Below are 230686 nucleotides of genomic sequence, written 5' to 3'. Positions count from 1 at the left end.
AAGCCTGGACATCCGCAAAGGCAACCGTGACGCGCACCTCGGCTATATCGAAGACACCGGCGTCGTCGTCATGGCGGGGCCGTTTCTTGACGACAACGGCGACATGAACGGCTCACTCGTCATCCTGTCCGTCACATCGCGCGAGGCGGCACTCGACTGGGCCAAGGGTGACCCATATGCCAAGGCCGACCTGTTCTCAGACGTGCGGATAGAGGAATGGAAAAAGGTGGTCGGCTGATGCGTTACTGGCTGTTCAAATCCGAACCGAACGCTTGGGGATGGGACGATCAGGTCGCCAAAGGCGAGGCGGGCGAGGAGTGGGACGGCGTCCGCAACTATCAGGCCCGCAACAACATGCGCGAAATGAAGCTGGGCGACCTTGGCTTCTTCTACCATTCCGTCGACGAAAAACGCGTGGTCGGGATCGTCGAGGTCTGCAAAGAGATCCATCCCGACAGCACGACCGACGATCCCCGCTGGGAATGCGTGGACATCAAGGCGGTTCGCCCGGTGAAAAACCCCGTGACGCTGGATATGTGCAAGAACGACCCGCGCCTTGCGGACATGGTTCTGGTCAACAACACCCGCCTGTCGGTTCAGCCCGTGACCGAAGACGAATGGAACATCGTTCTCGAACTGGCGGGCGAATAACGCTAGGGAAACGGGTGGACCCACGGCAATAATCCTCTCACAGAACAAAATTGTCAGTGAGGGACACTCATGGAAATCATCAACGTACTCGTCGCCGCGGCTGCGGCGTGGGTGTTCGGCGCCGTGTGGTACATGGTCCTGTCGAAACCCTGGATCAAAGTCTCTGGCGTCAAGATCGACGAAAAGACCGGTCGGCCGATGGGTGGCGCGATGCCGTTCATCCTGTCGTTCATCGCCATGATAATCGTCGCCGGATTCATGCGGCACATCTTCGCGATGACCGCCATCGACACGATCGGCAAAGGGCTTGTCGCCGGGCTTGGTGTGGGGCTTTTCTTCATCACGCCGTGGACGATGATCAACAACGCCTATCCGGGGCGGCCGTTCATGCTGACCGTGATCGACGGAGGCTACGCCGTCGGCGGCTGCGCGATCATCGGCGCAATCCTGATGGCGTTCTGAAAAACGCAGCCCGAAAAAAACTGGAGGGTCCGGCCCCGCGCCGAACCCTCCATCCACCCCACGTGCTCCCTCAGCACCGCACGTGTCTCTGAATTTAGGGTCCGACCGTCCTGGCCTTCGAGAAGAGAGATAGGGCATCTCATCGAGTCGCTCAATCTCCAAGTCTCTGGGATTTTAGCCAAATTCGACGCGACGGGCAGAACGACAAAGGGCGACCAGCGGCCGCCCTCGAAGCATGACAACGAATGGATTGCGGTCAGGCGTAGACCGACTCTTTGCCGAAATGCTTGACCAGCATGTAATAGACCACGGCCCGGTACTTGTTGCGCTCGGACTTGCCGTAGGTCTCGATCACCGCGTTGATCGCGTCCATCAGTTGCGGGCCATCGGTCAGGCCAAGTTTCTTGATGAGGAAATTGTTCTTGACGGTCTCAAGCTCGTGCGCCTGGCTTCCGGCCACCGTTTCGGCGTCGGGGTTGTAGATCGCCGGACCGCAGCCGATCGTCACCTTGGTCAGCAGGTCCATGTCCGGGGTCATCCCGCACTTGTTCTTCAGATCGTCCGCGTAGGTGGCGATCTTGTCGTCACGTTTTCCCATGAAAAGACTCCCAGTTCTGTCCCGAGGGCGTCCGTCCCTCGCCGGGGAGCCTAGGCGCAAACGTGCCAAATCGAAAGAAAATTATCCCCCGATCATTCCCTCTACCCATCACGGCCCGGATGGCGCAACATGGGGGCGCATTTTATCAATCGGAGGGTACGATGGGACTCTGGAGTTTTGTGAAAGGGGCGGGAAAGTCGCTTTTCGGCGGCGAAGACGCCAAGAACGAGGACGCGCTCAAGAAAGAGGTCGAGGAGCTCGGCGTTTCGACCGAGGGGCTCGAGATCAAGGTCGAGGGTGACAAGGTCAAGGTGACCGGCGGCTCGATGACGACCGAAGAAAAGGAAAAGGTCATCCTTGCCGTCGGCAACGTCGAAGGCATTTCCGAGGTCGAAGCCGATGTCGAGACCGAGACGCTGTTCCATACCGTCGAAAAGGGCGACACGCTTTGGGCGGTCAGCCAGAAAACCCTGGGCGATGGTTCGCGCTACAACGAGATTTTCGAGGCGAACAAACCGATGCTGAAGCACCCGGACAAAATCTACCCGGGTCAGGTGCTGCGCATTCCGACCTGATCGGCACAGCGTTCTTCAAGCGGAAGGCCCGGCTGAGTGCCGGGCCTTTCTTATTTGGGGCAGCCGAGGAAACCCGCAATCGCCTCGGTCGTTTCCGCCGCGTCGAGAATGCCGAGGTGACCGAGACCGGGAAGGATCTCGTAGCGCCCGTTGGTCGAGGCGCCGGACATCACCGGCTCATACTCCATGGGCCGGAAGGCCGCGTCATCCGACCCGGCCAGCAGGAGGTAGGGCGGAAGCGCGGCAATATCGGCGAGGTAGTCGGAACGGGGTGCATATCCGGTGTTCAGCCTGTGGCTATAGGACGCTGTGGCCCATTGCCCCTGTTCGGTGGCTCGCACGGTTTCGGGCAAGTTGAACTCGATCACGGTCAGGCCGTTCAGTGCGCGGATGCCCACCGCGTTCAGCATCGACAGACCGATGATCCGGCGCGTCAACGGGCGCGCCCAGACGGACCCTTCGGTGGCGGTCGGCGCGTTGTATTTCAGGAAGGGCGCGATCAGAACCGCACGGTCCATGCGTGCCCCATGGGCACCGCCCGCAAAACGGATGACCAGACCGCCACCCGATGAATGTCCCGCGAACACGGCGCGGTCCAACCCCAGATGATCCAGCAGATCGGCAAGGTCGTCTTCCAGTTGTCCGACATAGGCGATATCGCCGCGCGGATCGGCCAGCGGCCCGTGTCCGCGCAGGTCGGGGACGATCACGCGGTAGCCGCACCGCTGCGAGATCGCTTGGGCAAGCGGCTCATAGGCCGCGCCGTGCCACCCTGACCCGTGGACCAGTATCATGTCGCCCGAACCCGTTCCCGCAATGTCGCGATAGCCAAGCGTCGCTCCATCACGCGCGGTGAAGGTCAGGAGGTCCGACACCGACGCGCCGGGATCGCCCTCGGGAAAGTCGAGCGTTTCGGCCGAGACGAAACCCTTGGGTGGCTGGGACAGGATCAGAACAAATGCGATGGCAAAGAAGATGCCGACCGAAATCGCCGGGATGAGAATGAATTTCACGGGTGCAATGCCTTTAAGACGTTCGAATTTCTGCTTCGATCTCATCCATTGTCACGCTGCCGGGCGCAACCCCGTCGCGCGCCATGCGGGCCGCGATCCGGGTGAGGGCCGCGTTCACCGGCACCGGCACCCCGTGCATTCGCCCAAGCCAGACGATCTCGCCGTTCAGCCAATCCGTTTCGACGCGCTTGGTCTTTCGCAGAAAGCTCTGGGTCGTCGAGGTTCCGGCGTTCTCGACACCGGGCACCTTGGTGAACGTCATGTGGGCTTTTCGGTCCGGGTGATCCATTCCCACGTCCTCCCAATCGATGCCCGCGGCGGCCAGAACCGCTTCCGCCTCGGTGCGCATCGTCTCGCGCAGGCCGGGGGCGGGGGCGCCATGGCCCAGTGCGGCGCCGACGATGTTCGACAGGTTCATGAGAAGCTTCCCGTATTTCGTGGCCATCACGTTGTCTTTCGGGAAAGCGGCGATGCCAGCGACGGTCAGTACCGCGCACAGGTGTCGATCGGCGTCGTCCATGCCGCCCGGATACCGACCGATGTAGAATAGCCCGGTCTTGGGTGCCGATTGCACGACGACCTCGCCGGGCACGGTAAACAGCGCGGGCATCATCACCGTCACGCCGTGCACGTTCGGAAAGAGCCGCAACGCCTTTGACTCGTTCGCGACCCCGTTCTGAAGGCAGAAGATCGGCTGATCGGTCACACCCGCCGCACGCAGGTCTTCAAGCGCCTCTCCGGTATCCTGACCCTTCATGGCAAGCAGGATCATATCGTCGGGACCGAATTCGATGTCGTTGGCCGCGCCGACGGCGTGAAGCTTGACGACCTCGTCCATCAAAGGTGTCCTGAGCCGCAATCCCTTGGACCGGATCGCGTCAAACTGCGCCCCGCGCGAGATCGCGATGACATCCTTTTGCGCCAAATGAAGGGCCGCCGCGACCGCCCCTCCGATGGCACCCGTACCGAAAACAACGAACCGCATCACGTCCTCCTGGAAACTCGATGCGATCCTGCCGGTATACGGCGCACATGCAAGGGCGCGCCCTAAGACGCGCCCTCAACAACACTCAGGGATCTCGGATTACTGGGCGGTCGTTTCCGTCTCAGTTTCCTCTTCGGTCGCGGCCATATCGTCTTCGGTCGCTTCCTCATCCGTCGCGTCGGTGTCGGCCGCCATGTCTTCCTCGGCGGCACCTTCGGTCGTCGCCTCGGTATCGGTGGCGACATCTTCTTCCACCGCGCCGTCTTCCGCAGCAGGTTCTTCCGCGGCCATGTCTTCGGTCGCGTCTTCACCTTCCATCGCGTCATCCGCGCTGGCCGATGCGTCCGATCCGGTCGCGTCGTCAGCCGCCGGCGCTTCTTCCTCAGCCGGGAGAAGGTCGGCAACCGGCGTTTCGTCCGGCAGGCCTTCGACGTCCGATTCATCGAACTCCGGCTGTTCCTTCAGCGTTTCCTTGTCGGTCGAGAGGACGAAGGACATGCCGTCTTCTCGCAGCTCGAAGTCTTCCAGCGGCAGGGCGACAGTGTATTCACCGAGGCCCAGGAAGCCGCCAATACCGATCACGGCATCCGCACCGTCACCATTGGCGACGACATAGTCGATTTCGCCGATCCGGTTGTCTTCCGGGTCATAGGCGACAAAGCCGACGACGTCGCCGACGGTCATCTCGTCGAGCGAGGCGAAGGTCGGGGCCGCAGCCACGTCACCTTCCATGTCCGTCGTGCCGGTCATGTCGGTGCCCATTTCGGTTTCGGCCGCCATCGGCTCTTCTGCCGCCATGGGTTCGTCGGTGTCTTGCGCGTAAGCACCACCTGCCACGAGAGCGGCCAGGCTGGCACCCATCATAAGGGTCTTGAGTTTCATAACGATCCTCCTTTTCGGTCGCTGTATTGCCGATCAAACCGGGCCGGAGGTGAGTCGGTTCCCACTAAGGGATCGCGTCTGGCGGCGGTTGGCGAAGGTTGGCCGATGACCTCCCGCAGGTCGGGCCGCATTCCGCCCAACCAAGGCCGGGCGGGAACCTGCCTATGTGGCGATCAACTATCTGAAAATAATTAATAAAATTGAGGTCTGATTTTATCTCCGGATCACCCCGAAGCTGCGATCGTGCACGCTTCCGCTAGTCCGAAAAACAGTTCGGCCAGGTTCCGCGCCCCGGGCACCGCCGGGCGTTGTCCAGCCCTTTCGTGGTCAGCGTGGGCGGCATTCTAAGCTCGTTGCCGGACGCATCGCGCCCGGACCATTCGCCTTCGGACGTCACCGTGATCGACCAACCGCTCTGGTCCACGGCGCCACCGAACCGACTTTGGGCCGCGCCGGTTTCCGTTTCCGGTGGCGTGGTTCCATCCATTCGGTCGCTCTCCTCGCGGGCAGCCAATCCCAATTCGTAGTTCGTGAACTGGGAAAACTTGGCGAATACCATCTCGTAGCACATCACGATGGCTGGCGGATCACGCCGATAAAAGGCGTTCACGGTGCCACAGGGCGCAGTGGCGATCTGGAGATCGCGGGGCAGGTCGAAATTCCCGGCGATCAAAGCTTCGACTTTCTCGAGGAACTTCATCTCCATCAGCATCTGGCCCAGCAGGTATGTCATGCCCGGCTCTGGCTGCGCATAAGTCAACGCAAACTCGCCACCCGTTCTCGGAGCGTCACGGGCCAGAAGATGCGGCTTCAGCACGGTGCGCCAACCATCCAAAGCCCGCTCGGAGATATGGACGCACTTTTCCCGACGGTCGTCGGGCATCTGCATGATGTCGGCGATCGGGCCGTAGCGGTCCCGGTCCCGTCCCACGAGCACGCAAGTCGCATGATAGGCCCGCTGAAGGTTAAAGCTGTGCTCGTCGTAGAAATGGGCATCGGTCAGGGTCGCCGGATCACCCCTGTTGATCGCCCAATCCTGAATGGCCGCGTAGAGGGTTTCATAATTCTCGTCGGTTTCGTTCCCGACCAGCATGGCCACGGCGAGCGTATCCGCCGCGTCCTCTTCCCACCCGAGCACGGGCAACTGGTACTCGTGGATCAGCATATGCGCGATTTCGTGGTACATGATGAACTGGATGCTGGCCCAGGTCTTGCGCAACGCACGTCCGACCACGTCGAGCGTGAGATCGGGGTATTCCTCGACGATGACCTCGGCGACAGCGCGCGCGATCTCGTCGTCTGTGGCCGCTTCGGAGGTGGTGCCCGGCCCGGAAACGAACAAGGCCGTCACGGCGGCAAGTAGGAGTCGGCGCATGTCTGGTCTCCTCTCGAAGACCAGTATCCGGCCAGACCGGGCGATTCGGTCAATGCGCGGGGACCGGAAAAGCGCCGGAAATGAAAACGCCGCCTCCAAGCAGGAAGCGGCGTCTCGATTTCCTCGGTAAACGAGTGGCTCAGTACCGGTAGTGCTCCGGCTTGAACGGCCCTTCGACCGTCACACCGATATAGCTTGCCTGGTCCGGCTTCAGCTCGGTCAGCTTCACGCCGATCCGGTCGAGGTGCAGACGGGCCACTTTTTCGTCGAGGTGCTTGGGCAGGATGTAGACCTCGTTCTTGTAGTTCTCGCCACGGGTCCAAAGTTCGATCTGGGCGAGCACCTGGTTGGTGAACGATGCCGACATGACGAACGACGGGTGGCCGGTGGCGTTGCCGAGGTTCAGGAGGCGACCTTCGGACAGCAGGATGATGCGGGCGCCCGAGGGCATCTCGATCATGTCCACCTGATCCTTGATGTTCGTCCACTTGTGGTTCTTCAGGCTCGCCACCTGAATTTCGTTGTCGAAGTGGCCGATGTTGCCGACGATGGCCATGTCCTTCATCTCGCGCATATGCTCGATGCGGATGACGTCCTTGTTGCCGGTGGTGGTCACGAAGATGTCGGCGGTCGACACGACATCCTCGAGCGTGACGACCTCGAACCCGTCCATCGCGGCCTGAAGCGCACAGATCGGGTCGATCTCGGTCACTTTCACGCGGGCACCCGCGCCACGCAGCGAGGCGGCGGAGCCTTTGCCCACGTCGCCATAGCCACAGACCACGGCGACCTTCCCGGCCATCATGGTGTCGGTGGCGCGGCGGATACCGTCGACCAGCGATTCCTTACAGCCGTATTTGTTGTCGAACTTCGACTTGGTGACGCTGTCGTTCACGTTGATCGCCGGGAAGGGCAGCAGATCTTTCTTCATCAGCTCGTAAAGGCGGTGAACGCCGGTCGTCGTCTCTTCCGAAACGCCCTTAATCATGTCGCGCTGCTTGGTGAACCAGCCGGGGCTTGCGGCGAGGCGCTTTTTGATCTGCTTGAAAAGGTATTCCTCCTCTTCCGAGGTCGGCGTTTCGATCAGGTCGGTTTCGCCCGCTTCGACACGCGCACCCATCAGGATGTACATGGTCGCGTCGCCGCCATCGTCGAGGATCATGTTGCAGCCGCCCTCTTCGAACATGAAGATGCGGTCGGCATAGTCCCAGTATTCTTCCAGCGTCTCGCCCTTCACGGCGAAAACCGGGGTGCCGCCAGCCGCGATGGCGGCGGCCGCGTGATCCTGCGTCGAGAAGATGTTGCACGACGCCCAGCGCACGTCCGCGCCCAGCGCGACGAGCGTTTCGATCAGCACGGCCGTCTGGATCGTCATGTGCAGCGACCCCGCGATCCGGGCGCCCTTCAGCGGTTGGGTCGCACCGTATTCTTCCCGAAGAGCCATCAGCCCGGGCATTTCGGTTTCGGCGATGTCCAATTCCTTGCGCCCGAAGTCGGCAAGCGAAATGTCCTTAACGATATAATCCTGAGTCACAGGTATCTCTCCGTAGGTCAGCGTTTGCAGGTTGCTAGCACCACCTCACCCAAGGTGCAACGAAGCCTGCGTTGACTTTGCGCGGTCCTTGGGAACACTTCGCGTAAAAGGCAGGCGAATGTTTTACACGATGAACGAACGACAAGGCGGTCACTGTGGCGTGCCCGAAGGGCCGGATCATGCGACGTCCGCGCAGGCTCACCCCGATGCGCTTGAAGGGAGGCGATGGTGATGGCCCGTGCGTGGCAACGAATGCTGTCCGGTCGGAGGCTCGACTTGCTCGACCCGACCCCGGTGGACATCGAGATCGAAGACATCGCGCACGGCCTTGCCTTCGTCGCGCGCTGGAACGGGCAGACCCGTGGCGATTTTCCCTATTCGGTGGCCGAACACTCCATTCTGGTGGAAGAGCTGTTCTCACGCATGAACCCCAAAGCCCCGGCGAAATGGCAACTCGCCGCTTTGCTGCACGATGCGCCGGAATACGTCATCGGCGACATGATCTCGCCGGTGAAGGCCGCCGTGGGGCCGGGCTATGGGGAGCTCGACGATCGGCTCATGGCGGCGATCCACCTGCGCTTCGGCTTGCCGCACAAGGTGCCCGCCAACATCAAGAAGGCGATCAAGAAGGCCGACAGGGTGTCGGCTTGGCTGGAAGCGACCCAGATCGCCGGGTTTTCGATGGCGGAAGCGGACAAGTTCTTCGGCCACCCGGACGAGGGGCTTATCGAGGGCCTGACCATCGCGCCGCGTCCGCCCGTCGATGTGCGGCATGATTTCGTCGCCCGCCACAACGCGCTTCTTGCGCTGGTTTAGAGCCTGTTTCGGCTAGAGCGTCGATCCGGCCTTCAGCGTCATGTCGTAATGGTCCGCAACCGCGCCCTTGACGCCGAGTGCACCATAGAGTGACACGACATGCCCGATGACGATAAGCGCGGGGCCGGGTAGATCGGCCTCGACCACGCGGGCCTCGATATCGGCGAGCGTGCCTGTGATTACGCGCTGGTCCAGTCGGGTGCCATTGTCGATGACGGCCACCGGCATTTCTGGATCGACACCTTGGGCAAGGGCCGCATCCATCACCGTCTTGATCGCATTGAGACCCATGTAGACGACGACCGTCTGCCCCTTGCGGGCGTATCGCGTCCAGTCGTGTCCGATCACGCCACCCGCACCATGGGCCGTGATGAAGACGCAGCTTTGCGCGTGATCGCGATGGGTCAGCGGAATACCCGCCGCCGCGCCGCAGCCCGCCGCCGCCGTGATCCCCGGCACGACCTCGACCGGGATACCCTCGGCGGCGACATCCTCCAACTCCTCGCCGCCACGCCCGAATATGAACGGATCGCCGCCCTTGAGGCGCAGAACACGCTCGCCCCGCTTGGCGCGTTCGATCATCTGATCGGTGATTTCACGCTGGGTTAGAGTATGTTCGTTGGGTTTCTTACCCACGTAGATCCGTTCGGCATCACGGCGGAGCAGGTCGACGATCCCGTCCCCCACCAGACGGTCGTAGAACACCACATCGGCGTGCTGCATCATGCGCAACGCCTTGAAGGTCAGTAGATCGGGATCGCCCGGACCCGCGCCCACCAGCCAGACCTCGCCGCGTTTCAGATCGACGTCGGCGCCGCGCTGCAACTCGGCCTCCAGCCGTTCCTGCGCCAGACCTTCCTCGCCCGCGAGAAAGGCGTCGCCCACCGGCCCTTCGATCAGGTTCTCCCAGAACCGGCGACGATTGCGCCCGTTCGGCACGGCTTCGTAGATGCGCCCCCGGAAATCGGCGAGGAACTTGGCGAGGCGGCCATAAGCGGCCGGCAGCATCGCCTCCATCCGCGCCCGCAGGATACGCGCGATCACGGGGGCCGCGCCGCCTGTCGAGATGGCGATGGTGATCGGGTCGCGCTCGACAACCGAGGGGGTGATGAAATCGCAGTATTGCTTTTCATCCGCCACGTTCACCAGCGCCCCGGCGGCCTTGGCGGCGCGGTGAAGCAACGCATCCCGATCATGCTCCTCCGACGCGCCATAGGCGACGAGGCATCCCTGAAAATCGGCCTCGTCCGGTACGCGCGCGTGATGTGTCAGCCGTTCGTGGCCAAGGAACGCGCGAACCTCGTCCCCCGGATCGGGATCGAACACCTCGACCAGCGCGCCCGCGTTCAGCGCCCGTTCCACCCGTCGTGCGGCGACCGTCGTGCCGCCATCCACGATCACGCGCTTGCCCGCGACTTCGAGAAAGATGGGAAGGTAATCCATGTCCGCGTCCCCTTGGCTCTTTCGTCCATGTCCCGCTTTCCGGGCTGCGTGTCAAATGCGCGAATCCGCATGTTTCAAAGGGCCTACACGCCCGCCGCAACGCAGCGTATGATGCTGACATGAACATCCAACGCCCCTTCACCGCCGACAACCCGCACCCGTTCGCGCCCTATGTCGCGATCCTCGCGCGCGGCAAGACCAAGCAGCGACCCTTCACCTATGAGGAAGCGCGCGATTCGATGGCGATGATCCTGCGGGGCGAGGCGCTGCCGGAGCAGATCGGGGCCTATCTCATGCTCCTCAGGCTCAAGGAAGAGACGCCGGAGGAGATCGCGGGGTTCGTTGCCGGAACGCGGGCGACATTCGAGCGTCCCCAAGAACTTCCGCAGGTCGACCTGGACTGGTCCTGCTACGCGGGCAAACGGGTTCAGTTGCCGTGGTTCATCCTGTCGCTCATCGCGCTGGTCCAGTCCGGCACGCGCGTGGTGCTCCATGGGGCCGAAGGGCATACGCCCGGCCGCGTCTATACGCGTGACGTCTTTGCGCGTTTCGGCCTGCCGATCGCTTGCGACTTCGCCGATGCCGCCGGTCAGATCGAGGCGCAGGGAATGACCTATATGCCGCTCGAGACGCTCTCGCCGGTGCTGCGCGACCTGATCGAGTTGAAGCCCGTGCTCGGCCTGCGCTCGCCGGTCAACAGCTTCACCCGGCTTCTGAACCCTTTCGACGCGCCGACCGTGATGCAGGGGATCTTTCATCGCGGCTTCCTCGACATCCATTCCGGTGCCGCGCGAATCCTCGAAATTCCCAAAATGGCGGTGTTTCGCGGCGATGGGGGCGAGATCGAGATGCGCCCGAACAAGCCCTGCCCGGTCTGGACGACGCATGGCACCACCGACCCTGTGGTCGAGACGTGGCCCGCGACCCTCGACGACGGCCATGCGCCGGCTGACGAAACGATGGATGTCGCCCGGCTTGAACAGGTCTGGGCCGGTCGGGACGCCGATCCCTATGCGCTCGCCGCCGTGCTTTCGACGCTCGCGGTTACGCTCAAGACCATGGACCGCGCCGCGACTCAGGCCGAAGCGAACGAGCAGGCCAAAGCGATCTGGGACGCCCGCGACCCTTCGCGTTTCGCGCCGAAATGAGACCGGCCTGCGCGTTTCATAGGCGCGCAGGGGCCGTTTCAGGCTTTGACCGCCCGGTAAAAAGCTGAAATCCGCCGAACAAGGAAATCCTGTCTTTGGCCTGTCACGAACCGCGCATAGCGTTTTCGGCAGGACAGTTGGAGGACACGCATGTCACAGGATTTCACCCTTTCCCGCCGCGCATTCATGTCGGGCACCGCTGGTGCCGCGCTGATCGCGCTGCACCCGTTCTCGGCCCGCGCCCAAGGCGCACAGGCGCACTTGCGGATCATGGAGACGACGGACCTTCACGTTCATGTCTATCCCTACGACTACTACTCGGACCGCCCCATCGACACCGTGGGCTTGTCGCGCACCGCGTCAATCATCGAGGAAATCCGCGCCGAAGCGACGAACTCTATGCTCGTCGACAACGGCGACTTCCTGCAAGGCAACCCGATGGGCGACTACATCGCCTATGAGCGGGGGATGAAGGAAGGCGACATGCACCCGGTCATTCAGGCGATGAACACGGTGGGCTTCGACGCCTCGACGCTGGGCAACCATGAATTCAACTATGGGCTGGAGTTCCTGACCAAGTCTCTTGCCGGGGCCGACTTCCCGGTCGTCTCGGCCAACGTGGTCAGCGAACGGGCCGAAAACCCGCGGGGCGACAAAACGCTGGTGCAACCTTACGTGATACTTGACCGCGAGGTGACGCTGGGCGACGGGACGACCGCGCCGATCAAGGTGGGACTGATCGGTTTCGTGCCGCCGCAGATCATGACGTGGGACCGCCGCCACCTTGAAGGTAACGTCACGACCCGCGACATCGTCGAAGCCGCGCAGGCCTGGGTGCCGCAGATGAAGGAAGAGGGCGCCGATATCATCATCGCGCTCAGCCATTCAGGCATCGGGTCGGCCCAGCACGAAGAGGGGATGGAGAACGCATCGGTCCCGCTCGCCGAAGTCGAGGGGATCGACGCGCTGATGACGGGTCACAGCCACCTCGTCTTCCCGTCGCCTGATTACGCCGATTACGCGGGTCTCGACGCCGAGGCCGGAACGATCCACGGCAAGCCCGCCGTCATGGGCGGGTTCTGGGGGTCGCACCTTGGCGTCATCGACCTGATGCTGGAGCGCGATGGCAACGCTTGGCGGGTCGTCATGGCCGAGACCGAGGCGCGCCCGATTTCGAAACGCAACGAAGACCGCAGCGTGACCGCGCTGGTCGAAGACGTGCCCGCCGTTCTGGCCAGCGTCGAACAGGCGCACAACGAAACGCTCGAATACGTGCGCCGCGCGGTTGGCGAAACCTCGGCCCCGCTTCACAGCTACTTCGCGCTGGTGGCCGACGATCCCAGCGTCCAGATCGTGTCGAACGCGCAGCTTTGGTACATCGAACAGATGATGCGCGGAACGGAGTACGAGGGGCTTCCGATCCTGTCCGCGGCAGCCCCGTTCAAGGCCGGGGGACGTGGCGGACCGGAATACTACACCGACGTGCCCAAGGGGCCGGTGGCGATCAAGAACGTGGCCGACCTGTATCTGTACCCCAACACGGTGCGCGCGGTGAAGATCGACGGAGCGCAGCTCAGGGGATGGCTCGAACGGTCGGCGGGCATGTTCAACCAGATCACGCCGGGTGAGGCGGATCAGGTCCTTCTGAACCCCGATTTCCCGTCCTACAACTTCGACGTGATCGACGGCGTGACCTACCAGATCGACCTGAGCCAGCCGTCGCGGTTCGACCGGATCGGAAACCAGATCAATTCGGATGCGAACCGGATCGTGAACCTGATGTTCGACGGCGCCCCGGTGACCGACGATATGGAGTTCGTGGTCGCGACCAACAACTATCGCGCGGGCGGTGGCGGCGATTTCCCGGGGGCCAAAGGCGATACGATCATCTTCGAGGGGCCGGACACCAACCGCGACGTGATCGTGCGCTACATCGTCGAACAAGGCACCATCAACCCCAGCGCCGACGCCAACTGGACCTTCGCGCCGATGGATGGAACGACGGTTCTGTTCGACACCGGGCCGAAAGCGGCCGACTACGCGGCATCGGTCGAAGGGGTCGAGATCGAGCCGGCGGGCGATGGTCCGGACGGTTTCGCCCGCTTCCGCATCACGCTCTGAGGGCAGTCGGTTGAGGAACGGGCGTGCCGGTCGGCGCGCCCGTTTTCCGTTCAGGCGAAGAAGTCGCGGATGATCCGGCCATAGATCGACTTGAGCTGCCCGATCTGCGCAATCTCCACCCGTTCGTCGACCTGATGCATGGTCTTGCCGACCAGACCGAACTCCACCACCGGGCAGTGATCCTTGACGAACCGCGCGTCCGACGTGCCGCCCGATGTGGACATGACCGGGCGCAGCCCCGTCTCGGCCTCGACCGCCGCAGCGACGGTGTCGGACAGCGGGCCGGGGGGTGTGACGAAACTCTCCCCCGACACTTTGACGACCATGCCGATCTCGATCCCCGTCTCGCCGGCGACCCGGTCCATCTGCGCCTGAAGCCAGTCGGTCAGGCCCGCCGAAGTATGTGCATCGTTGAACCGGATGTTCACCGTGGCTTTCGCCTCGGCCGGGATCACGTTCGTCGCCGGGTTGCCGACGTCGAAGGTCGTGACCGCTAGCGTCGAGGCGTCGAAATGGGCGGTGCCTTCGTCCAGAACATGCGCATCGAGGTCCGACACCAACCGCGCCAGCGCAGGCACGGGGTTCTTCGCGCGGTGCGGATAGGCCGCGTGCCCCTGCACGCCGCGCGCCGTGAAAAAGGCGGTCATCGACCCGCGGCGCCCGATCTTCATCATCTCGCCCATCGTGTCGGGGCAGGTCGGCTCGCCGACGACGCAGGCATCCATCGCCTCGCCGTTCTGGTCCATCCAGTCGAGCAGCGCCTTGGTTCCGTCGGTCGCGTCGCCTTCTTCGTCACCCGTAATGGCAAGGATCAGCGCGCAATCGTCCGGCAAGTCCCGCGTTGCATCCATCGCGGCGGCGACCCACGCGGCGACGCCCGATTTCATGTCCGTCGCGCCGCGCCCCCAAAGGTGACCGTCCCGCTCTTCCGCGCCAAAGGGCTGCACCGTCCAAGCGCCGGTATCGCCGACCGGGACCACGTCGGTGTGACCGTTGAAACCAAGTGTCAGCCGCGCCCCCTTGGGCCCGAAGCGCGCGAACAGGTTCGCGATCCCGCCACGATCCACGCGCGTGCATACGAACCCGGCGCCCTCGAGCAGATCGGCCAGATAGACCAGCGCCCCGCCCTCTTCCGGCGTGACCGAAGGGCACTCGATCAAGCGCCGCGTGATTTCGACAGGATTGGTTTCGGACATGGCAGCCTCACATTGACCGCCCGGTGATACACGCCGCCCCGCTGCCTCGCAATGTTGCGTCCGGGTGACAGGGGGTTGAACACAAACGCGGATTTTTGAACCACACGGTTAACAAATTGGAATTTTTGGTTCATAGATGGCGCAATAACAACGAGGCAGTTGTAGCGGTCCACCCAAAAGCGCGCAAAGCGCAGGACCTGCGAGCGGATTTCAGGACCAAGGCATTTCGCCCCCTGTGTCGTCGGCTGCCGCGTGGGCAGAGGGCAGTATTTCATGGCAACGGCGAGGGATTTGCCGAATCGAACACATGCGTCCGCGCTTGCGATGGCGACCGCCATCTTCGGCGAAGGCGCGGGGGTCATCCCATGAGTTGGATCGGCCTCACAGACCTGACCAAGGGTCTTTTCAATCCGGCGGGACTGGGTGCGAAACCGCAGCACACGAATGTGCAGGTCGCCGCACCGAACGAGATTCTTCCGACCGGAACACTGGTCGTCGAAACCCTGTTCCGCCCCGAGACGGACGGATCGCAGGCCGTCCTCCACTATGAACGCAGCAAGGATTGGCACCGGCACCTATCGGTCGAGCTCAGGAAATCGGGCGAGATGCAGGTGCGCATGGTTCAGGGACAAAGCCGTTTCATCGCGCGACTGAAATTCCCGGTGCCCGAGCATGATGCGGCGATCAGACTCTATTTCAGCTGGAATGCACCGGAACGCTGGGGTCGGCTGGCGGTGAAGCTTGTCGACACGGGCGAGTTCTTCGTCATCATGGTGGGAAATCCGCTGCCCATGCCGATCCTCGACGCGCTGACGATCATGCGAAACGGCCATTCCACGCGGATCAGCGCCGAGGCGGCGTTCGTCGCGGTGTCGGACAAAGTCGAGCCGGTGGGGCTTTCCGCCGGTATCTGCAAAGGGTCGCGCATCGAAACGCCGTCTGGTTCCGTGCGGGTCGAAAACCTCAGGCTGGGCGACCGCGTTATGACCGCGACCTCCGGTATCCAGCCGGTGCGCTGGATCACCCGGCGTACGGTGCCCGCGCTGGGCCGCTTTCGTCCGATCCGCATCCGTGCCCCGTTCTTCGGCCTGTCCGAAGACATGCTGGTCGCACCGGATCACCGCATCCTCGTCGAAGGGTCCGAGACTGAATATCTTCTGGGCGAACAAGACGCGCTTCTTCCGGCCCAGCGGTTGATGGGTAGCCGCGCGGCAGTGTCGGAAGCCCGGCTCAAGACTGTGACCTATTTTCACGTCCTGCTCGATCGGCACGATTGCCTGCTGCACGACTCGCTCTGGTCCGAAAGCCTGTATGTCGGCCAGATTGCCACCGACCCAGTCAGGTTGGATGCCACGGCGCTTGCCGAGATGCCGCGCTCGGCCATTCCGACGCATCGGAGTTTCGCGCGTCACCGCCTGTCGGATCACGAAGCCCGGTCGCTTGCGTCCGTCCTCCACCGCTGACGGTGGACAGGCCATCATGCCGCTGACAGAGTAGCCAAAGGATATTTCAGGGAGTTCGCTATGCGCCATTTCGTCAAGGGACTCGCTTTCGCGGCGATCCTGCCCCTCGCCGCCTGTTTCGACGCCGACATCCGGGCCGACTTCACCAACACGGATGAGGTCAAACTGGATGCGGTCATGACCATGGGCGCCGAAATCAACCAGATGGCGTCGAGCATGGGCGAAGATCCCTGTGAAGAGGGGATCGGAACCGAGAACGCCGATGGCACCTACACCTGTTCGATGCTCGAACGCCGGTCGCTCGAAGACCTGCTCATGGCGATGGACGACCCGGACAACGACATCGGAATCGGCGACGGGGTGACGATCGAAGAACTCGACAACGGCAACATCTCGATCTCGTTCGACCTGTCCGAGATGACGTCGGACCTTCCGCCCCCGGAAGAGCGGGAGCAGATGGCGGCCATGTTCGGCGACTCGCTTGAAGGGCACGCCATGTCGCTGACCGTGATCGGCAAGGAAATCGTGTCGACCAACGGCACGATCATCCGCGACGGCACCGCGGCCGAACTCGTGATCCCGCTGACCATCATGTTCATGCCGGAGCCCGAAAGCCTTCCATCCAGCTTCGACGTGGAACTCGTTCCCGGCTCCTAGGGCCTTTCGAACACGCGGGCCACATTCTCCGGCAAGTCGGTGAGGTGCTCGCAAACCAGATCGGCCTGCCGGTGTTCCTCCGGCGTGCCGTATCCCCAAGTCACCGCGATGGAACGCATGCCGACGGCTCTTGCCGCGTCGATGTCGTGGTGCCGGTCGCCAATCATCACGGCATTCCCTGCACGTTCCCCGAGCTGGTCCAGCGCATAGGCCAGCAAGTCGCCCTTGTCGTTGCGCGTCCCGTCCAGCTCCGGACCGAACTGGGCCGACAAGTGTCTATCCATGCCGAAATGCGCCGTGATCCGTTTCGCATAGACCAGCGGTTTCGCGGTCGCGAGGCACAGTCGATGCTGTGCGGCGAGGTGCGCCAACACGCCTTCCACACCCGAATAGGGCACATTCTCGAATAGCCCGACCTCGGAAAACCGTTCGCGGTACAAGGCAAGCGCCCTGACAGGGTCCGGCGCGCCCAGCTGGGCGAAACTCTCGATCAAGGGCGGCCCGATTACCCAGGTCAGCGTGTCGGGCGCAGGCGCGTCGAGCCCCACGTGTTCAAGCGCATAAATCACCGACGTGACGATCCCCTCCGCCGGGTCCGTCAGCGTTCCGTCGAGGTCGAGGAATACGGTGGTCATCCGCCGAACAAGAGCCACCCGTGTTCTGCCGCATAGACCGCAAGCGCAAGCAAAGCCACGACCGCGGCGGCGATGGCGAGCGAGGTTCTGATCGAGGTCTGGTGTTCCTCGGTCTCGAAGTCGCGGGGGCGGATCCCCTTGACCCGGAACACCACAAGCGCGGCGAGGTTGATCGCCGCGATGTTGATGACGACGGTGGCAAGCGCCCGGACCGCAGGCACATACGACCCGTTGCCCAGCAACAGACCGAAGGCGGCGAGCGGTGGCAACAGCGCCGCCGCCACCATCACCCCGACAAGGCCCGAGGTCTGGCCACCCGCGACCATCAGCGCCGCCGCCGCGCCCGAGGCGAGCGGCAGCGCGACGGTCATGAGGGTCAGCGAACCGTCATAGGCCATCAGCGAAGACTCACCGTTGAACGGCACGATGAATCCCAAGATGACCCCGGCGACGACCCCGACACCCAGCCCGGCCCCAAGGGCGCGCAGCGCGATCCACATCAGCGGCACGGTACCCAGCGTCGTCGCGAAGGCGAATGCGAGGATGGGCCCCAGCAGCGGGGCGATCACCATCGCACCGATCACGACGGCGACCTGATCCTGCAACAGCCCGATGGCCGCGACGACCGTCGCCAGACCCGTCATCACGAGGTAATCGACGGTCAGCGCGGTGCCTTGGCGAATGTCGGAATAGATCTCTTCCCGCGCATTGGCGTTCTCGGCCTGTGCGACCCGTTCCTCTTCCTCCTCGTCCTCGGCCTTGGGTAGACGCGCCTCGGTCGGCAACGTGTGAAGGGTCCAGCCCTCCCGCCCGTCCATCGCTTCGGAAATGGCGTCGAGCACGTCCTGCATGTCGTCATGATCCAGCGACGCGATGATGACCTGCCGATCATCCTCGCCCGACGGGAAACAGTACCAATGCTCTTCGGGAAGGTCTTTCAGGCAGCCCGTGATCGTCTCGACATGCTCTTTCGCCGTGACGATCTGGATCAGCCGGTCGCTCATGCCTCGCCGTCCTCGAAAAACGGCGTCATCTGCGCGACGACCACCGAATTCTCGGAAAGCGCACGATCCATCAGCGCCCGTTCTTCGTCCGGGATGTCATGGCCTTCGGACAGCCGCTCTTCCAGCGTGCCATAGCCCGTGATGTCAAGCGGGGCGAGGTCGGCTTGCTTCAGGATCGCGACCGTTTCGCGCACCGCCTCGGCCTCGTCCACGCCGGAGGCATAGCAGACGAGCGCGGCGCCGGTTGACCCGTCGGGCAACCCGTCGCCGTCTTTGCGCCCGACATCGACCAGCAGGGTATAGACCTTCTGACGTTTCGGTTTCTTCGGTTTGTCGGTCATGTCCGCCCCCGCATTCTTGCGGCAGAGGTGCGCCGGGGGCCTTGCAAAGTCAAGCACGGGCAAAGACCTCCACCCCGACGGCAAGCGCGTAGACGGCGATCATCAGCGCGCTTTCGATGCCGATCCGCGCCGGCCCCTCGCGCTGCCTCAGGATCAGGCCCGCCAGCAGCACCGCCGTCATGATAAGACCCGTTGCGAACCAGTAGAGATCGTTCATCCCGACCGCGTGGAAAATCGACCCCTCACGATAGGCCACGTCGGAGAAGACGAGGAACAGGGTGTCGAAGGTGTTGCCGCCGATGATGCCGCCGACCGCCAGTTGAAGGGCGCCCCGGCGCACCGCGACAAGCGTCGTCACCAGCTCCGGCAGCGATGTGACCACGGCGGTGACGAGCGAACCGACCAGAGACGAACTCAGCCCGAAACGGGAAATGAACTGCCCCCCGACCTGGCTGATGACCCAGCCGCAACCCGCCATGACGACGACCAGCGCGGCGAAGATGATGGCGGGCTTGCGGGCGGACTTGGCCGCGTCGGCTTCGTCCTCGGGTTCGTCGAAGCGCGTTTCGCCGGTTTCGACGGGCTCCCACATCGGTCGGTTGCGGACGGAGGTCGCAAGCCTGACGCCCCAGAGATATCCGGCGAACAGTATGATCGACACGGGGTGTATCGCGAAGAACGAAAAGTCCGGCCCTGCCATGGCGGCGATGGGCAGGGACAGAAGGATCAACAGCAGGACGGCCTGAAACATATTCGCAGGTTCGGCCGCCGCATGTTCTAGATTGGCGCGCCGATAGATCAGGTCGGCAATGGCAAGGAACAGGGTCTGTGCCGCGATCCCGCCCACGGCATTCGAGATGGCGAAACTCGCGTCGCCCGAGGACGCTGCCGTCACCGACACCACGACGCCCGACAGCGAGGTCGCGCCGCCAAGAACCAGCCCGCCGACCATCGCTTCGCCCATGCCTGTTCGGTCGGCGATGGTATCGGCCAACCCGGTCGCCTTGATCGACGCACCGACGACGAGGGCGCCCGCAATGCCGAACACGAGGAACAATACGACAGTCGAGAAATCGTCGAACAAACCGGGCCTTTCATGCGGGATTCGTGCCGGGGACCTAATCCCAACCCACGTGACCGCAGAGGGTTCCTTTGGCCTGCGGGAAGGAAACTCCGCCGCTTGCAGGCATATAACGATGGCGCATGGAAATGGGTCGACCGCGACATCGGTATTGGTGCCGGTGGTCGTTTCGGTCGATGATGCCGGACCGCGCGCCTCCACGCATTCCGCAGCAAGCCAAACGATCTTGATGGCTCACGGCCGCCAATCTAGGCTCCCTTGAGCGTAGCAGGAGGCCATGATGCTGGACGAGTTCGCCGATGGAATCTGGCTCGCCAATGGCCCCGAGGTCGTTGCCGCCATGGGGTTTCACTACCCCACGCGCATGGTGGTCGTGCGCCTGACCGATGGGGCGCTGTGGCTGTGGTCCCCCGTGGCGCTTTCACAGGATATCCGTGCGGCGGTCGATGCGATCGGACCTGTCGGATACCTCGTCGCACCGAACCACCTGCACCACGTCTTTCTAGCCGACTGGGCCGAAGCCTATCCGCGGGCGGAAATCTGGGCGGCGCCGGGGCTTGCCGAAAAACGGGGCGATCTGGCCTTCGCGGGCACCTTGGGGAACGATCCAGCGCCGCCTTGGTCCGATGTGATCGAACAGGTCGTTATCCCCGGCAACCGGATCACGACCGAGGTCGTGTTCTACCACATACCGTCGCGCACGGTCCTGTTCTGCGACCTGCTTCAGCAACTCCCGGTCGGCTGGTTCAAAGGCTGGCGGGCCATCGTGGCCCGACTCGACGGCATGATCGGTCTGGAACCGAGCGTGCCGAAGAAATTCCGCGTGGCGTTCAGCGACAAGGACGCCGCCCGCGCCGCCGTTCGCCGCATTCTGGGGTGGTCTCCCAAGGCGGTCGTCGTGGCGCACGGGGCGCCGGTCACGACCGATGGGACAGCCGTTCTCGAACGCGCTTTCGCGTGGCTCAGACCCCGGAAATGAGCACGCCGAGATACAGGACGTAGGAGGCGACGAACATCGCGCCTTCGCGACGTGACAGGCGCCAGCCGGTTATCGCGAACAGCACCATGGCGAGCGTTGCGGCCAGCATGACCCAGATGTCGAGCCGCAGGATTTCCGGCGGAATGGCCAAGGGCCGCAGCATCGCGGTCACGCCGAGAATGCCCAAGATGTTGAAGATGTTCGACCCCAGCACGTTGCCAAAGGCAACGTCGCCCTGACCCTTTCGCACCGCGATGATGGCGGTGACGAGTTCCGGCATCGACGTGCCGATGGCCACGATCGTCAGGCCAATCACGGTTTCCGACATGCCCGCCAGTTCAGCCAGACCGACGGCCCCGAACACCAGCGCCCGCGCGGCGAAGATGGTCAGCACGAGACCGCCGACCGCGATGCCCAGTGCGGCACCCAGCGACAGGGAGGCCTGCGGAATGGCCTCGGCCTCGGCGGCATAGACCGCGCCGGTGGCGGTGTTGCGCCGCCGCTCGATGACCAGCGTCGCGATGAGGTAGACCAGCAGCAGGCCGAACAGCAGCACGCCGGCCCCCCGCCCAAGCGCGCCGGTCAGGGCGACCGCTACAAGGAGCACGCTTGCCGCGATCACCACGCCACCATCGCGCATCAGGGCGTTCCGGTCGATCAGCACGGGCCGTATCAGGGCGGTGAGACCGAGGATCAGCAGGATGTTCCCGGTGTTCGATCCGACGACGTTGCCGATGGCGATTCCGGGCGATCCCGCAAAGGCGGCCTGGATCGATGTGACCAGCTCCGGCGCCGAGGTGCCGAAGCCCACAAGCGTAAGGCCGATCACCATGGGCGACAGGCCTGCCCGTTCGGCGACGGACACGGCCCCCCGGACCAGAAACTCGCCGCCGATGACCAGCCCGACAAGGCCGCCGAGCAGAAACAGAACATCGATCATGGGAAAGAGCACTCCGAGAACGCAAAGACTGCGCTCGACTCAGATGGTCCCGCGCCGAGCCATTTCAATCCACCGCCGCAAAAAACCCGCGGCCTGATCGCGCCTCTGCGAACCCTGCGACACGCGAAGGCCGCGCATCCATCGATGCGCGGCCCATTACGCCTCCGGTCTCGTCGACCTCCGGCTCAAGTCCCGCGACGAAACGCCCGTGCGATGAAGATCAGCAGGCAGGCACCGATGAAGCCGACGACGAGTTGACCCAGCCAGCCGCCCAGCGTGCTCCCCACCACGAACATCAGAATGGCGTTCAGCACCAGCGCACCGACGATCCCGAGAATGATGTTCATCAGAAGCCCCATGTTGGACTTCATGACTTGTTCCGCCAGCCACCCGGCCACGGCGCCGATGATGATAGCTGCAAACCAACCGACTCCGGTCATGTCAAATCTCCTGTTGTCTGTACCGGGCAGGCCGGTGTTCCCCGAACAAACACGAAAAAGGGCCGGGGTGTTCCCCGGCCCTGATCCAAAACCCAGCGATGAGTGGGTATCAGTCGCGCAGCAGCTCGTTGATCCCGGTCTTGGAGCGCGTCTTTTCATCCACGCGCTTCACGATCACGGCGCAGTACAGGTTCACGCCGCCGGTCGAGGGCATGGAGCCGGAGACGACGACCGAATAGGGCGGCACTTCGCCGTACATGACTTCGCCGGTCTCACGGTCCACGATCTTGGTCGACTGGCCGATGTAGACACCCATGCCGAGAACCGAACCTTCGCGCACGATAACGCCCTCGACCACTTCGGAACGGGCACCGATGAAGCAGTTGTCTTCGATGATCGTCGGACCGGCCTGCATCGGCTCCAGCACGCCGCCGATACCCACGCCGCCCGACAGGTGCACGCCCTTGCCGATCTGGGCGCACGACCCGACCGTGGCCCATGTGTCGACCATCGTACCCTCGTCGACGTAGGCGCCGAGGTTCACGAAGGACGGCATCAGCACGACGCCCGGCGCGATGTAGGCCGATTTGCGAACGACGCAGTTCGGCACGGCGCGAAAGCCTGCGGCCTTCCACTGGTTGTCGCCCCAGCCCTTGAACTTGGAGTCGACCTTGTCCCACCAGCCGCCGCCTTGCGGGCCGCCCGGCTGGATCTCCATGTCCTTGATGCGAAAGCCCAGAAGAACGGCCTTCTTGGCCCACTGGTTCACATGCCAGTCGCCGTTGTCCCGGCGCTCGGCCACGCGCAGCTCGCCCGAGTCGAGCGCGTTCAGCGTATCCTCGATGGCTTCGCGGGTTTCGCCCCCGGTCGTCGGCGTGATCGTATCGCGCGCCTCCCAGGCGGCTTCGATGGCGGTCTCCAGTGCGGCGTTGGACATGGTGTCTCCCCGAAATCCCGTGTTACGTCTTGTGTCGCGACGGCTATAAAGGCGGACGCAGCCCCGCGCAACGCGGCAAGAGAGGACGAGCATGACAGAACAAAGCCGCGCCCACCCGTTCCGGGACAGCTCCGAAGACCGGCGGGCGAGCCACGACATCCCGGACACGCCGCAGACGCGCAGCCCCACCTATGCGCTGGCCTTCGACGATCCCGAATTTCTGGCACGCGAGGAATTGCGCCCGGTGCGGTTGCAACTGGAGCTTCTGAAGCCCGAATTGGTGATGAACGAGGCGGGGATCAAATCGACGGTCGTGATGTTCGGCGGCGCACGGATTCCGGCCCCTGCAAACAAGGATAAGGCCCGCACTGACACCCTGCGCGATCTGTCGAAGTACTACGATCAGGCGCGTGAATTCGCGCGGCTCCTCACCATTGAGGGGCTGAAGACGCCCGAGCTGGAAAAGGTCGTCGTCACGGGCGGCGGTCCCGGTGTGATGGAGGCCGGCAGCCGGGGCGCGGCGGACGCGGGCGGCGTGTCCATCGGCCTGAACATCGTCCTGCCGCACGAGCAGGCGCCGAACGAATACGTGACGCCCGAGCTGTGCTTCAACTTCCACTACTTCGCCATCCGCAAGATGCATTTCCTGATGCGGGCCGAGGCGATTGCCGTTTTCCCCGGCGGCTTCGGCACGCTGGACGAGTTGTTCGAGAGCCTGACCCTGATCCAGACCGGACGGATGAAACAGATCCCAATCCTGCTCTTCGGGCGCGAATTCTGGGAACGGATCATCGATTGGAAGGCTTTGGAAGATGCGGGCACGATTTCGCCCGACGATCTCAAGCTGTTCAGGTTCGTGGACACCGCAGAGGAGGCGATCGAGGCGATGGAGAACTGGGACGAAAAGGGCCAGAAGCGCCGTGTCATTCCCGGACGCTGACCTCATCTATTTCTGGGAACAGCAGGGGGCGGTCGAACCGCTCGTCCGCTGGAAGCCCCTGACGGGCGGCAACACCAACGCGCTCTGGCAAGTGGGCGACCGGGTGGTGAAGCTTTATCGGCCCGAGGCCGACACGCCGCTGTTCACCAACGACCCCAATGCGGAACGGCAGGTTCTGAAGGCGCTGAAAGGCACGAACCTCGCCCCCGAACTGATCGCGGCCGAGGGCGACAGCCTTGTCTATCGCCTCGCCCCCGGTCGGGGCTGGCAGCCGGAAGATGGCGTGGCCTGCGTGGCCGAACGGCTGTCCCGCCTTCACGCGATCGCGGCGCCCGAGGGTCTGCCTCACAAGCCGATGGGCAAGGATGCCCTGGTTCAGCAGACCATGGCGCTGGGCGAAAACGTCCCGGTCGTGCCGGACGATCTGCCGAAAGCGCGCGAGGCGTTCATTCACGGCGATGCGACGGCGGCGAACGCGTTGGTGTCGGAAGGCCGGGTGACCTTCATCGACTGGCAATGCCCCGGCGTGGGGGATGCCTGCGACGACATCGCGGTGTTTTTGTCACCTGCCATGCAGGTCATCTCCGGCAATCGTCCGTTGACCGATGACGAGATGGAAGGATTTCTGGCGGCCTATGGCGAGGGCGACGTGACCGAACGCTACCGCGCGCTTGCGCCGCTCTATCAGGCCCGGATGCGCGGCTACTGCCGCTGGCGGGCCGCGCGCGGTGACGACGGATACGGCAAGGCGTCGCTGCTTGAAAGATGAGTGCGCTTGCGCGCACGCTTTATGAGCCTGTCCCTGCCTCTGGCAGGCACAGGCGGGGCGAGAGGGCCAGCCCTCTCGCGCTCTCCCGAGGTTTCCGGAAACAGAGAAGGGGCGAGGCGGTCAGAGAAGCGCTTCGATCAGGACGGCGGCAAGCGTAATGGCCGCGCCCAATGCGACATACCCCATGGCGCGCAGCGGACGGGCTCGGTCGACCTCTTTCTGCGGTTTCGCCTGATTGATGAGCGCGGCTTCCGCGAGTTCCGGCAGGCGCGGGCCGAAACGGGACAGGACTTTCACCGTCTTGATAAGGTCGTTGATGACGGCCTTGGGCCCGATGGCGCGGGCGATGTAATCTTCGACGATAGGACGCGCGATTTCCCAGATGTTGATATGGGGGTTCAGCGAACGCGACACGCCTTCGACGATCACCATCGTGCGTTGCAGATGGATAAGTTCCGTGCGCGTCTGCATCCCGAATTTCTCAGTCACTTCGAAGAGGTAGGCGAGAAGCCGGCCCATCGAAATGTGGCTCGCATCCATGCCGAAGATCGGTTCGCCGACGGCGCGCAGGGCCCGTGCGAATTCCTCGACATCCTTGTCGGCGGGCACATATCCGGCCTCGAAATGCACCTCGGCCACGCGTTTGTAGTCGCGCTGAATGAAGCCATAGAGAATCTCGGCATAGACCCGGCGGGTGTATTCGTCGATGCGCCCCATGATGCCGAAGTCGATGGCGATGAGGTCGCCGTTCGCGGCGATCTTGAGGTTGCCCTGATGCATGTCGCCGTGAAACAGCCCGTCGCGCAGGGCATGGGCGAGGAACAGGTGCAAGACGCGGTTCCCGATCGCTTCGAGGTCGAGGTTCGATCTGCGGAGTTTTTCCAGATCGTTGGCCGGGATGCCCTCGGCCCAGTCCATCGTCATCACGCGGCGGGAACTGAGGCCCCAGTTGATACGTGGGACGACGAAGCCCGCGTCTTTTTCGGTGTTCTCTGCGAATTCGGACGCCGAAGAGGCCTCCTGCCGCAGATCTAGCTCACCCAGCACCACGTTTTCGAAATGGTTGACCACGTCCTGCGGGCGCAGGCGGCGGGTCTGAGGCAGGAGCACCTCGATCACGCGCGCGGCGAAATGGAAGGCGTCGAGGTCGTTGCGGAAGGCCCGTTCGATGCGGGGGCGAAGCACCTTGACCGCGACCTGTTCGCCGGTCGCGCGGATACGTGCCTTGTGCACCTGCGCGATCGAGGCCGCCGCGACCGGATCGGAGAAGTCCGAAAAGACATCGTCGACTTTGATCTCGAGCTCGCTTTCGATCATCCGGCGCGCGACGTCGGTGGGGAAGGGGTCGAGCTTGTCTTGCAGGTATTGCAGTTGCTCGGCCAGTTCCTCGCCCACGACATCGGGGCGGGTCGAGAGGATCTGCCCGAACTTGATGTAGGCCGGGCCCATCGCCGTCACGGCGCGGGTCACCGGGGGGAGCGACTTGTCGCCGCGTTTTCCGACCCATGCGAAGGTCCAGCTGACCGCGCGGGTCGTGACCCTGACCAGTGGCGGGGCGTTCATCGCGTGCAGCACCTCGCCCAAGGCGCCGGTGCGTGCGAACGTCGCGCCGATACGGATCAGGCGCCAGATGTTGATCGGACCTTTCATCAGATCTTCCAGCCGGAATGCAGTGCCGCGATCCCCATCGTCAGGTTGCGGTATTTCACCTGCTCGAACCCGGCGGTGCGGATCATGCCTGCGAAGGTTTCCTGATCCGGGAAACGGCGGATCGATTCGACGAGGTATTGGTAACTGTCGCGGTCGTTCGCGATCACCTGCCCCATACGGGGGATGATGTTGAACGAGTAGAGGTCATAGACCTTCTGCATCATGTCGTTGGGAATCTGGCTGAATTCCAGCACCATGATCCGCCCGCCGGGTTTCAGCACGCGATAGGCTTCGGCCAGCGCGTCGGCGATGCGTGTCACGTTCCGGATGCCGAAGCTGATGGTGTAGACATCGAAGCTGTTGTCGTCGAACGGGAGCGCCATGGCGTCGCCCACGACCCATTCGAGGCTTGCGGCCATCTGTTCGGCTTCGGCCCGTTTGCGGCCTTCGATCAGCATTCCCTCGGTCATGTCGCAGACCGTGGCATGGGCCCCCGGTGCGCGGTTCACGAACCGGAACGCCACGTCGCCGGTGCCGCCCGCCACATCCAGCAGCTTCTGACCGGGGCGCGGGGCGAGCCAGTCCATCATCGCGTCTTTCCAGACGCGGTGGATGCCCATGCTCATCACGTCGTTCATGACGTCGTATTTCGAGGCGACATTGGTGAAGACGCCGTGCACCATCCCGGCCTTCTGATCCTCGTCGACGGTCTGGTAGCCGAAGTGGGTGGTCTTTTTGTCGTCGGTCATGCGTCTTGCCTCGATCAGGTCAGAGTGCAGATAACCTCCCTGAAGGCAAACGACAAACCCGAACTGGCGGGCAGACTGTCGCGCCGGGCGGCGATGCCCTATATACGCACGGCTTACCGAGAGGGATGAGATGCCGGAACTGCCAGAGGTCGAAACGGTTCGTCGGGGGTTGGAGCCCGTGATGACGGGTCACAGGATCGCGCGGGCCGAGGTTCGGCGCGAAGGTCTGCGCTGGCCGTTTCCCGAACGGATGGCGGAACGGCTGACGGGTGCAACCGTGCTGGGCCTGCGGCGGCGGTCGAAATACATCCTCGCCGATCTCGATACGAATGAGACCTGCCTGATCCATTTGGGCATGTCGGGGCGCATCCTGATTTCCGGCACGACGCTGGGCAAGTTCCACCACGAGCACCCCGCGCCGGAAAAACACGATCACGTCGTGCTCGACATGGACGGCGGCGCGCGGATCACGCTGAACGATGCGCGGCGGTTCGGAGCGATGGACCTGTTCACGACCGGCACGGGCGATCTTCATCCGCTCATCGCCGCTTTGGGTCCGGAGCCATTGGGGAACGAATTCAACGAAGGCTACCTGATCGCGAAACTCGCCGGGAAGAATACGCCGATCAAGTCGGCGCTGCTGGATCAGCGGATCGTGGCGGGGCTGGGAAATATCTATGTGTGCGAGGCGCTTTATCGTGCGGGCATCCACCCGGCCCGCAAGGCGGGGCGCATTTCGGCCTCCCGTATCGCGTCGCTGGTTCCCATCATTCGCGACGTGTTGGCCGAGGCGATTGCGGCAGGCGGAAGTTCGTTGCGCGATTACCGGCAAGCCAATGGCGAGTTGGGGTATTTTCAACACACTTTCCGGGTCTACGACCAAGAGGGCCAGCCCTGCAAAACACCGGAATGTCAGGCGAAAATCGCGCGGATCGTGCAATCCGGCCGCTCGTCCTTCTACTGCCCCACCTGTCAAAGGTGACTTGAAGCCCCGCCTGAGACTCGCTTAGGCATGGGCGGACTGCATGGGAAGGGGCATCATAACAGATGGCTTACGACAACATCATCGTGGACGTGGAAGATCACGTTTGCACAATCAAACTCAACCGGCCGGATGCGCTGAACGCGCTGAACCTCGAATTGCTCAAGGAACTGGGCGACGCGCTGGCGGACGGGCAGAAGAACGACAAGGTTCGCTGCTTCATCATCACAGGCTCGGAAAAGGCTTTCGCGGCGGGCGCGGACATCAAGATGATGTCGAGCAAGAGCTTTGCCGACGTGTTTCTGGGTGATCTCTTCACGCCGGAAGAAGAGGCGGTCATGCGTATCCGCAAGCCGATCATCGCGGCGGTGTCGGGCTACGCGCTGGGCGGCGGTTGCGAGCTGGCCATGATGTGCGATTTCATCATCGCGGCGGACAGCGCCAAATTCGGGCAGCCCGAGGTGAACCTGGGCGTGATGGCCGGCATGGGCGGCACGCAACGCCTGACACGTCTGGTGGGCCGGGCCAAGTCGATGGACATGAACCTGACGGGTCGGTTCATGGACGCGGAAGAAGCCGAGCGTTCGGGGCTGGTCAGCCGCGTGGTTCCCGCGAAGAAGCTGCTGGACGAGGCGACGGCGGCCGCCCGCAAGATTACCGAGAAGGGCATGATCAGCGTCATGGCGATCAAGGAAGCGGTGCACCGCGCCGACCAGATGCCGCTGACCGAGGCGATCCTGTTCGAACGCCGCGTGTTCCATTCGCTCTTCGCGTCCGAGGACCAGAAAGAGGGCATGGCCGCCTTCATCGAAAAGCGCGAGCCGCAGTTCCGCGACAAGTGATCCTGTCCCGGCTGGTTCACGCCAGCCGGGCGTCACATTGCGTCAGGGCTTGCGACGGGGCGTGGCGTTCGCACCGCGCGGTTGCTTGCCCTTTACCGCGCTCGCACGCGGTTTCCTGAAGGACTTCGACGTATCGCCTGCACCGGGCTTGCCCGCGGGTTTCGGCTTGGCAGCCCCGGCGGGTTTGCCCTTGGGTGCCGGCCGGTCGCCCGAAGGTTTCGCGCCTTTCGGCTTGTAGGGTTTCTTGCCGTCGCCCTTGGGCTTGAACTCGCCTTTCGGTTTGAATTCGCCCTTGGGTTTGAACTCGCCCTTGGGTTTGCCGCGCGGCTTGTCGTCATCCTTGCGGTCCGATGTCTTGCGCGGCTTGTAGGCGGTCGTCGCGCCATCCTCGGCCTGCGCGCGCCGTTTGCCGTCGAATTTGCGCTTCGCGGCGCCATGTTCACGCGGCTTGTCGTCCGACCGCTCTTTCCGCTCGCTGCGGTCACGCGGGCCTTTGTTGAAGGGCGGCTTGCCGTCCCGGCGTTCGGGCTTGGAACGCGGACCAAGCTCGGGCGCGGCGTCCAGCGCGCGGGCCTTGATGCCCTCGTCCAACTCGCCGTCCGCCCCGAGCGACGACAGGAACCCTTCGGCACTCTTCTCGGTCAGTTCGAGATAGGTCTCGGCCCCCTGAACACGGATCGCGCCGATGTCGGCCTTCTCCACTCCGCTCGCGCGCATGATGAGCGGGAGGAGCCAGCGCGCCTCGGCCTTCTCGGCCTGTCCCACCGACAGGGCGAACCACTTGCTCGGTCCGAACGGCTTGCGCTCCTTGCGCTCCGGCTTGGTGTCGGGCGGCAGCAGATCCTCCGGCGCACCCTGACGCGATTGGAACAACCGCAGATAGGCAGCCGCCACTGCCTCGGCCCCGTATTGGGCGAGCACCTTCTCGGCAAATGCGGCCTGCGCTTCGGTTACGGGTTCGGTCCAGACCGGATCGGCCAGCAGGCGCTCCTCGTCTTTCGCGTGAATGTCGTCAGCCGACGGCGCGGTGGTCCATTCCGCAGTGGTCTTGGCCCAGCCAAGCAGGCGCTCGGTCTTTTTCACGTCGCGCGGCGGCACGATCAGGGCCGAAATGCCTTTGCGCCCGGCGCGGCCCGTGCGGCCCGAACGGTGCGTCAGGCTTTCGGTGTTCTTCGGCAGATCGGCGTGAATCACCAGATCGAGGTTCGGCAGGTCGATCCCCCGCGCGGCAACGTCGGTCGCCACGCAGACCTGCGCCCGCCCGTCGCGCATGGCTTGCAGCGCATGGGTGCGTTCGTTCTGGCTGAGCTCACCCGACAGGCTCACCACGTTCAGGCCACGGTTCGACAACCGCGCGGTCAGGTGCGCGACCTGCGCGCGGGTGTTGGCGAACACGATGGCGTTTTCCGAATCGTGGTAGCGCAGCAGGTTGAAGATCGCGTTCTCGGCATCGGTCTGGGCCACGCGGATCGCCTGATACGCGATGTCGGCGTGCTGGGTCGCGCCCGTGATCGTGTTCACGCGGGCGGCGTCGTTCTGATACTGCTCGGCAAGCTTCGCGATGGTCGGCGGCACGGTGGCCGAGAACAGCAGGATGCGCCGCTCTTCCGGCGCTTCTTCCAGCATGAATTCAAGGTCTTCGCGGAAACCAAGGTCGAGCATCTCATCCGCTTCGTCCAGCACGATGGCGCGAAGTTCGCTCATATCCAGCGACCCGCGCTGAATGTGGTCGCGCAGGCGGCCCGGCGTGCCGACGACGATATGCGCGCCGCGCTCCAGCGCCCGGCGTTCGTCCCGCATGTCCATCCCGCCCACGCAGGAGGCGAGGCGCGCGCCGGTCTTGCCGTAAAGCCAGATCAGTTCGCGCTTTACCTGCATCGCAAGTTCGCGCGTCGGTGCGACGACGAGCGCCAGCGGCAGTCCGGCAGGCCCGAACTCTTCGTCCTCACCCAGAAGCGTGGGCGCGATGGCCAGGCCGAAGCCCACCGTTTTCCCCGACCCGGTCTGGGCCGAAACCAGCAGGTCGCGACCGGCGAGATCGGGATCGCTCACCGCCTCCTGCACCGGGGTAAGAGTGTCGTAACCGCGCTCGGCGAGCGCTTCGTTAATCAGGCGGGTCATGTTCCGGTGGTCCGTAGTCGTCGGTGCATTGGCACGCATGGGCGCGATCTGGCCGCGCAAGATCAGCGTCCTTACAGCGCGGCGCAGGGTTTGTATATGAAAATAACGGGGATCATTGAAGGATTCGCTCACAAGGGACTTCACAAGCCGTGCGAAACCCCATATACGCCGCCGCTACATGCGCGTGAGACCCGCTCAGGTCGGAATCAGCCGGTAGGAAACCCGGTCGGGACGTCGTCTCATGCTGCCGATATTTGAAACGAACCCGACGAAGGGAAGATCACCATGGCGAATACGCCCCAGTCCAAGAAACGCGCCCGTCAGAACGAGCGTCGTTTTGCCGTCAACAAAGCCCGCCGTTCGCGCATCCGCACCTACCTCCGCAAAGTCGAGGAAGCCATCGCTTCGGGCGACAAGGAAGCTGCGACCGCCGCCCTCAAAGCCGCCCAGCCGGAGCTGATGCGTGGCGTGACCAAAGGCGTCTACCACAAGAACACCGCAGCGCGGAAAATGTCCCGCCTGTCTTCGCGCGTGAAGGCGCTTGCCTGATCCGTCATCTGACGTGACGACGCGACATCAAGGCGCGGCCCCAAGCGGGCCGCGTTTTTTCGTTCGGGCGTGCAGATGATGCCGAACGGACACGCCATGTATGCTTTCGGACAATTCGATCCAAAGCCACGATTCGGTTCAAACCGACAGTTTCCCAAGTGAAACATTGCAATTGTGAAAGCGGCTCTGGATTCGTTTGACCCCAGTCAGAGTCAAGCGCGAAGATCAGTTGCGACTCTCCCGACCCCCCACCTATCTTGAGCAGGCGATTCACATCGCTGACTTGGGACAGAACGGAAAACGGGGGTGGGGATCCTCGTTCAGCCGTACCGAAGGGATCTGAGGGGGTACCTTCGGCTGCAAACCGGACGCAATCCGGCACCTACGGAGTATTCCGTCGGGCGCTTGTTGCGTTTGGTGGCGCGTGACCTTTGCGGGTCATGGGCCGTCAGTCTTGTCAGAGATGATCGCTGAACCGGCATGTGCCTTGCCGGGGGAACGGGCCGCGCGACACGCGGACTAAACGAAGCAGGTCAGAGACGAGATGGCGGATAATATGTGGGGACAAGTACGCGAGCGGCTGGAACGCTCGGTCGGGCAGAATAACTATCGGAACTGGATCGAACCCCTCGAGTTCAACGATCTGGACGGGGGCGTCGCGACGTTCCTCGTGCCGACGAACTTCATGGGTAACTGGGTTCAGCGCAATTTCGGCGAGCAGATTCTTCAGCATATGGTGAATGCCGGTGCGCGGGTCTCGCGGCTCGAATTCGTCGTGCCCCGCGTCGGTGAGACGAACCGCGCCACCGCCGCGGACGAGGCCCCGGCACCCGCGAACGGAAACGCTCGGCCTGCCGCCGCCAAGTCCGGGGCGGGTGACGACCTTCCGGGGGCGCCGCTCGACAAACGCTTCACCTTCGACAGCTTCGTCGTCGGAAAGCCGAACGAGCTTGCCCATGCCGCCGCACGCCGCGTGGCCGAGGGTGGCCCCGTCACCTTCAACCCGCTGTTCCTTTATGGTGGCGTCGGTCTCGGCAAGACGCACCTGATGCATGCCATCGCGCATGAAATGACCGAGCGGCAGCCGCAATTGCGCGTGCTCTACCTGTCCGCGGAACAGTTCATGTATCGCTTCGTGCAGGCGCTGCGCGACAAGCAGATGATGGACTTCAAACACATGTTCCGCTCGGTCGATGTCCTGATGGTCGATGACGTGCAGTTCATCGCGGGCAAGGATTCGACGCAGGAAGAGTTCTTCCACACGTTCAATGCGCTGATCGACCAGAACAAGCAGATCATCATTTCCGCCGACCGTGCGCCGGGCGAGATCAAGGATCTGGAAGAGCGGATCAAGTCGCGCCTCCAGTGCGGCCTTGTCGTCGATCTGCACCCGACCGATTACGAACTGCGCCTCGGCGTGCTTCAATCCAAGGTCGCGGCCTACCGCGAAACCTACCCTGACCTGTCCATCGCAGACGGCGTGCTGGAATTCCTCGCCCACCGGATCACCACGAATGTCCGCGTGCTCGAAGGGGCCCTGATGCGGCTCTTCGCCTTCGCCTCGCTCGTCGGCGGCGAGATCACGTTGGATCGTGCGCAGGAATGTCTGACCGATGTGCTGCGCGCCTCGGACCGCAAGGTCACGGTCGAAGAAATCCAGCGCAAGGTGGCCGAGCATTACGGCATCCGCCTGTCCGACCTCATCGGCCCCAAACGCCTGCGCTCGATCGCGCGTCCGCGTCAGGTGGCGATGAAGCTGTCCAAGGATCTGACCACCCGGTCCTATCCCGACATCGGGCGCCGCTTCGGTGGCCGTGACCATTCGACGGTCATGCATGCGGTCAAGCGGGTCGAGGAACTGGTCTCGACGGACCACCAGATCGCCGAAGACGTCGACCTTTTGCGCAAGGCGCTGGAGCACTAGGCCCAGCGCGATGGACGCACGTCGATGCCGGGGCGGGGCCTTGACCCTGCCTTGAAACACTCAGACAGTGCGAAAAACCTTGAGACGGGCGGGGAACCGGGTAATGTCGCCGTCCCGGGGCCAGTGCGCCCTGACGATATCGGGAGTGGGACATGAAGATTTCCGTCGAACGCGCCGTGCTGTTGAAAGCGGTCGGTCAGGCGCAGTCGGTCGTTGAACGCCGCAACACCATTCCGATCCTCGCCAACGTGCTGATCGAGGCCGAGGGGAGCACGGTCAGCTTCCGCGCCACCGATCTCGACATCGAAGTGGTCGACAAGGCCCCCGCGATGGTCGAACGCGCGGGTGCCACGACGGTCAGCGCGGTCACGCTGCACGAGATCGTGCGCAAGCTGCCTGACGGCGCGATGGTCCAGCTCACCGACGATGGTGCCGCGGGCCGTCTGACGGTCGAAGCCGGACGGTCAAACTTCTCGCTCGCCACGTTGCCGAAAGAAGATTTCCCGGTGATGGCTTCGTCGGAATACAGCGCTAATTTCTCGGCCCCCGCGCCGGTGCTGCGCCGCCTGTTCGACAAGTCCAAATTCGCGATCTCGACCGAGGAAACGCGCTATTACCTGAACGGCGTCTACATGCACGTGTCCGATGCCGAGGGCGGCAAAGTGCTGCGCTGCGTGGCGACCGACGGTCACCGTCTGGCCCGCATCGACGCAGATCTGCCCAAAGGGGCCGAGGATATGCCCGGCGTGATCGTCCCGCGCAAGACTGTGGGCGAACTTCGCAAGCTTCTGGACGATGACGACATGCAGATCGCCGTGTCGGTGTCGGAGACCAAGGTGCGTTACGCGACCCCCGACATCACGCTGACCTCCAAGGTCATCGACGGCACCTTCCCGGACTACACCCGCGTGATCCCGATGGGGAACACGAAGAAGATGGAAGTGGACGCCGCCGAGTTCGCCAAGGCGGTCGACCGTGTGGCGACCGTGTCGTCGGAACGGTCCCGCGCCGTGAAGCTCGCGCTGGCCGAAGACAAGCTGACGCTGTCCGTGAACGCGCCTGATGCCGGCGCCGCCGAGGAAGAGCTGATCGTGGCTTACGGCGACGAGGGTATGGAGATCGGGTTCAACGCGAAATACCTGCTGGAAATCGCCAGTCAGGTGGATCGCGAAAACGCGGTGTTCATGTTCGACAACGCAGGCCAGCCGGTGCTCATGCGCGAAGGCAACGACACCAGCGCGGTCTACGTCGTCATGCCGATGCGCGTGTGACGGGTCTTTATCTTAGAGAACTGACCCTTTCCCATTTCCGCTCCCACAGGCGGGCCGTTCTGTCGCTGGACGCGCGTCCGATCGCCATTTTCGGGCGCAACGGGGCGGGCAAGACCAACATCCTCGAAGCCGTCAGCCTCATGTCCCCCGGACGGGGTCTGCGGGGCGCTTCCGCCGAAGATATGGCGCGGCGACCCGAAAGCGTCGGGTGGAAGCTGACAGGCGTGCTTCAATCGCTCCATCAGGTCCACGAGGTCGAGACATGGGCCGAACCCGGCGGCTCGCGCAACGTCACCATCGACGGCAAGACCGCGGCACAGGTCGCGCTGGGCCGCATCTCGCGCGTCACGTGGCTTGTGCCGGTGATGGATCGGCTCTGGATGGAGGGCGCGGACGGACGGCGCAAATTCCTAGACCGGATGGCGATGAGTTTCGAGCCGGGGCATGGCGAGGCGGTGCTGACCTATGAAAAGGCGATGCGCGACCGGAACAGGCTGCTGAAAGACGGGCATCGCGACGCGCATTGGTATGGCGCGCTCGAGGCGCAGATGGCCAAGGCGGGCGCCGCGATACAGGAAAATCGTCGGCGCACGGTCGCGCTGATCGTCGGCGCCCAGATGTCGGCGCAGACCGCGTTTCCGGCGGCTGAACTGCAACTCCTCCACGCCGACGGGGCGGAAACGGGCCCGGAGGGCGCGGCGGAGCTGGCCGGGGCCTATGCCGAAAGTCGCCCGCGCGACTTGATGGCCGGGCGCACGCTGGTCGGCCCGCACCGTGCCGATCTGGCGGCCACCTATGCCGAAAAGGCGATGCCCGCGCGGGAATGTTCGACGGGCGAGCAGAAGGCGCTGCTCGTCTCGCTTATCCTTGCCCACGGTCGCGCGCTGGCGCAGGACTTCGGCGCGCCGCCGATGCTGCTTCTGGACGAAGTGTCCGCGCATCTCGACGCCGACCGCCGCGCCGCATTGTATGACGAGATCGTCGCGCTGGGCGCGCAAGCGTTCCTGACCGGAACGGGGCCGGAACTCTTTACAGAGCTCGGCGCGCGGGCCATGCATATCGAAGTCCGTGATGAGGCGGGCCAGTCCCTGATTCAGGAGGTCGCCCCATGAAGGCCAATCGCGTGACGCTCATCACACTAGGTGTGTCCGATCCCAAACGAAGCCGCGCCTATTACGAGGCGCTCGGGTGGGTGATCGAAGAGGATCTGGGTCAGACCCTGTTCTTCGACATGAACGGTATGAAATTCGGCTGTTTCCACCTCGAAGGGCTGGCCAAGGAAACCGGGCGCACCGTCGAAGACCTGAAGACCGGGGCGATGACGCTGGCGCAGAACTTCAACTCCGACGACGAAGTGGATGCGATGTTCGCGCGCGCCGTCGCGGCAGGCGCGTCGCCGGTGACGCAGCCGTTCAAGACGGACTGGGGCGGGTATTCGTCCTATGTGGCGGACCCGGACGGCCACCTTTGGGAATTCGCCCATAATCCGTTCTGGGCGTTGGATGACGAGGGCCGCATCGCTTGACCCTCACACTCGCTGACGCGGGGCTTTATGCCTTTGCGCTTCTCGTCCTGTTCCTGACACCGGGGCCGGTCTGGATGGCCCTCTTGGCCCGTGCCATGTCGGGCGGCTTCCACGCCGCATGGCCGCTCGCGCTGGGCGTGACCATTGGCGATGCGCTCTGGCCGCTTCTCGCCATTCTGGGGATGAGCTGGGTCGCGACCGAGTTCGAAGGTCTGACCGTCGTGCTCAAATTCGTGGCGAGCGCGTTCTTCCTCTGGCTCGGCTGGACCATTATCCGGAACGCCGACAAGCAGATCGCGGCGGACAGCCGCCTGACCCGGCCCGGCATGTGGGCGGGCTTCGTCGCAGGGGTGATCGTGATCCTAGCCAACCCCAAGGCGATCCTGTTTTACATGGGGATGCTGCCGGGGTTCTTCGACCTGACCGCGCTCACATGGCCGGACATCGCCCTGATCGTCGCCCTGTCGATGGCGGTGCCGCTTTTCGGGAACGTCCTGATGGCGGCGTTCATCGGTAAGCTTCGCACCCTCCTGACCTCGCCCAAGGCGCTCAGACGGCTCAACATTTCCGCAGGGGCCTTGCTGATCGTGGTGGCCGCGATCATCCCGTTCACCTGAACGGTTCGGCCCGCTCGTCCGACACGGGGAACATGATCCGGTCCAGCATGAGCAGCACCGGGGCCATGATGACGGTGGCGATGATCGCCATGTAGGGATGGGTCAATAAACCGACGCCGATACCGATACCGAAGGACAACAGGATGGGGCGCAGATACCGCATTGCGAACACCTCGTTGTAGCGGGCGCCGAACCGTCTCAAAGGATATGGGCCAGCCTGTGTCGGGGCTGTGAAAAATCTCGGGCATCCTTCCCGCGCGAACCACCAAATATGGTGTCATTCGCGTGACAATCCCGGCCAGAAACGCTAGAAACAGGCAACAAAAAAACAGGAAGGCTCGCATGGCCGACGACGCGCAGAACAATTCCGAATACGGTGCAGATTCCATCAAGGTTCTCAAGGGCTTGGAGGCTGTTCGTAAACGCCCAGGCATGTATATCGGGGACACCGACGATGGCTCGGGCCTGCACCATATGGTCTACGAGGTCGTGGACAACGGGATCGACGAGGCGCTGGCGGGTCACGCGGACTATGTGACGGTCACGGTTCACGCGGATTCCAGCGTATCGGTCTATGACAACGGGCGCGGTATCCCGGTCGGAATGCATGCCGAAGAGGGCGTGTCGGCGGCCGAAGTCATCATGACCCAGCTTCACGCGGGCGGGAAGTTCGACTCGAACTCCTACAAGGTGTCGGGCGGTCTGCACGGGGTGGGCGTATCGGTCGTGAACGCCCTGTCGGATTGGCTGGAGCTGCGCATCTGGCGCGACGGGAAAGAGCATATCGCGCGGTTCGAACGTGGCGATACCGCCAAGCACCTCGAAGTCGTCGGGGATGCGAACGGCAAGACCGGGACCGAAGTGCGCTTTCTCGCCTCGACCGACACGTTCTCGAACCTCGAATACAGCTTCAAGACGCTTGAGACTCGCCTGCGCGAGCTTGCGTTCCTGAACTCCGGCGTGCGCATCATCCTGAAGGACGAACGCCCCGCCGAGCCGCTGGAAACCGAGCTGCATTACGAAGGCGGCGTGAAGGAATTCGTCAAATACCTCGACCGCCACAAGCAGCCGATGATCGAAGAGCCGATCTTTATCACGGGCGAACGTGACGGGATCGGGATCGAAGTCGCGATGTGGTGGAACGACAGCTACAACGAGATGGTGCTGCCCTTCACCAACAACATTCCGCAGCGTGACGGCGGCACCCATATGGCGGGCTTTAGGGGTGCGCTGACACGGACCATGAACCTTTACGCCAACTCCTCGGGTCTGGCGAAAAAGGAAAAGGTCGCCTTCACCGGCGACGACGCGCGCGAGGGTCTGACTTGCGTGCTGTCGGTCAAGGTGCCGGACCCCAAGTTCTCGTCCCAGACAAAGGACAAGCTGGTGTCGTCCGAAGTGCGCCCGGCGGTCGAAAGCCTGATGAACGAACGCTTGTCGGACTGGTTCGAAGAGCACCCGAACGAGGCCAAGATGATCGTCGGCAAGATCATCGAAGCCGCGTTGGCGCGTGAAGCCGCCCGCAAGGCGCGCGAACTCACCCGCAAAAAGGCGACGCATGACGTGGCGAGCCTGCCGGGCAAGCTGGCCGACTGTCAGGAAAAAGACCCCGCCAAACGCGAGTTGTTCATCGTCGAGGGTGACTCGGCTGGTGGTTCGGCCAAGCAGGGCCGGTCGCGCCACAATCAGGCGGTGCTGCCTCTGCGCGGTAAGATCCTGAACGTGGAACGCGCGCGGTTCGACCGGATGCTCGGCTCGGAAACGGTCGGCACGCTCATCACCGCGCTCGGCACCGGCATCGGGCGCGACGAATTCGACATCGAAAAGCTGCGCTACCACAAGATCGTCATCATGACCGACGCCGACGTTGACGGCGCGCACATCCGCACGCTTCTGCTGACCTTCTTCTACCGCCAGATGCCGGAAATCATCGACGGCGGATATCTCTACATCGCCCAGCCGCCGCTTTACAAAGTGTCGCGGGGCCGGTCCGAGGTGTACATCAAGGACGTTCCTGCGCTGGAAGACTATCTGATCCAGCAGGGGATCGAGGGCGCCGTCCTGCGCCTCAAGACCGGTGAGGAAATCGCCGGTCCCGATCTGGCACGCATCATCGAAGGCGCGCGGTCGTTCAAACGCATCCTTGATGCCTTCCCGACGCATTACCCCCGCAACATCCTCGAACAGGCGGCCCTTGCCGGGGCTTTCGATCCGGGTGCAGCGGACAGCGACCTTCAGGCGGTCGCCGACCGGGTGGCGGAGCGGCTCGATCAGGTCGCGGTGGAATACGAAAAGGGCTGGAATGGCCGGATCACGCAAGATCACGGCATCCGTCTGAGCCGTATCCTACGCGGTGTCGAAGAAATCCGCACGCTCGACGGAGCGGTCCTCAGATCGGGCGAGGCGCGCCGCCTCAGCCAGGTCAGCGAAGAGACGCGGGGCTATTATCAAGACCCCTCGTCGCTCGCCCGCAAGGACCGCGATCAAGAGATCTACGGTCCCACCGATCTGTTGCAGGCCATCCTCGCCGAGGGCGAAAAAGGCCTGACGCTGCAACGCTACAAGGGTCTGGGCGAAATGAACCCGGATCAGCTTTGGGAAACCACGCTCGACCCCGAAGCGCGCACGCTGCTTCAGGTCAAAGTCGATGATCTGGCGGATGCCGACGATCTGTTCACCAAGCTGATGGGCGACGTGGTCGAACCCCGGCGTGAGTTCATTCAGCAGAACGCGCTTTCGGTGGAAAACCTCGACATCTGACGGTCTGTCGGCCGAACGCCGCGACCCCAAACTTGGAATGGCGCGGTCCATCGGTAACCTGTCCGATGGTGCCGCTTCAGGTGTTGAACGGGGGTCGCCCGACTCCGGGGCGGCGTATCAAGTGTGCGCGAAGGCGTCGGAATTTTGTGAAATCGCAAAGTTCCGCGCCGTGGTCCGGGTATCGTTTCATCGCGACAACTCGATTTCGGCCCAAGGCCCAAATCACCTGAAACGAAAGGGCACCAATATGCTGAACAACATCGGCCTCCCCGGTCTCGCCATCATCGCCATGGTCGTCATCGTTCTCTTCGGACGCGGCAAGCTATCGTCGATCATGGGCGAAGTGGGTCAGGGGATCACATCATTCCGCAAGGGCGTCGAAGCCAAGGATGAGGATGAAACCGCCTCGGTCTGACCCCCTCACCATCCACCGCCAGACAAAGCGCCGCCGCACCCACGGCGGCGTTTTTCGTTGGTGGGCCGCCAAACCGCGCCGGTGTTTGCGAAATCACAAACTTGCCTTTGCCCGCAGCCTTTACCCCGAAACCAGAACAACCATCGGGGTCCATCCATGCGCGTCATCCTTCGTGCTCTCGCGACTATCGCGCTTGTCCTGACAGGGGGCGTTGCGGCGGCCGATCCGCTGATCGGGGCGTTTTTGTCCGAGGTGACCCCCGGTGACATCGTGCCGGGCGCGGATGCGTTCGGCGCAGTCGGGGAGGACGGGCTGGTGCCCGCGCTCAAGGGCGAAGAGCCTGTCGGTTGGGCCTACCTCACCTCTGATTTCGTGCCGACGACCGGGTATTCCGGCAAACCGATCCACGTCGTCGCCGGTATCTCGCCCGAGGCCATGCTGACCGGCGCGAAGCTGGTCAAACACTCGGAACCCATCGTTTTGGTCGGCATTCCCGAAAGCGAGATCACCGCCGTCATCGACCACTACACGGGGTTCGATCTGCATCAGGTGGCCGAACGGGCGCCAGAAGATCTCGAGATCGTGTCGGGCGCGACGGTGACGATCATGGTGATCGACGATTCCATCCTGCGCTCCGGTATCAAGGCGGCGCAGGCGCTTGGCCTCGAAGGGTTCGAGGTCGCTCAGACCACCGGGCCGACACGCGAAGTGGACCGGGACGCCGGCGAGGTCACCGATTGGGAAACGCTGGCCGGAAACGGCGCGCTGCGGCGCATGACCATCGACGTGGGCACGATCAACGCCGATTTCGCGGCATTCAATGACCCGCGCACCGAAAAGGAAACCGAGGACGGCCCCGATGATGCGGCCTATGTCGACATCTGGGCCGCGCTCGTCAGTCAGCCCGCCATCGGGCGCAGCCTGCTGGGCGACGGGGCCTATGACAACCTCGTGGCCCGGATGGAACCGGGGGACGAGGCGATTGCGGTGTTCGGCGGCGGGCGCTGGTCGTTCAAGGGGTCGGGCTACGTGCGCGGCGGCATCTTCGACCGCTTCCAGCTGATCCAAGGCGAAATCTCGCACCGGTTCTTCGACCGCGAACATGCCCGGATCGTGAATATCGCCGCCGCCGGCGCGCCGGATTTCACCGAGATGGACCTGTTCATCGTGCCTGCCGCGGCGGGCTTCGACCCGGCCGCGCCGTTCCGGCTTCAGTTTCTTGTCAGCCGCGCGGTGGGGCCCATCGAAAAGGTCTTCCTGACCCGCGAACTGGCCTACGACCTGCCCGATCTCTATACCCGCACCGTCGAGCCGCTCGCCGCACCCGTGGCGCAGACCGACGCGAACCCGCGCAATGCGCTGTGGCAACGGATATGGGAGACGAAGCGCCTTCAGGTGATCGTCCTCTCTGCCGCGCTCGCGCTGCTCTCGGGCATCTTCTTCTTCCAGACTTTCGCCACGCGAAACGCCCGGACCTTCGCCATCCTGCGCAACGCCTACCTCGTCTTCACGCTGGTTTTCGTCGGCTGGATCGCGAATGCGCAGCTTTCGGTCGTCAACATTCTGGCCGTCACCAACGCCTTCTTCAGCGACTTCAACTGGGACACGTTCCTGATGGACCCGCTGATCTTCATCCTGTGGTTCGCGGTGGCGGCGGCGCTTTTGTTCTGGGCGCGTGGGGCCTATTGCGGCTGGCTCTGCCCCTTCGGCGCGATGCAGGAGTTGTCGAACAGGGTCGCGCGCAAGCTGGGCGTGCCGCAGGTGACGCTGCCGTGGGGGCTGCACGAACGGCTCTGGGCGGTGAAATACATCCTGTTCCTCGGGCTGTTCGGACTGTCGCTCTACTCGCTCGAACTGGCCGAAAGGTTCGCCGAGGTCGAGCCGTTCAAGACCGCGATCATCCTGAAATTCGCCCGCCCCCTGCCGTTCGTCCTGATCGCCGTCGCGGCGCTTCTGCCGGGCCTGTTCATCGAGCGTTTCTATTGCCGATATGTCTGCCCGCTGGGCGGCGGCCTCGCGATCCCGGCGCGGCTTCACATGTTCCGCTGGCTCAACCGCTACAAGGAATGCGGCAACCCCTGCCAGCTCTGCGCGGCCGATTGCCCGGTGAAGGCGATCCACCCGACGGGCGAGATCAACCCGAACGAATGCATCTCATGCCTGAATTGTCAGGTGCTTTACCAGGATCACGCGCGCTGTCCGGTCGTCATCAAGACCGACAAGCGCCGCGCCCGTGATGCGGCCGCTGCGGCATCGCTCGCGGCCCATGACGACCGGCCGAACCTCGGCCACCCGAACCAGATCTCGAAAACCAACTGAAGGAGACCTCCGATGAGTGAAGAGAAAAAGGGCCTGACACGACGCGGGCTGTTCAAAGGAAGCGCCGGCATCGCCGCGCTCGCGGCGACGGGGGGCACCGGAACGCTGGGAATGCTCGCCACCACCCGCGCCGCCGCAGCAGCCGGTGCCGAAATCGCGCCGGGTGAGCTGGACAGCTATTATGGATTCTGGTCCTCGGGCCAGTCGGGCGAGGTGCGCATCATGGGCGTGCCGTCGATGCGTGAGCTCATGCGTATCCCGGTGTTCAACCGCTGCTCGGCAACGGGCTGGGGTTCGACCAACGAAAGCCTCAAGGTGATGACCGAGGGTCTGCTGCCCGAAACAAAAGAGTTCCTCGCGAAGCGTGGCCGCCAGACCTATGAGAACGGCGACCTGCACCACCCGCATATGTCCTTCACCGAAGGCACCTATGACGGTCGTTACCTGTTCGCCAACGACAAAGCCAACACCCGTGTCGCGCGTATCCGCTGCGACATCATGAAGACCGACAAGATCATCGAGATTCCGAACACGTCGGACATCCACGGTCTGCGCCCCCAGAAATACCCGCGCACCGGCTATGTCTTCGCCAACGGCGAGCACCGCATCCCGCTGCCCAACGACGGGATCATTCTGGACGAGCCGGACAAGTACGTCTCGATCTTCACCGCCATCGACGGCGACACGATGGATATCGCGTGGCAGGTCATCGTGAACGGCAACCTCGACAACTGCGACGCGGACTACGAAGGCAAGTTCGCCTTCTCGACCTGCTACAACTCGGAAAACGGCGTGACGCTGGCCGAGATGACCGAGAACGAGCAGGACTGGGTCGTGATCTTCGACATCGCCGCCATCGAAGCTGGCGTCGCGGCGGGCGATTACACCGAATACAACGGGGTCAAGGTTCTGGATGGCCGCAAGGCCGGGAAATACACCCAGTATATCCCCGTCTCGAACTCGCCCCACGGCTGCAACATGGCACCCGACAAGGTGCACCTGTGCATCAACGGCAAGCTGTCGCCCACCGTGACCGTGGTAGACGTGACCAAGCTGCCCGACGTCTTCGCGGGCGCCGATCCGCGCAGCGCCGTGGTAGCCGAGCCGCAGCTGGGCCTCGGCCCGCTTCACACCGCCTATGACGGCAAGGGCAACGCCTTCACGACGCTGTTCCTGGATAGCCAGATGGTGAAGTGGAACATCGAAGACGCCATCCGCGCCTTCAACGGCGAGGACGTGGACCCGATCATCGAGAAGGTCGACGTGATGTATCAGCCCGGCCACAACCACACGACCATGGGCGAGACGCTGGAAGCGGACGGGGAATACCTGATCTCGCTCAACAAGTTCTCGAAAGACCGGTTCCTGAACGTCGGGCCGCTCAAACCCGAGAACGATCAGCTCATCTCGATCTCCGGCGACAAGATGGAAGTGGTGCACGACGGCCCGACCTTCGCCGAGCCGCACGACTGTATCCTCGTGCGCGCCGACAAGGTGAACCCGGTGTCGGTCTATGATCGCGGCGACGTGCTCTGGGAAGACGCGCGCAAGCAGGCCGAGGCGGACGGTGTGGACCTCGATTGGGGTGCCGACGTGATCCGTGACGGCAACAAGGTGCGGGTCTACATGCACTCGGTCGCGCCCGCCTTCAGCCTCGACAGCTTCGAGGTCAATCAGGGCGACGAGGTGACGGTCTATGTCACGAACATGGACGAGGTCGACGACCTGACCCACGGCTTCACGCTGGGCAACCACGGTGTCGCGATGGAGGTCGGGCCGCAGGCCACGGCGTCCGTCACCTTCACCGCGGATCGTCCGGGCGTGCACTGGTATTACTGCCAGTGGTTCTGCCACGCGCTCCACATGGAGATGCGCGGCCGGATGCTCGTGAAACCCAAGGCCGCTTAAGGGGTCGTGGCGATGCGTATCCTGACCCTCATCCTGCTGTCGTTCGCGCTGGCCACTCCCCTTGCGGCGGAGCGGATCGAGGTCGGGCGGGGTCCGGATGCGCTCGCCATTGCCTTGGCCACGGCCCGGCCCGGCGACGAACTGGTGCTGCCCCCCGGCACCTACGCCGGGCCGGTCCATATCGACCGGCCCCTGACCCTGACCGGGCCGGGTGCCACGATCGAAGGGCCGGGTCACGGCTCGGTCGTGACGATCACCGCCCCCGACGTGACGCTCACAGGGCTGTCCGTGTCCGGTGCGGGCGCGAGCCTTGCCGATCTCGACAGCGGCATCCGGTTGCTCAAGGGCGCCGACCGCGCGCGGGTCGAGGGCGTGACCCTCACCGGCAACCTCATCGGGATCGACGTGCACGGCGCGCGCGACGTGATCCTGCGCGGGAACACCATCCAAGGGCGCAACGACCTGCGCGTGGCCGAACGCGGCCCCGGCATCTACGTTTGGAATTCGCCCGGCCTGCTGGTCGAGGACAATATGATCGCACGCGGGCGCGACGGCGTGTTCATCACCACCTCGGACAGGGCCATCTACCGGCGCAACACTTTCACCGAACTGCGCTTCGCCTTTCACTCGATGTATGCGAACCGGATCGAGGTCACCGACAACGTCAGCCGCGACAACGACATGGGCTTCGCCTTCATGTATTCCACGCATCTCACGGTGCGCGGCAATCTTTCGACCGGCGACACGAACCACGGCTTCTTCATGAACTTCGCCAACCGCGCGGACCTGTCGGGGAACGAGGTGCGCGACGGCGGCGAGAAATGCCTGTTCATCTACAACTCGAACAACAACAGCTTCACCGCCAACCGGTTTCAGGGCTGCGGCATCGGCGTGCATTTCACCGCCGGCAGTCAGGGCAACGCGATGTCCGGCAATGCGTTCGTCGGCAACCGGACGCAGGTGAAATACGTGGGCACCCGTTGGCTCGAATGGTCCGACGCCGGGCGTGGCAACTACTGGTCCGACCATGTCGCCTTCGACGTGAACGGCGACGGCATGGCCGACAGCCCCTACCGCCCGAACGACGCGGTGGATCAGCTTGTCTGGTCGCAGCCTGCCGCCAAGCTCCTGATGGGCGCGCCCGCGCTGCAACTTCTGCGCTGGTCGCAATCGCGGTTTCCGGGGCTCTTGCCCGGCGGCGTGATCGACAGCCACCCGCTCATCTCACCCGACCTATTGCAACCCGAGGCGTCCCGATGACCGATCCCGTGCTCTCCCTGTCCTCCGTTTCGCTCGCCTATGGCCGCACCCGCGCAGTCGAGGCCGCGTCGTTCGATGTGGCCCCCGGCGAACGGCTCGCCCTGCTGGGTCACAACGGCGCGGGCAAATCGACGCTGTTCAAGGCGATCCTCGGCTTCATGCCGCTCGCCGGTGGGGCCATCCGCGTTTCGGGCCACGCGCCCGGAACCGATGCCGCGCGGCGGGCGATCAACTATCTGCCCGAGGTCGTGACCTTCCCCCGTAGCCTGACGGGGCGCGAAGTGCTGCGCTATTTCACCGGCCTCAGGGGCGAGCCGCGCCGCCAGATCGCGGACCTTCTGGACCGGGTCGGCCTGTCGGATGCGGCGGACCGGACGGTGGGCACCTATTCCAAGGGGATGCGCCAGCGGCTTGGCCTTGCCCAAGCCCTGATCGGCGCGCCGCGCCTTCTGCTGCTCGACGAACCGACAAGCGGGCTCGACCCCGTGTCGCGGCACGATTTCTACGGCGTGATTGCCGAAGCGGCGGGGCGCGGATCGGCGGTGCTTCTGTCGTCGCACGGGCTGGACGAGATCGAGCACAGGACGGACCGGGTCGCGATCCTGTCTCAGGGCCGGATGCGCGCCATTGGAACGCTCGACGCGCTGGCCCGCGAAGCGAACCTTCCGACCCGCCTGCGCGTCACCGCCCGCGAAGGGGCGGCGGACGGGCTTCAGGCGGAATACGGCGGGCGCCGGTTCAACGGCTGCCGGCTCGACATCGACTGCACCGCCGACGCCAAGCTGGGCCTCGTCGCCCGGCTTGGGGCCGAAGCGGGGCGGGTCACCGATCTTCAGATGTCGCCGCCCACGCTGGGCGACGTGTATCTGCATTTCTCGAACCTCGACGCGGAGGCGCTGCAATGACCCACCGGATCGCCACAATCTTTGCACAGGAATTCCGGCTGGCCCGCCGCAATCACTGGGTTCTGCTGGCCACCCTGATCCTGACCCTCTTCGCCCTCGCGCTCGGGTTCTTCGGCGCGGGGCAGGGCGCGGGGCTCAAGGCCGACGTGCTGACGCTGACCTCGGCCAGCCTTGCCACCCTGTCGGTCTACCTGATCCCGCTGATCGCGCTTCTGATGTCCTACGACGCCTTCGCGGGCGAGATCGAGCGCGGTGCGCTGGGCCTGACCTTCGCCACCCCCGTCCGGCGGTGGGAGGTGTTCGCCGGAAAGCTCCTCGCCCAAATGGTCGCGGTCGCCGTGGCCGTGACCCTGTCGTTCATGCTGGCAGGCGCCGCACTCGCCAGCGCCTTCGGCACCTCGCCCGAAGGTCTGGCGGCCTGGGCGCGCCTCGTCGTCTCGGCGGTGGGGCTCGGAGCAGTCTTCGTCGCGGTGGGCCTGATGCTGTCGGCCTTCGCGGCCCGCACGGCGCGCGCCGCCGCCGCCGCGATCGGCACATGGCTGATCCTCGTCGTGCTCTACGATCTCGCGCTTCTGGGCGGGATCATGGCGTCGGGCGATGGGGCGTTCGCGACGCGGGTCTTTCCGTGGCTTGTCGTGGCCAACCCCGCCGATGCCTTCCGGCTTTACAACCTCGCAGCCCTCGACGCGGCCCCGGTCGCCGGGATCGACGGGCTGGCCCGCACACTTCCCTTCCCGCCCGAAACGGGCCTCGCCGCAATCGCCCTCTGGCTGGTGGCGGCACTGGCCCTCGGCATCTATCGCACGAAAAGGATCGTCCCATGAAACGCGCACTTATTCTGCTGACCGTCGTCGCATCGCTCACCGCATGTAAAGACGACATCGCCAAAGCGCCCGAGCCGGTCGAAATGACCGACGAAGCCCTTGGTCATTATTGCCAGATGTTCGTTGCCGACCACGCGGGCCCCAAGGCGCAGATCCACCTCAAGGGATACGCGGCGCCTTTGTGGTTCAGTCAGGTCTCGGACGCCGTCGCCTATGTCCATGATCCCGAGCGTGACGCCGAGATCACCGCCATTTTCGTGTCCGACATGGAGCGCGCGGAAAGCTGGGCCATTCCGGGGACGGAGAACTGGATCACCGTGCAGGACGCGATGTTCGTGATCGAAAGCGACCGGCCGGGGGGCATGGGCGTGCCGGAGGTCATTCCGTTCGGCTCGCGCGGCGGGGCCGAGGCGTTCCAACGCGAAAACGGCGGGCAGATCGTCATCTTTGAAGCCGTGCCCGTTGATTATGTTCACCCCGATCTGCCCGTGATGGAAGCGGGCGACATGGGCGGTCACGACATGCACGGGGGCGTGAACTGATGCGCGCCGTGCTTTCCCGGCGACGGTTCCTCGCGATCACCGGGGCGGCCGTGGTCGCGGGCCGGGTTTCCGACGCCGCGCCCGTCGCCCGCTGGCAGGGTCCGGCTCTGGGCACGCTGGCCGAGGTGCGACTGGTCGGGATCGAGACACCGGGGCCGATCTTCGCGGCCATCGAAGCAGAGCTTGGTCGGATCGACCGCTTATTCTCGCTGTATCGGGCCGACAGCGCCCTGGTGCGGCTCAATCGCGACGGCGTGCTGGCGCGGCCGGACCCGGCGTTTCTGGAGCTTCTGACCATCGCGCGCTCGGTACACCACGCGACCGAAGGCGCATTCGATCCGACGGTGCAGCCGCTGTTCGCGCTCCACGCCAAGGCCGCCGCCGAAGGGCGTGCGGCGCAGGCGGGCGACCTTGAGACCGTGCAACGTGCGGTCGGGTTCGAGCGTGTGACGTTCAACCCGCAAGCGGTGCGGTTCCTGCGCCCCGGTATGGCGATGACCCTGAACGGGATCGCGCAGGGCTATGCCTCGGACAGGATCGCGGCGCTGCTGCGCGCACAGGGTCAGCGGGACGTGATGGTCAACGCGGGCGAAGTGATGGCGATGGGGCAGGGGCCAACTGGCCCCGGCTGGGCGGTGCGCTTGCCGGGGACCGAGGTCCGCCTGCGCGACCAAGCGGTCGCCACGTCGCACAGGATGGGCACCCAGATCGACGCCAAGCGCGGTATCGGCCATATCTTCGACCCCAGCTTGCGCAACCGGGGGCGCGATTCCTTTGTCTCGGTCGTTCACGACAGCGCCGCCATCGCGGACGCGATTTCGACGGCTTCGATAGTAATGGAAAACAAACTACTGAAATCATTCGATAGTTTCGGGGCGAAAATTCTGCTCGCCGATGCGAAAACGCTCTGAACTTTGCGCTTGATCAATATTCGACTTCGGCCGGTCGCTACAAAGGTCTCAACAGCAGCACTTACACCAAAGGAGTTAAAAGATGCTGACTCGTAGAGCCGCCCTGTTCGGAGCCGCCGGTATTGCCGCCGCGCCCCTGATCGCCACTGCCGCCAAAGCGGAAGAAGCCATGACCCCGGTTGCGGCTCCTGTCGATCTGTCGAAGCTGAAGCGCATCAAGCGCGAACTGGTCGCGCCGCCGTTCGTTCACGAACACGAACAAGTCGCCCCCGGTGAACCGCGCATCGTCGAATTCGAGATGCCGATCATCGAAAAGGAAATTCAGGTCGCCGATGACGCATGGCTTCAGGGCATGACCTTCAACGGGTCGATCCCCGGTCCGCTCATGGTCGTGCACCAGGACGACTATGTCGAACTGACGCTCATCAACCCGGCCGAGAACATGATGCAGCACAACATCGACTTCCACGCCGCGACCGGCGCGCTGGGCGGTGGTGCTCTCACGCTGGTGAGCCCCGGTGAACGCACGGTGCTTCGGTTCAAGGCGACCCGTCCGGGGACCTTCGTCTACCACTGCGCCCCCGGCGGCCCCATGATCCCGTGGCACGTCGTGTCCGGCATGGTCGGTGCCATCATGATCCTGCCGCGCGAAGGCCTGTCCGATCACAAGGGCAATCCCGTTACCTACGACAAGGTTTTCTATGTCGGTGAGAACGATTTCTACATCCCGAAGGATGAGAACGGGAACTACAAGCGGTTCGAGGATGTCGCGGAAAGCTATCCCGAGACCGAAGAGCTGATGAACGGCCTGATCCCGAGCCACGTGGTGTTCAACGGGGCCGTGGGCGCGCTGACCGGCGAGAATGCGATGACGGCCAAAGTGGGCGACCGCGTGTTGATCGTGCACAGTCAGGGCAACCGCGACACGCGCCCGCACCTGATCGGTGGACACGGCGACCTCGTGTGGGAAGCGGGCAAGTTCAACAACGTGCCCGACCGCGATCTCGAGACCTGGTTCATCCGGGGTGGGTCTGCCGGTGCTGCGCTCTACGAGTTCCTGCAACCGGGCATCTACGCCTACGTGAACCACAACCTGATCGAGGCGGTGAACCTTGGCGCAACGGCTCACTTCAAGGTCGAAGGTGATTGGAACAACGACCTGATGGAACAGGTCGTCGCCCCGACCGAAATCGTGGGCTGACCCGTTCACCACTCACGAAACACGGGGGGCGGCCGCAGACGTGGCCGCCCCTTTGCGATGGGAGAGAGCTGATGACACCTTTCATGACCATGCCCGCGCTGCTTCTGGCCGGACTTTTCGGCCTCTTCGGGGACGACACGCCCAAGATGGACAGCCCGGAAACGGTGACCGTTCCGTCGGGCGAGGTTGCGTTTCGGCCCTTCGGCAGCTTCAGCCATCAGGGTAAGACCCATACGCCCGCCCCGGTGCCGACGCAGGTGCGCGGCTTCGAGATCATGAAGTATCAGGTCACGCGCAGCGACTTTGCGGCCTGTGTCGCGGACGGGGTCTGCGCGGCCGAGGTCGTCACCGAAAGCAACCAGCCGCAGACCCATGTGAACTTCCACGACGCCGAGGTTTATGCGGCATGGCTGTCCGAACGAACCGGCGTGACGTGGCGACTGCCGACCGAGCCGGAGTGGCAGCGTGCCGCTGCTGAACGCTATGGCGATGCGACCCCGGAAGATGAGGACTACCTCGATCCCGGCCAACGGATGCTGGCGCAATACGAACGCGGCATCCTGCTGCGGGGGTCCGCGAGTTCGGCGTTGCGCCCCGCTGGCGGGTTCGGGGAAAACTCGATGGGCGTGGCCGATCTGTCGGGCAACGTCTGGGAATGGACGTCCGGCTGCATGGAAAACGGAACCTTGGACGCCGAGGGGCAGGTTGTCGCGAGCGAGCCCTATTGCACCGTCCGGGTCGCCGGGGGTCGTCACCGCGCGGCGATCATCGACTTCGTGCGCGATCCGCAGGTCGGCGGCTGCGCGGTCGGCTTGCCGCCGGACTACCTTGGGTTCCGGCTGGTGAAGGACGGTTGAGGGTTACGGCAGGGGCGAGACACCGATCACCGCGGTATGGCTCAGCAGCAAGGCAAACCACAGGATGATCCCGATGGCGGTGCGCTTCATAAAGCGCCCGCCATTTCTTTTGCGCCAAGAACAGTTGGCGAGGGGTGCGAGTGAGAACAGGCCTGTCGCCCGGAAAAAGGCGGGCGCGGTGTCCGGCCCAAGTTGCGCCTGTGCGCGGGCGTCGAAAATCGGGATCGCGGCCAGCGCGAGTGCGGCGAAAAGACCGAACAGGATGACGTGGGCGAGGTCGCCGTTGGGGACCAGATGCGCAAGCGACCAGAGCGCGAGCGCCAGAAACAGCGGATGACGCGAGATCGCGGCGAAACCGGGGTCCGCAGGGTCGAAGACCGCCTGCCGTTTGCCGCCCAGCGTGAAGGGCTGCGCGATCCCGATGCCGTTCACGATCAACACCGCTGCAAGCGGCATCAGAAGGTTGGGCGCCCAGCGTTTCCACGGCGCCTGCGGCCAGACCTCCACGAACGGGGCGCGCCCGGCCGCCACGATGACCCAGACCAGAAGGGCGAGGGACAACAGCCCATAGCCCGAAAAATACGCCCGGCGCCCGAATAGCCCGATCAACCGGCCGCGCAGGTCACCGATGCGCGGGACGAAATGGCTCGCGGTAAAGGCCACAAGGGCGAGGGTGTATTCGGTCCAGCCGGTCATCTCTCCGCCTGATCTATCAGGCGTTCGATGTGGCGTGCAAATGCGCGCGCAGCCGGCAGACCCAGCACCGCGCCGCCGAGCACCGACCAGTATGGGCTCAAGACGGGCAGTCCGACCCAGCTTCCCAAAAGAGACAGGAAAAACAGGTTCACCGCCGCTGCGCCCGCCGCGAAGGGATAGATCGCAGCGACCAGACGGGGCGAGGGGCGTTTCATCGGCGGCTCACCAACATCTGAACCGCGACGAGCGCGGCGATCAGCGCGACCGAGGCCACGAGGAACCAGAACTCGGCCACATCCGTCTGGGCTTGCGGAACCGGGCGCTCGAAGCTGGCGGCAAGCAGGGGGGCGGGAAGCAGCGCGGCGGCGGCGAAAAGGATGCGTTTCATGTCAGGTCTCCATCGTGAGCGTTTGGTAAATGTCGGGAAGCGCACGCGGCAGGCGGTCGGCGTGCGGCAGAAGCGTGAAACCGGAACGGCCGAAGATCCGCGCGAACCAGTCCTGCCCATCGGCATCTATGATGACGCCATGCACCGCCTGCCCCGATGCGCGCGCTTCGCGCACCGCCATGCGGCTGTCTTCGATCCCGTGCTGACCTTCGTAGTGGTCGAGATCGTTGGGTTTGCCATCGGTGAGGACAAGCAGCAGTCGCCGCGCGGCCCCTTCTTCGGCCAGTTGCGCCGAGGCGTGGCGGATCGCGGCCCCAAGCCGGGTATAGTGACCCGGGCGGAACCCGCCGATGCGGGCGGTCACCTCGCCGCTCATGTCTTCGTCGAAATCCTTGGCCCGGTGCAGGAACACGCGGTCGCGGCGCAGGGACGAAAAGCCCCAGATCGCAAGCCGATCCCCTGCCGTGTCGATGCCCGCAGCCAGCGCCGCAAGCGCCTCGCGCCCGACGTCGATCACCGAACGGTCGCCGATGTGCGCCTCGGTCGAGCGCGAGCAATCCATCAGGATCGCGACCGACAGATCACGGGCCATCGGGCGGGCGGACTGCCAGATGCGGTCGCTGCCCTCATGCCCCGCGACGATGTCGGCACGGCTCGACACCACCGCGTCGAGGTCGAGGTCATCGCCGTCCAACTGGCGCGGCAGGATCACCCGGCGCGGGTTGAGCGGGGCGAACTGCCGTTTGACCCGCGCGACGAGGCGTGGATCGGGCACGTAGCCGGTCGCAGGTTCGCCGGGCGCGTCCAGAACGCGGGTGTGGTCGGCCATGTAATCGCCGGTGCGGCGGTTCCATTCGGGATAGGTGAACGTGCCGGCGAGCCGTTCGTGGTCGGCATCCTGCGGCGACAGGTCGAGCGAGAGGCGCAGACGGGTCGCCGCGCGTTTCGAATTCTGCGACAGTGTGATCTGGTCCTGATCGTCCGCCGCCTTCTGCGCGTTCTCGTCGTCGTCATCCTCGACCATCCGGTTAAGGTTCAGGCTCTCGGCCCAGGACAAGATCGCCTCGAAACGGTGAACGATGAAGCTGTCGCGGCGGTCGGCCTGATCGCGGTCCTCGCGCTGGGCGGCCTTGCGCCCCTTCATCTCGGGCGCAGGCGTGGCGGGGGCGGGTTCGTCCCCGGCGGCACCCTTGCCCGGCGCGCGGTGCGTCAGGCGCAGCCAGATCGGGACCGGAGCATAAGGGCGATACCCACGGGGGGCAGCGCAGAAAAGGCACTCATCGCTGTCGTGCCCGCCTGCGAGTTGTCCGGTGATAATGGCCTCGACGCCCGCTTCGCAGGACGGCAGAGCGCTTCTGTTGCGCGTCACCCGGATATGCGTGCACATCTCGGCATAGGCGTTTCGCAGCCCCGGACAGGCGGCATAGGCGCGGTCAGCGGCCAGCGCATTTGCGGCGATCTCGGCCCGGTCGCGTGCGAGCGGGTCGTCATGGGGGCGCGGCAGGGCGACAAAGGCGGCGACGGCGGCGAGCCAGAGGTAGGCCGCGCGATTGAGCCGCGTTTCGGGAAAGACGTCCATCACGGGCGGCAGGGCAAGCCGGTCGCCGTCGAAACCCGCAACGTGTTCGCGGGGGCGCGTGCCGCCCAGCCTGCGCGCCCCGGCGATCCGGTGGGCCGAAGGCGTGGCGGCAACCGGGCCGATCTCGACCCCCGCGCCGCCGCCCAAGGCGCGATAAAGCGTGGCGATGCTGGCCTGCATCGTGTCCAGCGTCACCGCGGCCCCGGCATGGGTCGCGCCAGCCGCGGGCCGCGTGACCATGCCGTGCCACAGCGTGCCAACGGCTTCTTCCGGTTCAAGGAAGTCGCGCATTTTCATGGCGTCACCCGTATACGCTGGCTGTGAGGTCGCGCAGTGCCTGCTGCACGTCCGGTTCGTCCGACAGGGGTTCGACGATGGCCGCCTCGATGGCGTCGTCGCTGCGCATACCGCCCGCGATCAGCGTCCCGGCATAGATCAGAAGCCGGGTGGAAACGCCTTCCTCCAGATCCATGCCCGACAGCTTGCGGATATGCCCGGCCAGCCGGACCAGAGCACCCGCCCGGTCCGTGTCCAGCCCGGCTTCGCGGGCGACCACGCCGGTTTCCAGATCAGGCTCGGGGAAATCGAAGCCGATCGACAGGAACCGTTGCCGGGTCGAAGGCTTCAGCTTCTTCAGCACGTTCTGGTAGCCGGGGTTGTAACTCGCCACCAGCATGAAGGACGCGGGCGCGACCAGTTCCTCGCCCGTCCGGTCGATGACCAGCCGCCGCCGGTCGTCGGTCAGCGGGTGAAGCACCACGGTCACGTCCTTGCGCGCCTCGACCACCTCGTCGAGATAGCAGATCCCGCCCTCGCGCACCGCGCGGGTCAGCGGCCCGTCGACCCAGACGGTTTCGCCGCCTTTGATAAGGTAACGCCCGATCAGGTCGGCCGCCGACAGGTCGTCGTGACAGGCGACGGTGTGGAGCGGCAGGCCCAGACGCACCGCCATATGCTCGACGAAGCGTGTCTTGCCGCAGCCGGTCGGCCCCTTCAGAAGAAGGGGCAAACCGTTTTCATGGGCCGTCTCGAACAACTCGCACTCGCTTGCGTGCGGGCTGTAGAACGGCAGGTCGGGGGTCATGTCCAGGGTCATGGTCATTCCCCCGCCTGCGCCACGATCGGGCCGGGCTGGATCAGCTCACGCCGCACCATGACCAGCGAGTGGATGAACAGGATCGCACCCAGCACCACCGCCACACCCGAGCCGAAGCGCATGATGTAGAACAGGTCGAGCTGATCCTGCACGTCCATGTAATACTCGCCGAGGATCCGCTGCATATGCGTCTGGATCGTGCCCGCGAAGGTCAGCGTGAAGGTCATGAACGCCATGCCGCCGGTCATCAGCCAGAAGGACGCCATGTTGAGCACCTGATTATAGGGCGCACGCTTGCGAAGCTGCGGCATCGCATAGGTGAACATCGCGAGGTTCAGGGCCACATAGGCGCCATAGAACGCGAGGTGCCCGTGCGCCGCCGTGATCTGCGTGCCGTGGGTGTAGTAGTTCACCCCGTGCAGCGTGTGCAGGAACCCCCAGACGCCCGCGCCGAAAAAGGCGACCGTGGACGAGCCCAGCGACCACAGAAGCGCGGCCTTGTTCGGGTGGTTGCGGCGGCCCTTCCAGACCATGACGAAGGCGAAGGTCATCATGGCGAAGAACGGGATCACCTCGAGCGTCGAGAAGATCGAGCCGACCCACTGCCAGTACCCCGGCGTGCCGATCCAGTAGAAGTGGTGGCCGGTGCCGAGGATGCCCGAGAACAGCGCCAGCGCCACGATGACGTAGAGCCATTTCTCGATCACCTCGCGGTCCACGCCCGTGAGTTTCAGCATCAGGAAGCCGAGGATCGCCGCCATGACCAGTTCCCAGGTCGCTTCGACCCAGAGGTGCACGACCATCCACCAGTACATCTTGTCGAGCGACAGGTTGTCCGGGTTGATGAACGCGAAGACCCACAACAGGCACAGAAGCCACAGCCCCATGAGCAGGATATTGGTGATCGCGGTCTTGCGGCCCGCCAGTGCGGTCAGCGAGATATTCACAAGGAAGATCACCGCCGCGACGAGGATGCCGAACTTGACCCAGAGCGGTTGTTCAAGGAACTCGCGCCCGCCGTGGATGCCGACGAGATAGCTTCCCACCGCGCCCAGCGTGCCCACCAGCAGGATGATGAGCTGGATATAGGCGAGCTTGGTCGAGAACAGCTCGCGCTCGGCCTCCTCGGGGACGAGGTAGTAGGCCGCGCCGAAGAAGCCCAGCAACAGCCAGACGATCAGGGCGTTGGTGTGGATCATCCGCACGATGTTGAACGGCAGAAGTTCGGACAAGGTGTTGGGCGAGACATAGATCCAGCCCGCGAGAAGCCCGCCCAGCACCTGAATGGCGAACAAGGCGAGAGCGGCGAAGAAGTAGTATTTCGCCACGGATTGAGATTGGTATTTCATGTGCTTTCTCCGATTGCGCGCGTCGCGCTTGGCTTAGCCCGCGTCGTTCGGCGGCCAGTTCTGGGTGTTGGTCTGATCGGCCCACCGCAGGAATTCCGCGAGGCCGCGCATCTCTTCGTCGGTGATTTCGAAGTGTGGCATCTGGCGGCGGCCCTCGATCCCAGACGGCTGCGCCTCCATCCATCCCTTCAGAATGTCGAACGCGCCCTCGGGGTCGTCCGCGACGCCCCAGCGGGTCATCACGTTGCCGACCTCCGGCGCGAAATAGGCGCCTTCGCCGTGCAATGTGTGGCAGTTGATGCAGGAGTTGCGCTCCCACACTTCCTTGCCCAGCCGCACCTCTTCGGTGATCGGTGCGCCTGCGGTCGAGGTCTTGACGATAAAGCGATGGCTTTGCGCCGTGAGGGCCACGAACACGACGACGAAGAAGATACTCCCCCCGTAGAAGACGTTCCTGGCCCGTGATTTCGTGAGTATGTCTGACATGTCACGGTCCCGTTTGTTGGTGTCGATGCACCTGACCTAACGGGCGCGACCGTGCCGCTTGTTGTGGAAACGCAAAGTTACGCGCGATTGGATCGGGCAGGGTGCCGGGAAAGGAGCCCGACATGCCCAGACGCCCCCGTTTCGACGACCCGGACCTGCCCCTGTCCACCCTGTTCGGTGAATGGCCGGATATGGTGGAGGTGTTTCTGGCCAAGCAGATGCTCTGCCCCGGCTGCCCGGTGGCCCCGTTCCACGCGATCACCGATGCCTGTGAGGAATACGAACTGGATGAAGAGGCGTTTCGCGCCGAGTTGCGGCGGGCGGCCCGGTTGCCCTAGTTCGGCCTAGCCCTGCGCGCCGGACAGCAGCACCAGCTCATGCGGGTTCGTCACGATGATATGCTTGCGCCGTGACGCGACCACCCCGTCCTTTTCCCATGCCGACAGAAGCCGGCTGACGGTGTGCAGCGTCGTCCCGGTCATGTCCGAGATATTCTGCCGGGTGATCGGAAACCCGATCTCGATCCCGTCATCGGTGCGCCGCCCGCTTTGGTTCATCATACGAAGCACGGCGCAGGCCACCCGTTTCTCGACCGCCTTAGTCGCCATTTCGGTCAGCGTGGTCTGGATTTCCCCAAGCCTGCGGCCAAGCGTCTTGTAGCTTTCGGTCGCGAAGCCATCGTAGGTCTTCGTGAACTCGTCCCACAGGGTCATCGGCCATGACAGGGCGATCGATTCCGCGGCGGCGATGGCCGTCGCCGGATAGGTGTCGCGCTGAAGCGCCCGCGCGATGCCGAAGAGCTGACCGGGCGCGATGTGCAGGACGATGATCTCTTCCCCGCCCTCGGTCGACCGGATCACGCGCAGGTAGCCATCGAGCAGAAGATAGAACCGCTCTGCATCGTGCCCCTCGCTGAAGATCGCCATGCCCTCGTCATACCGGCGCGACGAGGCCTGACTCAGGATGTCGCGGATCTGCCCCCGCTCCAGACGACTGAAGGGCGGAAGATCGGCAAGAAGGCTTTCATCGAGCTTGGCCAAAATAGCTCCGGAAGTTTGTCGAAGTGCAATGTTCGATCTCTGGAAGTAACGGAAAAGGCCGTCAGACGAAATAGGAATACACCGAAAGGAAAGACCGATGAAACGCCTCCTGATCTCTGCCGCGCTCGCCCTTCTGGCCGGGGCCGCCTCTGCCGAAACCATCGAAATTCAGATGCTGAACAAGGGTGACGACGGCGCGATGGTGTTCCAGCCCGCATTCGTGCAGGCCCAGCCCGGCGACGTGATCCACTTTGTCGCGACCGACAAGGGGCACAATGTCGAAAGCATCGAAGGGATGCTTCCCGAGGGCGTCGAAGCCTTCAAGACCAAGTTCAACGAGGATTTCGAGATGACCGTCGATGCCGAAGGCGTCTACGGCGTGAAATGCACGCCGCACTACGGCATGGGCATGGTCGCCCTGATTCAGGTGGGCGAAGCCGTCAATCTCGATGACGCCGCCGACGTGCAGCAGAAAGGCAAATCCAAGGGCCGCATGGCCGACCTGATCGCACAGGTTCAGTGACGTCCAGTCCCTTCGTCACTGTCACTGAAAGGGCGGCGCCATGCGTCGCCCTTTCGACCTCGAGGAGCATCCCATGGCAAACGGCAAAACATATACCGGCCCCGCGATCCTGTCCGCCGGGTTCCGCCCCTTTTTCCTGCTCGCGTCAGGTTTCGCCGCATTGGCGGTGGCGGTCTGGCTTGCGATCTGGACGGGCCTCATCACGCTCTCGTCGGTCTTTTCGCCCGTCGACTGGCACGTCCATGAGATGATCTTCGGCTACGGCGCGGCGGTGGTGGCCGGGTTTCTGTTCACCGCCGTTCCGAATTGGACCGGACGCCTGCCGACACGCGGAATGCCACTGGCGGGGCTGGCGCTGGTCTGGCTTGCCGGACGGCTCGCCTCGTCCGGCCTGCTGCCGCTCGGTCCCGTTGGCTTACTCGGCGTCGATCAAGCCTTTTTGCTGCTCGTCGGGGCGATGATCGCGCGTGAAATCGTGGCTGGGCGCAACTGGCGCAACCTGAAGGTGCTGGTGCCGGTCACCCTGTTCTGGGCCGCGAACATCGCCTACCACGTCGAAGCGATGACCACGGGCACGGCATCCTCCGGGCACCGCATCGGCATCGCGATCCTGATCTTTCTCATCATGCTGATCGGGGGCCGGATCATTCCCAGCTTCACGCGAAACTGGCTCGTGAAACAGGGCGGCACGCGGCTTCCCGTTCCGTTCGACCGCTTCGACGGGTTCGCCATTCTGACCGCCGTGATCGCGCTTGCCTTCTGGGTCCTTCAGATCGAGGGACCGATCGCAACGATCCTCCTTGGTTTCGCGGGGTTCGTGCAACTGGCCCGCCTGTCGCGCTGGCGGGGTGAGCGGACGTTGCGCTCACCCCTCCTTTTCATGCTTCACGTCGCATACGGTTTCATCCCCGTGGGCTTCCTGTCCGCCGCCCTGTCCTCAGCGGGAGTCGTCAGCGCGGCGGCAACGCTTCACCTGTTCGGGGCGGGTGCCGTGGGTGCCATGACCGTCGCCGTCATGATCCGGGCGACGCTGGGCCACACCGGCCGCGATCTTGTCGCCGGGCCGGTCGCGACCGGGGCATTCGTCGCCCTGACGCTCGCGACCCTGTTGCGCGTCATCGCCGAAGTCGATGGCGTGAACCGTGCCGTGTTCGTCGAAAGCGCAGGCATCCTCTGGGTATGCGCCTTCGCCTTTGTGGCGGGGAAAATCTGCCTTGCGGTAACCTCCGACAAGCCCCGGCGCAAACGCCCGTCCTCGGCGGCCGGTCACGGTGACCAAGGACGATGACGGTGCGGCGTGCGGGACGACGGGCCAGGCCTTGTCCGCACGCCGTAGACAGTCAAAGCCCCTGCGACTGCGCCGCCCAGACGAGCGAGAACAGAAGCAGGGCCGCCGACAGCCCGCACGCGACGGTGCGGACGGTGTTCCAGAAGGTCCAGCGGGGCAGATAGGTCCGGGTCCAATAATCCACCGTCGTCTTTTCCGAGGCGTCCATACCCGCCAGAGCTTCGTTCATCGGCACGTTGAAGGCGACCGTCACGCCGAAGCATCCGACGAAATAGATCAGACCGGCGAGCACCATAACGGTTCCCGGCCCGTGACCGACGCCGATCGCGCCATAGGCCGCGAGCAGCAGGGATACGGGGGCCAGACCGAGGAAAAGCACCATAAAGGCCCAGTGAAAGACTTCCCGATTGATGGCCTGCATCGTGTCGACGCCATCCGTCTGGGCAAGGGACCGCATGATGAAATCCGAGAAGGCAAGGAAGACGCCACCGACCAGCGCATATGCGAGGACGGCGAGGTGGGCGAGATAGAGAGTAAGGGGTGACATCGGAATTTGCTCCTGTGTTTGGGGCGGCGGCGGGGCGGTAAGCGCCACGCCACCGCATCAAGATCAGTTCGGGGTTCGTGCCGGGGTGCGGCGTTGGGCGGCAGACCGAAGGCGCTGTCGGAACGCCGCAAGACAAAGCGCGGCGATAAGCAGTTCGAAGACGAGCGCGCCGACAAGGCCGCCGGAGGGCATCCCGTCCATCGCGAGCCCGACCAGCCGCCCGACCGGGAAGGCGATGAAGACGGTCAGCGCCGACACGATGGCGGGCAAGAGCATCGGCTGCCGCCAGATGCCCAGCAGCATCACAAGGCCGAACCCGGCAAGCCCGGCGCCGGGCGCGCGCAGTTCGCTCAACAGACTGGCATCGTCGCCAAGGGCGATGCCGTAACTGGCGTAAAAGGAATGGGGCGCGAACAGGATGAAAGCGCCGATGGTCAGGGCGGCAAGGCCCGAGAGGCCGAGCGCCGCTTTTTCGATCAGGGTGGTCGTCATGTCATAGTCCTTTCGTGCGATGGTCTCAGGCCGCGTTCGTCCACGCGCCCGTTCGGGCAGCCGCGCGGGCGAAATCGGCGAAGTCGCGGGGGGACCGGCCCAATGCCCGCATCACGCCGTCGGTGGTGCGGGCGTTGCACCCGTCCAGCGTCTCGCGTGCGATGGCGGTGAAGACGTCGGCGACGAAAGTCCCCCCGGCTTCCGCAATGGTCTCGTGGAAGGCGTCGAAACTGATCGGGATATGGCGGATGCTTCGCCCGGTCGCGCGCGAAAGCTCGCCCGCCATGTCCGCGAAAGACATCGGACGCGGCCCCGTCACTTCGTAGAGTTCGCCCCGGTGCCCGTCTTCGGTCAGCGCCGCAACCGCGACGTCTGCGATGTCGTCGATGTCGATGATCGGCTCGACCACCTCGCCGCCGGGCATGGGCAGGACGCCTGCAAGGACCGGATCGCGCAGATACCCTTCCGAGAAGTTCTGGGCGAACCACGCGGCCCGGACGATGGTGAAATCGACGCCGGACCCCCGCACCACGTCTTCGCCCAGCCGCGCGTGATGTTCGCCGCGACCGGAAAGCAGCACGAGATGTTCGACCTCGACGTCACGCGCCGTTTCGCACAGGGACTCCAGCTTCTCGACCGCACCGGGGAAGGCGAGATCGGGGAAATAGGTGACATAGGCGGCACGCGCGCCGCGCAGGGCCGGAGCCCATGTCTCGGGCGCGTCCCAGTCGAAGGGCGTGACGGAATTGCGCGCGCCGCGCCGCACTGCAACGCCGCGCGCTTCGAGGCGGCTGGCGACACGACGGCCGGTCTTGCCGGTCGCGCCGATCACGAGGATGGGTTTGTCTTGCAACGGATATCTCCTTGGCTTGGGTTTCGGTAGCCAAGGGATAAGCGCGTGGATGCAGCGGGGTATTGACCGGCAAGGCCACGTTATTGACCCGCGCCGCCATCGCCGCCGTTCAGCGGAGCGACAGATCCTTGCGATAACTCGCGGGCGTCGTGCCGACCCAGCGTTTGAACGCGCGGGTAAAGGCGCTTTGTTCTGAGAACCCGGTCAGAAACGCGATTTCGGCCAGCGTATGACTTTCATCCCGCAAAAGCCCTTCGGCAAGATCGCGGCGCGTCTCTTCGGTGAGGCCCTGAAAATTCATCCCATGCTCGGACAGGCGCCGATGAAAGGACCGCGCACTCAGCCCAAGGCCGCGCGCGATCTCGGCCATCTTCGGCGCGCCTTCGCTCAGGGCCTGCGCGATGGCCGCCTTGGCCTGCGTCACGACTTCCGGTTCGCGGGTGATCTGCGAAAGCTCCGCGTCGAGATGCGTGGTGAGATACTGTGAAATCCCTTCGTCACCCAGAATGTTGGGCCGTGAAAGCGTCTCGTCCGCGTAAAGGATCGCGTCGAGGTCGGCCCCGAAACGCACCGGGCAACCGAACCACTCCTCATGCGCGGCGACACGCTGCGGGGCGGGATGGCAGACCAGCACTTCCATCGGGGCGAGCGGCACGGGGCAGACCTGCCGCGCGATGGACACCGCGCTCGCAAGCGTCGCTTCGTTCGACAGCCGCATCCCAAGACGTCGTTCGCCGTCGCGATGCAGGATGAAAAGCGTGCCGCCGACCGCTGGCCGTAGTTCATATTCGACGACGCTGGTCCAAAGCCGCGCATAGCGTTCCACCCGCGCATAGGACGCGCCAAGGGTCGTGGCGGCCTTGAACGCCAGACCCAGCGCGCCGTATTCGTCGAGCCGCATGGAAGCACCCACGCGCACCGGAAGGTCGGTGACGTCGATCCGGTCGGCGATCCTTTCGAGCATGTCATAATAAAGCTCGGCGGGAACCATCTGCCCGGCGTCCGGTGCGCTATCGGGAGTGATCCCGACATGGGCCAGCATTTCCGCGGCGTCGACAGCATCGCCGGCCGCAGCGACCACCTTGCGTGCGAAAAGCGACGTCACATACCCCATGCCCGCTATCCTACGGCGCGTATGGGATACCGCCAAGCTTACCGGGTCCGCACGGAAAGGCGCTCGGCACCCCCCGGTTTCCGGGCCTTCGCTTGCGTGGCCGGGTGCGAGCTTTTACACTGGCCCACAGGCTTCGCCGTTCCCGTTCTTCGCCTCGAAAGGCCCGCATGTCATTCGCCAAGGTCATCGTCCTGACGCTCATCCTTGCGTTCGCCGGCGCGTCGGGCGTGACGATGAACATGGGTGAGATGCACGATCCTGCGGCAACCTCCGCAAAGGCGCATTGCGACGCCTGCCCCGAGACGGCAGAGATCGGCATGGCGAAGGCGCATGTCGGAGCCTGTGCGAACGGGGCGAGCTGCATGTTGAATGCAGTGGAAGCGGTGCAGCTGCCCGTCGTGCTCATCCGCGTCGCGCGGGATTGGAGAAGCCTTCCACCCGATACCGCCTTCGTCTCGACCACCCCACAACTCGATCTGCCGCCTCCGCGCGCCTGAGGCTGTTCCCTTTGTCATCCATCGGGGCCACCCGATGATCCCGACCCGTGCAATTGCGCGCGAACAGTTCGATCGAGAGTCACATGAACAAACCCCTGCTACTGGCCGTTCTGGCCGCCGCCGTCCTTGGCGGTATCTACGTCGTCACCCGTCCGGGCACATCTGCCCAGGACACCACCACCAGTGCGGTCGCCGAACCTGCCGAGGGCGATCCCCTCGTCACCGTCACCCTTCCGCAAACGCTTTCCGACCAAGCCCAGATGGGCGAGCGCGGTTTCAACGCGGTCTGCGCCGATTGTCACGGCGAAAACGCGCAGGGCAAAATGGGGTTCGGTCCGCCGCTGGTGCACAAGATCTATGAGCCGTCCCATCATGCCGATATGGCGTTCCAACTGGCGGTCCAGAACGGCGTCACGGCGCACCACTGGAAGTTCGGCAACATGCCTCCGCAAGAGGGGCTGACAGGTGCAGATGTGCAGGCGATCACGGCCTACGTGCGTGAACTGCAACGAGCGAATGGGATCGAGTGATGGGGCGCCTCAATCTCACCCGCCGCGGTTTCTGTGCCGGGGGCGTGGCGGCGTTCAGCGTCCGCCCGACATGGGCCGCCACGCCCGATGACCTGACCGCGCGCAAAGCCCGCGTCCAGCTTGCCCCGGACGGCTACCCGATGACCGAGGTGTGGTCGTATGACGGCACGCTGCCGGGCAGAACGATCCGCGTCGGACAGGGCGAACGGGTCACCCGCCGTCTGGTCAACGACCTCGACGTGCCGACCTCGATCCACTGGCACGGCATCCGCATCGACAACGCGATGGATGGCGTGGCTGGCCTGACGCAGGACGCGGTGCCGCCCGGCCACACCTTCGACTATGACTTCGTGGCGCCGGATGCCGGGACCTACTGGTATCACGCCCACACCAATTCGATGGAGCAGGTGGCGCGTGGCCTGTCCGGGCCGCTGATCGTGGAAGAAGCCGACGCGCCCGAGGTGGACGCGGACGAGGTTCTGATGCTCGACGACTGGCTGATCGACCCGGACAGCGGCCAGTTCTTCGATGACTTCGATCAGCCCATGGCCCTGTCCCATGCCGGGCGCATGGGCAACCTGATCGGGACCAACGGGCAGTATCAACTGGAGATGCCCGCACAGTCCGGTGCGCGGCTTCGTCTGCGCCTCATCAACGCGGCCAACGCGCGGATCTTCGTGCTGCGGCTTCAGGGGCTTTCGGGCTGGTCCGTCGCGCTCGACGGGATGCCGCTTGCCGCCCCGGAACCCGTGATGGACGAGATCATCCTCGCCCCGGCGCAGCGGATCGACCTGATCGTCGACGTGACCGCGCCGGAGGGCGAAACCGCCGCGCTGCTTCGTCTCGACGATGACGACCAGTGGCGCGGTCAGGTCGCCTTCCCGGTGCAGGGAGCGCGGTCCGGCCCCCGTCGCGACCGCCCGGCGGCATTGCCCCCCAATCCGAATACGGCGCTGCCCGACCTGACGGCTGCGCGGTCGCTCGACATGGTCATGGAGGGCGGTGCGATGGGGCGGCTCGCGACGGCCCGTTATAAGGGCCGCGACATGGGGTTTCGCGATCTCGTGGGGCAGGGCCAGTTCTGGTCGCTCGCCGGACAGGTCGGGATGAGCGACGAACCCTTCGCCGAACTCGAACGCGGCGAGGTCGTCCGGCTGCGGATCGAAAACCGGACCGTGTTCGCCCATGCCATGCACCTGCACGGGATGCACTTTCGCAAGGTCGCGGCGGATGGCGCCCTCGGCCCCTTGCGCGACACCATCCTGAGTATCCCCGAGGAACCGCTCGAAATCGCCGTCTCGGCCGACAATCCGGGCAAATGGTTGTTCCACTGCCACATGCTCGGACACGCCAGGAGTGGTATGACCACTTGGATCGACGTGACCTGAACCCAACGAAAGAGGAGGACCAATGAAACTCGTCAAACCTGTCATCTCAGCTGCACTCACCGCTCTCGCCACCACGGCGCTTGCCCATACCGGGGTGAAGGACCCGGACGTCAAGGCGCGCATGGACGGCATGAGCGCGATTGCGGATGCCGTCAAAACCATCGGTCTGATGGCGAAGGGCGAAACGGACTTCGACTCGGCGGCGATCGACGCGGCTCTGGCCGAGATCGAAACGCGCGCGGCGCGCATCCCCGAACGCTTCGAAACCGAAGTCATCACGCCCAAGTCCGAAGCCCGCCCGGCGATCTGGGACGAGATGGAGGCGTTCAGCGAAAAGGCACTCGCCCTCGAAACGCTCGCGGCCACCCGTCAGGGGACCGTGGCCTCTCCCGATGATCTCGGCGCGCTGATGGGCGACATCGGGACATCGTGCAAATCCTGCCATTCGGAATATCGGGAATGAAGCCGATCCTCATCGCTTGCGTGGCGTCAGTCACCCCGTTCGCCGCGCTGGCCGACCACGTCCTTGGCGGCGCGGACATCGCGAACGGCGAAGCGGTCTATGCCGAAACCTGCGCCTCCTGCCACGGCGCACGGCTCGAGGGGCAACCGGACTGGCAATCGCCCGGACCGGACGGCGTGATGCCAGCGCCACCCCACGACGAAACCGGACACACATGGCATCACGACAGTCAGCTTCTGTTCGACTACACCAAGTTCGGTGGGCAGGCGGCGCTGGAGGCGCGTGGGGTCAAAGGGTTCACAAGCGGTATGCCCGCCTTCGAGGAGGCCCTGAGCGACGCCGAAATCCGCGATGTCCTCGGCTTCATCCGCTCGACATGGCCTGACCGTGTGCAGGAGGTGCAGGATATGCGTAGCCACCAATCCGGGGGCTGAGAGGCGGGGGGGCCGGATTTGCCCGGTCTTTACCGCTCGCGCCGAGCGTTGGGGCGAAGCGAAAGCGAAGCCCTGTCAGACCCACTCCCCTGCCGATGTGTTGGGCAACGCTTTCACTGCGCACCGAAAAGCGCCCTATCTCAGCCCGAACAACTGCTCCCGGACCGACGTCAGGTGGTCCCGCATCGCGTTCTCGGCGCTTTCGGGGTCGCCGCTTTGGATCGCGGCAACGATGGCCTCATGCTGGCGGTTGGTGGCGGAGGGCGCGGTCTCTTGACCGAATACGGCGTTCAGCCGCGTGTCGAGCCCGCTGCGACCCTGACCGCGCAGCGTATCGTGCAGCAAAAGCAACAGCGGATTGCGGGTCGCCGTCGCGATCAGGCGGTGAAGGCGTTCGTCCAGCCGTTTCCATTGCGCGTATGACGCCGCCGTTTCCATCTCGGTCAGGCATTTCTCCATCGCCGACAGGTCTGCGGGCCGGGCGTTGATCGCGGCCTGACCGGCGAGCATCGGTTCCAGCAGGCGCCGGGCATCCATGATGTCGCCAAGGCTGACGTCGGCCGCCCATTCAGGCGCGGTCGGGTCGACTTCGCGCTCGCCGATAAAGGTGCCCTTGCCGACGTGACGCCAGATCAGGCCCTCGTCCTCCACGCGCTTCAGAAGCGTGCGCAGACGCCCCCGCGACACGTCGAGCGCCTCGGCCAGCTTCGGTTCGGGCGGAAGCTGGGTGTTACCGCGTTCGGCCTCGCCTTCGATGAAGGCGCGCAGCCGGGAAAGATCGTCGATGCCGTCCAAGGGGCCTCCAGTGATTGCCCGTTTTTAACGGGTGCCGCCGCTTCGCTCAATCAATATCAATCAATCAATTGACACGCATCAATAATGTATTTACCACGCTTCGACATGGAAATGAGGGTGGTATGAGCGGAGCAAGCGCAGAATTGACCTTGGGCACGCGGTTCGTCGGCGGCGACGCTGTCGAGCGGGCGTTCGATTGGGGGCAGGCCATCGACGCCTTGCGCACGGCCTATGCGGGCGACGTGACCGAGGCGATGTTTCCCGACCGGACCATGGCGCGGGGCGACGGGCTTTGGCTGCGCACGCTTTCCGGCATCGCCCCGGACGGCGGGCTGATGGGGGCCAAGATGATCGCGGCCAATATCCGCGCGCGGCGGGCGAGCTATTTCATCCCGCTTTTCGACCAGGAGACGGTTGAGCTTCGTGCGCTGCTGGATGGGAACGCGATCACCGGGTTTCGCACGGCGGCGACCACTGCGCTTGCTCTCGACGCCCTCGGCCGTCCGGGCGCGGTCCGGGTCGGGCTGCTCGGCACCGGGTTCGAGGCGCAGAACCATCTGCGCGCGCTTGCAACGATCCGCCAGATCGACCGGGTCGAGGTGTTCAGCCCGTCGCCCGACAGCCGGGCGCGGTTCGTCGCGGCGGTGGCCGATCTGGGGCTGAGCGTGGTGGGATGCGACAGCGCGGAAGCGGTCGTCGACGCTGCCCCCGACATGCTGATCTGCGCCGCGCGGGCGCGGGACGAACAGCCCCTCTTTGACGGTGCGCGGCTTGCACCCGGTATGACGGTCGCCTCAATCGGATCGACCCTGCCTGAGCAGCGGGAGGTCGACGTGACGACCCTTCGCCGTGCCGCGCGGATCGTGGCGGACATGCCGAACGAGGTGGCGCATGACACGGGCGATCTGATCGCGGCAAAGGCCGACGGTGCTGACCTGACAGACCGGATCGTCCCACTGGCCGATGTGATCGGCGGGCGCGTCGCGGGGCGGGAAAGCGCGGATGAGATCGTGCTCTACAAGTCGGTCGGCGGGGCCATTCAGGATCTGGCGGTCGCGGCGATGTGCTTTCACCGGGCCGAAGCGATGGGTCTGGGCGTGATGCTGCCGGACACCATCCGGCCGGTTCTGAAGTGAGGGCGGGGCGAATGACGGGCAGAGATATCCTCTCCGATGCCGGGCTATGGCGCGATGCGGCCTATGTGAACGGCGCGTGGGTGTCGGACGGCAAGGCAGGGACCATTGACCTGTGCAATCCGGCGACCGGGGCCACGCTCGCCACGTTGCCGCAGCTCGACGCCGGGCAGGTGCGGGATGCTGTCGATGCGGCGGAGGCCGCGTTCGGGCCGTGGCGGCTGCGCCCCGCCAAGGACCGCGCGAAACTCCTGCGCCGCTGGTTCGATCTGATGACCGCGCACGCCGACGATCTGGCGCGGCTCATTGTGCTGGAAGAGGGCAAGCCCTTTGCCGAGGCCAAGGGCGAGGTCGCCTATGCCGCGTCCTTCGTCGAATGGTTCGCGGAAGAGGCCAAGCGCATCCGGGGCGACGTGATGGCCGCGCCCGAGGCCGGGCGGCGGATCGTCGTCTTGAAGGAACCCGTGGGCGTCTGCGCTGCGATCACGCCGTGGAACTTTCCGGCGGCGATGATAACGCGCAAGGCCGCGCCGGCGCTGGCAGCGGGCTGCACGATGGTGGTGAAGCCAGCCGGGCAGACCCCGCTGACCGCGCTGGCACTTGCCGAACTCGCCCACCGTGCGGGCATCCCGGCGGGCGTCTTCAACGTGGTGCTGGGGCGGGCGAGCGTTGTGGGCGGCGAACTGACGGCCAACCCAAAAGTGCGCAAGATCACCTTCACCGGGTCGACCGAAGTGGGGCGGCTGCTGCTTGAGCAATCCGCCGCGACGATCAAGAAAGCGTCGATGGAACTGGGCGGCAACGCGCCGCTTCTGGTGTTCGATGACGCCGATCTGGAAACCGCCGTCGACGGGTTCATCGCCACGAAATACCGCAACACCGGGCAGGCCTGCATCAGCGCCAACCGCGCCTATGTGCAGGCCGGTATCCACGACGCTTTCGTCGCACGCCTCGCGGAAAAGGTCGGCGCGCTCAAGGTGGGCGAGGGGTTCGAAGATGGCGTCCAGCAAGGCCCGCTGATCGACGCGGCGGCGGTCGAGAAGGTCAAGGATCACATCGCGGACGCCGTGGCCCATGGGGCGCAGGTCGTCTGCGGCGGGGCCACGCACAATCGCGGGCCTCTGTTCTTCCAGCCGACCGTGCTGTCCGGCGTCACGCAGGCGATGAAGATCACGTGGGAAGAGACGTTTGGCCCTATCGCGCCGGTCGTGAAATTCGAGACTGAGGCCGAGGCCGTCGCCATGGCCAACGACACCGAATTCGGGCTGGCCGCCTATCTGTTCGCCCGCGATGGCGCGCGGCTCTGGCGTGTGTCGGCGGCGCTTGAGGCCGGGATGATCGGGGTCAACACGGGCCTCATCTCAAACGAGGTCGCGCCGTTCGGCGGGATCAAACAGTCGGGGATCGGCCGCGAAGGTTCGGTCTACGGCATCGACGAATTCATGGAACAGAAATACCTGGCCTGGGCCGGGGCAGGAGAGGCGGAGCTGGGCTGATGGCACGATATATGAAGGATGAGGCGCGCAAATGGGTGCGCGAGACGCTGGTGGGCGCGGTCAACTGCACGATCCCGTCGTTCTCGAATGACCTGACCCGGATCAACGAAGCCGCGATCCGGCATGATACCCGGCGGGCAATCGAGCACGGCTTCGTCGGCTCGCTCGCCGTGTCCGAAGTGTCGATCACGCTGCCGGAATACATCGATTTCATGCGGATCATGAAGGCCGAGGCAGGCGACGATCTGGTCATCGTGCATCACGCAAGCTGGAACACGCTGGAGCAGAACATCGAGGCCGTGCAGTTGGCCGAGGAGGCCGGGGCGGAGTTCGTGCTCCTGTCCTATCCGCCCGCGTTCTATCCCGAGAGCGAGGATGACATTTACGACTACACGCGCGCGATCTGCGATGCGACGACCCTCGCCGTGATGCTGTTTCCGATGTTCCTGTGGGGCTTCAACACGCGGGTGCATCCTTCGGACATTCCGACCAGCGTGATGCGGCGGCTGATCGACGATTGCCCCAACGTGGCGGCGATCAAGGCCGAGGGGGGCTTTCCGTCGATCCAGAGCGTGATCGAATGTCACCGCCTGTTCGGGGACGAGGTCGTCATCTCGATGCCGATCGAGGGCGAGTTGATCCCGCTGTCGCAGGTGATGCCGCTGCAACTGTCGGCCACGTCGGATCACGAATACTGGGGGCCGCTCATCCCGCAGGTGATGCAGCATCTGCGGAGCGGCGAATACGACGCGGCGACCGAGGTTTACTGGCGGATGCATCCGGCGCGAAAGGCCAAGGGGATGGTCGCGCAGCAGATGCACGGCGGGTTCTTCATCAACCGCTACGTCTGGAAATTCCAAGGTTGGCTTCAGGGCTACAACGGCGGTCCGCTTCGGATGCCGACCCAGCGCATCCACGATCCGCAGATGAACGCGCTGCGCAAGGGGCTGATCGACGCCGGGCTGTCCCCGTCGATGGAGCCGTTCCGCGACTTTTTCATCGGACGCCATCCGATGTGACCGCGCCCGACACGGCGCATTTTCAGGGAGAGAGAGATGAAACGACTGATTGCAACGCTGGCCGTGGCCGCGGGTCTTGCCGCCCCCGCGCTGGCCGAGGACGTGGTGAAGTTCGGCAGCCTCAGGGTGCCGGTGCAGGTCTATGCCGGGATGGGAAAAGGCTTCTTCGAGGCCGAGGGGATCACGGTGGAACCGACGTTCTTCAAGTCAGGGTCCGAGATCGCGCCTGCGGTCGCCACGGGTCAGGTCGATGCGGCCATCACCACCTCGGGCGCGGCGCTGTTCAACGCGCTGGCGCGGGGGGCGGAGTTCACGATTGTCGCCGAGGCGCTGAACATCGAACCGGGCGCGCCGGGTGGCGATCCGACCGCAATCATGGTGCGCAGCGACTCCGGGATCGAAAGCGGCGCGGACCTTGCAGGCAAGAAGATCGCCGTGACCGCGCCGGGGCAGATCCTCGACATGATCGTGAACGAATATATCGTGCAGTCGGGCGTGAACCCGGAGGACGTGACCAAGGTGGGCATGGCCCCGCCCGACATGGTACCCGCGCTGACCAACGGATCGGTGGACGCCGCGATCATGATCGACCCGTTCCAGTCCATCGCGCTGGGCGGCGGCACCGTCACGCGGCTTGTGCGCGCGTCCGAGGTGATGCCGGGCACCTCGCAGGCCTTCATGGTCTACTCGAACGGGATGATGGCGCGCGAAGACGTCGCCGTGCGGTTCCTGCGCGCCTACAAGGCCACGAACGACTGGATCCGCGAGGCGCTTGCCACACCCGAGGGGCGCACCGAACTGGCTGGATACTATCAGCAATACGTGCCCGCGAAGGACGCGAGCGTCTATGAGAAGATCGCGATGGGCACGGCGTCCGAAAGCCTCGCCGTGAACGTGGACGGCGACTATGGCCTGCGCTGGCAGATGCAGACGCTGATCGACGCCGGGCTCGTCCCGCAGGCGCCCGATCTGGACGCGCATCTGAACACGGCCCTGCTCGATCAGGCGTCGAACTAGGTCCGGGCGCGATGACAGGCAAAGCAGGCAAGATCGAGGTGGACGGGGTCGCCAAGGTGTTCGGCGACCCCCAGCGGGGCTTCCGGGCCATCGACAAGGTGGACCTGACGATTGCGGATGGCGAATTCGTCTGCATCGTCGGCCCGTCGGGCTGCGGTAAATCGACCCTCATCCGCATGTTCGCCGGGCTGGAGCACCCCTCGGAGGGGCAGATCCGGATCGCGCATGACAATCCGGACCGGCCCGTGACCGCGATGATCTTTCAGCAGGAAAGCGCGTTTCCGTGGCTGACCGTGGCCGACAACGCGGCCTATGGTCTGCGCGCGTCGGGCACGTGGAAGGGCGCCGAAAGTCAGGAGCGGGTGGATTACTTCCTGCAAAAGACCGGGTTGTATTCCTTCCGCGATTTCCGGCCCGACCAGTTGTCGGGCGGGATGAAACAGCGCCTGTCCATCGCGCGCGCCTTTGCGACCAATCCCGAAGTTCTGCTGATGGACGAACCCTTCGCCGCGCTCGACGAGCAGAACAAGCTCATCATGCAGGAGGAGCTTGCGACGCTGTGGGAAGAGTTCCGCTCCACCGTCGTCTTCATCACCCACGGGCTGGACGAGGCGGTGCTTCTAGGCGACCGCGTGGTGGTCATGTCGTCGGCGCCGGGGCGGTTCATTCACAGCCTCGACATCGACCTGCCGCGCCCGCGCGAGTCCGCCGAGATCCGGCGCACGCCGGAGTTCGGGGCGCTCACCGCCGAGCTGTGGGACATTCTGGGGCATGAGGTGCGCACCGCGCGCCAGCAGGAGGCCGACCGTATTCAGGCGGCGGGGAGGTAAGCCATGGCGACCATCGAAACCATCGACGTCAGCCGCGCGCCGCGCAAAGTCACGCGGCGGGTACTGGGGATGCCGATCGGGCTGATCTCGCCCATCGTGCTTCTGGGGCTGTGGGAAATCGCCGCGCGGACCGGGGCGATCAACGTCACGTTCTTTCCCGCGCCGTCCACCATCCTCGCCACAGGGTTCGCGCAGGCACAGACCGCGCAGTTCTGGGGCGACCTCGGGATCAGTCTGCAACGCATCGCGGTGGGTCTGGTCATGGGCGCGGTGCCGGGCGTTCTGGTCGGGTTGGCCATGGGCCTGTTCCGCCCCGTGCGCGAGGCGCTGAACCCGCTGATCGCCGCGCTGTTCCCGATCCCGAAAATCGCGCTTCTGCCGCTCTTGCTCCTGATCTTCGGCATCGGTGAGACATCGAAATACGTCACCATCGCGATCAACGTCTTTTTCCTGATGACGATCAACACCTTCGCGGGTGTGGTCAGCACGCCCAAGATCTATTTCGAGGTCGCGCAGAACCTGAAAGCCTCGCGCCTGAAGACCTATCTCACCGTGGCGCTGCCCGGCGCGCTTCCGGGCATCTTCACGGGGCTGCGCATCTGCATGGGAACGGCGCTGATCCTGCTGGTGGCGGTCGAGTTTTCGACGGCGGACAGCGGCGTCGGCTATCGCATCTGGTGGGCGTGGACGGTGTTCTGGGTCGACACGATGTATGTCGGCTTCCTCGTCATCGCGGTCCTTGGGCTGGGCTTCTCCTACGCGGTCGACTTCCTCGAAAGGCTGGTGATCCCGTGGCATCGCAAGCACGAGCGGTGATCGCCCACTGGACGGAATTGTGCCGCATCCGTCCGGGGGCTGCCGTTGGTGGAGCAAGACAAGACGATCCGCGCCACTGCCCGCCACGGTGCCCCTGACGGCGTGACGCCTGACACACACCTCAACGCGCCCGCATCGTGATCCGGGCGCGCTTTCTGTTCCCAGTGACCGGATCGAACATAATCCCGATCTGAACGGCCGCAGCCGGAGCCCAGAAAACAAAAAAGACGCCCGAAGGCGCCTTGTTTATCTGGTCGGAGTGAGAGGATTCGAACCTCCGACCCCTGCCTCCCGAAGGCGAGCGCCGAGAGGAAAATGCAGTAAAATAAAGGTAACGAGGTGCAGTCGCTGCTGCTCATTGTCGTTCAATGCATCCCAAACGTTGCGGAAGCATTGCGGGGCACCGAGCAAGGTATCGCTCTAGCGCTTGCAGCGTCTCTTGGGCAGGTCCAGCTTCGGCAGCGCGTTCACGATTTTCATCGTCTCCAGGCTCACCGTGATGACGCGCTGGAACAGCTCCAGAGGGTAGGCGGGGTTGTTCATGGTCTTGTTGGCTTCGTTGACGATGCCGCCGATCTCGCGAAGAGAAGGACGGCAGTTTGAGCCCCGGGTTGTGCGAACCCAAAAAAACGGAAATTCGAAGGTGTCAAAACAGGTATCCTGCATTTCCGCAACTAACGTTTAAACTCAGACCAATTACCTTTTTGAAAAGCATTACGCGCCCCGTAGGGCGCGTAAAAATGTGGTGCTACTTCGAGCTTGTTAACGGCTCGACCGCGAATTCTGAACGTTCTAATGATATCGTCCTGTCGCACTAATTCAAGTTGATTTCTGAAAGGAGAGGGGGAAGTCTCTATCGGACTGGAGGAAGGGTATTTCGTATGCGCCTCGGCTTGGATATTGGCACGAATTCGATTGGATGGTGGCTATACGCGACCGAAGGGACAGGAGCTTCTGCGCGTATCGTCGCGGTGATCGATGGTGGCGTGCGCATTTTCGCGGATGGCCGAGACCCAAAGTCGAAGGCATCGTTAGCAGTGGATAGACGAGTGGCACGCGCAATGCGACGGCGGCGTGACCGTTATCTTCGGCGCCGAACTACGCTTTTGAAGGTGCTCGTTGATGCCGGACTGATGCCCCGCGATCCGGCAGCTGCAAAGGCGCTGGAAATGCTTGACCCCTATGAGCTCCGTGCGACCGGTCTCGACGTAATGCTCCCACTCACGCATCTCGGCCGAGCTGTGTTTCATTTAAACCAACGCCGGGGCTTTAAATCGAACCGCAAAACGGATCGCGGTGATAATGAGAGTGGCAAAATCAAGGATGCGACCCAGCGACTGACCTGGGCGATGCAGGAGGCGGGCGCGAGGAGTTATGGTGAGTTCCTTCATATGCGTCGGGCGCGCGCGTCTGATCCGCGTCATGTTCCGGCCGTGCGCACACGCCTTTCTGTAGCCAGTCGAGGTGGGCCCGACTCGAAAGAGGAAGCCGGCTACGACTTCTACCCCGAGCGCGCGCACCTTGAGGATGAATTTCACGCGCTCTGGTCCGCGCAGGCCGCGTTTCACCCCGAGCTCACGGATGAACTCCGCGACGTGGTGTTCGAAAAGATTTTCTACCAGCGACCTCTGAAAGAGCCAAAGGTCGGCCTTTGCCTGTTCACGGCAGAGGAACGTTTGCCGAAAGCGCACCCATTGACGGGCCGACGCGTGCTCTATGAGACGGTTAACCAACTACGTGTCACGGCGGACGGTCGCACCACCCGACCGCTGACGCTCGAAGAGCGCGACATGATCGTTCATGCGCTCGACAACAAAAAACCTGCGAAAAGCTTGTCGTCCATGAACCTCAAGCTCGCGGCGCTGGGCAAGTTGGTCAAACTCAAGGACGGCGAGAGGTTCACGCTGGAAAGCGGTGTGCGCGACGCGATCGCCTGTGATCCGATCCGCGCGACGATGGTGCACCCGGACGGGTTCGGACCGGCCTGGTCCAGGCTGGACTGGCAGGCGCAGTGGGCGCTCATCGAAAAACTGCGCCAAGTGCAGTCGGATGATGACTTCGCATCTTTAGTCGCTTGGCTGGGTGCGACACACAACCTCTCCGAAGACCACGCGAAACGCGTCGCCAACCTCCATTTGCCCGAAGGGTATGGGCGATTGGGCCTCACCGCGACCGAGGCGATCCTGTGCAACCTGAAGGCGGAGGTTTGCACGTATTCGCAGGCGGTTGAGCGATGGGGTAACCACCACTCAAACCAGCGCACGGGCGAGTGTCTGGAGGCGTTGCCGTATTACGGTGAAGTGCTGGACCGCCACGTCATTCCGGGCACTTACAACGAGGACGACGATGTCGTCACGCGCTACGGGCGCATCACTAATCCGACGGTTCACATCGGTCTGAACCAGCTTCGTCGCCTTGTTAACAGGATCATTGCGACTTATGGCAAACCCGACCAGCTCGTCGTCGAGCTTGCGCGCGAGTTGAAGCAATCCGAAGCCCAGAAATCCGAAGCCATGAAAAAGATCCGCGAGACGACGGCCGACGCCATTCGGCGGGGTCGGCAACTCGAAGAGATCGGGCAGAAGAACACCGGCGCAAACCGCCTGCTTCTTCGACTTTGGGAGGATCTCGGCCCGGCCGTCGGTCCGCGGTGCTGTCCTTACACCGGCAAGCCGATCAGTGTGACGATGCTCTTTGACGGCGCCTGCGACGTCGATCACATCCTGCCGTATTCCCGCACGCTCGACGACAGTTTCGCCAATCGCACGATCTGTCTGCGGGAAGCCAACCGGCAGAAGGGCGACCGGACGCCGTGGGAGGCATGGGGCGGCAGCGACCAATGGGGCGCCATCGCGGCCAACCTCAAGGACCTGCCCGAGAACAAACGAAAGCGGTTCGCGCCCGATGCGATGGAGCGGTTCGAGGGTGAGAGGGACTTCCTTGACCGGGCCCTGGTCGATACCCAGTATCTCGCGCGCATTTCGCGCGCATATCTCGATACGCTCTTCACCGAAGGCGGGCACGTTTGGGTCGTGCCGGGTCGCATGACGGAAATGCTGCGGCGACATTGGGGCCTGAACGCGCTTCTGTCCGACAAGGACCGTGGCGCTGGAAAGGTCAAGAACCGGACGGACCACCGCCACCATGCGATCGACGCGGCCGTCATTGCCGCCACCGACCACAGCTTGGTCAACCGGATCAGCAAAGCGGCCGGGCAGGGCGAGAGCGCAGGCAAGTCAGCAGAATTGATTGCGCGTGACACGCCGGAACCGTGGGAGGGGTTCAGGAATGACATTTCAGCGCAGATCGCGCGCATTGTCGTCAGTCACCGCGCAGATCACGGCCGGATCGATGTCGAGGGCCGCAAGCACGGGAAAGACAGCACCGCGGGGCGGCTTCATAACGACACGGCCTACGGGATCGTGGATGACCATACGGTGGTGAGCCGAACGCCCCTTTTGTCTCTGAAGCCCGGCGACATCGAGGTTACAACAAAGGGAAAAAACATCCGCGACATGCAGCTGCAAAAGGCGCTGTCCGTCGCAACAAAAGGGAAAGATGGCAAAGGCTTTGAGGAGGCACTTCGCAATTTCGCAGAGAAGGAAGGCCCTTATCAGGGCATTCGCCGTGTTCGTCTCATAGAGACACTTCAAAGCTCGGCGCGTGTCGAAGTCGGCTCTGATGAGGTCGGTCAACCGTTGAAAGCTTATAAAGGCGACAGCAACCACTGCTACGACCTTTGGAAGTTACCTGATGGCAAAGTCGTGCCGCATGTCGTCTCGACCTACGAAGCGCACGCTGGAACGGACAAGCGCCCGCATCCGGCGGCGAAGCGCATTCTGAGAGTTTTCAAGAAAGACATGGTCGCAATCGAGCAGGACGATCAAACTGCTATTTTTTATGTTCAGAAGCTCGACCGCGCCAACGGGTTGTTCTTGGCCCCTCATTTAGAAGCCAATGCGGACGCTCGGCATCGTAACCCGAATGACGCTTTCAAGTTCCTGCAAATGGGCGCAGGGTCGGTTGTCAGAAACAAGTTGCGCCGCGTTTATGTCGATGAAATTGGACGCATCAAGGACCCCGGCCCGCCGAAACACTGATCGGAGTCGCGCGAATCGGTAAATTCTGCCACGCTTCCAACGATTTGGAGCGAGAATTTGGACCGTATCATTGATATCGCCACGGACGGGCGTCACCTGTCCCGTGTCCGTGGTTTTCTTCTGGTTGAGCAAGATGGTGCCGAAGTCGGGCGCGTTCCGCTGGACGAAATAGCCGCCATCCTGCTCCATGCACATGGCATCACGCTGTCGGGGTCTCTTCTGGCAGAACTCGGGGATCGAGGCTGCCCAGTCGTCGTCTGCGGCGCCAATCATGCGCCGCGGTCCGTCCTGCTTCCGCTTGAGGGTCACCATGCACAGGGCGGACGTATGCGCGCGCAGTTCCAGTCCAAGGCGCCCCTTTCGAAACAGGCATGGAAGCGGATCGTGACCTCGAAGATTGCGATGCAAGCCGCCGTGCTCGACGCCTTTGGCCATCCCGCAGCGCCACTTGGGATGATGATCCGTTCAGTCGTCAGTGGCGACGCCGGAAATGTCGAAGCCCAAGCCGCTCGCTATTACTGGCCCGTCCTAATGGGGAGCGATTTCCGTCGTGACCGGAATGCCCCGGACATGAACGCCCTCCTGAACTACGGCTACACGGTGCTGCGCGCGACTGCGTCACGTGCAGTCGTCGCTGCGGGCCTTCATCCCTCGATCGGTCTCCACCATTCAAATCGCTCAAATGCTTTCGCACTTTCTGATGACCTTATGGAGCCGTTTCGACCGCTTGTTGATGCGGCTGTCTGGGGGCTTGTGAAACGCAATGGCGATCATGTCGATACCGTGGCGAAGCAGACATTGGCGCGGATTATTGCGTTCGATCTTCCTTTGGGGGAGGGGCAGACGCCTGTATCTGTGGCATTGTCAAAACTCGCCACGTCTCTTGGCCAGAGTTTTGAAGCGGGCAAGCTGTCTTTGTTGTTACCCGCGCCGCCGGATGCGCTCACCTTAAGGAGCGCGGGATTGTGACCGAAACACAAACACATTTATCGGGGTATAGGATCATGTGGATACTGGTAATGTTTGATCTCCCCACGGACACAAAACCGCAGCGAAAAGCAGCAACGGGTTTCCGAAATTTTCTCTTGGACGAGGGGTTCGAGCGAAGCCAGTTCTCTGTCTACGCGCGGTTCGTAAATGGGAAGGAAGCGTTCCAGACACGCGTCAGTCGTATAGCAAGAAACTTACCCGATAATGGCGATGTCCAAATCCTGAATTTCACGGACCGCCAGTATCGTGACATAGTTCACTTTTCGGATCAGGGTCGAAGACGTGCCCGCAAAAATCCTGAGCAGTTGGTGTTGTTTTGACCGAAGGGTAAGGAAAATGTATCTTGGCACCCTCCCAACACCCTGCGATTACAGGATCTTGAGAGGGTATCAAGCGTAGCAGTTCAGAATTCGAGGTCCAGCCGCAACGCAGAACGTGCCCAGCCGCTCGCGCCGCTGAGCGTAGCAGTTCAGAATTCGAGGTCCAGCCGCAACGCGATGAATGACCAGATCATCGAACGCCTAGCGTAGCAGTTCAGAATTCGAGGTCCAGCCGCAACTAGGAGACTGGCTTGGAGGAATATCGCTGTAGCGTAGCAGTTCAGAATTCGAGGTCCAGCCGCAACGATGTTGGCCGCGAGGACCACGAACCCGGAAGCGTAGCAGTTCAGAATTCGAGGTCCAGCCGCAACTTTGCGCCGCCGCCGCAAGTTGCAGCGTGCAGCGTAGCAGTTCAGAATTCGAGGTCCAGCCGCAACCAAGCAACGGAGTGAACCAATGACCATCCAAGCGTAGCAGTTCAGAATTCGAGGTCCAGCCGCAACTGGGATATGGGTAATTCGCCCGCGCCGCAAGCGTAGCAGTTCAGAATTCGAGGTCCAGCCGCAACTTTGCGCCGCCGCCGCAAGTTGCAGCGTGCAGCGTAGCAGTTCAGAATTCGAGGTCCAGCCGCAACTCCGACACGTGATCCCAGTTGATCGACGGTAGCGTAGCAGTTCAGAATTCGAGGTCCAGCCGCAACTGGCGTTCGCCTTTCCGATTTCGTCGTCTAAGCGTAGCAGTTCAGAATTCGAGGTCCAGCCGCAACTTCGCGGCGTAGTGGTCCCGGACCGTGATGAGCGTAGCAGTTCAGAATTCGAGGTCCAGCCGCAACCCAGAAAGGCGGTTATGTGCGCGGGTCTGAGCGTAGCAGTTCAGAATTCGAGGTTGTAACCTGCCACAGTTCCCCAACGACCCCTCGCTATAAAGAAGACATGCAGCACACGCTGCGCGATATCAGCGAGGAAGAACATGACCACGAAACCGCACGAGCACACCCAACTTGCAAAATTTGTCGAGCGCCGGGTTCTCGAACTGAAATCCAAGAAGACGCAGGCCGACATCGCGGCACAGGCTGGATACGTGAACCAGAACATGATCACGATGATCAAGCAGGGCCGCTCAAAAGTCGCGCTTGATCGCATCCCGGCGCTCGCTGGGGCTCTCGAATGCGATGCGGCCTACCTCATGCGTCTCGCGCTCGAACAGGCGATCGGCGGCACGGCGGCGGCCACGCTCATCGAGGTGTTCGGCGACCCCGTGACGGTGAACGAACATGCGTGGTTGAGTGAAATACGGAGCGCCTCTGGACATACAGACCCGAGGCTCACCGCGCGCTCACAGTCGACCATCCGCGCTATCTTCGGGAAGTGACATCATGGAAAACCGTGAAAATGAGGTTCTGACGCCGAACGAGCGCGATTGGCTTCGTTTCTTGCGCGACATATCGAACGGTCGGGATGTCGCCATCACTTTGCGCAGGGTGCAGTTGCTCAGGCGGGTGTGCGAGAGAAAGCGGGCCTAGAGATCGTTCGAACTGACAGCACCAGACCGCGTGACCGCGTTCGAGTTGGACGACTAAAACTGCGACCCCCACCTAGGGTGAGCATCGTCGATGACGAGGGGGTGGCTGTGGCTGCGGTGGCCGTGCAGGTGGGGATGATCCAGCGGAAGGTTCTCGTGCGTGTGGGGTATGGCCTCCGACCCACCGACAGGCCAGAGCCAGAGGGCCAGGGCGATCCCCAGACCCGCCACGGCAGCGAGCACGAGCAACGCCGGGGCCAAGCCCAGAGCCGACATGAGCCAGCCCGACAGCGGGTAGGTAACGAGCCAGCAGGCGTGGGACAGGGCGAACTGGGCGGCGAACACGGCTGGCCGGTCTTCGCTGTGGGCGGAGCGGCGCAGGAGACGGCCCGAGGGGGTCAGGACCGACGCGTATCCGAGGCCGACGATCAGCCACGTGGCGAGCACCGAGGGCCATGTGATGCCCTTCGTCAGGACGAGCACGGCAAAGGTGACGAGGGCTACAACCATGACCCCGGCCCCCGCCAGCATGACCGGGCGATCCGAGGTCCGGTCGAGCACGCGGGGGAGCGCGAGTGCAGCGATCATGCTGCCGGCGCCAAAAGCAAACATCGTCCACGCCAAGGCGCTTTCCCCCAGACCCAATTGCCCCCGGACCAGCACCACGGAGTTCACCAGCACCATCGCTCCCGCGCTTGCCGCCGCGAGGTTCAGCGCGAGCAAGCCGCGCAGACGTGGGGTGGCGAGGTAGATGCGGATGCCGCGCGTGGTCCGGTCGTAGATGCCGCGTGGCTCAGCTGACTTCGGGCTGGGGATCAGCACCGACACGACCAATAGCGCAGATGCCGCGAACCCGGCCACCGTGCCGAAGAACAGGGTATTGTAGGTCATGACGGCGAGCAGGAGCGCGGCCAGCGTCGGTGAGACGATATTCTCAAGGTCATAGGCCAGCCGCGACAGAGACAGCGCGCGCGTGTAGCGGTCCTCCTCGGGCAATACGTCCGGGATGGTGGCCTGAAACGTCGGTGTGAAGGCCGCAGAGGCCGATTGGAGCAGGAAGATCAGGACATAGACCTGCCAGACCTCGGTCACGAAGGGGACCTTGCTGGTCAAGGGCGAGTATGCCGAGTTCAAGGACGCGAGCTAGTGGAGACGGGCTGCCGTTCGTCGACTTTGCGGCGGACGGCAGCGACCACCTCATCTTTGTGACCAAGAGCGGCAACTAGTATTTCGATTGCGCTCCGTTTCGGTCGGGTCATGAATGGCTGGATCGAAACGGAGCGCCGGATCCCTTTAGTTGCGTAGAGGAGGTTCGCCGCGGACAGACTCGTGCGCGATGTAGCAGACGAGCTCCTCGAGCTGGGAGATCTTCTCGAATATCACCTCAAGCACATTCGGCCCCGCCATCCGGTCCACCGTCGCAGACATCGGAGAGGCCGAAGAATCGAGAGTGCGGACTGACTCCGCCCCTACACCTCGGTGCGGTGCCCCCTCGGAGACTCTCTGCGCGCGCTCAGGGCGCGCCTTCGTGCTTTCGGTGTCCCAGGCGCCTGAAACGGCTTTGATGCGCTCAGCGGGCAGCACAGCGCCTCTGAGAGCGCACACCCAATTATGCGTGAAACCGGCCATCCAAATTATGTGGTCCGGTTTAAGCGCTGGTGCATTTCCGGCTGGTCCGACCCCGATCGAGTGAACGGCCCTCGAAGTGGATCCATTGCTTTCCACCAAAACCGGACCAGTCCATGATGCAAGGGGCTGAGCCAGGTCGAAGTCCTAGAAATATTCGCTATGTGCGAGGGGGATCGTTTTTGGTGCCGACGTCAAAGGCGGCACCGAACCTCCCATCCACGGGACGCCGCAGCAACCGGCTGTAATGGTTTCATCCCCGCGTCAGGAATGACAATCAAAGATGCGCAAGTCGTGGAAGCGGCTAGGCTCGAAAAGGCGGGAAAGGACTGGTATCGGTTGCGCCGATCAGCTCGTCGACGAGCTTGCGGATCAACGTGGTGCGCAAGACAGTGTGATCGGGGTCGTCCCAAAAGTTCCGGGTTTCGTCAGGGTCTGTAGCCCGTTCGTATAGCTCTCCCCAACCCTCGCCCTCGTAGACCGTCATCCGATGATCGCGAGTTAGAAGAGTGCGTGAGTTCGCCGGCCGGACGGTGAAGTAAGGCTTGGGATAGGCGTTGTCCTCAAACTCCATGAGCAGTTCTTCGCGTCTCTCACTGCTCCAGAGGCTACGACCCTGAATGCCATGGTATGGCGCAACGCCAGCACGTTCGAGGAGCGTCGGCGCGATGTCGATAGTGGAGGCGAGCCGGTCGTCCGTAGTGCCCCCGTCGCGGTCCGGGTCTCGCCAGATGAAGGGCACCCGGTAGGTCGAGTTGTGGATGTAGGGACCCTTCAGCAGCATCGAGAAAGTGCCGAGAAAATCGCCATGATCCGCATTGAACACGACAACCGTATTGTCCCACTGGCCATTCGCTTTCAGTCGGTCGATCAGTTTGCCAACCTGATCATCGATCAGGGCAATCATCCCGGCAGTTAGGGCCATCGCTTCCTTCAGGTGCCGTTCGGTCGCCATGAAGTTTTCCTGCCCGGCCGTGAACTGGCTCCCATCGACAAACTTCTCGCGCAGCGCTTTTAGGACCGGGTTTGGGGTCTCATGTGCTTCGAATGGCAGTTCAACCTCGAAATCGTCAGGGTCATACATATCCCAATAGCGACCCGGCGGATTGAATGGGTGGTGAGGGTCCGGAAAGCTGACGAGCGCGAAGAAAGGCGTGCTGGCGTCCTGGGCATCCAGAAACTCGCACCCTCGCATCCCGATGTAGCTCGAGGGGTAGAGTTCCACCGGCAGCGGCGTGCGGTAGGCCTGGGGGCAGGAATAATTGTGCGGCAACTGGTTCTCGCGGTTGCGTAGCGCCTGCCAGTCGTCCGGGCGGCTGGTCTTGAGCCATTGCAGATAGTGACCGTTCGGGCGGTCGCCGTGGTCGGACGTGAAGTCGACGTGATCGAAGCCGTAATAAGGGCGCGGCACCACGATCTCGTCCGCCGTCAGGTTTTCGGGCGATTCCACGTCATAGCGGTTCGCATCCTTCACCGCCTCGGCAATCGGCCCGGTCACGGGCTGCGGCCCCTTCTTCTGCGGATGGCCCGTCATGCGTTGAAGGTGGCTCTTGCCGATCAGTGCCGTGGCATAGCCGGAGGCCCGAAGCGCCTCGACGAAGGTGCTTTGCGAATAGGGCAGGCTCAATCCATTGTGGCGCAGGCCATGAACCGACGGATAGCGCCCGGTCAGGATCGAGGCGCGGTTCGGCTGACACACGGGGGTCGCCACGTTGAAGTCGGTGAACCGGGTGCCCTGCGCGGCGAGCGCGTCGATGTTCGGGGTCTTTACGACAGGGTGCCCGGCGACGCCCAGCCAGTCCGCGCGCATCTGATCGACCATGATAACAAGGATGTTCGGGCGGTCGGTCATGCGGTCTGTTCCTTTTGCGCGCGAAGGTAATGCTGCGCCACGATCCCCAGCGCCCCGGCAAAGGCCACCAGATGCACGGCAGGCAGCGGCGCGATCAGCAGAAGCGCAAGCCCCACCCGCAGAAGCACTTCGACCGGGTGCAGGCGTTGGCGGTCGAACCGGCTCATCGCGCTGGCGAACAGGTAGATCATGGCGAGCGTGCGAAAGATCGCGGACAGGAACCCGATCATCGAGAAGGCCGCGCCATCGTCGAACGCCTCCGGCACGATCATCATGTCGGGGTTCAGCGCGAACATGAACGGCACCGCGAAGATGACGATCCCGATGCGCACGGCGGCGATCCCCGTGCCGATCGGTTTCGCACCCGCGATCGCCGCGGCGGCAAAGGCCGCGACAGCGACGGGGGGCGTGATCGCTGACGCCACGCCGAAGTAGAACACGAACATATGCGACGTCATCAGCGACAGGCCGAGCGAATTGAGCGCCGGACCCAGGATGATGATGACGGTAAGATAGGCGGGCAAGGTAGGCATACCCATCCCAAGCAGGAGCGAGACGACAGCGGTGATGACGAGCGTGAGCAAAAGCGCCACCTCGGCATAGTCCGAGATCGACCGGCCAAGGCGCGACGGCAGGTCGGTCGCGTCCATGACCCCGACGATGATCCCCACGACGCCGACGACCATCAGGAGCCTTCCGAAGGTCTTGCCGCCGTCCGCGATGGCGGTCAGCAGGATGATCGGCGCGCGGCGCACCACGGGGCTGAAGGCGGACAGCGCCAGCACCACGATAATGGCGGTCAGGGCCGACCCGGCCGGCGAAGCGCCCGCAATCAGCCGCCAGATGATGACGGCGAGCGGTAGGAACACAAGTAGCAGGACATTGATGTAATCCTGCGTCGTCACGGGGTCGAGCTCGTCGCTGCCCTGCGCCGACATGTCGAGCCTGCGGCTTTCGAACATGACGGTCGCGAACAGGGACAGGTAATAGGCCAGCGCCGGGACCAGCGCGGCGGTCATGATGTTGAGATAGGGCGTGCCGGTCAGGTCGGCCATGACCAGCGCGGCGGCCCCCATGATCGGCGGCATGATCTGCCCTCCGGTCGATGCAGTCGCCTCGACACCTCCCGCGAAGTCGGCCCGAAAGCCGCGCTTCTTGATCATCGGAATGGTCACGACCCCGGTGCCCACCACGTTCGACACCGCCGAGCCGCTGACAGACCCGAACAAGCCCGACGCCAGCACGGCGGCATGGGCCGGGCCCCCGCGCGCGTTGCGCATCAGGTAGAACGAGATCTTGATGAGCGAATCCGCCGCCCCGGTGGCAGACAGAAGTGCCCCGAAGATGATGAACGGCAGCACGTTGTTGAGAAGGATCGAAAGCTTCGAACCAAGGACCGCATCCGCCGTGTTGAACCACAGGTTCTCGGCCGCCGAAGTGTAGCCGAGCGCGAGGGCGTGGAAGATGCCGGGCAGGTAGCTCGAAGCGAAGTAATAGGCGAGCGCGACCGCTCCGCACAGCGCAAGCGCCGCCCCGAACACGCGCCAGCACAGGTAAAGGATGGCAAGGCAACCGATCACCGCCGTATGCGCATCGGACACGCCAAGCCCAAAGGTCTCGGTCCCGATGACGAGGTATTGCAAGACGGCATATCCAAGCGCGGCGAAGGCGATCCAGTCCCCGATGGCAAGGCCGCGATGCTGCACGCGCCCGATGTCCTCTTCCGAGCGGCCAAGCGTCAGCACAACGATCAGCGCGGCGAGCAGGAACATGATCGCGTTGTATTTCTCGGTCGGGCTGGCCGGGCCGATCCCGAACATATCTGGGATGTATTCCCCGCGCCACGCCGCCAGCCCGATGGTCGCGAACGGGATGGCGGGCAGGACCGAGATAAGCCCGGTCAAACCCATTACGAGGCCTGCGATCATGGCTGCCCGCGCGCGACCGTGTTCGAGGTTGCGCAGAGATTGCATCAGGAACAGAGCCGCGGCCACCAGCCCCATAGACAGGATCGGCACGACTCGAATGCCGAAATCGCCCACCCGCAGGATCGGATACTCATAGGCCCTGAGATCCACGTCCGGGTCGAAGGTCGGGGCGAAGTGGAAGCCGATCAGCGCATCTACACCCAAAAGCGCCAGCGCGGCAAGGCCGAGCCACAGCGCGACGGGCCGCCCCGCGGTGACCGATTTCCATACGAACCCGGCGGTCGAGATCAGGGCGAGAAGCCGCAGCCAGGTGATCCCCTCCGGCGCCCAGCCGAGGGGCAGTGCCGCATAGCGATACAAATTGAACTTCAGTGAGATGATCGTCTCGGCGACCATACAGAGGATCGCGAAGGCGGCCCAGGCAAAGGCCGTCGCGGCCCGTTTGTCGTCCAAAAGGAACGGGGTCAGGGGTTTGACTGGCGCAGACGCCATGACATCACCTTTTGCTGAGAGGCAGGGGGCTGGACCCCTCGGGGTCCAGCCGGGTCGGCGGCGGGCGGCGGTTACTTCACCGCATCCGGGATCGTCACGCCGACTTCTTCGTAATACCGCATCGCGCCCGGATGCAGCTTGGCAGACATGCCGGTGAAAGCGTTCTCGATGCTGACCGGCGCCAGCACGCGAATGTCACCCTTGGCCTTGTCCAGATTCTCCCAGAACGCCTTGGTCAACGCATAGGCGTCGTCGTCGGACATATCTTTGTGCACCGTCGTCTGCATGAAGTTCTCGGCACCCTGCACCTCGCCTTCGTTAACGACGTTGGAATAGGTGCCCGCCGGGATGACACCCACGGTGTTTGAACCGCCCGCCGAGAACTTGGCCCAGACGTCAGTGTCTAGTGCGCTATCGGGCAGATCGATCAGGCGGATCTCGCCAAGCTGCTCGATGGCGGCGTTGCCCACGGCGGAAGGAAACATGAAGGCTTCGAACTGGTTGTCCTGAAACGCCTGAATAGCGGCGCCCCAGCCAAGGCGGACGACTTCGAAGTCCTGACCGCCGACGAGGCCGGAGGACGCGCCGATGATCGACTGCGCCTGCGCGTTGGCGGCCCCGGCGGGCGGACCAGTGAACACGCGGCGCCCCGCGAAATCGTCGAAGGTTTCGATGCTGCTGGTCGCGCGGACGATGGCGTGGAAGATGCCGTTGGTGAAGCCGTAAAGCGCCCGAACGTTCTCGGACGCGGCCATCGCTTCTTCGGCATTGTTTTTGAACGGGCCGGCTCCGCGCGTCATCGCGTTGTAGGCGGTCGGCGGGCAGACGGCCACGTCGACCTTGCCGGTGGCGACGTTCATACAGGCCTTGGTCAGCGTCTGGCCCGAGTTGATCTGCATGTCGATGTCGCTGTAGTTCGCGATCACCTGCGTCGACAGGTTCGTCATCCCGGTCGGATTGCCGGTTTCGGCGGTGAAGGTCTGGGCATGGGCCGTGGCCGTGAACCCGGCGGCCAGAATGGTCGCAGTAATGAGATGTTTCATGGTGTCCTCCCTGTTGCGACCAAAATGCAGATCAAAATACGAATGAAAAATGCTATTTTATCGTTCTTGCATTACTTTTTTGATATGCTGGAAGTGGCACGGCATCCCGGATCATCTCGATCAGGCGGCTTGCAGCGGCGTTCATCTGGCGATCCGGTAGGACGGTAAGGCCCACCGGGCCGAGCGTGTCGAACCTCAGCCCTTCGAGCGTCACGAACTCGCCACCCGAAAGCTCGCGCTGCACGACACCCTGCGGGATGAGCCACACGTAATCGGTTGCACGAAGGAAATCGCGGGCGAAGTCCGCCGAGTCGGTTTCGATCAGGTCCGGAATGTCGCTGATGCCGTTGGCCAGCAGGATGCGGTCGACCTCGTGCCTCGGGATGGTGCCTTGCAGGTTTAGCATGATACCGAACCCGAGCAGGCTGCGGAAATCGCCGATGGGCTTTCGGCGCAGCGGATGATCCTTGCGCACGACGCATAGGATTGGTTCGGAATAGAGATGCTCGAAGGATAGTCCGCGCATCGCTTCGCCATGGGCCATTCGCCCTACGACGAAATCGATCGCGCCCGCGCGCAGTTTGTCCATCAGTTCAAGATTGGTGCCGCGCAGGACCGTCAGCGTCGTGTTCGGCACCTCGGCTTTGAACCGGGCCACCACTTGCGGGAAATACTGCGCCTCGTATGTCGGAAGCACGCCACAGGCAACGCTGTCGCCCCGTGGCCGCTCGCCCGACACCGTTTCTACCGCCTCTTCGATCCGGAGCAGACCGCTTGAGATAAGCCGGTTGAAATCGCGCCCTTCTGGGGTCAGTTCGAACGCCTTGCGTCGCCGGTCCAGCAACTTGACGCCCAGAACTGCTTCGAGGTCCGAAATCGTGCGCGAAACGGCAGGCTGGCTCGTGCTCAACGCCTCGGCCGCGCGCACGATGCCGCGCTGGCGCACGACTTCCTGAAAGCAGCGCAGGTGACGCATCTTCAATCGTTTGTCGATCATGGTGGACCGACTGTATCCGCCACGCCCTGATCACGGAAGATGCCCGTCGCGGACCAGCTAACCTGCATTAAGTCGATTCTGAAACACGAATTGAGAAGTCGCTTTTCAGACGCGAGTCGACGACCGGGGCAAGTAAACGCTCAGCGAAAAAGGCGCTTCCTTAACCTGCTTGTCCTCATCAGTGTGATGTCGGATTTCGGGCGGGGAATGGCTGGATCGACACGCCGCGCCGGATCCCTCCAATTCTGAAAAGTAGGTTCGCGGCGGACAGCCTCGTGCGCAACATTGCAGACGCGCTTCTCGAAAATCACCTCAGACACATTGTGGACGCGTTGAACCAGAAAGGCCTGCACATCTGGCTCAACGATGAGTGAACGCAAGAGCGGGCATGGACTTTCGAAAAAGGCGCGGAAACTTCTTGAAAAAGAATACTTCCGGCGCGCCTGATACTGACATTGGCTATTCTGATTAGCCCCGGCTTGTTCTCTTCTGAGCGCGGTCACACGACTTGTTTCTCGTTTTTGATGCACAGGGCTGAGCGAAGGCGAAGTCCTAGAAATGCACGATATGTGCAAGTAGGATCGGTTCTGGTCCCGGCAGCACGCTCGGCACCAAACCTCCCATTCATCAAACGATGTCGCACGCGGTTGTATTGGTTTTTTTGAGCGTCAGAAATGAACCACAAGGAGGTGAAAGTGGTGGACGCGGCTAGGCAGCAGTGTTCACTTGCGCAAACCAATGTTGTGCATACTCTTTGAGCTCGTTCAGTCGGTAGACTTCGGGCGCACGGGTTGCTGGGGCTGGAATGGCACCACAATCGGCTAGGAGTGAAGCCCCGATACTCGTGCCTGTGGCAGAATGCGACAACTGAACCGGACGGTCAGTGGCAGCTTCGAGCATTGCAATGAAATCAATGTTGCGCGCGAAGGGGCCCTCGACGATGCTCGGCCCGCGCGCTCCTATCATGGCCAAGCATTCGGCCGTCATAAGGGCGAGATACCACGAGAGTGCGACGTTTTTTTCGCCGGGCGACATGCTGGCGTTACTCCAACCGCCCGGCCGGTTGGGGAATGGGCCGGAGCCAGTCTGGACGGCTGGGAGCAGAAAGCGGCGTTCGTTCAAGACGCTTTCAACATCCTCGGCGGTCGGTGCTGCGACTTCGCCTTTCATCTGTTCGAACTCGCGTCCACCCATGAAGCGGGCGCTTGGGGTCGGTTCGCCTAAGCCGTTGACGTTGATCAATGCGTCGCGGGACGGGTCGAGCACGACCGGCGCTCCATCGACCGCCATGGAAACCACCCACGTTCCGGTCGAAACGACCGAGAAAGGACCATCCATCCGACGCAGATGTGGAAGCAAGGAGGCGTTCGAGTCGTGGATGCCGGACATGACCGGCGTCTCCTCGGCCAATCCTGTGATTTCGGCGATCTCGGGCAGTATTGCTCCCGCGATATCTCCGGCCAACGCCAGGGGAGCCATTATGTCCTCAATACCGAGCGCGGCGACCAGTGTGGAGAATCCGGCGGTATGTGGATTCCACAGGTCTGTATGACACCCGAGCGAAGTGAGTTCGTTGGTGAAGTGCCCCGTAAGGCGACCCGACCAGTATTGCGGATAGCTCACCACCTGTCTGACGCGGCCACGTAGCCCCACTTGCGTTTTGAGCAGCCAATGCAGCTGGGCCCCCGCGTTGAGCCCTACCGGCAGGCGTGGGGACCCCGTCTCAGAAAAATTCGGCCGAAGCGTATCGTAAGCATATGCGAGTTCCTCTGGCCCGGTGAACTCGTAATCCATCACCGGCGTCGCCAGCTTTCCGGCTCCATCCAGGAGCACGAAGGTCGCGCCGTGGGTCGTGACACTGATCCGGTCGATGCCGTATTTGACCTCGAAGACCGACAGGCTCTCAAGCAGGAAGTCCCAGATCCCCTCCACGTCGAAATGCGGATAGGCCGGCCCGGGGCGCACCGTGTTGGGCCGCGTCACCACGTCCAGCTCGCTCATGGTGCCTGTGTCGACCAGCGCCACCTTTGCGTTGGTCTTGCCTATGTCGAGAACGGCGACATGCATCAGGGCATATGAAACATTGGGGCGAGGTCTCTTGTCACCGGTTCGTTGTCCGGGCGCGTCTCCATCACGTCCGCCATGTGCGCCCACCAACGCTGCATAATCTCGGTCCCGGGTAGGTCGTCCATCCCGTGATCATCCCTGCGCCAGAGCACGCCGAAGAGGATGTTCGTCTCCTCGTCGAGGTGGATCGAATAATCCGACACGCCAGCATCGTGTAGCAGGTCCACGAGCTCGGGCCAGATCTCGTCATGCCTTCGTTTGTATTCGGCGGCCATCCCGGGGTGGAGTTTCATCTTGAAGGCGTGCTTGTGCATCACGCCCTCCACTTGGCCCAGAGGCGCGGCAACGCGATGACCCCGATCAGCATCAGGCCGATGAAAATCGACATGACGATGCCCGGCACGTTCAGAAGGCCGAGTCCAAAGGTCACGAGCCCCATGACGAAGGCCGCGATCACCACTCCGGGGATGGAGCCTGAGCCGCCCAGGATCGAAACGCCGCCCAGCACCACCATCGTCACCACCTCGAGCTCCCAACCGAAGGCAATCGAGGGACGCGTGGAGCCCAGCCGCGAGGTCAGGCAGATCGCCGCGATGCCGGACATGAGACCGGTGAGTAGGAACAGGATGAACTTCACGCGCGAGACCCGGATGCCCGAGAACGACGCGGCGGTGGCGTTGTTGCCGATGGTATAGACTGTGCGCCCGAAATTCGTCCGGTGCAGCACGACGTAGTAGATCACCGCGAGCACTGCGAAGAGCACGAATTCGAACGAGAGCACCCACCAGACGTAGCCCTGCCCGAAGAAGGCGAAGTCTGCCGGATAGCCCCGGTAGGCGCCATCGCCGAGGATGATGTAACTGATCCCGCGAAACAGGCTCATAGTGCCGATGGTCACCACGATGGACGGCAGGCCCATCAGGGTCACGAGCACGCCGTTGAACGCCCCAGCAGCCAGCCCCGTGAACAGACCGATCAGGACAAGCTCGAAGGTCCCGGCCCCGACCTGCGCCGCCGCTCCCATTGCCGTGGAAGCGAGCGCGATGATCGCGGCCACCGACAGGTCAATCTCGCCCGAGATGATCAGGAGGGCCATCGCGAAGGCGATCATCGCCTTCTCGGTAAAGTTGAACGTGGCGTCCGACAGGTTCCAGGCGTTCAGGAAGTAGGGCGAGGCGAAACTGTTAGCAACGAAGATCAGGATCGCGACACCGAGAAGCAGGACTTCCCAGCTCTTCAGGATCCGCGCCGCGTTTGACTGCAGGCGGTCGGGGATGTGGCGGGTGTTGGATGCGTCCGTCATGCCTGTGCTCCCTGTGCCTGCGCGCGGCGCAGGATGATACGGCCCTTGGCCTTGGCGCTACGGGCGTTGAACGCCACGGCGGTGATGATCGCGGCGCCGGAGATGGCCATCTGCCAGAAGGGTGAGATATCGACGACCGGCAGCGCATTCTTCACGATCCCGAGGAAGAGCGCGCCCAGGATCGTCCCCAGGATCGTCCCCGCGCCCCCGGCGATCGAAATGCCTCCGATGACGCAGGCCGCGACGACCTCGAGCTCGAACCCGCCGGCGATGTCCACATAGGCCACCGCGTAGCGCGCCACCCAGAGATACCCAGTCAAGCCCGCGAGCGCGCCGGAGATGACAAAGGCCCAGAATTGCGTCTTGCCCACGTCGATGCCGGTATAGACGGCTGCGTGTGGATTACCGCCTACGGCATAGAAGGAGCGGCCCAACGGCGTGCGTGCGATCATCAGAATGAAGATGCCCGCCATCACGATCGCGAACCATGCGAGAACCGGCAGCCCCAGCACCGAGGCACGTGGGAAGCCCGTGAAAGCCGCGCTCATTTCATGCGCGTTGACCCATTCGCCGTTGGAAATGAGGAAGATGATACCGCGATAGATCGTCATCGTGCCGAGCGTCACGACGATGGGCGGGATCGCGAGCTTCCACACCAGTATGCCATTGAATGCGCCCATGATCGCGCCAAGCCCAATGGCGACGGCGAGGATCACGAACACTGGCACGCCCGGCATCGCCGCGTTCAGCATCGCGCAGACCATACCGGTCAAAGCCAAGTTGGCCGCTACCGACAGGTCGATACATCGTGTGAGGATCACCACGGTTTGGCCTAGGGCGAGCAGCAGCAGCGGCGAGGTGTCTGTGAAGACGCGGACGAGGTTGGCGGGTGCGATGAAGCCGGGAAACCGGCTTGCGATCAGGGCCAGGAGCACAATGATCGCGCCCGCAAGGATCGCCTCGCGTGATTTCAAGAACGTAATCATTGGTCTCCCTCGCAGATGCCTGCCGCGTGGCGGACGAGCGTTTCCGGGGTCAGGTTGTCGCCCTCCAGCTCGGCCGCAATCAGCCCTTCGCGCATTACGATCACGCGGTCGGACATGCCCATCACCTCCGGGATTTCCGAGCTGACCATGATGACCGCCAAACCTTGCGCGGCCAGTTCGGCCATGAACGCGTGCACGGCCGCCTTCGAACCGATGTCGATGCCCTTGGTAGGCTCGTCGAGGATGATGACCTTGGGCTTGGTGGCCAGCCACTTGGCGATCACCACCTTCTGCTGGTTGCCGCCGGACAGGTTGCCCACGTCCTGATCGAGCGAGGCGGCGCGCAGGTCGAGCCGCTCGGTATATTCCCGCGCGAGCGCGAATTCTTTTGACATCCGCAGAAACCCCGCGCGCGAGGTCTGGCTGAGTGACGGCAGTGTGATGTTTTGAAAGATCGGTAACCCGATCACCGCACCTTGCTTGCCGCGATCCTCGGGAACATAAACGATCCCGTTGTCGACTGCGTCGGCCGGCGATCGGATGACTTTGATATCGCCGTCGATCTTGACCACGCCCTTTGAGGGCTTCGTGATCCCGAAGAGCGATTGCATCACCTCGGACCGACCTGCCCCGACTAGGCCGTAGAAGCCGAGGATCTCGCCCTTGCGCAAGGTGAAACCAATGCTGTCGAACTCGGTCGGGTGGGAATAGCCCACGACTTGCAACACCTCATCGCTCGGTGTGTGTTCCCGATCGGGAAAGATCTGGTCCACGTCGCGGCCGACCATGAGGCGCACGAGATCGGCCTCGCTAATCTCGGAAATCAAGCCGGCGCCCACGTGCTTGCCATCACGGAACACGGTGAACCGGTCGGCGATGCGAAAGATCTCGTCGAACTTGTGGCTGATGAACAGGATCGCGCGCCCCTCGGCCTTTAGCCGTTCGACCAGTTCGTAGAGCTCTTCGATTTCCTTGTGGCTTAGCGCAGCGGTTGGTTCGTCCATGATGACGACGCGCGCGTCGACCGACAGCGCACGTGCGATGGCGACAAGGTGCTTGGAGGCGATCCCCAGATCGCGCAGCGGCATGCCGGGGTCGAGATCGGCGTCAATCCGGTCAAGGATCTCGCGCGCCCGGCGGCGCATCTCGGCCCAGTCGATCATGCCGAAGCGGCCCTTAGGCGCATGACCAATGAAAATGTTCTCGGCGACGGTGAGCTCGTCAAAGAGCACCGTTTCCTGGTGAATGGCGGTAATCCCGGCGGCGGAGGCATCCTGCGCAGTTGTGAACTGCACGTCCTCGCCCGCGACGCGGATCGTGCCCTCGTCGGGCTGATAGATACCGGTGAGCGTCTTGACGATGGTCGACTTGCCCGCCCCGTTCTCGCCCACCAGAGCGGTCACCTGACCCGGGTAGAGTTCGAGCGACACCTGGTCGAGCGCCTTGACCCCCGGAAAGGTCTTGGTGATCCCGTCGAGCGTCAGCACGGGGTCGGTCGACACCGGCGACGCTTCGCGTGTTTGGGTCTCGATGCTCATCTGCATCGCGGCCTCCGATCAGTTTGATAAAGTGCCCCGGCACACGGGCAGTCCCGCGCGCCGGGGCGAGAGGAGATCAGAAGATGTCCTTGAAGTCGTCGATGTTCGTCTCGTCGTAGACGAACGGATCAGCCATCGCGCCCTCGTTGTTGTCATCGAGGGTGAGTGTGCCCATGCGGCCCATCGGGATTTCAGCGCCCGGCTCGGCCGTGGCCTGCTCGGTGGCGAGCTGATAAGCGAGCATGGTCGCAGAGTAGCCCAGGTCGATCGGGTTCCAGATCGCAAACGACTTGGAAGCGCCCGACTCGATGGCGCCCGCCATCTCCGAGGGCAGGCCCAGGCCGGTGACGTTCACTTCGCCCACCTTGCCGGCATCTTCGACGGCGCGCGCGGCGGCCACGATGCCAACGGAGGTCGGCGCGATGATCGCGTCGAGGTCCGGATAAGTCTGCATCAGGCCGGTGGCCTCGCGATAGGACTTGTCGGCCAGGTCGTCGCCGTAGACGGTGCCCACTACCTCAATGCCGGGGTAGTTGCCCATCACCTTGTTCATCTCTTCGATCCAGATGTTCTGGTTCGTCGAGGTCGTCGTGGCCGACAGCACCGCGACCTCGCCGCCGTCCGGCAGCTCATCGGCAGCAAGCTTGATGATCATATTGCCGATCAGCGAATTGGAAGACGGGTTGAGGTGCAGCATCCTGCCCTCGGGCGCGACGCCAGAGTCCCAGGAGATCACCTTGATGCCCCGCTGCATCGCCTTCTTGAGCGCCGGAACCAGCGCGTCGGTGTCGTTCGCCGACACGGCGATGGCGTCAACCTGCTGGGCGATAAGCGAGTTGATCACCTCGATCTGCCCCTCGGCCGTGGTGTCGGTCGGCCCAGTGTAGATGACCTCGACGTTTCCGAGCTCTTCCGCGGCCTCTTCGGCACCTTCAGCAGCAGCTTCGAAGAACCCGATGCCGAGTGCTTTAACCACCAGGGCGATGCGGACGTTGTCGTCCTGCGCCTGGGCCACACCACCCGCCAACATGAGCGCCGCAGCCGCTGCGCCACCGAACATTCTCCTCGTCATACTCATGATAAAACCTCCCTGGCTGAGTATCCGTTTGAACGCGAAGTCTTTCAGCTTGCGTCCGTTTTCCGCGCGGCCCCCGTTTGGGCCACGATCACCCGGACCTCAGCCGCTTCGAGCATCGAAGCGACCCGATCCGAAATGCCTTCGTCGGTGATGACGACGTCGATCCGCTCGAGACCGCAGAGCACGAGGCTGGAGCGGTTCTCGAATTTGGAGCTGTCGACAAGCACGACGAGCTCGTCTGCCTGCCCGATCAGCTTTTCCTCGGCCTGTATGAGCAGAGGATCGTTCTCCATCAGCCCCATCGGGCCCACCCCGTAGGCGCCCATGAACATGCGCTTGGCATAGTAGTGTCGCGTCATGTCGTTCTCGAACGGGCTCAGGATGATGTTCTGTTCGCGGTAGAGCGCGCCTCCGGGCACCATGACGGTGTTCTTGGTGTGCTTGAGCAGGTGCTCGGCGATCGGAAAGCTGTTGGTCATCACCTGCACCCGCCGATTGGCGAGGTGGTGAACCATCTGGAACGTCGTGGTGCCACCGTTGATGATGATCGGGTCGCCGTCGTCGCATAGGGCGACCGCCTCGCGCGCGATCACCTGCTTCTCTTCGGCATTGATCGCCTGGTTCACGGCAAAGGGCCGGCCGGCCAGTCCCGGCAGGGGCGGCGGCGTGAGGGCCTCGGCTCCGCCACGCACCCGGCGCAGGCGCTTCTGCTTATCGAGGGTCGAGATGTCACGCCGGATCGTAGCCTCGGAGGTTTCCGTCAATGCGACGAGCTCGCCCACCGTGACAATGGGGCGCTCCTGAACCGCAGACAGGATAAGCCGGTGGCGTTCCGTTTCGTGCATTGAAGTCCTCCCGTTCCCAACAGCATGCCTGATTCTGATCACGGGTCAATCAAAAGTTTTCATAAACGATCATGTTGCGCCGCAGCATGATCGTTTATGATCGGTTTTGGTTGACTTGGGCTTAGCTTTCTCGCAGGGTTTGGCCAATGGCTCAGGCTGCCTATCGCGGCTTTCACGGGAGGAACATCATGCTGACGCGCGCCGAAAACCGGCTGGAAAACCTTTGGGACGACGCAAAATCCGATGCGATGAGCGAGTCCGAGAAACTGCTCTACCGCTCGAACCTCCTGGGCTCTGACAAGCGAATCACGAACTACGGCGGCGGCAACACGTCGGCCAAAGTGATGGAAACCGATCCGCTCACCGGGGATCAGGTCGAGGTGCTCTGGGTGAAGGGCTCCGGCGGCGATGTCGGGTCGATCAAGATGGACGGCTTCGCAACGCTCTACATGGACAAGCTCAACGCGCTGAAGGGCCTGTATCGCGGCGTTGAGTATGAAGACGAGATGGTTGGCTACCTTCCACATTGCACCTTCAACCTGAACCCACGAGCCGCCTCCATCGACACGCCGCTGCACGCCTACGTGCCCAGAAAACACGTTGATCACATGCACCCGGATGCGATCATCGCGATTGCTGCTTCGAAAAACTCCAAAGAGCTGACACAGGAAGTGTTCGGCGCCGAGATCGGCTGGCTACCGTGGAAGAAGCCGGGCTACGAGCTGGGCCTCTGGCTCGAGGATTTCTGCAAGAAGAACCCCGAAGCGAAAGGCGTCGTTCTGGAAAGCCACGGGCTCTTCACCTGGGCGGACGATGCCAAGGAATGCTACGAGCTGACCATCGCGATCATCCAGAAAGCGATGGACTGGTTCGCGGACAAGACCGCTGGTCAGGACGCTTTTGGCGGGGCGGTCCATGAAAGCCTCGCCCCTGAGGCACGCCGCGCCGTTGCCGCGCGCCTGATGCCTGCGATCCGCGGCTTCGTGTCCGGCAACCAGCACATGGTCGGCCACTTCGAGGACAGCGACACGGTGCTGGAATTCGTCAATGCGCGCGACATGGAGCCGTTGGCCGCGCTCGGCACCTCTTGCCCCGACCATTTCCTGCGGACGAAAATCCGCCCCCTTGTGGTGAATTTCGACCCCGCGAAGAACAACCTCGACGAGGTGCTCGAGGGGCTGCCCGACCAGATCGCCGCCTACCGCGAGGATTACGCAGCCTACTACGAGCGCTGCAAACGCGACGACAGCCCGGCGATCCGCGACCCGAATGCGGTCGTCTACCTTGTCCCCGGCGTCGGTATGATCACCTTCGCCAAGGACAAGGCCACCGCCCGGATCTCGGGCGAGTTCTACGTGAACGCCATCAACGTGATGCGCGGCGCCTCTGCTGTGTCCGAATATGTGGGTCTTCCCGAGCAGGAAGCCTTCGACATCGAATATTGGCTCCTCGAAGAGGCGAAGTTACAGCGCATGCCCAAGCCCAAGTCACTGGCCGGGCGCGTCGCATTGGTCACCGGCGGCGCAGGCGGGATCGGCGCGGCCACTGCCGAACGCTACTTGTCCGAAGGCGCCTGCGTGATGCTTGCAGACATAAATGAGGAGAGCCTCGAAGCGACGAAGGAAAACCTCGTCCAGCGCTACGGGCGCGACGTGGTGCGCACGGTGAAGATGAACGTCACCGAGGAAATCGACGTCGCGGCATCTTATGCAGATGTGTCGGTCGAGTTCGGCGGAATCGACATCCTAGTGTCCAACGCCGGCATAGCTTCCTCCGCGCCGGTCGAGGAGACCTCGCTCGATCTCTGGCAAAAGAACATGGACATTCTGTCCACGGGATATTTCCTCGTCTCGCGCGAAGCCTTCAAGGTAATGCGCGTGCAGGGGATAGGCGGCTCCGTCGTATTTGTGGCGTCGAAGAACGGCCTCGCCGCCAGCCCGAACGCGTCGGCCTACTGCACGGCAAAAGCTTCCGAGATTCACCTCGCCCGCTGTCTCGCCCTTGAGGGGGCCGATGTCGGCATCCGTGTGAATGTGGTGAACCCGGACGCGGTGCTGCGCGGTTCGAAGATCTGGGAGGGCGAATGGCTCGATCAGCGCGCTTCGACCTACGGGACCGACAAGGAGGGGCTGGAAGAGATGTATCGCAACCGCTCCTTGCTCAAGCGCTCGGTCTTGCCTGAGGACATCGCAGAAGCGGCCTACTTTTTCGCCGCCGATACGTCGGCCAAATCCACGGGGAACATCGTGAACGTGGATGCTGGCAACAAGGAAGCCTTCACGCGCTGACAGATCGGGGCGGTGCGCCGCCCCATTTGCGGAGCGGAGGACCCATGCGACTGTCACAATGCCATAATTTCCACGACTTCAGGCGGCTCGCAAAGCGCCGCCTGCCATCGCCCATCTTCAACTACATCGACGGCGGCGCCGATGACGAGGTGACGATGCGGCGCAACTCCGCGGCGTTCGACGCGGTCGACCTTGTGCCGCACGTGCTGCGCGGGACCAAGGACGTGGACCTGTCGGTCGAGATCATGGGACAAAAGCTGGCCCTGCCCTTCTACCTGTCGCCCACCGCGCTCCAGCGCCTTTTTCACCACGACGGGGAACGCGCGGTCGCGGCGGCCGCGGCGAAATACGGCACGATGTTCGGCGTCTCGTCGCTGGGCACGACCAGCCTTGAGGTGCTACGGCGCACACACGATACGCCGCAGGTCTACCAGTTCTACTTCCACAAGGACCGTGGCCTGAACCGCGCGATGATGCAGCGCGCGAAGGAGGCGGGCGTCGACGTGATGATGCTCACCGTCGACAGCATGACCGGCGGCAACCGCGAACGCGACAAGCGCACCGGCTTCTCGATCCCCTTCAAGCTGACGCTCGCCGGCATGGCGCAATTCGCGATGAAGCCGGCCTGGGGTATCAACTACGTCACGCACGAGAAATTTTCCCTTCCCCAGCTCGGCGACCATGTCGACATGGGCGGCGGCACCATGTCCATCGGGCGCTATTTTACCGAGATGCTGGACCCCACGATGAACTGGGACGACCTCGCCGAGATGATCGAGCTCTGGGACGGCAAGTTTTGCCTCAAAGGTGTCATTCATCCCGGCGACGCGGCCCGCGCGGCCGAACTGGGCTGCGATGCGGTGGTCCTGTCGAACCACGCCGGGCGGCAGCTCGACGGATCGCTTGCCCCGTTCGATGCGCTCGGCGGCATCGTGGACCGAGTGGGCGACAAGCTCGACGTGATGATGGACAGCGGCATCCAGCGCGGCACCCACATCGTCAAGTCGCTCGCGATGGGCGCGAAGGCGGTGGGCATCGGGCGCGGCTACCTGTTCCCGCTCGCCGTCGCCGGGCAGGCCGGGGTCGAACGGATGGTTGGTCTACTCAAGGACGAAGTCGAACGCGACATGCGCCTCATGGGCGCGGCGACGGTGTCGGACCTGACCCGCGACATGTTGCGACCAAGATAAACGCCGGATCGCCGGCAGGGAGGAAGAATGAGCTATCAATCCGCCAAAGACGCGTTCGCCGAATGGGGCGTCGACACCGAAGCCGCGATGGAGGCGCTGGCCCGAATCCCGATCTCGGTGCATTGCTGGCAGGGCGATGATGTGGTGGGGTTCGAGGGCCAGAGCGGCGCGTCCGGCGGCGGGATCCAGGCCACCGGCAACCACCCCGGCCGCGCGCGCACCCCAGACGAATTGCGTGCCGATCTAGAGTTCGCCTATTCGATGATCCCCGGCAAGCATCGACTGAACCTCCATGCCTTCTACATGGACACGGAGGAGACGCCGGACCGCGACGAGATCGAATACCGTCATTTCGCGCCTTGGGTCGACTGGGCCCGCGAACAGGGCATCGGGCTCGACTTCAACCCGACGTTCTTCGCCCACGCCAAGGCCGACGACAACCTTACGCTGTCGCATCCCGACAAGGGCGTCCGCGAATTCTGGATCGAGCACGGCAAACGGTCGCGCGAGATCGCCGCGAAGATGGGCAAGGAACTCGGCACGGCGGCTGTGAACAACATCTGGGTGCCGGACGGTTCGAAGGACATCCCGGTCGACCGCATGGCCGCTCGACAGCGGCTCGAAGCTTCACTTGACCAGATGTTGGCGCCCGCCCATGACGCGGCGCATCTGCGCGACGCGGTGGAGAGCAAGCTCTTCGGGATCGGGGTCGAGGCGATGACCGTCGGCAGCCACGAATTCTACCTGGGCTACGCGATCCGCAAGGGGACGCTTCTTTGCCTCGACATGGGGCATTTCCACCCGACCGAGAACATCGCCGACAAGTTGTCCTCCGTTGCGCTGTCGGTGGACGAACTGCTCTTGCACGTGAGCCGGCCGATGCGCTGGGATTCCGACCACGTGATCCTCTTGGACGACGCGATCCGGGGCATGGCGCAGGAGCTGGTCTTCGCCGACCTGCTGGGGCGCACGCATATCGGGCTCGACTTCTTCGACGCCACGATCAGCCGCACCGCGGCCTGGGTCATCGGCGTGCGCAACATGCAGAAGGCCTTGCTAGAGGCGCTCCTCATACCACAGGCGCGGTTGAAAGAAGCTGAGGCGGCGCTGGACTTCACCACGCGCTTCATGCTGACCGAAGAACTGAAGGACATGCCCTTCAGCACGGTCTGGGCCGAGTTCTGCGCGCGTAACGAGCGGCCTTGTGGCAAGCGACTGATTGATGAATTGGCGGGATATCAGGCACGAGTTGCCGACCGGGGAATGTAGAGAAACCGGCAGAAAGGGCGCTTCCTTTGTGCACTTGTCCTCATCGGTGTGATGTCGGATTTCGGGCGGGAATGGCAACTTGTCTGTCGTGTCCGCGCTGTTGGAACCGGGCCAGGAATGGCTGGCTCGACACGCCCCGCCGGGTCCCTTCAATACTGCATAGTAGGATTCGAGGTAGTGGCGCGCGCATGCGACCAACACGCCGAAAGGTTTACATAGGGTTTACATAGCACCGATAATGGGTTGCCTACGTAAACCCTCGGGATGCTCGGACCAGCCCATATTCACCCTTTGTTCTCGCCCAGGGTTTACCTAAAGTTTACATAAAGTTGACAGATCCGGACCCAAAACCACGTTTTTCGGCGATCTATGTAAACCCTGCGACCACAAAACCTCAACAAAACAGGCTTCTGAGCAGAAGCGCGCCGCAGACAGGGTTTACATAAACCGACGCTCACACAGAAACGCGCATCAGAGCAGACCAGCGCATCACCAGCTACAACCGATACATAAAAGATAGCGGACAGCACTCAGCGAAGAGCACATCGAGCCCTAGAGCACACGCAATATGACAGGTGACGACCACTAAGGATGAACCGCATCGAGCATGCCAAGTTGAGTCACGCATGTCCGAGTGACGAGGCAGGTGCGGAAATGTCACGGAAGGTCGGTATTGCTGCCCGATGCCGTGTTGATGATCTAGCTAGACAGCTGTGCAGGTAGGTAGCTGCGGACCCAGATCCGACGGACAGTTGATGATCTAGCAGGCTGCTTCGCCGGTGAGAGCGATCATTGCCGAGGAGGTTAGAATCGCAACGCTCTTGATCGCCAGAATCCGGCCGACACCACCAATGTTCCTATCCACCTGCAGCTCTTCGGCATGCCGAACCTGCGGCGGTCCTCACCAATGGGTCGATATGTCGTTGTCAGCGTTATGGTATGCGGTCGGCCACCGGTGCCGCAGCGCGTTCAAAATGCGCCTTTCTCAAGCATCGACCCCCTAGGCATTCACGCACTCGCTCGACCCTGTGGATGCCTAAGGGGGATCGGATAGGCATTCACGCACTTCCTCGTCGAAGTTGCTATATACCTAACTAGCTACATCAAACACTTAACTACTAGGTCTATGCAGGTCATGAGGAAAGAAACTGAAAAGCAGGAACGCTTCGGGAAGCACTCACTGAAGAGAGCGGTCGGGTATGTCCGGGTGTCGACAGCGCAGCAGGGCAAGAACGGCATGAGTCTGGAGCTCCAGAAGGAAGCAATTTCGACTTACACCTCCCGTGCAGGATATGACCTAATCGAGATTTTCGAGGATGTGTCCTCCGGTAAGGGCGACACTAGCTTCTATAAGCGGAAAGGCCTCAAAGCAGCCCTTGCACTTGCGAAAGCGCAGGATGCGATTCTTGTCGTGTGGGACTGGAGCAGGTTGTCGCGGAGCAGCGGGATCGAGAAACAGATCATCGCCTCGTTCGGTGATATCTCCAGGGTCGTAAGCGCTAAAGAAAAGAACACTCTGAGTGAGGCATCTGAAGCAGCAGCGCATGTCCACAATGAGCGCTTCGCAGAGGAACTGTCCAAGCGCACGAAGGCAGGCATGGCCAAGAAACGCGAACAGGGTATGACCTTCGGCAACAGCGAAATCAAAACGGTGGCGCAGCCGCTCGGCTCGGCTGCGAACGCGGCAGCGGCAGACCGGCTTGTCCGCGAGATCGCAGCTGTGCTCCGTGCGCATGAAGATCCGTTCGGATGTTACCTCAGGGATGTCGTTGAGGTCTTGAAGCAGAAAGGACTGCGCACCCGGCGGAACAAAGAGTGGACCGTTGAGCGCGCTCGGCCTCTCGTAAAAAAGGCTCGGCAGCTTCTCAAAAAAGAAACGGCCGACACGTCTGATGGTGACATTAGCTATGCCGACGATGAGAGGTATGGGGCCTTCTGAGAGCAATCGAACGCAAAGCTTCTCTCTCTCGCGGCCCGAGATGCTGCGGCGAGTCGAAGTCCTAGATTTTTTGGATGTGTGCGAGGAGGATCGGTTCTGGTGCCGGCAGCACGCTCGGCACCAAACCTCCCATGACCGTTTTTCCCATGAGGTGTGGCGGAGCCCAGTTGTATTGGTGCCATCCGCACGCCAGAAATGATTCGAAAAAAAATGTATAGGTGGCGGAAGTGACAAGGCAGCACGGGCACCCAGTGTTCATCGCGCCGGACTGCAGTGAAGGCGTGTCCCTTACAAAAAGTGGCGAATTCAATGAGGAGCAGCTTCAACAACTGGTCCACGATTACCCTGAAGCACTTCCCATCAACGAAATCGACGCCGCCTTCGAGGGTGTGATTTCGGTCTGTCGCGAGTTGAATACGCCCGCCGGCCCGATCGACAACTTCCTCATCACGCCTTCAGGTCTTCCGGTCATCGTTGAGTGCAAATTGTGGCGCAACCCTCAAGCACGCCGTGAGGTGGTGGGCCAGGTGCTCGATTATGCGAAAGAGCTCGCACGCTGGTCGTCGGCTGATATCGAGCGTGAAGCTGCCCGGCGCGGCGTGCCCTCGATCATCGACCTTGTTCGTATGCGACACCCCGAGGTCGATGAGGCTGACTTCCACGACACGCTGACCACGTCGCTCGAGCGGGGTCGGTGCCTGCTGCTCATCCTAGGCGATGGCATTCGAGGCGGCGTTGAAGCCATCTTTGAACATCTCCATGACCAAGGTGCGCTGCAATTCTCCTTTGGTCTGGTCGAGATGCCGATCTACGACGTTCCCGGCGGCGGACAGCTCGCCCTGCCGCGTGTCTTAGCACGAGCGCCGATTGAAGTGCGGCGCGTTGTAGAATTGCCCGATGGGCTTAGTTTCGCAGAAGTAGATGAAGAGGACGACATCGAGGTTGAAGAAGGGAAGTCACTGCGGCGAAAGGCACGGCGCGAAGACCGTCAACGGTTCTGGCGGGACTTCTTGGATGTTCTCAAACTTGATGATCCGAGCCAACCGATCCCGACTGCTTTGCGACGCGGACACATTACCTTCTCTCTACCGGACACCGACCGAACGGCGTGGCTGACGGTATATCGCGTATTGAAAAATGGAGAGGTGGGCGTTTTCCTAAGTTTTCGACAGGGCAGTATCGGTGAGCGTGCGGTTGAATTGATGATGGATGACGATGGAGTTGCTCTGATCGACGCACTCGGGGGAACCGCTCGTCACAATGTCGGCCGCAAAGGAGAGCCGCCCATTGATAATCGCGCTTTTGGCGACCTGTCCGACGCTGCGATACGCGCCGAAGCCCTGGCATGGCTTGCCGACCGCACGAACACCTTCATCAACGTCTTGCGCCCGGCCATCCGGTCCGCCGTCGCTGACATCGAAGAAGCCGACGGATAGCGAGAGCGATTAGACATCGCACCAGCCCTTCGGCGTGATGACGCCGCAGAGACTCTCTGCGCGCGCTCAGGGGCACCTTCGTGTTTTTGGAGTCCTGGGGGCCCGAAATGACTTGGACGCACTCAGCGGGCAGCACAGCGCCCCTGAGAGCATGGCGAGATCTTGGGGTGCCGCGATTGCGCTGCGGGGGGGCACCCCTGCGGCTCATCACCATTGTCAGATGTAGCCGTGCCGTTCTGTTGGGATGATCACCGAACGACCAGGTCGATCTCGCTCGCGCCACCACCAGTTTTCTGGATCTGAAGCTGAACCGGGATTCGGTCCTTCATCGCCTGGACGTGGCTGATGACGCCGATCGTGCGGCCCTCGGCTTGAAGGCGCTCCAGCGCGTCGATCGCTAGATCCAGGCTGTCGGAGTCCAGCGAGCCGAACCCCTCGTCGATGAAGAGTGTTCCAGCGAGCACGCCGCGGGTGCCCATGCCGGACAGGGCGAGGGCAAGCGCGAGCGACACGAGGAAGCGTTCGCCGCCAGACAAGAGCCGCGTCGGGCGCACATCGTCCGCCATGTCCCGATCGATGATGTGCAGCGCAAGGTCGCTTGCCGCCACCTTGAGCTGGTAGCGTGGTTTCAGGTCGTCGAGGTGCAGGTTGGCGCGCTCTACGAGCAGGGCGAGGGTGACGGCCTGGGCGATCTGCGCAAAGCGGTCGCCCTTCGCGGAGCCCACGGCGTCATTCACCGCCGCCCAGGTCTCGGCGCTCTTGCGCGCGGCCTCGATCTCGGCCTCCAGACCGGCGAGGGCCTTGGCCGCCACGGTGTCGGCTTCGAGCTTCTGGGCAAGCCCGCCCAGCGTCTCTCCGCGGCTCTGGATCTCGGTGTCCATTGTCAACTTTGCTGTTTCGAGCTCGGCCTTCGACGTGTCTGGCAGGCCCTTGGACTTCAGCGCCGCGAATTCGTTGTCACGTTCCTGCATGGCACCTTGCGCGGCCGCGCGTTCAGTGTCGGCTGACCGGAGCGCCTGACGCCGCGCCTCGACGGCCGCGGTCTCAGTGGCGTGAAGCGCAAGCAGGTGCGCTTCCGCGATCCCGGCGGCCTCGCAGGCAGCCGTGAGCGCCGCTTCGGCGTCCGTGACACGGGCCGCCGCGCCGGTTTGTGCCTTGTCTGCTGCTGCCAGCGTGCTCGCCAAGGCGGTCTCGGCACGGGCAGAGTTGTCCAATGCCTCGCGCGCGTCATCAAGAGCCGCCTGCGCCGTCGTGCGCGCGGTGTTGTGGCAGGTCCGGTGGGGGCCGGTCTCCTCGCCGCCCAGCATCTCGGCACGGTCGGCTCGAAGCCGCTCCAGCGTCTCGCACCGGCTGCGCTCCGTCGCCTCGGCCCGCTCTCGCGCGATCCTCGCGCCCGAGACGTCCGCCTGAGCCTTGGCGAGACTTGTGGACAAATCTGCCAGCGATTTCCGGGTGGCTTCAATCGTGTTACGCGCGGCGTCGAGCGTCATGAACGTTGCGCGCAGGTCGTCGAGCGTGGCATCCGGCCCAAAGGCCTCGGCGCGTATCTCGGTCGGCTCCAGCAGCGGGGCCAGCCTGCGATCAATCTCTGCAATCGTGCCATGCGCCGTATCTCTGGCCTGCTCGAGCCGCGCGATCTCCCGCTCCTTCGTCGTGAGCACCTCCGCAATTTCGCGGATCTTGTCCTCACCCTCGGTGATCCGCGCCTTGGCCGCGTCGATCGCGGCGTCAGCCTCCCGGTGCGTCCGGTCGAGCGCGGCAAGCCGGTCGCGGTCGGCCTCAAGCCCTTCGCGCCACCCCGCAAGGCGCGCCGTCAGAGCGTCGAACCGGGCGTCCTCTGCGCGCGGCCCCTCCGGCAGCTCGCCTGCCAGCGGGCCATCCTCGAGAGGCTTCGACGCCCGTGCAAAGCTCGCCTCGGCTTCGGCGACCTGTGACATCAGATCGGGCGCGCGCTCGGTCTCGGCCTTGATCGTCGTCTCGGCGGCCTCGATCCGCAGGGCCGCCTGTGTGGCCATGGTCTCGGACTTGTCGCCCCGGTCCTGTGCCTCGGTCAGACGGTTTCGCAAATCCTCGGCAAGCGCCGCGATCTCACCATCCGCCATGACCGGGTGCGCCGTGGCACCACAGACCGGGCAGGGGGTGCCTTCGACAAGGTGCTGGCGCAGGTGCTCGGCCTCACGCGAGGCCGCAGCGCTCGCGGCCTCTGACGGCTGGCGCAGGGCCTGCACCAGTTCCAGCGCGGTCTTCTGCTCGGCGCGCGCTTCGTCCAGAACCTGTTTCTGTTCGGAATAGGCTTTCTGCGCCGCCCCAAGCCGGTCCTGACTGTCCGCCAATGCCCGATCCGCAAGCCGCATGTCATTCGCGGCGGCGCGCAGCGTTCGCAGGTCCGCCTCGGCCTGCGCGAGCCGTTCAAGACGCGCACCCGGTGCCGCCTCGGTCAGCCGCTTGCGTTCGTCCCCGATGGCTTCCTGCGCCGTTCGCGCCGCGTCGATCTCACCACGCGCGGTCTTGGCGCCATACTCAAGAGCCTGCCGCTTTTCTCGGTCCGCTGTGATGGTAGCCGACAAACGCGCGGCTTCGGCATCTGACGTCTTGGCCAACCGGGCCTGTTCAATGCGCGCGCCAAGGCGTTCCTCGATCAGGCTCCGGTTCGCCAGCAGAACTTCATGACCCCTGACCGCAGCCAGAACCCGTTCGGCTTCCTCCACCGCGTCCTTCAGCGCAGCCTCGTCGGCAACAAGCGCCGTGAGCGCCTCCTGCGTGCCTGTCTCGACCCCGCGCGCTTCAGTCAGCGCATCCACCGCCTTGGTGTGTTCGCCCACGGCACCGGCTACCCGTTCGTCAAGCGCAGAGGCCTGATCCCAGATCGGCGCGAAAGCCTTGAACACGCGCTCCGCCTCGTCCCGTGCGGCTTTCGCGGCGTCGAACCGCGTCTGCGCCTCAAGAACCAGCACCTTTTGGGTCGCATGCTCTGCCGTGATCCGGGCATGATCCTCCCGCGCCGTGTCCAGCGCCCGCTTTGCCTCCGCGCGCTCGCGCACCTCGCCGCGCAGGGCTTGGGTCCGGTCCCAGTCATCCAGCCAGACCCGGTCATCTGTGAGCGCGGCGTGCGCCCGATCGGCGGCGTCCACCCGTGCTTTCGCCTTGTCGAGGCTGGCCTCGGCAGCCTCGACCGCTGCATATTGGGCGAGGTCCTTGCGAACCGCCTCGAGCGCCGTCACCGCAGCGGCCTGTTCGGCGCGCAGCGTGGTGATCGTGTCGGTAATCTCCGTCCGCTCGTCCGGCGACAGCAACTGGTGTTCTCCGCGCCGGGTCTCGAGCGTGTCGAGCGTGCCCACAGCTTCGCGGTTCCGCTCGAACACCCGGCGCGAGATGTCGCGGTAGATTCCGGTGCCGGTGACCTTTTCAAGAATCGCCGCGCGCTCCTGCGTCTTGGCGTCCAGAAAGGCAGCAAAGTCCCCCTGCGCCAGCAGAACGGTGCGGCGGAACTCGTCATAGTTCAGGCCCGTTAGCTCCACCACCCTCTCGCTCACGCGCGAGATCTGGGTTTCCAACATCTGCCCATCGGCAGCGCGCGCAAGACTGCGTTCAACGGCCTGAAGGCGCCCGTCGATCCGGTCGCGCGCCCGGCGGGCCTGCCACCCGGCGACATAGATTTCCCCGTCGGCGGCGCGGAACGTGACCTCGGCGAACCCCGACGCCACGCCCCGGCGCAGCACCATGCGCGCGTCGGTCGACCGCAACTCCTGGCCCCCGATATCGGCTACCCCCTCGGACGTGCCGTCGCCCGACAAGCGGGGGCAATTGCCGTAAAGCGCGAGGCACAGGGCGTCGAGCAGGCTCGACTTCCCCGCGCCGGTTTCGCCCGTGATGGCAAAGAGCCCGGCGGTGGCAAGCGGCGGCACGTCGAGCCGGATTTCGAACGGTTTGGCGAGACTCGCGATGTTCTCGCCGCGGATCGACAGGATCTGCATGCGCTCAGACCTCCCCGACCGCGTCGCGGAACGCCGCGAGGTGGCGGGCTTCTGGTGCAAAGCCGTTCTGGGTCTCGAACGCGGCACTGAACAAGGTCTCGGGGTCGGTGTCGGACAGCGGGACGGCAGGAGGCGTCGCACCCGCTTCTGCCTTGGCTTCGGGCCGGTGAATGCGCACGCCAGCGGTCCGCACCGGCGCTTCGCGCAAGAGGGCCTCTGCCTTGCCCAGCACCACAGTCGGGGCATCCTCGGCAACGAGTTCGACGTAGACCAACGGGCGTAGGTCTTCGGGCGCATCGGTCTCGATCCCGGCCAGAGCGTCTTCGAGACCGGCGAGGTCGGTGATCCCCGTCTCCGGCAGGCGCAGCACCGGGGCTGGCCAGGGGATCTCCCGATGGGTGGCGGTGATGGTCCGTCCGTCGATGTCGAGAATGGTGGCGCCGTGGCGATACCGGATTTCAGAAGCCGACAGCGGGAAGCAACTTCCGGAGTAGCGCACCCTCCCGCCTGCAAGACCCTGGGGCCCGTGCAGGTGACCAAGCGCCACGTAGTCGAGCCGCTCCGGGAAGATGTCGGGCGGCACCGCATGCGCGCCACCGATCAAGATCCGCCGCTCGGCCCCTTCGCTCTCCAGCCCGCCGGCGCAATGAAGGTGGCCCGTCGCGATCAGGGGAAGGGCGCCGACCTTCGCAGCAGCGGCGTCGGTTAGCTCGGCGTGGAACCGCCGCGCCGCCTCGATGATCGACAGGTCCTGATCGTCGGCCGAGAAACTGATCCCGGTCAGGTCGGCGGCGCGCAGGAACGGGATGGCCAACACAAACGCGGCAGGCTCCCCATCCAGGCCTGGCACAGGCACCAGATGCGCGTCGACATCAACCGCGCCGTTCCTGCGCCGCACCGTGCCGATGGTGTGGATGTCGAACGCCTCGATGAGATCACCCGGCGCCTCGAGCCTGAGCGCCGGGTCGTGGTTTCCGCCCGAAATCACCACGGTCAGATTAGGCCGCCGCTGTTTGAACCCGGCCAGGGCCCGATAGAACAGACGCTGGCTTTCGCCCGACGGGTTGGTGGTGTCGAAGACATCACCTGCTACGAGCAGTAGGTCGATCTCCTCGGTCTCGAGGAGTTCAGCGAGCGCATTCAGAAACACCTCGTGCTCCGCCTCGCGCGACCAGCCGTTCAGGGTCTGACCGATGTGCCAATCTGCGGTGTGTAGGGCGCGCATTGGTAAGATCCAACTTCGTGATTTCAAATGGCTTGGTCTTTTTAGACCGTAACAGGACGGGATCGAACACCCCCTTCTGCTGCCAGTAGGTGCCAGCCGAATCTGCTTTGGAACGAATCGCATTACGTGCCGACCTGCTTCTCTGCGAGATCAGCGTTTGGTCCTGTATCTCATTGTGCTCGTGCGACGTTGATCACGGGTTTGTGAACAAGCCTTCTGCATCGCCTCCTCCCTGCCGCTATAATTGAAACGTCAAGACAACGAGGAGAGCAGCAGTGCGACATCCGACGAGGAAAAGTCTCAGGATACTGCGTGGTTTGCATGCGCTCGAGGCCGAGATCAACGTCATCGAACACCAGAGCATCGAGCCCACTCACAAAGGTGGTCTCAAATGAGCGAAAACGAAGCACTTCTCAATGTGCAGGAATTCGCTGCGGCGCTTCATAGCACCGTCACGCCGCGCACAGTTCTGACTTTAATTCATCAAGGAAAAATCCGGGCGATGAAGCTCGGAAAGCGATACTACATGACCCGCGACGAGCTGCAGAGGTTCATTTCACCATGCCCCGACAACGAAAACCGGCCCGCCTCTTCCAGCGAAAAGATGACAAAGCCTGGGTCATCCTCGACGGAGGGAAGCAAATCCGGACAGGCTTCGGTGATGGATTTCGTGACGAGGCAGAAAAAGCTCTAAGCGACTACATCGCGCAGAAGAAACAGCGCGACGTGCGCGTCTTCGAACCGCATCAAATCTCCATTGGTGAAATTCTCGTCCACTATGGCGACGCGAAGGTGCAGACGGTCACTGATAAAGGACGACTGGTATATACGATCCAGGCGCTGGCGCCTTATTGGGGCGACATGAAAGTGTCCGACATCGACGTTGAGAAATGTCGTCGATACTCCGTATGGCGCAAGTGCGCCGATTGGACCGTGCGCCGCGAGATGAACACATTGAACGCGGCGATAAAGTATGCGGTTGCGACGCGTAAGCTCACCCACGCCCCGATTGTGACTTTGCCACCGAAGGGGGTCGCGAAAGATCGATGGCTGACAGAGGAAGAGGTCGGCGCCCTTCTCGATGCGTCAGCGCCTCATGTGAAACGGTTCACAAAGATCGCGCTCTACACCGGTCGTCGCAAGACAGCGATTACGATGCTCAAGTGGATGCCGTCGCTCGATAGCGGTTGGGTCGACCTCGACGCGGGCACGATCCACTTCCTCGGACGTAACGAAGCCGAGACGAAGAAGCGAAAGGGTGTGGTGCGCATCCCGGAGGCCCTGCTCGAAGAAATGAAAACCTGGGAACAGGACGGGTCAAATGTCGTGTCCTTCAAGGGGCAGCCTATCACCAGGATCGACAAGGCGTTCCGTGCGGCCACGCGTCGTGCTGGCCTTGACGACGTAACACCGCATACGCTCAAGCACACGGCGGTCACGTGGGCCTTCAAGCGCGGCATGACGCTTGAAGACGCGACCGCCTACTTCGCCACCTCGCGGGAGACCCTGGAGAACGTGTATCGGTCTTACAGCCCGGACGCGCTTAAGAACGCGGCCGGGATCATGAACTGGAAGCTGTAGGGGGTGGCCTTCGTGGTCGCAGTGAACAGATCGAGCACAAATACAATCTGAAACGTTGCGCGTATCGTTGCGGCCAGAAGCAGGGGGACAAAAAAGACGCCCGAAGGCGCCTTGTTTTATTGGTCGGAGTGAGAGGATTCGAACCTCCGACCCCTGCCTCCCGAAGACAGTGCTCTACCAGGCTGAGCTACACTCCGACCGTGGCGGGCGGGATAGCCCACGTTGCCTTGCTTGGCAAGGGGTTATTCGGCCGGTTCGTGCGGTCGCGAACGGCGCAGGATCGGCGATATGCGGAAGCTTGCCGCCGTAGCTCCGCGCGACCGGGTTCTGAGCACCGGGGTCTGCGAGTCCGCGCCCAACCGCGCTTCGCGGAAGACGATGTAAAGACCCGAGAAAATGATGATCCCGGCACCAATCATCGTGGCGGTTTCCAGGGATTCACCGAAGATGACGAAGCCGAACACACTGGCCCAGATAATCTGCGAATACTGCATCGGCGCGACGATGGCGGCCTCGCCGTTCTTGTAGGCCGCGATCAGCACCAGCCCCGCCACGAATCCCAGCGCCGAGATCACCCCGAGCCCGCCCAGATGTTCGATCGGCATCGGCTTGTAGACGAAGGCGAGCAATATGCCCATCAGCACGAAGTTCGAGGCCATCGGATAGAGCATCAGCACCACGGGCCGCTCGTCCCGCCCGATCTTGCGCACGATGACGCTGGCCAGCGCGTTGCACACCGCCGACGTGATCCCGGCGAGGTGGCCGAGCGTCAGATCGGTCGCGCCGGGGCGCAGCACGACCAGCACCCCGATCAGCCCGACGACCACGGCACCCAGCCGGTGAATGCCGACACGTTCGCCCAGCATCGGGATCGACAGGAGCGTGATGAGAAGCGGCGAGGCGAACAGCAGCACATAGGTCTGCGCCAGCGGCAGAACCGAAAACGCATAAAACGCCGTGAACCCGGTGATCGACGCAAGCACGGTGCGCAGCGCCGTCCACCACGGATGAACCGGGCGCAGATGCCCCGCCGTCGCATCCTTCATCAGCATGAACGTCACCAGCGGGAACGAAAACAACGTCGAGAAAAAGATCAGCTGGAACGGGGAATAGGTCCCGCCCAGGAACTTGATGATGACGTCATGCGTCGCATAGAGCGCGAACGCCACAAGGGCGTAGAGCGGGCCTGCAAGGTTCATGGGAATGCTCCGTGGTTGCGGTCATCCCAACCCCGTTTTCGCGCCGCATGCAAGCCGTCCGGTCAGGGTTTTCCGTGCGGAGCGGATGCCAGCCGAAGAAATGTGCGGTCTTCCCGCCGAATGAACTTTCTTTGCATGGCGAAGTCGTAGTTCTCGCGCCCCAGCGGGTCTGCCGCCAGTTTCGCGCGGTAGTCCTCGTATGCGGCGAGCGACGGTACGGAATAAACCCCATAGGCCAGGGTGGACGAGCCTTCGTGCGGGGCGAAATAGCCGATCAGGTCGGCCCCGCAGCGCGGAATCGCCTGACCCCAGTTGCGGGCATAGGTCTCGAAATCCGCCTTTTGCGTCGGCTCGATCTCGTACCGGATGAAACAGGTTATCATGGTCGGGTCTCCTTTCGGGCCGTTCTGCCACGGCCGCGTGCACCGATGTTTCGGCCCGGACCGAAGCGTCGCGGCTTGTCCAACGCGGGGCGCGCGTCCACTGTCGCGGATATGAAGGAAGGCCCCGACATAACCCGCATCGGTGCGATGATCGGCGACCCGGCCCGCGCCAACATGCTGACCGCGCTGTTGGCAGGCCGGGCGCTGACCGCCGGTGAACTCGCGCGCGAGGCCGGGGTGGGCGCGGCGGCGGCCAGCGAACACCTGCGCAAGCTTGAGGCGGTCGGCCTCATCGCCCGGCTCAAGCAGGGGCGGCATCATTATTTCCGTCTGGCCGGTGACGAGGTCGCGCATATGCTCGAGGCGGTCGCGGGCCTTGCCGCGCATCATGGCCACCTGCGGAACCGGCCCGGGCCGCGCGACCCCGAACTCAGGCAGGCGCGGGTGTGCTACGACCATCTCGCGGGCACGGCCGGGGTGCGGATCTACGACAGTCTTGCGGGACGGGGCGGGTTCGTCCTGACGGCGGACCGGATCGACCTGACCGATGCGGGGCGCGCGCGTATCGCCGCGCTGGGCATCGACCTCGCCGTGTTCGAGGCCAAGCGCCGCCCGCTCTGCCGCACCTGCCTCGACTGGTCCGAACGCCGCACGCATCTGGCGGGCAGCCTCGGCGCGGCGCTTCTCGACCGGATCATCACCCTGAAATGGGCGAACCGCGCACCTGAGGGGCGCGCGGTTCTGTTCTCAGCGGCGGGAGAGCAAGCCTTTCAGGATGCTTTCCCATTGATTTAGAAAAGGGAAACCCTCCGCGCGTTTTCCCCGCGGAAAAGGTCTTGCCTCAGAGGCTCGCTTCCAGCGCGGCGAGGATGGCGTCGCCCATTTCGGTCGTGGAGACCGGGGTGACGCCCTCTTCGCCCAGCAGGTCGGCGGTGCGTTTGCCTTGGGCCAGCACCGTCTCGATCGCCGCTTCCAGACGATCCGCTTCCGCGCCTTCGTCGAAGGAATAGCGCAGCGCCATGGCGAAGCTCAGGATACAGGCGATGGGGTTGGCCTTGCCCTGACCCGCGATGTCGGGGGCCGAACCATGCACCGGCTCATAAAGCGCCTTGGGCCGACCGTTCGCCATCGGCAGACCGAGCGAGGCCGACGGCAGCATCCCCAGCGACCCGGTCAGCATCGCGGCCACGTCGGACAGCAGATCGCCGAACAGGTTGTCGGTCACGATCACGTCGAACTGCTTGGGCCAGCGGGCCAGCTGCATACCGCCCGCGTCGGCGTACATGTGGGAAAGCTCGACCTCGGGGTAATCCTTGGCGACCTCGGTGACGACCTCACGCCACAGAATGCCGGATTCCATCACGTTGGCCTTTTCCATCGAGCAAAGCTTCTTGCCCCGCTTCATGGCCAATTCAAAAGCCGAACGCGCGACCCGGTCGATCTCGCTCTCGGTATACCGCTGGGTGTTCACGCCCACGCGCTCGTTGTTTTCCGTGAAGATGCCACGCGGCTCACCGAAGTAGATGCCGCTGGTCAGCTCGCGCACGATCATGATGTCGAGCCCGGCGATCACGTCCTTTTTCAGCGACGAGAAATCGGCGAGCGCATCGAAGCACTGGGCCGGGCGCAGGTTCGCGAACAGGTCCATCTCCTTGCGCAGGCGCAGAAGCCCGCGCTCGGGCTTCACCGAAAAATCCAGATCGTCGTATTTCGGGCCGCCCACGGCGCCCAGCAGAACGGCATCGACCTCTTGCGCCTTGGCCATCGTCTCATCCGCCAGCGGCACGCCATGCTTGTCATAGGCCGAGCCGCCCACAAGGTCTTCGGACACGTCGAAGGTCAGGCCGCGCTTCTCGCCGTACCAATCGATGATGCGGCGCACTTCGGCCATGACTTCCGGGCCGATCCCGTCGCCGGGGAGGATGAGGAGGGAGCCAACGCTCATATCACTGTGTCCTTGGGCTGAATACTGTTCGCGTGTGCCTAGCCCGCAGGCCGGGAAGGGTCAAGAAACCGCAGACTGCAACCCTTGGGCCAAGGCATCCCACACCCGCGCGATCCGGGGGGTCCGGCGCATCGCCTCATGCGCGGTCAGCCAGACCGGCAGGGACGGAAGCGCCATATCGGGAAACAGCCGCTCGACCTCGGGCGCGTGCCGTGCCGTCGCGATCTGCGCGATCCCGATCCCGCAGCCCGCGCGAATAAGCTGCCAGTTCCCCGCCTGATCGTCGGTGCGGGTCGCGAAGAAGGTGCGGTCCACGGCCCAGCCCAGACGCCGCATCCCGCGCAGCATCAGGTCCGAACGGTCATAGCCGACCCAATCGAGCTTGAACGCATCCTCGACCGTGTCCGGCCGCCCGACGCGGTCGAGATAGGACTTGGCGGCATAGATCCCCAGCGGCAGGTCGGTGACATGCAACGTCACCATGTCCAGCTGGTCCGGGCGATACATGCGCAGCGCGATGTCGGCCTCGCGAAACAACAGGTTGTCGCTGGAATCGGTCGCCACCAGTTCGATCTCGATGCCGGGTTCGTCCCTGCGTAGTCGCGCAAGGATCTGCGGCAGCACGAAATGCGCGACGATGACGCTCGCCGTGATCCTGACCGTGCCCGTGGGTCTCATGTCCTGCCCGGCTGCGATCAGGGCGATCTCTCCGACCGAGTCGCGCATTCTCTTTGCCGCGGGTAACATCGCAGCACCCGTGTCGGTCAAGGACAGCCCCTTGGCGTGCCGCTGAAACAGCTCCACCCCAAGGGCCGTCTCGACCTCACGCACCTGCCGCCCCACCGTGGGCTGGCTCGACCCCAGCGTCCGGGCCGCCGCTGAAAGCGAGCCGGTTTCGGCCACGGCAAGAAAGGCGCGGATCAGGGACCAGTCGAGGTTTTCCATTCAATCCTGAATACCAGACCTTCGATTTCTCGCAATTCCTGTTTGGCGGTGAATGGCTAGTTTGAGGTCATCAAGCATTGGAGAAAGCCATGACCAAGACCGTCCTCATCCTCGGCGCCTCCGGCAAGATCGGAACCCACGCCGCCCGCGCCTTTGCGACGAACGGCTGGACCGTCCGCCGGTTCAACCGCGCCACCGAAGACATGACACAGGCCGCGATGGGCTGCGACGTGATCGTCAACGGAATGAACCCGCCCAACTACCACAACTGGGCCGAGATCATTCCCCTGATCACCCGCGACGTGCTCGCCGCCGCGCGCGCCTCGGGCGCGACCGTGATCGTGCCGGGAAACGTCTATGTCTACGGCGACACGCCCGGCGAATGGTCCGGCACGACGCCGCATCGGCCGACCTCCCGCAAAGGGGCGATCCGGGCTGAGATGGAGCGGGCCTATCGCGACAGCGGCGTGCAGACGATCATCCTGCGCGGCGGCAACTTCATCGACCCGGATGCGGGCGGGGACGTGATGTCGCTCATGGTTCTGAACGGGGTCGAGAAGGGGCGCTTCACCTATGCCGGCCCCGGTAACCTGTTGCAGCCGTGGTGCTACCTCCCCGACTGGGCGCGCGCCGCCGTCGCGCTCGCCGAAAAACGCGAAACGCTCGCGACGTTCGAGGACGTGCCGTTCCCCGGCCATGCCCTCAGGCTCGATGCGCTGAAGGCCGAGGTCGAGAGGGTCACGGGCGGGCCCCTGCGCGCGACCCGGTTCCCGTGGTGGCTCATCACGGTCGCCAGCCCGGTGTGGGAGCTTGCGCGCGAGCTGAAAGAGATGCGGTATCTGTGGCAGGTGTCGCATAGCCTGTCGCCCGACCGGCTGACTCATCTGCTGCCGGAGTTCGAGCCGACGCCACTGCGCGAGGTGATCCGCGCCGCCCTGCCGCGGGACACGGCACGACCGGCGACGGCGCAGGCCCTTGCCTAAGGCAGGTCGACCTCGACCCAGACAAGCCGGTGGCGGCTGGCCGTTTCGACGGTCTCTGCCATCGGCTCGCCCGGTGCGGGCCAGATGACCCCGCTTGCCAGCACCCTGAGGCGCGCATCCGGCAGCACGTAATCCACCCTCAGATTGCCCGGCAGCGGATCGTCGAAATCCGCCGTATCCAGCGCCGGGTCACCGGCATGTCCGGGGTTCGCGGCGGCAGATCCGCCCGCACTGGTCGGCATCGGATCTTGTACCAACCGGTCGCGCAGGATGCGGGCCATGGTCACATGGCGCCCGTCGCCGTCCACCGGGTCGATGTTGGAGATCCCCGTCAGAACGACCGGACCCTCGGGCGGCGGGAAGGGCAGCGATCCGTTCAACAGCTTGATCCAGAACATCGCCTCGTCCGCCCCGCGCGCGCCGTTCAGATCCTCCGGTCCGTCGAACACCGGGGTCGACCCGTGCCATGCGAGCAGGTGGAGCGTCGTGCCCGCGACGTCGATGGGAACGTCCCAATGCGCGACCGAGGATAGCCTGCGAACCTTGCTCGCTTCCTCCGACGGAAAGGGCAGTCCATCGACCCGTGGCGCATGGTTGTCCGGTAACTCGGCCCACAGCATCTGCGAGAAGTCACGCACTTCGCCAATGGGATAGCGTGACAGGATCGCCATGCCGCCTTGCCCGGTGAAACTGCCATATCCGAAGCTGTCGCGCGCCTCGTCCACGCGCCCGTTGCCGTCGAGGTCGACACCCGAAGGCACGCCGGTATTCGGCTGGCTTGCATAGAGGTAGGGATAGGTCGCGCCCTGATCGGCGAGCACCCGGGCAAAGGCCGTCAGCGCGTGGTTTTCCAGATCCCAGTCGAACCCGGTCAGATGAAGAATGTCGGCATCGGCATAGGCGATGACTTCGGCAACCGCCTCGACCTGCGGGTCGCCATCCAGAATGTCGTCGAGCAGAAGACCGGGACCGTCGCGATAAAGCTCGGCGTCATACGTCGCGACAATCACAGGTTCGGCCGCGAGGAGGCTGCCGGACAGAAGGGATATTAAGGTTAATGCCCCCCCGAGCTTCACGCTGGCGCCAGCCTTTCGCCTTCGGCACGGGACGAATTGCGCGCACGCTGTTCGCTGATGAGCGTCGCGACCCGTTGCATCGCGATGCCGCGCATGAACAGCGAGGCGGGTAGGAACGCCCAAGCGGTGATCGTCCAGATCATCGTCTGATCGTTGGTGATCGCGACCGATCCGAACACGCCCGACGCGGCCTTGATGACAGCCGGGGTCAGGAACGGAAGCAGGAAGCCCAGCGCCACGTTGAACCGCGCGTCACGCTCCAGCCGCTCGACCACGTCGCCACCGGCGGTCGGGTCGAACATCGGCAGGTTCACCCAGACGTTGAACCCGCCCTTGCGCTTGGGCCAGCCGGTGATCCGAAGCGTGATGATGAACACGGCCAGCGAGATGAGCGAGATGAGATAGGCCATGCCGGCCGCCATGCGCAGGCTGATGATCTCGGCCGCCGTCGCGTTGTCGGGCAGCATCAGGACGATGAGCCGGACGGGCGAATAGGGGATGTCGATCGCGTTGCCGATCAGGTTGCCCACGGCGCCGACGAAGGCGGTGAAGGTCGACGGATCGGTCGAGTGCCGCGCAACGGCGGACAGCAGGAACACGGTGAAGAACAGCGACACGAACCTGATCCGGTTGAACGGCGGCGCTTCGCGGAATTCCACGAGGCCGGGGTATGTCGAAGCGTATTCGAAGGTTGTGAGGGCGAACGCGAAGATCGCGGCAAGCGCGACGATCTGGACCGTTTCGGAATGAATGCCCGGAATCATGAGTGACGGGGTCAAAATCAGGATGACCGTCAAACATGCGCGTACGAGCGCGCCGATTACACGCGAAGTCACTGCTCTTTACCCTCGCTCTGGCCGGGCGCGATACGATGCCGCTTCCCTGTTTCCAAACCGAAGCCGCCAATTGTGGCGGCCTGCCTCTTATTTGTCACAATCTTGCCCACATTCGTGTCCCGCTGCAAGTAACGGTCTGAATTGACGAAAGATTCAGGGCGGTATTGTGGGGGGAGTGGTGCGATTTTGCACCTATGCTGTGGCCGGAATTGGGCGCGGTCGGTAGGTCTACCGCGTGTGGTGCGGAGAACGAAATCGCCCACAAGATGTAGAACCTGCGTCGTTCAAGCCAAGGAAAATAGCTGTTTCGATACCGGAAACCGCGGCGCGTGGCATCGCGGGCACCTGTCACCGCCTATCGGATAACTCCTCCGGTATCAGTGCGTTGGCGCGCAGAACGTCGGCTTTCCTCCGTCCCGAATGCGGAATATTGCGGAAGGTATGTTGTCGTTTCTCACCGCCAATGCCCGTTGGCTGTCCACAGGCTTCCTGCTGACCTTCGCGTCGTCCTTCGGGCAGACGTGGTTCATTTCGCTCTTCGCGGGCGAGGTGCGGGCGGCGCACGGGCTGTCGAACGGGGGCTGGGGCGGGCTCTACACTATCGCGACGCTCGCCTCGGCCGCGCTCCTGTTCAGTCGCGGGGCGTTGGTGGACACGATGCGCCTGTCGCGGCTGGCGCTTCTGGTGAGCCTGCTTTTCGCGCTGGCGGCGGGGATCATGGCGTTTTCGGTGAATGTCTGGATGCTCGGGCTGGGCGTCTTTCTGCTCCGGTTCTGCGGGCAGGGCATGTTTCCCCATATGTCGATCACCTCGATGGGGCGCTGGTTCCACGCCACACGGGGCCGCGCCGTCGCCATCGCCTCGATGGGGCATCCGCTGGGCGAGGCGGTGCTGCCCCTGATTTTCGTCGCGCTCATCGGCGGGATCGGCTGGCGCATGGCATGGGGCGTGGCGGCGGGTGCGATCCTGTTCGTGGTCATCCCTCTGCTCATGGTGCTTCTGGCGCAGGATCGCCAGCCGTCGGGCGAGGCGCAGTCGCCCGAAGCCAGCGCGGGGCTGAACAGTGCCCACTGGACCCGCGGGATGCTGGTGCGGCACTGGCTGTTCTGGGCGATCCTGCCCCTGATCCTGACGCCGCCTTTCATCGGGACGGTTCTGTTCTTTCAGCAGGTGAACATAGCCGAGGTGAAGGGCTGGACGCTGGCGCAGATGGCCCCCGGCTACGTGTTCTGGGCCAGCGTCTCGGTCGTGTCGGCGCTGGTCGCGGGCTGGGCCTGTGATCGGTTCGGACCCGAACGCCTGCTTCCCCTCGTCGTGGTGCCGATGGGCGCAGCCCTGCTGTTGCTCGGCCCGGCCGAAGGCTATCAGGTCTGGTTCGCGGTTCTGGCGATCGGCGGCGTGTCGATGGGCGCGGCGAATGCGTTTCTCGGGGCGTTCCTGCCACGGGTGTATGGGACGCGGCATCTGGGGGCGGTGCGCTCGCTCCAGACCGTCATTATGGTCGTGTCGACCGCCATCGGGCCGGGCGTTACGGGCGTGTTGATCGACGCGGGCGTGGCATTCCCGGTGCAGGGGGTCGGGCTGGGCCTCTGGTGCCTTGGCCTGTCCGCCGTGATGGTTCCGGTGTCGATGCGTCTGGCGCGCGAGCTGCGCCCATAAGAAAACGGCGGGACAAATGCCCCGCCGTTTCTTGACTCATAAGGCCTGCGATCAGACCCAGGGGCGCTCCTGCGCGGCCTTGGCTTCGAACGCGTCGATGGCAGGCTTCTTTTCCATCGTCAGGCCGATGTCGTCGAGACCGTTCAGCAGGCAATGCTTGCGGAACGGGTCGACTTCGAACGGGAAAACCTCGCCGTCCGACGTGGTCACCGTCTGCGCTTCGAGATCGACGATCATACGGGCGTTCGACCCCTTCTCGGCGTCCTTCATCAGCACCTCGACCTGCTCTTCCGGCAGCACGATGGGCAGAATGCCGTTCTTGAAGCAGTTGTTGAAGAAGATGTCGGCGAATGAGGTCGAGATGATCGACTTGATCCCGAAATCCGCAATCGCCCAAGGCGCGTGTTCGCGCGACGAGCCGCAGCCGAAGTTGTCGCCCGCGACGAGGATCTGGGTGTCGCGGTACTGCGGCTGGTTCAGCACGAAATCGGGGATTTCGTTGCCTTCGCGGTCATAGCGCATCTCGTCAAAGAGGTTCACGCCAAGCCCGGTGCGCTTGATCGTCTTCAGGAACCCCTTGGGGATGATCATGTCCGTGTCGATGTTGACCAGCGGCATGGGGGCAGCGATGCCCGTGAGTTTTTCGAATTTTTCCATTCTACTTTTCCTTATGCTCGCTCATCCGTCCTGTCGGGTCGTCTTCGCAGGTGGCGAGGACAGCCCGCAAGGCTGGATGAGCTGGCTGGTCAGTTCAACGTGCGCACGTCGGTCAGGTGACCGGTGACGGCGGCAGCGGCGGCCATACCGGGGGACATGAGGTGTGTGCGGCCCTTGTAGCCCTGACGCCCCTCGAAGTTCCGGTTGGAGGTCGAGGCGCAGCGCTCGCCCGGGGCCAGCTGGTCCGGGTTCATGGCGAGGCACATCGAGCAGCCCGCGAGGCGCCATTCGAAACCGGCGGCTTCGAAGATCTCGGCAAGGCCCTCTTCTTCCGCCTGTGCGCGCACGAGGCCGGAGCCGGGGACGATCATGGCGCGGACGCCTTCGGCGACCTTCTTGCCCTTCACGACCTTGGCGACTTCGCGCAGATCCTCGATCCGGCCGTTGGTGCAGGAGCCGATGAAGACCGCGTCGATCTTGATCTGGTCCAGCGGCGTTCCGGCTTCGAGGCCCATGTATTCCAGCGCGCGCTTGGCCGCTTCGACCTTGCCGCCCTTGAAGCTGTCGGGCGAGGGGACGAGAGCCGAGATCGGCAGCACGTCTTCGGGCGAGGTGCCCCAGGTGACGACCGGCTCGATCTCTTCGCCCTTGAGCGTAATGACCTTGTCCCAATGGGCGTCGTCGTCGGAGTAGAGCGTTTTCCACCAGTTCATCGCGGCTTCCCACTGGGCGCCCTTGGGCGCGTGGGCGCGACCCTTGACGTAGTCGAAGGTCTTTTCGTCCGGGGCGATCAGACCCGCCCGCGCGCCGCCTTCGATCGCCATGTTGCAGACGGTCATGCGGCCTTCCATCGACAGATCGCGGATCGCTTCACCGCAGTATTCGATGACATAGCCGGTGCCGCCTGCGGTGCCGGTTTCACCGATCACGGCGAGGGTGATGTCCTTGGCGGTCACGCCCGGCTTCAGCTTGCCGGTGATCTCGACCTTCATGTTCTTGGACTTCTTCTGGATCAGCGTCTGGGTGGCCAGAACATGCTCGACCTCAGACGTGCCGATACCATGGGCCAGCGCCCCGAAGGCGCCGTGGGTCGCGGTGTGGCTGTCGCCGCAGACCACGGTCATGCCCGGCAGGGTCCAGCCCTGTTCGGGGCCGACGATGTGGACGATGCCCTGACGCACGTCGGAGACCGGGTAATAATGCAGGCCGAAGTCCTTGGCGTTCTTGTCGAGCGCCTCGACCTGAATGCGGCTTTCCTCGTTCTCGATCACGCCGTTCACGCGGTCGAGCGTGGTCGGCACGTTGTGGTCCGGCACGGCGATGGTCTTGTCCGGCGCGTGGACGGTGCGGCCCGCCATGCGCAGCCCTTCGAAGGCTTGCGGGCTGGTCACTTCGTGGACGAGGTGACGGTCGATGTAGAGCAGGCAGGTGCCGTCGTCGGCTTCGTCAGCGACGTGGGCATCCCAGATTTTGTCGTAGAGTGTTTTCCCGGCCATGGGGTTTTCTCCTAGGGGAAATGTTCGAATTCTGGACGTGCGGAAAGGTGCGCCGCGATCAAAGTCGGGCGAGGATCGTCAGCGTCGCGCCATAGAACCGCCAAGGCAGGCGGGCGCGGTCGTCCATGTCGAAAATCCGTGTCATGCGGGAGCATCTATACGCTGGCCGTGAGTCTCGCAAGCGTCGGATGCCATGCTATGCTGGTCCGAGGGGCTTGGGAGACGTCGGATGAAACCAGAGGACGACCCCTTCTACGGGGGCGATATGATGCGCGCCTTGCAAGCAGCCCGCGATGGCGAGGTCGCGGGGTTTCGCAATCGGCCCGGCGCGGTCGTGCATGGCCGGGTCACGAGTTCGGACGACCCGGACGCCTTCGGGTGGGACGATTTGCGCGCAGCGATGCGCCGCGAGGGGATCGTGCAGATCCGGGGCGCGACCCCCGAGGTGATCCTGAAGGCCGAGCACGAACTGGCCGGGTTCGCGCCCAAGCAGCACTTCTGGGACGTGTTCCTTGCGGATGCCGACAGGGTGCGCACGGCGTGCGGGCAGATCGTGGCAGGCGGTCTGCCGGACGGGATCACGCGGCACCCGGACGACGAAATCGACGCCACGGTCCTGCACGAGATGCAGGGCTTCCTGACCGAGCACGGGATCGCGCCCTTCTCGAAGCCGGCGCTCTCGGGCGCGCTGGTCCCGGCGCGGCCCGTCATTCTGCGTTCGGCGGGCGGCGCCATCGCGGCGACCAGTTATGCCGCGCTGGTTCATAACGAACACTCATGGCTCGCCGGCATGGCATTCGTCGGATTGATTGCGGTCGATCCGGCGGCCCGCGGTCTGGGTCTGGGCAAGATGGCCGATGCCATCGCGAACCTGATCGCGGTGGATGAACTGGGCGCGGCGGGCGCGGTGGAGTTCGTGGCGGCGGACAACGCGGCATCCCGCGCGGTACTCAGGGCCTGCGGGCTGGAACAGGTGCCGGATCGGATGGTGGTCAACTTTTCGGCCTCGGACATCCGCATCACGCGCTGACACGGTTGCGGGAGGGCGGGTTTAGAACTGGACGCTGGCCGGTTCATTTGCCAACCTCCTGAAAAAGGGAGTTAAATGGCCACGCGCAGCCCGAATACGGTTTGGGACCAGACGATCGCACCCACTCAGGTGCAGGCGACGCCGAATGCGACCACGGAGTCCGGGACGGTCGGCGCCGCAACCCCGCAGGCCGCCCCCGTTCCGGCACCCGAAGACGTGGCGCTCGACCTGTTCGACCAGCTTACGGTATTCGTGCAGGGCCTGATGCGCCCCTGGAATGCCTATCAGGTCGCGATCGCCGTGGGGCTCGCACTGGCGGCGTGGCTGATCGCGAAATGGCTCGCCCCGAAATATCACGGCTGGCTGCGCGGGCGGGAAAACTGGCCCAAGTGGCGGATGCGGTTCGGCGTGATGCTGCATCGCCGGATGAAACTGATCGTCTTTGTGGCGCTGATCTGGCCGACGGTCTGGATCATGCGCGAGGCGACGTGGCCCTCACGCTCCTACCTGCTGTCGATCATCGCGGAACTGGCGCTGGCGTGGCTGGTCATCGCGATCCTCGCCCGGTTCATCGCCAACGCCTTTGTGCGTGGCGTCGTGCGGACGGCGGGCTGGGTCTGGGTTACGGTCAACATCCTGAATCTACAGGACGAAACCATTTCCATCCTCGACGGGTTCGCGATCAACACCGGCAACATGCGCCTGTCGATCTGGATGGTCATTCAGGCCATCGCGATCCTCGGCGCTCTGGTCTTCGCCGCGCGGTTCCTGACCCAAAGCTCTGCGGCCCGGATCAGGAAGAACGAGGACATCAGCCCTTCGATGCAAGTGCTGATCGTCAAGATCCTGCAACTGGTGCTGTTCGGCGCTGCGATCTTCATCGGGCTGCGTGCCGTGGGCGTGGACCTGACCGGCCTCGCCGTCCTGTCGGGGGCCATCGGTGTTGGTCTTGGCTTCGGCCTGCAAAAGGTGGTCTCGAACCTCGTGTCCGGGGTCATCATCCTTCTGGACAAGTCGATCAAGCCCGGCGACGTCATCAGCCTTGGCGATACCTTCGGCTGGATCGAACAGCTTGGCGCGCGCTACGTCAGCGTCGTGACCCGTGACGGCAAGGAATACCTGATCCCGAACGAGGATCTCATCACCGGGCAGGTGGTGAACTGGTCGCACACCAACGCCTTTGTCCGGCTCGACATCTATTTCGGCACGGCTTACGGCGACGACCCGCATCTGGTGCGCAAGGTGGCGATCAAAGCGGCGGCGAGCGTCGACCGGGTGCTGAGTTTCCGGCCCCCGGTCTGCCATATCGTCGGCTTCGGCGACTCCTCCGTGGATTACATCCTGCGCTTCTGGATCGACGACCCGACCGGGGGTCTGACCAACATCCGCGGCAATGTCTATCTTGCGCTCTGGGACGCGTTTCAGGAGAACGGCATCTCGATCCCGTTCCCGCAACGTGAGGTGCGCCATCTCAACGATCCGCGAAAAGTGGCCGAGCCGGAGCAACGCGAGAATTGAAATACCGGACCAGCATGTTACTTTTAACCTGTCCCGGCGTCGGGGAAACGATCGGCGCGCAACGAAGGAGGACTATGTCCTGTCTCATCATCCAGACGCGGCCGCACTGTCGGCCGCAGGATCGGGCGGAATGAAAAAGCCGCCCATGAACCCGTCGAGCGACAATATCCTCGACACCGTTCTTTCCTCACTCGAAGACGACAAGGCCGAGGATATCGTGACCATCGACCTGCGGAAGAAATCCGCGATGGCCGATGCCATGGTGATCTGTTCGGGCCGGTCCTCGCGTCAGGTCGCGGCGATTTCCGAAAAACTGTGCGATCGTCTGAAGGAAAGCATGGGGATCATCTGCAAGGTCGAGGGCAAGGATCAGGGCGACTGGGTTCTGATCGACACCGGCGACGTGATCGTTCACGTGTTCCGGCCCGAGGTGCGCGAGTTCTATCAACTCGAGAAAATGTGGATGACACCTGAGGCTCCGGCGTCGGCCAAGGCCTGATGCGGGTTCACATCGTCGCGGTGGGGCGGCTTCGCGCCGGCCCCGAGCGCGACCTGATCGACGACTACACCACCCGGTTCGACCGCACCGGGCGCAGCTTGGGTCTCGGTCCTCTCACGATCCACGAAGTCGAAGACAAGAAGGGTGGCGGCATGAGCGCCGAGGCCGCCCTGTTGTCGCGTGCCGTGCCGGAGGGCGCGGTGATCGTCGCGATGGACGAGCGAGGCAAGGTCCAGACCTCGCCCCAATTCGCCGAGCAACTTGCGGGCTGGCGCGATCAAGGCCGCGGTGACGTGGCGTTCGTCATCGGCGGCGCAGACGGGGTCGACCCGGCCCTGCGCAGTCAGGCGGATGCGTCGCTGTCGTTCGGCAAGATGGTCTGGCCGCACATGCTGGCCCGCGCCATGCTGACCGAACAGCTTTACCGCGCAGCCTCGATCCTTGCCGGAAGCCCCTATCACCGGGTCTAGCGGTCGCGCGGAGTCCAGTCGCGCGGCGCACGGCCCGCCGCGACCCGTGACAGCGCAAAGCCAAGTGCGACCCCGACCCCGATTGCGACCGTGAGATCGACGAGAACGGTCAGCGCCATGGTCAGGAAAATCAGAACCCGGTCCCGCACCGGCGCGGACAGGTATCCGCGCCACTTGTCCGGCTCGGCCATGTTCCACGCGGTGATGACCAGCAGGGCCGCCATGGCGGGCAGCGCCATTTGACCGGCCAGCGGTGCGGCGAACAGCATCAGCGCCAGAACCGTGACGGCGTGCCACAGCCCGGCAACCGGCGTGCGCCCCCCGGCCTTCACATTCGTCGCCGTCCGCGCGATGGCCCCTGTCACCGGCAGCCCGCCCATCAGCGCCGACCCGATGTTGGCGACACCCTGCGCGGCCAGCTCGGCCCGGGGGCGGTGATGCCCGCCGATCATCCGGTCGGCCACCACGGCGGACAAAAGCGATTCGACCCCCGCGAGGAACGCGATCACCAGCGCGGATGGAAACACCTCGCGCACCAGAGCCCACGAGATGTCGGGCATCGCAGGGGTGGGCAGGTGGTCGGGCAATGCACCGAACCGGGCCGCAATTGTCTCCACCTCGACCCCCGGCAGGGCGGCGAGGGCCGATCCGGCCGCGACGGCGAGGATCAGGCCCGGCACCTTCGGCGGGAGCCAGCGACGCAACGCGGCGATCAGAGCGCCGGTGACCACGCCGATCCCCAGCGCGTCGATCTGAAGCGTATCGCGCGCCGCCCAGAGCGCCGCGATCTTGCCGGTGAACTCCGCCGGCATGTCCGCCACGGCAAGACCGAACAGATCCGCGATCTGGCTGGTGGCGATGATGACGGCGATGCCGAGGGTGAAGCCGTTGATGACCGGTTCGGGCACGTGGGCCACGAGGCTCCCGGCCCGCAACACGCCGGCCACGACGAGGATCAGCCCGGCCAGCAGCGTCGCCACGATCAGACCGTCGATCCCATGCGCGGCGATGACACCGTAGACGACGACGATGAACGCGCCCGTCGGTCCGCCGATCTGCACGCGGCTGCCGCCCAGAAGCGACACGAGAGCGCCGCCGACGATGGCCGTGACCAGCCCCTGTTCCGGCGTCGCGCCCGACGCGATGGCGATGGCAAGGCTGAGGGGAACCGCCACCAGCCCGACCGTGACCCCGGCGATCAGATCGCCGAAGAACTGGTCGCGCGAATAGCTTGCGAGCGTCGTCAGGATTTTCGGCTTCACGAGGAAACACCGGCGTCAGGGTAATATCCTGTCGGTGTCTGCCCGGATCGCCGCCCTGTCAACGGGCGTTGCGTCGCACGGAGCAGCTTTACATGCGCCCGCATTTCGCCAAGCTGGACCGGCGCACAGGGGACTGCTCATGACCGATTTTCTGCTACTTGCCTTCGTTTTTCTGATCGCGGGGGTGGTCGCGGTCCCCATCGCCTCGCGTCTCGGGCTGGGGTCGGTTCTGGGCTACCTGATCGCCGGGATCGTCATCAGCCCGGTTCTGGCGTGGCTTCATGTCGACGTGATCCAGATCCAGCACTTCGCCGAGTTCGGCGTCGTGATGATGCTGTTCCTCGTCGGGCTGGAGTTGGAGCCGCGGCGGCTGTGGGAGATGCGCGCGCGCCTTCTGGGGCTTGGCGGTGGGCAGGTCGGGTTGACGGCGCTCCTGGTCATGGGCGTGGCGATGGTTCTGGGTCAGCCGTGGTCGGTGAGCCTTGCGGTCGGTTTGGTGTTGGCGCTGTCCTCGACCGCGATCGTGCTTCAGACGCTTGGCGAGAAGGGGCTGATGCGCTCGGACGGGGGGCAGTCGTCGTTCTCGGTGCTCCTGTTTCAGGACATCGCGGTCATCCCCATGCTGGCGCTCATTCCGCTGCTCGCAATGCCGGAACTGGTCGAAGGTCTGAGCCATGCGGCGGAGGACGGCGACCACGGCGGGGGTATGAGCCTTGTCGACGGTCTGCCGGGCTGGGGCGTGGCGCTGGTGACGGTGGGGGCCATCGCGGTGGTGGTCGGGGCGGGCATCTACCTCGTCGGTCCGATCTTCCGGTTCATCGCCGGGGCGAACCTGAGGGAGCTTTTCGTGGCGACTGCGCTGATGTTCGTCATCGGCATCGCGCTCCTCATGTCCCTCGTCGGGCTGTCGCCCGCGCTCGGCACATTCCTCGCCGGTGTCGTGCTGGCCAACAGCGAATACCGGCATGAGTTGGAAAGCGACATCGACCCGTTCCGTGGGCTTCTGCTGGGTCTGTTCTTCATGACGGTGGGCGCGGGGATCAACTTCGCCCTGCTGTTCGACGATTTCGCCCTGATCCTTGCCCTGACGCTGGGGCTGATCGTGGCGAAGATGGCGGTGCTTTACGTGCTGTCCTTCGTGTTCCGGGTGGGCGGGGCGGATCGCTGGCTGTTCTCACTGGGTCTCGCCCAAGCCGGGGAGTTCGGCTTCGTCCTCTTGTCTTTCACGGTCGCGAATGCGGTGATCCCCGGCGATCTGGCGGATCGGCTCCTGCTGGTCGTGGCGCTGTCGATGCTGCTGACCCCGGCGCTTTTCATCCTATACGACCGGGTGGTGGCGCCGCGGTTCTCCGAAGCTGAAGAGCGCGAGATGGATGCGATCGACGAGGCGAGCGACATCATCATCGCGGGCCACGGGCGCGTGGGGGGGATCGTCGCGCGGATGCTGCGCGGGGCCGGGCTCACGCCCACCGTCATCGACTTCAGCGCGCGGCAACTGGAGATGCTCAAGAAATTCGACGTGCAGGCTTACTATGGCGATGCGACGCGGCCCGATCTGTTGCATGCGGCGGGGATCGAGCACGCGAAGCTGTTGGTGATCGCCATCGACGACAAACACCAGATCACAGAGCTGGTGACCTATGTGAAGAAGCACTACCCCGATGTGCATGTGATCGCACGGGCGGTGGACCGGCCCCATGTCTACGATCTGTGGTGGGCCGGGTGCCGCGATATCATCCGCGAGACCTATGACAGTTCGTTGCGGATGAGCCGCTCGGCGGTGGAGGCGTTGGGCTATTCGCGCGATCAGGCGGACCGGGTGACCGAGATGTTCGCCGAAATGGACCGCAGCGCCATGCTGATCGCGGCGGAGCATTACGATCCGGCGATCTCGATCCTCGACAACGAAGCCTATATCGAAGGGCTACGGGCGGCGCGTGGCGATATCGAAGCGGAATTTCTGCGGGACGCGCAGGCCATTCTGGCGGAAGGGCGGAAAGCGCGGGCCTGAGGGGGGGCGCTGCCCCCGTCGCGCTGAAGCGCGACTCCCCCGAGGTATTTGAGGACCAGAGAAGCAGAGGGGCGGGGTCCACCCCCTACGCTGGGCGCAGGGGGCTTCTCCGGTCTCGGTCATCGGCTCCTCAGCCTTTACCGTGACTTCAGGATAGCGCGTTAACCTTAATCAAAGGTGAACGTGTCCCTTCTCTGGTCCGAAAATACCTCGGGAGGGTCTGGGTTGGTCATGTTCGCCTGCAAACATGACCTTTGCTGGTCCTCCCAGCCGGTCGGATGGTCGCAAGCCCATTCGAAACCCCTCGCGCATTGCCCTTAGGCCGGTGACCTCCTAGAACTAGCTCAGGCAAGAGCGAGGCAGACATGACCACCCCGAAACCCGTCGTTTTGTGCATCCTCGATGGCTGGGGCCTCAGGGTCGAAAGCTCCGGCAACGCGGTGGCGCTGGCCGAGACGCCCGCGTTCGACGAGTTGATGATGATCTGCCCGAACGCGACGCTCATCACCCACGGCAACGATGTGGGTCTGCCCTCCGGCCAGATGGGCAATTCCGAGGTTGGGCACACGAATATCGGCGCGGGCCGGGTGGTGGCGATGGACCTTGGGCAGATCGACCTTGCCATCGAGGACAGGTCGTTCTTCCAGAACGCCGCGCTCATGCGGTTGATCGACGACATGAAGGCGTCGGGCGGGACCGCGCATCTGATGGGTCTGGTGTCGCCCGGTGGAGTTCATTCACATCAGGATCACATCTTGGCGGCGGCGCAGGCACTGGTACAGGCGGGGGTTCCGGTCTGCGTGCATGTCATCACCGACGGGCGCGACGTGGCGCCGCGCTCGGCCCGCGAACAGGTGGCCAAGTTCGTCAATGACCTGCCGGAGGGTGTGACCGTGGGCAGCGTCACCGGGCGCTATTACGCGATGGACCGCGACAACCGGTGGGAGCGGGTGAGCCGCGCCTATGACGCGATGGTCAAGGGCATGGGCGGAACGGCGGCAAGCGCGGATGCGGCGATTGCGGCGTCCTACGAGGCCGACGTTTCGGACGAGTTCATCGAACCTGTCGTGATCGACGGGCACACCGGCATCCATGACGGCGACGGGGTGTTCTTCGTCAATTTCCGGGCCGACCGGGCGCGCGAGATCTTGCGGGCCATCGGTGAGCCGGGCTTCGCGGAGTTCGATGTCGGGCAGCGGCCCAAGCTCGCCGCGCTTCTGGGCATGGTCGAGTATTCCAAGGGACACAATGACTACATGACCACGGTGTTTCCGAGCGAGGACATCGTGAACACGCTGGGGGCGTGGGTCGCCAAGCAGGGCAAGCGGCAGTTCCGGCTGGCCGAGACCGAGAAGTATCCGCATGTCACCTTCTTCCTCAACGGCGGCAAGGAAGACCCGGAGGAGGGCGAGGATCGTTACATGGCGCAGTCGCCCAAGGTGGCGACCTACGACTTGCAGCCCGAGATGAGCGCGCCCGAGGTGGGGCGCGAACTCGTGCGTGCGATCCACGAGAAATACGACCTGATCGTCGTGAACTTCGCCAACCCCGACATGGTCGGGCATACCGGCGATCTGGACGCGGCCATCGCCGCCGTGGAAGCCGTGGACAAACAGGTTCTAGAAGCCATGATCGCGCTCAAGGAAGAGGGCGGGACGATGATCGTGACCGCCGATCACGGCAATTGCGAGATGATGATCGACCCTGCCACGGGCGGGCCGCATACGGCGCATACCACGAACCCCGTGCCGGTCGCGCTGTTCAACGGGCCTGTGGGGGCAAAGATCAAGTCGGGTCGGCTCGCCGATCTCGCGCCCAGCCTGCTCGACCTCATGGGGCTCGAACAGCCCGCCGAGATGACCGGCGAGAGCCTGATCGTCCGGTGAGACGGGCGGCGATCCTTTTCGCCGCGTGTCTGGCGATGACGGCCCCGGCGACGGCGCAGACCGACCCAACGGAAAGCGCGCGTCAGGCCATGCTTTTGTTACAGGAAGCGGCCAAGGCTTTGGACGGTGCCGACGGCGCGGGCGACCGCGTGGCGGCCCTGACGCAGACCGTGCAGGCCTATGAGGCGGGGCTCGCCGCGCTGCGTGAGGGGCTGAGACAGGCGCGGGTGCGCGAGGCGGCGATCGACGGTGTGTTCCGGGCCGAGAACGAACGGCTCGCACAGCTTCTGGGCGTGCTTCAGGCCATCGAAGCCTCGCCCGAGCCGCATCTGCTCCTGCATCCCGAGGGGCCGGTGGGCACCGCGCGGACCGGGATGATCCTGTCCGACGTGACCCCGGCGCTGAATGCCGAGGCGGGGCGGCTGCGCGCGGCCTTGCAGGAGGTCGCGGTTTTGCGGGCCTTGCAGGAATCGGCGGTGGTGACGCTGGAACAGGGTCTGACCGGGGTGCAGCAGGCGCGCACGGCACTGAGTCAGGCGATGTCGAACCGCACCGACCTGCCCAAGCGGATCACGACCGACCCGGAGGCGATGGAGAACCTGATCGCCACCGCCGACACGCTGGAAAGTTTCGCGTCGGGCCTGATGTCGGCCACCGTCGAGGATACGAGCGTTTCCATCGCCAACCCGGATTTCACCGAAGCGCAGGGCACGCTGGAGTTGCCGGTGCTTGGCCGGATCATCCGCCGGATGGACGAGGCGGACGCGGCAGGCGTGCGCCGTCCGGGCTGGGTGATCGCGACCCGTCCTCTCACCCTCGTCACGCTTCCGTGGCCTGCCACGATCCGGTATCTCGGCCCGCTTCTGGACTATGGTCAGGTGGCCATCGTGGAGCCGGGAGAGGATTATCTGTTGGTGTTCGCAGGGCTCGGACAGCTTTTCGGCGAGGTGGGCGAGGTGCTGCCGAAAGGGGCGCCCATCGGGCTTATGGGCGGGGCTGCGCCCACGGACCCTCAAGCGTTTTTGATTTCCAACGACACCGCAGGAGGCGCAGAAGCGAACCAGACATTGTATCTGGAGCTTCGCAAAGACGGCGAGCCTGTGGACCCGGCGGACTGGTTTGCGGTATCCGGGGAGTGAGCGGCGCGATTGCGCGACCGAAACGAGACGAAAGTGAGCAGACGAGACATGAAGAAATTTCTGATGGCCGCAGTCGGCGGCACGCTCGCAGGGGCAGTTCTGACCACGCAGGTGGCGGGTCCGCTTCTCGCGCAAGAGGGGAACCGGTCGACGACCGTGTACCAGCAGCTCGATCTGTTCGGTGACGTGTTCGAGCGTATCCGCGCCCAGTATGTCGAGGATGTCGAGGAAAGCGAACTGATCGAAGCCGCGATCAACGGGATGCTTCAGTCGCTCGACCCGCACAGCTCCTACCTGCCGCCCGACGATGCCGATGCCATGCGCGTGCAGACGCGCGGCTCGTTCGGCGGTCTGGGGATCGAGGTCACGCAGGAAGAGGGCTTCGTCAAGGTCGTCTCGCCGATGGACGACACGCCCGCCGATCAGGCCGGGGTGCTGGCCGGTGACTTCATCACACATGTGGACGGCGAAAGCCTGCTTGGCCTGACGCTGGACGAAGCGGTCGATCTGATGCGCGGGCCGATCGGGTCCGAGATCATCATCACGGTCGTGCGTGAGGGCGAGGACGAGCCGTTCGATATCTCGATCATCCGCGACACCATCAAGCTGACGGCCGCCACCGTGCGCCAGCAGGGCGAGGCGGTCGTGATCCGCATCACCACGTTCAACGACCAGACCTATCCGAACGTCACCGAAGGGTTCGCCGAAGTGGTCGAGGAAATGGGCGGCATGGACAATGTCGAAGGCGTGGTTCTGGACCTGCGCAACAACCCCGGCGGTCTGCTCAAGCAGGCGATCGCGGTGTCGGATGCCTTCCTCGAAGGTGGTGAGATCGTGTCGACCCGTGGCCGCGACCCGGAGGAATCCGACCGTGTGAACGCCACGCCCGGCGACATCACCGAAGGCAAGCCGCTGGTCGTGCTTATCAACGGCGGTTCGGCCTCGGCGTCCGAGATCGTCGCCGGTGCGCTTCAGGATCATCACCGCGGCGTCGTCGTCGGCACCAAGTCGTTCGGCAAGGGGTCGGTCCAGACGGTCATGCCGCTCCGTGGCGATGGCGCGATGCGTCTGACCACGGCGCGTTATTACACCCCGTCGGGTCGCTCGATTCAGGCGCTGGGTGTGAGCCCGGACATCGTGGTCGAACAGCCGATCCCCAGCCCCAGCGCCGAAGAGGACGAGGAGGAGACCAACGGTCGTCCGCCCCGCACCGAGGCCGATCTGCGCGGGTCGCTGAACAACGACAGCCTGACCGAGGACGAAATCCGCCAGATCGAGGAAGAGCGGGCCGAGGCGGAAGCCGCCGCCGCGCTGCGCGACGAGGACTTCCAACTGTCCTACGCCGTGGACCTTCTGCACGGTCTGTCGACCTTCGGGCGCGAGTGATCCGTCCGTGACACCGGACGAGATCGCGGCGCTGCCGTATCGGCCCTGCGTGGGCGTGGTGCTGGCGAATGCCGAGGGCAAGGTGTTCGCCGGGCAGCGCATCGATGCCAAGGATCTGGGCACCGACGCGACCGCTTGGCAGATGCCGCAGGGCGGCGTGGACAAGGGCGAGACGCCGCGCGATGCGGCGCTTCGCGAACTTTGGGAAGAGACCGGGGTGAGTGCCGACCTTGTCGACATCGAAGCCGAGCATCCCGACTGGCTGACCTATGATCTGCCACCGGAGCTTGTCGCGAGCGGCAAGGTCTGGAAGGGCAAGTTCAAGGGGCAGGAACAGCGGTGGTTCCTGATGCGTTTCAAGGGCACTGACGATCAGGTCGACATCGCGACCGAGCACCCGGAGTTCAGCACATGGACATGGATCGACCCCGACGAGATGATCGCGCGCATCGTGCCGTTCAAGCGCGACATCTACCGCGCCGTTCTGGACGAATTTCGCGCGCGGCTCTGAGCCTTGCGCTGGCCGCGATGGTCCTGCCGGGGCCGGCGGCGGCGCTTTCGTGCATGCGCTATGACCCGGTGACGGCGTTCCACGAGGCGGACGAGTCCGCCAAACGCTACATGGTGGTGCGGGGCGCGTTGAGTTTCGATGCCGAGGGACTGCCCGAAAGCTACGACGAGGACGCGCCGGAGGAATGGCTGACGAACGGGCGCGTGGTCGGCAAATCGCTGGCCGCCGACGGGTTTCTGAACGACTTCGCCGAAGACATCGTGGTCGTCGTCAGTTGCCTTGGCCCGTGGTGCGGGATGCCGCAGGCCTCGGACGACGCGCTGATGTTCCTTCGGATCGAAGCGGATGGGGCGGCGATCTACCTCGACGTCGATCCCTGTATGCCGCATCACTTCGCCGAGGCGAGTGAGGCGGATTTCGAGGCGATAGAAGCCTGCATGGCCGGGGATTGCCCGCCGGTGGCCCAGTAGTTTCGCCGCGGGCAAGCCCGCGTCGACCGAGGCGGGGGCTCTGCCCCCGCACCCCCGAGGTATTTTCGGACCAGAGAAGAGGGACGCGGGCGCGCCTTAGATCGGACTCCAAATGAGAACAAAACGTGAATATACTTGCGACTCATGTTCGTGGAGCTTTGCATAACGTCGAATTTCACGTTTCTCACGGGCGGGAGCCATGCCGAGGAATACGTGGATCGGGCGGCGCTGACCGGGATGCGGGCGCTGGCGGTGGCCGATGTGAATTCGGTCGCCGGGATCGTGCGCGCGCATACGTTCAGCCGGGAGATCGCGAAGATGGCCGAGGCACGGGCGCGGCTGGAGGCCGAGCAGGGCATCATAGGCCCGCCGAAGCCCGCGCATCTGCCCGAGCCTTATCGCCTGCCCATCGACAATGCGCCCCGTCTGCTGCCCGCCGCGCGGATCGTGACCGAGGAAGGGCTGGCGATCACCGCCTTGCCACGGGACAGGGCGGCGTGGGGGCGGCTGTCGCGGTTGATTTCCACCGGGCGGCTCAGGGCCGAGAAGGGATCGTGTCTCATCAGGCTCGGTGATCTGGGGAGCGCGCTCGACGGGATGGAACTGCTCTTGCATCCGCCGGGGGCCGGGCTGCGCAAGAGGGTCGGGCCTTTGCTCAAGCGATACCGGGACGACATGCATCTGGTGCTCGCGCCGCGCTATGACGGGCGGGACGCGCAACGCTTCACGCATCTCGCGGCGCTGGCTAAGGAACTGGGGCTACCGACCGTGGCCAGTGCCGAGCCGATCATGCACCACGGGCGGCGGCGCAAGCTGGTCGACGTGTTGAGCGCGGTGCGCGAAGGCGTGCGGGTCGAGGCGCTGGGGCATCTGGCGCAGCCCAATGCCGAGCGGCGTTTGCGCTCGGAAAGTGAGATGCTGCGACTTTTTGCCGGGCACGAGGATGCGGTGCATCGGTCGGGTGAGATCGCGGATCGGCTGGGCTTTCAGCTCGACGAGTTGCGCTATGAGTATCCGTCCGAGATCGCGGATGGCGAGACGCCCTCGGCGCGGCTGTCGCGGCTCGCGCGGCGGGGGCTGCGCGAACGGTATCCGGCGGGGGCGCCGGAGCGGGTGTCGAAGATGCTGGAGCATGAACTCGCGCTCATCGCCAAGTTGAAGTATGAGCCGTATTTCCTGACCGTGAACGACATCGTCGCCTTTGCCCGCTCGCGTGGCATCCTGTGTCAGGGGCGGGGGTCGGCGGCGAATTCGGTCGTGTGTTACGCGCTGGGGGTCACCAGTGTCAGCCCCGAGATCGGGACGATGGTGTTCGAGCGGTTCGTGTCCGAGGCGCGGGACGAGCCGCCGGATATCGACGTGGATTTCGAGCATGAGCGGCGCGAGGAGGTGATCCAGCACATCTATCAACGCTACGGGCGGCACCGGGCCGGGCTCTGCGCCACGGTCATTCATTATCGCGGCAAGCGGGCGATCCGCGAGGTGGGGCGCGCGATGGGGCTGACCGAGGACACCATCGCCTCCATGTCGTCACAGGTCTGGGGCTGGGGCGGCACGGGGATGCGGTCGGCGCGGCTGCGGGAAATCGGGCTGGACCCGGACGACCCCAAGCTCGATCAGGTGCTCGATCTGGTGGACGAGATACAGGGGTTTCCCCGGCATCTCAGCCAGCATGTCGGCGGGTTCATCATCACCGAAGGGCGGCTCGATGAACTGGTGCCGATCGAGAACGCGACGATGGAGGATCGCACGGTCATCTGCTGGGACAAGGACGACATCGACGCGCTGGGCATCCTCAAGGTCGACGTTCTGGCGTTGGGGATGCTGACCTGTATCCGCAAGGCGTTCGGGCTGATGGAGAGCCATCTGGGGATCGACCATACGCTCGCCTCGCTGCCGCCCGAAGACCCGGTGGTCTATGACATGCTCTGCCGGGCCGACAGTCTGGGGGTGTTTCAGGTGGAAAGCCGCGCGCAGATGAATTTCCTGCCGCGCATGAAGCCGCGCACGTTCTACGACCTCGTCATTCAGGTGGCGATCATCCGGCCGGGGCCGATACAGGGCGACATGGTGCACCCCTTTATCCGGCGGCGAAACGGCGAGGAGGCGGTGGAGTTTCCCTCGGACGCGCTGGGCGCGGTGCTGGGCAAGACGCTGGGCGTGCCGCTGTTTCAGGAACAGGCGATGCAGATTGCCATCACCGGGGCCGGGTTCACACCGGAGGAGGCGGATCAGCTGCGCCGCTCGCTCGCCACCTTCAAGAAGCATGGGAGCGTGAGCGATTTCCGCACCCGGTTCATTCGGGGGATGCGGGCGAACGGATACGATCTGGACTTTGCCGAGCGGTGTTTTTCCCAGATCGAGGGGTTCGGGTCTTATGGCTTTCCCGAAAGCCACGCGGCGAGTTTCGCGCTGCTCGTCTATGCGAGCGCGTGGATCAAGTGTCATCACCCCGGCATCTTCTGTTGTGCGCTGCTCAATGCGCAGCCGATGGGGTTCTATGCGCCCGCGCAGATCGTGCGGGATGCGCGCGAACATGGGGTCGAGGTGCGGCCCGTCTGCATCAACGCAAGCTATTGGGACAATGTGATGGAGCCGGATGGCAAGGGCGGGCTCGCCGTGCGGCTGGGGTTCCGGCAGTTGCGCGGGATGGCCGAGGAGGAGGCCGCTTGGATCACGGCGGCGCGCGGCAACGGCTATGCGGTGGTCGAGGACGTGTGGCGCCGGTCCGGCGTGTCGCCCCGGCTGCTGGCCCGGCTGGCCGAGGCGGATGCTTTCGCCGACCTCGGGCTGTCCCGGCGCGAGGCGTTGTGGGAGGCGCGGGCGATCACGGGCGAAAAGCCCCTGCCGCTGTTCGCGGGCGATCTGGACGGCGAGGGGATCGTGGAGCCTGCCGCCTATTTCCCCGAGATGAGCGAGGGCGAACAGGTGGTCGAGGATTTCGTGTCGATGCGGCTGACCTTGCGCTCGCACCCCATCGCGCTGATCCGCCACATGCTGACGCCGGAGCGGGGGGCGCCGGTCTAGGGCGTCGTGGTCGTGGCCGGTGCAAAGCCGGGTTGCGCATCCGAGGACGGATTGAAACCGGACCGCGTGCACGCGATAAGCCAAGCAAGCGGCCCAAGGCCGATGCGTGAACAGGAGACGAGACGATGATCGACAGGCGCAGCCTCATGAAACTTGGCGCGGCGGCCCCTTTCGCGGCGATGCTGCCGAAGGCGGGGCTGGCCGCGTTCCAGCCGCAGCCGTCGGGCTGGCGCCTGTTCGAACTGACCACCCGGGTCGATCTGCCGGCGGGCGGCAAGCCCTCACAGGCCTGGGTGCCGGTGCCGTCGGTCCACGAAGGCGGCTGGATGAAGCCGCAGGCGGTGGAGTGGACGACGAACGCGGACAGGGCCGAGATCGTGACGGATGGGCCGAGCGGGGCACAGTATCTGCACGCCGAATGGTCGGGGGTCGAGACGGCGACGCTGAACATCGTCGCACGGGTCGAAACGCAGGATCGGGCCAAGGATCTGAGCGCGCCGACAAGCGATGCCAGCCTGAGCGCAGAGGAGCGCGCGCTTTACACGGCGGCGACCGAGCTTTTGCCGACCGACGGGATCGTCAAGGAAACCGCCGACATGATTACCCAGTATGCGGACACCGATCTGCGCAAGGCACGGGCGATCTACGAGTGGATCGTCGAGAACACCGCGCGCAACCCGGACACGCCGGGCTGCGGGCTTGGCGATATCGCCTCGATGCTGGAAGTGGGCGATCTGACGGGCAAATGCGCCGACCTGAATGCGCTTTACGTGGGGCTGGCGCGCGCCGCCGGTCTTCCGGCGCGCGATGTCTATGGCCTGCGCGTGGCGCCCTCGGCCTTCGGCTACAAGAGCCTTGGCGCCGGGTCCGAGGATGTCACCAAAGCGCAGCATTGCCGGGCCGAGGTGTTCGTCGATGGATACGGCTGGATTCCGGCCGATCCTGCCGACGTGCGCAAGGTGATGTTGCAGGAGGGCGAGGGGAACCTGCCGCTCGATCATCCGCTGGTGGAAGATGCGCGGGCCGGGCTGTTCGGAAGCTGGGAAGGCAACTGGATCGGCTACAATTTCGCCCATGACGTCGTTCTGCCGGGGGCGGAGAACGCAACCGTGCCGTTCCTGATGTACCCGCAGGCCGAGATCGACGGAAAGCCGCGCGACGAACTGGACCCGGCCACCTTCGCCTATGCGATCACGGCGGTCGAACTTACCCGTTGATCCCTAATCCTGCGGCTCGAGCACCGGGGTCGGTGCCGCGCTCCACGGGATTTCGATGACGAAATGGAGGCCGTCGGGGCGCAGGTCACGCTCATACGAGCCTTCGAGCTGCCGTTCGATCATCAGGTTCAGAAGCCGTGAGCCGAAGCCACCCTCAACCTTGTCGGTGGTCTGGACCGGGGTGCGGCACCGTTCCGACCAGTCGATGCGCAGAGTGTTGCGGTCGGTCACGTCCCAACGCACGCGCAGACGCCCGCCGGTGTCGTTGAGCGCGCCGTATTTGGCCGCGTTGGTGACAAGCTCGTGCAGGACGAGGCCAAGCGCCTGACATTGGGTGGCCGACAGGACCACATCGGGGCCGGTGAGTTCGGCAGTTCCGTCCGTGCCGGACACATAGGGCGCGAGTTCCTGATCGAGCAGGGTTCTGAGCGCCACCGGCTCCCACTTCAAATCCGCCAGCAGGGAGTGGCTTTTCGACAGCGCGCCGATCCGCGACACCAGCTTGTCGCGCATCGTCTTGGGGTCTTCGGGCCGCGCGAGCCGGATGATGGCCTGTGCCACCGACAGAAGGTTCCGGGCGCGGTGGTTGATCTCGTTCGTCATCACGCGTTCACGTTCGGCCGCACGGGCGCGGGCGACAAGGTGCATGGTGCGTTCGAGAACGGCTTCGACCACCTCGACCTCAAGATCGGTCCAGTGGCGCGGGGTCATGGAGTGGACGAAGATGACCGCCGTCGTCTCGCCATCCTCGGCCCATGGCACGGCGAGGGCCGCAGCACATCCGATGGAATCGAGGATCTGCTTTTCGACGGCCAGCCGGTCGGCATCGGTTCCGTCCAGCCGGATCACGTGCCCGTCCAGAAGGCTCGCCCACATCTTGTGGTCGAGCGTCGCGGCGCCGGGGCGCGGCGTCACGGGATTGATTCCGGTCGCGCACCACTGTTCGGTAATGTCGAGTTGGGTCGCGGGCCCGGCGGCGGCGCGTTCCCGCAGGCCGACCCGGTCGGCGTCGAGGTGTTGGCCCAGCATGGCGAGCGCCTTGGGCCGGATCGCGGTCGGGTCGGCGACATTGCGAAACACGTCGCTCAGTTCCAGCACGAAGGCGGTGTTCTTTTGTTGCAGAAGCTGCGTCGTCGTCTCGCTGCCCGAGTTGAAAATCCCGCCGATCGACCCGTCATCCATGCGGATCGGGGTGAAGCTGTAGGTCCAGTACGTCTCTTCTTCGACCCCGAAGCGGCGCATGGGCAGCATCTGGTTCTCGACGAACAGCCCTTCGCCGGTCGAGATCACCTCGGTGAACTGCGGCTCGATGACGTGCCAGATGTCGGACCAGACCTCGGCCGCGGGTTCGCCCAGGCAATCCGGGTGCCGCGGGCCGGGGATCGTCGACCAGCTGTCGTTGTAAAGCAGGCGCAGCTCCGACCCCCAGTAGATGCAGGTCGGAAAGGTGGAGTTCAGCGCGATACCCAGCGCGGACCGCAGCGCGGTCGGCCAGTCTTCGGGCGGCCCGAGCGGATGGTTCGTCCAGTCGAAATCGCGCATCCGGCCCGCCATTTCGCCCGAACCGGACAGAAACGATGCCTTGTTGAAAACGGGGGGCTGGCGTCTGAGCAACCGGGGTTCCACTTCCACGTTGCAGGGCCGACTCGCCATCGGGCCCTGCGGAGGGTTCATGTCCCACGTTAGGTGGAACGCCCCGTATCACGCAAATTCTTTCGGTGGCTGCATGTTTTGCCGGGCCGAATAGCGCATGTTCGGAACAATGGAATTCAAGCATGGTTGGTCTGGTAAGTCCTGAATGACACGAAGGGGGCACCGAGACGTCATGGTCGACACTGCGCAACACTCCAATCGCTCGCTCGCGTTCTCCGGGGCGGAGTGGTTCGCGATCCTGAAACGCGTGTGGACGCGGTTCAACGAGAACCGTCTGACCCTGATCGCGGCGGGCGTCGCGTTCTTCGCGCTGTTGTCGCTGTTTCCCGCGATCACCGCCACAATCGCCGTTGCGGGCCTGTTCTTCGATCCCGCCGAAATCACGGACCCGTTGCAGGAATTCGCGGCGGTGCTGCCCGACGGGGCCGCGAGCATCATACTGGATCAGGCGACATCCGTGACCGGATCGGATGAAAGCGGGCTGGGGCTCGCCGCGATCCTTGGCCTGCTTCTTGCGCTCTATTCCGCGTCGAAGGGGGTCGAAAACCTGATGGTGGGGCTGAACGTGGCCTATGCCGAAAAGGACGAGCGCGGTCTGATCCGGGCGAAGCTGACGGTGTTCGCGCTGACCGTTTTCCTCGTCATCGGCGTGATCTTTTCGCTCGGGGTCATGGTGGTGCTGCCCATCGCGCTGAATTTCCTGCCTCTCGGCGGCGTGGTCGAGACGGTGGTGAGGATCGTGCCTTGGTTGGTGCTGCTCATATTCACCATCGGCGCATTCTCGATCCTGTTCCGCTACGGGCCGGATCGTCGGTCGGCGCGCTGGGTCTATATCCTGCCGGGCGCGGTGCTGGCCTGTCTGTTGTGGGGCGCTGCTTCGGTCGGGTTCTCGATCTATGCCGACAATTTCGGGAGCTATCAGGAGAGCTTCGGAACGCTCGCCGGGGCGATTGTCCTGCTCATGTGGCTTTGGATTTCGGCGCTGGTCGTGCTTCTGGGTGCCAAGCTCAATGCCGAAATCGAGGCGCAGCACCTGATGGATACGACCGTTGGCCGGGACCGTCCAAGGGGTCAGCGCGGCGCGGTCAAGGCGGACGCGTTCGAGGGCGAGCAGGCCGGATAGGGCCTACTGCGCCGCCGTCACCATGTCGTATTCCGACAGTTCTTCCTGCGACAGTAGGTAGATCTGATCGGGCGGCGTGCGCATGGCGTGTTCCATGATGCCCAGCCCGATTCCCATCCGCGTGAGATAGGCCATGACTTCGGCCTGACCGCGCTGAATGTCCTCGACCGCGATGAAGGCGGGGAGGATGGTGCTTTCCCCGAAATAATGCTGGTGCACCCCGACACGTCCCGTCGAGGCGACCGTCCGTTCGACCCCGCCCGCGAGGATGTAGGGACAGGCCGACAGGCAGATCGCATTCGCGACGATCTCGGTGTCGATGCCGCTGCCCCGGATGAGTTCTCCGATTTCGAGCGCATCCGAGACCGAGCCGCCGGGGCTGTCCAGCCGGATGGTGGCGACCGTCTGGCCGGCGCCCGCGCGGGTGCGCAGTTCGTCACCGATCCGCGCCCCGTCACCGGGGGCGATCTGCCCCGTCAGGGTCAGCGTCGGGCCGTCCGCCGACACTTCCAGCCGTTCGGGCATCGGCCCCGTATCGGGCCGTTCGCCGGGCAGGGTCGATGGCGCGCGGTCGGGCGAATAGGGCCGTGTTGAGGGGCCGGAGGGCGACTGCCGGGTGAGCGGGTCGATCCGGGGCAGGCTGCCCGCCAGATCGGTGATGAGGAGCGCGGCGGCAATCGCCACCTGCACGCCCACGATCCCAGCGATGGCGCGCCGGATGCCGGTCGGTGCCGGGTCGGTGGCGTCGGTCGTCTCGGTGCTCATCTCAGTCGACCGCCCGGACATGGCGCTTGTCGGAATCGCGCTCCGGCGGGGTCGGGTCGGGTTCGTGCGGGATCATGTCGAGGCTTCGCGCCGCGTCGAGCGCCGCCCGCATCTCGGCCACGGTCATGGTGTCCTCGACCGTCTGCACCCCGTTCCCTTGCCGGATCGCCGCATGGGTGACCATGAGGACGAAGACGAGAACGGCGGGCAACAGGTCGATGGCGATGGCCCCGGCCCACGACGGCACGAAGTTGCCCGCGTAGCGGATCACCGCGTCGGCGGCGGACAGCGGCGTATACTCGATCTCTTCGGCATCGGGGAGCGCCTGAACCTCGGCCGCTGCCGTCTCCAGCGTCGAGGCGCGGTCGGCCAGAAGCGTCATGACGCTTGCGATGGTCGATTGCTGGCTCGCACGCCCCTCGGCGGAACCAGCGTCGAGGTCGGGCAGAACCACGCTGTCGCGCAGGTCGGCCGAGGCACGGGCGACCAGCGGGGCCACGTTCAACTGGCGCAATTCCGCGATCAAACCGGACAGGCGCACGGCCTCTTCCGCGAACCGGACCGAGCGGGCCTCGACCGCGCCGGGTTCGACCGACAGGGCGCGCATCCGGCTGAGAACGGCGTTACCCTGTGCGAAAGCTTCGGCCACCTCCTGCTCCTGCGCGGCGATCTGGTCTTCGAGCCCCTGAAGTTCGGTGGATTTCTGGGTGAGCACCCGGAACACCGCGCCACGCCCCGCGAGACCCGAAAGGTTTCCGCTGTCCTCCTGCGCCGAGAGGTCCTGAAACGTCTCGCGCGCCCGGGCGACATCCCGTTGCAGCGCCTGACCGGCGATGGTCTTGGAATGCGCCCGTTCGAGGGCGGTCTGATAGTCCTGCACCGTGTGGGCCAGATGCTGTTCGACGGCGGCGGCCCCCGCGAGCGCGGCGGCGTTCAGCCACGACGACATGGCGACGATGGCGACGGAACCGAGAGCCATCGACAGCATCAGGCCAAGCCGGGACGCAGCGGTGCGCATCGCGGGCAAGAGCCGGAGCATATAGGACCAGAACACGAAAATACCGACCGACACGGCGAGCGAGTAACTGAGCGCGGCAAAGGTCGTCCACGCGCCGGTGTCGTCCAGCAAAGACCGAACGCCGAGATAGGTGTAGATGCCCGAAGCGGCGGCCAGAACCCCAAGGGCTACGCCCGTGAAGCTGTCGAGCCATGTGATATGGCGGTTCAGTTCCCGCGCGTAGCGGACCCCTTCACGCTCGCCGGAGCGCGTGCTTGCGTCTTTCGAAGTCACCGGTTTCCCCGCCACACCCGTTGCAGTCCCTGAAAATGTAGGGGCTGGGCGATGAACCGACAATGCACGCGGCTGTGTTCAGCGCCGGTTCGCTTACTTCTGGTCGGGCTGGAACCCGGTCTTCGCTGCGCGCCGGCCGCCGGTCGAAACCCCGTCCGTATCCTGACTGGCGAGGATCAGAAGACCGCCCGCGATGGCCCAGTTCTTGACCATGATCGTGACCTGCCACGGGTCCGCCCGAAGATCCCAATGAAAATAGCTGGTGAAGATGCAATAGGCCGCGAGCATGAGCGCCCAGATCCTGATGCCGGGACCGGTGACGAGTGCGACGGCGGCGATCAGGTTGAACGCCGCCACCGGCCAGATCAGCCACTCGGGCAGGCCGATGCCGGTAATCATCCCGGTCACGGGGGCCGGATCGCCAACCTTCTGGATCGCGCCACCGAAAAAGATGAGCGCGATCAGGATGCGGCCGACAAGGTTCAGGAGGTTCGACATGGGCCGTATTTGGCAAAGCGGTTTCAGGTCCACAACCCCCTGTCCGGCGACTGGCTGAAGCTTGCCGAAGCCGGTATCGCTTGCGGGTTCATTTCGCGTGAGGCCGTGATAAAAGCGGTTATCAGTCAGCCACTTAATTCAGGCGGGGATCGGTATGGTCCGAACGGGCAGGCCACGAGCCATCGGAATCGCAGGGGCCGGGATCGGCGGGCTGGCGGTCGGCGCGTTTCTGGCCCGCGCCGGTCACAGGGTCGAGATCTTCGACCAGTTCGACGCGCCCGCCCCCGTGGGGTCGGGGCTGGTCGTGCAGCCCGTGGGCCGCGCGGTGCTGGCCGAGCTTGGCGTTCTCGACAAGGCCGAAGCGCAGGGGCAGGGGCTGACCCGCATTCAGGGCACGAGCCATCAGAAGGCGGGTGTCGTGCTGGCTGCCGACTACGGCACCGACCCGGCGCATCAGGGATTGGGCATCCATCGGGCGAGCCTGTTCTCGGTCTTGCATGAGGTTTGCATGGCCGAAGGTGTCGGGGTCACGCCGCGGTCGCTGGTCGTCGGGCGTGACGGGCAACGCTTCGTGCTGGAGGGTGGCAAGCGGACCGGGGCGTTCGACCTGTTGATCGACGCGAGCGGGTCGGGGTCCATGCTGTCGCCCATCCGGGCGCGGGCGCTTCCCTATGGCGCGCTCTGGAGCGTCGTGGACTGGGTGCTCGGCGTGATCGAGCCGGACCGCCTGACCCAACGCTACAGCCATGCCGACCGGATGATGGGGGTGCTGCCCATCGGGACACCCGCGGGCGCCAATCGGCCCAAGGCGGCGCTGTTCTGGTCTCTGCCCTCGGGCGGATACGACGATTGGCGCGCGGCGGGTCTGGACGCGTGGAAGCGGGAGGCGCAGGCGCATTGGCCGGAAGCGTGGGAATTCGCGGATCAGATCGGTGCGACGGATGATTTCACGATGGCGCGCTATGGCCACGGCACGCTCTGGCGCACGGCGGGCGACGGGATGGTGCATATCGGTGACGCGGCGCACCGAACCTCGCCCCAACTCGGGCAGGGGGCGAACATGGCGCTTCTGGATGCGAGTGCTTTGGCCTGGGCGATGGAGCGGCATGGCAATCTGGACGATGCGCTGAGGGCCTATGTCCTCACCCGCCGCTGGCATGTCTGGGGCTATCAACTGCTCTCGGCCGTCTTCACACCGCAGTACCAGTCGGACAGCCGGGCCTTGGCGTTTCTTCGCGACCGCCTGCTTTATCCCCTTTCCACCGTGCCGCCGATCCCCGCGGCGCTTGCCCGGCTCGTGCGCGGCACGCTGCTGCCGCCTATCGCAGGGCGTCCGCGAGGAAATCCCACACGAACCTGAGCCGGCGGTTCTGGTGCAGGTCGCGGTGGGCGACGAGCCAGATCGGGAAACCGAGGGTCGGTTCATCTTCCCACAGCCGGACGACGCCCGGATCGGCGTCGCCGATGACCGAGTCGATCATGCCGATCCCCATGCCGCGTTTCACCAGCGCCCACATGACGAGGAAGTTCTCGGTGTGAACGGGCACGTTCGCCTCGGAGATCGGGTAACCCATCTGCTGCAACATCCCCAGAAACTGCCCGGTGCGGTCCAGACCGACGAAGCGGGCCTTTGCGAAGTCGTCCTTGCTTTGGATCAGTCCAAGGGAGGCGGCGTAATCCGGTGAGGCGAACATCCGCGCCTCGGCGTCGCGGATCTTGCGCGCGATGAGGTCGGGTTCTTCGGGCCGGAAGTTTCGGATCGCGATGTCGGCCTCGCGCCTGAGCAGGTCCGAGGCGGTATTCGACACGACGACGTTCACGGTGATGCGCGGCTCGGCCTCGGTCATCTTTTCGATGATCGGGGGGAGGAGGAGACCGGCGTAGGCATCCGAGGCGCTGATCGTCACCGGCCCCTCCATCGTGTCGTTCTGACCGAAAGCGACGTTTGAAAGCCGCCCCGCCGCCTCGCCCATCGCGCGGGCATGTTCGATCATCGCGTGACCGGCGGGCGTGAGCTGCATTCCCCGGCCCGCGCGCTCGAAGAGGGTAACGCCGAGTTCCTCCTGCAAGGCCTCGACCTGCCGCCCCAGCGTGGGCTGGGCAAGGCCAAGCGCGCGTGCGGCGGCGGATAGAGAGCCCTCTTCCGCCGTCACCAGAAAGGCGCGGGCGCGGTTCCAGTCGAAACTGACGTTTTTCCAATCCATACGGATATGCATACCAATTCCACGATATTGGTCAATTTTGTTGAGGACGCCCCCGCGCTAAAACATCCTCACCGGCCAACGAGAGGCCGACCAACATTCAAACCGAAATCGGGACTGACCGCCGGAGCACCGCTTGCACCGGACCGATGCCCCTTTGCCCGAAAGGTCCAAGTCATGAAAGTCTTCAACGATCCCACCGCCCGCAACTACGGCCGCCTTGCCGGGGGCCTTTACTTCTCGATCGCCGTCTTCGGCGCCTTCGCCATCGGTTACGTGCCGAGCCAGATCGTTACCGGCGATCCGGCGGGCACCATGGCGAACCTCGTCGCCAAGCGCGGCCTCTACAACGCCGGGATCGGGGCCGACACGCTGGTCATGCTGATCGAGGTCATGACCATGACCATGCTGTTCCAGATCTTCCGCCGCACGAACGAAACGCTGGCCTTCGCCGCCATGCTCGCCCGCTTCGCGATGGTGGCCGTGATGGGTGCGATGCTTCTGTTCCAGGCCGGTCTGACCAGCCTCGCCACAGGCGACATCGTGGCGAACGACGAGATCAGGAACGCGCTCGCGGCGCTGATGATCGACACGCACCATGCCGGTATCTGGGTCTGGCAGGCGTTCTTCTGGATGCACCTGATGCTGCTCGGCACGCTCGTCCTGAAGTCCGGTCTTGTCCCGCGCCTGTTCGGCTACGGCCTGATCGTCGGCAGCTTCGGCTACATCTTCGACAGCGTCTATGCCTTCGCTTTCCCGGATGCCGACTGGTTCGGAACCCTGCGCATCGGCTTCCTCGCCATCGTCACCCTGTCGGAAGTCGGCTTTGCCCTTTGGCTCGCAATTCGCGGGCCGAAGGAACCCACCCCCCTGAACCCGGCGCTGGCCGCCGCCTGAACCATGAACCCGAAAGGAACCAAAACCATGAAACGCATCTGCATCATCGGCATCTCCGGCAAACTGGGTCAGTACATGACCGAACACGCCCTCAAGATGGGGTACGAAGTCCAGGGGGTCTGCCGCCCCGAGAGTGTCGGCAAGCTGGCCCGCTTCGGCGACCGCATCAAAGTCTTTCCCGGCCGGACCAACGACCGGGAGGTGATCCGCAAGGCAGTCGAGGGTTGCGACGGCGTTCTCACCGTGCTGGTCCCCTGGGGGGTCGACGATTACGCCTCGGGCACCGCGAAAGCCGTTCTCGACTTTGCCGATCCCGGCGCGCGGCTCGTCTTTTCCTGCGGACTTCACATCTCGATGGACGGGCAGGATCGGTTCAGCTGGAAGGTAAAGGCGGCCCTCGTCGTCGCCCGGATCGCCCGCATCACCCGGCTGGTGGACATCGAAGACCAATACCGCGCGACCGATGCGATCTTCGCGTCCAACAGGCTCTGGACCGTGGTGCGTGGACCTGACCTTGAAGAAGGCGAAAGTCAGGGGCTGCCGGTCTGGTCGCATCACGCGCAGGACGACGTGCTCGCCTCGAAGCTGGTGCGGCGCACCGACTTCGCCCTTTTCATGGTCAGCGCCCTGACGGACGACACGCTGGTGCATCAGGCCCCCGCCATCGTCAGCCGCGTGTCGCAGTCCGCCGTGGCCCATGCCGCATAGCGACCCTGCTGCCTAGAAATTAGGCAAATGGTCGGAAAAGAGGCCCTTCCCTTGTGGGAGGGCCTTTACTTATCCGCTGGGGCGGGCTTGGCCTAGGGGCATGAAAGACAAGCTTTCCGTCGTCATCGTCGAAAAGAACCGGGAACGCGGCATCCTGATCGAGGAAAGCCTGCGCGTCGCCGGGGATTTCGAGGTGACGGTCGTCGCGGAAACCAACGACCTCGCGGGCAAGATCAAGGATCTGAAACCGGACGTGGTTCTAGTCGATATCGAGAACCCGTCGCGCGACACTCTGGAAGAACTGGCGCTGGCCTCCGGCCCGCTCGAACGCCCCGTTGCGATGTTCGTGGACACGTCAGACGAGGGGCTGACGCGGGCCGCGATCGAGGCCGGGGTGTCGGCCTATGTGGTCGACGGGCTGAAATCGGACCGTCTGAAGCCGATCCTCGATGCCGCCGTCACGCGGTTCAATATGTTTCAAAGGATGCGGGTGGAGCTTGAGACGACCAAGCGGGCGCTGGAAGAGCGCAAGCTGATCGACCGCGCCAAGGGGATCATCATGAAGGCGCGGAAGGTGGACGAGGACGAGGCCTATGCGATCCTGCGCAAGGCCGCGATGGACCAGAACAAGCGCGTGGCCGACGTGGCGCAGGCGCTTGTGACGACGGCGGGGCTGTTGTCATGAAGGGTGCCGTGCTGTCCGTCGGGTTCATCCCGCTGGTCGATGCCGCGCCGCTGATCGTGGCGCAGGAGATGGGGTTCGCGGCCGAAGAAGGTCTGACGCTCGACCTCGTGCGCGCGCCGAGCTGGTCGTCGCTGCGTGACATGCTCGTCTTCGGCCGTGTCGATGCGGCGCATATGCTGTCGCCCGTGCCCGTCGCGACCGCGATGGGGCTGGGCGGGGCCGGTGCCGATCTGTCGGCGCTGGCCGTCCTGTCGGTGAACGGCACGGTCATCGGGGTGTCGCGTGCGCTGGAGGACCGGCTGCGCGACAACGGGCACGGCTTCGACTTCTGCGACGCCAGAACGGCGGGCGAGGCGTTGATCGCCGCCAAGGTGGACCGGTTGCGCATCGGCGTTCCCTTCCCGCTGTCGATGCACGCCGAACTGCTTTATTACTGGCTGTCCTCGTTGGGTCTGCCCGCGCCGCAGGGGGTGGACATCAAGACGATGCCGCCGCCGCTTATGGCCGATGCCATAGAGGCGGGCGAGATCGACGCGTTCTGCGTGGGGGAACCGTGGGGGTCCATCGCCGTCGAGAACGGCGTCGGCGCACTCCTGCTGCCCGGCAAGTCGATCTGGAGTTTCTCGCCCGAAAAGGTGCTGGCCGTCCGCTCGGACTGGGCCTCCGCCGAAACCGGGCTGTCCGCGCGCCTGATCCGCGCGGTCTATCGGTCGGGGCGCTGGATCGCGGACCCGGAATCGCGGCTGCTGACCGCCGAGCTTCTGTCGCGGCCCGAATACCTCGACCTGCCGCCCGAGGTGATCGAACGGGCCCTGTCCGGCAATCTCATCATTTCCAGCCGAGGCGAGCAGCGCACCGTCGACGGGTTCGTCGGCTTTCACAAAGGCGCGGCGAACTTTCCGTGGCGCAGTCAGGCCCAGTGGATCGCGAACCAGCTTGCCGCGCGCATGGGCCTTGATCGGGAAGAGTCGCTGCGACAGGCGGCGCAGGTCTTCCGCCCCGACCTTTATCGCGCGGCGCTGGAGGGAATCGCCCTCGATCTGCCCGGCGCTTCCTCGAAGATCGAGGGCTCGATCGAGGTCGAAACCCCGGTGGCGAGCGAGTATGGGCGCCTGACCCTGCCGCCCGATCTGTTCTTCGACCGGCGCACTTTTGACCCGGACGCGACGATCCGGTCGAAAATCACGCACAAGAATTAAGCACTTTCTGCACCGCAGCGTTTTTTCGTTGTCTGCGGCAAAGGTTTTGTTGAGCGCATCCCGAAACGGGCGCACTCATGATGACAGGCGGGCAACGATGTCTGCCTACGAATTCCTCCCAGTGACTGGGATCATACTGAGCAAAGCCGCTCGAACCGTGTCGCGACCTCCTCCCCGCGATGACGATTCGAGCGGCTTTTTCGTTTTGGCTTCGGCCTTCGGGACACACAAAGGGAACCTGAAACCATGAAGAAACTGATCGTTGCTCTCGCCGCTTCGACCGCGCTCACCGCGCCGGCCACGGCCGAGATGCTGGACCTTGAAAAAGACGTGCTGACCTTCGGCTTCATCAAGCTGACCGACATGGCGCCGCTCGCCGTGGCCTATGAGCAAGGGTTCTTCGATGATGAGGGCCTGTTCGTGACGCTGGAAGCGCAGGCCAACTGGAAGGTGCTGCTGGACGGCGTGATTTCGGGCACGCTGGACGGCGCGCACATGCTCGCCGGTCAGCCGCTGGCCGCGACCATCGGTTACGGCACCGAGGCGCATATCATCACCCCCTTCTCGATGGACCTGAACGGCAACGGCATCACCGTGTCGAACGAAGTTTGGGAGATGATGAAGCCGAACCTGCCGACGAACGACGACGGCCTCGTGTCGCACCCGATCTCGGCCAGCTACCTCAAGCCCGTGATCGAAGAGTTCAACGCGAACGGCAAGCCCTTCAACATGGGCATGGTGTTCCCGGTTTCGACCCACAATTACGAGCTGCGTTACTGGCTGGCCGCCGGCGGGATCGAGCCCGGTTATTATTCGCCCGAGGACGTGACCGGCCAGATCGGTGCCGAAGCATTCCTGTCCGTGACGCCGCCGCCGCAGATGCCCGCCACGCTCGAAGCCGGGACGATCTCGGGCTACTGCGTGGGTGAGCCGTGGAACCAGCAGGCCGTGTTCAAGGGCATCGGTGTGCCCGTCATCACCGATTACGAGCTGTGGAAGAACAACCCGGAAAAGGTCTTCGGCATCACCGCCGAGTTCGCCGAGCAGTATCCGAACACCACGCTCGCCGTCACCAAGGCGCTGATCCGTGCAGCGATGTGGCTGGACGAAAACGACAACGCCAATCGCCCGGAGGCCGTGGAAATCCTGTCGCGCCCCGAATACGTCGGCGCGGATTACGAGGTCATCGCCAACTCGATGACCGGCACGTTCGAGTATGAAAAGGGCGACAAGCGTGAAGTTCCCGACTTCAACGTGTTCTTCCGCTACAACGCGACTTATCCCTACTACTCCGACGCGGTCTGGTATCTGACCCAGATGCGCCGCTGGGGCCAGATCGCGGAAGCCAAGCCCGACAGCTGGTACGACGAAGTCGCCCGCTCGGTCTACAAGCCGGAGATCTACATGGAAGCCGCCGCGCTCCTCATCGAAGAGGGCTACGCGACCGAGGATATGTTCCCGCCCGCCGATGAGGATGGTTACAAAGACCCGACGCCCGCCGAAGACGTGATCGACGGCATCGGTTTCGACGGCACCCAGCCCAACGCTTACCTCGAAAGCCTGCCGATCGGCCTCAAGGGCGAGCAGAAGGTGATCGGTAACGAGATCCAGGGCTAAGCCACGGGGGCCGCTCATCCACACCTTCGCCGTGTCTTCGCCCAAGACCCTGCGAAGACGGGCCAAGCCCCGGATGAGCGGCCCACCCTCCTGACCACACTCGAACTTTAGGACGAGAACCCATGACAACCGTCGATCCCAATTTCGCTGAGGCGGACGCGCGCGAGGCCCGCAAGGCCCGGCTCTTCACCCGCATCAACAAGGCCGACACCTACTTCAAGGTTCTCGGCCTCGCCTGGATCACTCCGATCCTGAAAGCCGTCGCCGGCGACAACCCGAAAGCCCAGATGAAAGACGTCTGGCGCCTGCTGGGTGTGCCGCTGGTCGCGATCCTCGCCTTCCTCGTGCTCTGGGGCACGCTCGCGCCCAAGGTTCAGACCTCGCTCGGGGCGATCCCCGGCCCCGCGCAGGTCTGGACCGAAGTGGTCAGCCTGCATGGCGACGCCGTGGAAAAGGCCGCCAAGGAAGCCCAACACAACGAACGCGTCGAGGCGCGCAACCAGCGTTACATCGAAGCGGGCGAGATGGACAAAGTGAAGGACATCCCCTTCACCGGCGCGCCCAGCTATTACGACCAGATCTGGACCTCGATCAAAACCGTGTTCTTCGGCTTCCTGATCGGGTCTGCCATCGCCATTCCGCTCGGCATCGTCGCGGGCCTGTCGCCCATCGCGAACGCCGCGATCAACCCCATCGTTCAGATCTTCAAGCCGGTCTCGCCGCTCGCATGGCTGCCCATCGTGACAATGATCGTCTCGGCGCTGGCGGCCGAGGGCACGGACGGGCTGCTCCCCAAGAGCTTCATCATCTCGGCCATTACCGTGACGCTGTGTTCGCTGTGGCCCACGCTCATCAACACCTCGCTGGGTGTGTCTTCCATCGACAAAGACCTCGTCTCGGTCTCGAAGGTGCTCAAGATGAACACCTGGACCAAGATCACCAAGCTGGTGCTCCCGTCCGCGCTGCCGCTCATCTTCACCGGGCTGCGCCTGTCGCTGGGTGTGGGCTGGATGGTCCTGATCGCCGCCGAAATGCTCGCCCAGAACCCCGGCCTCGGCAAGTTCGTGTGGGACGAGTTCCAGAACGGTTCCAGCCAATCGCTCGCCCGGATCATGGTCGCGGTGTTCACCATCGGCATCATCGGCTTCCTGCTCGACCGCGTGATGTATGCGCTTCAGTCGGCCTTCACCTTCTCGAACAACCGGTGAGCGTCATGTCCGTCATCCAGTTCAAGAACGTCTCGAAGTCCTTCGGTGAAGGCACAGAAGCGACCCATGTCTTGAAAGACATCGACCTCGATGTGCAGGAGGGTGAGTTCCTCGTGCTGCTCGGCTTCTCCGGCACCGGCAAGACCACCCTCATCAACCTGATGGCCGGGCTGGAATTTCCGACCAAGGGGAGCGTCAGTTTCAAGGGCAAGCCGATAGAAGGCCCCGGCCCGGAACGTGGCGTGATCTTTCAGAGCTATTCGCTCATGCCGTGGCTCACGGTGCACGGCAACGTCATGCTGGCGCTGGAATCGGTGTTCCCGAAGATGCCGAAGGCCGAGAAGGAAGCGACCGTCGCCAAGTATGTGCAGATGGTCGGCCTGTCCCACGCCGTCACGCGCCGCCCGGCGGAGCTGTCGGGCGGGATGCGCCAGCGGGTGAACGTGGCGCGTGCGCTGGCCATGAATCCCGAGGTGCTGCTGCTGGACGAGCCGCTTTCCGCGCTCGACGCGCTGACCCGCGCCAATCTGGGCGACGAGATCGAAGCGATCTGGAACGCCGACAAGAAGACCTGCGTGCTCATCACCAACGATGTGGACGAAGCCATTCTGCTGGCCGACCGGATCATCGCACTGAACCCCGACGGCAGCTTGGGCGAAGAGTTCAGGGTGGGGCTTGAGCGTCCGCGTGATCGCTCGGCCATGAACCATGACGAGAGGTTCAAGGCGCTCAGGGCGCGGGTGACGACCTACCTGATGGACGTGGGAATCGAAGCCAAGGCAGAGGGCATCCGCCAGCTTCCCAACGTGACCGCCATTCACAACATGGACCCCGAGGCCCCGAATGCGGTGGTCGAGGCGGCGAAGTCGAAGCTGGACGAGAAATACCTCGAGTTTTCGCACATCCATAAGATCTACCCGACCCCCAAGGGGCCGCTCACGGTGGTCGAGGATTTCGACCTCAACCTGAAGAAAGGCGAGTTCATTTCGCTGATCGGGCATTCGGGCTGCGGCAAGTCCACGGTCCTGACCATGACCGCCGGGCTGAATGCGATTTCCAAGGGCGGGATCATTCTGGACGGAAAGGAAGTGGTGGAGGCCGACCCGGAGCGCGCCGTCGTGTTCCAGTCGCCCAACCTGTTCCCGTGGCTCACCGCGAAAGAGAACGTCGCGATCGGGGTGGACAAGGTTTATCCGAAAGCCTCGCGGGCTGAGCGTCAGGACGTGGTGGAATACTACCTCGAACGCGTCGGTCTGGGCGATGCGATGGACAAGTCGGCGGCGGATATGTCGAACGGGATGCGCCAGCGCGTCGGAATCGCCCGCGCCTTTGCCCTGTCGCCGAAACTCCTGCTCCTCGACGAACCCTTCGGGATGCTCGACAGCCTGACCCGGTGGGAGCTTCAGGAAGTGCTGATGGAGGTCTGGGACCGCACCAAGGTCACCGCGATCTGCGTCACGCATGACGTGGACGAGGCGATCCTCTTGGCCGACCGCGTGGTGATGATGACCAACGGGCCGCAGGCGACCATCGGCAAGATCACCGAAGTCGACCTGCCGCGCCCGCGCACCCGCAAGGCGCTGCTGGAACACCCGGATTACTACCACTACCGCGAAGAGGTTTTGACCTTCCTCGACGAATATGAGCACGGCGCGAAACCGAAACCCAAGGCTGCGGACGTGGACGCGCCCAAAGCCGTGGCCGCGGAGTGACGGGCATGGACGACAAGACGATCACGCTGGTTCAGGAAAGCTTCGCCAAGGTCGAACCGATCAAGGCGACGGCGGCCGAACTCTTCTACTCGGACCTGTTCGCGACCGCACCGGAAGTGCGCCCCCTGTTCAAAGGCAACATGAACGAGCAGGGCATGAAGCTGATGGGCACGCTCGCCGTCGTTGTGAACGGGTTGCACACGCTCGACCAGATCGTTCCCGCCGCGCAGGCGCTCGCCATCCGGCACGTCGATTACGGCGTCCAGCCTGAGCATTACGACAAGGTCGGTGCATCGCTCATCCGCACGTTGGAGCAGGGTCTTGGCCCGGATTTCACATCCGATGTGCGGGCCGCATGGATCGAAGCCTACGGCACCCTGTCATCCGTGATGAAACAAGCCGCTTACCCGAAGGAGGCGCTGCAATGACCGAGAAACTCGTTGTCATCGGGGCCGGTATGGCCTCGGGCCGGATGCTGGAGCATCTGTTCGACGCCAACCCCGACGCTTACGACGTGACGCTGTTCAACGCCGAGCCGCGCGGGAACTATAACCGGCTGATGCTGTCGCCGGTCCTGTCGGGCGACAAGACCTATGACGAGATCGTCACGCATGACGACGACTGGTATGCCGCGAACGGCGTCACTTGCCGGTTCGGCGAGCGCGTGTTGCGCATCGACCGCGAACGCAATGTGGTCGTCGGTGAAAAGGGCGAAGTCGCTTACGACAAGCTGGTGTTCGGCACCGGGTCGAACCCGTTCATCATTCCGCTGCCGGGTCACGATCTGGACGGTGTGATCCCCTACCGCGACCTCGAGGACACCGAGGCCATGATGCAGCTTGGCGACAAGCCCGGTGCGAAGGCGGTGGTGATCGGCGGGGGTCTCTTGGGTCTCGAAGCCGCCGCCGGGATGGCCGCGCGTGGTGTCGACGTCACCGTCGTTCACATCATGGGTCACCTCATGGAGCGTCAGCTTGACGAGGCGGCCGGATACCTTCTGCGCAAATCACTCACGGACAAGGGCATCACCGTTCTCTGTCAGGCGAACTCGAAAGAGATCGTCGGCGAGAACGGCCGGGTGAAGGCCCTGATGCTCGATGACGGGACGGAACTGCCCTGTGACCTTCTGGTCATGGCGGTCGGCATCCGGCCCAACATCGCGCTCGCGCAGGACACCGGGCTTGCCACCGGCAAAGGCATTCACGTGGATGACCAGATGGTGACCTCGGACCCCAGCATTTTCGCGCTGGGCGAATGTGTGGAGCACAACGGGGCGATTTTCGGCCTTGTCGCGCCGCTTTACGATCAGGCCAAGGTGCTCGCCAAGACGCTGATGGGCGAGCCTGCGACCTTCGTGAACAAGGAGGTGTCGACCAAGCTCAAGGTGACCGGCTGCGACCTGTTCAGCGCGGGCGATTTCGCCGAAGCCGCCAACCGCGAGGATATCGTGTTCCGTGACCCGGCGCGCGGCGTCTACAAGCGGCTGGTGCTGGAAGGCAACCGGATCGTGGGCGCGGTGATGTATGGCGATACGGGCGACGGCGCGTGGTTTTACAACCACATCAAGGACGGCACGGATGTCGCCGAGATGCGCGACACCCTGATCTTCGGCCCCGCGTTCCAAGGGGGGGCCACGGCGGACCCTTTGGCGGCCGTTGCAGCCTTGCCGGATGATGCGGAAATCTGCGGCTGCAACGGCGTTTGCAAGGGCACCATCGTTCAGGCGATCGAAGGCGGGGCGGGCGATCTGGCCGCCGTTCGTGCCACGACCAAGGCGTCGAATTCCTGCGGCACCTGCACGGGGCTGGTGGAACAGGTGCTTGCCGCCACGCTCGGCGACGATTTTCAGATGCCGACGGCCCAGCCGATCTGCGGTTGCTCCGACCATACGCATGAGGATGTTCGGCGGCTCATCAAGTCGCAGGAACTGAAATCCCAACCCGCCGTCTGGCAGGAGCTTGGGTGGAAGACGGTGAACGGCTGCCACGTCTGCCGCCCCGCCGTGAACTTCTATCTGCTCGCGGACTGGCCGCTCGACTACATGGACGACCCGCAGTCGCGGTTCGTGAACGAGCGCAACCATGCCAACATCCAGAAGGACGGGACTTATTCGGTCATGCCCCGGATGTGGGGCGGGATGACCGACGCGAACGAACTGCGCGCCATCGCCGACGCCGCCGACAAATACGGTGCGACGGTGAAGGTGACGGGCGGTCAGCGCATCGACCTTCTGGGCGTCAAGAAAGAGGATCTGCCCGCGATCTGGCGCGATCTCAATGCGGCCGGGATGGTTTCGGGCCATGCCTATTCAAAGGGCCTGCGCACGGTGAAGACCTGCGTGGGGTCGGAATGGTGCCGCTTCGGCACGCAGGACTCGACCGGGCTGGGCATCAAGCTGGAAAAGCTGCTCTGGGGGTCGTGGACGCCGCACAAGGTCAAACTGGGCGTCTCTGGCTGCCCCCGCAACTGCGCCGAGGCGACCTGCAAGGACGTGGGCGTCGTCTGCGTCGACAGCGGCTACCAGATCTCGGTCGCGGGCGCTGCGGGCATGGAGGTGAAGGAGACCGAGGCGCTCGTCGCGGTGAAGACCGAGGACGAGGTGCTCGAATGGGTGACGGCGTTCATCCAGCTTTACCGCGAGCGCGCCAAGTATCTCGACCGGCCCTACAAATGGGTCGCCAAGGTCGGGCTCGACTGGGTCAAGGATACGCTGGCGGATGCTGGCACGCGCGCTGACCTCGTGGAGCGGTTCGAGATTTCCCAATCGGTCTATCGCACCGACCCGTGGGCGGCGGAAGTCGCCAAGTCCGAGCGTTACGCCCCACTCGCCAATCTCATGCTGGAGGCTGCGGAATGAACTGGATCGACATCGGCCATATCGACGACATCCCGGAACGGGGCGCGCGTCTTGTGAAAACCCATGCGGGCTGCGTGGCGGTGTTCCGCACGGCGAGCGACGAGGTCTTCGCGGCCTCGGATCGTTGCCCCCACAAGGGCGGACCGCTGTCCGAGGGGATCGTGCATGGCAACAAGGTGACCTGTCCGCTCCATAACTGGGTCTTCAGCCTCGAAACCGGCGAGGCGCAGGGGGCGGACGAGGGCGTGATCGCGACCTATCCGATCCGTGTCGATGGCGGGCGGCTGTTCCTCGACATCAGCGAACTCGCTGCGAGGAGCGCCGCCTGATGGACGGGACGGGCCTACCCGAGATCCGCTCGACCTGCCCCTATTGCGGGGTGGGTTGCGGCGTGCTGCTTCGTCCCGACGGGCAGGGCGGGATGGAGGTCAAGGGCGACCCGGCGCATCCGGCGAACCGGGGCAAGCTGTGCTCCAAAGGTTCGCAGCTTTGTCAGACCCTTGGGCTGGACGACCGGCTGATGACCCCGCGCATCGGCGCGCGTTCGGCGGGTTGGGACGAGGCGCTTGACCTGGTGGCGGAGCGGTTTGGCGAAACCATCGCCAAGCACGGCCCCGATAGCGTGGCGCTCTATGTCTCGGGCCAGTTGCTGACCGAGGATTACTACGTCGCGAACAAGCTCGCCAAAGGCTACTTCGGCACGGCGAACATCGACACCAACTCGCGCCTGTGCATGGCGTCGACCGTGGCGGGGCACAAGCGGGCCTTCGGGACCGATACGGTGCCCGGCACCTATGACGATCTGGAAGAGGCCGACCTGATCGTTCTCACCGGATCGAACCTCGCATGGTGTCATCCGGTTCTTTATCAACGCATCATCGCGGCGCGCAAAAAGCGTGGCACGAAGCTGGTGGTGATCGACCCGCGACGCACGGCGTCCTGCGACGGGGCCGACCTGCACCTTGCCGTCGCGCCGGGCGGCGACGTGGCGCTGTTCAACGGGCTGCTGAGCGAAATTTCCATGCGTGGAAAGATCGACCACGCCTTTGCCGAAAACGTCACCGGACTTGAGGAGGCTCTCGTTTCCGCCGCCGGGGACGATCTGTCGGTAACAGGGCTTGGCAAGGCCGAGCTCCGGGCCTTCTTCGATCTGTGGTGCGGGACCGAGAAGGTCGTCACGGTCTTTTCCCAAGGTGTGAACCAGTCGACCTCGGGCACCGACAAAGTGAACGCGATCCTGAATTGTCATCTCGCGACGGGCCGGATCGGACGGGTCGGGATGGGTCCGTTCTCGGTCACCGGGCAGCCCAACGCCATGGGCGGGCGTGAGGTGGGCGGTCTGGCGAACATGCTGACCTGTCATCTCGATCTGGAAAACGCCGAACACCGCGCGACGGTGCAGGATTTCTGGACCTCGCCTGAAATGCCCGAAGCTGCCGGGCTGAAGGCCGTCGATATGTTCCGCGCCGTGGGCGAGGGCAGGATCAAGGCGCTCTGGATCATCCATACGAACCCCGCGGTTTCGATGCCGGATGCCGACCGGGTGCGCGATGCCATCGCGGGCTGCGATTTCGTGGTCGTGAGCGACGTGACCGACCGGACCGATACCGCGCGGCTGGCGGACGTGTTGCTGCCTGCATCGGCATGGGGCGAAAAGTCGGGGACAGTGACCAACTCCGACCGGACGATAAGCCGCCAGAGGGCCGTGTTGCCTCCGCCGGGAGAGGCCCGCCCGGATTGGGAGATCATCGCCGAGGTCGGGCGGCGCATGGGCTGGGGCGCTGCCTTCGATTTCCAGTCGCCCGCCGAGATTTTCCGCGAGTATGCCGCGCTTTCCGGTTTGGCCGCGCGTTTCGGGCGCGACTTCGACATCTCGGCGTTGGCCGAACTGAGCGACGCGGACTACGACGCGCTCGCCCCGGTGCGCTGGCCTGTGTCGGCCACGCGCAGCGGCGGGCGGTTCTTCGGCGACGGGCGGTTTTTCACGCCGGACGGCAAGGCGCGGATGGTTCCGGTGTCGCACCGTGCGCCGGTGTCGGGCCTGTCCGATGCACGGCCCTTCCGGTTCAACACGGGCCGGATGCGCGACCAGTGGCACACCATGACGCGCACGGCCAAGTCGTCGCGTCTGTCGGCGCATCTGCCGGAGCCGTTTCTTGAAATTCACCCGAAAGACGCCCGCGCGTTGGGCCTGAAACCTGCGGCACTGGTCAGGGTGGCGAACGATCACGGCGCGGCCATTCTGCGCGCGCTCGTGACCGATGCGGTGCGCCCCGGTCAGGTGTTCGCGCCGATGCACTGGACGGGTGAGACCGCGCCGTCGGCCCGCGTCGATGCGCTGGTGCCGGGGCACGTGGACCCGGTGTCGGGGCAGCCGGAAAGCAAGGCCGCAACCGTCAGCGTCGAGCCTTTCGAAGCTGCGTGGTACGGGTTCGCCGTGTCGTCGCGCGACCTGTCCCCAAAAGCCGAATACTGGACGCGCACGCGCACCGATGCCGGGTATCGCGCCGAACTCGCCGGGCTGACGGCGCCTGCGAATTGGGAGGGCTTTGCCCGCGATCTGTTCGACACGGGTGCCGAAGTTCAGGCAGTCGAAGACCCCACGCGGGGCATCCACCGCTTCGCGTTCACGGCGAACGGGCGGCTCGAGGCGGCGCTGTTCATCTCGCGCGAACCGGCGGCGATCACGCGCGACTATCTGGCCGGGCTGGTCGGCACCGACGCGCCCGCTGCGCTGTCGGGCCGGGCGCCCGCCGACATGCCCGATCCGGGGCCGACGATCTGTTCGTGTTTCGGCGTCGGGCTGAACACCATCGTCGCGGCCATCGAAGAGCACAGGCTGATGAGCGTCGATGCCATCGGCGCGCAGCTTCAGGCGGGGACGAACTGCGGCTCCTGCCGGGCCGAGCTTGGCGCGCTGCTGGAGGCGCACCTGCGCCCGCAGGCCGCCGAGTGATCGGCAGCATTGCCTGAGGTCAAATTTTAGGCAAACGTTGACACGAAGTGTGCAATCCTAAGGCACGCCTTCCGAACGCCTGAAAAGGGCACGGATATTCTGGACCGCCCGTTTCAATTGAAACAATGGTTCCGAGGCTTTGAAAACAAGGGAGACTCAATCGTGTTTCATCGCGCTGTTCTAACCGCCGCCGCCCTGACGCTGATCGGTGGTGCCGCGTCGGCCCAGACCGACGTTCCTTTCGCGCTGGACTGGAAATTCGAGGGCCCGGCCGCCCCGTATTTCGTCGCTATCGACAAAGGATATTTCGAAGAAAAAGGGCTGTCGGTCGAGATTTCGGAAGGCGCCGGGTCGCTCGACGCGATCCCGAAAATCGCCACCGGGGCGTTCCCCATCGGGTTCGCCGACATCAACTCGGTCATCAAGTTCCTCGACCAGAACCCCGGCGCGCCTGTCACCGGCGTGATGATGATCTACGACAAGCCTCCGTTCGCCGTGATCGGCCGGGCCTCGCTGGGCATCACCGACGACCCGAAGTCGCTCGAGGGCAAGGTGCTGGGCGCGCCGCCGCCCGATGGCGCCTGGGCGCAGTTCCCGATCTTCGCCGCCGAGAACGATCTGGACATGGACGCGATCACGGTCGAACCCGTGGGTTTCCCGACGCGCGAACCGATGCTGGCCGAGGGCAACGTCGCCTCGATCACCGGGTTTTCGTTCACCTCCTACCTGAACGCCGCGCGTCTGGGTGTGGAAGAGGATGATCTCGTCACGCTGCTCATGGCCGACTACGGCGTCGATCTGTACGGCAACGCGATTATCGTCAACACGGACTTCGCCGCCGAAAACCCCGACGTGGTCAAAGGCTTCCTCGAAGCCGTCGCGATGGGTTGGAAAGACGCAATCGCCGATCCGGCGACGGCCGTGACCAGCCTGATGGAACGGAACCCGGCGGCCGATGCCGATCTGGAAACCCGCCGTCTGCAACTGTCGATCGACGCCAACGTCGCGACCGAGGCCGCGATGACCGCGTTCGGCACCATCGACGAGGCGCGGATGGACAGCGCCATCGAGCAGATCAAGCTGACCTACGAGTTCCAGAACGAACCCGATGCGTCGCTCTATTTCACCGAGGAATACCTGCCCGAAGGCGGCTTCTCGCTGGAGTGATCCTTTTGCCGGGCGCGGGGGGCACCTCGCGCCCGGAATCCGTTCCGGGGAAAGGGGTGGGACCATGTATCCAATGATAAAAATCGAGGGCGTGCGCCACGCCTACAAGACCGCCAAAGGGCCGCTTCCGGTTCTGAACGGGCTGGAGGTGTCGGTGAACGAAGGCGGCTTCGTCGCCGTCGTCGGCCCGTCGGGCTGCGGAAAATCCACGCTGACCCGTCTGATCGCCGGGCTGATGAAGCCGGACGAGGGCCGCGTGATGGTGCATGGCGAGGTGGTGACCGGCCCCCGCTCCACCGTCGGGATGGCGTTCCAGAACCCGGTGATGCTGGAATGGCGGACCATTCTGGAAAACATCATGCTGCCGCTCGAAATCGTCTCGACCAAGATGACCAAGGCCGAGCAGAAGGAGCGTGCGAATTACCTGCTCGACCTCGTCGGCCTGACGGGGTTCGGGGACAAGCGCCCCTCGGAATTGTCGGGCGGGATGCGCCAGCGCGCCTCGCTGTGCCGCGCGCTGGTTCACAAGCCGGAGGTTCTGATCCTCGATGAACCCTTCGGCGCGCTCGACGCATTCACGCGCGAAGACCTGTGGCAAACCATGCACAAGGTGAAGGAAGAGGAACCGTTCACGGGGGTCCTCATCACCCATGACCTGCGCGAGTCGATCTTTTTGGCCGATCAGGTCGTCGTCCTCAGCCAGCGTCCGGCCATGACCCAATACGTGCTGGACGTGCCCAACACCGGCCCCCGCGACCTCGACCACCTTTATACGCCGGAAGCGGCGGAGATGCTGAACATTCTGCGCCACCAGATCGAAGTGGCCCAAGGAAGGGCCGCTGCATAATGGCTTACGTACCCGATCTGAAACCGTCGACGCCCGGCGGCTCGTTCCTCAAGGCCTTGGCCAGCCGCGCGGTTTTGGCCCCGATCGCTGCGATGGTGGTGTTCCTCGTCTTTTGGGAATTGCTCGTCTGGGTGAACGGTTGGCCGAACTACGTCATGGCCTCACCCTCGGACCTGCCTCCGGCTTACGCGAAATACTGGGGCCTGTTCATCACGATGGGTTGGCAGACCCTGTGGCGGACGGTCGTGGGGCTGGTGCTGGCCGTCATCGTCGGCCTGTTCCTTGGCATGATCATGGGGTTTTCGCGCCTGATGCGCGATGCGCTTTACCCGTTGCTCGTCGGCTTCAACGCCATCCCTAAGGCGACCGTGGTGCCCATCGTCGCGCTGATGTTCGTGGGCGAGCATAACTTCAACACGATCCTCATGGCCTTCATGATCTCGTTCTTCCCGATTGCCGTGTCGGTCAGTATCGGCCTGTCGACGCTTGAGCCGGAGTATCGCGACATCCTGCGCGCGCTGGGCGCGAAACAGGCGACGATTTTCTGGAAGATCGCGCTGCCCAAGACCCTGCCGGAGTTCTTCGGCGCGCTGAAGGTGGCCGTGACGCTTGCCTTTATCGGCACGAACCTGATGGAGATCGTGTCGCCGCATGGCCGGGGGCTTGGCGCGCTGTTCGACAGCGGCAAGACCAACTCGGACTATCCGCTCATGTTCGCCGTGCTGATCGCCTTGGCGCTGCTGGGGATCGTTCTCTACTACATCGTCGTGGCGCTCGAGAAGATTTTCGCGGGTTGGGCAGAGCGGGCTCCGGGGTGATTTCGGGCCGGTGAACCGGCCCGACCCGGGCGGGGGCGCTGCCCCCGCACCCCCGGGATATTTCCGGACCGGAAAGCCGGATCAGGCATCAAGGAGAAAGGCCGGGGACTTGCCCCGGCCTTTGTCGTCAGTTGGTGATGATCTCTGGTCCCATCATCAATGTCGGTAGCCATGTCGATATGATCGGGATGTAGGTCACCATGATGAGGAAGACGAAGAGGATCGCGAGGAAGGGGAGGGCCGCGCGCACCACCTTCATCATCGGCATCCCGGCCACGCCCGAGGTCACGAAGAGGTTCAGGCCGACGGGCGGCGTGATCATCCCGATTTCCATGTTCACGACCATGATGATGCCGAGGTGGATCGGGTCCACGCCCAGTTCGATGGCGATGGGGAAGACCAGCGGGGCGACGATCACGATGAGGCCCGAGGGCTCCATGAACTGACCGCCGATCAGCAGGATCAGGTTCACGATGATCAAGAACATGATCTTGCCGAAGCCCGCCGACAGCATCGCATTGGCGATCTGTTGCGGGATCTGTTCGTCGGTCAGCACGTGCTTCAGGATCAGCGCGTTGGCGATGATGAACATCAGGGTGATGGTCAGCTTGCCCGCCTCGAACAGCGTGTCGCGGGTGTCGCGGTGCCACAGCGACGTGATGATCGCCTGCGGCTTGGACAGAAGCGACTTCTTCACACCATCGTTGTTCTTCTCGGCCAATGGCCCCATGTCGCGGTAGATGAAGGTCGCCACGATGAAGGCGTAGATCGATGCGACGGCGGCGGCTTCGGTCGGCGTGAAGATCGCGCCGGTGATGCCGGGGATGCCGTAGATGCCGACCATGATGATGACGATCAGGAGCAGACCCCAGATCGCGTCACGGAAGGACATGTAGATCTCGCGCCAGCCCGCGAAGCTGCCCGCGGGCATGTTGCGGATGCGCGCGATGACGTAGATCGCGATCATCAGCATGAGGCCCGCGAGGATTCCGGGGATGACGCCTGCCAAGAACATCCGGCCCACCGACACTTCGACGGACGAGGCATAGACGACCATGACGATGGACGGCGGGATCAGGATGCCCAGCGTGCCCGCGTTGGCGATGACGCCTGCCGCGAAGTCCTTGGTGTAGCCCTGCTGGCGCATCGCCGCGATGACGATGGAGCCGATGGCGACCACGGTGGCGGGCGACGAGCCCGACAGGGCGGCGAAGAGCATACAGGCGAAGACGCCCGCGATGGCCAGACCGCCGCGGAAATGGCCCACGACCGCGATGGCAAAGCGGATGATCCGTTGCGCCACCCCGCCCGTCGACATGAAACTGGACGCGAGGATGAAGAACGGGATCGCGAGCAGCGTGTAGTGTCCCGCCATCGCCTGATAGAAACTCTGCGCCACCGAGGCGAGCGAGGTTTCCGAGAAGACCAGCAGGAACAGCACCGACGAGAAGCCGAGCGCAATGGCGATCGGCACGCCGATCAGAAGAAGCCCGATGATGAGGACAAAGAGAAGTGCGACGTCCATGGATCAGTCCTCCACACGGGCGGCTTCGACATCGTCTTCCATCTCGTGGGAAACGATGAGGCTGTCGGAATGGCCACGCACGATGCCGATGGTGGCCTGAATGAAGCGAAAGAGCAGAAGCGCCATGCCCACGGGCAGGATCGCGTAAGGAATGACGCGTGGAAGCTTGTCGTATTCCTCGCCCATGTTGATCCAGTCCTCGAGAAACTTGAGGAAGCCGGGCATGGGCACCTGATCGGTCATGTAAAAGGCGCGGTCGCGGGTGCCGGTGTCGAAGCCCAGCGGGAACCAGCGCCCCTCGGTCTGCCACATGCCCGCATAGGGGGCCCAGTAATCCCAAGCACCCTTGAGCAGGAGGAAGGCGTAGACGAGGCAGATGGCCGCCGAGATCAGCGCCAGCGTGCGGCGCGGCCCGGTCGACAGAAGCCCGGTGATCGCGTCGACGCCAAGGTGCATCGTCACGCGCACCCCGTAGCTGACCCCGAAGATGACGAGCCAGGCAAACAGGATCAGCGTGATCTCGAGCCCCCAGATCAGCGATTCATTGAAAACGTAGCGAAGGACCACGTTGACGAATGTCACGGTGGTCATGAGGCCCAGAAGAATGGCGATGGCCGTTTCCTCGAAGCCCCGGCGATGTCCCGGCGCGCTCATGGCGTCTCCCCCGAAAATCCCATGCGATGGATGGAAAGAGGGCGGCCCGGGCCAATTGCCCGCACCGCCCCGTGCCCGCTTACATGCTGGCGTTGATTTCCTGTGCGGCGGCGATGTTGTCGGCGCCCACGTCGCCTTCGAACTGCTCCCACACCGGCTTCATGGCGTCGACCCACTGCTGGCGCTGTTCCGGCGTCAGTTCGCGGATGGTCGCGCCCGCGTCGAGCACGGCCTGACGGTTCTCGGCATCGACTTCGGCGATGGCGGCGTTCCGTTCGTCGCTGACCTCTTTGAGGATGGTCATGAACTGATCGCGCACACCTTCGTCGAGGCTGTCGAGCCAGTCGACCGAGGCCACGACGAGGTAGTCGAGCACACCGTGGTTCGTCTCGGTGATACCGTCCTGCACTTCGAAGAACTTCTGGCCGTAGATGTTCGACCAGGTGTTTTCCTGACCGTCGACGACGCCGGTCTGAAGCGCGCCGTAGACTTCGGAGAAGGCCATCGGTTGCGGCGAGGCGTCGAGAGCCTCCATCTGTGCGACGAGCACGTCGGAGGGCTGCACGCGGAACTTGAGGCCGGCGGCGTCAGCGGGCACTTCGAGCGGCTTGTTGGCCGAAAACTGCTTCAGGCCGTTGTGCCAGAAGGCCAGACCTTGCAGGCCGCGGCGCTGCATCGAGTCCATCATCGCCTGTCCGGTCTCCGAGTTCTGGAACGCATCGACAGCGTCCATGTTCACGAACATGAAGGGCAGGTCGAAAATGCGGAAGACCTTGGTGAAGGTCTCGAACTTGGACAGCGACGGCGCGGCGAGCTGCACGTCCCCCTGAAGCATGGCTTCGAGCACCTGGTCATCGTTGTAGAGGGTCGAGTTCGGGTACACTTCCATGCAGGCAGTCCCGTTCATCTCTTCGTTCACCCGCTCCATGAGCAGGTTGGCGGCGATGCCTTTGGGGTGCTTGTCGGTGTTGGTGACGTGGCTGAACTTGATCACCATTTCGCCATCGTCGCAGGCGGCGAGGGCGGCGGTGCCGGCAACGGTGCCAGCGGTGAGGGTGGCCGCGGTAAGTGCGGTCGTCAGGAATTTCATGATTGCTCCTCCATGTATCTCCCGGCCCCGAAGGGTCCGCGGCTATGTGGCGGCGGGCCGGCGCACCGGGCAAGCGTTGTTTTGACGCAGGGGCATTGATCGGGAAAATGCAGAAAAATCAGGTGGTTGTCTGAAAGTGCCAGACTCGTTGGCTGTGGGGAAAGATTGTGGTGTGCGGGAAATCGCACGGGGCATTCGGGCATCTGTGCGGAAACCCACACACGACTCGTCGCGCAGAGGTCGCCCGGTCGGGGCCGTCGGACCCGCAACGCCCCGGCCCCGACCCTCAGCCGCCGCCACCCCGCGCCACGGAACCCTGCCCCCGACGATGCGTTGCGGATGCAGGAGGTACCATCCATGTCGTTCCGGAAAGATTACATCACCAAGCCGATCCATAAATGGGCCAAGGGCGTTTTGCCGACCCTGTCCGAAACCGAGGCCGAGGCCGTGAGTTCGGGCGATGTCCATTTCGAGGCGGAGTTGTTTTCCGGCAATCCCGACTGGAACAAGCTGCGTTCCGTGAAAGCGCCGACGCTGACCGATGCCGAACGTGCCTTTATCGACGGACCCTGCCGCGCGTTCTGCGACATGGTCGACGGGTGGGAAATCGACAAGAAGACCGGCGACCTGCCGCCCGAGGCGTGGGATTTCCTGCGCCAAAAGGGGTTCTTCGGGATGATTATCCCGAAGGAATTCGGCGGGCTGGGCTTCTCGGCCTTCGCCCATTCCGAGGTGGTCCGCTACATCGCGAGCCACAATGTCGTCGCGGCGGTGACGGTGATGGTGCCCAATTCGCTCGGTCCGGGCGAGCTGATCCATCAGTTCGGCACTGACGAGCAGAAACAGACGTGGTTGCCGCGCCTTGCCGACGGGAGCGAGCTTCCTGCCTTCGGGCTGACCAGTGAAGACGCCGGGTCGGATGCCGGGGCCATGACGGACGAGGGCATCGTCTGCAAGGGCGAGTGGAACGGGGAAGAGGTGCTAGGCATTCGGATGAACTGGGCCAAGCGCTACATCACGCTCGCCCCGGTCGCGACCGTCCTTGGCCTTGCATTCCAGCTTCGTGACCCGGACGGGTTGCTCGGGGATGTGAAGGACATCGGGATCACCTGTGCGCTCGTCCCGACCGACCTGCCGGGGGTCGAAACCGGACGGCGCCATCTGCCATCGGGCACCATGTTCATGAACGGCCCGACCACTGGGAAAGACGTTTTCATCCCGCTCGAAAACATCATCGGCGGGCCGGACTATGCCGGGAAGGGCTGGATGATGCTGATGAGCGCGCTGGCCGCCGGGCGGGGCATTTCGCTGCCGTCCCTGTCGGCTGCCGCCACGGCGATGGCCGCTCATACGACCGGCGCCTATTCCCGCATCCGCAAGCAGTTCAACCTGCCGATCGGCCTGTTCGGAGGGGTGCAGGAGCCGATGGCGCGCATCGCTTCGTCCGCTTACACCATCGACGCGGGGCGGCGACTGACGACGGCGGTGCTGGACGAGGGCTACAAGCTCGCCGTCATCTCGGCGATCATGAAATACCACGCCACCGACCGGATGCGCGACGCGATCAACGATGCGATGGACGTGCATTCGGGCAAGGCCGTGATCGACGGGCCGCTCAACTACCTTCAGCCGATCTACCGCACCATTCCCGTCGGCATCACGGTCGAGGGTGCGAACATCGTCACGCGAAACCTCATCATCTTCGGCCAAGGCGCGATCCGGGCGCATCCGCATATGCTGGACGAAATCGAGGCGTTGCAGGAGCCGGACGAAGAAAAGTCGCTCGACGCGTTCGACAAGCATTTCTGGGCCCATGTGAGCCACGCGATCAAGACGACTTTCCGCGCCACTTGGTCGGCCTGGACCGGGCAGGGCAACGCGCCTGCGGACGCGGGCAAGGTCGCCCCCATCTATCGCCGCCTGTCGCGCTGGTCGGCGGCCTATGCGGTCGTCGCCGACATGGCGTTCCTGACGCTCGGCGGTGCGCTCAAGCGGAAGGAAATGATCTCGGCCCGGATGGGCGATGCGCTGTCCGAAATGTTCCTGATCTCCGCCGTGCTCAAGCGGTGGGAGGATGACGGGCGCAACGACGACGACCTGCCGCTCGTCCACCACGCCGCCGAGACATCCTTCGCCCGGATCGGTGAGGCGCTGGACGAGACCATCGCCAACATGCCCGCCAAATGGGTCGGCTGGCTGCTGCGCCCGCTGATCCGCCCGGGACACTATGCGCGCGGTCCGTCGGACGAGGTGACCGAGGCCGTGGCGAAGATCGTCTATGAACCCTGCGAGGCGCGGACACGGCTGACGAGCGGACTTTATCGTGCGGCCGAAGACAGTGGGCTTGGCCTGCTCAACCACGCCTATGCGTTGGTGCTCGAGGCCGAGCCGCTCGAAAAACGTCTGCGCGACGCCAAGAAGACCCCGCGTGAGGGGCTGGAGGCGGGCATCCTGTCGGATGCCGAGTTCCAGCAACTCGAAGAGGTGGCGGTGGCCGTGCAGAAAGTCATCGCGGTGGACGATTACACCCCCGACGAACTGGCCGAACTGTTCCCCGGCATGCAGCGGCCAACGACGTGGAAGGAGGCGGCGGAATGAGCCGACCCGTCTACCTCGTCGATGGGGCGCGGACCCCGTTCCTCAAGGCGCGGGGCGAGCCGGGGCCGTTCACGCCCGTGGATCTTGCCGTGCAGGCTGGCCGCCCGTTGCTTATGCGCCAGCCGTTCGCGGCGAGCGCCTTCGACCTCGTGATCCTCGGCTGCGTCAATGTCATTCAGGACGAGATGAACCCGGCCCGCGTCGCCGCCCTTCGCCTTGGTATGGGCGAGCAGCAGGTGGCCTTTACCGTGCAGATCAACTGCGGCTCAGGGATGCAGAGCATCGACACGGCGATGCGCTATATCCGCGACGGCAGTCATGAGATGATCCTCGCCGGTGGGACCGAGGCGCTCAGTCACGCGCCGCTCGTCTACAGCCGGGACGCGACCGAATGGTATGGGGATCTGGCCAAGGCCAAGAGCCCGCTGGACAAGGCCAAGGCGTTCGCCGATGTGCGACCCGATTTCTTTTCGCCCGTCATCGGGCTGGAACGCGGGCTGACCGATCCGATCACCAAACTCAACATGGGCCAGACCGCCGAGGTTCTGGCGCATCGCTTCGGGATCGACCGGATCACCGCCGACACCTATGCCGACGACAGCCACCACCGCCTTGCCGCCGCGCAGGAGGAAGGGCGGCTCAAGGGCGAGGTCGTTCCGGTCTTCGACAAGGACGGTCGGGTGCATGAGATTGACGATGGCGTGCGCCCGAACAGTTCGGTCGAGAAGCTGGGCAAGCTGAACCCGGCGTTCGAGAAGCCCTATGGCAAGGTGACGCCCGGCAATTCGAGCCAGATCACCGATGGTGCGTCCTGGGTCATTCTCGCCTCGGAAACGGCGGTCGAGGCGCATGGGCTGGAACCGATCGCAAGGATTGTGGACAGCCAGTGGGCGGGTCTTGACCCGTCGATCATGGGGCTGGGGCCGGTGCTGTCGTCTACGCCGCTTGCGCAGCGCCACGGGCTGTCCTGCGATGACATCGACCTGTGGGAGATCAACGAAGCCTTCGCCGCGCAGGTGTTGTCGTGCCTCGCCGCGTGGCAGGACGACGACTTCTGCCGCGACATTCTGGGCTATGACGAAGCCTTCGGCCGGATCGACCGCGACAAGCTGAACGTGGACGGCGGGGCGATCAGCCTTGGCCATCCGGTCGGCACCAGTGGGAACCGCATCGTCCTGCATCTCGCCAACGCCATGAAGGCGCGCGGGGCAAAGCGGGGAATCGCAACGGAATGCATCGGCGGCGGCCTGGGCGGCGCGATGCTGTTGGAGGCCGCATGAGCGACGTATTGGACCAGATCACCCCCGACAAGACGACGGACGCTCCGAAGCCCGTCGAAACGGCGCATTGGCGGCGTGAGGATCGGGGCGGGCGCATCACGCTGTGGCTCGACTGCGAAGGCACCGGGACCAACGTGATTTCCGAGGCGGTGCTGCGGGAGTTGGACACGCTTCTGGACGAGGCGAAACAGGCGCAGCCCGATGTGCTTGTGATCCGCTCGGCCAAGCCCGGTGGGTTCGCGGCAGGGGCCGACATCGACGGGTTTGCCAACCTGCGGGGCGAGGGCGCCGTCGAGATGTTGAAACAGGGTCACGCGGTGCTCGACAAGCTGGCCGCGCTCCCGTTCCCGACCGTGGCGGTCGTGCATGGTGCGACGCTTGGCGGCGGCTTCGAACTGGCGCTGGCTTGCGATCATCGGATCGGCGTCGAGGGGGTGAAGCTGGGCTTCCCCGAAATCCAGCTTGGCCTGCATCCGGGCCTTGGCGGCACCTTCCGTCTGACGCGATTGATCGACCCGGTCGCGGCGATGCAGATGATGCTGACGGGCAAAAGCGCCCATGACCGCAAGGCCAAGAAGCTGGGCATTCTGGATGCGCTGGTGCCCGAACGGCATGTCGATGCCGCTATCGACGCAGCGGCCAAGGGCAAGCTCACCCATGACAACGGCGGGTTCAAGGCGACCGCCCTGCGCACCCGTGCGGCCCGCAGCCTTGCCGCGAACCGGATGCGGAGCGAAAGCGAAAAGCAGGCCCCGCGCGCGCATTTCCCGGCGCCCTTCGCGCTGATCGACCTGTGGGAAGACCACGGGGGCGACCCGGAACGAATGCAGGCCGCCGAAATCGCATCCTTCGCCGGATTGCTCGACAGCACCACGGCGCAGAACCTGATCCGGGTGTTCTTTCTGCGGCGTCGGCTGAAATCCGGCGCGGGCAAGGATGACGGGATCGCGCATGTGCATGTCATCGGCGCGGGCGCGATGGGGGCCGAAATCGCCGCGTGGTCCGCGATGCAGGGCAAGCGCGTGACCATCGAAGATGTGAAGCTTGCGCCCTTGGGCGACACGATCCGCCGGGCCGCGAAGATCTATGAAAAGAAGCACCTGAGCGGGATCGAAGCGCGTGATGCGCTCGACCGGTTGATGCCCGACCCGGACGGGCTGGGGCGTGCGCGGGCCGATCTGGTGATCGAGGCTGCGCCGGAGAAGGCCACGTTGAAGGAAAGCATCTACGCGGAATTGACCAACGTGATGAAGCCGGGTGCGATCCTTGCCACCAACACGTCGAGCCTGCGACTGGCCGATCTGGTCGATGCCGCGCCCGACCCGGCGCTGTTCGCGGGGCTGCATTTCTTCAACCCGGTCAGTTCCATGCCGCTGGTCGAGGTGGTGTCGCATGACCTGGCGTCGGATGCGACGCTCGACCGTCTCGCCGCGTTCACGGCCGGAATCGACCGCCTGCCCGCGCGGGTGACGGATTACCCCGGTTTCCTCGTGAACCGCGTGCTCGCGCCCTACATGATGGAGGCGATGGTGATGCTGGACGAGGGCCACGACAAGGTCGCCATCGACCGCGCCGCTCTCGCCTTCGGGATGCCGATGGGGCCGGTGACGCTCGCCGATCAGGTGGGGCTGGATATTTGCCTCGAAGTCGCGAGATCGCTGAACGCCGGATTGGATGTGCCGGTGGCCGAGACGCCCGACTGGCTCGCCAAAAAGGTCGAGGCGGGTGAAACGGGCAAGAAGGCGGGCAAGGGGCTTTATGACTACGGGTCCGAAAAGCCGCCGAAAGAGCCAGCCGACAAGCCGGACCCTTCGATCATCGACCGGCTGATCCTGCCGATGTGCAATGCCGCCGTCGAATGTCTGCGCAAAGGCGTCGTGGCGGATGCCGAGGCGGCAGATGCGGCGGTGATCTTCGGCACCGGCTTTGCACCGTTCCGGGGCGGGCCGCTGCACTACGCCAAGGTGCGCGGCGACGTGCCGGAGGTTCTAGCGCGGCTCGAAAAACAGCACGGCCCCCGTTTCGCACCCGATCCGGGGTGGGGCGACTTTGGCTGAGACGGAAGCGGAGTTCACGGCCCGCGCGGATGCCATCGCCGCCGAGATCATCGAGAAGACTGCGGGCGACATACGCCTCGCCCTGCCGCTTGGGCTGGGCAAGCCGGTCACGCTGGTCAACGCGCTGACACGGGCGGTGGCGGCACGGCCCAAGGTGAAGTTGTCGATTCTGACCGCCCTGACACTCGAGCCGCCCGATATGTCGTCTGGCATGGCGCGGCGGTTTTTGGAGCCGGCCAAGGATCGGCTGTTCGGGGCCTATCCCACGCTCGACTATGCCGAGATGCAACGCGCGGGAACGCTCCCCGACAATATCGAGGTGTCGGAATTCTTCATGCTCGCCGGGCGCTGGATCGCCGTTCCGTCGGCCCAGCGGCATTACATCCCCGCCAACTACACGCATGCGTATGACGTGCTCGCTGCGTGGAAACCCAACCTGATGTTTCAGCTTCTCGCGCCGCTGGACGGGGGCTTCAGCCTGTCGTGCAACACCGACATTTCGTCGGACCTGTTGCGGGACCGTCGCGCGGGGCGGATGGATTTCCTGCTGGTGGGCGAAGTGAACGGGAACCTGCCTGCGATGGACGGGGCGGAGGCGCGTGTCACGCGGGACGAGGTGGACCTGCTCTTGGACCCCGCGCCGAATTTCGACCTGTTCTCGGTCGTCAAACAGCCGGTCAGCGATGCGGCCCATGCCATCGGGCTGCACGTGGCGCGCACTGTGCGCGATGGCGGGACGCTTCAGATCGGGATCGGGACCATCGGCGATGCGGTCGCGAACGCCCTGATCCTGCGTCAGTCCGGCGGGCTGTCCGAGGTGGCGCGCACCTGCCCGTTCGACAACGACGGGTTCGATGAGGACGGGCGGTTCGAGACCGGGCTTTACGGCGTGACCGAGATGCTGGTGGACGGGCTCCTGCACCTGTTCGAGCGCGGCATCGTCAAGCGCGAGGTGGATGGGGCGGCGATCCATGCCGGGTTCTTCGTCGATTGCCGCGACTTCTACGAACGCCTCCGGGCGCTCTCCGACGCCGAGCGCGCCAAGATCCGCATGATGCCCGTGTCCTTCACCAACCAGCTTTACGGCGACGAGCCTGCCAAACGCGCCGCGCGGGTCGATGCGCGGTTCGTCAATTCCGCGATGAAAGCGACGCTTCTGGGCGGGTTGGTCAGCGACGTCACAAGCGACGGGCAGGAGGTGAGCGGGATCGGCGGGCAGTTCAATTTCATCGAACAGGCCTTCGCGCTCGAAGGGGCGCGCGCGATCCTGACGTTGCCCGCGACCCGGACCAGCAAGAGCGAGACGACGTCGAACATCGTGTGGGAGCATCCGCATGAAAGCGTGCCGCGCGCCTATCGTGACGTGATCGTGACGGAATACGGGATCGCCGATCTGCGCGGCCAGCGTGATGAGGATGCGGTCGCGGCGATGCTCAGGATCACCGACAGCCGGTTTCAGGACGCGCTTTTGGACAAGGCCAAATCGGCGGGCAAGCTGGGCAAGGATTTCGCGATCGACCCGGCGTGGCGGCAAAACACACCTGACCGCGTGAAGGCGTGGCTTGCGCCCCATGACCTGCCGGACTTCCCGTTCGGCACCGATTTCGACGAGACGGAAAAGGGTCTGCTGCCCGTGCTGGCGCATCTGTCCAACGCGCAGGGGAGCAGGCTGGCGGTGGCCAAGCTGATCCTGAGCGGCTTGTTCGCGCCCAAGCCCGAGGACAAGATGCGACGCATGAACCTCGCCTCGCCCGTGGGGTTCGGGGAACGGCTGGAAGCTTTCGCGCTGGCCGGAGCCATTCGGGCCGTGTCGCGCCGATAGACATGCCCGCCCGGGTCGGTAGTCTGGTCGGACACGGGCAAGGGAGGGTTCGCGCGTGTTCAGTCGTCTGCGGATGCGCCATATCCGCTGTTTCCTTGCCGTGGCCAAGGCCGGGTCCGTCACCCATGCGGCGCGGCAGTTGAACTCGTCCCAGCCGGCCGTGTCGCGCACGCTTGCCGAGATCGAGGAAATCATCGGAAGTCCGTTGTTCGACAGGACGGGCCGGGGTGTCTCGCTGACCGATGCCGGGGCCAAGCTCATGCGCCATTTCGACATCGCCCTGACGCAGATCGAGGCCGGGGCGGTGGCGGCACAGGGCGATTCCGCCAAGGCGCGCGTGGCGTTCGGGGTTCTGCCGAACGTGGCGCGCACGGTGGCGGTGGATGCGGTGGCCGAATTCAAGCTCACCGCGCCCGATATCGACGTCGAGATTCACTGGGCGGCGGTGGATGAATTGATCGCGCGGCTGGCGCGGGGCGAATTGGATTTCATCCTCGGGCGGCTTTTGTCGCTGGAACACCTCAAGGGCGTCACGTTCGAGCATCTTTATGCCGAAGACATCATCTTCGTCGCCCGCCCGGATCACCCGTTCGTTGCGCTCGACGGTCCGCTCACCGTGCAGGACTTCGAGACGCAGCAGATGCTGGTGCCGCTCGCGGGCACGATCATCCGGCGCGAGATGGACAAGTTCATCGTGGCGCGCGGGGTGAGCGAGTTTCCCAACCAGATCGAAACGGTGTCGTTCGAGTTCACCCGATCCTACCTAGCCCAACATCAGTGCGTGGCCGTGCTGCCGCGCGGGGCCGTGCGGCAGGAATTGGCGGCGGGAACGCTGGTCGATCTTGCGTTGCGGGGCGACGAACTGGTGTCCTCCGTCGGTCTGACGTTCTTTCGCGACAGGGCGCTGTCCGCCGAGGCCGAGCGGTTCGCGGACCACGTCCGCGCCGCGGCGCGGCAATTCGGCTGACATATCGAGACTGATATATCGAAGTGCTACCTTCTATTATCCTGACGGGAAATTTTGCGATAAAACCAGAATCCAACGCCATGCTTACGGGATTTGGGAGGATACTGGCAGGATGGGGCAACCTCGGAATATCCTTTTCATCATGTTCGACCAGCTTCGCTGGGATTATCTAAGCTGCTACGGCCACCCGCATCTGCACACCCCGAACCTCGACCGGCTCGCCGCGAAGGGTGTGCGGTTCGACCGCGCGATCATCCAGTCGCCGTTGTGTGGCCCGTCGCGCATGTCGACCTATACCGGGCGCTACGTCCACAGCCACGGCGCTAGCTGGAACAACACGCCGCTCAAGGTCGGCGAACTGACGATGGGCGACCACCTGCGCGATCTCGGCATGGGCTGCTACCTGATCGGCAAGACTCATATGGCGGCGGATGCCGAAGGGATGCGGCGGCTGGGGCTGGAACCCGACAGCGTGATCGGCGCGCGGGTGTCGGAATGCGGCTTCGACGTCTTTGAGCGTGACGATGGGATGCGCCCCGAAGGGCCGGACGGGTTCTATGACGAGGGTGGTGCGCTCAAGTACAACGACTATCTGCGGTCCAAGGGGTATGAGAGCGACAATCCGTGGCACGACTATGCCAACTCGGCGCGCGACGACCAGGGCAACGTGCTGTCGGGCTGGTTCCTCGAGAACTCCGACCTCCCCGCGAATATCGCCGAAGACGACAGCGAAACCCCCTATCTGACCCGGCGCGGGATAGAATTCATCGAGGCGCAGGGGGATCAGCCGTGGTGCTGCCACCTGTCCTACATCAAGCCGCACTGGCCCTATATCGTGCCGGAACCCTACGCGAGCATGTATGGGCCCGCGCATTTCCTCGACCCGGTCCGCAGCGAGGCGGAGCGCGAGACGGATCATCCGGTGTTCAAAGGCTTCCAGAATTCGCCGGTCGGCAAGGCATTCTCGCGCGATGACGTGCGCGCCAAGGTGCTGCGCGCCTACATGGGCCTTATCAAGCAGTGCGACGACCAGATGGGCGTGCTGTTCGACTACCTCGAGAAATCGGGCCGGATGGAGGACACGATGATCGTCGTGACCTCGGACCACGGCGATTTCATGGGCGATCACTGGATGGGGGAAAAGACCTTTTTCCACGATGCGTCGGTGAAGGTGCCGCTCATCATCTACGACCCCTCGCGCGAGGCGGATGCGACGCGCGGCACGTCGACCGATGCGCTGGTCGAGTGCATCGACTTCCTCCCGACCTTCGTGGAGGTGGCGGGGGGCGACGCGTCGAAGCTCGACCATATCCTCGAAGGTCAGTCGCTGCTTCCGATGCTGCGCGGGGGGAACGCGCCCGACCGGGATTACGTGATCTGCGAATACGATTTCTCGACCAGCCCGCTGGCCGGGCGGCTCGACATCGATCCCAAGGATGCCCGGATGTTCATGGTTGCCGACAAGACGTGGAAGATGATCCACTTCGAAAGCGGCCATCGCCCGATGCTGTTCAACCTCAGGGACGATCCGGGCGAGATCAACGATCTGGGCGGAACCAACGCCCATGCGGACGTCATCGACATGATGTACGACCGCCTGTTCGACTGGACCGCGCGCCCCGCAGCGCGGACCACCATTTCGAACGACACCATTCGTGCGGCCCGGTCGTCGGGCCCCGCACGGACCGGCGTGCTGATCGGCGTGGTCACGGAGGATGACCTGCCCGAGGAGCTGACCGCCAAATACCGGAACCGCAAGGTGCCGGACATGCGGGACAAGGAAACGCGCCGGGCGTGACCCGGCACCATCGGTCAAAAAGGGAGGAGACCTATGACTTCGATGATCCGTAAGACGGCACTGGCCGCCGTGTCGGCAGGCAGCGTTCTGCTGGCCGCCGGCGCGGCGTTCGCGCAGGCCAACCTGACGGGCGAGACATCCTCGCCCGGCAACTCGCCGCACCTGATGATGATCCACCTCGCCGATGTGGCGGCCCGCGATGGCGTGGCCAACATTCAGGTGCAGGAGGGGCAGACCGCGACGAATTCGATCGTCAACGTGGCCGAAGGCAAGTCCGACATGGTGACGGCCCCGACCGTGCTGCACTTCCTGCTCGAAGCGGGGCGCGGACCGTTCTCGGCCATCGGTGAGGACGGGGCGGCGCTGGCCGCCAACGTGCGGGCCATCGCGCCCTATAACGCCGGGGCCTATGGCCTTATCACGCCGGTCGCGTCGGGCATCACGAGCTATGAGCAGCTGGCAGGGAAGACGGTCTGGAACGGCCCGCCCCGCGGCGCGGCTCTGACCGTGGGTCGCCAGACGATCCTGTTCGGCTCGGGCGGTTACAAGGACGGTGAGGATTACAAGGGCTACCAGACCAACTGGGGCGAGCTTCCCTCGGTTCTGGTCGACGGGTCGGCCGATGCGGTCATGGTCCCGATCACCTCGCCTTCGGACCGGGTGGTCACGATGCTGTCGACCGGCGACGTGAACATCATCTCGATCCCCAAGGATATCTGGGAAGGCGAGGCGATGCAGAAATTCCTGTCGGCCCCCGGTAACGCCCCCGTCGAAGTGGCCGAGGCCGATCTTGGCTATGGCGCGGATCAGGGCGTGCACCTGATTTCCGAGGATGGCGTGTTCCGTTCGCCGGGCGTGCCTTTCGCGACGATGGTCCGGGCCGATCTCGACTTCGAGACGGTCAAGGCGCTCACCGCCACCTACATCGCGTCGCTCGACGAGCTGAAAGCGCGGGCGCCCTACGGCAAGACCGTGAACTTCGACGTGCTCGACCAGAAGTCCACCGGGTTCTGCGGCGGCCTGTCGCTGAAATACCATCCCGGTGCCGTCGCGGCCTGGGAAGAGGCGGGCTACGACGTGCCCGACTGCGCCGAAGCCGAATGAATCAACCGTCCGGGCGGCACCTTCGCCCGGACACCACCACTCCGCGAGCCGGGACGGGGCGCACAGCCCCGTTCCACCCGGATACGGTAGACCTGCGTGAAAACCCCGGAGCATGACATGAGCGCGACCCAGACGCCGGCCCCACCGCCCGTGAACCGACTTATGCCCTTCGCCAAGGGGCTGGGACTGGTGCTCGTCTTCATCGGCTTGATGAACACGATCCCGTCGATCCCGGGTCTGGACCAGCTTGTCGCCAACATCACCGGTGACCCCGACATCGTGATCCGGAAATACCCCTACGAATACCTCTACCCGATCGCCTTCGTGCTGATGATGCTGATCGTCGTCGCCAAGCATTCCTTCTACATGAAGGACCGCGAGAAGGGTCCGATGCGCCGCGCCTTCGCGATCGTCATGGATGTCGCGCTGGTGACGATGGCGATCATGGTGTCGCTGACCTACGTGATCGAAATCGACTCGATCTGCCTGATCGACCAGTTCACGGGCGAACGCGCCGACCTGATCGCGCGCGCCTTGCAGGAGGAAAAGGAGTTCGCGGAACTCTATGGCCTGCCGGAACCCACCAGTGTCGACGACCCGGCCTGTATCAACACCACAGGCTCTTGGATCTTCGCCATCGTCGGCGCGGCGATCACCGTATTCCTCGCCTACAACGTGCGCGTCTGGGGCTTTCCCCTCGTGGCCGTCGCGATCCTCATCGCCGCCTATACGCTTATCACCGTCGCGATCTGGTATGTCTTCGGCTCCGAGGACATGAACAAATACGCCATTACCAAGCTGGGCGGTGAACCCCGAACGCTGATGGACGGGCGGCCCAATGTCGAGGATGTGCTGACCAACACCTCGCAGGGCCTTCTGGGCCGGTTTATGGGCATCCTGCTGTCGTCGGTCTTTCCTTATATCGTGCTCGGCTCGCTTTTCGGGATTTCCGCCGGGGGTCAGTCGCTCATCAAGGTCGCCTTTCTGTGGACCCGGCGTCTGCGCGGTGGCCCGGCCCATGCCGCCATCGTGTCGTCGGCGCTGTTCGGCACCATATCGGGCGGGCCGGTGACCAACGTGCTGTCCACGGGCGTTCTGACCATCCCGATGATGCTGAAGCGCGGCTTTTCCCGCACTTTCGCCGGCGGGGTCGAGGCGGCGGCATCCTCCGGCGGGCAGATCATGCCGCCCGTCATGGGGGTCGCGGCCTTCGTGCTCGCCGCGATGACCGTCACGCCCTACCGCGAGGTCATCATCGCCGCCGCGCTGCCCGCCGCGGCCTATTTCGGCGTTCTGTTCCTCACGGTGGTCTTTCAGGCCCGCAAACAGGGGATCGAGGCCGTGGGGGAAAAGACCCCGGACATGCTCCTGAGCCGGCAGGACTACCTGAACCTCGTCATGATCTTCGCGCCGATCCTGATGATCCTGTTCCTGCTCGTCACACCGAAAGAGGCGATCGGCTGCGGGCCTATCGCCGCGCTCTTCGGGGTCGAAAGGGTCGTGAACGGGGATAGCTGTCTGGCGACCGATCTGCCGTTCCTGTTCAAGCTCATTCAGAACAGCGCGGGCGATGCGGGGTCGGCCGGCTGGTGGGCCGTGATGCTTCTGGTGGTCCTGTTCTTCCTCGACCCGAAATTCCGCGAGAGGCCCACGCAGATCTTCGGCGCGCTGTCCGAGGCGGGCATCCTGATCTCGACCCTCTACCTTATGTTCCTGTCGGTGTCTGTCATCGACTTCTGCCTGAACTTCACCGGCCTGTCCGGCTTCATCGCCCGCGACGTGACCGGGCTTCTGCGCCTTTTCGGGCCGGAGTTGCAGGACGGCGGCGTGTTCCTGTTCGCGGCCCTTTTCGTGACCATGCTGCTTGCCATTCTGCTGGGCATGGGGATGCCGACGGTTCCGGCCTATGTGAACGTCGCGCTTCTGATGGGGCCGCTGGTGATCGGGTTGGGGATCGCGCCCTTTACCGCGCATATGTTCATCTTCTTCTTCGCCGTCGCTTCGGCCATCACGCCACCCGTGGCGGTCGCGGCCTTCGCCGCCGCGTCGATCACCCATGCCGACCCGATGAAGACGGGGTTCGCAGCCGTCGGGGCGGGGATCGTCATGTTCATCCTGCCGTTTATCTTCGCCTTCTACCCCGAACTTCTGCTCATCGACGCGGCCAAGCTCGATCCCTTCGCGACACCCGGCGCGGTCGCGTTCCTCGAAGGTTACGGCCCTGGGATCGACTGGCCGGGGCTCGCCTTGTTGCTGGTGCGGCTGGTTCTGGCGCTCTACCTGATCGCAAGCGCGCTGGTGCGGTTCGACGCCCGGCGACTGGGCCGGGTCGAGCTGCTGGTCCGGTTGGCGCTGGCCATCGGCATCCTGATGCGGATGCCCGAGGTGCACTGGCCCGCCGTCGCGCTCGCGCTGGTGACCATCGCGGCGCATTACGGGGTGGCCAGACGGCGGGTTGCCGAAGCCTAGCTGCGGTAATCCTCGGGCTTCAACCCATGCCGCGCGAGCTTGTCGTAAAACGTCTTGCGCGGCAGCTTCAGGCTTCGGGCAGCCTCGGTCGCGCGGCCTTCGTGATCGCGCAGCGCCTCGATCAGAAAAGCGCGCTCTACGTCCGCCATGCGCTCGGCAAGCCCCAGCCCGCCTGCGGCGTCGGGTTCCGCCAGCCCCATCGCGAAGCGCATCGCGGCGTTCATCAGCGCGCGGGCATTCCCCGGCCAGTCCTGCCCCATCAGGCGGTGGGTCACGTCGGTCGGGATGTCGGGCTTGGGCAATGCGGCCTGTTCGCAGGCGATCTCCACGTAATGCCGAAAGAGCGTCGGGATATCCTCGCGCCGTTCGCGAAGCGGCGGGATGTGGATGCGCGCGGCCTCGAGCCGGTAATAGAGGTCCGGGTTGAACGCGCCGGTTTCCGTCAGCTTGGCAAGGTCTTGATACGTCCCGGCCAGAACCCGTGGCGCGGAAGGCTGTTCGAGCCGTTCGAGCAGGGCGAATTGCGCGGGCTGGCTCATCCCCGCGACCTCGTCGATGAAGATCGTGCCGCCCTCGGCCTCGTCGAACACGGCGGCCAGCGTTTCCGGCGTCGTCCCCGCGCCGGGGATCTTGAGGAACGGGCCGCGCGATACGGCGGAAAGCAGGTGGACGACTTCCGCCATCTTCGACGTGCCCACCCCCGGCTCACCTGTGATAAGCGCATCGGCCATCGTGCGGGCCACGGCGCGGGCATCGTCGCGCATCTTTTCGGACAGCGCCGAGGTGCCCCGAAGCAGGCGCGCGGCGGCATCTCCCGCCTCGACCTGCGCCTTGAGCGACCGGTTTTCCAGCACCAGTGCGCGGGTCTTCAGGGCTTTTTCCACGACGGTCAGCAGGTCGGCGGGCGCACAGGGTTTTTCGAGAAAGTCGAAGGCCCCAGCCGCCATGCCCCGAACGGCCGTCGGAATGTCGCCTTCTCCGGTCAACAGGATCACGGGAAGTTCCGGGTCGACCTCATGGGTGAAGCCGAGGAGCGCGAAGCCGTCCTTGCCCGGCATCCGGATATCGCTGACCACGACCCCCTCGAAGTCGGGGATGATGTGGTCCTTGGCTTCGATGTAGCTGCCCGCGAGGACCGGGACCAGATCGGCAAGCTCAAGCGTCTGCCCCAGCGCCTCGCGCACCGAGGCATCGTCGTCGACCAGCAGAACCCGGCGCGTCACGCGGCCGCCTCCAGCCCGGCGGGCACCAGTTCGACCGTAAAGGCCGCGCCGCCCTCGGGGTGGTTCAGCCCCTTGATCGCGCCGCCGAAACTCTGGACGAGACCGTATGAGATCGACAGGCCCAGCCCCATTCCCTCGGCCGCGCCGACCTCTTTCGTGGAATAGAACGGATCGAACACGCGGTCGGGGTCCGCGATGCCGGGGCCGGAATCGCGCACCGTCAGGCGCACGGCGGGGCCGTCGGTGTCGAGGGTCAGCGAAAGGCGGCGCTCGGGCGCATCGCTCATCGCGTCGACGGCATTCGAGACGAGGTTCACGACGACCTGTTGAAGCCGCACTTCGCCCCCGCGCACCATGATCGGAAGGTGGGGGCGGTCATAGACAAGCTCGACCTCATGGCGGTGGATCTTGTCGGCGGTCATTTCAAGCGAGGCGTCGATGACGTCAACCAGATCGACATCCGTGACCGGGCCGCTTTCCTGCCGGGCGAAGGCCCTGAGATTCTGGATGATCCGGCCCATCCTGCGTGCCAGTTCCGAGATCTTGCCAAGGTTGTCGCGTGCGCGTTCCGGCTTGCCCCGGTCAAAGAACTGCTCGCCATTTTCCGCGAAGGACCGGATCGCCATGAGCGGTTGGTTCAGTTCGTGACTGATCCCTGCCGACATCTTGCCGAGCGCCGACAGCTTGCCCGCCTGCACAAGCTCGTCCTGCGCGCGTTTCAGCGCCGCCTCGGCCTCTTTCCGTTCCGACACTTCGCGGCGCAGGTCCGCGTTCACCTCGGTCAGTTCCTGCGTGCGTTCGACGACGCGCGCCTCGAGACGGGCGTTCGCCGCGGCTTCGACCGTCAACCGGTCGGCCAGCGCCGCGCGTTTCTGCTGCACGAAGAACAGGATCGCGCCGAAGGTCAAAAGCGCACCCGCCGCGATCAGGCCCCACAGGACGGCAGAGTAGAATGCGCCGGAACTGTCGATAAGGATTTCGGCGGTCATGCCGATGGTCGGCAGATCGCGTTGCAGGTGGATCGCACGATTGGGCAGGTAGCGATCCCCGAAAATGCGCCAGACCTCGCGCCCCGCCGTGATGGCGCTTTCATAGTCGGGCATTCCGTCGCTGCGGTCCGCAAGGACGAGGCCGGATCGGTTGGTCACGAAAATGCGGTTCTGGCGGTCGGTGAAGAACACCGGCGGCGCGTCGCCGGGCCAGTTGTCTTCGATCTGCGCCACCGACACGCGGGTCATGACGGCGCCGACGACCACGCCGGACTCGCTCTGCACAGGTGCGGCGAAGGCAAAGTAACGGCGCGGCCCGAGGGGGCCGGCGACGATTTCGTTCGACGTGCCCAGCGCCCCGTCCAGTGCGCGTTCAAGCGGCGGTTCCTTCGGGTCGCGGGCGACCGAACTTCCGCTGCTGCCCGCGACGATGCGGCCGTGCAGATCGACCGCCGCCACGTCCGACGCGCCCGTCATGTCGGCCATGCCCTGCACGACTTCCACCGACGCGCCGGGCGACCCGCCCCAGATCAGAAGCCGTTTCAGATCGGGATGGCGGGCGAGGATCACGGCAAGCTCGCGGTAGCGCAGAAGCTGGCCGGTCACCCGGTCGGCGGCGAGCGACAGGTCGGCCTCGCCCCGTTCCGTCAGGCGGTCGAGCGCGTCACGATACGCCGACCACCCCACGCTTCCGGCAAGAAGCGCGGCGGCGAGCAGAAAGGCGATCAGTCGAGGCATCGACAAGGCTCCCGGAAGCGGCGGCCATCATAGGCGGCGCTTGGGCGCCTGTCACTTCTCCAGCACGAAATCCGGCAGCGAATCCAGCGCCTGTTTCAGCGCCTCGCCCCAACCGGACGAGATTTGCTGGAAATACGGGCTGTCACCTTGCACCCGCGAGCGATAGCCAAGGCGCAGCGAATCCGTCTCGTAAAGCTGGAAGTCGAAGGGCAGACCGACCGACAGGTTGGCCTTGAGCGTCGAGTCGAAGCTGACCAGCAGCAGCTTCAAGGCCTTCTCGAAACTCATCTGCGGATCGAAGGCCCGGACGAGGATCGGGCGGCCATACTTGGTCTCGCCGATCTGGAAGAACGGGTTGTCCGCGCTCGCCTCGATGAAGTTGCCCTCGGGATAGATCATGAACAGCCGCGGCGGACCGCCCGCGACCTGACCACCCAGCAGAAGTGTGGCGCCGAATTGGGCGGCGGCGCGGGGGCCTGCGTCTTCGTGGATGCTGATGACGTCGCGCAGGGTTTCGGCGATCAGGCGCGCGACCTGAAACATCGACGGCGCTTCGAGAATCGACGGGTTGCGCTGATCGTGCGCCTTGGTGCGCTCGTCCAGCATCGACACGACCGATTGGGTGGTGGCGAGGTTGCCTGCCGACATGAGGATCAGAGCGCGGTCGCCCTCGACCTCCCACGTGTGCATCTTGTTGAACGTGGCGATATTGTCGACGCCCGCATTCGTGCGGGTGTCGGACATCATCACGAGCCCGCGGTCGAGCATCATTCCGACGCAATAGGTCATGTCAGCCCTTTATTGCTGTGCCACCTGTATCTGGACATCCAGCGTTTCGGCTGACCCACCGACTCGCGACCCGATAACCGGCGCAGCTTCGGTGTAATCAAGTCCCGTTGCAACACGAACGTAGCGTGCGTCGGGGCATTGGTTGTTCGACACGTCGAACCCGACCCAGCCAAGGTTGTCGACATGGGCTTCGGCCCATGCGTGGGTCGCATCCTGTTCGACGCGGTCGTCCATCATCAGGTAGCCCGAGACGTAGCGGGCCGGGAACCCCATCTCGCGCGCGCAGGCGAGAAAGATGTGGGCGTGGTCCTGACAGACGCCCTTGCCATGCGCGATGGCCTCTTCCGCTGTCCAGTCGGACTGGGATTCGCCCGTGGCATATGTTACCTGCTCACCGATCTGGCGCATCAGGGCATGAAGCCTGTCCAGATCGCCCGTCGCGTCGATCTTGCGCACGATGGCGCGCCCGCCGCTGCCGCACTTGGTGATCTTCGTCTCACGCTCATAAAGCCAGAGCGGCGAGGGTCCGGGGTGGCGACCGACGACGCCCCCACTGTCTTCGACCGTCACTTCGCCTTCCGAGACGACCGTCACCTCGGTCGCATCCCGGTCGATGGAGATGAGTTCCACCACGTTGTGATGATGATCCTCGAACGACACTTCCTTGCGCCCGTTCTCGACGGTCGTCGTCCAGTCCAGCACCTCTTGCTGATGCCCGGACTTCGGCGTCTTGCGAAGCTGTTGCAGACCATAGGCCACCGGTTCGGCAAACCTGTATCGCGTCGTATGCTTTATTCTAAGCCGCATGCACGCCCACCCTATACGTAAAAGCGGTAATCCTGCTCGATCTGAGCGCCCAGTTCCCCGATCGAGGCGAGGATCGTCTGGATGTATTCGTGCAGACCGTATTCGAAGATCTCGTCGATGTCATGCAACGACAACCTCTGCGCCAGCTTGTCCGCGATCTCATGCGACGGGAGCGTGGTGTCGTAGTCCGATGCGAGATACCCCAGATTGTCGCGCAACTTGGATACGCAGAAGTTCAGGCTGCGTGGCATCCGCTTGTCGAGGATCAGGAATTTCGCGATGTCGCGGGCGTTGACCTGATTGCCGTATGCCATGCGGTAGCCACCCGAAGCCGAGACCGAGCGCAGGATGGTTTCCCACTGCACGTTGTCGATGGTCGATCCGACGGCGAAGACCGAGGGCAAAAGCACATAGTATTTCACGTCGAGAATACGCGCCGTGTTGTCGGCGCGTTCGAGGAAGGTTCCGATGCGCGCGAAATCGTAGATGTCATTGCGCAGCATCGTCCCGTGCGTGGCCCCGCGCACCAGCGCCGTGCGCTGACGGATGAGCTTGAGCGTGTTTGGAAGGTCGCGTTCCGGCACCTTGCGGGCCAGCAGTTCCTTCGACCGCATGTAGGCGGCGTTCGTCGCCTCCCACACATCCGTGGTGAGGGCCGTGCGCACCATGCGGGCGTTCTGACGCGCCGAGGCGATGGAGGACAGGACCGAAGACGGGTTGTCGGTGTCGCGCAGCATCCAGTCGATCGCCTGATCCTGCGCGATTTCGCCCCGATGCGCGGCATAGCCCTCGGCCACGCCGGCGGTCTGCATGACTGAGCCCCATTCCATGTTGCCCGAACGGGTCAGGCCGATGCGCTGTCCGGTTTCGATCAGGCGCGAGGTGTTCTCGGCCCGCTCCAGCGAGCGGAACATCCAGTAGAGGCCGTTTGCGGTTTTTCCCAGCATATCAGTCCTCCAGCACCCAGGTGTCCTTGGTCCCGCCGCCCTGCGACGAGTTCACGACGAGCGAGCCTTTCTTCAAGGCGACGCGGGTGAGGCCGCCGGGAGTGATGTTGATCCCTTCCGGCGAGACGAGGACGAAGGGCCGCAGGTCGACATGGCGCGGCGATAGCCCCTTGTTGGTGAAGATCGGCACGGTGGACAGCGACAGCGTCGGCTGTGCGATGTAATTGCCCGGCCGCGCTTCGAGCTTCTTTCGGAACTCGGCGATTTCCTTTTTCGACGCGGTCGGGCCGATCAGCATCCCGTAGCCGCCCGATCCGTGCACCTCTTTCACGACGAGGTCGGCAAGGTTGTCGAGCACGTATTGCAGGCTTTCCTTATCCGAACAGCGCCACGTCGGCACGTTCTGCAACAGCGGGCGCTCGCCCGTGTAGAACTCGACGATCTCGGGCATGTAGCTGTAGATCGCCTTGTCGTCGGCGATGCCGGATCCGGGCGCGTTGGCGATGGTGATGCCGCCCGCGCGGTAGACGTCCATGATCCCCGGCACGCCCAATTGGCTGTCCGGGTTGAAGTTCAGCGGGTCGAGGAAGTCGTCGTCGACACGGCGGTAGAGCACGTCGATGGGCTGGTAGCCACGGGTCGTGCGCATCGCGACACGCCCGTCGACCACGCGCAGGTCGTGACCTTCGACCAGTTCCGCGCCCATCTGGTCGGCAAGGAAGCTGTGTTCGAAATAGGCCGAATTGTAGATGCCCGGCGTCAGCACCGCGACCGTGGGCGGCCCGTCGCAGGCGGGCGGCGCACAGGCGGCGAGCGACCGGCGCAGGTCCGCCGGATAGGTCGACACCGGCAACACGTTGTTCTTGGCGAAAAGCTCGGGGAACATATGCAGCATCGTCTCGCGGTTCTCGAGCATGTAGCTGACACCGGAGGGCGTGCGCGCATTGTCTTCGAGCACGTAGAACTCGTTGTCGTCGGTCCGCACGAGGTCGATGCCGACGATATGGGTATAGACCCCGCCGGGTGGATGCACGCCGATCATCTGGGGCAGAAAGGCCGCGTTCTTGGCGATCATCTCCTGCGGGAGACGCCCGGCCTTGATGATTTCCTGCCGCCCGTAGATGTCGTTCAGGAACGCGTTGATCGCGCGCACCCGCTGTTCGATCCCACGGCTGAGTTTCTGCCATTCGCGCTGGGCGATGACACGCGGCACGATGTCGAAGGGGATGAGCCGCTCCTCGGCCTCCTGCCGTCCGTAGACGTTGAAGGTGATGCCCGTCAGCCGGAACAGATCGTCGGCCTCGCGTTGTTTCGCACGCAATCGGGCCGGGTCTTCGCCGTCGAACCAGGATTGGAAATTTGCATAGGGGTCGCGAAGCTGTTCGTCCCGCCCCCACATTTCGTCGAAGATTTTTTCATCGCTCATACCGTCATTGTATCCGCGCAAACGAGACACACAAACGGTTTGGCGCATTCGAACGTCACAGGGCGTGAGACACCCCGACAATCGGCTGATCCTGCCTTTTTGTTAGGCAGTTCTCGCCAGCGGGCCGCGTGGCATTTCGGTCGCAGGGATAAGTTTTCGGATGAGAACGAACCGAATGGTTCAATAATGGTGGAAATCCTGACCCGGAAAAGTTATTGGGAAATCAGAGCATAAAGTACGCGTCACCAAATTCTTGAAAAAACGACGCGACATTGAGGTAGGCGGAAGAGACCATGAGCGCGATTCAATTCGTGGCCCGTGATGCTGTTGGCAATTACCAGCAGGGAACGGTCTTCGATTCTTCATTTGACGGACATTTGGCACTATCGGCGGGCGGCGCCGTATCCCTGAACATGCGACGGCTGGACGTGTCCGGCTACATCCGGAAGGGCGACGACCTCGTCCTTCTGATGGCCGACGGGCGTCAGATTCTGCTTGAGGACTATTTCGGTCCCGACGGGAATCCGCAGGCCGACCTGTATCTCAACGAAGGCGGCCACCTGATCGGAACCGTGGTTTCGGCCACCAGCGAGGTCAGCCACCACGACACCGAAATCTGGGGCAAGTACGGCGAACTCGCCGCGCTCACCTTCCCCGACGACCCGGTGGTTCTGGCCGAAGGCGTCTATAACGACGACGCGGACGAGGCGGTCGCCGCCGCCCTCGCCGACCAGAACGGCTATGTCGGGTCATCGCGCAGCGATGATGCGCCCACCATGCTCGCAGGTTTCGGGCTTGCACCGCTGGCCGGGCTCGGCACCGCCGGAACCGGGATCGTGCTCGGCACCGGGGTTCTGGGGGCCGCCGCGCTGGTCGGGTCGGCCACCTCGGTCAAGAACACCGGCGGCACCAGCACCGGCGGTGGAACCACGGGCGGATCGGGCACCTCGATCACAGCGAAGATCTTCGACGCGAACGCGGATTACAGCTTCAACAGGTCCAGCACCAAGACGGTCACGATCAACGGGCAGGCCGAGCCGAATTCCGAAGTGCTCGTCACCATCGGCGGCCAGTCCATCACGGTCTATTCCAACTTCGAAGGCCGCTGGAGCGCCAAGTTCACGGGCGGCAATTTCCCGGGGGACGGCGATTACCGCGTGACCGTGGTCGTGACCGAACCGGGCGGAACGACCGTGAACCTGTCCGGCCAGCACGTCGTCATCGACACCACACCGCCGAACGTGGAATTCGACCGTTACGTCGGGGTGCAGGGCTTCGTCGTCAACGCGGTCGAAAACCAGACGGGCTTCACGCTCGTCGGCAATGGCGAAGCGGGGGCCAAGGTCACTATTCAGGTCAACGGGTTCACCCGGTCCACCACCGTCAACGTGAACGGGGAATGGAGCATCGATTTCAGCCACGGCGACCTGCCGACCGGCGAATACGATATCGACGTGTTCATCACCTCGGTCGACGCCTACGGCAACGCGACCACCATCACCCACACCATGACCGTCGACACGATCGCACCCGCGGCGGCGATCGACCTGACGCTGTCGACCGACAACGTGGTGAACGCATCCGAACGCCATGCCGGGGTCGAGATCACGGGCACCGCCGAACCCGGCGCGCGGCTTGAAATCACGATGAACGGCGTGACGCACACGACGGTCGCATCCGTCACCGGAAGCTGGTCCGTCACCTACACCTCGTCCGAGATTCCGTCCGGCACCTATACCTCGACGATCACGGTCAAGGCGACCGACGCCGCAGGCAACGTCACCAACACCAGTTCGACCATCGACATCGACACCGACGGCGCGGTCACCCTGTCCTCGGGCACGGGATCGGGCGGCGAAGTGGTCGTGAACGGCGTCGCACAGGCGGGCACCGTCCTCCTGTCCGGCACGGCGGAGGCCGGATCGTCCATCGTCGTCAGTGTCGGCGGCATGACCTATTCCGCCACCGCCGGGTCCGGCGGGACGTGGACCGCGGTCGTGCCGGGGATGAACATCGCCGGTGGTGAATACACGACGCAGATCAACGTCACCGCGACCGATCTGGCCGGTAACGTCTCGACCGCGTCGGGGACCATGCTGGTCGACACCGAGAACCTGCTGGCGCTCGGCATGAACTTCGGCGGGGCGGATAACATCATCAACAAGGCCGAAGCGGCCTCCGGCGTCACATTCACGGGGATCGGCGAGCCGGGTGCCTCGATATCCGTCTCGTTCCAGGGCCGCACCCACACGGGAACGGTCGCCGCGAACGGGTCGTGGAGCGTGCCTTTCGCGGGAGGCGAAGTGCCGACAGGCGCCTATCAGGCGACTGTGTTCGTGAAATCGACCGACATCGTGGGCAACGTCACCACGATGACCGAGATCGTTCAGGTCGACACCATGACCTCGGTCACCGCCACGCTTTCGGGCACAGGCGGCGACGGCATCGCGAACTATGCAGAAACGGTCGCGGGTCTGACCCTCACCGGGATCGCCGAACCGGGGGCGAGCGTGAATGTCAGCATCGGCGGCGTCGTCCGCCCGGCGACAGTCGCCGCGAACGGAAGCTGGAGCGTCACTTATCCTCAAGGCAGCATCGCGTCCGGCGAATACACCGCCAACGTGTCGGTCACGTCCACGGATGCGGCGGGCAACACGGCGACGGCGACCACCACGGTCAGGATCGACACGCTCGTCACCGACTTCGCCTTCACCGGCTCGCCCACGGGCGGTGACGGTGTGCTGGCCGGGTCCGAGCTTTCGAGTGGCCTGAACCTTACCGGCACCGTGGAAATCGGCGCGCAGGTCACCGTCAGCATCGGTGCCACAACGCGCGTGGCAACGGTCAACCCGGATGGGTCCTGGTCGGTGAGCTTCGCGCCGGGGTCGATCCCCAACGGCGAATACGACACGCTTCTGTCCGTGACCGCGACGGACGTGGCGGGGAACACCTCGATCCTGACCGAAACCGTGCGTATCGACACGGTGGCGGGCGATCTGGCGCTGTCTCCGGCCGCAATCGAAATCGACGATGTGGTGAACCTGACCGAACGCGCCGATGGCGTCGTGATCCACGGCACGGCGACCCCCGGTCTTGTGGTCACCGTCGGGCTGGGCGCCGCGCAGACGACGACCGTGGCCGCGATGAACGGCACGTGGTCCGCCACCTTCCCGGCCAACCAGATCCCGGCGGGCACCTATGTTTCGCAGATCACGGCGTCGATCAACGACGGCTACGGCAACGCCAAGACGGTGACCGACAGCGTCGCCATCGATACTGTCGTCACGAATTTCTCGTCCGACGGCGTGGTGGACAACGATGGCGTGGTGAACGCGGTCGAACGGGCCGACGGCATCACCCTGACCGGCACGGTCGAGCCGGGCTCGGTCGTCTCGGTCAAGATGGGTCTCGTGACCCAGACCGCCACGGTCGACGGTTCGGGCAACTGGACCGTGGATTTCGCCAAATCCAGCGTGCCCACGGGCGAGCAGGGGGTGAACGTGGTCGTGACCGCGACCGATGCCGCCGGCAACTCGGCCATGCTGACCGATACGGTCGTGGTGGATACCGAGGTGAACCGCCTCGCCATCGCAACGCCCATCGCGGGTGACGGCTACATCAACGCGACCGAAGCGGCGCTGGGCCTCACGCTCACGGGCGTCGTCGAAGCCGGATCGACGGTCGTCGTCGACATCGACGGGACGAGCCATACGGCGACGGTCGACGGGGCCGGGAACTGGACCGCCAGCTTCGCGGCGGGCGAGCTTGGCACGGGCGAAGACACGCTCGACGTCACCGTGTCGGCCACCGATGCGGCGGGCAACACGCGCACGATCACCGATACCGTCGAACTGGACACCGAAGCGCCCGACGCGGCCTTCGTCACCGCGTTCAACCGGTCGGGCGACCTGTTGCGCGGCTTCTCGGTCGACGCGGGCGATGCGACGGCGGCACTGTCGACCGTCGGTCTGGACGGGTCGCAGGGCACCATCGGCAACATGCAGTTCGCGAACCCGATCGCGACCGGCGAGGTGGATTTCTACTTCACCCAGACGCTTCCGAACGGCTCGCACCTCGTCATCACCAAGACCGATGACGCGGGCAACGAAAGCGCCACGCTCTTCGCGCTCGACAAGGGCCTGCCGAATGCGGTCGATCTGTCAAACCCTGGTCTTGCCGGGCACGAGATCGAGGCGGTCGACCTGCGGTTCGCGGAAGACAGCACTCTGGTCATCACCTCGGACCTGCTCGAAGGGCTTTCGGGCAATTCGAACACGCTGACGATCCACGGATCGGGCGACGATGCGGTGAACGTGGACCGGACCAACGGCGCGGCCATGTCCGACACCAACACGAACGTGACCATCGGCGGCGAGACCTATTCCATCTACACGCTGGGAGACGAAGGAGGCACGCTCATCATCGACGACGACATCCGACTGACGACCTGATCCGGGCCCACCACGTCGCGCCGCGAGAAAGAGCGTGCCGGGCGGTTCGAATCCAAGACTACGGGGCAGACATTTGAGGCGGACGATACGGCAGGGAGTACTGGCAGCCACGGCTTGCGTGGCCCTGTCGGGATGCATGAGCGACGGATTCGCGACAAGCGACGATCCCGACGTCACCCGCAATGCGGGCGCCTTCGCCGAAGCGCAGGGCGAGCGTGGCGAAGACCACCAGTCACAGATCATCGAAGCCCTGATCGCGCGCCGGTCCGTCCTGCCCGAGGGATCGTCCTATGCCCGCGTGGCCGACGCGACCCTCGCCGCCTCGTCCCGCACGGCCGAGGCGGAGCTGCGGCAGGCCCGCCTACGCTCCCGCGCCGCCGACAAGAACTGGCTTCCGTCGCTCGGCCCGAGCGTGAGCCTTCTGTCGCTGTCGTCCATCGTCGCCTCGCTTGTCGTGGATCAGGTCCTGTTCGACTTCGGCAAGAAGAAGGCCGAGCGCGAGTTCGCCCGCGCGGATGTCGAGGCGGCTGCGGTCGCCCTGTCGCAGGATGAAAACGACCGTGTCCATACGGCGCTGTCGCTTTATCTGAAATCCGAGGAAGCGCGTGAACTCGCGGCGGCGAGTAGCGGGGCCGTCACCCGGATGCGCGAGATGGAAACGATCATGGCAAAGCGGGTCGAAGGCGGCATCTCGGATATGTCCGAACTTGCCGTGATCCGCTCGAAGGTGGCGGAACTCGCCGCGACGCAGGCGGATGCCGTTCAGGCGGGTCGCACGGCGCGCGCCGAACTGGCCGCCATGACCGCAGGGTCGCTCGACACGGTTCATGGCATCGCCAAGCTGACCATTTCGGGCGATACGGTCGATCCCCTGTCGCTTCACCTGGCCCATGCCGAACGCGACCGCGACATCGCCGAGGCCGCAATCGCCCGCGCCGGATTGTTGCCGGGTCTGTCCGCCGGGGCCGCGATCTCCAGCCGTGACGGTGTGACCGGGCCCGACCTGGTCCTGTCCTCGGACAACGGCATCGGGTTTTCGACGCCCGACAACCTCAAAGCCGTCGATGCTTCGAAAGAGGCCGCCGAGCGCCGGGTCGCGCAGGCGCGCGAAGACGCCGCCCGCCGCCTTGCCGCCCTGTCGCAGGAACGGGCGGGCCTTGCCGCCCGCGCCGGTCGCGCCGTCGATCTGGCGGCTCAGGGACAGGCCAACGCCAACCTCTTCCGCCGCCAGTTCGATGCGGGCACCCGCACGGTGTCCGAAGTGGTGACGGTGATCGAATCCATGGCGCGGCTCGAAGCCGAAGCGATCGCCGCGAAATACGCAGGCGCACGGGCCGATATCGAAATCGCGCGCGAACTCGGCCTGCTCGCAGACGGGGGCGAGATATGACGAACACCGTCGCCTTCCCCTCGATCACGGGCGCCGCTGTCCGCGCTCTGCCCGACAGCGCCAATACCGCCGAAGCGCCGCGCATCCGCGTGAAGTCGAGCGAAACCAAGGTCGAAAAACGCGAAGGCCCGGACCCCAACCGGCTTTTGCGTCGGGCGCAACTGCTCGCCGTCTACGCCCGGCAACTCGGCGCGAAACCGGCGGTGCAGGACATTCTCGAAGCAATGCGCGCGCACACTCCGGGCGAAACCATCGACGCGGAAACGCTTGCGGTCGGCCTCAGGGCCACGGGCCTTCAGGTTCAGACCAAGTCCGACCCGGACCCCGACGGGCTTCCGGTCATCACCATGATGAAGAACGGGCAGGCGGTGCTTGTCCTCGATCAGCACGGCGACACGCTCACCCTCTACGAAGAAGGGGCCCCCGATGGCAGGGCCGAAGTGCCCGTGTCGGACTTCGCGCCGGTCTATGCCGGTGTCACCGTCCGTGCCTTCGCCCCCGCGGCTAGGCTGGACGAACGGCACGCCCTCGCCAAACGCCCGCCGCACTGGTTCTGGGGCGAACTTGCGAAGCACAAGAAGCATTTCGGTGATGTGGCGCTGGGCAGTTTCGTGGCCAACCTGCTGGCGGTGTCCGTCGCGCTGTTTTCGCTTCAGGTCTATGATCGCGTGATACCGCACCAGTCGGTGCCGACCCTCTGGATGCTGGCGCTTGGCGCTGGACTGGCCCTCGCGCTGGAAGTCGGCATCAAGATCGCGCGGGCGCGGTTGATGGACGGGGCCGGGCGGCATATCGAGCTCACCGTCCAGTCGCTTCTCCTGTCCCGCATTCTCGGGATGCGATCCGACAAGCGGCCCACGACCCCATCGGGCCTGTTCGCGGCGATGCGCGAGTTTTCGTCGGTCCGCGAATTCTTCACCGCCTCCTCCATCGGATCGCTGACGGATATTCCGTTCATCATCCTGTTTCTGGCGCTCGTGTCGTCGATTGCCGGACCCATCGTCCTCGTCCTGATCGCAGGCGGGTTGCTCATGATCCTGCCGGGCCTGTTCCTGCAACGGCGGATGGTCGAACTCAGCCGCCAGACACAGGGCGCCTCGGCCAAGACCTCGCGCCTGCTGCACGAGGCGATCTACGACCTCGACACGATCAAATCGGCGCGGGGCGAGGCGCGGTTCATGCGGCTCTGGCACGAGTTGACCACGTTGTCGGCGCTGAAATCGACCGAGCAGCGGCGGCTGTCTGCGCTTCTCACCTTCTGGGCGCAGGGAGTTCAGCAGGCGACCTATGTCGCTGCCGTCATCGCGGGCACCTATCTGGTGTTCGCGGGCGAATTCACGGTGGGCACGATCATCGCCGTCGGCATCCTGTCGGGCCGCACGCTCGCCCCGCTCACGCAACTCGCCGGCACGCTCGCCCGCTGGTCGAACGTCAAGAACGCGCTGTCGGGGCTGGATGCCGTCGCGACCGCCGAACAGGACGCCGCCGAAGGGCGCACGCTTCTGCGCCGTGACGTGATCCACGGCGCCTTCGAACTGCGTGAAGCGGGTTTCGCTTACGACGACGAAGCCCCCGTGCTCGACGTGCCGGGGCTGGCCATCGAAGCGGGCCAGCATATCGCCGTGCTCGGCGCGAACGGATCGGGCAAGTCGACGCTTCTGAAGATGCTCGCGGGACTTTATGGACCGACCAAGGGCCGCGTGATGATCGACGGGGTCGACATGGGCCAGATCGAACCGCGCGACCTGCGCCGCAACGTGGGCTATCTGGGGCAGGACGTGCGTCTGTTCGCCGGAACCCTACGCGACAACCTCGACCTCGCCCTTCTGGAAAGCAACGACGACCGCCTGCTTGCCGCGCTCGATTTCGCGGGCCTCGGCCCCTATGTGCGTGGCCATGCCAAGGGCCTCGACCTTGAAATCCGCGACAATGGCGAAGGGTTGTCGGCTGGACAGCGCCAGTCGATAGGTTGGGCGCGCATCTGGCTTCAAGACCCGCGCGTGGTGCTTCTGGACGAACCCACCGCCGCGCTCGACACCACATTGGAAACGACACTGGTGTCGCGCCTTCAGACGTGGCTGGAGGGGCGCACGGCGGTCATCGCGACCCACCGCGTTCCGATCCTCGCCCTGACCGAACGCACCGTGATCCTGCAAAACGGCCGCCTCGCGGTCGATGGTCCGCGCGACGAGGTGTTGGCCCATCTGCGCGACGCGCAAGCACGACGGGAGGCCGGCTGATGGCGGTGATCGACGCGGAATTCGAAGCGGGGCTGAAACGGCCCAGCATGGTCATATGGGTCTCCGCCGCCGCTGTGGCGGTCTTCGTGTTCTGGGCCGCAATCGCCTGGGTGGACGAGATCGTGCGCGCGCCCGGTGACGTCATCTCATCCGCCCGTCCCCAGATCATCCAGAACCTCGAAGGCGGCATCCTTGCCGAGCTTCTGGTGTCCGAAGGCGACCGGGTCGAACCGGGCGACGTCATCGCGCGCCTGCACGGGACCGAGTTCCGCTCGACCGTGACCGATTACCTGGAACAGATCGCCGCGCTTGAAATCAAACGTCTGCGGCTGGAAGCTGAACTTGCGGGCCATGACACCTTCGACGTCCCCGCCGACCTTGCCGCCCGCACCCCGAATATGGTCGCCTCCGAGGCCGCCCTGCTCGCCGCGCGACAGGCCGATTTCATCTCGCGCCGGGATGGGGCCAAGCAGGTGCTGGACGAAGCCGCGACCGAATTGCAGCTTCTCGAAAACATGCTCGATCAGAAGATCGTCGCGCTGATCGAAGTGACCAAGGCGCGCAAAGCCCATGCCGACGCGCTGACCCGCTACAACGAGATCGTCACCCAGACCGAACTCAAGCGGGCCGAGGAATATGCCGAGGTGCTGCGCGATCAGGCGACGCTCCGCCAGAACCTCAAGATCGCGCAGGACCAGCTCGACCGGACCGTCCTGACCTCGCCCATGCGCGGGATCGTCAACAACCTCGCCGTGACAACCATCGGCGGCGTCGTAAGACCGGGCGAGGAACTGGCCGAGATCATACCGCTCGGCGACCAGATCCTCGTCGAAGCCCGCGTGAAGCCCGAGGATATCGCCAACGTTCAGCCTGGGCAGCAGGCGACGGTCAAGCTGTCGGCCTATGATTACACCATCTATGGCTCGCTCAAGGGCACCGTGGATCTGATCTCGGCGGATACGTTCAAGGACGACCGGGTGCGCGATGGCGACCCGCACTACCGCGTGATCCTGAGCCTCGACCTGTCCGGCCTGACCGACCGCCAGCGCAGCCTGGAAATCCGCCCCGGCATGGTCGCGGACGTGGAACTCCACACCGGATCGAAGACGATCCTGCACTACTTGGTGAAGCCGCTCTACAAGAGCCGCGAAGCCTTCCGCGAACCCTGAACGCGTCCTGCTTCTCTGTTTCCAAAAACCTCGGGGAGCGCGAGGGGCAGCGCCCCTCGCATGGATCGTGGCAGCTTGCTGCCGCGAAACTCAGCCCCGCGGTGCCGCCGCCCGCCTGAGCCTGTCGTTGATGGCCCGGCCCAACCCGGTGTCAGGCACGGGGGCCACCGCAATCGGCGCGTCGCCAGCCGCGTCCAATGCATGCAGCATCCGAAACAGGTTCGCGGCGGCCTCAACCAGATCGCCGGAGGGCGACAGGTTCATTTCCCCGTCCACACCGCCGAACCCCAGCATCCGCTCACCGGGCCGCGCGGCTTCGGCATCGAGCCGAACCCGCGCGTCGGGCGCGTAATGCGAGGCCAACTGACCCGGCGCGTTGATCCCCGCGCCCTCTGCGCGTCTGGCGAGCGGCGCGCCCAGCGCGTCTTCGATGGCCTCGGCGGGCAGTCCGCCGGGGCGCAGCAGGACGGGTTCGGGATTGAACCCGACGATGGTGCTTTCGACGCCGACCGAACAGGGTCCGCCGTCCAGCACCGCCTCGATCCTCCCGCCAAGACCCGCGAGCACGTGCTCCGCCTCGGTCGGGCTGATCCGGCCCGAGGGGTTCGCGGAGGGGGCGACGACGGGCCGCCCGACGGCGCGGAGGAGCTTTTGCGTCAGCGGATGATCGGGAACGCGCACGGCAACGGTCGTCAGACCGGCACTGACCAGCGGCGACAGGCCGGCATCCGCCCGCATCGGCAGCACCAGCGTCAGGGGGCCGGGCCAGAACGCCTGCGCAAGATCGTGTGCGCGTCCTGACAGTTCCGCGATCTTCGACACCGCCTCCAGATCGGGCACATGCGCGATCAGGGGATTGAAATGGGGCCGGCCCTTCGCCTCGAAAATCCGGGCGACGGCGATGTCGTCGGTCGCGACGCCGCCAAGGCCATAGACGGTTTCGGTCGGGAAGCTGACAAGCCCGCCCGCAAGCAGGACCTCGGCGGCCCGCGCGATCCCGGTGTCATCCGGCACCAGTCGTTTGGTGGCGTGCAGATCGGCCATGACGCCGCGTTTCCCTTGTGTCGAAAGCGATTAGTCTTAGGTTCCGGCCAACTGCCTAGCGTGGCAGTCGCGCTTTCACAAGCCAACGGGAGGTTCCCATGCCCTATCGCGCCCCGGTCGCCGATTTCCAATTCCTGCTCGATCACGTCGTCGGCTTCGAGGCCGTCCCCGCGACCGAAAAATTCGCCGAGGCGACGGCCGATACCGTGACCGCGATCCTGACCGAGGCGGGAAAGCTGGCGGATGAGGTGATCGCACCGCTTCAGCGCAACGGCGACCTTCAGGGCGCGGTGCTCGAAAACGGCGTGGTCCGTTCGAGCCCGGGCTTCAAGGAAGGCTATGAAGCGATGGCCGAAGGCGGCTGGATCGGCATTTCCGGCGATCCGGAATACGGCGGCATGGGGCTGCCCTTCACCCTGACCGCCAGCGTCAACGACATGATCGCGGGCGCCTGCCTTGCCATCGGGCTGAACCCGCTTCTGTCGCAGGGCCAGATCGAGGCGCTCGAAGCCCATGCGTCGGACGAACTCAAGGACTTGTACCTGCCCAAGCTGACCAGCGGCGAATGGACCGGGACGATGAACCTGACCGAACCGCAGGCGGGCTCGGACGTGGGCGCATTGACGACCAAGGCGGTGCCGAACGGCGACGGGACTTTCGCGATTACCGGGCAGAAGATCTATATCTCTTGGGGCGATCACGACATGGCCGAGAATATCTGCCACCTCGTCCTCGCCCGTCTGCCCGACGGGGCGCCGGGCACGAAGGGCATCAGCCTCTTCATGGTGCCGAAGTATATCCCCGACGAGAACGGCAATCCCGGCAAGGCCAACGACCTGCGCGTCGTGTCGCTGGAGCACAAGATGGGCCTGCACGGCTCGCCCACCTGCGTCATGAGCTACGAGGGCGCGACCGGCTGGATCGTGGGCGAGGAACACGCCGGCATGGCCGCGATGTTCACCATGATGAACAACGCCCGCCTCAACGTGGGCGTTCAGGGTGTCGGCGTGGCCGAGGGTGCCTATCAGCACGCGCTCGCCTATGCGCTGGACCGCAAGCAGGGCAAGACGCCCGTCGAGAACGGCACCGGCACCATCGCGGATTTTGCCGACGTGCGCCGGATGCTGGTCCAGATGCGTGCCGAAACCTATGCCGCGCGTGCCATATCGCTGGCCTGTTCCACGGCAATCGACATGGCCGGGGCAACCGGCGACAAGGGCTGGAAGGCCCGCGCCGCGTTCCTCACGCCCATCGCAAAGTCCTATGGGACGGACATGGGCATCAAGGTCGCGGAACTCGGCGTGCAGGTGCATGGCGGCATGGGCTATGTCGAGGAAACCGGCGCCGCGCAGTATTACCGCGACGTGCGTGTGACCTCGATCTACGAAGGCACCAACGGCATTCAGGCGATGGACCTCGTCGCGCGCAAGATGATGGACGGGGGAGACATGGCCTTCCGCCTGCTGGACGAGATCGAGGGAACGGCGGAAGGCGCGCGCGAAACGCTCGGGGAACTGGCCAAGCCTGTCTGGGAAGCGGCCGAAACCCTGCGTGAGGCGACCGAATGGCTGGTCGAGCAGGACCTGCAAACGCGCTTTGCGGGGGCCGTGCCCTATCAATCGGCTTTCGCTCGGGTTCTGGGGGCTTATTATCACCTCAAGTCGGCGATCGCGGAGGAGGGCCGGGGGCCCCGCACCGCCTTGGCCGCGTTCTATATCGAGCGGCTTCTGCCCGACCACGCGTCGTCGCTGGAGCAGGCGCGGGCCGGAGCGGAAGGGCTCTATGCCCTTTCGGTCGAGGATCTGGCGGTTTGAACGTGCATCTGAGTTTTCCATGGGAGACGGCGCCCGACATCGGTGAAGCCGTCGAAGTCGCGGACGGGGTTCTCTGGTTCCGCCTGCCGCTGCCTATGAAACTCGACCATGTGAATGTCTTCGCCTTCGACGAGGGCGATGGATGGACGCTGATCGACACGGGGTTCGATTCGAAAAAGACCCGTGCGATCTGGGAGGGCCTGTTGGCCGGACCCCTCGGCGGCAAGCCGATCAAGCGCCTGATCGTCACGCATCACCACCCCGACCACATCGGGCTGGCCGGCTGGTTCCAGCGCGAACATGGCGCCGAACTCGTCACCACCCGCACCGCGTGGCTCATGGCCCGGATGCTCAGGCTCGACGAGCACGAAAAGCCGGTGGACGAGACATTGGCGTTCTGGCGGTCCGCCGGGATGGACCGCGCGATCTACGAACAACGGGCACGCGAACGTCCCTTCAACTTCGCGGATGTGGTGGCCGAGCTTCCGCTCGGCTTCACGCGCGTCAAGGAAGGCGACACGATCACCTTCGGGGGCCGGACGTGGGACGTGCGCATCGGCAACGGACATGCGCCGGAGCACGCGACCTTCTGGTCGCAGGACGACAACCTCGTTCATGGCGGCGATCAGCTTCTCGCCACCATCAGCCCCAATCTCGGCGTCTATGCGACCGAGCCCGAGGCCGACCCGGTGGGCGAGTGGCTGGAAAGCTGCCGCAAGCTCATTCATTTCGCCCGTGACGAACAGCTGGTCCTGCCGGGCCACAAGCTGCCCTACAAGGGTCTGCCGACCCGGATGCGCCAGTTGATCCAGAACCACCACTCGGCGCTGGAGCGGCTCGAAGCCTACCTCGACACGCCGAAAACCGCGGTAGAGTGCTTCCCGGCGATCTTCAAGCGCACCATCGGCGAAGGGGAATACGGCCTCGCGCTGGTCGAGGCGCTCGCCCACCTCAACCACCTGTTCCAGACCGGCAAGGTCACGCGCACCCGGCGCGACGACGATGCGTGGCTGTGGCAGGCGAAAGGGGGCCGCGCGTGAGCGTGAGCGCGATCGGAGAGAAGAAACATCCGCGCCGCGCCGTCGCCCGGTGTTCGGACCACGACGCACCGACCGCCGAAGAGACACCGCTTCCTCCATCGGTCGCCGACACGCCGCCCGAGGACAAGAGTCCGGCGGAATGGGCCTATCAGCGCATCATCCTTTATATCCAGAACTTCGAAGAGCAGCTCGACAACGAGCATGAGGTCGCGATGGGCTTTACCGGCTCGGATGCGGGCGTGCTCAGGATCGAAGGGATCGGGTATTTCGACCCCGACATAGTGACCTTCTACGGCACGGATTTGACGGGCACGAAGACCCAGCTCGTCCAGCACGTCAGCCAGCTCAACGTGATTCTCAGGGCGATGCCCCGGGAAAAGGGAGAAGACGAACCCTATCGCATCGGCTTTCGTCTTGCCGCCGACCTTGAACGCGACGCGGGCGCTACACCGGGCGAAGAATAAGGCATTTGCGCCCATCGCGGCGTGACAGGCCCGCCGAAATCGTCTAATCGACAGCGCGAAACACGGCTGACGAGGGATCAAATGGCTGAACACAAGCACGGCTCGATGGACATTCGGGTGCAGGAAAAGACCTTTGAAGGGTTCATGAAATTCACCGTCCGTTCGGTGATCGCGATCATCGTGGTTCTGATCCTTCTCGCCATCGTCGGCGCCTGAGGAACCGCCGGGCCCTCTGGCCCGGCCTTTTCATTTTCAGACAGGGTGGTTCTGACCATGCGCCGCATCCTTCTTTCGATCATTCTCCTTTTCGGGCTCGCCGCCTGTGCGGCTGAAAGCAAATGGGCTTCGACCGAAGAGGTGACGCGCGCCACTTACGTGCACAACGGTCCGCCGATGATCTCGCTGTTCACGGTGGTCGGTCGCAACAACGGTCAGGGTGGCCATGCGGCGCTGATGATCAACGGGTCGCAGCGCATCCTGTTCGATCCGGCAGGCACCTGGTATCACCCCCAGATCCCCGAGCGGAACGACGTGCATTTCGGGATTTCGGAACCGGCGGTCGAGTTCTACATCGACTACCACGCCCGCATCACGTGGGACGTCTATCGCCACGACATCATCGTAAGCCCCGCCGTCGCCGAAAAGGCGATCCGGCTCGTGCAGGAATACGGCGCCGTGCCCAAGGCGATGTGCACGCAGGCGGTGACCGCCGTGCTGCGCCAGCTTCCGGGCTTCGAGAGCATCGGGTCGACGCTGTTCCCGGTCGCCGCGATGAAGGACTTCAAGGCGCTTCCCGGCGTGACCGAGCGGTTCTATCAGGACGACGATCCGAACGACAACGACTACATCCTCGCGCCGCACGTCTGAGGCGGGCGAGGAACGGGACGAGGCCGGGCGATCTGTCCGGCCTTTTCGTTTTGCGGGTTTTGCCCGGACATCCCAGCGGTTAACAGGGCGCCATGAGAACCTATGCTATCGGCGATATCCACGGGCAGCTTTCCGAACTCGAGCGCGTGCACGATCTGATCGAACGCGACCGCGTGGCCTGCGGCGACCGGGACGCGCCTGCCGTTCACATCGGTGACCTGTGCGACCGGGGGACCGCCACGGCAGGGGTGATCGACTATCTGATGCAGGGCTTGGCCTCCGGTGCGCCGTGGGTCGTTCTGACCGGCAACCATGACCGCATGATGACGGCGTTCCTCGAACCCACGCCGCGCACGCCCGACCGGCTGCTCGCGGGTCTTCACTGGCTCGACGAACGTCTGGGGGGCCGGGAAACGCTGGCCTCCTATGGCGTCGATACGGACCAGCCGATCGAAGCCCTGCACGCCGATGCCGTCGCGCGTGTGCCCGCGCGGCATGTCGATTTTCTGAACGACCTTCCCGTCACCTATGAACGCGGCGAGTGCTTCTTCTGTCATGCAGGCGTGCGCCCCGGTGTTCCGCTGGCCGATCAGGTCGAGGACGACCTCGTCTGGATACGCGAGCCGTTCCTGTCGTCCACCGACGACCACGGCAAGCTTATCGTCCATGGTCACACGCCCGCCGATGTCGCGACGCATTACGGCAACCGGCTGAACATCGACAGCGGCGCGGGCTATTTCCGCCCCATGAGCGCCGTCGTGATCGAGGGGCGCGAGGCATGGCTGCTGACCGAGGGCGGGCGAGCCGTGCTGCCCCGTGGCTAGGACGCCCCGCCATCTGCTGTTGCCGCCCTTCGAGCACCCGCTGCTCGACTGGTGGGCCGAGGACTATGACCACGTTTTCATCGCGTTCAATCCGTTCTTCCGTGTGCCCGGCTACACGCCGCAAACCGCGGCCTATGGCCCGATCCACGCGAACCGCGGTGAGTTCGACGACATAGGCGAGTTGATCGACAATCCGCCCGTGCGCGAGAACGAGGCCCCCGAAGGGTTCGAGATCAGGATCAAGGAGCGCGGACAGCCCGTCAGGTGGGACGAGGTTCAGCGCGACATCGGCGCGTCCGACTTCAACACCTTCGCGCGCACCGCATGGCTCTGGACGCTGGAGGCGAAGCGGCCGGACATCGACCGCGTGATGGCCGCATCGCTCGACGGTTTGGCCCATTATGGCCTCTATCCGCCCGAAGAGGACACGTTGCCTGTGGTGATGGAACCGATGATCCACCGCTACCTGACCGCGCTAGGGATCGACGACGTGACGATCTGGTCCGAGTTCCGGGATGCGTCCGAAGAGATCGACGTGGCCGAGTTCAGCCGCACCAACCCGCCGGTCCGGCTTGAGGAGCATTTCGTCTCGGCCATTTCCTGCGACGATCCGAAGATCCTGATCGCATGGGCCCATGACGGTGTCGAAGCCTTCGTCGCGATGCCGGACGCGGTGCGCCGCGCCGCGCCGCCCGAGCGGTTCTTCGAAGGCCGCTATGCCGGGATCGACACCCATGTCGACTGGCTGAACCCGCACGACTTTTTCGCCCGGAAAACCTCGCGCACGAGCTGACATGTCAAAAAAAGGCCCCGGCGTTTCCACCGGGGCCTCGGTCCTCGAAAGAGGTCCGCCTTACTCAGCGTCTTCTTTCTTTTTCTTTTCTTCCGGCGGCAGTTCCGCGCCGGTTTCCTGGTCGACCATCTTCATGGCGAGGCGGACCTTGCCACGGTCGTCGAAGCCCAGAAGCTTGACGTAGACTTCCTGACCTTCCTTCAGCACATCCGACGGATGGTTCAGGCGGCGGTTTTCGATCTGGGACACGTGGACCAGACCGTCACGCTTGCCGAAGAAGTTCACGAAGGCGCCGAAGTCGACGATCTTCACGACCTTGCCCTTGTAGACCTGACCCTCTTCCGGCTCGGCCACGATCGCGTGGATCATGTCATAGGCCTTCTGGATCGAGTCGTTGTTGGGCGAGGCGATCTTGATGACGCCGTCGTCGTTGATGTCGACCTTGGCACCGGACACTTCCACGATCTCGCGGATGACCTTGCCGCCCGACCCGATCACTTCACGGATCTTGTCGGTGGGCACCGTCATCGTCTCGATGCGCGGGGCGTGGGCCGAGAACTCGGTGCGGCCAGCCGACAGCGCCTTGTTCATCTCGCCAAGGATGTGCATCCGGCCGTCTTTCGCCTGAGCGAGGGCCTTTTCCATGATCTCAGGCGTGATACCGGCGACCTTGATGTCCATCTGGAGCGAGGTGATGCCGTTTTCCGTACCGGCCACCTTGAAGTCCATGTCGCCCAAGTGATCCTCGTCGCCAAGGATGTCGGTCAGCACGGCGTAGGAGCCGTCGTCTTCCAGCACCAGACCCATCGCCACACCGGCGACCGGAGCCTTCAGCGGCACGGCGGCGTCCATCATGGACAGCGAGCCACCGCAGACCGACGCCATCGAGGACGAGCCGTTCGATTCGGTGATCTCGGACACGACGCGGATGGTGTAGGGGAAGTCGGTCGCAGCCGGCAGAACCGCCTGAAGCGCACGCCAGGCCAGCTTGCCGTGGCCGATTTCGCGGCGACCCGGCGAACCCACGCGGCCCACTTCACCGACCGAATACGGCGGGAAGTTGTAATGCAAGAGGAAGTTCGACTTGTAGGTGCCGGTGAGCGCGTCGATCATCTGCTCGTCGTCGCCGGTGCCCAGCGTGGTCACGACCAGACCCTGCGTTTCCCCACGGGTGAACAGCGCCGAGCCGTGTGTGCGGGGCAGAAGGCCGACTTCGGCGAGGATCGGGCGAACCTGATCCAGCGCACGACCGTCGATCCGCTTGCCTTCCTTCACGACCGAGCCGCGCAGAACGCTGGACTCGAGCTTTTTCAGCGCGGTGCCGAGCGAGGGGTCGGCCAGTTGCTCTTCCGACAGCGAGGCTTTGATCTCTTCCTTGGCGGCAGCAACGGCGGCCACACGCTCCTGCTTGTCGGTGATGGCATAGGCGGCGCGCACCTTGTCTTCGCCAGCGGCTTTGACGGCCTCGAAGATCGCGGAATAGTCCGGCGCGGCGAAGTCGAACGGCTCTTTCGCGCTGTCTTCCGCCAGATCGATGATGAGGTCGATGACCGGCTGGATCTGCTCGTGCGCAAAGGTCACGGCGCCCAGCATTTCGGCTTCCGTCAGCTCGTAAGCTTCGGATTCCACCATCATCACGGCGTCTTTCGTGCCGGCGACGACGAGGTCCAGACGCTGGTCCGGGTTGTTGCGCAGGTCGTGCATGTCGTCGCAGGTCGGGTTCAGGACGTATTCGCCATCCTCATAACCCACGCGGGCACCGGCGATCGGACCCATGAACGGCGCGCCGGAGATGGTGAGCGCGGCCGACGCGGCAATCATCGCGACGATGTCGGGATCGTTGACGAGGTCGTGGGACAGAACCGTGCACATCACGAGCACTTCGTTCTTGAAGCCCTCGACGAACAGCGGGCGGATCGGACGGTCGATCAGGCGCGCGGTCAGCGTTTCCTTCTCGGTCGGGCGGGCTTCGCGTTTGAAGAAGCCGCCGGGGACTTTACCGGCCGCGTAGTATTTCTCTTGGTAATGAACCGTCAGCGGGAAGAAGTCCTGGCCTTCTTTCTGCTGCTTGGCGAACGTCACGTTCGCCATGACCGACGTTTCGCCCAGCGTGGCGATCACGGTTCCGTCGGCCTGACGGGCAACCTTGCCCGTTTCCAGTGTCAGCGTCTCTTCGCCCCACTGGATGGATTTTTTCACTTCGTTGAACATGTAGCGTATCCTTATGGGAGCACTCCCGGCCCTCCGGGTCTCCCGTTGTCATGGCGGCCCCATTGCCGCCGACCCCTCTACCTTTTCATGCGCCGGGGTCAGAGCGTCACGTCTCAGATGGACGCGCCATACAGGAAAACGCCCACATTTGAAAGGTCAGAAACGCGAGGGGTCTTGTGGCGCGGCAAATGAACCTGTTGCGCGGTCCTGCCGTAATGTCTGACAGTCAAAGCCGGGACGCGCAGGTTGGGAGGTTGTGATGCACTACGTTTGGGCAGGCGCGCTTGCGCTGATCTTTTCCGTGTCCGCCGCATTGGCCGAGCCGGTGAAATACGTGCTGGACGCCGCGAATTCGGTCGTCAGCTACGAGGTCGGCTTCGGGCAGGACAAGATCACGGGACGTATGCCGATCAAGTCCGCCGACGTGACGCTCGATTTCCAGCGGAACGCCAACAGCAACGTGGCCGTCGTGCTGAATGCCGCCGGGGCGAGCTCCAGCTTTCCTTTCGCGGAGCAGGCTTTGAAAGGCCCCAAGGTTCTGGCAACCGGGCAGTTCCCCGACCTCGTCTTCAGATCGTCGGCGTTCCGGATCGGCACCACGACCGCCGAAGTCGATGGGCAGGTGACGATCCGGGGCGTCACCCGGCCCATCCGGCTGTCGGCGCAGGTGTTTCGCCAGCAGGGCACCGATCCGGGCGATCTGTCCAAGATGTCGGTGCACATATCCGGCGCGGTCAACCGTTCGGAGTTCGGCGCGAACGGGTGGAGCGACATGGTTTCGGACCGCGTGGTGATTCAGATCGTCGCCCGGCTGAACCGGGCAGGCTGAAGTGATCGGGAACGATCCGGACCGGTTCGGTCTGTTGACCCGCCTGATCCACTGGATCACGGCGCTCCTCGTGATCGGGATGCTCGGCTTCGGCACCTATATCGCGCGGATGCAGGTCGATATGTCGAACTTCCATCTGTTCGGCTGGCACAAGACCGTCGGCATAGTCCTGCTGGCTCTGATCGTCCTGCGCATCCTCTGGCATCGCCTCTCGCCGCCCCCGCAGCCGATGGCCACGGTGCCGGGCTGGCAACGTCGGCTCGCGAAAGGCGCGCATATCGCGCTTTACGGTCTCTTGCTGGCGGTGCCTCTGACCGGCTGGATCGCGAGCGCGGCGACGGGGATCGACGTGGTGATATTAGGAACCGTGACGCTTCCACGCATCGCGCCCGTCTCGCAAGCCTGGGAGAACGGGTTCTTCGCCGCGCACGGCGCGCTCACCAAACTGCTCGCCGCCGTAGTTCTGCTTCACATCGCAGGCGCGCTTCATCGGTCGGATGGCACGCTTCGCCGGATGGTGTCGGGCAAGACCGGACCGAACGAAAAACGCCCGCTCGGTTGAGCGGGCGCTTCGGGTTCGCGGGGAACCGAAAACCTTAGCGGCGGATGCCGAGGCGTTTGATGAGGTCCTGATAACGGCCCTCGTCCTTGCCTTTGAGGTAGTCGAGAAGCTTACGACGCTGGGCGACCATCATCAGAAGACCACGGCGGGAGTGGTTGTCCTTTTTGTGGGTCTTGAAGTGCTCGGTCAGCGTGGAAATGCGCTTGGTCAGGATCGCGACCTGAACTTCGGGCGAACCGGTGTCGCCGTCTTTCGTCGCGAATTCCTTGATAAGGCTGTTCTTCTCTTCAGCAGTGATCGACATCGGGGTCTCCTTCAGAGTTAAGGGTTATGGCGCAAGCCGGGATGTCGTCCAGCAGGGCCCGTGGAGTGCGGACAGGTCCGCAGATGCGGGCGTATAGGGGGAATCGCCCAGCAAGGAAAGGCTTTTGTTACTCGGCGTCCGGCGCGGTGATGCCGAAGTCGCCCCGGTCGATCCCATCGTCACCTGCGGGCTGTCCGCCGGGCGAGGGGTTCTCTTCCGCCGCCGCCTCGTCATCCGTCTCATCCGCGCTGGCCGGTTCTTCGCCTGTTTCCTCGGCGATCCCGTAGCTTTCCGCGTTGTCCGCGTCGATCTCGCGGGCGATGTCGGCGGCCCAATCCCCGATGATCGGGATAAAGTCGATCTGGGCGAGCAGATAGGCGGCGACCGAAACCAGAAAGGTTGCGCCCAGGACAGATCCCAGCCCGAAGGCCAGACCCCGAAACAACTGGAACAGCCCGAGTTTCCACAGATTGTCGTGCAGCCGGATATAGCGATGCCCGTTCAACTTCGCGACCTCGGCGCGCAATCCGTCGATTTCGTCCGCGATATCGCTGTATCGGTCGTTCTCGGCCATGTGCTCCCCTTCCCGATCACGGTAGGCCGGGCATCCGCGGCTCACAACCGGGTGTTAATGTTGAATTCTTCCTATTTTGGCCCGCCGCGCATCGGTGTTCGTGCTATGTTCGGTCGTCTGCCGGAGTTACCCGGCGCTTGGGGGCCTTGCCGCGGTGCTGCTGACGTTTCCGCCCGGGGTCATTGATCGGTATTGTCATGGGTGTCGTGCTCATCCTTCTCGGCCTGTTGCCGCTTCTGTTCCTCGGAGATGTCTTTCCGGGGGCGGGCGACGATGCGTCAGGGGATGACGAAGCAGAGGCCGACGAAGCCCCGCCCAAAAGCCTCGCCTCGCTTCTCGACGATGAAACCGCCAATGGCGGCACCTCACCCCTGAAACCGATCACCGACGATCCCGACCCCTATGCCGGTGCCGAGGTCGACCCCGACACGATCCTCACCCCGAACGAAGACGACGAGGCGCCGGTGATCGATGAATGGGTGGACCCTGCGACCGTGCTCGACCCTGTCGATGTGCCCGGTGAAGGCGGGGTCGGCGGGGATGGGAGCACGTTGCAGCACCTTATCGAGCGCGAATCCGACTTCAGCATCGGTCCCGGCTGGCTTGGCGATCAGGTCTCGGACACGCAGGATTACCTGCTGGACGACGAAGCATCGCTTGTCGTGCTGCCGCAGGATGGCGCGGGCGAGGGTTCGCTCGACACGTTCGACGGGACTCCGATCATCGACACCGAGGGGGCTTTGACGGTCGTCGATGGCGCCGGCGGTGACGACACGATCGTGCTCGGGAATGCGGCAACCTATGCCTTCGGCGGTGACGGGGACGACCAGCTTGCAGCCACGACAGGCACCGCCGCCCTGTTCGGCGGGGCGGGCGAAGATGTTCTGTCAGACGGCCCGATGCCCGCCTTCATGGACGGTGGCGCGGGCGACGACACGCTGCTCGGCGGCACGGACGACGACCTGTTGTTCGGCGGGTCGCATGACGACGCGGGTGCCGACACCTCCGACGACGACTGGATCGACGGCGGCGCGGGCAACGACCGGATCGCGGGCGGCTATGGTGCCGATACACTGTTCGGCGGCAGCGGCGACGACATCATCGACCATAATGGCAGGGTGGAGGAGGAGGTTGCTTGGGAACGCCACGCCTTCGGCTGGCACGTCGACGGTGCGTCCGATTCGCTCGACGGTGGCGCGGGCGACGACTTGCTCATCATGGATCGCCACGACACAGCGACGGGCGGCGAAGGGCTCGATACGTTCTGGGTCTACCATGACGCAGGCGAAGGCATCGGGGCCGCCGAGGTCATGGATTTCGAACCCGGCCTCGATTTTCTGCGCGTGTCTTTGAACCCGGAGCTTGACCATGGCGACCTGACCGTCACTGTCGCGCCCTCGCCGGACGGTCTCGACGCGCAGGTGTCGGTCGACGGTCAGATCGTCCCGATCCTGCGGGGCGCGGTCGATGCGACGGCCTCCGACGTGCTGGTCGATGTGACGCCCGACATCTTCGCCTGACCCTTCGTCGCCATCAAAGCCAGGAACCGCAGGCGGCGCGCGGCGGTTTGTCTTTCGCAATCGAAACTCCGGACACTGACCGGGAGAAAGGGCGAAATGGCGGACCTGACATGCGACGTCGCGGTGATCGGGGCGGGAACGGCAGGAATCGCCGCGGAACGCAGCGCGCGCGCACAAGGGGCCAAGACGCTTCTGATCGACCCGGATTTCGCCGGAACGGTCTGCGCCAACGTGGGCTGCATGCCGTCGAAACTGCTGATCGCTGCGGCGCACCGCGCCCATGACGCGCGGACGGCTGGGCTTTTCGGTGTGTCAACGTCGGTGTCCGTGGACGGCGCCGCCGTTATGGCGCGGGTCCGGGCCGAACGCGATGCCTTCGCCGCCGCGACCCGTGCGGGTTTCGACGATCTGCCGGATGGCACCTGCATCCGGGCAAAGGCGCGCTTCACCGGACCGGGCGAGCTTTCGCTCGACGATGGACGAAAGGTCGCGGCGAATGCCATCGTCATAGCCACCGGATCGGACCCCATGGTCCCGCCGCCCTTTCGCGACATCGGCGGGGATCGCGTGCTGACCAACCGGACGGTGTTCGAACAAGCCGACCTTCCCAAAAGCCTCGCCGTGATCGGGGCGGGTGCCATCGGCATCGAACTGGCTCAGGCCTTCGCGCGCCTCGGCGTCCGTGTGGGCGTGTTCGACCAAGGCGACACGATCGCCGGGGCCCGGTGTGATGCGATCCACGACGCGCTGAAGGCGGAACTCACCAAGGACATGGACCTTTTCCTTGGCGTAGACGTGAAGCCCGAGGCCGTGGCGGGCGGCATTCGCCTTGTCTGGGACGGCGGCGACGACACGTTCGACCGCGTGCTCGTGGCGACAGGGCGCCCGCCGTCGCTCGACGGGCTCGACCTGTCCGCGTCGGGGCTTCACCTCGACGACAACGGGCTGCCGGACGTCGACCCGGAAACGCTCCGGTGCGGTGACAGCGCGATATTCTTGGCAGGGGATGCGAACGCGAACCGGCCCGTCCTGCACGAGGCATCGACAGAGGGCGCCGTAGCCGGGCGCAACGCGGCGGCCTTTCCGGACCTCACCCACGCCACACGGTCCCCCCGGTTCACGATCACCTTCACCGATCCGCCGCTCGTCTCGATCGGGCAGGGGCCGGACGACAGCGCGCAGATCGGCACCGCCGACTACACCGATCAGGGGCGCGCCAAGGTCGAAGCGCGCAATGTCGGGCTCGCCCAGCTCTACGCCGCCGCCCCGGACGGACGACTGATCGGGGCCGATCTGTTCTGCCCCGGCGCCGATCACCTTGGCCATCTCATCGCCTGGGCGGTGGATGCGGGCATGACGGCGAGCGACCTATTGTCGAAACCGTTCTACCACCCCACGGTCGAAGAAGGGCTGCGCGGTGCGTTGCGCGAAATCTGCCGTGCCGTTCCGCTCGACCTGCCGGGTGATCGCGACACCGGCAATCCACCCGGGATCTGACCCGGACCGCGCAACCGGTTTCTGCGGCGCGGAATTCAGGCTTGAACCGGCGTCACGTTGCGGTGCAGACATGATCCCGACATGCTTGGGCGCTATTTTACACATTTGATTGAGCCGACGTACAATCGCGCCGTCGAAGATACTTACCGGGCGCGCCCGGTGCGCAAGGACGGGTGGGACGAATGAAGGTTGAAGAGACGAAAATACCCGGTGTCTTCGTCTTCACGCCGGAGCGATACGGCGACGCCCGCGGCTTCTTCGCCGAAACGTGGAACCGCCGCCAACTGGCCGAGGCCGGCGTCGATATCGACTTCGTTCAGGACAATCATTCGGTGTCGGCCACGGCGGGCACGCTTCGCGGCCTCCACATGCAGACCCCGCCTTTCGCGCAGGACAAGCTGGTGCGGTGCGGGCGCGGGCGGCTGTTCGATGTGGCCGTGGACATCCGGGCCGACAGCCCGACGTTTCGCCAATGGGTCGGGGTCGAACTGAGCGCCGAGAACGGCAAACAAACTTTCGTACCGCGTGGGTTCCTCCATGGGGTTCTGACACTCGAGCCTGACACTGAGGTTATTTACAAGGTCTCAGACTACTTTGCGTTAGAATGCAGTCGAGCGGTTAGGTTCGATGACCCTGACCTCGCCATCGAGTGGCCGCTATCCGAGCCGCCGATCCTCTCGAAGAAAGACGCGACTGCGCCTTACCTGTCGGAGCTCGATAACCCCTTTCGTTTCATGGGAACGAATTGAAGATCCTCGTCACGGGCGGCGCTGGTTTCATCGGGTCCGCCGTGGTGCGCCTTGCGATTTCGCGCGGGCATCAGGTCGTGAACCTCGATGCGCTGACCTATGCTGCCTGTCTCGACAACGTGGCCTCGGTGGCCGATGCGCCGGGATACGCCTTCGAACAGGTCGATATCCGCGACAGGCCCGCGCTCGACCGCGTCCTGTCCGATCACCGCCCGGATGCGATCATGCATTTGGCCGCCGAAAGCCATGTCGACAGGTCCATCGACGGCCCCGCGACCTTCATCGAAACGAATGTCATGGGCACCTTCAACCTGCTCGAAGCGGCCAGATCGTATTGGGACGGGCAGGGGCGCGACCCGGCGTTCCGGTTTCACCACATCTCGACGGACGAGGTGTTCGGGTCGCTTGGCCCCGAGGGGCAGTTTACGGAAGAAACGCCGTATGACCCCCGGTCGCCTTATTCGGCGTCCAAAGCCTCGTCCGATCACCTCGTCCGCGCGTGGCACGAAACCTATGGTCTGCCGGTCGTTCTCACGAATTGCTCGAACAATTACGGCCCCTATCATTTCCCAGAGAAGCTGATCCCCATTGTCATCTTGAAAGCATTGGCGGGCGAGCCGATCCCGATCTACGGCGATGGGTCGAACGTGCGCGACTGGCTTTATGTCGAGGATCATGCCGACGCCTTGCTTCTGGTTCTCGAAAAGGGCGCGATTGGCCGCGGCTACAATATCGGCGGCGAAAACGAACGCTCGAACCTCGACCTCGTGCGCACGCTTTGCACGATTCTCGACCGGATGGCGCCGAAAGAGGGCAGCTACGGCGACCAGATCACCTTCGTCGCGGACCGCCCGGGCCACGATGCCCGCTATGCCATCGATCCGACCCGCATCCGGGACGAGCTGGGCTGGCGCCCCTCGGTGACGGTCGAGGAGGGGCTTGAAAAGACGGTGCGCTGGTATCTCGACAACCGCGACTGGTGGCAGGCGCTTCTGGATCGCGATGGGGTGGGACGACGGCTGGGAGCGGGCGTTTTTGAGCTTGGCGTGTGAACGTATATCCCATCCGCACCATCAACTCAGGACCGCAATTCTCAAGTGCTGACGCCTTGGACAGTCGACGTTGATGCCCATGAACTACGGCCGTCGTCGGGGGACAGAAAAGCTTGGGGAAGAAGGCAAGGTCAGCTAGGCGCGATGGCGGACCTATCGATGTCGCCTGTGGTCAAAGAGACCGGACTGGCACGGCCTTTGGGCTGCGCTGAAGCGAACCATTCTGCCGACATTGCGCCGTTGTGCAGCTTACCTGGCGCAGAACTCGCCATTTGATATCTGCGGCGTACCGGGGCAGATTATGATTGGGACTAGGTGCTCGGCATTTGAGCTTGGTTGGTATCCGGATTCGTGAGGCCGAAGAGGGCAGGCGGCGTGGGTTATGGTGTGAAGCTGAGGGTTTGGGGCGATTACGCATGCTTCACGCGACCGGAATTCAAGGTAGAAAGGGTGTCCTACGACGTCATGACGCCGTCTGCTGCCCGAGGAATACTTGAGGCCATTCATTGGAAGCCCGCAATTCGGTGGGTCGTAGATCGCATTGTGGTTTTGAACGAGATACGGTTCGAGTCTCTGCGGAAGACGGAAATCTCATCGAAAGTGTCGTGGAAGACGGCCCGTCGTGCCATGGCTTTGCAGGATCCAGCACTGGTCGCGCAAGACGCCTCCAGCCAAAGACAACAGCGCAGAGCCTTAGTGCTGCGAGATGTTGACTATGTGATTGAAGGGCATTTCGAGATGACCGGAAAGGCAAAGAACGACTCTGCCGCACAACACGCAGAAACGTTTCGTCGGCGTGCCCGAAAGGGGCAGTGTTTTCAGAGACCCAGCCTCGGATTGAGGGAGTTTGAAGCAAATTTCGATTTGATCGAAGAAACACCGATGTCTCAGGTCAGAGGCCGGCAGGATCTCGGTTGGATGTTATACGACCTTGACTATGCGCATGAGTGCCGAGCAGTTCTGTTTAAGGCCGAGTTGGTTGACGGTGTTCTGGATGTCGCGGCCGCACGTGTTGCCGGGGACCTGCGTTGACTGTGCTCTCCTCCTTGGCGAGACTTTACCAGCGCTTGCGAGCCGCCGGTGATGTACCTCCTTTTGGATATACGCGAGAACGCATCTCTTGGTCGCTCCGCATCGACGAGCACGGCATGCCAGTGCAGTTGATCGACAGAAGGCGAGTGATCGAAGACGGCAAAGTGCCTGTTCTGGAAGACGTACCGGCTGGAGAGCGGACGGCGGATATCAAACCAAAGTTGTTCTGGGATCGTGGGACATACGTTTTCGGAAGCGCAGGTACGTCTGCCGTGAAGAACGGCGAGGATCAGAACAATAGTACCAAACTTCGCTCGCGAACGGAGGCAGAGCACCAAGCATTTGTGGACTTTCACAGAAATGTTCTGAAAGGGGCCAGCGATCCAGCATTGATTGCATTTCGGCGGTTCGTGGACAGCTGGTCTCCTGAAATGTTCGCGCGGATGGGCTTTGATGAAAGTGCATTGACTTCGAATATCGTCTTCGAGGTTGATTTTGGCGAGGGACCACAGTTCATTCACGATCGACCAGAGGCGCGGGCGATCGTAGAGAGCCGGTCTTCAGGACCCCTTGGGACCTGTTTCGTGACAGGAGAAACCACGCCAATTGAAAGGCTTCACCCTCGCATAAAGGGCGTCTTGGGCACCAAGGGGTTTGGTGCCTCTTTGGTGTCTTTCGCTGAGCCGGTGTCAGAGTCCTTTGGGTTCAGGCAAAGCGAGAATGCGCCGATTTCTTCTTCGGCGGCCTTCACATCAGCCGCCGCGTTGAACAGCCTGCTCTCACGTGAGTCTCAAAACCGATTATTGCTGGGTCCCTGCTCAGTAGTGTTCTGGGCTGACACGGACTGCCCTATGGAGGCGGATGTCATTGAGCCCATGGTGCGAAAAGGTCTGAAGGGATCGAAAGAGTACACGTCCTCGCAGGCTGTGGATGATGATGTAGCCCAAATGTGGGAGCGAATGGGTTCTTTGACCACGCAGTGCCGGGATGTCGTTGTTTGCATACTCGTTCTGTCAGCAAACGCAGGTCGGCTTTCCGTTCAATACTGGTACAAGGCCAAGATTTCGGAATTCCTAGTTGCGTTGGAGAGCCTTCGAGCCGATCTCGCCCTAGACCAAGCGCATTGGTTAAAAGGCCCGGCCGCGAGGCCGCTTCTCTTTGCTAGCGCTGCACGTACAAACGGTCGGGTTAGAAGCGACGCGATCGGCCCCGCGCTCGTGACCGCCTTATTGCAGGGTGTTTTGAACAGGCGTGCGGTTCCCCGTTCGTTCGTGGCACGAACTCTTGCAAGCATCAGGGTTGATGGCGAAATCAGCGATCAACGTGCGGCGGTCTGCAAAGCTTATGTGAACCGCGAGAGTTCAAGTCATCCTTTGCCGAAGAAGCTATCGGACGAAATTGAGGATGTATCCTACAATCTAGGCCGGCTGTTCGCGGTGTTGGAAAGCGTTCAGCTTGTGAACAACTCGCGTTTGGGAAACTCATTCGTCGGGCAGGGGTTCGCGCGTGCAGCGGGGTCGCCCGCGGCCACGTTTCCGCGACTGATAACGGTAGCTCGAGCCAAACTGGATACCTTCGATGACGCGCGAGATAAAGCGCGTTTCTCGTGGGTCGAAACCGAGTTGAAGAACGTGATGGAGCGTTTGCCTAGCGATCTCCCAGCGCATCTGGCCCTCGAAGATCAGGCACGATTTGTAGTCGGATACTTCCAGCAAAGGTGGACCAAGCGTGACCGGATCGAAGGTGCTGCAAGCATTGAGGCATGACGAACGAGATGGACAGGAAAAATTGACTGCGCTCAAGAACCGATATGATTTCGTTTTCTTCTTTGACGTGACCAACGGAAATCCCAATGGGGACCCCGACGCCGGCAACATGCCGCGCTTGGACCCAGACACAAACCACGGACTGGTGTCCGACGTTGCGATAAAAAGAAAGGTCCGCGACTACGTGATGACCGCCCACGAGGGCGAGCCGGGACACGACATTTACCTGAAAAACAATATCGTGCTCAACGAACAGCACGAGAGAGCTTACAACGCTTTGGGTGTTGCGCCACGTGCCAAACCTACCCGCGGGGGGTTGGAAGAAACGATCCAATTGCAGAAATGGATGTGCGAGACCTTTTTCGACATCCGGACATTTGGCGCAGTGATGACTACAGAAGTGAATTGCGGTCAGGTGCGGGGGCCTGTTCAGATCACTTTCGCGCGGTCCGTAGAAGAAATCACGCCGATGGAGGTTTCAATAATCCGATCATCGGTCACAAACCGGAAGGATCGAAGCAAAGGACGGACGATGGGCCGTAAGTTCATTGTACCGTACGGGCTCTACTGTGCACATGGATTCGTTAACGCGAAACTGGCTGAAAAGACCGGATTTTCTGACGCGGACCTCACCCTGCTTTGGACGGCATTGCGCGATATGTTTGAGCTCGAGCGGTCCGCATCGCATGGGGAAATGGTCTCGCGCCAATTGATAGCGTTTCGACATGAAAGCGCGCTGGGCAATGGCCGGTCCCACGAATTGTTTGATCTCGTGAAAGTTGGCCGCCGTGTTGGCTCTGAAGTTAGGGACATAGGCGAGGCAAGAAAGTCGGCCGCAACTCCGGCCCGTGGTTTTGCCGACTACGAGGTCTCTGTCGATCGCGGCGCCGTTCCCGCAGGCGTTTCGGTTTTGGACGTGTTTTGAGTCTTGGTTAGCCAAACGCGACCTGAACCTGCGGCAAACGCGGAATTGCAAGGCAATGAGCGTCGGATCAATTGCGTTGCCGCACAACGATGTTTTTGGGAGAGTGCCGGGCTAGGTGCGAATTTTCAGTTGGCTTGGACGATCCCTCGGTCCGACTTGGCAACGACGAGCTTTCGGCCACACAAATCCCTCTTGGCCTGCGGTAGCCCTAGCCTTAACCTTGAGTCGTCGACTGCAGCAGCGGATGTGGATTGAAAGTGAATTCAGGGTGACTCTTCGTTCACGCGGTCTATATGGTCGTGTTGAAAGAGAAATGCACGGGGCCGGGGTCAGAGTTTGAGTGACTCCGGTCTTGTTCGCCGAAGTCGCCCAGTGATCTTGATTCATGCCAAGAACAGCGGAAGGGCGACGACCTTGGTCATATGAGGCGAGCTCGATGTCCAGTCAGTCGCGCTCATCAACTTCCGGGCCAATTGGATCAAGTCCTGAATGTGTCTTGGCGTCTTCCAGTGCAAAATCGACAAGCGCTACAAGTTTACGTGGAATGACCCGTCCAGCGAGCTGCGCAAGGCTGACTGTTTGGGATTCCCACGCATAATCCTGAAGAACTTGGACGAGTTCGCCAGACTGCACCTTGGCGAGGGCTGCGAACTCCGGCGTGTAGGCCAAGGCCACACCCTCCACGGCCAGATCAAGCACGGAGCGCGTCGAGTTCACTCGATATGCCACTTTGACCGGAACGGACCCCTCCTTGTCGTCCTGCTTGAAGTGCCACCGTCGCGTGCTTGGACGCGTAGAATCCCCCAGGCACGAATGCATGGAGAGGTCCGCAATGGAATGTGGCGTGCCGTGTTTGTCGAGATAGGACGGGCTTGCAAAGACGCCAAATTGAAACCGACCCAATAACCGAGTTTCAAGGAGCCGCGGGTCTGTACGCCCTATGATAAAGGCTAGATCTATGCCGTCCTCTGCAAGCTCTGCTGGTTTGTCCGAAAGTTTAAGGTCAACCATTATGCCAGGATACTGTCGCGTGAAGCGTCCCAAGAGGCCCGTGACATACGTCTCTCCGAACAAGATCGGCGCGGAGACACGAATGTCGCCGCTCATTTGATGCGCCTCTTCTGAAACCTCCGAAATCAAGTCATCGAAGTCATCCAACAGCTTTGGCGCGCGAGACAACAGAACTTCCCCAACTGGTGTCAGGCCGACGCGTCGGGTGGTTCGCTGAAACAGTCGAACGCCAAGCCTTTGCTCAAGTTCGGCGACGTATCTCGCGGGCAAACGGTGTGATACCCCGAGTTCTTCACCGGCGGCCGTGAACGACCCCGTCCGCGCGGTGGCAACGAAGGCTTTCAATTGATCAATTACGTCCACAGTGCCTGCCCCAAACGATCGCCGATTAGGAATACAACGTCCGAAATTCTGCCAGCCGACGCAAGATGTTAACCGATCACATCCGGCCTCTGGCGAATTGCAATGCCAATGCCCGTCAGAGGCAAATTCGATCCCGGCCTCGACGGCCGACCTGTTCCTTGCCTTTGTTGGCCAAACGCAAGACGCTCAGGCTCGCAAGTGATATGATGGCTTCTCGCAGATCGTCATCGCGTGCGCGAGCCTATCTGCTGCGTAGTAGATACCTGTGCGAGAGCCAACGCACGACACCAAGTGTGAATGGTTCCGAATAACCTCGGATTGCTCAAAAGGACTTCTGGGACGTTTTTGAAACATCGGAAGCCCCAATCATGCGCTAGAGGCGCAAGAAAATCCACAGAGGGTTACGCCTTCAAGTGGCTTGTTCAATTGAGGCGCGAATCCCGACGCGTCATGCGTAGCTAAACCCGGCCCGCAGCCAGCGGGCACCGTGCGCGACTGCAGGACAGTTGGGGGACGTGGCTCCTTTCAAGGGGCCACGCCCGGAATTCAGAAACTGTAGCCGACGCCCAGTTTGAAGTCGGTGCGAGAGCGCGTCATGCCTGCGCCCATGACCCGCACAACCTCGCCGCGCACAAGATAACGATCCGCGATGGCGTATTCCGCCCCGGCCCCGAAATCATAGATGAAGCCGACACCGCTGGACATGAAGCCAACACCGCCTTTGGCATAGAACATAAAGTCCGAAGTCGGCATGTATCCAGCGCGGGCATTCAAAAGCCCGGTAAAGGCCGACCCTGCCGGCGCGACCACGGTCGTCGTCCAGTCGTACTGCAGCTCTGCTTCAGCGCCGAGCACAAAGCCGTTGCCGACCCCGTAATTGTATCCGGCCCAAACCCCGACCGCCCCATCAATTGCGGGTGTCGAGAAGTCGTTTTGAACGAAGGCGCCGAGATAGAAGCCGTCAAGCGACTGCGCGGCGGCATTAGTGCCGGCCACGGCACCGGTCACCGCAAAGGCGGCCGCGACCGCATATGTCTTGAGTGTACTGCCCATTTTTTTACTCCTTTCGGTCAGATGCAGGAGTCCTACGTCTGTCAAGGCAATTATGAACAATTCTTCGGTTCGAAGCAAAGCAATCGAGGGCTTACCCGCGGCTTCGATGCAAAAAGGGCGATTTTAGACCACAATTGTGGCGCGAAAACATCGCTTCGATCGACATTGTGCCAATTCAGCTATCAGATGAAGCGAAACGCGGGCACGGTTACAACGACAGGAACGCCGCAAAGTCCTGCCTATGTATCGAGTGGCCATCCTCGCTGTGTCCAGCGACCCATGCTGGTCGCAGCGACCGAGCGCGACAAAGAGCGCCTTTGATGCTGGGTCCATGACCGTTTGACGGGCGTGCAATACATGGCCAATGCATTGGGCAAACCAGAACGCCGTGTCTCCACCCGTCTCACGCGAAGCAGCGGTGGTCAATTCAACGACGGGCTTGGCGAGGAGGCCTCACTCAGTCAAACCGATAGGTGATACCGAAACCCGGAGCAAAGATTCCGCCGCCAGCGCCGCCACGCGCTGGGACATAGCGAGCGCCAACAAAGGCCGAAACCGCGCTGTCCGGCACATCCCAAAGAACACCAAATTTCGAGATCGCGCCCGCGCGCCAAGGGCCGATGAGAGACCGTGCAGGAAGATGACCCTTGTAACCATATATGAAGCCGGCATCCAGACCGGCAAACACGCCAAAGTTGCCGAGCACATCGGGCCGATACTGAGCCTCAAAACTCACACCCAGCGAGAATGCTTGCGTGTTGAAGCTGTTATCAAACGCCATTGCGCCCCATCCAACAACGAGATCAAGATCGGGGCCCAACGTATATGCGGAACTGCAACTGATTTGTCGCGCATTCGCTTCCTCATTTCCGATATTGTTGGCAGGAGACCTTATGTGAAGAAACCGGTTGTAATACTCGAGCGTGACTTGATCGCAGAATCTGAAAGGATCCGCCGTCGCAGAGCGCGGAACAGATACGCCGGCGAGAAGGCAGGCGAGACAAAACAAGAGTGCGGTCAAGGGCATCGCAGCATCAGAACCATGTTTTTGGGAGGGTCTCATCAACGGTCACATCCCATTGTAGAAGGTCGATTTCTGAACTGAACACGGCCAATCGGTCCAAATGGATGTCGCAATGTCGCTAGGGCCTGGCGCCAGAGGCAAGTGGGCGAAGTTCTTATGCGAATCAATCGGTCACGTAACATGTCAGGAGTAGTAGCCTGACCGGTAATATCCATAGCCGCCGTAGTCTTTCCCGTACCCATATTTCTTCATCTTACGGGTATCAATGCGATTGAGGGCAAACCCGTCGATCCGTTGGCCAGCCACATCGAACTGTCGCAATGCCTCTCTTACTTGTTGATGGGACGTGCTGTTCCACTGAACAACCAAGAGGGTTGCATCCGCATGCTTTGCCAACAATCGCGCGTCAGACACGAGCAGGACCGGCGGACTGTCGATCAAGATGAAATCATACGTCTCGCGCAGTGCACGCATCATGTCGCGGAACCGGTCGGAGGAAAAAGCATCACTCGAATTCGTTGACAATTTGCCCGCAGCCAGAAGGTCGAGGCCTAGATCCGGGACCGCGACGATGACCTCGTCGACCGGCTTGCCGTCGACGAGAACATCAGACAGGCCGCCGACATCGCCTTTGAGCCCGAACGCGCCAAAGATCTGCCGGCGCGCGTCTCCCTCGATGAGCAGCACCTTCTTCCCAAGGCTTGCCATGTTTTGACCGAGCGCAATGGAAAGGGTGGATTTACCCTCGCCTGGCAGAGCCGAAGTGCACATGATGACTTGCGGCGGATGATCGATGTTTGACATCAGGACCGAGGTGCGAAGATTGCGAATGGCTTCTGTCTGTGCAGACGTTGCGTTTGTCTTAAGGTATTTGAGAGTATCTTCTCTAGTTTTGCCCGGGATCAACGGAATTTGCCCAAAAACGGGGCGTCCGGAGAGACGCTCGAGCTCTTCAACGGTCCGGAAATTCTTGGTCACCATCTCGCGCAACAGCACCAGGCCTGCGCCGGTCGCAAGGCCTAAGATGATACCCAAGGCGAGTGTACGACGCTTGTTTGGCGACGAAGGATTTCGAGGAACCGGGGCGTAAGACAACACACGGCTGTCGGGTTGCTGAATGCCTTGCTGTACCGATGTCTCTTTCAAACGCGTCAGAAAGTAGGTGTAGATCGCGCGCGCGGCTTCGAGTTCTCGTTCAAGCTGTTGGAACCGGACCAAATCGGAGGATTGTACCTCGTACTGTGCCTCTTGATCGGACAGCGATCTCGAAAAGGCCGCAATACGGGTTTCAATTTGCGCAATCTGGGCTCTGACGTCATCCAACGCCTCAGAGCTTTGGTCGGGCCCAACCTCGCCGGACGGCGGATCGGAGGGGTCTGCCGCGCTCTCAGCGCGGGCAAGCTGGGTCTCAAGCCGGTTTTTTTGGGCTTCGAGTTCCAAAATGCGGGCCCGGGTCTCCTTGATACGAAGGTTATAGGCTTCGAGCGCTTCGGCGGAAACCAGCGTGGTGTTTGCGGAAAAGGCCTTGAACGCGCTTTCGGCGGCTTCCAGTTCGATCTGGAGTTGCTCCACCCGCTCGCTCAGCCAACTGGTCGCCCGTTGCGTGGCCTCAGCCTTCCAACGAATCTGATCCTCTGTGTAAAGGTCCGCCAAGGAATTAACGAGATCCGCGGAAAGCTGTGGGTCCGGTGTCACGGCCTGCAATTGGAACGCGTAACTCGAACGCACGTTCGACACGGAAACCCGGCTGAGGACCCGGTCTACCATGATGTCACGCGCCGCGTCATCGGAGAGGCCAGGACCCTCGCGCGTCATATTGGGATTGAATCGAGGATCGTCGGAAAGCCCCATGTCGTCAATGAGTTGCTGCGCAAGCGACCGCGAGCGTAGAACTTCGATTTCCGTTGCAATCGAAGCGCTGCTGTTGCTCACGCCCGTTGTCACGCTTTGAAGATCAACGACACTTTCTTCGCGGTTCTCCAAAGAAACCACGGCCCGAGCCGTGAAAAGTGGCGTTACATAGTGATCGACATAGAGCCACGCGGCGCCGCCAAACAGGAGGGCAAACGCCAACACGATCCATTTGCCACCCCAAAGGACAGAGGCGATCTGCAACAGATCGATTTCGTCATCCGCATGTTCGCCCTGCGTCTGGGTCCAGTTTGACGGCATGACCTCTTTCACCTGACGACCTCATCTTTGTCTGTCAGGCTACGTATCCCGTGTTGACGCCGGCTTGTCTAGCCGAACGGCCTCACAATTAGGCGCAGTGCGCCCGTCAGCGGCCTTCCCGTGCGACAAGGGACACAAGTGTAAGCCAGGTAATCTGGGCGTCGAGCAGGAAGGACGCCCGTCGCACATAGACCAGATCTCTTTGCGCTTTGGCAGAGGTCTGCGCCAACCCCTCGGCATAGCCAAGAGTCACTTGCGCCAGACCGCTGATACCGGGTCGGACCGCAAATCGTCCTGCGTAGTGCGGCACATGGTCAATGTAGAACTCGGCATGCTCGAGCTGATCGGGTCTGGGGCCGATGAAGCTCATCTCGCCGCGCAAAATGTTGAGGATTTGCGGCAACTCATCAAACCGAGACTGCCGCAGCCAGGCGCCCAGTGCGCCGATGCGGTGGGCATCAAGCGCCTCTGTCGCGTGACGCTCCCCCAAGCCATCCGCCGACATCGTACGGAATTTGTAGATCCGAAACGGCACGCCGTGCTTGCCGAGCCGATCCTGAGTGAACATCAAGGGACCCGGGTTGAACCGCGGATTGAGTAAAAGCAGGCCTGTGGCAATGAGCCCGACGAACGGCAGCAAGATAATTGAAAGCCCTAGATCCATAAATAGCTTCAAGGCGAGGTAGGCCTTTTGCTTGATCGGCTTTTGCCCGGTAGCATCGCGCCAAGAGGACCGACCACGCTTTTGGGATTGGCTGAGTCCCGCCTGGATTTCCTGCGCTGAACGTAAAATGTAATCTAACAAAACTTTCCCCCTATAATCCTTCCGCGCTAAAAAACACGCAATGAGAGCACCCTAAGGTGAGTCCATAAGGTCCTGCAATCTCTCAATAAGGAGGGGGTGGTATAATGCATTTTGCCGTGCCAGCGAGACGACCACCTTGTACCTGACGCGTTTTCGCGCTCTGTTGCGTGCGCGCTGACGAGACAGGCGGGCCATGTGCGCCGTCGAGCCATATCCAGTAAAGGAGATCCCAGTGAAGGTAACCGTTGTGACCGCGGTCTGGAATGCGGCGGAGACCATATCGGACGCACTGGAAAGCGTGCTCACCCAGGACCACCCGGACATTGAGCTACTCGTCATGGATGGGGGGTCGACCGATGGGACCCAGGATCGCGTGGGCGCGTTTCAGGATCCACGCCTGCGCATGGTTTCCGAGCCCGACAAGGGCATTTACGACGCGCTGAACAAGGGGTTGGCCGCCGCGACGGGCGACATCATCGGCTTTGTGCATGCTGACGATATGCTTGCCGGGCCCGCAGTGCTGTCTACTATCCTTCGTGCCTTTGAAGAAACAGGCTGTGATCTCACCTACGGCGATCTTGATTATGTGTCCGCAGCCGACACAGTACGGATCATTCGACATTGGCAGGCGGGCGACTATTCGAGGGGGAAGTTGTCCAGAGGATGGATGCCGCCGCATCCAACGGTCTACGCGCGGCGCGCTCTGTATGAGCGCATCGGCCCCTACAACACCTCCTATCGAATCGCCGCAGATTACGATGCGATCTTGCGCATGTTCAGCGCGGACGATGTCCGCGCCACATACATCCCCGAGACCCTCGTAAAGATGCGCATGGGGGGGGTGAGCAACCGAAATTTCACGGAGATTCGGCGCAAATCCCGCGAAGATCTGCGGGCCGTGCGGGAGAATGGTGTGGGCGGCGCGGCGACGATCGCAGCCAAGAACTTGCGCAAACTGCCGCAGTTCTTCCTGCGCTGACATCAAACGAGCGGCCAAATCCTCACTCCGGTTTTAGCCCCAACTGAGTGCGGTCCAGTTTGAGGCGATGGTGTTGTCCCGCGACCTCTAGGAGCACGGCCACGCGCCCATCCGGATGCGCGCGTTCCACCCGGGCGATGAAGTCCGCGAAGGGCCCATGCGCAATCCGGACGCGGCTCCCCACTGGCAGGTCATTGGCTGGCGTGTCAGGCGGTTCATCCCCGACGCAAAAGGCGCGCAGCGCCTTGACCAGATCATCGGGCACACGCGCAGGGCGGCCGGCGACGACGACTCGCCGCAACACTCCGATGGTATGGCCAATGGCGCTTGGCGGCGCAGACCCGGGCGCCTCGCGCACGAAGAGGTACCCGGGAAACAAGGGGCGTTGGCGCGAGACGAATCGCGGCCCCCGGCGTTGCGTGACGCGGGTCATCGGAAGGAACACGTCAAACCCTTGCCGGGTCAAATGCCGCTCCGCAATCAAATGACTGTTGGCCTTGGTCTGCGCCAGATACCAATCTCCCATTGTCATCTGTTCACTCATCACACAGGGTCCTCCTACAGCGCGTTCAGGCCTGTCGGCGCCACCCATGAAACATGTGAGACGGACGGCGGCAACTGGCGACGTCGCACGCGCAGAAAATCCATTGTAATTCGGCCAGAGACAGATATCGTTCACGCATGAGCGATCTGTGCTGGGCTCGAAAGAACGCACCGGAGGATCAGGCCTGAGGCCGGTTCTTCTGCGGTAGCCGTGGCAAAACGTGATGACATTCTGCGTGAAGATGCGCGCTTCAGAATTCTCCGTCTTCTGTCGGACAACCCGGAAATGAGCCAGCGTGAAATCGCGAGCAGTGTGGGCATCAGCCATGGGGCGACCAACTATCTGCTCAAAGCCCTGGTCGAAAAGGGTCACGTGAAACTCGCCAATTTCCAGGCCGCCGCGGACAAGCGCCGCTACGCCTACGTTCTGACCCCACGCGGACTGGCCGCGAAGGCTGAGCTCACCCGCAAGTTCCTGGTCCGCAAGCGCGCCGAATTCGACGCCTTGCAAAGCGAGATTGAGGCACTGGAGGCCGACATGGGCGACGCGAAGGGCGACAAGGTGTGAGGTTGGCATCCAAAACCACGGGAGTTTGCCTTATCGGCGGTTTGGGGTTTTTATCGTCTATAAAAAGTAGGGACTTTGCGGCGGTTCTGACATGATGTGGCAGGAAACACGCAGATCGGATTTGGTGAGGTTCGTTGGCTTGATCGGGGTCGGGTCGAGGGTATCGTTGGGCGCAACGAAACCTGACAGGCAGTGGGTCGACACTTTGCAGGGAATAGACACACAAGCCCGGAATTGTCGCAGCGCAGCATGTCGCGATGATCGGGGAGACTTGGCGCGAGTGCAAAATCGCGTTGATCGAGGAATCGCGGGCTTCTGGCATTCAGCTCTGCACAGTCTACTTCGGCTGTCGCGGGGGGTGCTAAAGAGCGTCGGGACCGCGATTGTGCTGTGCTGCGCAATGTCCGCCCCGGCCAAAGCGGCCGAGGGCTACACTTGGTCTCACCCGATGCCAAAACGTGAGATCACGTCGCGCGGCCTGTTTGGCCCGATTGTCTTCTCGGACACGAATGAAACACGACCAGAAAAAGCCGCGCGGGTTCTGGATACGGCGATCACGACCATCCCGTCCGATCTCGGTGGGATTGCGACGTTTCCAATCGACAATTTTGCAGTGACGGCCGCGTCAGTCGCCGGCGTCGGAGCCCTCATGCTCGTCGATCGTCAGACCACCGCGTTTTGGCAGGACAGCATCGAACCGGTGTTCCAGAACTTCAAACTGCCAAGGTTGGCGCGCGCGGGGCCATCTTGGTTAAGCACCGAAAGTCAGTGGTTGTTGGCGGGTGTGTCGGCAACCTACGCGTTTGGATTGCTGGCGAATGATGAAAAGGCGCAGGCTGCCGCAACCTTGTCCGCAAAGGCCATCGCGTACTCGTACATGACGTCACAGTTGGTCCTGAAGCCACTCTTGGGTCGAAATCGGCCTGTGGACGGCTTGTCGTCCTTTGTGGGTGATCCGGGTGATTTCACAACCAACCCGTTCGATTTTGGAAATCGTCGGGGCATTCCATTTCGACCCGCGGCTTTTGGGACCGCGATGCCATCGTTCCACGTAACACACTATTTCGCCGTCGCACGCGTCTACTCGGGTGTCTATGATAATTCGCCTTGGCCGTATGCTGTGGCAGGTTTGTTGACCGTCTCAAATATTTCCGGCCATAATCATTGGGTGTCCGATATGGTTGCCGGCGGGCTGATTGGCTTCGCCATAGGATCTGTTGTGTTGAACAACTATGATGAGCGTCGCGCTGGCGAGTTTGACCTTATACCCTCGGTGTCGTCCCGTGGCGTCGGGCTTACCGCGTCCATGAAGTTTTAGTTGGTGGCCGAATATTTCAGGGAGTGCGGTGTCGGGTTACAGCCCAGCAGACACAACAGTGCCGAGATCATTCAGCAAGCAGGCGTTTCAAGGTTTTGGCGAATAGTCTTATCACCATTTGTTTCAAATCGTCAGAATATAACGGTACCAAAGATGACTTGCGGTAGAATCCACCCTCGCGCTCGGCCGGTGAAGGTGCCCTGTCGTTTGCCACGAATGATACGTGAACGCACTACGCTTAACCAAAGCCTCAGATGTGACCCGGCCGTACCAGTCCTCTCAAACGATACGCAGAGACTGACCCACTCCAAAACATGAACTATCATACAAAAAAAATTGCCGACTTGCGGCTGGGTCTATTTCGAAAGCCCGAGATTTCAGGCAACCGTAGCATGCCTTGGAGGATTGCTTGGTACCTAGTGAACCGAATGTTTTTTCAATCGGCGATCATGGGTCTGATACCGAGTCGCGCGAAGGCGGTTGTCCTAAGAGGTTTTGGCGCCAAAATAGGGGAAGGTTTGGTCTGCAAGCCGCGCGTGACGATCAAGTATCCATGGTTCCTGGAGTTGGGAGACCATGTCTGGTTGGGTGAAATGGTCTGGATCGATAACAGTTGTCTGGTACGAATTGGTGACAACTGTTGCATTAGCCAAGGTGCCTACATTTTTACGGGCAACCACGACTGGTCCGATCCGGCCTTTTCGTTCTTCGCGCGCCCTGTCACACTTGGAAATGGCGTATGGGTGACGGCTTTCAATCGACTTGGGCCCGGCGCAGACATACCGACAGGCCATGCTGTGCTCTCCGGGCAAAGCAGCACATCGATTCAGCGAGATGCCTGATCAAAGCAAAATTGCAATACAATGCAGCCTCCTGTCGCGTCGCGGTGGCGGATTGCCGGCAGCTGTTCTCCCAATATCGAAGCGCCTTGGTCATGAGGCTTTCCTCGTCACCAATGATGCCCCGGAAGAAACACCAGCCGAAATGGTATGCAAAGTCCGGTCTTTCGGACCGTTCTCGACAGCATCTCGGACATTGAATGCAAACGGGGCGCGCCTCGTGCATACGCATGGCCTTTGGACAAATCTTTCGGTGGCAGCCGTTCGATGGCGGAAGAAGACGGGGAGCCCGACGATCGTATCGCCTCATGGAATGCTCGATTTTTGGGCTTTGCGACAGGGACAACGCAAGAAAGATATTGCGCTACGGCTTTTGGAGCGTGCTCACATGAATGGCTCGGCCGCCGTCCATGCGCTGAATGTGGCCGAGGCTGAGGCCATACGGGCATCAGGGGTCCGTGCGCCCGTCGCCATCATTCCCAATGGAATCGATCCGGTACCGGAAGAGACCTACGTACCGCCGAATTGGGCGCGTCGCCCGACTTTGCTTTTTCTGGGCCGGCTCCATTCCAAGAAGGGCCTATCCGAACTCATAGATGCATGGACAAAAGCCCATCCGTCACTGCCTGATTGGCAGCTTGCAATCGCTGGCTGGGATGACGGTCCGAACCAGTTCAGGCAGCAGGCTGCACAATCCAATGCGCCAATCACCTTCCTGGGCCCTCTGTATGGTAGCGAAAAATCTTCCGCTTTGGCCCATTGCTCAGCCTTCGTGCTGCCTTCATTCTCTGAAGGCTTGCCGATCACCGTCTTAGAGGCCTGGTCGCATGGAAAACCGGTCCTCATGACAGAAGCCTGCAATCTGGACGACGCGTTTCGGGCTGGGGCTGCAATAAAGGTAACGACGGATTCGGACGCGCTTGCAAAGGCCCTGATTGAGACGCTGCGAGACCTCCCGCACTTGAACTCTATTGGGGAAGCCGGCCGCAGGTTGGCAGAAGCGAAATATACCTGGGATGCCATCGCACATCGTTTTCGGGCTCTTTATGCCTTTGCGCTAGGTGAAACGGAAAGCTGCGCTGACATTTGGGCTTAGGTAGATCGCAATTCGTCAAACGGCAGAGTACTGAGGTTTCTTAGAAACCATGTGATGCCCGGTTTGATGGAGCAGTGAGCTCCTTAGAAACCTCATCAATGGTTTCAGGCTCTTATGTTTGCTGTGGCTAATTGTGGCAACAGATACTCGAGCTTCCAGAACCAAATGACGAACGAAATTCCGTTAAGAACTGGTGCAAATCGGTGGCGAACGAAACAATCCGATTGCCGCGCTCAGGCGACGCTCGAATGACCTTTAGACGCACTATTGGCGCTGCTAAGGGTTCTTTCTTCGTAGCGATAACCCAGCGGTCTCAAAGGCTATTCGACGCCGACTTGGTTGTTGGCTCCCGTCAAGGTATCTGAAGTGTCGTCGTCTGATCCGAAGCATATCGACGTGCCGCACACCCGCGTGGCCTTCGCTATGGTCGGGGATGTGACGAACCCAGGCGTGGCGAGCGGCACGCCTTATTTCGCCCTCCAACATGCGGCGCGGCAAGGGTGGTCAGTGCGCGGTCTACGTTTGTCAACTGATGGAAGAAACTGGGCGAGGCGTCGCCTGCTTTGGAACCTACGCCAGAAACTAGCGAGCGGGGCGAGCGGGGGCTACCAGTACAGCGATGAGTTTCTGGACCAGCTTTGGAAACTCGATCCGCCTATGCCGGGTGAAGACATTATCAACATGTTCCAGCTTTATCCGCGCCGCATCGTTGAGCGTCACGACGGACGGTTGTTCTTCTTCGTCGACCAGACCCTGAAACAGATGTTTGAAACCTATGGCCTCGGCTTGCCTGACAAAGTCATGCATGACGCGATTGGGCGAGAACGGGATCAGTACCAGAAGGCAACTACAGTGTTCACGCAAAGCTCCTACGCGGCGCGAAGCGTCGTCGAGGACTATGGGATTGCGCCCGAAAAGGTCCAAGCAGTCGTTTGTGGTGCGAACCTCGATCCGGACGTGCTGGATGCCTGGGAAGCACAAGACCATCCGCCGCACGACCCGGGGCCTCTCCGTCTTGTTTTCGTGGGGAAAGACTGGCAGCGAAAAGGGCTTGACCGGTTGATCGCCGGGATGGAAGTCGCACGTAGCCAAGGGGCAGAGATTGATCTACGCGTAATCGGTGTTGCGCGCGAAGACGTGCCAAAGACCCTTGCGCAGGTGTCTGGGATCGAGTGGATCGGGTTCGTCGATAAGCGCCGTGAAACCGGCCGATTCGTGGACCTTCTGGCAACATGCGATGTAGGATGCCTGCTCTCGAGAGCTGAAGCGGGCGGTATGTCTCTGCGCGAATTCTGTCGCTTGGGTCTGGTAACCCTCGCACCCGACGTGGGCGGGTCGCCGGAATACGTGACTCATGGGTCGGGTCACTTGGTCAAACCTGACGCGGGGCCTGAGACGATCGGCACCATCTTGTTAGGGCTTGCCACGGATAAGACACTATTGGATCGGCAAAGGAAAATAGCTTGGAGCGAGCGGATACAGGCGTCATGGGACCTACCAATCCGTTTGATCGGCCGCCGTCTCGCAGAATAGTGGAACGATGGACCCAAATCAATGAGAGGCAATTTGAATGAAGCAACACGTACCATATCGTGTTAAGGTGATCGCGCGAAATATCCTTGATCGCGCTCGCTACGAAGACAGCGCAATAACTCGTCACGAAACAGCGACATTTCTGAAAAAGGCATTTGCGGCTGTCCAATTCAACGGAATCGAGGGCGACTATGTCGAATTCGGGACCGGTGAGTGCTTTTCATTTTCGGTGGCATCCCGAGCCAATGCGCGTTCATCGCGTCCGCAGCGCAAGCTTTGGGGATTTGATAGCTTTGAGGGCTTGCCTGAGGAAGAGTCTGAGCGTGATGCGCATAGGGCTTGGGTGAAAGGCGAGATGGCGATAGGCATTGAGCGGTTTCATAGGCTCTGTAAGCGGAAGGGTGTTCGAAACTATGAGCTAGTTCCGGGCTTTTACGATGTGTCTCTCCCTAAGCTCGGCGCTGACTTTTTGCCTCGCGGTAAAATCGCGATCGCTTATGTTGATTGTGATCTTTATTCATCGACTAAGTGCGTCCTTGAATTCCTCAGGCCGCGTCTTCAGGGTGGCATGATTTTGGCTTTCGATGATTTTTTCAACTTCAACCACACGGGCATCTCTGGTGAAAAACGGGCGTTTTCTGAATTCGCAAGCATCACTTCCGAAAATTTTTCGTTTCAGCCGTATATACAATACGCCTACGCTGGAATGAGCTATATTGTCGAAGATCTTCATACGGATTGAAGAATGGATCGGCCTCGGAAAGTGAGCGTTATCCAGCCGGGCGCGCGTCTACATTACGCCATGCCGCGCGTATTTGCCGAAGCAGGCTTGCTGGAGCGACTATACACCGACCTTCATGCCGATCATATCTGGTTGCGAGGAATGGAGGCGATATTGCCAGCACGCGCCATTCCCAAGGCGGTACGGCGCCTTTTTGGGCGGCGCCTCCCTGCTGGCTTACCGCGATCGTTGGTCCATGACCGAGCCTTGGAATCCGTTCTGCGCACGGCTGGTGAGATGGTAGGCGTCGGTAGCGGGCAGAGCCGCGTTACAGAGGGCCTGCTGCGGGACCTTGAAGCCGCACCACTGGGTGAAGGCGACGTGGTCTATACGGTGATCGTCAATGAAGATTTGGAAGTCATGCAACGACTGAAGGACCGCGGCGTGAAGATCGTGCATGAATGCATTTTAGGGCCGGACGTAGGGCTTTTGCTCTTGGAGGAACACTCACGCTTTCCCGATTTGGGTCCTGCGCCGGACAAGTCGGAGATCGAACAGGGCCGTGCACGTGACGCTCGCAAGTACGCCGTGGCGGATTTGACGCTTGTCCCCTCGGTCTTCACCGAAACTGCAGTGCGCGAGCTGGCTCCGAAAGAGGTTTGCGTTGCGCGCGTCCCTTACGGGTTCTCACTAGACTCCTTTTCAGGAAGGCCAGACGTAGAAGCGGAACAGGGAAGAGCCTTGGCCGTAGGCTCTGTCGGACGTCGAAAAGGACATCCCGATCTCGCCGCTGCGGCCAGGCTGCTCGCGGCGCGTGGCTCGCACGTACATGTTCGTGTGGTCGGCCCAGTCGAGGACACAGTTTTGCGCCATCCAGCAA

At 63.6% G+C, this 230686-nt stretch carries 202 protein-coding genes, 1 tRNA gene, 1 pseudogene and 1 CRISPR repeat array (2 of these 205 running past the window's edge); of the genes and pseudogenes, 123 read left to right on the top strand and 81 right to left on the bottom strand.

From position 1 onward, the window contains the following. The 3 genes from HOY44_RS10055 to HOY44_RS10045 form a co-directional block, all read left to right on the top strand. A protein-coding gene (locus HOY44_RS10055; protein ID WP_287434576.1) for a YciI family protein crosses the window boundary here: on the top strand, positions 1 to 238 show its 3' portion. The gene continues 32 nt to the left of window position 1, outside the view; only the last 238 of its 270 coding nucleotides appear in the window; the start codon falls outside the window, past its left edge; it ends in the stop codon at positions 236 to 238. After that, entirely contained in the window at positions 238 to 651 is a 414-nt protein-coding gene (locus HOY44_RS10050) for an EVE domain-containing protein (protein WP_287434747.1), read from the top strand. The genes HOY44_RS10055 and HOY44_RS10050 overlap by 1 nt, the downstream gene beginning before the upstream one ends. 69 nt (positions 652 to 720) lie before the next feature. Next, positions 721 to 1113, top strand: a complete 393-nt coding sequence (locus tag HOY44_RS10045; RefSeq protein ID WP_287434575.1) for a DUF1761 domain-containing protein — start codon at positions 721 to 723, stop codon at positions 1111 to 1113. Positions 1114 to 1369: 256 nt separating this feature from the next. On the opposite strand, the gene HOY44_RS10040 is transcribed toward HOY44_RS10045, so the two are convergent. After that, positions 1370 to 1711, bottom strand: coding sequence for a DUF2853 family protein (locus HOY44_RS10040; protein ID WP_008332339.1), 342 nt, complete (start codon positions 1709 to 1711; stop codon positions 1370 to 1372). 161 nt (positions 1712 to 1872) lie between these two features. Here HOY44_RS10040 and lysM point away from each other — a divergent pair, with 161 nt between their 5' ends. Beyond that, positions 1873 to 2286, top strand: a complete 414-nt coding sequence (gene lysM, locus HOY44_RS10035; protein WP_008332337.1) for a peptidoglycan-binding protein LysM — start codon at positions 1873 to 1875, stop codon at positions 2284 to 2286. Between the two features lie 50 nt (positions 2287 to 2336). Here the strand turns inward: lysM and HOY44_RS10030 are convergent, their stop codons facing one another. The 5 genes from HOY44_RS10030 to ahcY all read right to left on the bottom strand — a co-directional run bounded on the left by HOY44_RS10030 (position 2337) and on the right by ahcY (position 8075). Beyond that, on the bottom strand, positions 2337 to 3299 hold the full coding sequence (locus HOY44_RS10030; protein ID WP_287434574.1) for an alpha/beta hydrolase: 963 nt from the start codon (positions 3297 to 3299) through the stop codon (positions 2337 to 2339). A gap of 13 nt (positions 3300 to 3312) precedes the next feature. Beyond that, positions 3313 to 4284 carry a ketopantoate reductase family protein gene (locus HOY44_RS10025; protein WP_287434573.1) on the bottom strand — a complete coding sequence of 324 codons (972 nt, stop codon included), beginning with the start codon at positions 4282 to 4284 and terminating at the stop codon, positions 3313 to 3315. 99 nt (positions 4285 to 4383) lie between these two features. Further along, positions 4384 to 5166 carry a hypothetical protein gene (locus tag HOY44_RS10020; protein ID WP_287434572.1) on the bottom strand — a complete coding sequence of 261 codons (783 nt, stop codon included), beginning with the start codon at positions 5164 to 5166 and terminating at the stop codon, positions 4384 to 4386. 256 nt (positions 5167 to 5422) lie between these two features. Further along, complete coding sequence (locus tag HOY44_RS10015) at positions 5423 to 6541, bottom strand: DUF4344 domain-containing metallopeptidase (RefSeq protein ID WP_287434571.1); 1119 nt, start codon at positions 6539 to 6541, stop codon at positions 5423 to 5425. Positions 6542 to 6680: 139 nt separating this feature from the next. Beyond that, a complete protein-coding gene (gene ahcY, locus HOY44_RS10010) occupies positions 6681 to 8075 on the bottom strand; it encodes an adenosylhomocysteinase (protein WP_287434570.1) in 1395 nt (464 codons plus the stop codon). A gap of 225 nt (positions 8076 to 8300) precedes the next feature. Here ahcY and HOY44_RS10005 point away from each other — a divergent pair, with 225 nt between their 5' ends. Next, entirely contained in the window at positions 8301 to 8891 is a 591-nt protein-coding gene (locus tag HOY44_RS10005; protein WP_287434569.1) for an HD domain-containing protein, read from the top strand. Positions 8892 to 8903: 12 nt separating this feature from the next. Here HOY44_RS10005 and cysG read toward each other — a convergent pair whose 3' ends face one another. Beyond that, positions 8904 to 10334, bottom strand: a complete 1431-nt coding sequence (gene cysG / locus HOY44_RS10000; protein ID WP_287434568.1) for a siroheme synthase CysG — start codon at positions 10332 to 10334, stop codon at positions 8904 to 8906. Between the two features lie 119 nt (positions 10335 to 10453). On the opposite strand from cysG, the gene HOY44_RS09995 reads away from it, so the two are divergent. Next, complete coding sequence (locus tag HOY44_RS09995) at positions 10454 to 11482, top strand: glycosyl transferase family protein (RefSeq protein ID WP_287434567.1); 1029 nt, start codon at positions 10454 to 10456, stop codon at positions 11480 to 11482. A gap of 150 nt (positions 11483 to 11632) precedes the next feature. Continuing rightward, complete coding sequence (locus HOY44_RS09990; RefSeq protein WP_287434566.1) at positions 11633 to 13603, top strand: bifunctional 2',3'-cyclic-nucleotide 2'-phosphodiesterase/3'-nucleotidase; 1971 nt, start codon at positions 11633 to 11635, stop codon at positions 13601 to 13603. Between the two features lie 50 nt (positions 13604 to 13653). Here the strand turns inward: HOY44_RS09990 and dapE are convergent, their stop codons facing one another. After that, positions 13654 to 14799, bottom strand: a complete 1146-nt coding sequence (dapE, locus tag HOY44_RS09985) for a succinyl-diaminopimelate desuccinylase (RefSeq protein WP_287434565.1) — start codon at positions 14797 to 14799, stop codon at positions 13654 to 13656. Between the two features lie 365 nt (positions 14800 to 15164). Between dapE and HOY44_RS09980 the strand changes: the two genes are divergently transcribed. Together HOY44_RS09980 and HOY44_RS09975 are read left to right on the top strand one after the other, a co-directional pair. Continuing rightward, entirely contained in the window at positions 15165 to 16262 is a 1098-nt protein-coding gene (locus HOY44_RS09980; protein ID WP_287434564.1) for a Hint domain-containing protein, read from the top strand. A gap of 60 nt (positions 16263 to 16322) precedes the next feature. Further along, positions 16323 to 16919, top strand: coding sequence for a hypothetical protein (locus HOY44_RS09975; RefSeq protein WP_287434563.1), 597 nt, complete (start codon positions 16323 to 16325; stop codon positions 16917 to 16919). Here HOY44_RS09975 and HOY44_RS09970 read toward each other — a convergent pair. From HOY44_RS09970 to HOY44_RS09955, 4 genes are read right to left on the bottom strand one after another with little or no spacing between them, the layout of a single operon-like run. Next, complete coding sequence (locus tag HOY44_RS09970; RefSeq protein ID WP_287434562.1) at positions 16916 to 17554, bottom strand: HAD hydrolase-like protein; 639 nt, start codon at positions 17552 to 17554, stop codon at positions 16916 to 16918. The two genes, HOY44_RS09975 and HOY44_RS09970, sit on opposite strands and share 4 nt — an antisense overlap. Continuing rightward, positions 17551 to 18558, bottom strand: a complete 1008-nt coding sequence (locus HOY44_RS09965) for a TIGR00341 family protein (protein WP_287434561.1) — start codon at positions 18556 to 18558, stop codon at positions 17551 to 17553. Before HOY44_RS09965 ends, HOY44_RS09970 begins: the two co-directional genes overlap by 4 nt. Further along, positions 18555 to 18899, bottom strand: coding sequence for a DUF8846 family protein (locus tag HOY44_RS09960; protein ID WP_287434560.1), 345 nt, complete (start codon positions 18897 to 18899; stop codon positions 18555 to 18557). The genes HOY44_RS09965 and HOY44_RS09960 overlap by 4 nt, the downstream gene beginning before the upstream one ends. 49 nt (positions 18900 to 18948) lie before the next feature. Continuing rightward, positions 18949 to 19983 (bottom strand): sodium:calcium antiporter, encoded by a 1035-nt coding sequence (locus HOY44_RS09955; protein ID WP_138422312.1) that lies wholly within the window; start codon positions 19981 to 19983, stop codon positions 18949 to 18951. Between the two features lie 277 nt (positions 19984 to 20260). Here HOY44_RS09955 and HOY44_RS09950 point away from each other — a divergent pair, with 277 nt between their 5' ends. Beyond that, positions 20261 to 20959, top strand: coding sequence for a DUF4336 domain-containing protein (locus HOY44_RS09950; RefSeq protein WP_235888946.1), 699 nt, complete (start codon positions 20261 to 20263; stop codon positions 20957 to 20959). On the opposite strand, the gene HOY44_RS09945 is transcribed toward HOY44_RS09950, so the two are convergent. The 3 genes from HOY44_RS09945 to dapD all read right to left on the bottom strand — a co-directional run bounded on the left by HOY44_RS09945 (position 20943) and on the right by dapD (position 23276). Next, entirely contained in the window at positions 20943 to 21899 is a 957-nt protein-coding gene (locus tag HOY44_RS09945; protein WP_287434559.1) for a calcium/sodium antiporter, read from the bottom strand. The two genes, HOY44_RS09950 and HOY44_RS09945, sit on opposite strands and share 17 nt — an antisense overlap. A gap of 185 nt (positions 21900 to 22084) precedes the next feature. After that, the gene (locus HOY44_RS09940) at positions 22085 to 22339 is read right to left on the bottom strand and encodes a GlsB/YeaQ/YmgE family stress response membrane protein (protein WP_008332309.1); all 255 of its coding nucleotides are present in this window, start codon (positions 22337 to 22339) and stop codon (positions 22085 to 22087) included. Between the two features lie 109 nt (positions 22340 to 22448). Next, positions 22449 to 23276 carry a 2,3,4,5-tetrahydropyridine-2,6-dicarboxylate N-succinyltransferase gene (gene dapD / locus HOY44_RS09935; protein ID WP_008332307.1) on the bottom strand — a complete coding sequence of 276 codons (828 nt, stop codon included), beginning with the start codon at positions 23274 to 23276 and terminating at the stop codon, positions 22449 to 22451. Positions 23277 to 23367: 91 nt separating this feature from the next. Here dapD and HOY44_RS09930 point away from each other — a divergent pair, with 91 nt between their 5' ends. Together HOY44_RS09930 and HOY44_RS09925 are read left to right on the top strand one after the other, a co-directional pair. After that, a complete protein-coding gene (locus HOY44_RS09930) occupies positions 23368 to 24216 on the top strand; it encodes an LOG family protein (RefSeq protein WP_008332305.1) in 849 nt (282 codons plus the stop codon). Continuing rightward, complete coding sequence (locus HOY44_RS09925) at positions 24197 to 24985, top strand: phosphotransferase (protein WP_287434558.1); 789 nt, start codon at positions 24197 to 24199, stop codon at positions 24983 to 24985. Before HOY44_RS09930 ends, HOY44_RS09925 begins: the two co-directional genes overlap by 20 nt. Positions 24986 to 25105: 120 nt before the next feature. Here the strand turns inward: HOY44_RS09925 and ubiB are convergent, their stop codons facing one another. Both ubiB and ubiE read right to left on the bottom strand, forming a co-directional pair. Beyond that, positions 25106 to 26635, bottom strand: a complete 1530-nt coding sequence (ubiB, locus tag HOY44_RS09920; RefSeq protein ID WP_287434557.1) for a 2-polyprenylphenol 6-hydroxylase — start codon at positions 26633 to 26635, stop codon at positions 25106 to 25108. Next, the gene (ubiE, locus tag HOY44_RS09915; protein ID WP_287434556.1) at positions 26635 to 27384 is read right to left on the bottom strand and encodes a bifunctional demethylmenaquinone methyltransferase/2-methoxy-6-polyprenyl-1,4-benzoquinol methylase UbiE; all 750 of its coding nucleotides are present in this window, start codon (positions 27382 to 27384) and stop codon (positions 26635 to 26637) included. The genes ubiB and ubiE overlap by 1 nt, the downstream gene beginning before the upstream one ends. A 130-nt stretch (positions 27385 to 27514) precedes the next feature. On the opposite strand from ubiE, the gene mutM reads away from it, so the two are divergent. Continuing rightward, a complete protein-coding gene (mutM, locus tag HOY44_RS09910) occupies positions 27515 to 28366 on the top strand; it encodes a bifunctional DNA-formamidopyrimidine glycosylase/DNA-(apurinic or apyrimidinic site) lyase (RefSeq protein ID WP_287434555.1) in 852 nt (283 codons plus the stop codon). A gap of 65 nt (positions 28367 to 28431) precedes the next feature. Further along, the gene (locus HOY44_RS09905; RefSeq protein WP_287434554.1) at positions 28432 to 29208 is read left to right on the top strand and encodes an enoyl-CoA hydratase; all 777 of its coding nucleotides are present in this window, start codon (positions 28432 to 28434) and stop codon (positions 29206 to 29208) included. Positions 29209 to 29250: 42 nt separating this feature from the next. On the opposite strand, the gene HOY44_RS09900 is transcribed toward HOY44_RS09905, so the two are convergent. Further along, positions 29251 to 31329 (bottom strand): DEAD/DEAH box helicase, encoded by a 2079-nt coding sequence (locus HOY44_RS09900; protein WP_287434553.1) that lies wholly within the window; start codon positions 31327 to 31329, stop codon positions 29251 to 29253. 285 nt (positions 31330 to 31614) lie between these two features. Here HOY44_RS09900 and rpsT point away from each other — a divergent pair, with 285 nt between their 5' ends. The 6 genes from rpsT to HOY44_RS09870 all read left to right on the top strand — a co-directional run bounded on the left by rpsT (position 31615) and on the right by HOY44_RS09870 (position 37215). Next, the gene (rpsT, locus tag HOY44_RS09895; protein ID WP_008332285.1) at positions 31615 to 31878 is read left to right on the top strand and encodes a 30S ribosomal protein S20; all 264 of its coding nucleotides are present in this window, start codon (positions 31615 to 31617) and stop codon (positions 31876 to 31878) included. A 544-nt stretch (positions 31879 to 32422) separates the two neighbouring features. Further along, positions 32423 to 33802 carry a chromosomal replication initiator protein DnaA gene (gene dnaA / locus HOY44_RS09890; protein WP_287434552.1) on the top strand — a complete coding sequence of 460 codons (1380 nt, stop codon included), beginning with the start codon at positions 32423 to 32425 and terminating at the stop codon, positions 33800 to 33802. A gap of 152 nt (positions 33803 to 33954) precedes the next feature. After that, positions 33955 to 35073, top strand: a complete 1119-nt coding sequence (gene dnaN, locus HOY44_RS09885; RefSeq protein ID WP_287434551.1) for a DNA polymerase III subunit beta — start codon at positions 33955 to 33957, stop codon at positions 35071 to 35073. Continuing rightward, positions 35070 to 36185, top strand: coding sequence for a DNA replication/repair protein RecF (recF, locus tag HOY44_RS09880; protein ID WP_287434550.1), 1116 nt, complete (start codon positions 35070 to 35072; stop codon positions 36183 to 36185). The genes dnaN and recF overlap by 4 nt, the downstream gene beginning before the upstream one ends. Beyond that, positions 36182 to 36598: a VOC family protein gene (locus HOY44_RS09875; RefSeq protein WP_008332277.1), complete on the top strand. Its 417-nt coding sequence runs from the start codon at positions 36182 to 36184 to the stop codon at positions 36596 to 36598. Before recF ends, HOY44_RS09875 begins: the two co-directional genes overlap by 4 nt. Beyond that, positions 36595 to 37215 carry a LysE family translocator gene (locus HOY44_RS09870; protein WP_008332270.1) on the top strand — a complete coding sequence of 207 codons (621 nt, stop codon included), beginning with the start codon at positions 36595 to 36597 and terminating at the stop codon, positions 37213 to 37215. Before HOY44_RS09875 ends, HOY44_RS09870 begins: the two co-directional genes overlap by 4 nt. Here HOY44_RS09870 and HOY44_RS09865 read toward each other — a convergent pair. Then, positions 37208 to 37378 carry a hypothetical protein gene (locus HOY44_RS09865; RefSeq protein WP_287434549.1) on the bottom strand — a complete coding sequence of 57 codons (171 nt, stop codon included), beginning with the start codon at positions 37376 to 37378 and terminating at the stop codon, positions 37208 to 37210. The genes HOY44_RS09870 and HOY44_RS09865 overlap by 8 nt on opposite strands. A gap of 179 nt (positions 37379 to 37557) precedes the next feature. On the opposite strand from HOY44_RS09865, the gene gyrB reads away from it, so the two are divergent. The 11 genes from gyrB (at position 37558) to HOY44_RS09810 (ending at position 51117) form a co-directional block, all read left to right on the top strand. Then, positions 37558 to 39975: a DNA topoisomerase (ATP-hydrolyzing) subunit B gene (gene gyrB, locus HOY44_RS09860; RefSeq protein ID WP_287434548.1), complete on the top strand. Its 2418-nt coding sequence runs from the start codon at positions 37558 to 37560 to the stop codon at positions 39973 to 39975. Positions 39976 to 40222: 247 nt separating this feature from the next. Then, positions 40223 to 40390 carry a twin-arginine translocase TatA/TatE family subunit gene (locus HOY44_RS09855; protein WP_040884842.1) on the top strand — a complete coding sequence of 56 codons (168 nt, stop codon included), beginning with the start codon at positions 40223 to 40225 and terminating at the stop codon, positions 40388 to 40390. Between the two features lie 156 nt (positions 40391 to 40546). Beyond that, on the top strand, positions 40547 to 42709 hold the full coding sequence (locus tag HOY44_RS09850) for a NosR/NirI family protein (protein ID WP_287434547.1): 2163 nt from the start codon (positions 40547 to 40549) through the stop codon (positions 42707 to 42709). A gap of 12 nt (positions 42710 to 42721) precedes the next feature. Then, positions 42722 to 44617 (top strand): TAT-dependent nitrous-oxide reductase, encoded by a 1896-nt coding sequence (gene nosZ, locus HOY44_RS09845; protein ID WP_008332248.1) that lies wholly within the window; start codon positions 42722 to 42724, stop codon positions 44615 to 44617. A gap of 12 nt (positions 44618 to 44629) precedes the next feature. After that, positions 44630 to 45877 carry a nitrous oxide reductase family maturation protein NosD gene (locus tag HOY44_RS09840; RefSeq protein ID WP_287434546.1) on the top strand — a complete coding sequence of 416 codons (1248 nt, stop codon included), beginning with the start codon at positions 44630 to 44632 and terminating at the stop codon, positions 45875 to 45877. Beyond that, a complete protein-coding gene (locus HOY44_RS09835; RefSeq protein WP_287434545.1) occupies positions 45874 to 46782 on the top strand; it encodes an ABC transporter ATP-binding protein in 909 nt (302 codons plus the stop codon). Before HOY44_RS09840 ends, HOY44_RS09835 begins: the two co-directional genes overlap by 4 nt. Next, positions 46779 to 47606, top strand: a complete 828-nt coding sequence (locus HOY44_RS09830) for an ABC transporter permease (protein WP_287434544.1) — start codon at positions 46779 to 46781, stop codon at positions 47604 to 47606. Before HOY44_RS09835 ends, HOY44_RS09830 begins: the two co-directional genes overlap by 4 nt. Continuing rightward, complete coding sequence (locus tag HOY44_RS09825) at positions 47603 to 48148, top strand: nitrous oxide reductase accessory protein NosL (protein ID WP_287434543.1); 546 nt, start codon at positions 47603 to 47605, stop codon at positions 48146 to 48148. Before HOY44_RS09830 ends, HOY44_RS09825 begins: the two co-directional genes overlap by 4 nt. After that, positions 48148 to 49059: an FAD:protein FMN transferase gene (locus HOY44_RS09820; RefSeq protein ID WP_287434542.1), complete on the top strand. Its 912-nt coding sequence runs from the start codon at positions 48148 to 48150 to the stop codon at positions 49057 to 49059. Before HOY44_RS09825 ends, HOY44_RS09820 begins: the two co-directional genes overlap by 1 nt. Before the next feature lie 82 nt (positions 49060 to 49141). After that, on the top strand, positions 49142 to 50260 hold the full coding sequence (gene nirK, locus HOY44_RS09815) for a copper-containing nitrite reductase (RefSeq protein WP_040884840.1): 1119 nt from the start codon (positions 49142 to 49144) through the stop codon (positions 50258 to 50260). 71 nt (positions 50261 to 50331) lie between these two features. Then, a complete protein-coding gene (locus HOY44_RS09810; protein WP_287434541.1) occupies positions 50332 to 51117 on the top strand; it encodes an SUMF1/EgtB/PvdO family nonheme iron enzyme in 786 nt (261 codons plus the stop codon). A gap of 3 nt (positions 51118 to 51120) precedes the next feature. Here the strand turns inward: HOY44_RS09810 and HOY44_RS09805 are convergent, their stop codons facing one another. Genes HOY44_RS09805 through HOY44_RS09775 form a run of 7 tightly spaced genes read right to left on the bottom strand, consistent with a single transcriptional unit; the run spans position 51121 to position 56711 of the window. After that, positions 51121 to 51813, bottom strand: coding sequence for an NnrU family protein (locus tag HOY44_RS09805; RefSeq protein WP_287434540.1), 693 nt, complete (start codon positions 51811 to 51813; stop codon positions 51121 to 51123). Continuing rightward, on the bottom strand, positions 51810 to 52028 hold the full coding sequence (locus HOY44_RS09800) for an NnrT protein (protein WP_287434539.1): 219 nt from the start codon (positions 52026 to 52028) through the stop codon (positions 51810 to 51812). Before HOY44_RS09800 ends, HOY44_RS09805 begins: the two co-directional genes overlap by 4 nt. After that, complete coding sequence (locus HOY44_RS09795) at positions 52025 to 52201, bottom strand: hypothetical protein (RefSeq protein ID WP_171042911.1); 177 nt, start codon at positions 52199 to 52201, stop codon at positions 52025 to 52027. The genes HOY44_RS09800 and HOY44_RS09795 overlap by 4 nt, the downstream gene beginning before the upstream one ends. Before the next feature lies 1 nt (position 52202). Then, entirely contained in the window at positions 52203 to 54077 is a 1875-nt protein-coding gene (locus HOY44_RS09790; RefSeq protein WP_287434538.1) for a nitric oxide reductase activation protein NorD, read from the bottom strand. Between the two features lie 4 nt (positions 54078 to 54081). Beyond that, positions 54082 to 54882: a CbbQ/NirQ/NorQ/GpvN family protein gene (locus tag HOY44_RS09785; RefSeq protein ID WP_008332222.1), complete on the bottom strand. Its 801-nt coding sequence runs from the start codon at positions 54880 to 54882 to the stop codon at positions 54082 to 54084. Further along, a complete protein-coding gene (locus HOY44_RS09780) occupies positions 54879 to 56225 on the bottom strand; it encodes a cbb3-type cytochrome c oxidase subunit I (protein WP_138422337.1) in 1347 nt (448 codons plus the stop codon). The genes HOY44_RS09785 and HOY44_RS09780 overlap by 4 nt, the downstream gene beginning before the upstream one ends. 33 nt (positions 56226 to 56258) lie before the next feature. Next, positions 56259 to 56711 carry a c-type cytochrome gene (locus HOY44_RS09775; protein ID WP_040884837.1) on the bottom strand — a complete coding sequence of 151 codons (453 nt, stop codon included), beginning with the start codon at positions 56709 to 56711 and terminating at the stop codon, positions 56259 to 56261. A 122-nt stretch (positions 56712 to 56833) separates the two neighbouring features. Between HOY44_RS09775 and HOY44_RS09770 the strand changes: the two genes are divergently transcribed. Then, positions 56834 to 57049 carry a DUF1858 domain-containing protein gene (locus HOY44_RS09770; protein ID WP_138422338.1) on the top strand — a complete coding sequence of 72 codons (216 nt, stop codon included), beginning with the start codon at positions 56834 to 56836 and terminating at the stop codon, positions 57047 to 57049. Positions 57050 to 57055: 6 nt separating this feature from the next. Here the strand turns inward: HOY44_RS09770 and HOY44_RS09765 are convergent, their stop codons facing one another. Continuing rightward, positions 57056 to 57751 (bottom strand): Crp/Fnr family transcriptional regulator, encoded by a 696-nt coding sequence (locus HOY44_RS09765; RefSeq protein WP_287434537.1) that lies wholly within the window; start codon positions 57749 to 57751, stop codon positions 57056 to 57058. A gap of 97 nt (positions 57752 to 57848) precedes the next feature. Between HOY44_RS09765 and HOY44_RS09760 the strand changes: the two genes are divergently transcribed. Both HOY44_RS09760 and HOY44_RS09755 read left to right on the top strand, forming a co-directional pair. Beyond that, complete coding sequence (locus HOY44_RS09760) at positions 57849 to 58274, top strand: pseudoazurin (RefSeq protein ID WP_008332211.1); 426 nt, start codon at positions 57849 to 57851, stop codon at positions 58272 to 58274. Between the two features lie 73 nt (positions 58275 to 58347). After that, complete coding sequence (locus HOY44_RS09755; RefSeq protein WP_287434536.1) at positions 58348 to 59562, top strand: NnrS family protein; 1215 nt, start codon at positions 58348 to 58350, stop codon at positions 59560 to 59562. A 52-nt stretch (positions 59563 to 59614) separates the two neighbouring features. Here HOY44_RS09755 and HOY44_RS09750 read toward each other — a convergent pair whose 3' ends face one another. The 4 genes from HOY44_RS09750 to HOY44_RS09735 form a co-directional block, all read right to left on the bottom strand. Continuing rightward, positions 59615 to 60109, bottom strand: a complete 495-nt coding sequence (locus HOY44_RS09750; RefSeq protein ID WP_287434535.1) for an anthrone oxygenase family protein — start codon at positions 60107 to 60109, stop codon at positions 59615 to 59617. Positions 60110 to 60172: 63 nt separating this feature from the next. Further along, positions 60173 to 60601, bottom strand: a complete 429-nt coding sequence (locus HOY44_RS09745; RefSeq protein ID WP_287434534.1) for a DUF4345 domain-containing protein — start codon at positions 60599 to 60601, stop codon at positions 60173 to 60175. A 25-nt stretch (positions 60602 to 60626) separates the two neighbouring features. After that, positions 60627 to 61454: an NAD(P)H-binding protein gene (locus HOY44_RS09740; protein WP_287434533.1), complete on the bottom strand. Its 828-nt coding sequence runs from the start codon at positions 61452 to 61454 to the stop codon at positions 60627 to 60629. Between the two features lie 109 nt (positions 61455 to 61563). Beyond that, positions 61564 to 62568: an AraC family transcriptional regulator gene (locus HOY44_RS09735; protein ID WP_287434532.1), complete on the bottom strand. Its 1005-nt coding sequence runs from the start codon at positions 62566 to 62568 to the stop codon at positions 61564 to 61566. Positions 62569 to 62735: 167 nt separating this feature from the next. Between HOY44_RS09735 and HOY44_RS09730 the strand changes: the two genes are divergently transcribed. The 5 genes from HOY44_RS09730 (at position 62736) to HOY44_RS09710 (ending at position 65880) form a co-directional block, all read left to right on the top strand. Then, entirely contained in the window at positions 62736 to 63065 is a 330-nt protein-coding gene (locus HOY44_RS09730; protein WP_138422346.1) for a hypothetical protein, read from the top strand. Between the two features lie 83 nt (positions 63066 to 63148). After that, positions 63149 to 63595 carry a c-type cytochrome gene (locus HOY44_RS09725; protein WP_287434531.1) on the top strand — a complete coding sequence of 149 codons (447 nt, stop codon included), beginning with the start codon at positions 63149 to 63151 and terminating at the stop codon, positions 63593 to 63595. After that, entirely contained in the window at positions 63595 to 64983 is a 1389-nt protein-coding gene (locus HOY44_RS09720) for a multicopper oxidase family protein (protein WP_287434530.1), read from the top strand. The genes HOY44_RS09725 and HOY44_RS09720 overlap by 1 nt, the downstream gene beginning before the upstream one ends. 22 nt (positions 64984 to 65005) lie before the next feature. Further along, positions 65006 to 65446, top strand: a complete 441-nt coding sequence (locus HOY44_RS09715; protein ID WP_287434529.1) for a c-type cytochrome — start codon at positions 65006 to 65008, stop codon at positions 65444 to 65446. After that, positions 65443 to 65880 carry a c-type cytochrome gene (locus tag HOY44_RS09710; protein ID WP_287434528.1) on the top strand — a complete coding sequence of 146 codons (438 nt, stop codon included), beginning with the start codon at positions 65443 to 65445 and terminating at the stop codon, positions 65878 to 65880. The genes HOY44_RS09715 and HOY44_RS09710 overlap by 4 nt, the downstream gene beginning before the upstream one ends. 135 nt (positions 65881 to 66015) lie before the next feature. On the opposite strand, the gene HOY44_RS09705 is transcribed toward HOY44_RS09710, so the two are convergent. Beyond that, positions 66016 to 66675 carry a FadR/GntR family transcriptional regulator gene (locus HOY44_RS09705; RefSeq protein ID WP_287434527.1) on the bottom strand — a complete coding sequence of 220 codons (660 nt, stop codon included), beginning with the start codon at positions 66673 to 66675 and terminating at the stop codon, positions 66016 to 66018. Positions 66676 to 66797: 122 nt separating this feature from the next. Between HOY44_RS09705 and HOY44_RS09700 the strand changes: the two genes are divergently transcribed. Genes HOY44_RS09700 through HOY44_RS09675 form a run of 6 tightly spaced genes read left to right on the top strand, consistent with a single transcriptional unit; the run spans position 66798 to position 72986 of the window. Next, entirely contained in the window at positions 66798 to 67811 is a 1014-nt protein-coding gene (locus HOY44_RS09700; RefSeq protein ID WP_287434526.1) for an ornithine cyclodeaminase family protein, read from the top strand. An 11-nt stretch (positions 67812 to 67822) separates the two neighbouring features. Continuing rightward, entirely contained in the window at positions 67823 to 69304 is a 1482-nt protein-coding gene (locus HOY44_RS09695; protein ID WP_287434525.1) for an NAD-dependent succinate-semialdehyde dehydrogenase, read from the top strand. After that, positions 69304 to 70323: a dihydrodipicolinate synthase family protein gene (locus HOY44_RS09690; protein WP_287434524.1), complete on the top strand. Its 1020-nt coding sequence runs from the start codon at positions 69304 to 69306 to the stop codon at positions 70321 to 70323. The genes HOY44_RS09695 and HOY44_RS09690 overlap by 1 nt, the downstream gene beginning before the upstream one ends. Positions 70324 to 70359: 36 nt before the next feature. Then, complete coding sequence (locus HOY44_RS09685) at positions 70360 to 71340, top strand: ABC transporter substrate-binding protein (protein WP_287434523.1); 981 nt, start codon at positions 70360 to 70362, stop codon at positions 71338 to 71340. An 11-nt stretch (positions 71341 to 71351) separates the two neighbouring features. Then, positions 71352 to 72170 (top strand): ABC transporter ATP-binding protein, encoded by an 819-nt coding sequence (locus HOY44_RS09680; protein ID WP_287434522.1) that lies wholly within the window; start codon positions 71352 to 71354, stop codon positions 72168 to 72170. Between the two features lie 3 nt (positions 72171 to 72173). After that, positions 72174 to 72986, top strand: a complete 813-nt coding sequence (locus HOY44_RS09675) for an ABC transporter permease (RefSeq protein WP_287434521.1) — start codon at positions 72174 to 72176, stop codon at positions 72984 to 72986. Positions 72987 to 73406: 420 nt separating this feature from the next. Here HOY44_RS09675 and HOY44_RS09670 read toward each other — a convergent pair whose 3' ends face one another. Beyond that, positions 73407 to 73652 (bottom strand): hypothetical protein, encoded by a 246-nt coding sequence (locus tag HOY44_RS09670; protein ID WP_287434520.1) that lies wholly within the window; start codon positions 73650 to 73652, stop codon positions 73407 to 73409. Positions 73653 to 73867: 215 nt separating this feature from the next. Here HOY44_RS09670 and cas9 point away from each other — a divergent pair, with 215 nt between their 5' ends. The 4 genes from cas9 (at position 73868) to HOY44_RS09650 (ending at position 79767) form a co-directional block, all read left to right on the top strand. Next, positions 73868 to 77086 carry a type II CRISPR RNA-guided endonuclease Cas9 gene (cas9, locus tag HOY44_RS09665; RefSeq protein WP_287434519.1) on the top strand — a complete coding sequence of 1073 codons (3219 nt, stop codon included), beginning with the start codon at positions 73868 to 73870 and terminating at the stop codon, positions 77084 to 77086. A 57-nt stretch (positions 77087 to 77143) separates the two neighbouring features. Next, on the top strand, positions 77144 to 78055 hold the full coding sequence (gene cas1 / locus HOY44_RS09660; RefSeq protein ID WP_008330827.1) for a type II CRISPR-associated endonuclease Cas1: 912 nt from the start codon (positions 77144 to 77146) through the stop codon (positions 78053 to 78055). 35 nt (positions 78056 to 78090) lie between these two features. Beyond that, complete coding sequence (gene cas2, locus HOY44_RS09655; RefSeq protein WP_287434746.1) at positions 78091 to 78396, top strand: CRISPR-associated endonuclease Cas2; 306 nt, start codon at positions 78091 to 78093, stop codon at positions 78394 to 78396. Positions 78397 to 78468: 72 nt separating this feature from the next. Continuing rightward, positions 78469 to 79228: direct repeats of the CRISPR family, unit length 36 nt; unit sequence AGCGTAGCAGTTCAGAATTCGAGGTCCAGCCGCAAC. Between the two features lie 137 nt (positions 79229 to 79365). Continuing rightward, positions 79366 to 79767, top strand: a complete 402-nt coding sequence (locus HOY44_RS09650; RefSeq protein WP_287434518.1) for a helix-turn-helix domain-containing protein — start codon at positions 79366 to 79368, stop codon at positions 79765 to 79767. A 204-nt stretch (positions 79768 to 79971) separates the two neighbouring features. On the opposite strand, the gene HOY44_RS09645 is transcribed toward HOY44_RS09650, so the two are convergent. The 12 genes from HOY44_RS09645 to HOY44_RS09590 all read right to left on the bottom strand — a co-directional run bounded on the left by HOY44_RS09645 (position 79972) and on the right by HOY44_RS09590 (position 95672). Next, positions 79972 to 81030, bottom strand: a complete 1059-nt coding sequence (locus HOY44_RS09645; protein ID WP_287434517.1) for an MFS transporter — start codon at positions 81028 to 81030, stop codon at positions 79972 to 79974. Positions 81031 to 81847: 817 nt separating this feature from the next. Continuing rightward, on the bottom strand, positions 81848 to 83395 hold the full coding sequence (locus HOY44_RS09640; RefSeq protein WP_287434516.1) for a sulfatase family protein: 1548 nt from the start codon (positions 83393 to 83395) through the stop codon (positions 81848 to 81850). Then, a complete protein-coding gene (locus tag HOY44_RS09635) occupies positions 83392 to 85815 on the bottom strand; it encodes a TRAP transporter permease (protein WP_287434515.1) in 2424 nt (807 codons plus the stop codon). The genes HOY44_RS09640 and HOY44_RS09635 overlap by 4 nt, the downstream gene beginning before the upstream one ends. A 71-nt stretch (positions 85816 to 85886) precedes the next feature. Further along, complete coding sequence (locus tag HOY44_RS09630) at positions 85887 to 86858, bottom strand: TAXI family TRAP transporter solute-binding subunit (RefSeq protein WP_008330847.1); 972 nt, start codon at positions 86856 to 86858, stop codon at positions 85887 to 85889. A 52-nt stretch (positions 86859 to 86910) separates the two neighbouring features. Then, on the bottom strand, positions 86911 to 87855 hold the full coding sequence (locus tag HOY44_RS09625) for a LysR substrate-binding domain-containing protein (protein WP_287434514.1): 945 nt from the start codon (positions 87853 to 87855) through the stop codon (positions 86911 to 86913). A gap of 708 nt (positions 87856 to 88563) precedes the next feature. Then, positions 88564 to 89922: an FGGY-family carbohydrate kinase gene (locus HOY44_RS09620; protein ID WP_287434513.1), complete on the bottom strand. Its 1359-nt coding sequence runs from the start codon at positions 89920 to 89922 to the stop codon at positions 88564 to 88566. Beyond that, the gene (rhaM, locus tag HOY44_RS09615) at positions 89922 to 90236 is read right to left on the bottom strand and encodes an L-rhamnose mutarotase (RefSeq protein ID WP_287434512.1); all 315 of its coding nucleotides are present in this window, start codon (positions 90234 to 90236) and stop codon (positions 89922 to 89924) included. Before rhaM ends, HOY44_RS09620 begins: the two co-directional genes overlap by 1 nt. Next, positions 90236 to 91225 (bottom strand): ABC transporter permease, encoded by a 990-nt coding sequence (locus HOY44_RS09610; RefSeq protein WP_287434511.1) that lies wholly within the window; start codon positions 91223 to 91225, stop codon positions 90236 to 90238. Before HOY44_RS09610 ends, rhaM begins: the two co-directional genes overlap by 1 nt. Beyond that, complete coding sequence (locus HOY44_RS09605) at positions 91222 to 92211, bottom strand: ABC transporter permease (RefSeq protein ID WP_287434510.1); 990 nt, start codon at positions 92209 to 92211, stop codon at positions 91222 to 91224. The genes HOY44_RS09610 and HOY44_RS09605 overlap by 4 nt, the downstream gene beginning before the upstream one ends. Further along, a complete protein-coding gene (locus HOY44_RS09600; protein WP_287434509.1) occupies positions 92208 to 93755 on the bottom strand; it encodes a sugar ABC transporter ATP-binding protein in 1548 nt (515 codons plus the stop codon). Before HOY44_RS09600 ends, HOY44_RS09605 begins: the two co-directional genes overlap by 4 nt. A 70-nt stretch (positions 93756 to 93825) precedes the next feature. Continuing rightward, complete coding sequence (gene rhaS / locus HOY44_RS09595; protein ID WP_040884664.1) at positions 93826 to 94827, bottom strand: rhamnose ABC transporter substrate-binding protein; 1002 nt, start codon at positions 94825 to 94827, stop codon at positions 93826 to 93828. A gap of 44 nt (positions 94828 to 94871) precedes the next feature. Continuing rightward, positions 94872 to 95672 (bottom strand): DeoR/GlpR family DNA-binding transcription regulator, encoded by an 801-nt coding sequence (locus HOY44_RS09590; protein WP_287434508.1) that lies wholly within the window; start codon positions 95670 to 95672, stop codon positions 94872 to 94874. Positions 95673 to 95860: 188 nt separating this feature from the next. Between HOY44_RS09590 and HOY44_RS09585 the strand changes: the two genes are divergently transcribed. The 5 genes from HOY44_RS09585 (at position 95861) to HOY44_RS09565 (ending at position 103794) form a co-directional block, all read left to right on the top strand. Continuing rightward, the gene (locus HOY44_RS09585) at positions 95861 to 97960 is read left to right on the top strand and encodes a bifunctional rhamnulose-1-phosphate aldolase/short-chain dehydrogenase (protein ID WP_287434507.1); all 2100 of its coding nucleotides are present in this window, start codon (positions 95861 to 95863) and stop codon (positions 97958 to 97960) included. A 44-nt stretch (positions 97961 to 98004) separates the two neighbouring features. Further along, complete coding sequence (locus HOY44_RS09580; RefSeq protein ID WP_287434506.1) at positions 98005 to 99150, top strand: alpha-hydroxy acid oxidase; 1146 nt, start codon at positions 98005 to 98007, stop codon at positions 99148 to 99150. 27 nt (positions 99151 to 99177) lie between these two features. Further along, the gene (locus HOY44_RS09575) at positions 99178 to 100419 is read left to right on the top strand and encodes an L-rhamnose isomerase (RefSeq protein ID WP_287434505.1); all 1242 of its coding nucleotides are present in this window, start codon (positions 99178 to 99180) and stop codon (positions 100417 to 100419) included. A 1135-nt stretch (positions 100420 to 101554) separates the two neighbouring features. After that, on the top strand, positions 101555 to 102358 hold the full coding sequence (locus HOY44_RS09570; RefSeq protein ID WP_287434504.1) for a recombinase family protein: 804 nt from the start codon (positions 101555 to 101557) through the stop codon (positions 102356 to 102358). Positions 102359 to 102609: 251 nt separating this feature from the next. Further along, entirely contained in the window at positions 102610 to 103794 is a 1185-nt protein-coding gene (locus tag HOY44_RS09565; RefSeq protein WP_287434503.1) for a hypothetical protein, read from the top strand. A 248-nt stretch (positions 103795 to 104042) separates the two neighbouring features. Here HOY44_RS09565 and HOY44_RS09560 read toward each other — a convergent pair whose 3' ends face one another. Both HOY44_RS09560 and HOY44_RS09555 read right to left on the bottom strand, forming a co-directional pair. Beyond that, positions 104043 to 107768, bottom strand: a complete 3726-nt coding sequence (locus HOY44_RS09560; protein WP_287434502.1) for an AAA family ATPase — start codon at positions 107766 to 107768, stop codon at positions 104043 to 104045. 4 nt (positions 107769 to 107772) lie between these two features. Beyond that, entirely contained in the window at positions 107773 to 108993 is a 1221-nt protein-coding gene (locus tag HOY44_RS09555; RefSeq protein WP_287434501.1) for an exonuclease SbcCD subunit D, read from the bottom strand. Between the two features lie 391 nt (positions 108994 to 109384). On the opposite strand from HOY44_RS09555, the pseudogene HOY44_RS22645 reads away from it, so the two are divergent. Beyond that, a pseudogene (locus tag HOY44_RS22645) lies at positions 109385 to 109537 on the top strand (helix-turn-helix domain-containing protein); the annotation flags it as partial. Between the two features lie 17 nt (positions 109538 to 109554). Further along, entirely contained in the window at positions 109555 to 110574 is a 1020-nt protein-coding gene (locus HOY44_RS09550) for a tyrosine-type recombinase/integrase (protein WP_287434500.1), read from the top strand. A gap of 120 nt (positions 110575 to 110694) precedes the next feature. Here the strand turns inward: HOY44_RS09550 and HOY44_RS09545 are convergent. From HOY44_RS09545 to HOY44_RS09535, 3 genes are all read right to left on the bottom strand, one after another. Further along, positions 110695 to 110771: transfer RNA gene (locus HOY44_RS09545), tRNA-Pro, on the bottom strand. Positions 110772 to 110816: 45 nt separating this feature from the next. After that, complete coding sequence (locus tag HOY44_RS09540; protein ID WP_287434499.1) at positions 110817 to 111773, bottom strand: DMT family transporter; 957 nt, start codon at positions 111771 to 111773, stop codon at positions 110817 to 110819. Between the two features lie 62 nt (positions 111774 to 111835). Further along, positions 111836 to 112156: an NIPSNAP family protein gene (locus tag HOY44_RS09535; protein ID WP_287434498.1), complete on the bottom strand. Its 321-nt coding sequence runs from the start codon at positions 112154 to 112156 to the stop codon at positions 111836 to 111838. Positions 112157 to 112267: 111 nt separating this feature from the next. Here HOY44_RS09535 and HOY44_RS09530 point away from each other — a divergent pair, with 111 nt between their 5' ends. Further along, the gene (locus HOY44_RS09530; protein WP_287434497.1) at positions 112268 to 112951 is read left to right on the top strand and encodes an ArsR/SmtB family transcription factor; all 684 of its coding nucleotides are present in this window, start codon (positions 112268 to 112270) and stop codon (positions 112949 to 112951) included. 46 nt (positions 112952 to 112997) lie between these two features. Here HOY44_RS09530 and leuB read toward each other — a convergent pair whose 3' ends face one another. Together leuB and HOY44_RS09520 are read right to left on the bottom strand one after the other, a co-directional pair. Beyond that, the gene (leuB, locus tag HOY44_RS09525) at positions 112998 to 114101 is read right to left on the bottom strand and encodes a 3-isopropylmalate dehydrogenase (protein WP_287434496.1); all 1104 of its coding nucleotides are present in this window, start codon (positions 114099 to 114101) and stop codon (positions 112998 to 113000) included. A 60-nt stretch (positions 114102 to 114161) separates the two neighbouring features. Continuing rightward, entirely contained in the window at positions 114162 to 115046 is an 885-nt protein-coding gene (locus HOY44_RS09520) for a LysR family transcriptional regulator (protein WP_287434495.1), read from the bottom strand. Between the two features lie 89 nt (positions 115047 to 115135). On the opposite strand from HOY44_RS09520, the gene HOY44_RS09515 reads away from it, so the two are divergent. Continuing rightward, on the top strand, positions 115136 to 116029 hold the full coding sequence (locus HOY44_RS09515) for an NAD-dependent epimerase/dehydratase family protein (RefSeq protein WP_287434494.1): 894 nt from the start codon (positions 115136 to 115138) through the stop codon (positions 116027 to 116029). Here the strand turns inward: HOY44_RS09515 and HOY44_RS09510 are convergent. Next, positions 116026 to 117039 carry an endonuclease/exonuclease/phosphatase family protein gene (locus tag HOY44_RS09510; protein WP_287434493.1) on the bottom strand — a complete coding sequence of 338 codons (1014 nt, stop codon included), beginning with the start codon at positions 117037 to 117039 and terminating at the stop codon, positions 116026 to 116028. The genes HOY44_RS09515 and HOY44_RS09510 overlap by 4 nt on opposite strands. A gap of 62 nt (positions 117040 to 117101) precedes the next feature. After that, positions 117102 to 117941, bottom strand: a complete 840-nt coding sequence (locus HOY44_RS09505) for a hypothetical protein (RefSeq protein ID WP_040884829.1) — start codon at positions 117939 to 117941, stop codon at positions 117102 to 117104. A 441-nt stretch (positions 117942 to 118382) separates the two neighbouring features. Between HOY44_RS09505 and HOY44_RS09500 the strand changes: the two genes are divergently transcribed. Next, a complete protein-coding gene (locus HOY44_RS09500; RefSeq protein ID WP_287434492.1) occupies positions 118383 to 119600 on the top strand; it encodes an MFS transporter in 1218 nt (405 codons plus the stop codon). A gap of 51 nt (positions 119601 to 119651) precedes the next feature. Here HOY44_RS09500 and leuD read toward each other — a convergent pair whose 3' ends face one another. Both leuD and leuC read right to left on the bottom strand, forming a co-directional pair. After that, positions 119652 to 120257, bottom strand: coding sequence for a 3-isopropylmalate dehydratase small subunit (leuD, locus tag HOY44_RS09495; RefSeq protein ID WP_287434491.1), 606 nt, complete (start codon positions 120255 to 120257; stop codon positions 119652 to 119654). Between the two features lie 89 nt (positions 120258 to 120346). Next, entirely contained in the window at positions 120347 to 121753 is a 1407-nt protein-coding gene (gene leuC / locus HOY44_RS09490; RefSeq protein WP_287434490.1) for a 3-isopropylmalate dehydratase large subunit, read from the bottom strand. Between the two features lie 229 nt (positions 121754 to 121982). Here leuC and HOY44_RS09485 point away from each other — a divergent pair, with 229 nt between their 5' ends. The 4 genes from HOY44_RS09485 to rlmH all read left to right on the top strand — a co-directional run bounded on the left by HOY44_RS09485 (position 121983) and on the right by rlmH (position 125270). After that, positions 121983 to 122783 (top strand): GNAT family N-acetyltransferase, encoded by an 801-nt coding sequence (locus HOY44_RS09485; protein WP_287434489.1) that lies wholly within the window; start codon positions 121983 to 121985, stop codon positions 122781 to 122783. A 75-nt stretch (positions 122784 to 122858) separates the two neighbouring features. Continuing rightward, positions 122859 to 124301, top strand: a complete 1443-nt coding sequence (locus tag HOY44_RS09480; protein ID WP_287434488.1) for a mechanosensitive ion channel family protein — start codon at positions 122859 to 122861, stop codon at positions 124299 to 124301. A gap of 130 nt (positions 124302 to 124431) precedes the next feature. Beyond that, positions 124432 to 124800, top strand: coding sequence for a ribosome silencing factor (gene rsfS, locus HOY44_RS09475; RefSeq protein WP_008332144.1), 369 nt, complete (start codon positions 124432 to 124434; stop codon positions 124798 to 124800). Then, positions 124800 to 125270 carry a 23S rRNA (pseudouridine(1915)-N(3))-methyltransferase RlmH gene (rlmH, locus tag HOY44_RS09470; RefSeq protein WP_287434487.1) on the top strand — a complete coding sequence of 157 codons (471 nt, stop codon included), beginning with the start codon at positions 124800 to 124802 and terminating at the stop codon, positions 125268 to 125270. Before rsfS ends, rlmH begins: the two co-directional genes overlap by 1 nt. On the opposite strand, the gene HOY44_RS09465 is transcribed toward rlmH, so the two are convergent. Continuing rightward, entirely contained in the window at positions 125267 to 126532 is a 1266-nt protein-coding gene (locus HOY44_RS09465) for a SulP family inorganic anion transporter (RefSeq protein WP_287434486.1), read from the bottom strand. The genes rlmH and HOY44_RS09465 overlap by 4 nt on opposite strands. A 139-nt stretch (positions 126533 to 126671) precedes the next feature. On the opposite strand from HOY44_RS09465, the gene HOY44_RS09460 reads away from it, so the two are divergent. The 8 genes from HOY44_RS09460 to HOY44_RS09425 all read left to right on the top strand — a co-directional run bounded on the left by HOY44_RS09460 (position 126672) and on the right by HOY44_RS09425 (position 138179). Next, positions 126672 to 128543, top strand: a complete 1872-nt coding sequence (locus tag HOY44_RS09460) for a cation:proton antiporter domain-containing protein (RefSeq protein ID WP_287434485.1) — start codon at positions 126672 to 126674, stop codon at positions 128541 to 128543. Positions 128544 to 128908: 365 nt separating this feature from the next. After that, complete coding sequence (gene gpmI, locus HOY44_RS09455; protein ID WP_287434484.1) at positions 128909 to 130429, top strand: 2,3-bisphosphoglycerate-independent phosphoglycerate mutase; 1521 nt, start codon at positions 128909 to 128911, stop codon at positions 130427 to 130429. Next, positions 130426 to 131568: a murein hydrolase activator EnvC family protein gene (locus HOY44_RS09450; protein ID WP_353806620.1), complete on the top strand. Its 1143-nt coding sequence runs from the start codon at positions 130426 to 130428 to the stop codon at positions 131566 to 131568. Before gpmI ends, HOY44_RS09450 begins: the two co-directional genes overlap by 4 nt. A gap of 48 nt (positions 131569 to 131616) precedes the next feature. Beyond that, positions 131617 to 132954 carry a S41 family peptidase gene (locus tag HOY44_RS09445; RefSeq protein ID WP_008332126.1) on the top strand — a complete coding sequence of 446 codons (1338 nt, stop codon included), beginning with the start codon at positions 131617 to 131619 and terminating at the stop codon, positions 132952 to 132954. A gap of 7 nt (positions 132955 to 132961) precedes the next feature. Next, positions 132962 to 133465 carry an RNA pyrophosphohydrolase gene (locus HOY44_RS09440; protein WP_138422396.1) on the top strand — a complete coding sequence of 168 codons (504 nt, stop codon included), beginning with the start codon at positions 132962 to 132964 and terminating at the stop codon, positions 133463 to 133465. A gap of 53 nt (positions 133466 to 133518) precedes the next feature. Continuing rightward, positions 133519 to 133935, top strand: coding sequence for a hypothetical protein (locus HOY44_RS09435; RefSeq protein ID WP_287434483.1), 417 nt, complete (start codon positions 133519 to 133521; stop codon positions 133933 to 133935). A gap of 144 nt (positions 133936 to 134079) precedes the next feature. After that, positions 134080 to 136962 (top strand): error-prone DNA polymerase, encoded by a 2883-nt coding sequence (locus HOY44_RS09430; protein ID WP_287434744.1) that lies wholly within the window; start codon positions 134080 to 134082, stop codon positions 136960 to 136962. A gap of 125 nt (positions 136963 to 137087) precedes the next feature. Further along, positions 137088 to 138179, top strand: coding sequence for a transglutaminase-like domain-containing protein (locus HOY44_RS09425; RefSeq protein ID WP_287434482.1), 1092 nt, complete (start codon positions 137088 to 137090; stop codon positions 138177 to 138179). A 3-nt stretch (positions 138180 to 138182) separates the two neighbouring features. Here the strand turns inward: HOY44_RS09425 and HOY44_RS09420 are convergent, their stop codons facing one another. Further along, positions 138183 to 139832, bottom strand: a complete 1650-nt coding sequence (locus HOY44_RS09420) for a PAS domain-containing HWE histidine kinase family protein (protein WP_287434481.1) — start codon at positions 139830 to 139832, stop codon at positions 138183 to 138185. Between the two features lie 172 nt (positions 139833 to 140004). On the opposite strand from HOY44_RS09420, the gene HOY44_RS09415 reads away from it, so the two are divergent. Further along, complete coding sequence (locus tag HOY44_RS09415; protein WP_287434480.1) at positions 140005 to 140955, top strand: YihY/virulence factor BrkB family protein; 951 nt, start codon at positions 140005 to 140007, stop codon at positions 140953 to 140955. Positions 140956 to 140958: 3 nt separating this feature from the next. Here HOY44_RS09415 and HOY44_RS09410 read toward each other — a convergent pair whose 3' ends face one another. From HOY44_RS09410 to HOY44_RS09400, 3 genes are all read right to left on the bottom strand, one after another. Then, positions 140959 to 141720, bottom strand: coding sequence for a COG3904 family protein (locus tag HOY44_RS09410; protein ID WP_287434479.1), 762 nt, complete (start codon positions 141718 to 141720; stop codon positions 140959 to 140961). Position 141721: 1 nt separating this feature from the next. After that, positions 141722 to 143011, bottom strand: coding sequence for a hypothetical protein (locus HOY44_RS09405; protein ID WP_287434478.1), 1290 nt, complete (start codon positions 143009 to 143011; stop codon positions 141722 to 141724). A 93-nt stretch (positions 143012 to 143104) separates the two neighbouring features. Continuing rightward, complete coding sequence (locus HOY44_RS09400) at positions 143105 to 143509, bottom strand: DoxX family protein (protein ID WP_138422403.1); 405 nt, start codon at positions 143507 to 143509, stop codon at positions 143105 to 143107. Positions 143510 to 143663: 154 nt separating this feature from the next. Between HOY44_RS09400 and HOY44_RS09395 the strand changes: the two genes are divergently transcribed. Then, a complete protein-coding gene (locus HOY44_RS09395) occupies positions 143664 to 144869 on the top strand; it encodes an FAD-dependent oxidoreductase (protein WP_287434477.1) in 1206 nt (401 codons plus the stop codon). Here HOY44_RS09395 and HOY44_RS09390 read toward each other — a convergent pair. Next, the gene (locus HOY44_RS09390) at positions 144829 to 145713 is read right to left on the bottom strand and encodes a LysR family transcriptional regulator (RefSeq protein WP_287434476.1); all 885 of its coding nucleotides are present in this window, start codon (positions 145711 to 145713) and stop codon (positions 144829 to 144831) included. The genes HOY44_RS09395 and HOY44_RS09390 overlap by 41 nt on opposite strands. 174 nt (positions 145714 to 145887) lie before the next feature. On the opposite strand from HOY44_RS09390, the gene HOY44_RS09385 reads away from it, so the two are divergent. The 14 genes from HOY44_RS09385 (at position 145888) to HOY44_RS09320 (ending at position 162381) form a co-directional block, all read left to right on the top strand. Beyond that, the gene (locus HOY44_RS09385) at positions 145888 to 146607 is read left to right on the top strand and encodes a DUF4386 domain-containing protein (protein ID WP_138422406.1); all 720 of its coding nucleotides are present in this window, start codon (positions 145888 to 145890) and stop codon (positions 146605 to 146607) included. Between the two features lie 27 nt (positions 146608 to 146634). Next, positions 146635 to 147315 carry an NAD(P)H-binding protein gene (locus HOY44_RS09380; protein WP_148912494.1) on the top strand — a complete coding sequence of 227 codons (681 nt, stop codon included), beginning with the start codon at positions 146635 to 146637 and terminating at the stop codon, positions 147313 to 147315. Between the two features lie 100 nt (positions 147316 to 147415). Then, positions 147416 to 148000 carry an ANTAR domain-containing response regulator gene (locus tag HOY44_RS09375; RefSeq protein WP_008332103.1) on the top strand — a complete coding sequence of 195 codons (585 nt, stop codon included), beginning with the start codon at positions 147416 to 147418 and terminating at the stop codon, positions 147998 to 148000. Further along, on the top strand, positions 147997 to 149199 hold the full coding sequence (locus HOY44_RS09370; RefSeq protein WP_287434475.1) for a CmpA/NrtA family ABC transporter substrate-binding protein: 1203 nt from the start codon (positions 147997 to 147999) through the stop codon (positions 149197 to 149199). Before HOY44_RS09375 ends, HOY44_RS09370 begins: the two co-directional genes overlap by 4 nt. A 246-nt stretch (positions 149200 to 149445) precedes the next feature. After that, positions 149446 to 150816: a CmpA/NrtA family ABC transporter substrate-binding protein gene (locus HOY44_RS09365; RefSeq protein ID WP_287434474.1), complete on the top strand. Its 1371-nt coding sequence runs from the start codon at positions 149446 to 149448 to the stop codon at positions 150814 to 150816. A gap of 122 nt (positions 150817 to 150938) precedes the next feature. Continuing rightward, positions 150939 to 152024 (top strand): ABC transporter permease, encoded by a 1086-nt coding sequence (locus HOY44_RS09360; protein ID WP_138422410.1) that lies wholly within the window; start codon positions 150939 to 150941, stop codon positions 152022 to 152024. Positions 152025 to 152029: 5 nt separating this feature from the next. Next, positions 152030 to 153736 (top strand): ABC transporter ATP-binding protein, encoded by a 1707-nt coding sequence (locus HOY44_RS09355; RefSeq protein WP_287434473.1) that lies wholly within the window; start codon positions 152030 to 152032, stop codon positions 153734 to 153736. 5 nt (positions 153737 to 153741) lie between these two features. Then, positions 153742 to 154164: a globin family protein gene (locus HOY44_RS09350; protein ID WP_287434472.1), complete on the top strand. Its 423-nt coding sequence runs from the start codon at positions 153742 to 153744 to the stop codon at positions 154162 to 154164. Further along, positions 154161 to 156593, top strand: coding sequence for a nitrite reductase large subunit NirB (gene nirB / locus HOY44_RS09345; RefSeq protein WP_287434471.1), 2433 nt, complete (start codon positions 154161 to 154163; stop codon positions 156591 to 156593). The genes HOY44_RS09350 and nirB overlap by 4 nt, the downstream gene beginning before the upstream one ends. Next, the gene (nirD, locus tag HOY44_RS09340) at positions 156590 to 156922 is read left to right on the top strand and encodes a nitrite reductase small subunit NirD (protein ID WP_287434470.1); all 333 of its coding nucleotides are present in this window, start codon (positions 156590 to 156592) and stop codon (positions 156920 to 156922) included. The genes nirB and nirD overlap by 4 nt, the downstream gene beginning before the upstream one ends. Continuing rightward, positions 156922 to 159549 (top strand): nitrate reductase, encoded by a 2628-nt coding sequence (locus HOY44_RS09335; protein WP_287434469.1) that lies wholly within the window; start codon positions 156922 to 156924, stop codon positions 159547 to 159549. Before nirD ends, HOY44_RS09335 begins: the two co-directional genes overlap by 1 nt. Positions 159550 to 159711: 162 nt before the next feature. After that, a complete protein-coding gene (locus HOY44_RS09330) occupies positions 159712 to 160716 on the top strand; it encodes an ABC transporter substrate-binding protein (RefSeq protein WP_138422416.1) in 1005 nt (334 codons plus the stop codon). Between the two features lie 64 nt (positions 160717 to 160780). After that, entirely contained in the window at positions 160781 to 161563 is a 783-nt protein-coding gene (locus HOY44_RS09325) for an ABC transporter ATP-binding protein (RefSeq protein ID WP_138422417.1), read from the top strand. Between the two features lie 92 nt (positions 161564 to 161655). After that, complete coding sequence (locus tag HOY44_RS09320) at positions 161656 to 162381, top strand: ABC transporter permease (protein WP_050772036.1); 726 nt, start codon at positions 161656 to 161658, stop codon at positions 162379 to 162381. A 127-nt stretch (positions 162382 to 162508) separates the two neighbouring features. On the opposite strand, the gene HOY44_RS09315 is transcribed toward HOY44_RS09320, so the two are convergent. The 3 genes from HOY44_RS09315 to HOY44_RS09305 form a co-directional block, all read right to left on the bottom strand. Further along, positions 162509 to 163906 (bottom strand): TRAP transporter large permease, encoded by a 1398-nt coding sequence (locus HOY44_RS09315; protein WP_008332065.1) that lies wholly within the window; start codon positions 163904 to 163906, stop codon positions 162509 to 162511. 3 nt (positions 163907 to 163909) lie between these two features. Then, on the bottom strand, positions 163910 to 164560 hold the full coding sequence (locus tag HOY44_RS09310) for a TRAP transporter small permease (protein ID WP_138422418.1): 651 nt from the start codon (positions 164558 to 164560) through the stop codon (positions 163910 to 163912). 79 nt (positions 164561 to 164639) lie between these two features. Continuing rightward, positions 164640 to 165650, bottom strand: coding sequence for a DctP family TRAP transporter solute-binding subunit (locus HOY44_RS09305; protein ID WP_008332061.1), 1011 nt, complete (start codon positions 165648 to 165650; stop codon positions 164640 to 164642). Between the two features lie 357 nt (positions 165651 to 166007). Between HOY44_RS09305 and HOY44_RS09300 the strand changes: the two genes are divergently transcribed. The 8 genes from HOY44_RS09300 (at position 166008) to HOY44_RS09265 (ending at position 179745) form a co-directional block, all read left to right on the top strand. Then, the gene (locus HOY44_RS09300; protein ID WP_287434468.1) at positions 166008 to 168248 is read left to right on the top strand and encodes an acyl-CoA dehydrogenase; all 2241 of its coding nucleotides are present in this window, start codon (positions 166008 to 166010) and stop codon (positions 168246 to 168248) included. Further along, the gene (locus HOY44_RS09295; protein ID WP_287434467.1) at positions 168245 to 169528 is read left to right on the top strand and encodes an acetyl-CoA C-acetyltransferase; all 1284 of its coding nucleotides are present in this window, start codon (positions 168245 to 168247) and stop codon (positions 169526 to 169528) included. Before HOY44_RS09300 ends, HOY44_RS09295 begins: the two co-directional genes overlap by 4 nt. Continuing rightward, complete coding sequence (locus HOY44_RS09290; protein WP_287434466.1) at positions 169525 to 171585, top strand: 3-hydroxyacyl-CoA dehydrogenase NAD-binding domain-containing protein; 2061 nt, start codon at positions 169525 to 169527, stop codon at positions 171583 to 171585. The genes HOY44_RS09295 and HOY44_RS09290 overlap by 4 nt, the downstream gene beginning before the upstream one ends. Continuing rightward, a complete protein-coding gene (locus HOY44_RS09285) occupies positions 171578 to 173407 on the top strand; it encodes an acetyl-CoA hydrolase/transferase C-terminal domain-containing protein (RefSeq protein ID WP_287434465.1) in 1830 nt (609 codons plus the stop codon). The genes HOY44_RS09290 and HOY44_RS09285 overlap by 8 nt, the downstream gene beginning before the upstream one ends. Before the next feature lie 55 nt (positions 173408 to 173462). After that, the gene (locus tag HOY44_RS09280; protein ID WP_287434464.1) at positions 173463 to 174374 is read left to right on the top strand and encodes a LysR substrate-binding domain-containing protein; all 912 of its coding nucleotides are present in this window, start codon (positions 173463 to 173465) and stop codon (positions 174372 to 174374) included. A gap of 112 nt (positions 174375 to 174486) precedes the next feature. Continuing rightward, the gene (locus HOY44_RS09275) at positions 174487 to 176172 is read left to right on the top strand and encodes a sulfatase-like hydrolase/transferase (RefSeq protein WP_287434463.1); all 1686 of its coding nucleotides are present in this window, start codon (positions 174487 to 174489) and stop codon (positions 176170 to 176172) included. 33 nt (positions 176173 to 176205) lie between these two features. Continuing rightward, positions 176206 to 177276 (top strand): TAXI family TRAP transporter solute-binding subunit, encoded by a 1071-nt coding sequence (locus HOY44_RS09270; RefSeq protein WP_287434462.1) that lies wholly within the window; start codon positions 176206 to 176208, stop codon positions 177274 to 177276. A 117-nt stretch (positions 177277 to 177393) separates the two neighbouring features. After that, the gene (locus HOY44_RS09265) at positions 177394 to 179745 is read left to right on the top strand and encodes a TRAP transporter permease (protein WP_287434461.1); all 2352 of its coding nucleotides are present in this window, start codon (positions 177394 to 177396) and stop codon (positions 179743 to 179745) included. On the opposite strand, the gene HOY44_RS09260 is transcribed toward HOY44_RS09265, so the two are convergent. The 6 genes from HOY44_RS09260 to HOY44_RS09235 are packed head-to-tail and all read right to left on the bottom strand — an operon-like array spanning position 179742 to position 186664. Beyond that, positions 179742 to 180968 (bottom strand): sigma-54-dependent transcriptional regulator, encoded by a 1227-nt coding sequence (locus HOY44_RS09260; protein WP_287434460.1) that lies wholly within the window; start codon positions 180966 to 180968, stop codon positions 179742 to 179744. The genes HOY44_RS09265 and HOY44_RS09260 overlap by 4 nt on opposite strands. Next, positions 180965 to 182695, bottom strand: a complete 1731-nt coding sequence (locus tag HOY44_RS09255) for a sensor histidine kinase (protein ID WP_287434459.1) — start codon at positions 182693 to 182695, stop codon at positions 180965 to 180967. The genes HOY44_RS09260 and HOY44_RS09255 overlap by 4 nt, the downstream gene beginning before the upstream one ends. Before the next feature lie 51 nt (positions 182696 to 182746). Further along, on the bottom strand, positions 182747 to 183484 hold the full coding sequence (locus tag HOY44_RS09250; RefSeq protein ID WP_008332046.1) for a proteasome-type protease: 738 nt from the start codon (positions 183482 to 183484) through the stop codon (positions 182747 to 182749). A gap of 9 nt (positions 183485 to 183493) precedes the next feature. After that, entirely contained in the window at positions 183494 to 184291 is a 798-nt protein-coding gene (locus tag HOY44_RS09245) for a transglutaminase family protein (protein ID WP_040884817.1), read from the bottom strand. Between the two features lie 11 nt (positions 184292 to 184302). Then, positions 184303 to 185238, bottom strand: coding sequence for an alpha-E domain-containing protein (locus HOY44_RS09240; RefSeq protein WP_008332034.1), 936 nt, complete (start codon positions 185236 to 185238; stop codon positions 184303 to 184305). 1 nt (position 185239) lies between these two features. Continuing rightward, entirely contained in the window at positions 185240 to 186664 is a 1425-nt protein-coding gene (locus tag HOY44_RS09235; protein ID WP_008332032.1) for a circularly permuted type 2 ATP-grasp protein, read from the bottom strand. A gap of 293 nt (positions 186665 to 186957) precedes the next feature. On the opposite strand from HOY44_RS09235, the gene HOY44_RS09230 reads away from it, so the two are divergent. From HOY44_RS09230 to HOY44_RS09215, 4 genes are all read left to right on the top strand, one after another. Beyond that, positions 186958 to 191115: a beta strand repeat-containing protein gene (locus tag HOY44_RS09230; protein WP_287434458.1), complete on the top strand. Its 4158-nt coding sequence runs from the start codon at positions 186958 to 186960 to the stop codon at positions 191113 to 191115. Positions 191116 to 191251: 136 nt separating this feature from the next. Next, on the top strand, positions 191252 to 192505 hold the full coding sequence (locus HOY44_RS09225; RefSeq protein ID WP_287434457.1) for a TolC family protein: 1254 nt from the start codon (positions 191252 to 191254) through the stop codon (positions 192503 to 192505). After that, positions 192502 to 194745 (top strand): ATP-binding cassette domain-containing protein, encoded by a 2244-nt coding sequence (locus tag HOY44_RS09220; RefSeq protein WP_287434456.1) that lies wholly within the window; start codon positions 192502 to 192504, stop codon positions 194743 to 194745. Before HOY44_RS09225 ends, HOY44_RS09220 begins: the two co-directional genes overlap by 4 nt. Continuing rightward, positions 194745 to 195914 carry a beta-barrel domain-containing protein gene (locus HOY44_RS09215; RefSeq protein WP_287434455.1) on the top strand — a complete coding sequence of 390 codons (1170 nt, stop codon included), beginning with the start codon at positions 194745 to 194747 and terminating at the stop codon, positions 195912 to 195914. Before HOY44_RS09220 ends, HOY44_RS09215 begins: the two co-directional genes overlap by 1 nt. A 90-nt stretch (positions 195915 to 196004) precedes the next feature. Here the strand turns inward: HOY44_RS09215 and HOY44_RS09210 are convergent, their stop codons facing one another. Further along, the gene (locus HOY44_RS09210) at positions 196005 to 196958 is read right to left on the bottom strand and encodes an L-threonylcarbamoyladenylate synthase (RefSeq protein WP_287434454.1); all 954 of its coding nucleotides are present in this window, start codon (positions 196956 to 196958) and stop codon (positions 196005 to 196007) included. Positions 196959 to 197056: 98 nt separating this feature from the next. On the opposite strand from HOY44_RS09210, the gene HOY44_RS09205 reads away from it, so the two are divergent. The 7 genes from HOY44_RS09205 to HOY44_RS09175 all read left to right on the top strand — a co-directional run bounded on the left by HOY44_RS09205 (position 197057) and on the right by HOY44_RS09175 (position 202760). Continuing rightward, positions 197057 to 198772, top strand: coding sequence for an acyl-CoA dehydrogenase (locus tag HOY44_RS09205; RefSeq protein WP_287434453.1), 1716 nt, complete (start codon positions 197057 to 197059; stop codon positions 198770 to 198772). Then, a complete protein-coding gene (locus HOY44_RS09200; RefSeq protein WP_008332018.1) occupies positions 198769 to 199812 on the top strand; it encodes an MBL fold metallo-hydrolase in 1044 nt (347 codons plus the stop codon). Before HOY44_RS09205 ends, HOY44_RS09200 begins: the two co-directional genes overlap by 4 nt. Before the next feature lie 2 nt (positions 199813 to 199814). Next, positions 199815 to 200276, top strand: a complete 462-nt coding sequence (locus tag HOY44_RS09195) for a DUF6173 family protein (protein ID WP_502710693.1) — start codon at positions 199815 to 199817, stop codon at positions 200274 to 200276. A gap of 81 nt (positions 200277 to 200357) precedes the next feature. Next, positions 200358 to 200492, top strand: coding sequence for an aa3-type cytochrome c oxidase subunit IV (locus HOY44_RS09190; protein ID WP_008332009.1), 135 nt, complete (start codon positions 200358 to 200360; stop codon positions 200490 to 200492). A gap of 57 nt (positions 200493 to 200549) precedes the next feature. Beyond that, on the top strand, positions 200550 to 201143 hold the full coding sequence (locus HOY44_RS09185; protein WP_008332007.1) for a hypothetical protein: 594 nt from the start codon (positions 200550 to 200552) through the stop codon (positions 201141 to 201143). Between the two features lie 92 nt (positions 201144 to 201235). Next, complete coding sequence (locus HOY44_RS09180; RefSeq protein WP_287434448.1) at positions 201236 to 201967, top strand: metallophosphoesterase; 732 nt, start codon at positions 201236 to 201238, stop codon at positions 201965 to 201967. Further along, positions 201960 to 202760, top strand: coding sequence for a DUF2711 family protein (locus HOY44_RS09175; RefSeq protein WP_287434446.1), 801 nt, complete (start codon positions 201960 to 201962; stop codon positions 202758 to 202760). Before HOY44_RS09180 ends, HOY44_RS09175 begins: the two co-directional genes overlap by 8 nt. A 60-nt stretch (positions 202761 to 202820) precedes the next feature. Here HOY44_RS09175 and pnp read toward each other — a convergent pair whose 3' ends face one another. After that, complete coding sequence (gene pnp / locus HOY44_RS09170; RefSeq protein WP_287434444.1) at positions 202821 to 204971, bottom strand: polyribonucleotide nucleotidyltransferase; 2151 nt, start codon at positions 204969 to 204971, stop codon at positions 202821 to 202823. A gap of 259 nt (positions 204972 to 205230) precedes the next feature. On the opposite strand from pnp, the gene HOY44_RS09165 reads away from it, so the two are divergent. Continuing rightward, complete coding sequence (locus HOY44_RS09165; RefSeq protein ID WP_287434442.1) at positions 205231 to 205800, top strand: YceI family protein; 570 nt, start codon at positions 205231 to 205233, stop codon at positions 205798 to 205800. A gap of 1 nt (position 205801) precedes the next feature. Beyond that, complete coding sequence (locus HOY44_RS09160) at positions 205802 to 206362, top strand: cytochrome b (RefSeq protein ID WP_287434440.1); 561 nt, start codon at positions 205802 to 205804, stop codon at positions 206360 to 206362. A 34-nt stretch (positions 206363 to 206396) separates the two neighbouring features. Here the strand turns inward: HOY44_RS09160 and rpsO are convergent, their stop codons facing one another. Then, positions 206397 to 206666, bottom strand: coding sequence for a 30S ribosomal protein S15 (rpsO, locus tag HOY44_RS09155; RefSeq protein WP_138422440.1), 270 nt, complete (start codon positions 206664 to 206666; stop codon positions 206397 to 206399). Between the two features lie 127 nt (positions 206667 to 206793). Then, a complete protein-coding gene (locus tag HOY44_RS09150) occupies positions 206794 to 207240 on the bottom strand; it encodes a DUF5665 domain-containing protein (protein ID WP_008331994.1) in 447 nt (148 codons plus the stop codon). A gap of 197 nt (positions 207241 to 207437) precedes the next feature. On the opposite strand from HOY44_RS09150, the gene HOY44_RS09145 reads away from it, so the two are divergent. The 7 genes from HOY44_RS09145 (at position 207438) to cas7c (ending at position 215781) form a co-directional block, all read left to right on the top strand. Then, positions 207438 to 208760: a calcium-binding protein gene (locus HOY44_RS09145; protein ID WP_287434436.1), complete on the top strand. Its 1323-nt coding sequence runs from the start codon at positions 207438 to 207440 to the stop codon at positions 208758 to 208760. Positions 208761 to 208856: 96 nt separating this feature from the next. Then, positions 208857 to 210257 (top strand): dihydrolipoyl dehydrogenase, encoded by a 1401-nt coding sequence (locus HOY44_RS09140; protein ID WP_287434434.1) that lies wholly within the window; start codon positions 208857 to 208859, stop codon positions 210255 to 210257. Positions 210258 to 210439: 182 nt separating this feature from the next. Then, positions 210440 to 211006, top strand: coding sequence for a dTDP-4-dehydrorhamnose 3,5-epimerase (gene rfbC, locus HOY44_RS09135; RefSeq protein ID WP_287434432.1), 567 nt, complete (start codon positions 210440 to 210442; stop codon positions 211004 to 211006). After that, the gene (rfbB, locus tag HOY44_RS09130) at positions 211003 to 212058 is read left to right on the top strand and encodes a dTDP-glucose 4,6-dehydratase (protein WP_287434430.1); all 1056 of its coding nucleotides are present in this window, start codon (positions 211003 to 211005) and stop codon (positions 212056 to 212058) included. Before rfbC ends, rfbB begins: the two co-directional genes overlap by 4 nt. Before the next feature lie 351 nt (positions 212059 to 212409). After that, the gene (gene cas5c / locus HOY44_RS09125) at positions 212410 to 213090 is read left to right on the top strand and encodes a type I-C CRISPR-associated protein Cas5c (RefSeq protein WP_353806635.1); all 681 of its coding nucleotides are present in this window, start codon (positions 212410 to 212412) and stop codon (positions 213088 to 213090) included. A gap of 2 nt (positions 213091 to 213092) precedes the next feature. Beyond that, positions 213093 to 214856 (top strand): type I-C CRISPR-associated protein Cas8c/Csd1, encoded by a 1764-nt coding sequence (gene cas8c, locus HOY44_RS09120; protein WP_287434743.1) that lies wholly within the window; start codon positions 213093 to 213095, stop codon positions 214854 to 214856. Then, positions 214819 to 215781, top strand: coding sequence for a type I-C CRISPR-associated protein Cas7/Csd2 (cas7c, locus tag HOY44_RS09115; RefSeq protein WP_502710687.1), 963 nt, complete (start codon positions 214819 to 214821; stop codon positions 215779 to 215781). The genes cas8c and cas7c overlap by 38 nt, the downstream gene beginning before the upstream one ends. A 444-nt stretch (positions 215782 to 216225) precedes the next feature. On the opposite strand, the gene HOY44_RS09110 is transcribed toward cas7c, so the two are convergent. The 5 genes from HOY44_RS09110 to HOY44_RS09090 form a co-directional block, all read right to left on the bottom strand. Then, entirely contained in the window at positions 216226 to 217155 is a 930-nt protein-coding gene (locus HOY44_RS09110; protein ID WP_287434427.1) for a LysR family transcriptional regulator, read from the bottom strand. A gap of 546 nt (positions 217156 to 217701) precedes the next feature. Further along, a complete protein-coding gene (locus HOY44_RS09105; RefSeq protein ID WP_287434425.1) occupies positions 217702 to 218208 on the bottom strand; it encodes an outer membrane protein in 507 nt (168 codons plus the stop codon). Between the two features lie 457 nt (positions 218209 to 218665). Further along, positions 218666 to 219229 carry a hypothetical protein gene (locus HOY44_RS09100; RefSeq protein ID WP_287434423.1) on the bottom strand — a complete coding sequence of 188 codons (564 nt, stop codon included), beginning with the start codon at positions 219227 to 219229 and terminating at the stop codon, positions 218666 to 218668. 186 nt (positions 219230 to 219415) lie between these two features. Next, on the bottom strand, positions 219416 to 221416 hold the full coding sequence (locus HOY44_RS09095) for a GumC family protein (RefSeq protein ID WP_287434421.1): 2001 nt from the start codon (positions 221414 to 221416) through the stop codon (positions 219416 to 219418). Between the two features lie 94 nt (positions 221417 to 221510). Next, positions 221511 to 222209 carry a sugar transferase gene (locus tag HOY44_RS09090; RefSeq protein ID WP_287434419.1) on the bottom strand — a complete coding sequence of 233 codons (699 nt, stop codon included), beginning with the start codon at positions 222207 to 222209 and terminating at the stop codon, positions 221511 to 221513. Positions 222210 to 222441: 232 nt separating this feature from the next. Here HOY44_RS09090 and HOY44_RS09085 point away from each other — a divergent pair, with 232 nt between their 5' ends. Further along, on the top strand, positions 222442 to 223188 hold the full coding sequence (locus tag HOY44_RS09085; RefSeq protein WP_287434417.1) for a glycosyltransferase family 2 protein: 747 nt from the start codon (positions 222442 to 222444) through the stop codon (positions 223186 to 223188). A 22-nt stretch (positions 223189 to 223210) separates the two neighbouring features. Here HOY44_RS09085 and nusG read toward each other — a convergent pair whose 3' ends face one another. Then, a complete protein-coding gene (nusG, locus tag HOY44_RS09080; protein WP_287434415.1) occupies positions 223211 to 223732 on the bottom strand; it encodes a transcription termination/antitermination protein NusG in 522 nt (173 codons plus the stop codon). Positions 223733 to 223942: 210 nt separating this feature from the next. Here nusG and HOY44_RS09075 point away from each other — a divergent pair, with 210 nt between their 5' ends. The 7 genes from HOY44_RS09075 to HOY44_RS09045 form a co-directional block, all read left to right on the top strand. Then, positions 223943 to 224299, top strand: a complete 357-nt coding sequence (locus HOY44_RS09075) for a MarR family EPS-associated transcriptional regulator (RefSeq protein ID WP_287434413.1) — start codon at positions 223943 to 223945, stop codon at positions 224297 to 224299. A 448-nt stretch (positions 224300 to 224747) separates the two neighbouring features. Continuing rightward, positions 224748 to 225617, top strand: coding sequence for a phosphatase PAP2 family protein (locus HOY44_RS09070; RefSeq protein ID WP_287434411.1), 870 nt, complete (start codon positions 224748 to 224750; stop codon positions 225615 to 225617). Positions 225618 to 226045: 428 nt separating this feature from the next. Then, positions 226046 to 226459: an LbetaH domain-containing protein gene (locus HOY44_RS09065; protein ID WP_287434410.1), complete on the top strand. Its 414-nt coding sequence runs from the start codon at positions 226046 to 226048 to the stop codon at positions 226457 to 226459. Further along, the gene (locus HOY44_RS09060) at positions 226452 to 227552 is read left to right on the top strand and encodes a glycosyltransferase (protein ID WP_287434408.1); all 1101 of its coding nucleotides are present in this window, start codon (positions 226452 to 226454) and stop codon (positions 227550 to 227552) included. Before HOY44_RS09065 ends, HOY44_RS09060 begins: the two co-directional genes overlap by 8 nt. Positions 227553 to 227891: 339 nt before the next feature. Further along, positions 227892 to 229085 carry a glycosyltransferase family 4 protein gene (locus HOY44_RS09055; protein ID WP_287434406.1) on the top strand — a complete coding sequence of 398 codons (1194 nt, stop codon included), beginning with the start codon at positions 227892 to 227894 and terminating at the stop codon, positions 229083 to 229085. 37 nt (positions 229086 to 229122) lie between these two features. Continuing rightward, on the top strand, positions 229123 to 229827 hold the full coding sequence (locus HOY44_RS09050; RefSeq protein ID WP_287434405.1) for a TylF/MycF/NovP-related O-methyltransferase: 705 nt from the start codon (positions 229123 to 229125) through the stop codon (positions 229825 to 229827). Positions 229828 to 230073: 246 nt separating this feature from the next. Beyond that, positions 230074 to 230686, top strand: partial view of a glycosyltransferase family 4 protein gene (locus HOY44_RS09045; RefSeq protein ID WP_287434403.1) — the 5' portion only. 389 nt of this gene lie beyond the right edge of the window; only the first 613 of its 1002 coding nucleotides appear in the window; its start codon is at positions 230074 to 230076; the stop codon falls past the right edge of the window.

It is taken from the genome of Maritimibacter sp., from assembly GCF_016774595.1.
Classification (GTDB): Bacteria; Pseudomonadota; Alphaproteobacteria; order Rhodobacterales; family Rhodobacteraceae; genus Maritimibacter; species Maritimibacter alkaliphilus.
Note: the sequence above shows the minus strand (reverse complement) of the source record. Positions and strands in the feature narration are given on the sequence as shown.

Bases quoted from the DNA above. Each gene is read 5' to 3' on its own strand.
- HOY44_RS09750 (WP_287434535.1), bottom strand. From the start codon at position 60,109: ATGTCACCCCTTACTCTCTATCTCGCCCACCTCGCCGTCCTCGCATAT.
- HOY44_RS09690 (WP_287434524.1), top strand. From the start codon at position 69,304: ATGGCACGATATATGAAGGATGAGGCGCGCAAATGGGTGCGCGAGACG.
- rpsO (WP_138422440.1), bottom strand. From the start codon at position 206,666: ATGTCGATCACTGCTGAAGAGAAGAACAGCCTTATCAAGGAATTCGCG.
- HOY44_RS09235 (WP_008332032.1), bottom strand. From the start codon at position 186,664: ATGAGCGATGAAAAAATCTTCGACGAAATGTGGGGGCGGGACGAACAG.
- nusG (WP_287434415.1), bottom strand. From the start codon at position 223,732: ATGAGTGAACAGATGACAATGGGAGATTGGTATCTGGCGCAGACCAAG.
- gyrB (WP_287434548.1), top strand. From the start codon at position 37,558: ATGGCCGACGACGCGCAGAACAATTCCGAATACGGTGCAGATTCCATC.
- HOY44_RS09630 (WP_008330847.1), bottom strand. From the start codon at position 86,858: ATGAAACATCTCATTACTGCGACCATTCTGGCCGCCGGGTTCACGGCC.
- HOY44_RS09825 (WP_287434543.1), top strand. From the start codon at position 47,603: ATGAAACGCGCACTTATTCTGCTGACCGTCGTCGCATCGCTCACCGCA.
- HOY44_RS09425 (WP_287434482.1), top strand. From the start codon at position 137,088: ATGATCGACAGGCGCAGCCTCATGAAACTTGGCGCGGCGGCCCCTTTC.
- rlmH (WP_287434487.1), top strand. From the start codon at position 124,800: ATGCGGGTTCACATCGTCGCGGTGGGGCGGCTTCGCGCCGGCCCCGAG.
- HOY44_RS09190 (WP_008332009.1), top strand. From the start codon at position 200,358: ATGGCTGAACACAAGCACGGCTCGATGGACATTCGGGTGCAGGAAAAG.
- HOY44_RS09560 (WP_287434502.1), bottom strand. From the start codon at position 107,768: ATGCAGATCCTGTCGATCCGCGGCGAGAACATCGCGAGTCTCGCCAAA.
- HOY44_RS09610 (WP_287434511.1), bottom strand. From the start codon at position 91,225: ATGACGGACGCATCCAACACCCGCCACATCCCCGACCGCCTGCAGTCA.
- HOY44_RS09640 (WP_287434516.1), bottom strand. From the start codon at position 83,395: ATGACCGACCGCCCGAACATCCTTGTTATCATGGTCGATCAGATGCGC.
- HOY44_RS09780 (WP_138422337.1), bottom strand. From the start codon at position 56,225: ATGAAATACCAATCTCAATCCGTGGCGAAATACTACTTCTTCGCCGCT.
- rfbC (WP_287434432.1), top strand. From the start codon at position 210,440: ATGAAGGTTGAAGAGACGAAAATACCCGGTGTCTTCGTCTTCACGCCG.
- HOY44_RS09605 (WP_287434510.1), bottom strand. From the start codon at position 92,211: ATGATTACGTTCTTGAAATCACGCGAGGCGATCCTTGCGGGCGCGATC.
- HOY44_RS09105 (WP_287434425.1), bottom strand. From the start codon at position 218,208: ATGGGCAGTACACTCAAGACATATGCGGTCGCGGCCGCCTTTGCGGTG.
- dapD (WP_008332307.1), bottom strand. From the start codon at position 23,276: ATGTCCAACGCCGCACTGGAGACCGCCATCGAAGCCGCCTGGGAGGCG.
- dnaA (WP_287434552.1), top strand. From the start codon at position 32,423: ATGGCGGATAATATGTGGGGACAAGTACGCGAGCGGCTGGAACGCTCG.
- leuC (WP_287434490.1), bottom strand. From the start codon at position 121,753: ATGGCCGGGAAAACACTCTACGACAAAATCTGGGATGCCCACGTCGCT.
- HOY44_RS09500 (WP_287434492.1), top strand. From the start codon at position 118,383: ATGTTGTCGTTTCTCACCGCCAATGCCCGTTGGCTGTCCACAGGCTTC.
- HOY44_RS09265 (WP_287434461.1), top strand. From the start codon at position 177,394: ATGAGCGCGACCCAGACGCCGGCCCCACCGCCCGTGAACCGACTTATG.
- pnp (WP_287434444.1), bottom strand. From the start codon at position 204,971: ATGTTCAACGAAGTGAAAAAATCCATCCAGTGGGGCGAAGAGACGCTG.
- HOY44_RS09415 (WP_287434480.1), top strand. From the start codon at position 140,005: ATGGTCGACACTGCGCAACACTCCAATCGCTCGCTCGCGTTCTCCGGG.
- HOY44_RS09960 (WP_287434560.1), bottom strand. From the start codon at position 18,899: ATGACCGACAAACCGAAGAAACCGAAACGTCAGAAGGTCTATACCCTG.
- HOY44_RS09785 (WP_008332222.1), bottom strand. From the start codon at position 54,882: ATGACCATGACCCTGGACATGACCCCCGACCTGCCGTTCTACAGCCCG.
- HOY44_RS09700 (WP_287434526.1), top strand. From the start codon at position 66,798: ATGAGCGGAGCAAGCGCAGAATTGACCTTGGGCACGCGGTTCGTCGGC.
- cas9 (WP_287434519.1), top strand. From the start codon at position 73,868: ATGCGCCTCGGCTTGGATATTGGCACGAATTCGATTGGATGGTGGCTA.
- HOY44_RS09575 (WP_287434505.1), top strand. From the start codon at position 99,178: ATGAGCTATCAATCCGCCAAAGACGCGTTCGCCGAATGGGGCGTCGAC.
- cas2 (WP_287434746.1), top strand. From the start codon at position 78,091: ATGTGGATACTGGTAATGTTTGATCTCCCCACGGACACAAAACCGCAG.
- HOY44_RS09370 (WP_287434475.1), top strand. From the start codon at position 147,997: ATGAAGGGTGCCGTGCTGTCCGTCGGGTTCATCCCGCTGGTCGATGCC.
- HOY44_RS09205 (WP_287434453.1), top strand. From the start codon at position 197,057: ATGCCCTATCGCGCCCCGGTCGCCGATTTCCAATTCCTGCTCGATCAC.
- HOY44_RS09725 (WP_287434531.1), top strand. From the start codon at position 63,149: ATGAACAAACCCCTGCTACTGGCCGTTCTGGCCGCCGCCGTCCTTGGC.
- HOY44_RS09240 (WP_008332034.1), bottom strand. From the start codon at position 185,238: ATGCTGGGAAAAACCGCAAACGGCCTCTACTGGATGTTCCGCTCGCTG.
- HOY44_RS09855 (WP_040884842.1), top strand. From the start codon at position 40,223: ATGCTGAACAACATCGGCCTCCCCGGTCTCGCCATCATCGCCATGGTC.
- HOY44_RS09185 (WP_008332007.1), top strand. From the start codon at position 200,550: ATGCGCCGCATCCTTCTTTCGATCATTCTCCTTTTCGGGCTCGCCGCC.
- HOY44_RS09580 (WP_287434506.1), top strand. From the start codon at position 98,005: ATGCGACTGTCACAATGCCATAATTTCCACGACTTCAGGCGGCTCGCA.
- HOY44_RS09400 (WP_138422403.1), bottom strand. From the start codon at position 143,509: ATGTCGAACCTCCTGAACCTTGTCGGCCGCATCCTGATCGCGCTCATC.
- HOY44_RS09940 (WP_008332309.1), bottom strand. From the start codon at position 22,339: ATGACCGGAGTCGGTTGGTTTGCAGCTATCATCATCGGCGCCGTGGCC.
- cysG (WP_287434568.1), bottom strand. From the start codon at position 10,334: ATGGATTACCTTCCCATCTTTCTCGAAGTCGCGGGCAAGCGCGTGATC.
- HOY44_RS09065 (WP_287434410.1), top strand. From the start codon at position 226,046: ATGTTTTTTCAATCGGCGATCATGGGTCTGATACCGAGTCGCGCGAAG.
- HOY44_RS09365 (WP_287434474.1), top strand. From the start codon at position 149,446: ATGAAGAAACTGATCGTTGCTCTCGCCGCTTCGACCGCGCTCACCGCG.
- HOY44_RS09530 (WP_287434497.1), top strand. From the start codon at position 112,268: ATGAAGGAAGGCCCCGACATAACCCGCATCGGTGCGATGATCGGCGAC.
- HOY44_RS09670 (WP_287434520.1), bottom strand. From the start codon at position 73,652: ATGCAGGATACCTGTTTTGACACCTTCGAATTTCCGTTTTTTTGGGTT.
- HOY44_RS09625 (WP_287434514.1), bottom strand. From the start codon at position 87,855: ATGATCGACAAACGATTGAAGATGCGTCACCTGCGCTGCTTTCAGGAA.
- HOY44_RS09675 (WP_287434521.1), top strand. From the start codon at position 72,174: ATGGCGACCATCGAAACCATCGACGTCAGCCGCGCGCCGCGCAAAGTC.
- HOY44_RS09250 (WP_008332046.1), bottom strand. From the start codon at position 183,484: ATGACCTATTGCGTCGGAATGATGCTCGACCGCGGGCTCGTGATGATG.
- HOY44_RS10025 (WP_287434573.1), bottom strand. From the start codon at position 4,284: ATGCGGTTCGTTGTTTTCGGTACGGGTGCCATCGGAGGGGCGGTCGCG.
- HOY44_RS09680 (WP_287434522.1), top strand. From the start codon at position 71,352: ATGACAGGCAAAGCAGGCAAGATCGAGGTGGACGGGGTCGCCAAGGTG.
- HOY44_RS09445 (WP_008332126.1), top strand. From the start codon at position 131,617: ATGAAGAAATTTCTGATGGCCGCAGTCGGCGGCACGCTCGCAGGGGCA.
- HOY44_RS09140 (WP_287434434.1), top strand. From the start codon at position 208,857: ATGGCGGACCTGACATGCGACGTCGCGGTGATCGGGGCGGGAACGGCA.
- HOY44_RS09150 (WP_008331994.1), bottom strand. From the start codon at position 207,240: ATGGCCGAGAACGACCGATACAGCGATATCGCGGACGAAATCGACGGA.
- HOY44_RS10020 (WP_287434572.1), bottom strand. From the start codon at position 5,166: ATGAAACTCAAGACCCTTATGATGGGTGCCAGCCTGGCCGCTCTCGTG.
- HOY44_RS09735 (WP_287434532.1), bottom strand. From the start codon at position 62,568: ATGGGGTATGTGACGTCGCTTTTCGCACGCAAGGTGGTCGCTGCGGCC.
- HOY44_RS09210 (WP_287434454.1), bottom strand. From the start codon at position 196,958: ATGGCCGATCTGCACGCCACCAAACGACTGGTGCCGGATGACACCGGG.
- HOY44_RS09715 (WP_287434529.1), top strand. From the start codon at position 65,006: ATGAAACTCGTCAAACCTGTCATCTCAGCTGCACTCACCGCTCTCGCC.
- HOY44_RS09570 (WP_287434504.1), top strand. From the start codon at position 101,555: ATGAGGAAAGAAACTGAAAAGCAGGAACGCTTCGGGAAGCACTCACTG.
- ubiB (WP_287434557.1), bottom strand. From the start codon at position 26,635: ATGAAAGGTCCGATCAACATCTGGCGCCTGATCCGTATCGGCGCGACG.
- HOY44_RS09310 (WP_138422418.1), bottom strand. From the start codon at position 164,560: ATGAGCGCGCCGGGACATCGCCGGGGCTTCGAGGAAACGGCCATCGCC.
- HOY44_RS09230 (WP_287434458.1), top strand. From the start codon at position 186,958: ATGAGCGCGATTCAATTCGTGGCCCGTGATGCTGTTGGCAATTACCAG.
- leuB (WP_287434496.1), bottom strand. From the start codon at position 114,101: ATGAGCGTTGGCTCCCTCCTCATCCTCCCCGGCGACGGGATCGGCCCG.
- HOY44_RS09255 (WP_287434459.1), bottom strand. From the start codon at position 182,695: ATGCCTCGACTGATCGCCTTTCTGCTCGCCGCCGCGCTTCTTGCCGGA.
- HOY44_RS09485 (WP_287434489.1), top strand. From the start codon at position 121,983: ATGAAACCAGAGGACGACCCCTTCTACGGGGGCGATATGATGCGCGCC.
- HOY44_RS09720 (WP_287434530.1), top strand. From the start codon at position 63,595: ATGGGGCGCCTCAATCTCACCCGCCGCGGTTTCTGTGCCGGGGGCGTG.
- HOY44_RS09215 (WP_287434455.1), top strand. From the start codon at position 194,745: ATGGCGGTGATCGACGCGGAATTCGAAGCGGGGCTGAAACGGCCCAGC.
- HOY44_RS09805 (WP_287434540.1), bottom strand. From the start codon at position 51,813: ATGACCGGCTGGACCGAATACACCCTCGCCCTTGTGGCCTTTACCGCG.
- HOY44_RS09980 (WP_287434564.1), top strand. From the start codon at position 15,165: ATGAGTTGGATCGGCCTCACAGACCTGACCAAGGGTCTTTTCAATCCG.
- nirK (WP_040884840.1), top strand. From the start codon at position 49,142: ATGCTGACTCGTAGAGCCGCCCTGTTCGGAGCCGCCGGTATTGCCGCC.
- HOY44_RS09965 (WP_287434561.1), bottom strand. From the start codon at position 18,558: ATGAGCGACCGGCTGATCCAGATCGTCACGGCGAAAGAGCATGTCGAG.
- HOY44_RS09305 (WP_008332061.1), bottom strand. From the start codon at position 165,650: ATGAAATTCCTGACGACCGCACTTACCGCGGCCACCCTCACCGCTGGC.
- HOY44_RS09420 (WP_287434481.1), bottom strand. From the start codon at position 139,832: ATGGCGAGTCGGCCCTGCAACGTGGAAGTGGAACCCCGGTTGCTCAGA.
- HOY44_RS10040 (WP_008332339.1), bottom strand. From the start codon at position 1,711: ATGGGAAAACGTGACGACAAGATCGCCACCTACGCGGACGATCTGAAG.
- HOY44_RS09335 (WP_287434469.1), top strand. From the start codon at position 156,922: ATGGACGGGACGGGCCTACCCGAGATCCGCTCGACCTGCCCCTATTGC.
- HOY44_RS09430 (WP_287434744.1), top strand. From the start codon at position 134,080: ATGTTCGTGGAGCTTTGCATAACGTCGAATTTCACGTTTCTCACGGGC.
- HOY44_RS09295 (WP_287434467.1), top strand. From the start codon at position 168,245: ATGAGCCGACCCGTCTACCTCGTCGATGGGGCGCGGACCCCGTTCCTC.
- HOY44_RS09730 (WP_138422346.1), top strand. From the start codon at position 62,736: ATGTCATTCGCCAAGGTCATCGTCCTGACGCTCATCCTTGCGTTCGCC.
- HOY44_RS09375 (WP_008332103.1), top strand. From the start codon at position 147,416: ATGAAAGACAAGCTTTCCGTCGTCATCGTCGAAAAGAACCGGGAACGC.
- HOY44_RS09435 (WP_287434483.1), top strand. From the start codon at position 133,519: ATGCGCTATGACCCGGTGACGGCGTTCCACGAGGCGGACGAGTCCGCC.
- HOY44_RS09865 (WP_287434549.1), bottom strand. From the start codon at position 37,378: ATGCGGTATCTGCGCCCCATCCTGTTGTCCTTCGGTATCGGTATCGGC.
- HOY44_RS09275 (WP_287434463.1), top strand. From the start codon at position 174,487: ATGGGGCAACCTCGGAATATCCTTTTCATCATGTTCGACCAGCTTCGC.
- mutM (WP_287434555.1), top strand. From the start codon at position 27,515: ATGCCGGAACTGCCAGAGGTCGAAACGGTTCGTCGGGGGTTGGAGCCC.
- gpmI (WP_287434484.1), top strand. From the start codon at position 128,909: ATGACCACCCCGAAACCCGTCGTTTTGTGCATCCTCGATGGCTGGGGC.
- HOY44_RS10050 (WP_287434747.1), top strand. From the start codon at position 238: ATGCGTTACTGGCTGTTCAAATCCGAACCGAACGCTTGGGGATGGGAC.
- HOY44_RS09360 (WP_138422410.1), top strand. From the start codon at position 150,939: ATGACAACCGTCGATCCCAATTTCGCTGAGGCGGACGCGCGCGAGGCC.
- HOY44_RS10015 (WP_287434571.1), bottom strand. From the start codon at position 6,541: ATGCGCCGACTCCTACTTGCCGCCGTGACGGCCTTGTTCGTTTCCGGG.
- HOY44_RS09840 (WP_287434546.1), top strand. From the start codon at position 44,630: ATGCGTATCCTGACCCTCATCCTGCTGTCGTTCGCGCTGGCCACTCCC.
- HOY44_RS09795 (WP_171042911.1), bottom strand. From the start codon at position 52,201: ATGAAACGCATCCTTTTCGCCGCCGCCGCGCTGCTTCCCGCCCCCCTG.
- HOY44_RS09350 (WP_287434472.1), top strand. From the start codon at position 153,742: ATGGACGACAAGACGATCACGCTGGTTCAGGAAAGCTTCGCCAAGGTC.
- rhaM (WP_287434512.1), bottom strand. From the start codon at position 90,236: ATGCACAAGCACGCCTTCAAGATGAAACTCCACCCCGGGATGGCCGCC.
- HOY44_RS09390 (WP_287434476.1), bottom strand. From the start codon at position 145,713: ATGGATTGGAAAAACGTCAGTTTCGACTGGAACCGCGCCCGCGCCTTT.
- dapE (WP_287434565.1), bottom strand. From the start codon at position 14,799: ATGTCCGAAACCAATCCTGTCGAAATCACGCGGCGCTTGATCGAGTGC.
- HOY44_RS09395 (WP_287434477.1), top strand. From the start codon at position 143,664: ATGGTCCGAACGGGCAGGCCACGAGCCATCGGAATCGCAGGGGCCGGG.
- HOY44_RS09620 (WP_287434513.1), bottom strand. From the start codon at position 89,922: ATGCATGTCGCCGTTCTCGACATAGGCAAGACCAACGCAAAGGTGGCG.
- HOY44_RS09995 (WP_287434567.1), top strand. From the start codon at position 10,454: ATGAACATCCAACGCCCCTTCACCGCCGACAACCCGCACCCGTTCGCG.
- HOY44_RS09270 (WP_287434462.1), top strand. From the start codon at position 176,206: ATGACTTCGATGATCCGTAAGACGGCACTGGCCGCCGTGTCGGCAGGC.
- ubiE (WP_287434556.1), bottom strand. From the start codon at position 27,384: ATGACCGACGACAAAAAGACCACCCACTTCGGCTACCAGACCGTCGAC.
- HOY44_RS09590 (WP_287434508.1), bottom strand. From the start codon at position 95,672: ATGCACGAAACGGAACGCCACCGGCTTATCCTGTCTGCGGTTCAGGAG.
- HOY44_RS09710 (WP_287434528.1), top strand. From the start codon at position 65,443: ATGAAGCCGATCCTCATCGCTTGCGTGGCGTCAGTCACCCCGTTCGCC.
- HOY44_RS09520 (WP_287434495.1), bottom strand. From the start codon at position 115,046: ATGGAAAACCTCGACTGGTCCCTGATCCGCGCCTTTCTTGCCGTGGCC.
- HOY44_RS09970 (WP_287434562.1), bottom strand. From the start codon at position 17,554: ATGACCACCGTATTCCTCGACCTCGACGGAACGCTGACGGACCCGGCG.
- rsfS (WP_008332144.1), top strand. From the start codon at position 124,432: ATGAAAAAGCCGCCCATGAACCCGTCGAGCGACAATATCCTCGACACC.
- HOY44_RS09900 (WP_287434553.1), bottom strand. From the start codon at position 31,329: ATGACCCGCCTGATTAACGAAGCGCTCGCCGAGCGCGGTTACGACACT.
- HOY44_RS09060 (WP_287434408.1), top strand. From the start codon at position 226,452: ATGCCTGATCAAAGCAAAATTGCAATACAATGCAGCCTCCTGTCGCGT.
- nirB (WP_287434471.1), top strand. From the start codon at position 154,161: ATGACCGAGAAACTCGTTGTCATCGGGGCCGGTATGGCCTCGGGCCGG.
- HOY44_RS09905 (WP_287434554.1), top strand. From the start codon at position 28,432: ATGGCTTACGACAACATCATCGTGGACGTGGAAGATCACGTTTGCACA.
- HOY44_RS09790 (WP_287434538.1), bottom strand. From the start codon at position 54,077: ATGAAAATGCGCGACTTCCTTGAACCGGAAGAAGCCGTTGGCACGCTG.
- HOY44_RS09650 (WP_287434518.1), top strand. From the start codon at position 79,366: ATGACCACGAAACCGCACGAGCACACCCAACTTGCAAAATTTGTCGAG.
- HOY44_RS09550 (WP_287434500.1), top strand. From the start codon at position 109,555: ATGCCCCGACAACGAAAACCGGCCCGCCTCTTCCAGCGAAAAGATGAC.
- HOY44_RS09180 (WP_287434448.1), top strand. From the start codon at position 201,236: ATGAGAACCTATGCTATCGGCGATATCCACGGGCAGCTTTCCGAACTC.
- HOY44_RS09145 (WP_287434436.1), top strand. From the start codon at position 207,438: ATGGGTGTCGTGCTCATCCTTCTCGGCCTGTTGCCGCTTCTGTTCCTC.
- HOY44_RS09600 (WP_287434509.1), bottom strand. From the start codon at position 93,755: ATGCAGATGAGCATCGAGACCCAAACACGCGAAGCGTCGCCGGTGTCG.
- HOY44_RS09945 (WP_287434559.1), bottom strand. From the start codon at position 21,899: ATGATCGATGTTCTGTTTCTGCTCGGCGGCCTTGTCGGGCTGGTCATC.
- HOY44_RS09290 (WP_287434466.1), top strand. From the start codon at position 169,525: ATGAGCGACGTATTGGACCAGATCACCCCCGACAAGACGACGGACGCT.
- HOY44_RS09755 (WP_287434536.1), top strand. From the start codon at position 58,348: ATGGCAAACGGCAAAACATATACCGGCCCCGCGATCCTGTCCGCCGGG.
- HOY44_RS09775 (WP_040884837.1), bottom strand. From the start codon at position 56,711: ATGTCAGACATACTCACGAAATCACGGGCCAGGAACGTCTTCTACGGG.
- HOY44_RS09460 (WP_287434485.1), top strand. From the start codon at position 126,672: ATGACCGATTTTCTGCTACTTGCCTTCGTTTTTCTGATCGCGGGGGTG.
- HOY44_RS10005 (WP_287434569.1), top strand. From the start codon at position 8,301: ATGGTGATGGCCCGTGCGTGGCAACGAATGCTGTCCGGTCGGAGGCTC.
- HOY44_RS09480 (WP_287434488.1), top strand. From the start codon at position 122,859: ATGGCCACGCGCAGCCCGAATACGGTTTGGGACCAGACGATCGCACCC.
- HOY44_RS09320 (WP_050772036.1), top strand. From the start codon at position 161,656: ATGGTGGTGTTCCTCGTCTTTTGGGAATTGCTCGTCTGGGTGAACGGT.
- HOY44_RS09325 (WP_138422417.1), top strand. From the start codon at position 160,781: ATGTATCCAATGATAAAAATCGAGGGCGTGCGCCACGCCTACAAGACC.
- dnaN (WP_287434551.1), top strand. From the start codon at position 33,955: ATGAAGATTTCCGTCGAACGCGCCGTGCTGTTGAAAGCGGTCGGTCAG.
- HOY44_RS09990 (WP_287434566.1), top strand. From the start codon at position 11,633: ATGTCACAGGATTTCACCCTTTCCCGCCGCGCATTCATGTCGGGCACC.
- HOY44_RS09535 (WP_287434498.1), bottom strand. From the start codon at position 112,156: ATGATAACCTGTTTCATCCGGTACGAGATCGAGCCGACGCAAAAGGCG.
- HOY44_RS09315 (WP_008332065.1), bottom strand. From the start codon at position 163,906: ATGGACGTCGCACTTCTCTTTGTCCTCATCATCGGGCTTCTTCTGATC.
- nirD (WP_287434470.1), top strand. From the start codon at position 156,590: ATGAACTGGATCGACATCGGCCATATCGACGACATCCCGGAACGGGGC.
- HOY44_RS09410 (WP_287434479.1), bottom strand. From the start codon at position 141,720: ATGAGCACCGAGACGACCGACGCCACCGACCCGGCACCGACCGGCATC.
- HOY44_RS09760 (WP_008332211.1), top strand. From the start codon at position 57,849: ATGAAACGCCTCCTGATCTCTGCCGCGCTCGCCCTTCTGGCCGGGGCC.
- HOY44_RS09050 (WP_287434405.1), top strand. From the start codon at position 229,123: ATGAAGCAACACGTACCATATCGTGTTAAGGTGATCGCGCGAAATATC.
- HOY44_RS09355 (WP_287434473.1), top strand. From the start codon at position 152,030: ATGTCCGTCATCCAGTTCAAGAACGTCTCGAAGTCCTTCGGTGAAGGC.
- HOY44_RS09695 (WP_287434525.1), top strand. From the start codon at position 67,823: ATGACGGGCAGAGATATCCTCTCCGATGCCGGGCTATGGCGCGATGCG.
- HOY44_RS09515 (WP_287434494.1), top strand. From the start codon at position 115,136: ATGACCAAGACCGTCCTCATCCTCGGCGCCTCCGGCAAGATCGGAACC.
- rhaS (WP_040884664.1), bottom strand. From the start codon at position 94,827: ATGAGTATGACGAGGAGAATGTTCGGTGGCGCAGCGGCTGCGGCGCTC.
- HOY44_RS09245 (WP_040884817.1), bottom strand. From the start codon at position 184,291: ATGCGGCTTAGAATAAAGCATACGACGCGATACAGGTTTGCCGAACCG.
- HOY44_RS09165 (WP_287434442.1), top strand. From the start codon at position 205,231: ATGCACTACGTTTGGGCAGGCGCGCTTGCGCTGATCTTTTCCGTGTCC.
- HOY44_RS09875 (WP_008332277.1), top strand. From the start codon at position 36,182: ATGAAGGCCAATCGCGTGACGCTCATCACACTAGGTGTGTCCGATCCC.
- HOY44_RS09300 (WP_287434468.1), top strand. From the start codon at position 166,008: ATGTCGTTCCGGAAAGATTACATCACCAAGCCGATCCATAAATGGGCC.
- HOY44_RS09225 (WP_287434457.1), top strand. From the start codon at position 191,252: ATGAGCGACGGATTCGCGACAAGCGACGATCCCGACGTCACCCGCAAT.
- HOY44_RS10045 (WP_287434575.1), top strand. From the start codon at position 721: ATGGAAATCATCAACGTACTCGTCGCCGCGGCTGCGGCGTGGGTGTTC.
- HOY44_RS09800 (WP_287434539.1), bottom strand. From the start codon at position 52,028: ATGAAACGCCCCTCGCCCCGTCTGGTCGCTGCGATCTATCCCTTCGCG.
- HOY44_RS09685 (WP_287434523.1), top strand. From the start codon at position 70,360: ATGAAACGACTGATTGCAACGCTGGCCGTGGCCGCGGGTCTTGCCGCC.
- HOY44_RS09850 (WP_287434547.1), top strand. From the start codon at position 40,547: ATGCGCGTCATCCTTCGTGCTCTCGCGACTATCGCGCTTGTCCTGACA.
- lysM (WP_008332337.1), top strand. From the start codon at position 1,873: ATGGGACTCTGGAGTTTTGTGAAAGGGGCGGGAAAGTCGCTTTTCGGC.
- HOY44_RS09555 (WP_287434501.1), bottom strand. From the start codon at position 108,993: ATGCGCGCCCTACACACCGCAGATTGGCACATCGGTCAGACCCTGAAC.
- HOY44_RS09585 (WP_287434507.1), top strand. From the start codon at position 95,861: ATGCTGACGCGCGCCGAAAACCGGCTGGAAAACCTTTGGGACGACGCA.
- HOY44_RS09975 (WP_287434563.1), top strand. From the start codon at position 16,323: ATGCGCCATTTCGTCAAGGGACTCGCTTTCGCGGCGATCCTGCCCCTC.
- HOY44_RS09835 (WP_287434545.1), top strand. From the start codon at position 45,874: ATGACCGATCCCGTGCTCTCCCTGTCCTCCGTTTCGCTCGCCTATGGC.
- HOY44_RS09830 (WP_287434544.1), top strand. From the start codon at position 46,779: ATGACCCACCGGATCGCCACAATCTTTGCACAGGAATTCCGGCTGGCC.
- rpsT (WP_008332285.1), top strand. From the start codon at position 31,615: ATGGCGAATACGCCCCAGTCCAAGAAACGCGCCCGTCAGAACGAGCGT.
- leuD (WP_287434491.1), bottom strand. From the start codon at position 120,257: ATGGAAAAATTCGAAAAACTCACGGGCATCGCTGCCCCCATGCCGCTG.
- HOY44_RS09770 (WP_138422338.1), top strand. From the start codon at position 56,834: ATGCCCAGACGCCCCCGTTTCGACGACCCGGACCTGCCCCTGTCCACC.
- HOY44_RS09810 (WP_287434541.1), top strand. From the start codon at position 50,332: ATGACACCTTTCATGACCATGCCCGCGCTGCTTCTGGCCGGACTTTTC.
- HOY44_RS09380 (WP_148912494.1), top strand. From the start codon at position 146,635: ATGAAACGCATCTGCATCATCGGCATCTCCGGCAAACTGGGTCAGTAC.
- HOY44_RS09220 (WP_287434456.1), top strand. From the start codon at position 192,502: ATGACGAACACCGTCGCCTTCCCCTCGATCACGGGCGCCGCTGTCCGC.
- HOY44_RS09385 (WP_138422406.1), top strand. From the start codon at position 145,888: ATGAAAGTCTTCAACGATCCCACCGCCCGCAACTACGGCCGCCTTGCC.
- HOY44_RS09070 (WP_287434411.1), top strand. From the start codon at position 224,748: ATGCCAAAACGTGAGATCACGTCGCGCGGCCTGTTTGGCCCGATTGTC.
- HOY44_RS09950 (WP_235888946.1), top strand. From the start codon at position 20,261: ATGCTGGACGAGTTCGCCGATGGAATCTGGCTCGCCAATGGCCCCGAG.
- HOY44_RS09820 (WP_287434542.1), top strand. From the start codon at position 48,148: ATGCGCGCCGTGCTTTCCCGGCGACGGTTCCTCGCGATCACCGGGGCG.
- HOY44_RS09745 (WP_287434534.1), bottom strand. From the start codon at position 60,601: ATGACGACCACCCTGATCGAAAAAGCGGCGCTCGGCCTCTCGGGCCTT.
- HOY44_RS09930 (WP_008332305.1), top strand. From the start codon at position 23,368: ATGACAGAACAAAGCCGCGCCCACCCGTTCCGGGACAGCTCCGAAGAC.
- HOY44_RS09540 (WP_287434499.1), bottom strand. From the start codon at position 111,773: ATGAACCTTGCAGGCCCGCTCTACGCCCTTGTGGCGTTCGCGCTCTAT.
- nosZ (WP_008332248.1), top strand. From the start codon at position 42,722: ATGAGTGAAGAGAAAAAGGGCCTGACACGACGCGGGCTGTTCAAAGGA.
- HOY44_RS09635 (WP_287434515.1), bottom strand. From the start codon at position 85,815: ATGGCGTCTGCGCCAGTCAAACCCCTGACCCCGTTCCTTTTGGACGAC.